208 protein-coding genes, 1 other RNA gene and 2 pseudogenes (1 of these 211 running past the window's edge) are annotated in these 224,870 nt (G+C 64.5%); 85 read left to right on the top strand and 126 right to left on the bottom strand.

Annotation, left to right across the window (positions count from 1 at the left end):
- Positions 1 to 1,271: the 3' portion of a helix-turn-helix domain-containing protein gene (locus tag ACFQ3C_RS01055; protein WP_380788344.1), read on the top strand. It extends 127 nt beyond the left edge of the window; 1,271 of the gene's 1,398 nt are visible here — the last part of the coding sequence; its start codon lies off the left edge, out of view; it ends in the stop codon at positions 1,269 to 1,271.
- A 55-nt stretch (positions 1,272 to 1,326) separates the two neighbouring features.
- Here the strand turns inward: ACFQ3C_RS01055 and ACFQ3C_RS01050 are convergent, their stop codons facing one another.
- From ACFQ3C_RS01050 to betI, 7 genes are all read right to left on the bottom strand, one after another.
- A complete protein-coding gene (locus tag ACFQ3C_RS01050) occupies positions 1,327 to 1,563 on the bottom strand; it encodes a YdcH family protein (protein ID WP_380788342.1) in 237 nt (78 codons plus the stop codon).
- Between the two features lie 87 nt (positions 1,564 to 1,650).
- On the bottom strand, positions 1,651 to 2,214 hold the full coding sequence (locus ACFQ3C_RS01045) for a hemerythrin domain-containing protein (RefSeq protein ID WP_380788340.1): 564 nt from the start codon (positions 2,212 to 2,214) through the stop codon (positions 1,651 to 1,653).
- A 170-nt stretch (positions 2,215 to 2,384) separates the two neighbouring features.
- Positions 2,385 to 3,062: a thermonuclease family protein gene (locus ACFQ3C_RS01040; protein WP_380788338.1), complete on the bottom strand. Its 678-nt coding sequence runs from the start codon at positions 3,060 to 3,062 to the stop codon at positions 2,385 to 2,387.
- 108 nt (positions 3,063 to 3,170) lie between these two features.
- Positions 3,171 to 4,817 carry a choline dehydrogenase gene (gene betA, locus ACFQ3C_RS01035; protein ID WP_380789101.1) on the bottom strand — a complete coding sequence of 549 codons (1,647 nt, stop codon included), beginning with the start codon at positions 4,815 to 4,817 and terminating at the stop codon, positions 3,171 to 3,173.
- A gap of 118 nt (positions 4,818 to 4,935) precedes the next feature.
- Positions 4,936 to 6,396 carry a betaine-aldehyde dehydrogenase gene (gene betB, locus ACFQ3C_RS01030; RefSeq protein ID WP_380788336.1) on the bottom strand — a complete coding sequence of 487 codons (1,461 nt, stop codon included), beginning with the start codon at positions 6,394 to 6,396 and terminating at the stop codon, positions 4,936 to 4,938.
- A gap of 43 nt (positions 6,397 to 6,439) precedes the next feature.
- Positions 6,440 to 7,972 carry a choline-sulfatase gene (gene betC, locus ACFQ3C_RS01025; protein WP_380788334.1) on the bottom strand — a complete coding sequence of 511 codons (1,533 nt, stop codon included), beginning with the start codon at positions 7,970 to 7,972 and terminating at the stop codon, positions 6,440 to 6,442.
- Positions 7,969 to 8,553 carry a choline-binding transcriptional repressor BetI gene (betI, locus tag ACFQ3C_RS01020; RefSeq protein ID WP_380788332.1) on the bottom strand — a complete coding sequence of 195 codons (585 nt, stop codon included), beginning with the start codon at positions 8,551 to 8,553 and terminating at the stop codon, positions 7,969 to 7,971. The genes betC and betI overlap by 4 nt, the downstream gene beginning before the upstream one ends.
- Before the next feature lie 81 nt (positions 8,554 to 8,634).
- Between betI and choX the strand changes: the two genes are divergently transcribed.
- The 3 genes from choX (at position 8,635) to choV (ending at position 11,576) form a co-directional block, all read left to right on the top strand.
- Positions 8,635 to 9,558 (top strand): choline ABC transporter substrate-binding protein, encoded by a 924-nt coding sequence (gene choX, locus ACFQ3C_RS01015; protein WP_380788330.1) that lies wholly within the window; start codon positions 8,635 to 8,637, stop codon positions 9,556 to 9,558.
- A gap of 105 nt (positions 9,559 to 9,663) precedes the next feature.
- Positions 9,664 to 10,497, top strand: a complete 834-nt coding sequence (gene choW, locus ACFQ3C_RS01010; protein WP_380788327.1) for a choline ABC transporter permease subunit — start codon at positions 9,664 to 9,666, stop codon at positions 10,495 to 10,497.
- Complete coding sequence (gene choV, locus ACFQ3C_RS01005) at positions 10,494 to 11,576, top strand: choline ABC transporter ATP-binding protein (RefSeq protein ID WP_380788325.1); 1,083 nt, start codon at positions 10,494 to 10,496, stop codon at positions 11,574 to 11,576. The genes choW and choV overlap by 4 nt, the downstream gene beginning before the upstream one ends.
- Before the next feature lie 59 nt (positions 11,577 to 11,635).
- On the opposite strand, the gene ACFQ3C_RS01000 is transcribed toward choV, so the two are convergent.
- From ACFQ3C_RS01000 to ACFQ3C_RS00965, 8 genes are all read right to left on the bottom strand, one after another.
- Complete coding sequence (locus tag ACFQ3C_RS01000) at positions 11,636 to 12,544, bottom strand: DMT family transporter (RefSeq protein WP_380788323.1); 909 nt, start codon at positions 12,542 to 12,544, stop codon at positions 11,636 to 11,638.
- Positions 12,545 to 12,618: 74 nt separating this feature from the next.
- The gene (locus ACFQ3C_RS00995) at positions 12,619 to 13,218 is read right to left on the bottom strand and encodes a LysE/ArgO family amino acid transporter (protein ID WP_380788321.1); all 600 of its coding nucleotides are present in this window, start codon (positions 13,216 to 13,218) and stop codon (positions 12,619 to 12,621) included.
- A gap of 119 nt (positions 13,219 to 13,337) precedes the next feature.
- Entirely contained in the window at positions 13,338 to 14,765 is a 1,428-nt protein-coding gene (locus ACFQ3C_RS00990) for an FAD/NAD(P)-dependent oxidoreductase (protein ID WP_380788319.1), read from the bottom strand.
- Entirely contained in the window at positions 14,762 to 15,049 is a 288-nt protein-coding gene (locus ACFQ3C_RS00985) for a 2Fe-2S iron-sulfur cluster-binding protein (RefSeq protein WP_380788317.1), read from the bottom strand. The genes ACFQ3C_RS00990 and ACFQ3C_RS00985 overlap by 4 nt, the downstream gene beginning before the upstream one ends.
- On the bottom strand, positions 15,036 to 16,139 hold the full coding sequence (locus ACFQ3C_RS00980; protein ID WP_380788315.1) for an NAD(P)/FAD-dependent oxidoreductase: 1,104 nt from the start codon (positions 16,137 to 16,139) through the stop codon (positions 15,036 to 15,038). The genes ACFQ3C_RS00985 and ACFQ3C_RS00980 overlap by 14 nt, the downstream gene beginning before the upstream one ends.
- 54 nt (positions 16,140 to 16,193) lie before the next feature.
- Entirely contained in the window at positions 16,194 to 17,180 is a 987-nt protein-coding gene (dctP, locus tag ACFQ3C_RS00975) for a TRAP transporter substrate-binding protein DctP (protein ID WP_380788313.1), read from the bottom strand.
- Positions 17,181 to 17,236: 56 nt separating this feature from the next.
- On the bottom strand, positions 17,237 to 18,538 hold the full coding sequence (locus tag ACFQ3C_RS00970; protein ID WP_380788311.1) for a TRAP transporter large permease: 1,302 nt from the start codon (positions 18,536 to 18,538) through the stop codon (positions 17,237 to 17,239).
- A complete protein-coding gene (locus ACFQ3C_RS00965; protein ID WP_380788309.1) occupies positions 18,531 to 19,004 on the bottom strand; it encodes a TRAP transporter small permease in 474 nt (157 codons plus the stop codon). The genes ACFQ3C_RS00970 and ACFQ3C_RS00965 overlap by 8 nt, the downstream gene beginning before the upstream one ends.
- 126 nt (positions 19,005 to 19,130) lie before the next feature.
- Here ACFQ3C_RS00965 and ACFQ3C_RS00960 point away from each other — a divergent pair, with 126 nt between their 5' ends.
- Entirely contained in the window at positions 19,131 to 20,069 is a 939-nt protein-coding gene (locus ACFQ3C_RS00960) for a LysR substrate-binding domain-containing protein (protein WP_380788307.1), read from the top strand.
- Positions 20,070 to 20,165: 96 nt separating this feature from the next.
- On the opposite strand, the gene ACFQ3C_RS00955 is transcribed toward ACFQ3C_RS00960, so the two are convergent.
- From ACFQ3C_RS00955 to mgtE, 4 genes are all read right to left on the bottom strand, one after another.
- On the bottom strand, positions 20,166 to 20,906 hold the full coding sequence (locus tag ACFQ3C_RS00955; protein WP_380788305.1) for a YebC/PmpR family DNA-binding transcriptional regulator: 741 nt from the start codon (positions 20,904 to 20,906) through the stop codon (positions 20,166 to 20,168).
- Positions 20,907 to 21,039: 133 nt separating this feature from the next.
- Positions 21,040 to 21,858: a TIGR00282 family metallophosphoesterase gene (locus ACFQ3C_RS00950; protein WP_380788303.1), complete on the bottom strand. Its 819-nt coding sequence runs from the start codon at positions 21,856 to 21,858 to the stop codon at positions 21,040 to 21,042.
- A 97-nt stretch (positions 21,859 to 21,955) separates the two neighbouring features.
- Positions 21,956 to 22,537: a 5-formyltetrahydrofolate cyclo-ligase gene (locus tag ACFQ3C_RS00945; RefSeq protein ID WP_380788301.1), complete on the bottom strand. Its 582-nt coding sequence runs from the start codon at positions 22,535 to 22,537 to the stop codon at positions 21,956 to 21,958.
- A gap of 8 nt (positions 22,538 to 22,545) precedes the next feature.
- Positions 22,546 to 23,955, bottom strand: a complete 1,410-nt coding sequence (gene mgtE, locus ACFQ3C_RS00940) for a magnesium transporter (protein WP_380788299.1) — start codon at positions 23,953 to 23,955, stop codon at positions 22,546 to 22,548.
- A 130-nt stretch (positions 23,956 to 24,085) separates the two neighbouring features.
- Here mgtE and guaD point away from each other — a divergent pair, with 130 nt between their 5' ends.
- Positions 24,086 to 25,375 carry a guanine deaminase gene (guaD, locus tag ACFQ3C_RS00935; protein WP_380788297.1) on the top strand — a complete coding sequence of 430 codons (1,290 nt, stop codon included), beginning with the start codon at positions 24,086 to 24,088 and terminating at the stop codon, positions 25,373 to 25,375.
- Between the two features lie 49 nt (positions 25,376 to 25,424).
- On the opposite strand, the gene ACFQ3C_RS00930 is transcribed toward guaD, so the two are convergent.
- From ACFQ3C_RS00930 to ACFQ3C_RS00915, 4 genes are all read right to left on the bottom strand, one after another.
- Entirely contained in the window at positions 25,425 to 25,856 is a 432-nt protein-coding gene (locus ACFQ3C_RS00930; protein ID WP_380788295.1) for a CAP domain-containing protein, read from the bottom strand.
- A 124-nt stretch (positions 25,857 to 25,980) separates the two neighbouring features.
- Entirely contained in the window at positions 25,981 to 27,348 is a 1,368-nt protein-coding gene (locus ACFQ3C_RS00925; RefSeq protein WP_380788293.1) for an 8-oxoguanine deaminase, read from the bottom strand.
- A gap of 103 nt (positions 27,349 to 27,451) precedes the next feature.
- On the bottom strand, positions 27,452 to 28,267 hold the full coding sequence (locus tag ACFQ3C_RS00920; protein WP_380788290.1) for an inositol monophosphatase family protein: 816 nt from the start codon (positions 28,265 to 28,267) through the stop codon (positions 27,452 to 27,454).
- 52 nt (positions 28,268 to 28,319) lie between these two features.
- Positions 28,320 to 28,739, bottom strand: coding sequence for a helix-turn-helix domain-containing protein (locus ACFQ3C_RS00915; protein ID WP_380788288.1), 420 nt, complete (start codon positions 28,737 to 28,739; stop codon positions 28,320 to 28,322).
- A gap of 240 nt (positions 28,740 to 28,979) precedes the next feature.
- Between ACFQ3C_RS00915 and ACFQ3C_RS00910 the strand changes: the two genes are divergently transcribed.
- Positions 28,980 to 29,939 (top strand): NADPH:quinone oxidoreductase family protein, encoded by a 960-nt coding sequence (locus tag ACFQ3C_RS00910; protein ID WP_380788286.1) that lies wholly within the window; start codon positions 28,980 to 28,982, stop codon positions 29,937 to 29,939.
- A 12-nt stretch (positions 29,940 to 29,951) separates the two neighbouring features.
- On the opposite strand, the gene ACFQ3C_RS00905 is transcribed toward ACFQ3C_RS00910, so the two are convergent.
- On the bottom strand, positions 29,952 to 30,803 hold the full coding sequence (locus ACFQ3C_RS00905; RefSeq protein WP_380788284.1) for a LysR family transcriptional regulator: 852 nt from the start codon (positions 30,801 to 30,803) through the stop codon (positions 29,952 to 29,954).
- A gap of 122 nt (positions 30,804 to 30,925) precedes the next feature.
- On the opposite strand from ACFQ3C_RS00905, the gene ACFQ3C_RS00900 reads away from it, so the two are divergent.
- Positions 30,926 to 31,147, top strand: a complete 222-nt coding sequence (locus tag ACFQ3C_RS00900) for a DUF1127 domain-containing protein (RefSeq protein ID WP_380788282.1) — start codon at positions 30,926 to 30,928, stop codon at positions 31,145 to 31,147.
- Positions 31,148 to 31,301: 154 nt separating this feature from the next.
- Entirely contained in the window at positions 31,302 to 32,042 is a 741-nt protein-coding gene (locus tag ACFQ3C_RS00895; RefSeq protein ID WP_380788280.1) for a Bax inhibitor-1/YccA family protein, read from the top strand.
- Positions 32,043 to 32,173: 131 nt separating this feature from the next.
- On the opposite strand, the gene ACFQ3C_RS00890 is transcribed toward ACFQ3C_RS00895, so the two are convergent.
- From ACFQ3C_RS00890 to gatC, 8 genes are all read right to left on the bottom strand, one after another.
- A complete protein-coding gene (locus ACFQ3C_RS00890; protein WP_380788278.1) occupies positions 32,174 to 32,863 on the bottom strand; it encodes a VIT1/CCC1 transporter family protein in 690 nt (229 codons plus the stop codon).
- 91 nt (positions 32,864 to 32,954) lie between these two features.
- The gene (gene rpmG, locus ACFQ3C_RS00885) at positions 32,955 to 33,122 is read right to left on the bottom strand and encodes a 50S ribosomal protein L33 (RefSeq protein ID WP_008233681.1); all 168 of its coding nucleotides are present in this window, start codon (positions 33,120 to 33,122) and stop codon (positions 32,955 to 32,957) included.
- 195 nt (positions 33,123 to 33,317) lie between these two features.
- A complete protein-coding gene (locus ACFQ3C_RS00880) occupies positions 33,318 to 34,028 on the bottom strand; it encodes a DUF533 domain-containing protein (RefSeq protein ID WP_380788275.1) in 711 nt (236 codons plus the stop codon).
- 119 nt (positions 34,029 to 34,147) lie between these two features.
- Positions 34,148 to 34,545, bottom strand: an RNA gene (gene rnpB / locus ACFQ3C_RS00875) — RNase P RNA component class A.
- A 12-nt stretch (positions 34,546 to 34,557) separates the two neighbouring features.
- The gene (locus tag ACFQ3C_RS00870) at positions 34,558 to 35,253 is read right to left on the bottom strand and encodes an N-acetylmuramoyl-L-alanine amidase (RefSeq protein ID WP_380788272.1); all 696 of its coding nucleotides are present in this window, start codon (positions 35,251 to 35,253) and stop codon (positions 34,558 to 34,560) included.
- A gap of 15 nt (positions 35,254 to 35,268) precedes the next feature.
- On the bottom strand, positions 35,269 to 35,985 hold the full coding sequence (locus tag ACFQ3C_RS00865; RefSeq protein WP_380788270.1) for a hypothetical protein: 717 nt from the start codon (positions 35,983 to 35,985) through the stop codon (positions 35,269 to 35,271).
- Between the two features lie 59 nt (positions 35,986 to 36,044).
- Complete coding sequence (gene gatA, locus ACFQ3C_RS00860; protein ID WP_380788268.1) at positions 36,045 to 37,532, bottom strand: Asp-tRNA(Asn)/Glu-tRNA(Gln) amidotransferase subunit GatA; 1,488 nt, start codon at positions 37,530 to 37,532, stop codon at positions 36,045 to 36,047.
- Positions 37,532 to 37,819: an Asp-tRNA(Asn)/Glu-tRNA(Gln) amidotransferase subunit GatC gene (gatC, locus tag ACFQ3C_RS00855; RefSeq protein ID WP_380788265.1), complete on the bottom strand. Its 288-nt coding sequence runs from the start codon at positions 37,817 to 37,819 to the stop codon at positions 37,532 to 37,534. The genes gatA and gatC overlap by 1 nt, the downstream gene beginning before the upstream one ends.
- A 221-nt stretch (positions 37,820 to 38,040) precedes the next feature.
- Here gatC and ACFQ3C_RS00850 point away from each other — a divergent pair, with 221 nt between their 5' ends.
- Positions 38,041 to 38,733: a metal-dependent hydrolase gene (locus tag ACFQ3C_RS00850; protein ID WP_380788263.1), complete on the top strand. Its 693-nt coding sequence runs from the start codon at positions 38,041 to 38,043 to the stop codon at positions 38,731 to 38,733.
- Positions 38,734 to 38,792: 59 nt separating this feature from the next.
- On the opposite strand, the gene ACFQ3C_RS00845 is transcribed toward ACFQ3C_RS00850, so the two are convergent.
- Both ACFQ3C_RS00845 and ACFQ3C_RS00840 read right to left on the bottom strand, forming a co-directional pair.
- A complete protein-coding gene (locus ACFQ3C_RS00845; RefSeq protein ID WP_380788261.1) occupies positions 38,793 to 39,248 on the bottom strand; it encodes a DsrE family protein in 456 nt (151 codons plus the stop codon).
- A gap of 102 nt (positions 39,249 to 39,350) precedes the next feature.
- Positions 39,351 to 39,803 carry a nucleoside deaminase gene (locus ACFQ3C_RS00840; RefSeq protein WP_380788259.1) on the bottom strand — a complete coding sequence of 151 codons (453 nt, stop codon included), beginning with the start codon at positions 39,801 to 39,803 and terminating at the stop codon, positions 39,351 to 39,353.
- A gap of 62 nt (positions 39,804 to 39,865) precedes the next feature.
- Between ACFQ3C_RS00840 and ACFQ3C_RS00835 the strand changes: the two genes are divergently transcribed.
- From ACFQ3C_RS00835 to ACFQ3C_RS00805, 7 genes are all read left to right on the top strand, one after another.
- The gene (locus ACFQ3C_RS00835) at positions 39,866 to 41,029 is read left to right on the top strand and encodes a pseudouridine synthase (protein ID WP_380788257.1); all 1,164 of its coding nucleotides are present in this window, start codon (positions 39,866 to 39,868) and stop codon (positions 41,027 to 41,029) included.
- A 226-nt stretch (positions 41,030 to 41,255) separates the two neighbouring features.
- Entirely contained in the window at positions 41,256 to 42,161 is a 906-nt protein-coding gene (locus ACFQ3C_RS00830) for a 5-bromo-4-chloroindolyl phosphate hydrolysis family protein (protein WP_380788255.1), read from the top strand.
- Positions 42,162 to 42,250: 89 nt separating this feature from the next.
- Entirely contained in the window at positions 42,251 to 43,450 is a 1,200-nt protein-coding gene (locus ACFQ3C_RS00825) for a toxic anion resistance protein (protein ID WP_380788253.1), read from the top strand.
- Between the two features lie 6 nt (positions 43,451 to 43,456).
- Complete coding sequence (locus tag ACFQ3C_RS00820; RefSeq protein ID WP_380788251.1) at positions 43,457 to 44,422, top strand: DUF2927 domain-containing protein; 966 nt, start codon at positions 43,457 to 43,459, stop codon at positions 44,420 to 44,422.
- 45 nt (positions 44,423 to 44,467) lie between these two features.
- On the top strand, positions 44,468 to 45,577 hold the full coding sequence (locus tag ACFQ3C_RS00815) for an SPFH domain-containing protein (RefSeq protein WP_380788249.1): 1,110 nt from the start codon (positions 44,468 to 44,470) through the stop codon (positions 45,575 to 45,577).
- A gap of 63 nt (positions 45,578 to 45,640) precedes the next feature.
- Positions 45,641 to 46,762, top strand: a complete 1,122-nt coding sequence (locus tag ACFQ3C_RS00810; protein WP_380788247.1) for a primosomal protein N' (replication factor Y) - superfamily II helicase — start codon at positions 45,641 to 45,643, stop codon at positions 46,760 to 46,762.
- Entirely contained in the window at positions 46,759 to 47,436 is a 678-nt protein-coding gene (locus ACFQ3C_RS00805) for a nitroreductase (RefSeq protein WP_380788245.1), read from the top strand. Before ACFQ3C_RS00810 ends, ACFQ3C_RS00805 begins: the two co-directional genes overlap by 4 nt.
- A gap of 86 nt (positions 47,437 to 47,522) precedes the next feature.
- Here the strand turns inward: ACFQ3C_RS00805 and ACFQ3C_RS00800 are convergent, their stop codons facing one another.
- Complete coding sequence (locus ACFQ3C_RS00800) at positions 47,523 to 47,939, bottom strand: Hsp20/alpha crystallin family protein (protein ID WP_380788243.1); 417 nt, start codon at positions 47,937 to 47,939, stop codon at positions 47,523 to 47,525.
- Between the two features lie 127 nt (positions 47,940 to 48,066).
- Between ACFQ3C_RS00800 and dtd the strand changes: the two genes are divergently transcribed.
- The gene (dtd, locus tag ACFQ3C_RS00795) at positions 48,067 to 48,504 is read left to right on the top strand and encodes a D-aminoacyl-tRNA deacylase (RefSeq protein WP_380788240.1); all 438 of its coding nucleotides are present in this window, start codon (positions 48,067 to 48,069) and stop codon (positions 48,502 to 48,504) included.
- A gap of 9 nt (positions 48,505 to 48,513) precedes the next feature.
- On the opposite strand, the gene ACFQ3C_RS00790 is transcribed toward dtd, so the two are convergent.
- The 10 genes from ACFQ3C_RS00790 to ACFQ3C_RS00745 form a co-directional block, all read right to left on the bottom strand.
- The gene (locus tag ACFQ3C_RS00790) at positions 48,514 to 49,701 is read right to left on the bottom strand and encodes an HlyD family efflux transporter periplasmic adaptor subunit (protein ID WP_380788238.1); all 1,188 of its coding nucleotides are present in this window, start codon (positions 49,699 to 49,701) and stop codon (positions 48,514 to 48,516) included.
- 2 nt (positions 49,702 to 49,703) lie between these two features.
- On the bottom strand, positions 49,704 to 51,842 hold the full coding sequence (locus ACFQ3C_RS00785; RefSeq protein ID WP_380789100.1) for an ATP-binding cassette domain-containing protein: 2,139 nt from the start codon (positions 51,840 to 51,842) through the stop codon (positions 49,704 to 49,706).
- Between the two features lie 125 nt (positions 51,843 to 51,967).
- On the bottom strand, positions 51,968 to 53,332 hold the full coding sequence (locus ACFQ3C_RS00780; protein WP_380788236.1) for a TolC family protein: 1,365 nt from the start codon (positions 53,330 to 53,332) through the stop codon (positions 51,968 to 51,970).
- 83 nt (positions 53,333 to 53,415) lie between these two features.
- Entirely contained in the window at positions 53,416 to 56,667 is a 3,252-nt protein-coding gene (locus ACFQ3C_RS00775) for an Ig-like domain-containing protein (RefSeq protein WP_380788234.1), read from the bottom strand.
- A 200-nt stretch (positions 56,668 to 56,867) separates the two neighbouring features.
- Positions 56,868 to 57,707, bottom strand: coding sequence for an alkaline phosphatase family protein (locus tag ACFQ3C_RS00770; protein ID WP_380788232.1), 840 nt, complete (start codon positions 57,705 to 57,707; stop codon positions 56,868 to 56,870).
- Positions 57,708 to 57,833: 126 nt separating this feature from the next.
- Positions 57,834 to 59,471, bottom strand: a complete 1,638-nt coding sequence (locus tag ACFQ3C_RS00765) for an ABC transporter ATP-binding protein (protein ID WP_380788230.1) — start codon at positions 59,469 to 59,471, stop codon at positions 57,834 to 57,836.
- Positions 59,464 to 60,282 (bottom strand): ABC transporter permease, encoded by an 819-nt coding sequence (locus tag ACFQ3C_RS00760; protein ID WP_380788228.1) that lies wholly within the window; start codon positions 60,280 to 60,282, stop codon positions 59,464 to 59,466. The genes ACFQ3C_RS00765 and ACFQ3C_RS00760 overlap by 8 nt, the downstream gene beginning before the upstream one ends.
- Positions 60,279 to 61,235 carry an ABC transporter permease gene (locus tag ACFQ3C_RS00755; protein ID WP_380788226.1) on the bottom strand — a complete coding sequence of 319 codons (957 nt, stop codon included), beginning with the start codon at positions 61,233 to 61,235 and terminating at the stop codon, positions 60,279 to 60,281. The genes ACFQ3C_RS00760 and ACFQ3C_RS00755 overlap by 4 nt, the downstream gene beginning before the upstream one ends.
- A 14-nt stretch (positions 61,236 to 61,249) precedes the next feature.
- Positions 61,250 to 62,854, bottom strand: a complete 1,605-nt coding sequence (locus ACFQ3C_RS00750; RefSeq protein WP_380788224.1) for an ABC transporter substrate-binding protein — start codon at positions 62,852 to 62,854, stop codon at positions 61,250 to 61,252.
- 278 nt (positions 62,855 to 63,132) lie between these two features.
- Positions 63,133 to 65,124, bottom strand: coding sequence for a CocE/NonD family hydrolase (locus ACFQ3C_RS00745; protein ID WP_380788222.1), 1,992 nt, complete (start codon positions 65,122 to 65,124; stop codon positions 63,133 to 63,135).
- 214 nt (positions 65,125 to 65,338) lie between these two features.
- Between ACFQ3C_RS00745 and ACFQ3C_RS00740 the strand changes: the two genes are divergently transcribed.
- The 5 genes from ACFQ3C_RS00740 (at position 65,339) to ACFQ3C_RS00720 (ending at position 70,254) form a co-directional block, all read left to right on the top strand.
- Positions 65,339 to 66,112 (top strand): DeoR/GlpR family DNA-binding transcription regulator, encoded by a 774-nt coding sequence (locus ACFQ3C_RS00740; RefSeq protein ID WP_380788220.1) that lies wholly within the window; start codon positions 65,339 to 65,341, stop codon positions 66,110 to 66,112.
- 130 nt (positions 66,113 to 66,242) lie between these two features.
- A complete protein-coding gene (locus ACFQ3C_RS00735) occupies positions 66,243 to 67,673 on the top strand; it encodes a circularly permuted type 2 ATP-grasp protein (protein WP_380788218.1) in 1,431 nt (476 codons plus the stop codon).
- A gap of 4 nt (positions 67,674 to 67,677) precedes the next feature.
- The gene (locus tag ACFQ3C_RS00730) at positions 67,678 to 68,616 is read left to right on the top strand and encodes an alpha-E domain-containing protein (RefSeq protein ID WP_380788216.1); all 939 of its coding nucleotides are present in this window, start codon (positions 67,678 to 67,680) and stop codon (positions 68,614 to 68,616) included.
- Between the two features lie 9 nt (positions 68,617 to 68,625).
- Complete coding sequence (locus tag ACFQ3C_RS00725) at positions 68,626 to 69,483, top strand: transglutaminase family protein (RefSeq protein ID WP_380788214.1); 858 nt, start codon at positions 68,626 to 68,628, stop codon at positions 69,481 to 69,483.
- A 30-nt stretch (positions 69,484 to 69,513) separates the two neighbouring features.
- Positions 69,514 to 70,254 (top strand): peptidase, encoded by a 741-nt coding sequence (locus ACFQ3C_RS00720; protein ID WP_380788212.1) that lies wholly within the window; start codon positions 69,514 to 69,516, stop codon positions 70,252 to 70,254.
- A 169-nt stretch (positions 70,255 to 70,423) separates the two neighbouring features.
- Here ACFQ3C_RS00720 and ACFQ3C_RS00715 read toward each other — a convergent pair whose 3' ends face one another.
- The 14 genes from ACFQ3C_RS00715 to ACFQ3C_RS00650 form a co-directional block, all read right to left on the bottom strand.
- Positions 70,424 to 70,840, bottom strand: a complete 417-nt coding sequence (locus tag ACFQ3C_RS00715) for a RidA family protein (RefSeq protein WP_380788210.1) — start codon at positions 70,838 to 70,840, stop codon at positions 70,424 to 70,426.
- Positions 70,840 to 71,247, bottom strand: a complete 408-nt coding sequence (locus ACFQ3C_RS00710; RefSeq protein ID WP_380788208.1) for an acyl-CoA thioesterase — start codon at positions 71,245 to 71,247, stop codon at positions 70,840 to 70,842. The genes ACFQ3C_RS00715 and ACFQ3C_RS00710 overlap by 1 nt, the downstream gene beginning before the upstream one ends.
- Before the next feature lie 3 nt (positions 71,248 to 71,250).
- Positions 71,251 to 71,940 carry an ABC transporter ATP-binding protein gene (locus ACFQ3C_RS00705; protein ID WP_380788206.1) on the bottom strand — a complete coding sequence of 230 codons (690 nt, stop codon included), beginning with the start codon at positions 71,938 to 71,940 and terminating at the stop codon, positions 71,251 to 71,253.
- On the bottom strand, positions 71,937 to 72,692 hold the full coding sequence (locus tag ACFQ3C_RS00700; RefSeq protein ID WP_380788204.1) for an ABC transporter ATP-binding protein: 756 nt from the start codon (positions 72,690 to 72,692) through the stop codon (positions 71,937 to 71,939). Before ACFQ3C_RS00700 ends, ACFQ3C_RS00705 begins: the two co-directional genes overlap by 4 nt.
- Complete coding sequence (locus ACFQ3C_RS00695) at positions 72,685 to 73,668, bottom strand: branched-chain amino acid ABC transporter permease (protein ID WP_380788201.1); 984 nt, start codon at positions 73,666 to 73,668, stop codon at positions 72,685 to 72,687. Before ACFQ3C_RS00695 ends, ACFQ3C_RS00700 begins: the two co-directional genes overlap by 8 nt.
- A gap of 1 nt (position 73,669) precedes the next feature.
- A complete protein-coding gene (locus ACFQ3C_RS00690; RefSeq protein WP_068295331.1) occupies positions 73,670 to 74,587 on the bottom strand; it encodes a branched-chain amino acid ABC transporter permease in 918 nt (305 codons plus the stop codon).
- A gap of 106 nt (positions 74,588 to 74,693) precedes the next feature.
- A complete protein-coding gene (locus tag ACFQ3C_RS00685; RefSeq protein WP_380788198.1) occupies positions 74,694 to 75,836 on the bottom strand; it encodes an ABC transporter substrate-binding protein in 1,143 nt (380 codons plus the stop codon).
- 48 nt (positions 75,837 to 75,884) lie between these two features.
- Positions 75,885 to 76,121 (bottom strand): Lrp/AsnC ligand binding domain-containing protein, encoded by a 237-nt coding sequence (locus ACFQ3C_RS00680; RefSeq protein ID WP_380788196.1) that lies wholly within the window; start codon positions 76,119 to 76,121, stop codon positions 75,885 to 75,887.
- Entirely contained in the window at positions 76,118 to 77,740 is a 1,623-nt protein-coding gene (locus ACFQ3C_RS00675; RefSeq protein ID WP_380788194.1) for an AMP-binding protein, read from the bottom strand. Before ACFQ3C_RS00675 ends, ACFQ3C_RS00680 begins: the two co-directional genes overlap by 4 nt.
- 5 nt (positions 77,741 to 77,745) lie before the next feature.
- Positions 77,746 to 78,900, bottom strand: coding sequence for an acyl-CoA dehydrogenase family protein (locus tag ACFQ3C_RS00670; protein ID WP_380788192.1), 1,155 nt, complete (start codon positions 78,898 to 78,900; stop codon positions 77,746 to 77,748).
- Positions 78,901 to 78,949: 49 nt separating this feature from the next.
- Positions 78,950 to 79,750: an enoyl-CoA hydratase family protein gene (locus tag ACFQ3C_RS00665; RefSeq protein ID WP_380789099.1), complete on the bottom strand. Its 801-nt coding sequence runs from the start codon at positions 79,748 to 79,750 to the stop codon at positions 78,950 to 78,952.
- 2 nt (positions 79,751 to 79,752) lie between these two features.
- Positions 79,753 to 80,235 (bottom strand): MarR family winged helix-turn-helix transcriptional regulator, encoded by a 483-nt coding sequence (locus tag ACFQ3C_RS00660; protein WP_380788190.1) that lies wholly within the window; start codon positions 80,233 to 80,235, stop codon positions 79,753 to 79,755.
- Positions 80,232 to 80,954, bottom strand: a complete 723-nt coding sequence (locus tag ACFQ3C_RS00655; protein WP_380788188.1) for an SDR family NAD(P)-dependent oxidoreductase — start codon at positions 80,952 to 80,954, stop codon at positions 80,232 to 80,234. The genes ACFQ3C_RS00660 and ACFQ3C_RS00655 overlap by 4 nt, the downstream gene beginning before the upstream one ends.
- On the bottom strand, positions 80,951 to 83,248 hold the full coding sequence (locus ACFQ3C_RS00650; RefSeq protein ID WP_380788186.1) for a bifunctional salicylyl-CoA 5-hydroxylase/oxidoreductase: 2,298 nt from the start codon (positions 83,246 to 83,248) through the stop codon (positions 80,951 to 80,953). The genes ACFQ3C_RS00655 and ACFQ3C_RS00650 overlap by 4 nt, the downstream gene beginning before the upstream one ends.
- A gap of 571 nt (positions 83,249 to 83,819) precedes the next feature.
- Here ACFQ3C_RS00650 and ACFQ3C_RS00645 point away from each other — a divergent pair.
- The 7 genes from ACFQ3C_RS00645 to ACFQ3C_RS00615 are packed head-to-tail and all read left to right on the top strand — an operon-like array spanning position 83,820 to position 90,508.
- Positions 83,820 to 86,678, top strand: coding sequence for a monovalent cation/H+ antiporter subunit A (locus ACFQ3C_RS00645; protein WP_380788184.1), 2,859 nt, complete (start codon positions 83,820 to 83,822; stop codon positions 86,676 to 86,678).
- Positions 86,678 to 87,031 carry a Na+/H+ antiporter subunit C gene (locus tag ACFQ3C_RS00640; protein WP_380788182.1) on the top strand — a complete coding sequence of 118 codons (354 nt, stop codon included), beginning with the start codon at positions 86,678 to 86,680 and terminating at the stop codon, positions 87,029 to 87,031. The genes ACFQ3C_RS00645 and ACFQ3C_RS00640 overlap by 1 nt, the downstream gene beginning before the upstream one ends.
- Positions 87,028 to 88,596 carry a monovalent cation/H+ antiporter subunit D gene (locus tag ACFQ3C_RS00635; RefSeq protein ID WP_380788180.1) on the top strand — a complete coding sequence of 523 codons (1,569 nt, stop codon included), beginning with the start codon at positions 87,028 to 87,030 and terminating at the stop codon, positions 88,594 to 88,596. Before ACFQ3C_RS00640 ends, ACFQ3C_RS00635 begins: the two co-directional genes overlap by 4 nt.
- Positions 88,593 to 89,084: a Na+/H+ antiporter subunit E gene (locus ACFQ3C_RS00630; RefSeq protein WP_380788178.1), complete on the top strand. Its 492-nt coding sequence runs from the start codon at positions 88,593 to 88,595 to the stop codon at positions 89,082 to 89,084. Before ACFQ3C_RS00635 ends, ACFQ3C_RS00630 begins: the two co-directional genes overlap by 4 nt.
- Complete coding sequence (locus ACFQ3C_RS00625; protein WP_380788176.1) at positions 89,081 to 89,353, top strand: K+/H+ antiporter subunit F; 273 nt, start codon at positions 89,081 to 89,083, stop codon at positions 89,351 to 89,353. Before ACFQ3C_RS00630 ends, ACFQ3C_RS00625 begins: the two co-directional genes overlap by 4 nt.
- Before the next feature lie 13 nt (positions 89,354 to 89,366).
- Positions 89,367 to 89,771 (top strand): Na+/H+ antiporter subunit G, encoded by a 405-nt coding sequence (locus ACFQ3C_RS00620; RefSeq protein ID WP_380788174.1) that lies wholly within the window; start codon positions 89,367 to 89,369, stop codon positions 89,769 to 89,771.
- Positions 89,771 to 90,508, top strand: coding sequence for a CbiX/SirB N-terminal domain-containing protein (locus tag ACFQ3C_RS00615; protein ID WP_380788172.1), 738 nt, complete (start codon positions 89,771 to 89,773; stop codon positions 90,506 to 90,508). Before ACFQ3C_RS00620 ends, ACFQ3C_RS00615 begins: the two co-directional genes overlap by 1 nt.
- Before the next feature lie 6 nt (positions 90,509 to 90,514).
- Here ACFQ3C_RS00615 and ACFQ3C_RS00610 read toward each other — a convergent pair whose 3' ends face one another.
- The 5 genes from ACFQ3C_RS00610 to dctP (ACFQ3C_RS00590) form a co-directional block, all read right to left on the bottom strand.
- Entirely contained in the window at positions 90,515 to 92,026 is a 1,512-nt protein-coding gene (locus ACFQ3C_RS00610) for a malonate--CoA ligase (protein WP_380788170.1), read from the bottom strand.
- Positions 92,019 to 93,329 (bottom strand): malonyl-CoA decarboxylase, encoded by a 1,311-nt coding sequence (locus tag ACFQ3C_RS00605; RefSeq protein ID WP_380788168.1) that lies wholly within the window; start codon positions 93,327 to 93,329, stop codon positions 92,019 to 92,021. Before ACFQ3C_RS00605 ends, ACFQ3C_RS00610 begins: the two co-directional genes overlap by 8 nt.
- Entirely contained in the window at positions 93,329 to 94,642 is a 1,314-nt protein-coding gene (locus tag ACFQ3C_RS00600; RefSeq protein ID WP_380788166.1) for a TRAP transporter large permease, read from the bottom strand. Before ACFQ3C_RS00600 ends, ACFQ3C_RS00605 begins: the two co-directional genes overlap by 1 nt.
- A 2-nt stretch (positions 94,643 to 94,644) precedes the next feature.
- Positions 94,645 to 95,190, bottom strand: a complete 546-nt coding sequence (locus ACFQ3C_RS00595) for a TRAP transporter small permease (RefSeq protein ID WP_380788163.1) — start codon at positions 95,188 to 95,190, stop codon at positions 94,645 to 94,647.
- A gap of 86 nt (positions 95,191 to 95,276) precedes the next feature.
- Positions 95,277 to 96,266, bottom strand: coding sequence for a TRAP transporter substrate-binding protein DctP (gene dctP / locus ACFQ3C_RS00590; protein WP_380788161.1), 990 nt, complete (start codon positions 96,264 to 96,266; stop codon positions 95,277 to 95,279).
- Between the two features lie 138 nt (positions 96,267 to 96,404).
- On the opposite strand from dctP (ACFQ3C_RS00590), the gene ACFQ3C_RS00585 reads away from it, so the two are divergent.
- The 6 genes from ACFQ3C_RS00585 (at position 96,405) to ACFQ3C_RS00560 (ending at position 102,724) form a co-directional block, all read left to right on the top strand.
- The gene (locus ACFQ3C_RS00585; protein WP_380788159.1) at positions 96,405 to 97,094 is read left to right on the top strand and encodes a GntR family transcriptional regulator; all 690 of its coding nucleotides are present in this window, start codon (positions 96,405 to 96,407) and stop codon (positions 97,092 to 97,094) included.
- 146 nt (positions 97,095 to 97,240) lie between these two features.
- Complete coding sequence (locus ACFQ3C_RS00580) at positions 97,241 to 98,203, top strand: LysR substrate-binding domain-containing protein (RefSeq protein ID WP_380789098.1); 963 nt, start codon at positions 97,241 to 97,243, stop codon at positions 98,201 to 98,203.
- Between the two features lie 133 nt (positions 98,204 to 98,336).
- Entirely contained in the window at positions 98,337 to 99,842 is a 1,506-nt protein-coding gene (locus ACFQ3C_RS00575) for an amidase (protein ID WP_380788157.1), read from the top strand.
- Positions 99,843 to 99,845: 3 nt separating this feature from the next.
- Positions 99,846 to 101,129: a TRAP transporter large permease gene (locus tag ACFQ3C_RS00570; RefSeq protein WP_380788155.1), complete on the top strand. Its 1,284-nt coding sequence runs from the start codon at positions 99,846 to 99,848 to the stop codon at positions 101,127 to 101,129.
- A gap of 35 nt (positions 101,130 to 101,164) precedes the next feature.
- A complete protein-coding gene (locus tag ACFQ3C_RS00565; protein WP_380788153.1) occupies positions 101,165 to 102,139 on the top strand; it encodes a TRAP transporter substrate-binding protein in 975 nt (324 codons plus the stop codon).
- A gap of 57 nt (positions 102,140 to 102,196) precedes the next feature.
- Positions 102,197 to 102,724, top strand: a complete 528-nt coding sequence (locus ACFQ3C_RS00560; RefSeq protein WP_380788151.1) for a TRAP transporter small permease — start codon at positions 102,197 to 102,199, stop codon at positions 102,722 to 102,724.
- A gap of 83 nt (positions 102,725 to 102,807) precedes the next feature.
- Here the strand turns inward: ACFQ3C_RS00560 and ACFQ3C_RS00555 are convergent, their stop codons facing one another.
- The 5 genes from ACFQ3C_RS00555 to ACFQ3C_RS00535 form a co-directional block, all read right to left on the bottom strand.
- A complete protein-coding gene (locus ACFQ3C_RS00555; protein ID WP_380788149.1) occupies positions 102,808 to 103,509 on the bottom strand; it encodes an ABC transporter ATP-binding protein in 702 nt (233 codons plus the stop codon).
- Positions 103,502 to 104,281, bottom strand: a complete 780-nt coding sequence (locus ACFQ3C_RS00550; protein ID WP_380788147.1) for an ABC transporter ATP-binding protein — start codon at positions 104,279 to 104,281, stop codon at positions 103,502 to 103,504. The genes ACFQ3C_RS00555 and ACFQ3C_RS00550 overlap by 8 nt, the downstream gene beginning before the upstream one ends.
- Positions 104,278 to 106,140 carry an ABC transporter permease gene (locus ACFQ3C_RS00545; protein ID WP_380788145.1) on the bottom strand — a complete coding sequence of 621 codons (1,863 nt, stop codon included), beginning with the start codon at positions 106,138 to 106,140 and terminating at the stop codon, positions 104,278 to 104,280. The genes ACFQ3C_RS00550 and ACFQ3C_RS00545 overlap by 4 nt, the downstream gene beginning before the upstream one ends.
- A gap of 126 nt (positions 106,141 to 106,266) precedes the next feature.
- Positions 106,267 to 107,472, bottom strand: a complete 1,206-nt coding sequence (locus tag ACFQ3C_RS00540; protein ID WP_380788143.1) for an ABC transporter substrate-binding protein — start codon at positions 107,470 to 107,472, stop codon at positions 106,267 to 106,269.
- A 26-nt stretch (positions 107,473 to 107,498) separates the two neighbouring features.
- Positions 107,499 to 108,566 carry an aromatic ring-hydroxylating dioxygenase subunit alpha gene (locus ACFQ3C_RS00535; RefSeq protein ID WP_380788141.1) on the bottom strand — a complete coding sequence of 356 codons (1,068 nt, stop codon included), beginning with the start codon at positions 108,564 to 108,566 and terminating at the stop codon, positions 107,499 to 107,501.
- Positions 108,567 to 108,821: 255 nt separating this feature from the next.
- Between ACFQ3C_RS00535 and ACFQ3C_RS00530 the strand changes: the two genes are divergently transcribed.
- Positions 108,822 to 109,250: a MarR family winged helix-turn-helix transcriptional regulator gene (locus ACFQ3C_RS00530; protein ID WP_380788139.1), complete on the top strand. Its 429-nt coding sequence runs from the start codon at positions 108,822 to 108,824 to the stop codon at positions 109,248 to 109,250.
- Between the two features lie 72 nt (positions 109,251 to 109,322).
- Here the strand turns inward: ACFQ3C_RS00530 and ACFQ3C_RS00525 are convergent, their stop codons facing one another.
- The 7 genes from ACFQ3C_RS00525 to ACFQ3C_RS00495 all read right to left on the bottom strand — a co-directional run bounded on the left by ACFQ3C_RS00525 (position 109,323) and on the right by ACFQ3C_RS00495 (position 117,370).
- The gene (locus ACFQ3C_RS00525) at positions 109,323 to 109,907 is read right to left on the bottom strand and encodes an amino acid synthesis family protein (RefSeq protein ID WP_380788137.1); all 585 of its coding nucleotides are present in this window, start codon (positions 109,905 to 109,907) and stop codon (positions 109,323 to 109,325) included.
- The gene (locus tag ACFQ3C_RS00520) at positions 109,904 to 110,488 is read right to left on the bottom strand and encodes an amino acid synthesis family protein (RefSeq protein ID WP_380788135.1); all 585 of its coding nucleotides are present in this window, start codon (positions 110,486 to 110,488) and stop codon (positions 109,904 to 109,906) included. The genes ACFQ3C_RS00525 and ACFQ3C_RS00520 overlap by 4 nt, the downstream gene beginning before the upstream one ends.
- On the bottom strand, positions 110,481 to 111,353 hold the full coding sequence (locus ACFQ3C_RS00515; RefSeq protein ID WP_380788133.1) for a UPF0280 family protein: 873 nt from the start codon (positions 111,351 to 111,353) through the stop codon (positions 110,481 to 110,483). The genes ACFQ3C_RS00520 and ACFQ3C_RS00515 overlap by 8 nt, the downstream gene beginning before the upstream one ends.
- On the bottom strand, positions 111,350 to 112,852 hold the full coding sequence (locus ACFQ3C_RS00510) for a 6-hydroxynicotinate reductase (protein ID WP_380788131.1): 1,503 nt from the start codon (positions 112,850 to 112,852) through the stop codon (positions 111,350 to 111,352). Before ACFQ3C_RS00510 ends, ACFQ3C_RS00515 begins: the two co-directional genes overlap by 4 nt.
- A complete protein-coding gene (locus tag ACFQ3C_RS00505) occupies positions 112,845 to 115,595 on the bottom strand; it encodes a molybdopterin-dependent oxidoreductase (protein ID WP_380788129.1) in 2,751 nt (916 codons plus the stop codon). The genes ACFQ3C_RS00510 and ACFQ3C_RS00505 overlap by 8 nt, the downstream gene beginning before the upstream one ends.
- Positions 115,588 to 116,457, bottom strand: coding sequence for an FAD binding domain-containing protein (locus ACFQ3C_RS00500; protein ID WP_380788127.1), 870 nt, complete (start codon positions 116,455 to 116,457; stop codon positions 115,588 to 115,590). The genes ACFQ3C_RS00505 and ACFQ3C_RS00500 overlap by 8 nt, the downstream gene beginning before the upstream one ends.
- A 103-nt stretch (positions 116,458 to 116,560) precedes the next feature.
- Positions 116,561 to 117,370, bottom strand: a complete 810-nt coding sequence (locus tag ACFQ3C_RS00495; protein WP_380788125.1) for a ferredoxin--NADP reductase — start codon at positions 117,368 to 117,370, stop codon at positions 116,561 to 116,563.
- Between the two features lie 150 nt (positions 117,371 to 117,520).
- Between ACFQ3C_RS00495 and ACFQ3C_RS00490 the strand changes: the two genes are divergently transcribed.
- The 4 genes from ACFQ3C_RS00490 to ACFQ3C_RS00475 all read left to right on the top strand — a co-directional run bounded on the left by ACFQ3C_RS00490 (position 117,521) and on the right by ACFQ3C_RS00475 (position 123,423).
- On the top strand, positions 117,521 to 118,720 hold the full coding sequence (locus ACFQ3C_RS00490) for an amidohydrolase family protein (protein WP_380788122.1): 1,200 nt from the start codon (positions 117,521 to 117,523) through the stop codon (positions 118,718 to 118,720).
- Positions 118,721 to 118,979: 259 nt separating this feature from the next.
- Complete coding sequence (locus ACFQ3C_RS00485; RefSeq protein WP_380788118.1) at positions 118,980 to 121,028, top strand: oxidoreductase; 2,049 nt, start codon at positions 118,980 to 118,982, stop codon at positions 121,026 to 121,028.
- A gap of 69 nt (positions 121,029 to 121,097) precedes the next feature.
- Positions 121,098 to 122,345, top strand: a complete 1,248-nt coding sequence (locus ACFQ3C_RS00480; RefSeq protein WP_380788115.1) for an aromatic ring-hydroxylating oxygenase subunit alpha — start codon at positions 121,098 to 121,100, stop codon at positions 122,343 to 122,345.
- A 13-nt stretch (positions 122,346 to 122,358) separates the two neighbouring features.
- Entirely contained in the window at positions 122,359 to 123,423 is a 1,065-nt protein-coding gene (locus ACFQ3C_RS00475) for a 2Fe-2S iron-sulfur cluster-binding protein (protein WP_380789097.1), read from the top strand.
- Here ACFQ3C_RS00475 and ACFQ3C_RS00470 read toward each other — a convergent pair whose 3' ends face one another.
- From ACFQ3C_RS00470 to ACFQ3C_RS00435, 8 genes are all read right to left on the bottom strand, one after another.
- The gene (locus ACFQ3C_RS00470) at positions 123,424 to 124,086 is read right to left on the bottom strand and encodes a TetR/AcrR family transcriptional regulator (protein WP_380788113.1); all 663 of its coding nucleotides are present in this window, start codon (positions 124,084 to 124,086) and stop codon (positions 123,424 to 123,426) included.
- 101 nt (positions 124,087 to 124,187) lie between these two features.
- On the bottom strand, positions 124,188 to 125,321 hold the full coding sequence (locus ACFQ3C_RS00465) for a M20/M25/M40 family metallo-hydrolase (RefSeq protein WP_380788111.1): 1,134 nt from the start codon (positions 125,319 to 125,321) through the stop codon (positions 124,188 to 124,190).
- Positions 125,318 to 126,517 carry a M20 aminoacylase family protein gene (locus tag ACFQ3C_RS00460; protein ID WP_380788109.1) on the bottom strand — a complete coding sequence of 400 codons (1,200 nt, stop codon included), beginning with the start codon at positions 126,515 to 126,517 and terminating at the stop codon, positions 125,318 to 125,320. The genes ACFQ3C_RS00465 and ACFQ3C_RS00460 overlap by 4 nt, the downstream gene beginning before the upstream one ends.
- 32 nt (positions 126,518 to 126,549) lie before the next feature.
- Positions 126,550 to 128,211, bottom strand: coding sequence for an ABC transporter ATP-binding protein (locus tag ACFQ3C_RS00455; protein WP_380788107.1), 1,662 nt, complete (start codon positions 128,209 to 128,211; stop codon positions 126,550 to 126,552).
- 4 nt (positions 128,212 to 128,215) lie between these two features.
- Positions 128,216 to 129,100, bottom strand: a complete 885-nt coding sequence (locus tag ACFQ3C_RS00450) for an ABC transporter permease (RefSeq protein WP_380788105.1) — start codon at positions 129,098 to 129,100, stop codon at positions 128,216 to 128,218.
- A complete protein-coding gene (locus ACFQ3C_RS00445; protein ID WP_380788103.1) occupies positions 129,100 to 130,044 on the bottom strand; it encodes an ABC transporter permease in 945 nt (314 codons plus the stop codon). Before ACFQ3C_RS00445 ends, ACFQ3C_RS00450 begins: the two co-directional genes overlap by 1 nt.
- 123 nt (positions 130,045 to 130,167) lie before the next feature.
- Positions 130,168 to 131,775 carry an ABC transporter substrate-binding protein gene (locus tag ACFQ3C_RS00440; protein ID WP_380788101.1) on the bottom strand — a complete coding sequence of 536 codons (1,608 nt, stop codon included), beginning with the start codon at positions 131,773 to 131,775 and terminating at the stop codon, positions 130,168 to 130,170.
- 81 nt (positions 131,776 to 131,856) lie between these two features.
- Positions 131,857 to 133,392, bottom strand: coding sequence for a M81 family metallopeptidase (locus ACFQ3C_RS00435; protein ID WP_380788100.1), 1,536 nt, complete (start codon positions 133,390 to 133,392; stop codon positions 131,857 to 131,859).
- A 168-nt stretch (positions 133,393 to 133,560) separates the two neighbouring features.
- Here ACFQ3C_RS00435 and ACFQ3C_RS00430 point away from each other — a divergent pair, with 168 nt between their 5' ends.
- Complete coding sequence (locus ACFQ3C_RS00430; RefSeq protein WP_380788098.1) at positions 133,561 to 134,373, top strand: IclR family transcriptional regulator; 813 nt, start codon at positions 133,561 to 133,563, stop codon at positions 134,371 to 134,373.
- A gap of 23 nt (positions 134,374 to 134,396) precedes the next feature.
- Positions 134,397 to 136,703: a penicillin acylase family protein gene (locus ACFQ3C_RS00425; RefSeq protein WP_380788097.1), complete on the top strand. Its 2,307-nt coding sequence runs from the start codon at positions 134,397 to 134,399 to the stop codon at positions 136,701 to 136,703.
- A 17-nt stretch (positions 136,704 to 136,720) separates the two neighbouring features.
- Here ACFQ3C_RS00425 and ACFQ3C_RS00420 read toward each other — a convergent pair whose 3' ends face one another.
- From ACFQ3C_RS00420 to ACFQ3C_RS00405, 4 genes are read right to left on the bottom strand one after another with little or no spacing between them, the layout of a single operon-like run.
- The gene (locus ACFQ3C_RS00420; protein ID WP_380788096.1) at positions 136,721 to 137,290 is read right to left on the bottom strand and encodes a PqiC family protein; all 570 of its coding nucleotides are present in this window, start codon (positions 137,288 to 137,290) and stop codon (positions 136,721 to 136,723) included.
- Between the two features lie 2 nt (positions 137,291 to 137,292).
- Positions 137,293 to 139,413 (bottom strand): MlaD family protein, encoded by a 2,121-nt coding sequence (locus tag ACFQ3C_RS00415; protein WP_380788094.1) that lies wholly within the window; start codon positions 139,411 to 139,413, stop codon positions 137,293 to 137,295.
- Positions 139,410 to 140,075, bottom strand: a complete 666-nt coding sequence (locus ACFQ3C_RS00410; protein ID WP_380788092.1) for a paraquat-inducible protein A — start codon at positions 140,073 to 140,075, stop codon at positions 139,410 to 139,412. Before ACFQ3C_RS00410 ends, ACFQ3C_RS00415 begins: the two co-directional genes overlap by 4 nt.
- Positions 140,072 to 140,746, bottom strand: coding sequence for a paraquat-inducible protein A (locus tag ACFQ3C_RS00405; RefSeq protein ID WP_380788090.1), 675 nt, complete (start codon positions 140,744 to 140,746; stop codon positions 140,072 to 140,074). The genes ACFQ3C_RS00410 and ACFQ3C_RS00405 overlap by 4 nt, the downstream gene beginning before the upstream one ends.
- Before the next feature lie 212 nt (positions 140,747 to 140,958).
- Between ACFQ3C_RS00405 and ACFQ3C_RS00400 the strand changes: the two genes are divergently transcribed.
- Together ACFQ3C_RS00400 and ACFQ3C_RS00395 are read left to right on the top strand one after the other, a co-directional pair.
- Positions 140,959 to 141,492, top strand: coding sequence for an isochorismatase family protein (locus tag ACFQ3C_RS00400; protein WP_380788088.1), 534 nt, complete (start codon positions 140,959 to 140,961; stop codon positions 141,490 to 141,492).
- A gap of 230 nt (positions 141,493 to 141,722) precedes the next feature.
- A complete protein-coding gene (locus ACFQ3C_RS00395) occupies positions 141,723 to 143,750 on the top strand; it encodes an OmpA family protein (RefSeq protein ID WP_380788086.1) in 2,028 nt (675 codons plus the stop codon).
- Positions 143,751 to 143,821: 71 nt separating this feature from the next.
- Here the strand turns inward: ACFQ3C_RS00395 and ACFQ3C_RS00390 are convergent, their stop codons facing one another.
- Positions 143,822 to 144,451 carry a TetR/AcrR family transcriptional regulator gene (locus tag ACFQ3C_RS00390; RefSeq protein WP_380788084.1) on the bottom strand — a complete coding sequence of 210 codons (630 nt, stop codon included), beginning with the start codon at positions 144,449 to 144,451 and terminating at the stop codon, positions 143,822 to 143,824.
- A 133-nt stretch (positions 144,452 to 144,584) separates the two neighbouring features.
- On the opposite strand from ACFQ3C_RS00390, the gene ACFQ3C_RS00385 reads away from it, so the two are divergent.
- The 13 genes from ACFQ3C_RS00385 to ACFQ3C_RS00325 all read left to right on the top strand — a co-directional run bounded on the left by ACFQ3C_RS00385 (position 144,585) and on the right by ACFQ3C_RS00325 (position 157,870).
- On the top strand, positions 144,585 to 145,418 hold the full coding sequence (locus ACFQ3C_RS00385; RefSeq protein WP_380788082.1) for an FAD binding domain-containing protein: 834 nt from the start codon (positions 144,585 to 144,587) through the stop codon (positions 145,416 to 145,418).
- Positions 145,415 to 145,915: a (2Fe-2S)-binding protein gene (locus ACFQ3C_RS00380; protein WP_380788080.1), complete on the top strand. Its 501-nt coding sequence runs from the start codon at positions 145,415 to 145,417 to the stop codon at positions 145,913 to 145,915. The genes ACFQ3C_RS00385 and ACFQ3C_RS00380 overlap by 4 nt, the downstream gene beginning before the upstream one ends.
- Complete coding sequence (locus ACFQ3C_RS00375) at positions 145,912 to 148,293, top strand: xanthine dehydrogenase family protein molybdopterin-binding subunit (RefSeq protein ID WP_380788078.1); 2,382 nt, start codon at positions 145,912 to 145,914, stop codon at positions 148,291 to 148,293. Before ACFQ3C_RS00380 ends, ACFQ3C_RS00375 begins: the two co-directional genes overlap by 4 nt.
- 49 nt (positions 148,294 to 148,342) lie before the next feature.
- Positions 148,343 to 149,398 carry a C4-dicarboxylate TRAP transporter substrate-binding protein gene (locus tag ACFQ3C_RS00370; protein WP_380788076.1) on the top strand — a complete coding sequence of 352 codons (1,056 nt, stop codon included), beginning with the start codon at positions 148,343 to 148,345 and terminating at the stop codon, positions 149,396 to 149,398.
- An 87-nt stretch (positions 149,399 to 149,485) separates the two neighbouring features.
- Positions 149,486 to 150,046 (top strand): TRAP transporter small permease subunit, encoded by a 561-nt coding sequence (locus tag ACFQ3C_RS00365; RefSeq protein ID WP_380788074.1) that lies wholly within the window; start codon positions 149,486 to 149,488, stop codon positions 150,044 to 150,046.
- Positions 150,043 to 151,371 (top strand): TRAP transporter large permease, encoded by a 1,329-nt coding sequence (locus tag ACFQ3C_RS00360; protein WP_380788072.1) that lies wholly within the window; start codon positions 150,043 to 150,045, stop codon positions 151,369 to 151,371. The genes ACFQ3C_RS00365 and ACFQ3C_RS00360 overlap by 4 nt, the downstream gene beginning before the upstream one ends.
- 169 nt (positions 151,372 to 151,540) lie before the next feature.
- The gene (locus tag ACFQ3C_RS00355) at positions 151,541 to 151,816 is read left to right on the top strand and encodes a glycine zipper 2TM domain-containing protein (protein WP_380788070.1); all 276 of its coding nucleotides are present in this window, start codon (positions 151,541 to 151,543) and stop codon (positions 151,814 to 151,816) included.
- Positions 151,817 to 152,186: 370 nt separating this feature from the next.
- Positions 152,187 to 153,314 (top strand): TRAP transporter substrate-binding protein, encoded by a 1,128-nt coding sequence (locus tag ACFQ3C_RS00350; RefSeq protein ID WP_380788068.1) that lies wholly within the window; start codon positions 152,187 to 152,189, stop codon positions 153,312 to 153,314.
- An 80-nt stretch (positions 153,315 to 153,394) separates the two neighbouring features.
- Positions 153,395 to 153,979, top strand: coding sequence for a TRAP transporter small permease subunit (locus ACFQ3C_RS00345; protein ID WP_380788066.1), 585 nt, complete (start codon positions 153,395 to 153,397; stop codon positions 153,977 to 153,979).
- The gene (locus ACFQ3C_RS00340; RefSeq protein ID WP_380788064.1) at positions 153,976 to 155,394 is read left to right on the top strand and encodes a TRAP transporter large permease; all 1,419 of its coding nucleotides are present in this window, start codon (positions 153,976 to 153,978) and stop codon (positions 155,392 to 155,394) included. Before ACFQ3C_RS00345 ends, ACFQ3C_RS00340 begins: the two co-directional genes overlap by 4 nt.
- A complete protein-coding gene (locus ACFQ3C_RS00335; RefSeq protein WP_380788062.1) occupies positions 155,384 to 156,730 on the top strand; it encodes an amidase in 1,347 nt (448 codons plus the stop codon). The genes ACFQ3C_RS00340 and ACFQ3C_RS00335 overlap by 11 nt, the downstream gene beginning before the upstream one ends.
- Positions 156,731 to 156,745: 15 nt before the next feature.
- Entirely contained in the window at positions 156,746 to 156,904 is a 159-nt protein-coding gene (locus tag ACFQ3C_RS00330) for a hypothetical protein (RefSeq protein WP_380788060.1), read from the top strand.
- A 3-nt stretch (positions 156,905 to 156,907) separates the two neighbouring features.
- Positions 156,908 to 157,870, top strand: a complete 963-nt coding sequence (locus tag ACFQ3C_RS00325) for a 2-hydroxyacid dehydrogenase (RefSeq protein WP_380788058.1) — start codon at positions 156,908 to 156,910, stop codon at positions 157,868 to 157,870.
- 27 nt (positions 157,871 to 157,897) lie between these two features.
- On the opposite strand, the pseudogene ACFQ3C_RS00320 reads toward ACFQ3C_RS00325, so the two are convergent.
- The 4 genes and pseudogenes from ACFQ3C_RS00320 to ACFQ3C_RS00305 form a co-directional block, all read right to left on the bottom strand.
- Positions 157,898 to 158,056 (bottom strand): annotated as a pseudogene (locus ACFQ3C_RS00320) (flagellar basal body P-ring protein FlgI); the annotation flags it as partial.
- Positions 158,057 to 158,146 (bottom strand): annotated as a pseudogene (locus ACFQ3C_RS00315) (chemotaxis protein MotB); the annotation flags it as partial.
- A gap of 123 nt (positions 158,147 to 158,269) precedes the next feature.
- On the bottom strand, positions 158,270 to 159,655 hold the full coding sequence (locus ACFQ3C_RS00310) for a M20 family metallopeptidase (protein ID WP_380788056.1): 1,386 nt from the start codon (positions 159,653 to 159,655) through the stop codon (positions 158,270 to 158,272).
- A 152-nt stretch (positions 159,656 to 159,807) separates the two neighbouring features.
- Positions 159,808 to 161,229: a M20 family metallopeptidase gene (locus ACFQ3C_RS00305; RefSeq protein ID WP_380788054.1), complete on the bottom strand. Its 1,422-nt coding sequence runs from the start codon at positions 161,227 to 161,229 to the stop codon at positions 159,808 to 159,810.
- A gap of 250 nt (positions 161,230 to 161,479) precedes the next feature.
- Between ACFQ3C_RS00305 and ACFQ3C_RS00300 the strand changes: the two genes are divergently transcribed.
- The 4 genes from ACFQ3C_RS00300 to ACFQ3C_RS00285 all read left to right on the top strand — a co-directional run bounded on the left by ACFQ3C_RS00300 (position 161,480) and on the right by ACFQ3C_RS00285 (position 165,418).
- Complete coding sequence (locus ACFQ3C_RS00300) at positions 161,480 to 162,538, top strand: sodium-dependent bicarbonate transport family permease (protein ID WP_380788052.1); 1,059 nt, start codon at positions 161,480 to 161,482, stop codon at positions 162,536 to 162,538.
- On the top strand, positions 162,535 to 162,801 hold the full coding sequence (locus ACFQ3C_RS00295) for a putative sulfate exporter family transporter (protein ID WP_380788050.1): 267 nt from the start codon (positions 162,535 to 162,537) through the stop codon (positions 162,799 to 162,801). Before ACFQ3C_RS00300 ends, ACFQ3C_RS00295 begins: the two co-directional genes overlap by 4 nt.
- Positions 162,802 to 162,846: 45 nt before the next feature.
- A complete protein-coding gene (locus ACFQ3C_RS00290; RefSeq protein ID WP_380788048.1) occupies positions 162,847 to 164,022 on the top strand; it encodes a 4Fe-4S double cluster binding domain-containing protein in 1,176 nt (391 codons plus the stop codon).
- Between the two features lie 217 nt (positions 164,023 to 164,239).
- Positions 164,240 to 165,418 carry an ammonium transporter gene (locus ACFQ3C_RS00285; protein ID WP_380788046.1) on the top strand — a complete coding sequence of 393 codons (1,179 nt, stop codon included), beginning with the start codon at positions 164,240 to 164,242 and terminating at the stop codon, positions 165,416 to 165,418.
- Between the two features lie 104 nt (positions 165,419 to 165,522).
- On the opposite strand, the gene ACFQ3C_RS00280 is transcribed toward ACFQ3C_RS00285, so the two are convergent.
- Complete coding sequence (locus tag ACFQ3C_RS00280; RefSeq protein WP_380788044.1) at positions 165,523 to 166,320, bottom strand: SDR family NAD(P)-dependent oxidoreductase; 798 nt, start codon at positions 166,318 to 166,320, stop codon at positions 165,523 to 165,525.
- 145 nt (positions 166,321 to 166,465) lie between these two features.
- Between ACFQ3C_RS00280 and ACFQ3C_RS00275 the strand changes: the two genes are divergently transcribed.
- Complete coding sequence (locus ACFQ3C_RS00275; RefSeq protein WP_380788042.1) at positions 166,466 to 167,482, top strand: alpha/beta fold hydrolase; 1,017 nt, start codon at positions 166,466 to 166,468, stop codon at positions 167,480 to 167,482.
- A gap of 24 nt (positions 167,483 to 167,506) precedes the next feature.
- Here ACFQ3C_RS00275 and ACFQ3C_RS00270 read toward each other — a convergent pair whose 3' ends face one another.
- Positions 167,507 to 167,812, bottom strand: a complete 306-nt coding sequence (locus ACFQ3C_RS00270; RefSeq protein ID WP_380788040.1) for a DUF4389 domain-containing protein — start codon at positions 167,810 to 167,812, stop codon at positions 167,507 to 167,509.
- Positions 167,813 to 168,000: 188 nt separating this feature from the next.
- On the opposite strand from ACFQ3C_RS00270, the gene ACFQ3C_RS00265 reads away from it, so the two are divergent.
- Positions 168,001 to 168,993: an aldo/keto reductase gene (locus tag ACFQ3C_RS00265; protein ID WP_380788038.1), complete on the top strand. Its 993-nt coding sequence runs from the start codon at positions 168,001 to 168,003 to the stop codon at positions 168,991 to 168,993.
- 13 nt (positions 168,994 to 169,006) lie between these two features.
- On the opposite strand, the gene ACFQ3C_RS00260 is transcribed toward ACFQ3C_RS00265, so the two are convergent.
- From ACFQ3C_RS00260 to ACFQ3C_RS00250, 3 genes are all read right to left on the bottom strand, one after another.
- Positions 169,007 to 170,131 (bottom strand): malate/lactate/ureidoglycolate dehydrogenase, encoded by a 1,125-nt coding sequence (locus ACFQ3C_RS00260; protein ID WP_380788036.1) that lies wholly within the window; start codon positions 170,129 to 170,131, stop codon positions 169,007 to 169,009.
- Between the two features lie 23 nt (positions 170,132 to 170,154).
- Positions 170,155 to 170,682, bottom strand: coding sequence for a peroxiredoxin (locus tag ACFQ3C_RS00255; protein WP_380789096.1), 528 nt, complete (start codon positions 170,680 to 170,682; stop codon positions 170,155 to 170,157).
- 135 nt (positions 170,683 to 170,817) lie between these two features.
- Complete coding sequence (locus ACFQ3C_RS00250; protein WP_380788034.1) at positions 170,818 to 171,351, bottom strand: DUF2478 domain-containing protein; 534 nt, start codon at positions 171,349 to 171,351, stop codon at positions 170,818 to 170,820.
- A 74-nt stretch (positions 171,352 to 171,425) separates the two neighbouring features.
- Here ACFQ3C_RS00250 and ACFQ3C_RS00245 point away from each other — a divergent pair, with 74 nt between their 5' ends.
- The 4 genes from ACFQ3C_RS00245 to ACFQ3C_RS00230 are packed head-to-tail and all read left to right on the top strand — an operon-like array spanning position 171,426 to position 175,516.
- Entirely contained in the window at positions 171,426 to 172,298 is an 873-nt protein-coding gene (locus tag ACFQ3C_RS00245; RefSeq protein WP_380788032.1) for a formate dehydrogenase accessory sulfurtransferase FdhD, read from the top strand.
- Positions 172,291 to 172,914 carry a molybdenum cofactor guanylyltransferase MobA gene (gene mobA, locus ACFQ3C_RS00240; protein WP_380788030.1) on the top strand — a complete coding sequence of 208 codons (624 nt, stop codon included), beginning with the start codon at positions 172,291 to 172,293 and terminating at the stop codon, positions 172,912 to 172,914. Before ACFQ3C_RS00245 ends, mobA begins: the two co-directional genes overlap by 8 nt.
- On the top strand, positions 172,911 to 173,405 hold the full coding sequence (gene mobB / locus ACFQ3C_RS00235; RefSeq protein ID WP_380788028.1) for a molybdopterin-guanine dinucleotide biosynthesis protein B: 495 nt from the start codon (positions 172,911 to 172,913) through the stop codon (positions 173,403 to 173,405). Before mobA ends, mobB begins: the two co-directional genes overlap by 4 nt.
- Entirely contained in the window at positions 173,402 to 175,516 is a 2,115-nt protein-coding gene (locus ACFQ3C_RS00230) for a molybdopterin-binding protein (RefSeq protein WP_380788026.1), read from the top strand. Before mobB ends, ACFQ3C_RS00230 begins: the two co-directional genes overlap by 4 nt.
- Before the next feature lie 38 nt (positions 175,517 to 175,554).
- Here the strand turns inward: ACFQ3C_RS00230 and ACFQ3C_RS00225 are convergent, their stop codons facing one another.
- Positions 175,555 to 175,818 (bottom strand): sulfurtransferase TusA family protein, encoded by a 264-nt coding sequence (locus ACFQ3C_RS00225; protein ID WP_380788024.1) that lies wholly within the window; start codon positions 175,816 to 175,818, stop codon positions 175,555 to 175,557.
- A gap of 139 nt (positions 175,819 to 175,957) precedes the next feature.
- Between ACFQ3C_RS00225 and ACFQ3C_RS00220 the strand changes: the two genes are divergently transcribed.
- From ACFQ3C_RS00220 to ACFQ3C_RS00200, 5 genes are all read left to right on the top strand, one after another.
- The gene (locus ACFQ3C_RS00220) at positions 175,958 to 177,643 is read left to right on the top strand and encodes an NAD(P)H-dependent oxidoreductase subunit E (RefSeq protein WP_380788022.1); all 1,686 of its coding nucleotides are present in this window, start codon (positions 175,958 to 175,960) and stop codon (positions 177,641 to 177,643) included.
- A gap of 1 nt (position 177,644) precedes the next feature.
- Positions 177,645 to 180,422, top strand: coding sequence for a formate dehydrogenase subunit alpha (gene fdhF / locus ACFQ3C_RS00215; protein WP_380788020.1), 2,778 nt, complete (start codon positions 177,645 to 177,647; stop codon positions 180,420 to 180,422).
- Positions 180,423 to 180,605: 183 nt separating this feature from the next.
- Entirely contained in the window at positions 180,606 to 181,313 is a 708-nt protein-coding gene (locus tag ACFQ3C_RS00210) for an ABC transporter permease (RefSeq protein WP_380788018.1), read from the top strand.
- Entirely contained in the window at positions 181,306 to 182,097 is a 792-nt protein-coding gene (locus ACFQ3C_RS00205; RefSeq protein ID WP_380788016.1) for an ATP-binding cassette domain-containing protein, read from the top strand. Before ACFQ3C_RS00210 ends, ACFQ3C_RS00205 begins: the two co-directional genes overlap by 8 nt.
- 13 nt (positions 182,098 to 182,110) lie before the next feature.
- Positions 182,111 to 182,944: a substrate-binding domain-containing protein gene (locus ACFQ3C_RS00200; protein WP_380788014.1), complete on the top strand. Its 834-nt coding sequence runs from the start codon at positions 182,111 to 182,113 to the stop codon at positions 182,942 to 182,944.
- Between the two features lie 137 nt (positions 182,945 to 183,081).
- On the opposite strand, the gene ACFQ3C_RS00195 is transcribed toward ACFQ3C_RS00200, so the two are convergent.
- From ACFQ3C_RS00195 to ACFQ3C_RS00130, 14 genes are all read right to left on the bottom strand, one after another.
- Positions 183,082 to 183,285: a DUF6494 family protein gene (locus tag ACFQ3C_RS00195; RefSeq protein WP_380788011.1), complete on the bottom strand. Its 204-nt coding sequence runs from the start codon at positions 183,283 to 183,285 to the stop codon at positions 183,082 to 183,084.
- An 81-nt stretch (positions 183,286 to 183,366) separates the two neighbouring features.
- On the bottom strand, positions 183,367 to 184,533 hold the full coding sequence (locus tag ACFQ3C_RS00190) for a c-type cytochrome (protein WP_380788008.1): 1,167 nt from the start codon (positions 184,531 to 184,533) through the stop codon (positions 183,367 to 183,369).
- Between the two features lie 72 nt (positions 184,534 to 184,605).
- A complete protein-coding gene (locus ACFQ3C_RS00185) occupies positions 184,606 to 184,761 on the bottom strand; it encodes a hypothetical protein (protein ID WP_380788006.1) in 156 nt (51 codons plus the stop codon).
- A 21-nt stretch (positions 184,762 to 184,782) separates the two neighbouring features.
- Positions 184,783 to 185,877, bottom strand: a complete 1,095-nt coding sequence (locus ACFQ3C_RS00180; protein WP_380788004.1) for an Mrp/NBP35 family ATP-binding protein — start codon at positions 185,875 to 185,877, stop codon at positions 184,783 to 184,785.
- A 94-nt stretch (positions 185,878 to 185,971) separates the two neighbouring features.
- Positions 185,972 to 186,958: a formate dehydrogenase subunit gamma gene (locus ACFQ3C_RS00175; RefSeq protein WP_380788002.1), complete on the bottom strand. Its 987-nt coding sequence runs from the start codon at positions 186,956 to 186,958 to the stop codon at positions 185,972 to 185,974.
- Between the two features lie 54 nt (positions 186,959 to 187,012).
- Positions 187,013 to 187,609, bottom strand: coding sequence for a formate dehydrogenase FDH3 subunit beta (gene fdh3B, locus ACFQ3C_RS00170; RefSeq protein ID WP_380788000.1), 597 nt, complete (start codon positions 187,607 to 187,609; stop codon positions 187,013 to 187,015).
- Between the two features lie 15 nt (positions 187,610 to 187,624).
- A complete protein-coding gene (locus tag ACFQ3C_RS00165; RefSeq protein ID WP_380787998.1) occupies positions 187,625 to 190,585 on the bottom strand; it encodes a formate dehydrogenase subunit alpha in 2,961 nt (986 codons plus the stop codon).
- Between the two features lie 3 nt (positions 190,586 to 190,588).
- A complete protein-coding gene (locus ACFQ3C_RS00160) occupies positions 190,589 to 190,798 on the bottom strand; it encodes a hypothetical protein (protein WP_380787996.1) in 210 nt (69 codons plus the stop codon).
- Positions 190,799 to 190,873: 75 nt separating this feature from the next.
- Entirely contained in the window at positions 190,874 to 191,533 is a 660-nt protein-coding gene (locus ACFQ3C_RS00155; protein WP_380787994.1) for a TorD/DmsD family molecular chaperone, read from the bottom strand.
- 156 nt (positions 191,534 to 191,689) lie between these two features.
- Positions 191,690 to 192,367: a DUF3306 domain-containing protein gene (locus ACFQ3C_RS00150; RefSeq protein ID WP_380787992.1), complete on the bottom strand. Its 678-nt coding sequence runs from the start codon at positions 192,365 to 192,367 to the stop codon at positions 191,690 to 191,692.
- Positions 192,364 to 192,900, bottom strand: coding sequence for a DUF3305 domain-containing protein (locus ACFQ3C_RS00145; protein WP_380787990.1), 537 nt, complete (start codon positions 192,898 to 192,900; stop codon positions 192,364 to 192,366). The genes ACFQ3C_RS00150 and ACFQ3C_RS00145 overlap by 4 nt, the downstream gene beginning before the upstream one ends.
- The gene (locus ACFQ3C_RS00140) at positions 192,900 to 193,919 is read right to left on the bottom strand and encodes a DUF6352 family protein (protein WP_380787988.1); all 1,020 of its coding nucleotides are present in this window, start codon (positions 193,917 to 193,919) and stop codon (positions 192,900 to 192,902) included. The genes ACFQ3C_RS00145 and ACFQ3C_RS00140 overlap by 1 nt, the downstream gene beginning before the upstream one ends.
- Positions 193,916 to 194,485, bottom strand: coding sequence for a DUF6505 family protein (locus ACFQ3C_RS00135; protein WP_380787986.1), 570 nt, complete (start codon positions 194,483 to 194,485; stop codon positions 193,916 to 193,918). The genes ACFQ3C_RS00140 and ACFQ3C_RS00135 overlap by 4 nt, the downstream gene beginning before the upstream one ends.
- The gene (locus ACFQ3C_RS00130) at positions 194,482 to 195,210 is read right to left on the bottom strand and encodes a biotin/lipoate--protein ligase family protein (protein ID WP_380787984.1); all 729 of its coding nucleotides are present in this window, start codon (positions 195,208 to 195,210) and stop codon (positions 194,482 to 194,484) included. The genes ACFQ3C_RS00135 and ACFQ3C_RS00130 overlap by 4 nt, the downstream gene beginning before the upstream one ends.
- A 112-nt stretch (positions 195,211 to 195,322) precedes the next feature.
- On the opposite strand from ACFQ3C_RS00130, the gene ACFQ3C_RS00125 reads away from it, so the two are divergent.
- Positions 195,323 to 197,359, top strand: a complete 2,037-nt coding sequence (locus tag ACFQ3C_RS00125; protein ID WP_380787982.1) for a 4Fe-4S binding protein — start codon at positions 195,323 to 195,325, stop codon at positions 197,357 to 197,359.
- 105 nt (positions 197,360 to 197,464) lie between these two features.
- Here the strand turns inward: ACFQ3C_RS00125 and ACFQ3C_RS00120 are convergent, their stop codons facing one another.
- The gene (locus ACFQ3C_RS00120) at positions 197,465 to 198,235 is read right to left on the bottom strand and encodes an SDR family oxidoreductase (protein WP_380787980.1); all 771 of its coding nucleotides are present in this window, start codon (positions 198,233 to 198,235) and stop codon (positions 197,465 to 197,467) included.
- A gap of 200 nt (positions 198,236 to 198,435) precedes the next feature.
- On the opposite strand from ACFQ3C_RS00120, the gene ACFQ3C_RS00115 reads away from it, so the two are divergent.
- The 4 genes from ACFQ3C_RS00115 to ACFQ3C_RS00100 all read left to right on the top strand — a co-directional run bounded on the left by ACFQ3C_RS00115 (position 198,436) and on the right by ACFQ3C_RS00100 (position 202,626).
- Positions 198,436 to 199,350 carry an SMP-30/gluconolactonase/LRE family protein gene (locus ACFQ3C_RS00115; RefSeq protein ID WP_380787978.1) on the top strand — a complete coding sequence of 305 codons (915 nt, stop codon included), beginning with the start codon at positions 198,436 to 198,438 and terminating at the stop codon, positions 199,348 to 199,350.
- Positions 199,351 to 199,529: 179 nt separating this feature from the next.
- Positions 199,530 to 200,753 (top strand): HlyD family efflux transporter periplasmic adaptor subunit, encoded by a 1,224-nt coding sequence (locus ACFQ3C_RS00110; protein WP_380787976.1) that lies wholly within the window; start codon positions 199,530 to 199,532, stop codon positions 200,751 to 200,753.
- A complete protein-coding gene (locus ACFQ3C_RS00105; protein ID WP_380787974.1) occupies positions 200,750 to 201,922 on the top strand; it encodes an FtsX-like permease family protein in 1,173 nt (390 codons plus the stop codon). The genes ACFQ3C_RS00110 and ACFQ3C_RS00105 overlap by 4 nt, the downstream gene beginning before the upstream one ends.
- Positions 201,923 to 201,930: 8 nt before the next feature.
- Positions 201,931 to 202,626, top strand: a complete 696-nt coding sequence (locus ACFQ3C_RS00100) for an ATP-binding cassette domain-containing protein (RefSeq protein WP_380787972.1) — start codon at positions 201,931 to 201,933, stop codon at positions 202,624 to 202,626.
- A gap of 92 nt (positions 202,627 to 202,718) precedes the next feature.
- Here the strand turns inward: ACFQ3C_RS00100 and ACFQ3C_RS00095 are convergent, their stop codons facing one another.
- Both ACFQ3C_RS00095 and ACFQ3C_RS00090 read right to left on the bottom strand, forming a co-directional pair.
- Positions 202,719 to 203,087 carry a hypothetical protein gene (locus ACFQ3C_RS00095; protein WP_380787970.1) on the bottom strand — a complete coding sequence of 123 codons (369 nt, stop codon included), beginning with the start codon at positions 203,085 to 203,087 and terminating at the stop codon, positions 202,719 to 202,721.
- A gap of 105 nt (positions 203,088 to 203,192) precedes the next feature.
- Complete coding sequence (locus ACFQ3C_RS00090) at positions 203,193 to 203,579, bottom strand: RidA family protein (RefSeq protein ID WP_380787968.1); 387 nt, start codon at positions 203,577 to 203,579, stop codon at positions 203,193 to 203,195.
- Between the two features lie 254 nt (positions 203,580 to 203,833).
- Here ACFQ3C_RS00090 and ACFQ3C_RS00085 point away from each other — a divergent pair, with 254 nt between their 5' ends.
- Together ACFQ3C_RS00085 and ACFQ3C_RS00080 are read left to right on the top strand one after the other, a co-directional pair.
- Positions 203,834 to 204,376, top strand: a complete 543-nt coding sequence (locus ACFQ3C_RS00085; protein WP_380787966.1) for a cysteine hydrolase family protein — start codon at positions 203,834 to 203,836, stop codon at positions 204,374 to 204,376.
- A 136-nt stretch (positions 204,377 to 204,512) separates the two neighbouring features.
- The gene (locus ACFQ3C_RS00080) at positions 204,513 to 205,805 is read left to right on the top strand and encodes a hydroxymethylglutaryl-CoA reductase, degradative (RefSeq protein WP_380787964.1); all 1,293 of its coding nucleotides are present in this window, start codon (positions 204,513 to 204,515) and stop codon (positions 205,803 to 205,805) included.
- A 65-nt stretch (positions 205,806 to 205,870) separates the two neighbouring features.
- On the opposite strand, the gene arsB is transcribed toward ACFQ3C_RS00080, so the two are convergent.
- Positions 205,871 to 206,890: an ACR3 family arsenite efflux transporter gene (gene arsB, locus ACFQ3C_RS00075; RefSeq protein ID WP_380787962.1), complete on the bottom strand. Its 1,020-nt coding sequence runs from the start codon at positions 206,888 to 206,890 to the stop codon at positions 205,871 to 205,873.
- A gap of 299 nt (positions 206,891 to 207,189) precedes the next feature.
- On the opposite strand from arsB, the gene ACFQ3C_RS00070 reads away from it, so the two are divergent.
- Positions 207,190 to 207,834 (top strand): pentapeptide repeat-containing protein, encoded by a 645-nt coding sequence (locus ACFQ3C_RS00070; protein WP_380787960.1) that lies wholly within the window; start codon positions 207,190 to 207,192, stop codon positions 207,832 to 207,834.
- 22 nt (positions 207,835 to 207,856) lie between these two features.
- Here ACFQ3C_RS00070 and ACFQ3C_RS00065 read toward each other — a convergent pair whose 3' ends face one another.
- From ACFQ3C_RS00065 to ACFQ3C_RS00025, 9 genes are all read right to left on the bottom strand, one after another.
- Positions 207,857 to 208,648, bottom strand: coding sequence for a DUF6782 family putative metallopeptidase (locus ACFQ3C_RS00065; protein ID WP_380787958.1), 792 nt, complete (start codon positions 208,646 to 208,648; stop codon positions 207,857 to 207,859).
- A gap of 62 nt (positions 208,649 to 208,710) precedes the next feature.
- On the bottom strand, positions 208,711 to 209,943 hold the full coding sequence (locus ACFQ3C_RS00060) for an MFS transporter (RefSeq protein ID WP_380787956.1): 1,233 nt from the start codon (positions 209,941 to 209,943) through the stop codon (positions 208,711 to 208,713).
- Between the two features lie 196 nt (positions 209,944 to 210,139).
- Positions 210,140 to 210,904: an SDR family NAD(P)-dependent oxidoreductase gene (locus ACFQ3C_RS00055; RefSeq protein ID WP_380787954.1), complete on the bottom strand. Its 765-nt coding sequence runs from the start codon at positions 210,902 to 210,904 to the stop codon at positions 210,140 to 210,142.
- Between the two features lie 38 nt (positions 210,905 to 210,942).
- Positions 210,943 to 211,704: an SDR family NAD(P)-dependent oxidoreductase gene (locus ACFQ3C_RS00050; RefSeq protein ID WP_380787952.1), complete on the bottom strand. Its 762-nt coding sequence runs from the start codon at positions 211,702 to 211,704 to the stop codon at positions 210,943 to 210,945.
- Between the two features lie 39 nt (positions 211,705 to 211,743).
- Positions 211,744 to 213,258: a sugar ABC transporter ATP-binding protein gene (locus tag ACFQ3C_RS00045; RefSeq protein ID WP_380787949.1), complete on the bottom strand. Its 1,515-nt coding sequence runs from the start codon at positions 213,256 to 213,258 to the stop codon at positions 211,744 to 211,746.
- A complete protein-coding gene (locus ACFQ3C_RS00040) occupies positions 213,251 to 214,351 on the bottom strand; it encodes an SMP-30/gluconolactonase/LRE family protein (protein ID WP_380787946.1) in 1,101 nt (366 codons plus the stop codon). The genes ACFQ3C_RS00045 and ACFQ3C_RS00040 overlap by 8 nt, the downstream gene beginning before the upstream one ends.
- 2 nt (positions 214,352 to 214,353) lie before the next feature.
- Entirely contained in the window at positions 214,354 to 216,498 is a 2,145-nt protein-coding gene (locus tag ACFQ3C_RS00035; RefSeq protein ID WP_380787943.1) for an ABC transporter permease, read from the bottom strand.
- A gap of 81 nt (positions 216,499 to 216,579) precedes the next feature.
- Positions 216,580 to 217,614, bottom strand: a complete 1,035-nt coding sequence (locus ACFQ3C_RS00030) for a sugar ABC transporter substrate-binding protein (RefSeq protein ID WP_380787941.1) — start codon at positions 217,612 to 217,614, stop codon at positions 216,580 to 216,582.
- 52 nt (positions 217,615 to 217,666) lie between these two features.
- Positions 217,667 to 218,671, bottom strand: a complete 1,005-nt coding sequence (locus tag ACFQ3C_RS00025) for an ABC transporter permease (protein ID WP_380787939.1) — start codon at positions 218,669 to 218,671, stop codon at positions 217,667 to 217,669.
- Between the two features lie 284 nt (positions 218,672 to 218,955).
- Between ACFQ3C_RS00025 and ACFQ3C_RS00020 the strand changes: the two genes are divergently transcribed.
- From ACFQ3C_RS00020 to ACFQ3C_RS00005, 4 genes are all read left to right on the top strand, one after another.
- A complete protein-coding gene (locus tag ACFQ3C_RS00020; protein ID WP_380787937.1) occupies positions 218,956 to 219,336 on the top strand; it encodes an EthD domain-containing protein in 381 nt (126 codons plus the stop codon).
- Between the two features lie 143 nt (positions 219,337 to 219,479).
- Positions 219,480 to 221,411 carry an AsmA family protein gene (locus ACFQ3C_RS00015; protein ID WP_380787935.1) on the top strand — a complete coding sequence of 644 codons (1,932 nt, stop codon included), beginning with the start codon at positions 219,480 to 219,482 and terminating at the stop codon, positions 221,409 to 221,411.
- Between the two features lie 183 nt (positions 221,412 to 221,594).
- Entirely contained in the window at positions 221,595 to 223,256 is a 1,662-nt protein-coding gene (locus tag ACFQ3C_RS00010) for a thiamine pyrophosphate-dependent enzyme (RefSeq protein WP_380787933.1), read from the top strand.
- Positions 223,257 to 223,741: 485 nt separating this feature from the next.
- Positions 223,742 to 224,641 carry a LytTR family DNA-binding domain-containing protein gene (locus tag ACFQ3C_RS00005; RefSeq protein WP_380787931.1) on the top strand — a complete coding sequence of 300 codons (900 nt, stop codon included), beginning with the start codon at positions 223,742 to 223,744 and terminating at the stop codon, positions 224,639 to 224,641.
- Positions 224,642 to 224,870 lie beyond the last annotated feature (229 nt).

The following is a 224,870-nucleotide window of genomic DNA, read 5'->3' as shown; positions in this document are numbered from 1 at the left end:
ACAACCGCCCGGTCTCGACAGGGGTGGTGCTGGCGCTGGCGCAGGAATTCGGCTTTGACGTCACCGAACTCAGCACCGGCGACAGCGAACGCCTGGTTTCGGACATGCGCGAGGCGATGGCCGACCCGGTCTTTGCCGAAAATGCCCCCCCGTTGGCCGACCTGCGCCTGACCGCCTCGAATGCGCCCGCGCTGGCGCGCGCCTTCCTGGACCTGCACCGCGCCTATCGCCAGACCCACGAGCGTCTGGCCTCGCTGGACGAGGCCCTGGGCCGCGAGGATTCCCGCACCCAGCCCTCCCCCTGGGATGAGGTGCGCGACTTCTTTCACTATTGCGACAATTACATAGATGCCGTCGATCGTGCGGCCGAACGCTTCGCCAGCCAGGCCGCCGGCAACGGGATCCGCGCCCATGCCCAGACCACACTTGAAGACAGCGGCATAACTGTCTCATTCCAGGACATTCCAGCGATCCGTCACTTCGATCCGGTCAGCCGTCGCCTGACGCTGTCATCTCGCGCGCAACCGGAAACCCAGGGCTTTCAGCTTTTGCTGCAACTTGCCCTTATCAAGCAGGACGCCCTGATCGAAGCCACGCTTGACCTCGCGCGTTTCCAGTCGGACCAGGCGCGCGCCATTGCAAAGATCGGGCTTGCGAATTTCTTTGCCGGTGCGGCGATCATGCCCTACGGCGCCTTCCAGACGGCCGCCCATGACACCCGGCACGACCTTGAACTGTTGGGCCACCGCTTCGGCGCGTCGATCGAACAGGTGGCGCACCGCCTGTCCACCCTGCAACGCCCCGGCGCCAAGGGCATTCCCTTCTTTTTCGTGCGTGTCGATCAGGCGGGCACGATCACCAAGCGCCATTCGGCCACGCGCCTGCAATTCGCCCGTTTCGGCGGGGCCTGTCCGCTGTGGAATGTCCATCGCGCCTTTGAAACGCCGGGCCGGTTTCTGCGCCAACTGGCCGAAACCCCCGACGGCGTGCGCTATATCAGCCTGGCGCGGGACGTGTCGAAACCGGGTGGCAGTTTCGGCGCGCCGACCCGCCGCTTCGCCATCGCCCTGGGATGCGAGGTGCGCCATGCCGCAGACCTGGTCTATGCCGATGATCTGGACCTTGCCAATCCGCGCGCATTCGAGCCGATCGGGATTTCCTGCCGGATCTGCGAGCGCAAGGATTGCCACCAGCGCTCGGTTCCGCCACTGGAACGCCGCCTGAGCATCAATTCCGACGAACGCGGCGTGCTGCCCTACAGGGTTGACTGACAGGCAAAGGCGCGGAAGATCCCTTCCGCGCCTCAGGCCTTGTCGGATGATCGGTTCAGTCCTTGAGATAGCTGTAGATCTGGTCCTTCAGCGACGCGCGCGTCTTGCGCATCTCGACCTCTGCAAGCTCCTCGACCGGCTCGACATTTGTCTCGGCCCGGTGCACGGCGCGATTGATCTTGTGATACGCGTCCGCCAGCCGCGCGAAATGGCTGTCAGACAGCTTCAACGCGGCAATCCGTTCCGCGTGTTGGGGGAATTCTTCCTGCAGTTCATGGGGGGTATTGGACATCGCGCCTGTCTCCTTCTGGTTGCGTTGCCTGACCCTATCGCCCCTGCTGCCGCCGAACCTTGAGACAGATCAAACCGCACAAAGCCTTCAGGACATGTCGGCGCCGTATTCCAGCACGATTGGCACGATGATTTCTTCCTCATCCATCAGGTGCCGGTCCAGGAATGTCTTGAACCCCTCCTGCGCGGCCAGCAACCGGCCCGCCTCGTCCCGCGCCTTCTGGCCTTGCTGCAAGGCGCGCAAAACCTGGTTGGTGTGATCGGCAAGGCTGTTCAGGTGATGATCCAGCGCATGGTGATCCGCATCCAGAATGTCGAAGGCCTGTTCCAGCCTTTTGTCCATCGCCATGAACTGCGGGAAATAGTGCTGATCCTCGATCTGATGATGCCCATGCAGCTGGTCAAGGAAAAACCCGGTGTAACGGGACAGTTCCGGCCCGTAGCGCAGGGCTTTTCCATCAAGATGCGCCTGGGTGTCACCGATCACCTTGTCCAGCACCTGCCGGAACATCAGGTGCCGTTCCAGCCAGAAGGACGTCAAGTCATTGAAATTCATGTGCCCGCGCCATTCCGCACGCGGATAGCGGTCGGCCAGCACGCGCAGATGCTCGGGCAGACCCTTGCGGGTCTCGATGGAGAAAACATTGCTCATGGTGTCGAACCTATCGGATTTTTTCACAAGGCACAGCCCATATGCACGCATAATCACTGTGCACGAAATGACAGGATCCCGGGGGTTCTTCTTGCCGAAAATATCCTCGGGGGGCGTCCAACGCAGTTGGACGATGGGGGGCAGACAGCCCCCCGCCTGACTGACGGGCCTTATCGCCGCGCCGCGCGCCAGCCTGCGGCCACGGCTTCCGCCGCAGAGCAGAACCACCGCTCGCCCTGTGCGGTGTTGATCCGGGTGCGGTCGTAATGCTCCTGCCCCGGGCGGTGAAAGATCCGCTCGCCCTTGGCCGAGATGTTTCCCTTGATGTTGCAATCGCCCGCAACGCTTTGCCGCTGCGACGGGGCAACCGCCTGGCCATTCCGGCGATAGTCTGCGGGATTCTGGACATTCATCGCCCAGAGTCCGCGATCCGCCGCGGCCGCCTGCTTTTCGACAAGGTCGTAATCCATCGCATAGCGCCGATAGGCGAAGGCCAGGCCCTGCGCGACAAGGGTGGCGCCGATGTCCTCCCCGCCGACCATGCAGCGCGCCACGGTCCGGCCGTGACGATCCCGGTCCAGCGGTGTGCACACCGCCTTGCGCCCCTGGTAGCGCGCGCGCACCTCGCGACTGACCCAGGCGCCGCAATTCCACGACTTGCCCTGGTTGGTGGTACAGCTTTGGCTGGCCTCCGGCGCGTCGATACCGTGCAGGCGCACCCGCGTTCCCGCCACATCGATCGTGTCGCCATCTATCACGCGGATGGTGCCCGTCAGCGTTCCTGCCATCGCGTAGGACGCAACCAGCAGGCAAAGTGCAAATATCAGAAAGACAGCAATTCTCGACATGCAGCCGATATCAAACGGAAATTTCGCCAGCGCAACCCAAAGTTTAGTTTTTCGTTAACAAACATTAACCAACTGTGAAGCAGGTGACAGATGAAGGTGTATCTCGCCCTATCGCTGGACGGTCTGCCAGTCCGGATGAATCCAGGGCCGGTGGTTGTCAGCGGGCAGCGGATCGCGCCCCAGCAGGTGATCGCTGACCTTCTCGCCCACCATGATGGAGGGGGCATTCAGATTTCCATTGGTGATGCGCGGGAAGATGCTGCTGTCAGCCACGCGCAGGCCCTGCACACCGATCACGCGCGCCTGCGGGTCCACGACGGCCTCCGGATCATCGGCGCGCCCCATCTTGCAGGTCCCGCAGGGGTGATAGGCGCTTTCGGCATGTTCGCGGATGAAATCGTCCAGATCGGCATCGGTCTGCATCGCGGCGCCGGGTTGAATCTCGTGCTTTACGAAGGGCTTGAAGGCCTCTTGTGCAAAGATTTCGCGGGTCAGGCGGATACATTGGCGGAACTCCCACCAGTCCTGCGGATCGGACATGTAGTTGAAACGGATCAGGGGATCGGCAGCCGGATCGGCCGAGCGCAGCATGACCGCCCCGCGCGACAGGCTGCGCATCGGGCCGACATGCGCCTGGAAACCGTGCCCCTCGGCCGCGACCTTGCCGTCATAGCGCACGGCGATGGGCAGGAAATGGAACTGGATGTCGGGATAGTCGATGCCCGCGCGCGACCGGATGAAACCCGCACTCTCGAACTGGTTGCTGGCCCCCAGCCCGGTACCGGTGAACAGCCATTGCGCCCCCACCAGTGCCTTGCCCCAGAGATTCCAGTATTTGAACAGGCTGACGGGCTGGCTGGCCGCCATCTGGATATACAACTCCAGATGGTCCTGAAGATTGGCGCCGACACCGCGCCGGTCGGCCACCACGTCAATCCCATGTTCGCGCAGATGGGCGGCCGGACCGATGCCCGACAGCATCAAGAGCTTGGGCGAGTTGATCGAAGACGCCGCCAGCACCACCTCGCGGCGGGCACGTATGACGTCCGTGCGGCCGCCGCGTGTCACCTCGACACCCACGGCGCGGCCCTGATCGATGACGATGCGACGGGCAAAGGCGCGGATCAGGCTGCAATTGGGCCGTTTCAACGCCGGTTTCAGATAGGCATTCGCCGCCGACCAGCGCCGCCCGCGAAACACCGTCTGCTCCATCGGGCCGAAACCCTCCTGGCGTTCACCGTTGTAATCGTCGGTCACGCCATATCCGGCCTGACGGCCAGCCTCGACAAAGGCGTGAAACAGCGGGTTCTTGCGTGGCCCGCGCGTGACATGCAGCGGCCCGTCCGTGCCGCGCCATCCCGCCTGCCCGCCATGCGAATGCTCCATCCGCCGGAAATAGGGCAGAACATCCGCATAGGCCCATCCATCAGCGCCCTGATCGCGCCAATGGTCGAAATCGCGCGCATGGCCGCGCACATAGACCATGCCGTTGATGCTGCTGGACCCGCCGATCACCTTGCCGCGCGGCACGGCCAGACGACGGTTGTTCAGATGCGGCTCGGGTTCGGACTGATACCCCCAGTCATAGCGGCGCATGTTCATCGGATAGGACAACGCGGCCGGCATCTGGATGAAGGGGCCCGCATCGGTCCCGCCATGCTCGATCACCAGAACGGAAACCCCCGCTTCGGCCAGACGGTAGGCCATGGCGCAGCCCGCGCTGCCTGCCCCCACGATCACGAAATCCGCTTCCATCGTCACTGTCAGTTATCCTGTCTGTCTCAAAGAGCGGTCCGCCCCGACCCGCCCCGACCCGCCATGCCGGCGTGGGGTGGGCGGGTGGGAACGCCGGCATGGCGGCCCCGGTTGCCTGTCAGAACGGCGCCTCGACGCGGCCCATCCGCACGAAGACCGATTTAACCTGGCTGTAATGCGCGATCGCCGCTTTCGCGTTCTCGCGGCCCACACCCGACATCTTGACCCCGCCGAAGGGCACTTCGACCGGCGCATCGTTATAGGTGTTGATATAGCAGGTCCCTGCCTCCATCCGCGCCACGACACGATGCGCGCGGGTCAGGTCGCGGGTGAAAACCCCCGCCGACAGGCCGAATTCGGTATCGTTGGCGCGGGCGATGACATCGTCCTCATCCTCGAAATCCAGCACGCACATCACGGGGCCGAATATCTCTTCGCGCGCGATGGTCATGTCGTCGGTCACATCGGCGAAGACCGCAGGCGTGATCCAGAACCCGTCCTTGTCCAGCCGCTTGCCCCCGCAGACCAGCCGCGCGCCTTCCTCGACGCCCTTGGCGATATAGCGCTGCACGATGCCCAACTGCCCTTCGGACACCATCGGGCCGAAATTCGTGGCCTCGTCCAGCGGATCACCGATGACCGCATCGGCCAACCGTTCGGACAGCCGTGCCAGAAACGCCTCGCGAATGCCTTTCTGCACGAAAACGCGCGTCCCGTTCGAACAGACCTGCCCCGAGGAATAGAAATTCCCCAGGATCGCGCCGCCCACCGCATCCTCAAGATCGGCGTCGTCGAAGATGATCAGGGGCGATTTGCCGCCCAGTTCCATCGTCACATGTTTCATGCCGGCAGCGGCGGCGGCGTAAACCTTCTTGCCGGTGGGCACCGATCCGGTCAGCGACACCTTGTCCACCCGCGCATCCCCCACCAGTGCGGCCCCTACGGCGCCGCGCCCCTGGATCACGTTGTAAAGACCGGCAGGCAGACCCGCCTCATGCAGGATTTCCGCGATCTTCAGCGCGCAAAGCGGCGTGGTTTCCGACGGCTTGAAGATCATCGCATTGCCGCAAGCCAGCGCCGGGGCGCCTTTCCAGCAGGCGATCTGGGTGGGATAGTTCCAGGCCCCGATGCCCACACAGACACCCAGCGGCTCGCGCACGGTATAGGCCCAGTTCTCGCCCAGGGGGATATGTTCGCCCGTCAGGCTGGCGGCCAGACCACCGAAATATTCCAGCGCATCCGCGCCGCTGGTCGCATCCACGTAAAGCGTTTCCGACAGCGGCTTGCCGGTGTCATGGGTTTCCAGGATGCTGAGGTCGCGGTTGCGCGCCCGGATCATGTCGGCGGCGCGGCGCAGGATGCGGCCCCGCTGCACGCCGGGCAGTGCCGCCCATGCCTTTTGCGCGGCATCGGCGCTGGCGATCGCCTCTTCGATGATGGCGGCCGTCGCTTCATGCACGCGGGCGATCACCTGGCCGGTGGCGGGATAGATCACGTCGATCGGCGCGCCGGCCGTATCCTCGACATAGCGGCCGTTCACGAAATGGCTGGCGGTGGGTTGTGTGGCGACTTGGGTCATTTTGAGTATTTCCGGAACAGTGAAAGGGAATATGCGGCGCGGGTCATTCCCCGCGCGGGAAGCGTTTGCTTTCCTCAAGGATGTTCAGATCCATATGATTGCGCATGTAACGCTCGGAGGCCTTTTGCAGCGGCTGGAAATCCCAGGGGTAGTAGCCGCCCTGGCGCAGCGCCTCGTAGACCACCCAGCGGCGCGCCTGGCTGATCCGCACCTCGGCATCGTAACGGTCCAGGTCCCAGCGCGCCTCGGATTTGGCGCGCAGCGTCTGAAGCGTGCCCTGGTGGGCGGGATCGGCGGCCAGGTTGTGCAATTCGTGGGGATCGGCCTCGATGTCGAAAAGCATGTCGGGATCAAGCGCGCAGCGCGTGTATTTCCACCGCCCGTAGCGCAGGCAGACCAGTGGCGCCTCTGAGGCCTCGGCGGCGTATTCCATCGCCACCGGGCTGGTGCGGTCGAACCCCTGTGCAAGGGGCACCAGGCTTTCGCCCGTGGTCCAGGGCATCACCTCGTCCATGCTGGCGCCCGCCAGATCGCACAGCGTCGGGCAGACATCGATCGTGCTGACCGGCTGGTCGATACGCCCTGCGGGCAAGGACGGGGCCGCGATCATGAGGGGCACGCGGGCGGACCCCTCGTAAAAGCACATCTTGTACCACAGCCCACGCTCGCCCAGCATGTCGCCGTGATCGCTGACAAAGACCACGATCGCCTCCTGGCGCGTCGCGGCAAGCGTGTCCATGATCTGGCCGATCTTGTCGTCGAGATACGAGATATTCGCGAAATAGGCCCGCCGTGCGCGGGCCACCATCGCGTCGGTCAGGTCATAGGACCGCCAGTCATTGGCATCGAAGATCCGCTTGGAATGGGCATCCTGCTGGGCATAGGGGATCGGCCCGACCTCGGGCGCCAGATGGGTGCAATCGGCGTAGAGGTCCCAGTACTTCCGCCGCGCCACGTAAGGATCATGCGGATGGGTGAAGCTGACCGTCATGCACCAGGGCCGCGCATCGGCACCGCGCGACAGGTCATAGATCTTGGACATCGCCTGATGGGCGACATCGTCGTCATATTCCATCTGGTTGGTGATCTCGGCCACGCCGGCGCCAGTGACCGATCCCATGTTGTGATACCACCAGTCGATCCGCTCGCCCGGTTTGCGGTAATCCGGGGTCCATCCGAAATCAGCCGGGTAGATATCGGTGGTCAGGCGTTCTTCGAACCCGTGTAGCTGATCGGGGCCCACGAAATGCATCTTGCCGGACAGGCAGGTGTAATAGCCCGCGCGCCGCAGGTGATGTGCATAGGTCGGAATGCTCGAGGCGAATTCCGCGGCATTGTCATAGACCCGCGTCGCACTGGGCAATTGCCCCGACATGAAGCTGGCGCGCCCCGGCGCGCAGAGCGGCGAGGCCGTGTAGGCATTGGCAAAGCGCGCCGACCGCGCCGCCAATGCCTTGAGGTTGGGCGCGTGCAGCCAGTCCGCCGGGCCATCCGGAAAAAGCGTGCCGTTCAGCTGATCCACCATCACGATCAGGATATTGGGCCGCGTTCCGGCCTGAACATGTGCGTCTCTCATGCCATTCCCCTTTGGATTTCCAGATCGAGACAGTCCAGAACCGATCCTATGGCTTTCGTGGCATCGGGCTGCCCCAGCCCCAGGGACTGCCGCAGGTAGACACCATCGATCAGCGCCGCGATCCTGTCGGCGACGACCGGCGCGCGCGCGCCCACCAGCGGGCGCAGATCATGTGTCAGGGTGGATCGCAACCGCCGCTGATAGATCGACAGAAGCTGCCGCGCATCGGTGGAAACCTGCGCCAGCACGTAGAAATTCAGCCAGGCCGCCACCACGTCGCGGCGAAAGTTGTTGCCTGCGAAACTGGCGCCCACCACGGCCTCGAGCCGGGCGCGCGGCCCTGTGGCCTTGGCCAAGGCCGCGCGCACGCCCGCGGCATAGACGGTCAGCGTATGGCGCATGGCCGCCAGGAAAATCTGCTCCTTGCCACCGAAGTAATGATGCGCCAACGCCGAGGACATTCCGGCCCGCCGCGCGATCTGGGCCACGGTCACGTCCAGCGTGCCCGAGGTCCCGATCTCGGCAATTGTCGCTTCCACCAGGGCGGCGCGGCGTATAGGCTCCATCCCGAGCTTGGGCATGATACTCTCCAATGACCTTGCCCCGAGACGCTAAATGCTTTTTTATTGACTCGTCAATCAAGAACAACAAGGGAGACCGCGATGACCTTCAAACCCGCCCTGACGGCGATGGCCCTGTTGGCTGCCACACCTGCTTTCGCACAATGCGACAAGGTCACCTTCTCGGATGTCGGCTGGACCGACATCACCGCGACCACCGCCGCGACATCGGTCGTGCTGGACGCGCTGGGATACGAGACCGAAACCAAGATCCTGTCGGTGCCAGTCACCTACATCTCGCTGTCCAAGGGCGACATCGACGTTTTCCTGGGCAACTGGATGCCCACGATGGAGGCGGACATCGCCCCCTATCGTGACGCAGGCACCGTGGATACGATCCGCACGAACCTGACGGGCGCGAAATATACGCTGGCCGTGAACCGCGCCGCCGCCGACCTCGGGATCGCCAGCTTTGCCGATATCGCCACCCACAAGGACGCGCTTGAGGGCAAGATCTACGGGATCGAGGCCGGCAATGACGGCAACCGCCTGATCATGGACATGATCGCCGCCGATGCATTCGGCCTGTCGGGTTTCAGCGTGGCTGAAAGTTCCGAACAGGGGATGCTGGCGCAGGTCACCCGTGCCGACCGGCGCGGCGAGCCGATCGTCTTCCTGGGCTGGGAGCCGCATCCGATGAACGCCAATTTCGACATGAGCTATCTGGAAGGTGGCGATGACTGGTTCGGCCCGAACCTGGGCGGGGCCGAAGTCAACACCAACACCCGAGCGGGCTATGCCGCCGAATGCCCCAATCTCGGCACGTTCTTCGGCAATCTGGAATTCACCCTGGCCATGGAGAACGAGATCATGGGCGCCATCCTGAACGATGGCACCGATCCCGCCGAGGCTGCGAAAACCTGGCTGACCGCCAACCCCGATGTGCTGAACGGCTGGCTGGCCGGCGTCACCACCCGCGACGGCGCCGAGGCCCTGCCCGCCGCCCGCGCGGCGCTGGGATTGTGATAGCGGCCACCGTACCGGCCTGAAGACAACACCTTCCCCCGTGCCGGGGGAAGGGCATGCGCGGGCGCCTGAAGGGCCCGACGCCGCAAGAGGGGCATTTACCCGATGAACTGGCTGACCGACACAAAGATCCCCGTGGGCGATTATGCCGACAGCGCGTTCATCTGGCTGGAAACGCACGCCGCCTTTGTCTTCGACGGGATGTCGGACGGGCTTGAGGCGCTGATCGCCGCGATCCTGTGGATATTACAGACCCCGCATCCGCTGGTGGTGATCGCGGCCTTCGTCGGCTTGACCCTGGCCCTGCAGCGCAACTGGAAACCGGCCGCGGTTGTGGGGCTTGGGTTCCTGTTCATCGTCAATCAGGGCTACTGGACCCAGACCACGCAATCGCTGACGCTGGTGCTGGCCGCCTGCGTGGTCTGCATGGGACTGGGCGTGCCGATCGGCATCGCGGCGGCCCACAGGCCAAGACTGTTTCGCGCGCTGCGCCCGGTGCTGGACCTGATGCAGACGCTGCCCACATTTGTCTACCTGATCCCGGCCATCGTCTTTTTCGGCATCGGCATGGTGCCCGGCCTGATCGCCACGGTGATCTTCGTGCTGCCCGCGCCGATCCGTCTGACGCATCTGGGCATCACCGCAACCCCCACCGCCCTGCTGGAGGCGGCACAAGCCTTTGGCGCCACCCCGCGGCAAACCCTGCTGAAGGTGGAACTGCCCTATGCACTGCCGCAGATCATGGCGGGGCTGAACCAGACCATCATGCTGTCGCTGTCGATGGTGGTGATCGCGGCGCTGGTCGGCGCGGACGGTCTGGGGGTTCCGGTCCTTCAGGCGCTCAACCGCGTGAACCCGGCGCTGGGGTTCGAATCCGGGCTGGTGATCGTGGTGCTGGCCATCCTTCTTGACCGTATGCTGAGGATCGAACGCAAATGACCCGCATCAGCGCACCGAAGGACACCGCGGGCATCGCCGTCCGCTTCGACAATGTCTCGATCGTGTTCGGCGATCAGCCGGAACGCGCCCTGCCGCTGATGGACGAGGGGCGCAGCCGCGCGGAAATCCAGCAGGAGACGGGCCAGGTTCTGGGCGTGCATGATTGCAGTCTTGATGTGGCCGAGGGCGAGATCCTGGTGCTCATGGGCCTGTCCGGTTCGGGCAAATCCACCCTCCTGCGCGCGGTCAACGGGCTGAACCCGGTCTGCCGCGGTGCGGCGCATGTCTGTGATGGCAATGCGCTGGTGGATGTCACCCATGCCGATCCCGCCACCCTGCGCCGCATCCGGCTGCACCGCGTGGCCATGGTGTTCCAGCAATTCGGCCTGCTGCCCTGGCGCAGCGTGCGCGAAAACGTGGGCCTGGGGCTGGAGCTGGCAGGCATGAGCCGGGCCGAAAGACACGACCGCGTGGATGTGCAACTGGAACTGGTGAACCTCACGCAATGGGCCGAACGCCGTGTCGGCGAGCTGTCGGGCGGGATGCAACAGCGCGTCGGCCTTGCCCGCGCCTTTGCGACCGAGGCCCCGATCCTGCTGATGGACGAGCCTTTTTCAGCCCTCGACCCGCTGATCCGTGCAAAACTGCAGGACGAACTGCTCGAGGTGCAGGCCACGCTGAAACGCACCATCGTCTTTGTCAGCCATGATCTGGACGAGGCGTTCAAGCTGGGCAACAGGATCGCCATCATGGAAGGTGGCCGGATCGTGCAATGCGGCACCCCGCAAGAGATATTCACCACCCCTGCGACACCCTATGTGGCCGAATTCGTGGCGCATATGAACCCGCTCGCCGTGCTGCGGGCCGAAGATGTGATGCAGCCCACTGCCCAGGGGCTGGCAGGGCCGACCCTGCTGCCGTCCACACCGCTGCGCGATGTCATGCAGGCGCTGCAACAGGCCGGGGACGCGCCGCTTGGCGTGGTGGATGCGCGGGGCCACCCACTTGGCCGGATCACCCGCGCCGATGTGCTGGCAGGCTTGCTGGACCCGCGTGCCACATCTCATCGCCCGGACTGATCGGCGCTGCGGGCATCCTGAGTATTTGGGGAAAGATGAAGCAGGCCGCGCCGCGCGCCTCAGACCTTGGTGGCGGGCGCCGGGGGGGTGACAAGGCGGCGCTTCAGCATCGCCTCGCGCCAGGTGATGAAGGTGACCGAGCCCAGGATCACCCCGCCGCCCACGATCACCCAGATATCCACGCCTTCATCGAAGAACAGCGCGCCCAGCGCCACGGCCCAGACCAGTTGCAGGAAACTGACCGGCTGGGTCACCGTGACCGGGGCCACGGCAAAGGCCAGCGTCATCGTGTAATGCCCGGCCGTGGCCAAAAGCGCCACCAGCGTCAGGACCATCAGCGCCTTGGGGCTGGGGGGTACCCAGACGGCCATGGCCAGCGGCGCAAGGCCGATCGTTACCCAGATCGACAGCATGCCGACGACAATGGCGGCATTGGTCTCGTCGGTCAGCAGCTTGGCCAACAGGTAGGATGCGCCGAAGACGACCGCCGCCGCCAGCATCGCCAGGTGGCCCGAACCGATTTCACGAAAGCCCGGACGCAGGATGATGACTGCGCCGATCAGCGCGACCACCACGGCCACCACCCGGCGGGCGGCCAGTTTCTCGCCCAGGAAAACCGCAGCACCGATCGTGACATAGATCGGCGCCAGGTAATTCATCGCCGTGACATCCGCGATCGGAATGCGCGCCATGGCATAGAACCACAAAGCCACGCCCATGGAATGGGCCAGACCACGCGCAGTGAACAGCCCCCATTGCCGGCGCGTCAGGCGCGTGGCCAGGATGGGCCGGATCAGGGGGATCAGGAAAACCAGACCGATGGCGTAGCGCAGAAAGGCGGCCTCGGGCGCTGGCACGCCCGGTCCCAGATACTTGACCAATGCGGTGACGCCCACGAACAGAAGGCCCGTCACCAGCATCCAGAATACACCCACCACCGGGCGGGTCGGTCTTTGCTCTACGCTCATGACGTGTATCAAGTCACGAAGCCCCGCCGGCCGCAAGGGGCGCCGGGGGGAAAAGCCCCGCCAACCCCAAGGGCTTACGCCCCCCGGATCAGCGTGACGGCGATCGTCCACATCACAAGGCCGACCCCGGCATCCAGGGCCCGCCAGGCGCCCGGGCGCGCAAACAGCGGCGCCAGGCGGCGGGCGCCAAGGCCAAGACTGAAGAAGAAGACGAAACTGGCGGTCATCGCGCCCAGCGCAAAGGACAGCCGGTCTTCGTATTGCGCCGATACCGCCCCCAGCAGCACGACCGTATCAAGATAGACATGCGGGTTCAGCCATGTCAGCGCGAGGCAGGTCAGCAGAACCCCGCGCAACGCCTCGGTACCCTGCCCCGCTGTCTCCAGAGCGGCGCCGCCACGCCAGGCAGACAGAAAGGCCCGCGCGCCATAGACGATCAGGAAGGCCGCACCGCCCCAGCGCATCGCAGGTTCGATCCAGGGGGCGGCTTGCGTCAAGGTTCCGAAACCGGCCACCCCGGCCGCGATCAGCAGCGCATCACTGATCGCGCAGGTCAGACAGACCGCCAGCACATGCGACCGCCGGATACCCTGCCGCAGGACAAATGCGTTCTGCGCCCCGATGGCCAGGATCAGCGACAGACCAAGCCCGAAACCCGCAACCGCCGCCTGCATCTGTCACCTGTCCGCTCCGCACCGGTGGCGCGTATCGCGATGCCCGTTCAAGGTCAAGCATCCCCTTCCGGCTTTCTTCTTGCCGGAAATATCCCGGGGATGGTCGAACGCAGTTCGACCTACGGGGCAGCGCCCCGATCTTGCGCCGGTTCAGCCCGACGGCCCGCCGCGTCAAGCGAGGCCACCTCGCCCAGGGTCACGGGTTTCAGCGGCGGGCGGATGCGATAGGCCCCGACCTCGGCAGGGGGCATGGCCTGCGCCGCCGCAAGAAGGGCCGTCACGCTCAGCCCGCAATAGCGTCCCTGGCAGGGCCCCATGCCCACGCGACCAAAGGCCTTTGTCTGGTTCGGACCCGTGCAGCCCATCTTGGCCCAACCGCGCACCTGGCCTGCCGTCACCTCCTCGCAGCGGCAGATGATCGTGTCATCGGCCGGGGCAAGTACCTGAGCGGCGGGGGGATAGGCCGTATCCAAGAAAGGCCGCAACGCGCGTTCGGCCGCAAGCCGCCCCGCGGGCCCTTGCGCGCGGGCGTCGCGTTTGCCGGCGTCGATCCGGCCAAGCTGGTGGGCCACCTGAATAGCCGCCAGCCGCCCGGCCTCGGCTGCGGCCACGGCACCGGCGATGCCGGCCCCGTCACCGGCCACGAAAATCCCCGGATGCGATGTCTGGCCCCAGGCATCGGTACGCGGCGCAAAACTGTGCTGGGCGGCGATCCAGTCGTGATCGAGCCGCAACGCGCGGCTGGCCTGGGTATTGGGCACCACACCCTGGTGCAACAGGATGGTGTCGCAGGCGATGCGCTGCGTCCGCCCGCCAGAGTTGAAGCGCAGCGCCGTGGCCCTGTCCTGCCCCTCGACCGCCAGGTCGCGCGCGGCGGTGACGCGGCGGATACCGGCGCGGCGCAATTCGGCCAGCAATCCCAATCCCTTGAGCAGCGTCCGCCAGCCGCGCAGGCCCGCGACAAGCTGCGGCATGGCGCGGACCGTGTCGCCAAAAGACTGCGTCTCCACCAGAGCCAGAGGCGGTGTGCCCGCCCGCACCATCTGCGCCGCCAGCAGGTAGAGCAGCGGACCGGACCCCGCAAGCACCGCGCGTTGCGCCACGATCCCGGACGCCTTCAGCAGGATCTGCCCCGCCCCGGCGGTCATCACGCCCGGCAAGGTCCAGCCGGGGATCGGCACGGGCCGCTCCAGCGCGCCGGTGGCCAGGATCAGTCGGGCCGCACGCATCTGCGCGGCGCGCCCGTCCTGTGACCAGGTCACCGTGATCCCCTGATCGTCAGGTTCGATATTCCACACGACGGCCCCGGTCACATGGCGCGCACCGCTGGCCAGCATCGCCTGTGCCAGCCCGGCCCCGTCAAGGTAATCCTGCCCCAGTATCGCACCGCGCAGGGCACCGCCCTGTGTCACCGCGCGGTAGATCTGCCCGCCAGCCGCGGGCTGTTCGTCCAGCACGGTCACGGACAGGCCCAGGCCGGCCGCTTCGGCGGCCGCGGCCATCCCGGCGGGCCCCGCACCGATCACGATCAGATCGACCCCGGTCATTCGGCAACCTTTCCCATTGGGCGCGACAATGTCAGCCCTGCACCGACCTGCATCATGCAGGCCTGTCGGGTGACGCCATCAACCTCGATCAGGCAATCGAAACAGGCGCCCATCATGCAGAAGGGGCCGCGCGGCGCACCCGACACCGGCGTGGCGCGGAACGACCCGACACCGGCGGCCAGCAGGGCCGCAGCAAGGTTGGCACCGTCCGGCAGGTCCAGCGGCGCGCCATCCAGCGTCACGCGCACGCGCGGCGCATCCGGTGAAAGATCACGAAAGGGCAAAGCGGCGTTCACTGAAAACCTCCAGGTCAGGGGCATCTGCGTCACCCTCCAGCCAGAGCGGCAGGCGCAGCGCATGGGCCGCGGCAAGGGTCACGCCGGAATGGCAGGTCACAAGGCTGACGCCCGGCAGCGTTGGGCTGTGCTGATAGATCGGCAGCCCATCCGGTGACATGATCCGCAGCGCGCCCCAGCTACGCACCATCTGCGCCTTTTCCAGCCGGGGCATCACGGCCACGGCACGGGCCGCGATGGCGGCGACGGTCGGCGTGGTGACGCGGTCATCCAGCCCCACCTCTTCCTTGCTGTCGCCGATCTGCACGCCGCCCTCATCGACCTGGCGGATGATCCCCGAGGGGCGGTTCATCATCTTGGGCAGCTTTTCCGTGATCAGGACCTGCCCGCGCTGTGGCCGGACCGGGGCGTCAAAGCCCAGCTTGGCACCCAGGTCCATCGCGCCAAGACCGGCGGACAGCACGACGCGCCCCGCCTCGACCATATGGCCCGAGGCACAGGTCACCCGCAGCCCGCCCGCGGCGCTGTGCACATCGGTCACGGTCTGGCCTGTCAGCACCCGACCGCCCAGCCGGCGCACTTCGCCGGCAAGCGCGCGCAACAGGCGCAGCGGGTTCACATGCCCGTCCTGATGATGCAGGATCGCGCCCGCCACGCGGGGCCCGACCTCGGGTTCTTCGCGCTTCAGCGCGTTATGCCCCAGAACCTCGAACGGGTAGTCGCCGCCCAAAGCCTCGCGCAGCGCCGTATATTGGGCGACACGCGCCTCAAGCTCTGCCTCGTCGAGGTGAAAATCATATCCGCCCTCCTGGCGCAGCGACAGGTCAGTGCCTGCCCCCTCGCCCAGCTCGGCGGCAAAACCCTTCCAGAGCGCGGCGGAGTCCTGGCTCCAGCGGGCATAGGCGGGCTGGCTCAGCCCTTTGGACTGCACCCAGACAAGGCCGAAGTTGCCACGGCTGGCGCGAAAACTGCCATCGTCGCCATCCAGCACGATGACCCGGCGGCCCCGGCGCAGCAGGCCCCAGGCCACACTCAGCCCGACAATCCCGCCGCCTATGATCGCGTAATCCGCCTGCATCGGCCTCGTGCCCCGTTGAAAAGGGGCGCCCCGTGACAGGGCGCCCGCCGTAGCTTACTGCGCGACCGCGTCCAGGATCGCCTGGCCCCAATCCGCGCCTACATCCTCAAGGATCTGCGGCCAGACGGTCTCGCGCACCTTGGCGGCCATCGCCTCAAGCTCGGCATCCGACAGCGAGACGATCGTCGCGCCCAATCCGGCCAGCTTCTGCTCGTTCACGCCCTGATCCGCCTCGGCCACGGTCCAGCGTGTCGCTTCGAATGCTTCGGCCTGCGCGCGCAGGGTGGCCTGGTCTTCCTCGGACATATCCGACAGGGACTCGTTCGAGATGATCATGTACCAGACTTCGAAATGGGTGTTGGCAGGGATGTAGGTCTTGGTCACATCCCGGAAAGAGGCATAGTAGCCTTCCGCGCCCGATCCGATCACGCCGTCCACAACGCCGGTCTGCACGGCGGTGAAAGCTTCAGAGAAGGGGATCGGCGCGGGGATATAACCCAGCGCCTCGCCGGTCAGCTGGAAGCTCTTGATGCCGGGCACACGCACCTTGATGCCATTGGGATCGGTGCTGCCGGGCGTGACCGCCTCGCGGTTCAGGGCGATGCCGCCGAAATAGACCGGGTAGGCCGCCAGCATGGTGATGTCCTGTGCGGCGTAAAGCTCGACCATCGCCTCGCGCACGGCACCACCGGGGCCATAGACCGCGCGGGCCTGTTCCCAGTTCTCGGCTAGGAAGGGGAAGGACGAGATCTGCATCCGCCGATCCGCCGCCGTACCCGCCGGCTGCACCGCCATGTCGATCGCACCGACCGAGATGCGTTCCTGCACGGTGGTATAGTCGCCCAGCGCAGAGGCCGGGAAAACCTCGATCTTGACGCGGTCGCCGGTGGCGGCGGCAACGGCCCCGGCAAAGGCGCGCACCTCGACGTCGATGGTGGCGTCTTGCGGACGCACATGGCTCAGCTTCAGATCGCGCGCCTCGGCCATGGGGGCCAGGGCCATCAATGCGCCTGCGGCGGCTGTGAACAGGAATTTCTTCATTTTGGTTCCTCCGGTTGGATCAGGTTTCAAGGATTCGGATGCGTGGTTGCGGGGTGTCAGAGATAGCCGAACAGGCGCGGCAGCCAGAGCGACAGATCCGGCCAGAAGGCGGTCAGGATCACGACGGGCATGTAGCCGGTCAGGATCAGGAACATTGCGGGGCGTATCACCGATGTGACAGGCACATTGCCGATCCGCGCGCCCAGATAGAGGATCGAGGCATAGGGCGGCGTCACCCCGCCCATCGCGGTCGTCACCCCCATGATGGCGGCGAACTGGATCGGGCTGACTTCAATCGCCGTCATCAGCGGCAGCAGCAGCGGCGCGATCAGGATGATCGCGGTCACATCATTCACCACCATGCCCACCAGCAGAAGCATCACGATGATCATGATCAGCAGCAACGTCCTGTTCTGCGTGACCTCGAAGATTGCACTGACCAGTTTCTGGGGGATGCTTTCCATCACGAAGATCTGGCTGAGGATCATCGAGAACAGGATCATCAGCATGATCGCGCCCACGGCGGTCGACGCCTCCTTGCCGGCGGCCAGGAAATTGTCCCAGCGCAGCCCCTTGTAGATCAGGAAGCCCACCGGCACCGAATAGATCACCGCGACGGCGGCGGCCTCGGTCGGGGTCATGATACCGCCATAGATGCCGCCCAGGATGATCACGGGCATCAGGATCGCCGGAAAGGCATGGATGCCGCGCTTGGTGACTTCGGACGACAGTTCCGACAGCGACGGCTTGTCATCCAGCACCAGCGGGAATTTGCGCGCCAGCCACAGGTTCACCACCGAGAAATTTGTCATGATGATCAGCCCCGGCAGCAGCGTCGACAGGAAACAGGCCAGGATCGAGGTATCGGTGACCCAGCCATAGACGATCATCGTGACCGATGGCGGGATTAGCAGCCCCAGGATCGAGGAATTGGCAATCAGCGCCGTGGCATAGGCCCGCGGATAGCCGCGCTTTTCCATCTCGGGGATCAGCAGCGGACCGATGGCCGCGATGCCCGTCAGACCCGAGCCGGAAATCGCCCCGATCACCGCGCAGCTGACCGCCGCCACCACACCCAGCCCGCCCCTGACATGGCCCACAAAGGCATTGACGAAGCGCAACAGACTGGCCGCGATCCCGCTTTCGGACATGATCGTCCCTGCCAGCACGAACAGCGGGATCGCCAGCAGAACCGGATTGCCCAATTGCTGCACGCCCCACAGGATATTGCCCTTCATGATGACGTCGCCGACGAAATACATCACCATGATCGCGCCGCCGAAACACCAGGGCAGCGGCACGCCAAGGGTCAGCAGCAGAACCAGAAGGCCGACGGCCAGCATTGCGACCTCAACCATGGGCCTGCCCTCCGGCCAGGGCACGCAGATGGCGCATCAGGTGCAGCGCCGACCATGCCAGCATCAGGACCATCGCGACCAGAAGGGCGACATCGGCATAAAAGACCGGGATATAGAGGGTCGGGCTTTCGCGCCAGACCCGCCAGGAATAGCGCATGAAATCCCAGACCCAGGTCAGCAGCCACAGACCGATGATCAGGCTCAGCACCTCGCCCAGGCAGGCCAGCACGATCCGGGCGCGCTCTGTCTCCAGGAAAATCTCAAGGACATTGGCGCGGATATGGCTGTTCTCGCGCGAGGCGTTGACCGCCCCCAGCATGTAAAGCCAGAACATCGGATAGAGCATGGTCTCCTCCAGGCCCATCACTGGCGTCTGGAACACGTAGCGCGTGATCACCTGCACGAACTGGCCCAGCGCCACGGTGCAGATCAGACCGGTCAGCAGGATTTGCACAATCCTTTCCATTCAAGTCCCCCATCCGCAGGCGATCTGCCGGCGGTCACGTCACAGCGGGCGTTCTGCCCGGATGAAACAGGATTGACGCATGGCACCCCATAAGGTCAAATTTGAAATAACGATGATCCCATAGATTTGGCTTATACATGCCCCAAACCCAAGGACGCGATCGAACCGATGAACCTCAGCTTTCGCCAGCTTCAGACCTTCCGCGAGGTGATGCGTACCGGCTCGATCTCCGAGGCAAGCCGCGCCCTTGGCCGCACGCAACCCGCCGTCAGCGCCATGATCGCGGGACTGGAGCGCGAATTGCGCTATCCCTTGTTCCTGCGTGAACATGGCCGCCTGACCCCCCGCCCCGAAGCCTACTATTTTCTCGAAGAGGCCGAGGCCGTGCTGGAACGGCTGGCCCAGTCCGCCCGCATCATGGACGAGATCGGCAAGCTGGATCATGGCCGCCTGCGGATCGCCTGCCACCCCGCGGCCTCGGGCTTTTTCATGCCCCGCGTCCTGGCGCGTTTCCTCGACGGTCGCCCCGGCGTCGAGGCGGCGCTCATGATGCGCTCCTCGGCCGTGGTCGAGGATCTGGTCGCAAGCCAGGAATATGACATCGGACTGGCCGAAACGCCCGGCGCACGCGGCGCAATCCGGACAGAGGATTTCGCCCTGCCCTGCCTGCTTGCCATCCCCCGGGCCAGCCCCCTTGCGGCGCGCGACAGGATCGGGCCGGCCGATCTGGACGGACACCCTCTGGCCACGCTTTTTGACGCGCATCACACCTGGCGCGCGACACGGGCAGCCTTCGAGCAGGCAGGCGCAAGGCTGAACCGGCGGTTCGTGCTGCAAACCTTCCTGCCGGCGCTTGAACTTGTGGCGGCGGGGCTGTGCTGCACGCTATGCGACAGGATCACGGCGGCCAGCCATGCAGGCGACCGGGTGGTGTTTCGCCCCTTTGATCCCGCGATCGTCAGCAGCGTGTCCATCCTGACCCCGGCACACCGCCCGCCATCCCTTCTGGCGCGCGCATTCGGCATCCACCTGCGAGACGCCTTGCAACAGATCGCCGCGTCATAGCGGCAAGGCGCCGATCAGCCCGGTCAGAGCTGCCAAAAGCAAAGAGGCGCCCCCTGCGGGACGCCCCTGGCGCATGTATCATCGGTCCGGATCAGATCAGAGCTGGCCCATCACGTCGTCGCTGGCCTCGAAATTCGTGGTCACACGCTGCACGTCGTCATCGTCTTCCAGCGCATCCACCAGTTTCATCAGCTTGGTCATGCTGTCCAGATCCATCTCGGTGGTGGTCATGGGCTTCCAGACCAGCTTGGTGCTGTCGGATTCGCCCAAGACACCCTCAAGCGCGGTGGCCACCTCGTTCAGGTCGGTATCGGCGCACCAGATGATATGGCCATCCTCGCTGCTTTCCACATCCTCGGCCCCCGCCTCGATCGCGGCCATCAGCACGGTGTCGGCATCGCCGACCGATACCGGGTAAGTGATCTCGCCCTTGCGGTCGAACATGAAGGCGACCGATCCGGTTTCGCCCAGGTTGCCGCCGTTCTTGGTGAAGGTCGAGCGCACGTTGGAGGCGGTACGGTTGCGGTTGTCGGTCATCGCCTCGACGATGATGGCAACGCCATTCGGGCCATACCCCTCATAGCGGATTTCCTCATAGGCCTCGCCTTCGCCGCCGATCGCCTTCTTGATCGCGCGTTCGATCACGTCCTTGGGGCAGGATTGCGATTTCGCTTCCTTCACCGCCAGGCGCAGGCGCGGGTTCTTCTCGGGGTCGGGATCGCCCATCTTGGCCGCCACGGTGATTTCCTTGGACAGCTTCGAGAACAGCTTTGCCCGCACCGAATCCTGGCGGTTCTTGCGATGCTGGATGTTTGCCCATTTTGAGTGGCCGGCCATGCGTGCCTCCGTCTGCGTATATATGACTGCGTGTCTGAATCTGCCGGTCTGGCGAATTGCGCCTCTATATGTCAGCAGCACGGCCCCTCGCAAGGCCGTCCGAGACATGGCGCGACGCGCGCGGAAAACAGGCTCAGCCCAGCGGGCCCGACGCCTCCAGCTTGCCGCCATGGCGCACGGCGCGGACGCGGGTGGCGCGCCCGGTCATGTCGTCGGTTTCGACATAAACGCCCGACAGGGTCGCCTCGCCCATCGCCGGGGTAAAGCGGCCCTTGGCCATGCCGGTGACAAAGCGGCGCATCGGTTCGTCCTTTTCCATGCCGATGACACTGTTGTAGTCACCGCACATGCCGGCATCGGTCAGATAGGCCGTGGCCCCGCCCAGGATCATCGCGTCCGAGGTCGGCACATGCGTATGCGTGCCAACCACAAGGCTGGCCCGGCCCGCACAGAAATGGCCCATGCCCATCTTCTCGCTGGTCGCCTCGCAATGCATGTCCACGATCGCGGCCTGCACCGCCCCGCCCAGCGGATGGGCAGACAGCACCTGATCCACGGCGGAAAACGGATCATCGAAGGCGCGCTTCATGAACACGTTGCCCAGCACTTGCGTCACCAGAACCTTGCGCCCCCGCGCATCCGAAAAGACACGGTGACCGCGCCCCGGCGCGCCCTTGGCGAAATTCAGCGGGCGCAGGATTCGCGGCTCGTTCTCGATGAACTGCAACATGTCCTTCTGGTCGAAGGCGTGATCGCCAAGCGTGATGCAATCCGCTCCGGCCGCCAGCAGCACCCGCGCATGATCCCCCGTCAGCCCGGCTCCGCTGGACGCGTTCTCGCCATTGACCACGACGAAATCCAGCTTCCATTCGGTCCTGAGACGCGGAAGGTTCTCGGATATTGCCTGCCGTCCGGCCCGGCCCATGACATCGCCAAGGAACAGAATTTTCATGCCCAAAGGCCTAGGGCCAATGCCCGGCTGCGGCAAGTGTGAAGGTTGTGCGACCGCTGAAAAACTGCAGGCCCCCGCTTCATCGTTCCATAAATACTCACGCGCCACCTCCGCCAGGGGCGATCACCTCGGCTTCGGTCACGATCAGGTCCAGCCACTGGTCGGTCGGCTCCAGCGGCAGCTCCGACGCCTCCTGCGCGCCGAACGCAAACCCGATCGCCAGCACCGGGCCCTGCGCGCGACGCTGCTCCAGCGTGCGATCGTAGAACCCGCCGCCATAGCCCAGCCGCCCACCCTGCCGGTCAAAGGCGACCAGGGGCACGATCAGAACATCGGGCACAAGCCAGTCCGGAACGGCGGGGATCTGTGCGCCGAATTCACCCGCCACCATGGCGCAATCCGGTGTCCAGCGCGCAAAGCGCAGGGGCATGCCGCTGCCCTGGATGACCGGCACGCCGACCGGTCCGGCCGCTGCCATGCGGCGCATCGCGGCCAGGGGGCTGATCTCGGTGCGCATCGGCATGTAGCCCGCGATCACCTTGCCCGCATGGGGGGCAAGCACATCCGAAAGCAGGTCGGCGTGATCCGGGCCAAGCGCATCGAAAGCGGCCTTGCGCCGGGCAAAGGCGGCGCGCCGCGCGGCGGCCTTGATCATGCCCAGGTCGGTATCATCCCCCATGCCCGCCCCTACATCAGCACGGCTGACGCCAGGCCGAGGAAGGCGAAAAAGCCCACGACATCGGTCACGGTGGTCACGAAGGGACCCGAGGCCAGCGCCGGGTCGATCTTTAGCCGCTCCAGCGCCATCGGGATCACGATCCCCCCCAGCGCCGCCGCCACCTGCGTCAGAAGCATCGCCACACCGATCACCGCGGCCAGCATCGGCACCCCGAACCAGACCCCGGCGACCAGCGCCATCAGCAGGCCGAACACCACGCCGTTCAGCGCCCCCACGGATACCTCGCGCCAGATCACCCGCATCGCGTTCTGCGCCGTCAGGTCGCGGGTCGCGATCGAGCGGACGGCCACGGTCATTGTCTGCGTGCCCGCGTTGCCCCCCATCGAGGCAACGATGGGCATCAGCACCGCCAATGCCACCATCTGGTTGATCGTCTCGGCGAAGGCGTCGATCACCAGCGAGGCAAGGATCGCCGTCAGAAGGTTCACGAACAGCCAGACCGCGCGCCCGCGCGCGGCCTCCAGGATCGTATCCGACAGGCTGGCATCTTCGCTGACACCGGCCATCCGCAGGATGTCCTCTTCGTGTTCCTCGTCCAGCACGGCCATGGCGTCATCAATGGTGATGACCCCCACAAGCCGGCCGTCCTCATCCACCACCGGCGCCGAGATCAGGTGATACTGGTTGAACGCATAGGCCACGTCGCCGTCATATTGCGTGACCGGGATCAGGTGAAACGCGTCTTCCGTGATATCGCGCAGCGCCACGTCCCGGCGCGAGCGCATGATCTTGCCCAGCGTCACATTGCCCACCGGATGCAGGCGCGGATCTACCAGCACCACATGGTAGAACTGATCCGGCAAGTCTTCGGAGTTACGTAGAAAATCAATAGCCTCGCCGACGCTCCAGTGTTCGGGGGCCATCACCACCTCGCGCTGCATCAGGCGACCGGCGGAATATTCCGGATAGGTCATGGCCTGCTGCACGGCGACGCGGTCCGCGTCTTCCAGCGCATCCAGAATCGCGTCTTGCTGCGGCGCTTCCAGATCCTCCAGAAGGTCCACAACATCGTCGCTGTCCAGCTCGCGCACGGCATCGGCCAGAACCTGCGGGTTCAAGACCGAAATCACGTCCTCGCGGATGCTTTCACCCAGTTCCGACAGGATGTCGCCGTCGAATTCCTTGCCGTAAAGCCGGATCAGCGCGCGGCGGTCGTCGCGGTCGATCTGCTCCAGAAGGTCGGCGATGTCGGCCGGGTGCAGCGGCTCCATCAACTGGGTCAGCAGGGTGGCGTCGCCACTCTCGACAGCGTCCAGAATCGCGGCGACGGTGCGCCGCTCCAGCCCGTATCTGCCACTGGATTGCGGCTCGTTGGGCGTGTCCGCGGAACGGTCGATCAGGTCTTCGTCTTCGGCCATGTCACCCTCCTGTCCGCGCTTGACCCTACTTAGCGGAAAGGGATGGGCGGAAACAATGCTTACCGGGGAAAACAGGGGTGATTTACCTTGCATCGCCCGATCCCTAGACTGCGGATGAAAGGAAATCCCGATGACCGCACAGACGCTTTTGCTGGGGCAGACCCTGCGCTTCGCCGCCGACCCTTTCGTCGTGGGGCCGGACGCCGCGATCCATGACAGCGCGGGGGGCGCCCTGATCGAAGGCGGCCATGTGACGGCGGTCGGCCATGGGGCGGATCTGCGCGCGGCACATCCGCAGGCGCGGGTGGTGGATCACGGCGATGCGCTGCTGATGGCGGGGTTCGTGGACGCCCATGTGCATTACCCGCAGACCGCGATCATCGCCAGCTGGGGCAAGCGCCTGATCGACTGGCTGAACCTCTACACCTTCCCCGAGGAGATGCGATTCGCCGATCCCGCCTATGCGGCGGATATCGCGGGCCGCTACCTTGACCTGACGCTGGCCAATGGCACCACGACCGTCTGCAGCTATGCCACGATCCACCCAGCCAGCGTGGATGCCTTCTTTGACGCAGCACGGGCGCGGGGACAGCGCGTGGTGGCCGGCAAGACCTGCATGGATCGCAACGCACCCGAAGGGCTGCGCGACACCGCGCAATCGGCCTATGACGACAGCCGCGCGCTGCTCGGGAAATGGCATGGCGTCGACCGGCTGTCCTATGCCATCACGCCGCGGTTTTCACCCACCTCGACCCCAGACCAGCTGGCGGCGCTGGGTGCGCTCTGGGCTGAACATCCCGACTGCCTGATGCAGACCCATCTGAGCGAACAGACGGACGAGATCGCCTGGGTGCGCGGCCTCTACCCGCAGGCGCGCGATTACCTTGACACCTACGAGAGCCACGGGCTGCTGGGCGCCAACGGCCTTTACGGTCATGCGATCCATCTGGAACCGCGCGAAAGGGACCGCCTGCTTGAGGTGGGGGCCGCACTGGTGCATTGCCCGACATCCAACACCTTCATCGGATCGGGCCTGTTCGACATGGCAGGGCTGGTGGCGGCAGGGCAACGCGTGGGCCTGGCCACCGATACCGGCGGCGGGTCCAGCTTTTCGATGCTGCGGACCATGGCCGCCGCCTATGAGGTGGGCCAGCTGCGCGGCACCGCCTTGCATCCCGCGCAGCTTTTATGGCTGGCGACGGTCGGATCGGCGCGGGCGCTGCGGCTGGACGGGCGCATCGGCAACCTCGCCCCGGGGATGGAGGCCGATATCGTGGCGATCGACCTGAACGCGACACCGGCGATCGCCCAGCGCAGCACAAGGGCGCAGGATATCTGGGAGGCGGTCTTTCCCACGATCATGATGGGCGACGACCGCGCGATCCGCGCGACATGGGTATCAGGACAAAGGCTGGTGTGAAAAATTGTACATCGGTCGCGCCCGGTTGGTCGCGCCCGGTTGCATCGCCTCAGCAGGGGCGGCCCATCACCAGGACCCAGCTGCGATCCACCGCGGCGAAACCGTAATGCGTGACCTTGCGCGACAAGGCATTGCGGCGGTGACCGGGCGAATTATACCAGCCCGTCATGACCTGGGCCGGATCACGAAACCCCATCGCGATATTCTCGTTCACGTAGCGATAGCAAAATCCCTGCCGCTCGACCCGCTGCGCCACGTTGGACCCGTCCGACCCGCGATGCGACATGAACCCGCCCCGCGCCATGTCACGGGCATGGGCCTGGGCCGCGGCCATCAGCAGCTTGTGCGGCTGGACCGCTTGCAGACCATGCGCGGCACGCTGGGCATTCAGTGTCTGCGCGACAAAGCTTTCCGTGCTGGCGAAGGCAGGTGTGACGGGCGAAATCGTCAGCGCCAGAATGACCAGGATAGTACGGATCATGATCCCTCGAAGATGGCCGTTTTCATATATCGCGTTTCTCGCATGGCACTTTGGTGAAATTATGGCGATTTGGCCAGACGCCTGTGCGGGCCTCGGCGAAAATCCACCGAATCGCCCGGATACCCTAGCTGGCCAGGCCAAGCGCAAGGCGGCGCTGCGCCTCCAGCAGGCGCGGCAGATCGATGGTGGCGATCTGCCCCTCGCGCACCACGCGCCGCCCCTCGACCAGCAGGTCGCGCACCCGCGCCGGCCCCGCCAGCACCAGCGCGGCCGGGTCCCAGCTGCCCGCACTTTCCACACCCGAGACATCCCAGATCGCGATATCGGCACGCTTGCCCACCGCCAGACGCCCCACATCGGGCCGTCCCAGCACATCGGCGCCGCCGCGCGTGGCGATCTCCAGCGCCTCGCGCGCGCTCATCTTGTCCGCGCCCAGCGTGACGCGCTGCAACAGCATGGCCTGGCGCGCCTCAAGCATCAGGTTGCCGCTGTCATTGCTGGCCGATCCGTCAACGCCCAGCCCCACCGGCACGCCCGCGTCGCGCATCGCCCGCACCGGGGCCACACCCGACCCCAGCCGACAGTTGGAACAGGGGCAATGCGCCACGCCGGTCCGGGTTCTGGCAAACAGATCAATCTCCTGGCCATCAAGCTTCACGCAATGCGCGTGCCAGACATCATCGCCCGTCCAGCCCAGATCCTCGGCATATTGGCCGGGACGACACCCGAACTGCGCCAGCGAATAGGCAATATCCTCGTCATTTTCGGCCAGATGGGTATGCAGCATCACACCCTTGTCGCGCGCCAGCAGGGCCGCGTCGCGCATCAGCTCGCGGCTGACCGAAAACGGCGAACAGGGGGCCACGCCCACGCGACACATCGCCCCCTCGGCGGGATCGTGAAACGCATCGATCACCCGGATGCAATCCTCAAGAATGGCGGCCTCATCCTCGACCAGGTCATCGGGCGGCAGGCCACCGGCGCTTTGCCCGATGCTCATCGCGCCGCGCGTGGGATGAAAGCGCAGCCCCAGGTCGGCGGCGGCGTGGATCGTATCCTCCAGCCGCGCGCCGTTGGGATAAAGATAGAGGTGATCCGACGACAGCGTACACCCCGACAGCGCCAGTTCGGCCAGCCCCGTCAGCGCGCTGATCCGCATCTCTTCGGGACCGAAGCGCGACCAGATCGGATAGAGCGTTTTCAGCCAGCCGAACAGCAGCGCATCCTGCCCGTCGGGCACTGCCCTGGTCAGGCTTTGGTAAAGATGGTGATGCGTATTCACCAGGCCCGGCGTCACGACGCATCCGGCGGCGCGCAGCACCTCGGCGGCGGGATGCAACCGCGCCAGATCGGGACCGATAGCGGCGATCACGCCGCCCCGGATCAGGATATCGGCCCCGCGCCATTCGCTGCGCGCGTCATCCATGGTCAGGATATGGTCCGCATCGCGGATCAGGATCTCGGATCGGGTCGAGGGGGTGAACGATGTCATGGGCGCCTCCGGTCAGACAGCGCCCCCTCATCCACGCGGCGCGCACCGGAAAGGGGCCAAGAGGCGCGCACGGATCAAGGATAGCCCCGTCAGACGGGGCGGATCAAGCCGGAACCTGGCGCAGGATCGCCAGTGCGGCCGCGTGCTGCTCTGCCCCGGCGGCGGCAAGGATACGTCCGCCATGATGGGCCGGGCCGCCCTGCCAGTCGGTGACGATGCCGCCCGCCGCCCGGATCACCGCGATCGGGGCCTGAACGTCATAGTCGCTCAGGCCGGCCTCGATCACCAGGTCGATCTGGCCGGCGGCCAGCAGCGCATAGGCGTAGCAATCCATCCCGTAGCGCACCAGTTGCACCTGTTCGGCAACGGCGCGAAACCCTGCCTCTTCGGCCTTGGTGCCGACTTCGGGGAACGTCGTGAACAGGATGCTGTCCCCCAGGGGGCGCGCGCCACGCACGCCCAGATCACCCTCGCCCATCGGGCCACGCATGGCGGACTGGCCAAAGCCACCCCAGAAGCGTTCGCCGATATAGGGCTGGTCGATCACCCCAAAGATCGGCCCCGCCTGGTCGGCCACGGCAATCAGCACGCCCCAGGTCGGCGCGCCAGACAGAAAGGCGCGGGTCCCGTCCACGGGATCGAGCACCCAGCGCAGGCCTGAGGTGCCTGCAAGATCGCCGAATTCCTCGCCGGTCACGCCGTCATGGGGGCGGCGGCGCGCCAGAACCGCGCGCATCGCCTCTTCGGCGGCGCGGTCGGCCTGGGTCACGGGATCGAAACCGCCCGCCTGCTTGTTGTCGGCGGACAGGCTGGCAGCGCGAAACCATGGCAGCACGGCGGCACGCGCCGCATCCGCCAGCTCATGCGCCGTGGCGATAAGGTCGGCGGCCACGGGATCGGATGCGGAAAGACTGGCCATGTTACCCCCAAGGCAGGTTGCCCCGACTGGGTAGCGCAGCCAGTCCCCGGGCTCAAGCCGCGTCCGACAGCACGCGCGCCAGGTCGAACAGGCGGCGGCGCTGGTTCTCGGGAATGGCGTAATAGGTCCGCACAAGGTCCATCGCCTCGCGGTCGCCCATCAGATCCTTCGACCCCGCGCCGTCAGCATCCGGCAGGATCGAGCGGGGCAGATGCGCGCCATGTGGCGTGACTGGCGCCAGCTCGCCCTGTGCATTGGCAAGACCTTCGAAAAAGAAACTGACAGGCACCCCAAGGCTGTCGGCGATATCCCACAACCGCGAGGCGCTGACACGGTTCGCGCCGGTCTCGTATTTCTGGATTTGCTGGAACTTGATGCCGACCTGTTCGGCCAACTGCTGCTGGGTCATGGCCAGCAACCAACGGCGATGCCGGATACGCTTTCCGACATGCACATCAACATGATGCGACATACTCTTACCTCTCTGTTTACACACACAACCAGCGGCTTGCGGGCCTTGGCCCAGCTTGCGCGCCACACTCTTAACAGCTCCTTTCTACACGAAAAGATCTCGTCAGAATACAGTTTTTTGCACGGCCCGGTTGATCACAGGCCAGCTGTCGCAGTTCTGCATGCCCGATTGCACGGTCCGGCGCTTTGCCGCGGCGCGATTCGCTGCCATAACCGGAACCGACCCGCCCAAGGAGGTTTCATGCGCGCCTATCACAAACCCGCCCCCGACGCGCCGGCCAGCGTGATGCAGATCGACCTGCCCCGGCCCGGCCCCGGACAGATCCGCCTGCGGATCGCGGCCTGCGGGCTGAACTTCGCCGATCTGCTGATGCTGAAAGGCCAGTATCAGGACACGCCCGCCGCCCCCTTCACCCTGGGCATGGAAGTGGCCGGAACGGTCGAAGCACTGGGCGAGGGTACCGAAGGTCCCGCCATCGGCACAAGGGTCGCGGTTTTCGGCGGCCAGGGCGGGCTGGCCGAATACGGCTGTTTCGACGCGCATCGCGCTGTCCCGCTGCCCGACGCCATGCCCATGACCGACGCGGCCGCGTTCCTGATTGCCTATGGCACATCACACCTTGCCCTTGGACACCGCGCGCGCCTGCAACCGGGCGAGCGTTTGCTGGTGCTGGGGGCTGCGGGCGGCGTGGGCCTGACGGCCGTCGAGGTGGGCAAGCTGATGGGCGCGACCGTGATCGCCTGCGCCCGCGGCAAGGACAAGCTGGAGGCCGCGCGGCGCGCCGGTGCCGATCACCTGATCGACGCAGGCACCGACGATATCCGCGCGATCGTGAAATCACTGGGCGGGGCGGATGTGGTCTATGATCCGGTCGGCGGTGAACAGTGGCAAGCCGCGTTCCGCGCCTGCAACCCCGAGGCGCGCCTGCTGCCCATCGGTTTTGCCAGCGGAGAGGTGCCGCAGATCCCGGCCAATCACCTGCTGGTCAAGAACCTGAGCGTGCTGGGCGTCTATTGGGGCGGTTACATGCGGTTCAACCCCAAGGCCCTGACAGACAGCCTGCGTGTGCTGCTGGACTGGTATGCCGCCGGACGCATCAAGCCCCATGTCAGCCACATCCTGCCGCTGGAACAGGTCGAGGACGGGCTGGAACTGCTGCGCAGCCGCGCCTCGACCGGCAAGGTCGTCATCACGATGTGACCGCGCCGGTCGTCAGAGGGTCTGATAGGCCTGCCGCAGCAGCCCGCCCAACTGGGCCAGCACCTCGCCGCGCGCCCGTTCGACGCCGTACATGTTGATCTTCTGCAGCGTCAATTCGGGCAGCGCGCCACCGTGATCGACCTGCTCCAGATGGCGCGGCTGCATGCCGTCGATCATCGCGTTCAGCCCCATGTCGGCGCTGACCGTGGCCTCGATCGTGCGGTCGGATTCCGTCTCGACCGCCAGTTCCCAGTCGATGCCCGCGGCCTCAAGCGCCGCGATGGCCCCCGCCCGAAAGATGCAGTGCCGCCCGAAGACCAGTCGCAGCGGCCGTTGCCGCCAGGCACTGCCGCCCGATGCGCCCACCCATTTCAGGGGCAGCGCGGTCAGGGTCTCGCCGCCAGGCTCAAGCCCCGTTTCGGTCGTCAGGATGATGTCGCATTCGCCGCGCTGGTACTTGGCCTTCAGATCGCGGGTGAAACTGGTGATCAGTTGCACCTTCATGCGCGGAAACATGGTGTTGAACCGTTGCAGCACATGGGGCACGGCGGGCAGCACGATGTCATGGGGCACGCCCAGCACGATTTCGCCCTCAAAGGTCTGGTCGGTCAGCCGGGCCATCACCTCGTCGTTCATGTCGACCATGCGCCGGGCATAGCCCAGCATCTGCTGCCCCGCCGCCGTCAGCGAGACACTGCGGTTCGATCGGTCCAGCAGGTTGAGGCCCAGCACCTCTTCCAGCCGCTTGAGCTGCATGGACACAGCCGATTGCGTCAGATGCAGGTGGCCCGCGGCGCGGGTCACGCCGCCCAGATCGGCCACAGCCACGAAAGACCGCAGGGTCGTGATATCAAGATTCCGCATTCATCTGCTTTCGTGATTGATAACGTCATGAACATTCATTTTTCTTATGCTTCTGCGGCAGATACATATCACCAGAAATGATCTGTGCCGCCGCATGGATCACAAACAGGAAAGCATCTGAAATGTCCACACGCCCCCTTGCCCGGTTTGCCGGATTCGCCCTTCCCGCCCGCCTGACCCCATCGGCCCTGCTGCGCCGCGTGACGCTGATGCGCGCGGCCCATCGGCAGCGGGCGGCGCTGGCGCGACTGGATGCCGCAGCCCTGACCGATATCGGGATCACGCAGGACGAGGCCCGCGCCGAGGCCGGCCGCCCCGCATGGGATTTACCGCATCGGTGGTAAACGGGGCAAGTCGGCGCCCCTTGCCTTGTCCGCAAAACAGGTGGCGAAAAAATATGTTTCCAGTCCGGAAAACCTTGAAAAGCGAACCGTGGTTGCCAATATTCGACCCAATACGTCCATGAAGGGCGTGCGTGTCATTTTTTCGGAGGCATCAATGGCTGAGTACAACACTTTCCGGACGGCAACGGCGGGCATTCGCACCGCCCAGATCGACGAGGGTCTTCGCACCCACATGAACAAGGTCTACGGGACGATGTCCGTGGGCATGCTGATCACATTCGCAGTGGCATGGGCCGTCGGCACCAGCCCCGCGCTTCTGAGCATTTTCCGCGATCCGGTGACCCTGAGCCCGAACATCCTGGGCTGGATCATCATGTTCGCCCCGCTGGCGATGGTTTTCGGCTTCTCGGCCATGATCAACCGTTTCTCGGCCGCAGCCGCGCAGACCTTCTTCTATGCCTTCGCGGCCGTGATGGGCCTGTCGCTGTCCTGGATCTTCGTGGCCTTCACCGGCTTCTCGATCGCGCAGGTCTTCCTGGTTACATCCATCGCCTTCGCGGGCCTGTCGCTTTATGGCTATACCACCAAGAAAGACATCTCGGGTTGGGGCGCGTTCCTGATCATGGGCGTGATCGGCCTGGTCGTGGCGTCGATCGTCAACATCTTCCTGGGCTCGCCCGCGATCATGTTCGCGATCTCGGTACTGGGCGTGCTGATCTTCGCCGGTCTGACCGCATATGACACCCAGAACATCAAGACGACCTACATCCAGCACGCCGCGCATGGCGATGCGGAATGGATCGCGAAGTCGGGTATCATGGGCGCGCTGAGCCTGTACCTGAACTTCATCAACATGTTCATGATGCTGCTGCAGCTGTTCGGCAATCGCGAATAAGCGCAGATTCCTCCGACATGACGAAAGGGCCGGTCACCAGACCGGCCCTTTTTCATTGCCACCTGCGGGATGTCCCGAACTGGATTACCCCGGAGTGATGGCCCTTGTTGCATTGCCCCAGTGGTGCCGTTTCAGACATGCACCCCGAACATGCGCCCCACGGTCGATGTCACCAGCATGGCAAGACTGCCCCAGAAGACCACGCGCAGGATCGACGGGCGGATCGGCGCCCCGCCCAGCCGCGCGCCGGTGCCCCCAAGGATCACCAGCGCCAGCAAGGCCACCGCGGCCACGACGCCCACGGTCAGCCCCTGTGGCGCCACCACGGCCCCCAGCAGCGGCATGGACGCGCCCAAGGCGAAACTGAGGGACGAGGCCCAGGCGGCCTGCAGCGCATTGGCGTCACCCGCCAGCCCGTGCATGCCCAGCTCCTCGCGCGCATGGGCGTCAAGCGCATCGTGATCGGTCATCTGTTGCGCCACCTTCAGCGCCAGGCCTGACGCGACGCCGCGCGCCTCAAGCCCTTCGGCCAGTTCCGACAGTTCGTAATCGGGATCGTCCTCAAGCGCCGCGCGTTCGCGTTCAAGATCGGCCGCCTCGATATCCTGCTGGGTCGAGACCGAAACATATTCCCCCGCCGCCATCGACAGCGCCCCCGCGCTCAGACCCGCCAGCCCTGCCAGCAAGATCCCGCTGCGGTCCATCCCCGCAGAGGCGACACCCACCAGAAGGCTGGCCGTGGACACGATGCCGTCATTGGCCCCAAGAACCGAGGCGCGCAGCCAGTTGCTGCGGTTGATGAAATGTCCCTCTTTCGGCATCCACTTGGTCCTGAAACTCATTTGCAAAAGGGGTGAAACGAAAAAGGCCACGCGCGCGGCGTGGCCCTGTCCGAAACGGATGGCGGATCAATTACTTGATCTTGCCTTCCTTGTACTCCACGTGCTTGCGCACGACGGGGTCGTATTTCTTGATCACCATCTTCTCGGTCATGGTGCGGGCATTTTTCTTGGTCACGTAAAAATGGCCCGTGCCCGCGGTCGAGTTCAGACGGATCTTGATGGTCGTCGGCTTCGCCATTGCTATTCTCCTACGCCGGACGACGCAGCCGCCCGTGAAATTCCTTGAACCCCGGCTTTTACCCGCGCGCGCACCAGAGTCAACAGACAAAGCCGCCGATCCGCGCGGATTTTCACAGGCATCGCCCCTCTGGCCCGGATTGGCCGGCCGGGTTCAACCGGCCGGGATCGGACCGTCGGGATCAGCCGAGCGGGTTCACACCGTCGGGCGCCCCATCGCGGAATGCAGCCCGTCGCGTTCGGCATCCGACAGACCCAATGCCTTGGCCAGGGATCGCAGATAGGTCCGCTCGGCCTGGGTATCGACCTGCACAGCCATCAGGGCCGCGGAATAGACCTGATCACGCATCTGTGCCCCGGTATCGCGGGCCAGCGCCGCCACATCGACGGGTGCGGCCAGCTCGGCCTCGACAAAGGCGATCTCCTCCTCCGAGGCGTCGCCAAGGTGATCAAGGATCGTCGCGCGCTCTTCCGGGCTGATGGTTCCATCTGCCTTGGCCGACTGGATCATGGCCCGGATCATCAACTTGGCGTTTTCCTCCGAGACCTTGCCAAGCGCCGTGCCCTCGGTCACGGCAGACATCATGCCGCCCAGACCCGCAGCACCCGCGCTGGCCATGCCGGTCATCGCCCCCATCAGGCTGCCCAGGCCGCTTTCGGTGGCATCCGTCATCTCGGCAGCACCTTTGCCGAAACGGTCGAACAGGCCGCGCAGCTGCTCCTGCTGCACGGGCAGGCCCATCTTCTGCGCCATCGCGCCGATCTCGTCGGCCATGCCACCCGGCTCACCGGCCTTGCGCAAGGCATCCTTGACGCCAGCCGTGCCGCCCATCTCCTTGACCTTCTGCATGCCCTTTGCCGCGGCGAAACCCACAGCCAGGGTGGCTAATGTCTTGACGAAACTCATCGGTTACTCCTTCCCTTCACAGATTGCGGCCAGCATAGCGCAAACTCTGTCACAGGCGTGCAAAATCTTGCCTCCACCCGGCGGCGGCCGTGGTGATTGAGTATTTTTGGAAAGATGAATTGCGCGGAGGGCCTGTAAGCCGGATTCTGTCCAAGGGGTTGCCCCCTCTGGATGATCATTCATCTTGGGGACGTGTTACCGCGCCCCCTCTAGCTGCCAACCCGGACCTCTGGGTCAAAGCCTGCCCTGCGGTGATATCGGCGAACCGATCAACCCGCGCGAGGTCCCTATTCGGCATTGCTCCTGGTGGGGCTTGCCGTGCCGGTCCTGTTGCCAGTCCCGCGGTGGGCTCTTACCCCACCGTTTCACCCTGACCGCGCCGAAACGCGGCGGTCTGTTCTCTGTGGCGCTTTCCCTTGGGTTTCCCCAGCCGGGCGTTACCCGGCACCATTGCCTTGTGGAGTCCGGACTTTCCTCGGATCGATAGACCCCGACCCGCGATCATCCAGCCCTCCGCGCAAGGTGTCACTTAAGCACTGCGGGGCCTGCGGTCAACGGGGAAGCGGGCCGCCAGGTCGGCAGCAACGGCACGGTCTGCGGTATCCAGCGGCCCGGATGCCTGCGGGCGAAAGCGCAGCCGCAGCGCGGTCAGAACCGCCAGTTCAGGATCGGCGCAGCCGACGGGCGGATGCCAGCCCGCGCGCGCGGCATCGGTCAGAAAATCCCCCGGCGCCGCGGCCGGCACGGGATCGGGCCAGATCGAAAGCCCCAGCCGCGCCAGCCTGCGCCAGTCGAACCGCCGCCCCGGGTCGGATTTGCGCAGCGGCGCCATGTCGGAATGGCCGATCACCCGCGCAGGCGGAATTGACCAGCGGTCCATCACGCCAGCCAGCAGGTGTTCCAGCGCCGCCATCTGGGCCGCGCTGAACGGATGATCTCCGCGATTGGCCAGTTCGATCCCGATGGACCGGGAATTGACGTCGGTCACATCGCCCCACCGGCCCGCGCCCGCGTGCCAGGCGCGCTGATCCTCGTCCACCAGTCGCCAGACGCGGCCCTGTTCGCAGATGAGGTAATGGGCCGAGACCTCGGCCAGGGGGTCGCACAGCCGGTCAAGGGCTGCGCGCGCATCCTGCATTGCGGTGTAATGGATCACCACCATGTCGGGGCGCGCCCCATCGCGGCGCGGCCCGTGGTTTGGCGAGGGGCAGGACAGGATCGTCATGCCCCTGCCCCGGTGTCAGTTGCGCACGGCAGCGCGGAACGAACGCGGATCCCAGTCGCAGGCAAAGCCATCGCCATCGGGATCCAGCGCCAGGCGGTCGCGCTGCGGACCGCCGCGCGACAGGAATTCGATCTGGGCCTGGTCCGCCGACGCATATTGCGCGCAATTGCGTTCATGGTTCTGCAAGCTCAGCGCGCTGCGCCGATAGAGCGACACACCCTTAGGGTTCGTGGTGCGCAGCGCATATTCCACGATATTGGGCCCACCATCGCCACTGCGGCGCGGCAATTCGGTCGGCTGGATCACAACATATTGCGCCCGGTTGCGGGCAATCGCGGCGGCATCGCTTTCGATGCTGCGCAATTCAGACACCTGTTCGAAGTTGTTTTCCTGGCTGATCCCTGCGGCATTCACCGCAACGGGCGCGGGGTTCGAAGGGCTCGCCTCGAGCGGTGTCCGCCCGGAATTCAGCGCGGCTGCGGTTTCGGCGGCCAGACGCTCGGCGCTGTCGGGATCATCCGGCAGCGCAGACAAAGGCGCGCTGGAGACCGTTGCCGGCGCAGGCAGGCCACTGCCGCCAAGCTGCTGGTCCCGCTGATCCTGCCGGGCCTGATAATCGGAATAGGAATTGAAACCGACCCCCGCGCCACTATCGGGGACCTTGGGCGCGCAAGCCGCAAGCGCGCTCAGCGCCACCAGCGAAAGGATCGAAGTTCCGTATCTGACAGTCATCATATCCGCATCATATCCGTTACGTCCCGATCACACGACCGGGAGATTGCGCCGCCCGATTACCACCATTTGCCGGGTTTGGCCACAAAACCGGCGGCCTGTTCCAGCGCATAGGCGGTGTTCAGCAGATCACCCTCTTCCCAGGGGCGACCGATCAGTTGCAGACCCAGTGGCAGCCCCTGCGCGTCCATCCCTGCCGGAACCGCGATACCGGGCAGACCGGCCAGGTTGACCGTGACGGTGAAGACATCGTTCAGATACATCTGTACCGGATCGGCATCCTGCATCTCGCCGAGGCCAAAGGCGGCGGATGGCGTGGCGGGCGTCAGGATCGCGTCGATCCCGGCATCGAACACCTGATCGAAGTCACGCTTGATCAGGGCACGCACCTTGCGGGCACGGTTGTAATAGGCGTCGTAGAAACCGGCCGACAACACATAGGTGCCCACCATGACGCGGCGCTGTACCTCGTGACCGAACCCTTCGGCGCGGGTTTTTTCATACATCTCGGTGATGCCGTCGCCCTGTGCCAGCTTGGCGCGATGGCCATAGCGCACCCCGTCGTAGCGCGCCAGGTTCGAGGACGCCTCGGCAGGCGCGATCACGTAATAGGCGGGCAGCGCGTATTTCGTATGCGGCAGGCTGATCTCGCGGATCTCGGCGCCCGCGGCCTTGAGCATGGCAGTACCATCGGCCCACAGCTTTTCGATCTCGGCCGGCATGCCGTCCATGCGGTATTCGCGGGGAATGCCAATGACCTTGCCGCGGATGTCGCCAGTCAGCATCGCCTCGAAATCCGGCACGGGCAGGTCGGCGCTGGTGCTGTCCTTCGGGTCATGGCCGCACATCGCGCCCAGCATGATCGCCGCATCGCGCACCGTCTTGGTCATCGGACCCGCCTGATCGAGAGAGGAGGCGAAAGCGACCACCCCCCAGCGCGAGCAGCGCCCGTAGGTCGGCTTTATCCCGACGATGCCGGTGAAGGCGGCCGGCTGGCGGATCGAGCCGCCCGTATCGGTCCCGGTCGCGGCCAGGCACAGATCGGCCGCCACGGCGGCGGCTGACCCGCCAGAGGATCCGCCCGGCGTCAGAGCGGTGTCGTCATTGCCGCGCCGCCAGGGGTTCACGACATTGCCGTAGCACGAGGTTTCGTTGGACGAACCCATCGCGAATTCATCCATGTTCAGCTTGCCCAGCATGACCGCGCCCGCATCGAAAAGCTGGCTGGTGACGGTGGATTCGTATTCGGGCAGAAACCCCTGCAGGATCCGGCTGGCCGCCTGGGACGGCACGCCCTTGGTGCAGAAAAGATCCTTGACCCCGATTGGCAGACCGCACATGGCGGGGGCATCGCCTGCCGCAAGGCGCGCATCCGCGGCGCGGGCCTGATCGCGGGCAATCTCGGGCGTGTGATGCACAAAGGCGTTCAGCGCACCCGCGCCCTCGATCGCGGAAAGACAGGCCTCGGTCAGCTCCAGGCTGGAGACATCACGCGCGCGCAGCTTGTCGCGCGCCTCGGCCAGGGTCAGTTTGGTCAGTTCGCTCATCATTCGACTACCTTCGGCACCGCAAAAAAGCCCTCGCGCGCATCGGGCGCGTTCTTCAGGATCTGCGCCTGACGATCACCGTCGGTCACCACGTCGTCGCGCCGCTTCAGGCGCATCGGCGTGACCGAGGTCATCGGCTCGATCCCGTCCACATCGACTTCGTTCAGCTGCTCGATGAAGCCCAGGATCGTGTTGAACTCGGCCGCAAGCGCGGGCAGCGCCTCGGGTTCGACCTTGATACGGGCCAGCTTGGCCACACGGGCGGCGGTTTCGGGTGCGATCGACATCTCGTGATCTCCGGTCTGCGGTCAGGTTGCCTCAGCGTTTAGCGCCCGCAGCCCCTGCCCGCAAGCAGATGACGCGGCAATTCCGGTCACATCACGGGTAGCCGCCTTCCCTTTCATCGTTCTGCAAATACTCATGCGACGCGGCCTGCACCCTTTGCGGCCTCTGGTCATCGCGCCGCGCCGTGCTACGCTTGCCCCCGGACTTCAAGGGAGGATTCATCATGAAGATCATCTGGCTCGGCCACGGCTCGTTCCGGTTCGAGATCGCGGGCAAGGTTCTGCTGCTTGATCCCTGGCTGTCGGGCAACCCGATGCTGGCCGCGGATCAGCACGACAGCGCCACGGCGGGCGCAACCCATATCCTGCTGACGCATGGTCATTTCGACCACGTGGTCGATGTGCTGCCACTGGCGCGCAAACTGAAGGCGCCGGTGGTCGGGCAATATGACCTGATGAGCCACTGGGCCGAGGCCGAAAAGATCGAGACGGTGGGCTTCAACAAGGGCGGCACGGTCGATCTGGGCGGCGTCAGGGTCACGATGGTCAACGCCGTGCATTCATCCACCTTTGCCAGCCCCGACGGCCCGCGCATCGCGGGCACCGAATGCGGCTTCATCATCGAGGGTGATGGCCACACCATCTATGCCTCGGGCGACAGCGATGTGATGGCGGACATGAAGATCTTCCATGACCTGCACAAGCCGGACATCGGGATCCTGTCGGCGGGGGGCCATTTCACCATGGACATGCGCCGCGCCGCCTACGCCGCGAAAACCTTCTTCGACTTCAAGACGGTGATCCCCTGCCACTACCGCACGTTCCCGCTGCTGGAACAATCGGCCAAGGTGCTGGCCGATGCCCTGCCCGGCGTGGATGTGATCGAACCGCAAGTGATGCAGCCGATCGAGATCTGAACGAAAAACCCCGGCGGATCGCGCCGCCGGGGTCTGTTTTCGGTTACCTGTCCGCGGGATCAGGGCCGCAGGTAGGCGTAGCCCTGCGACTGCAATTCCATCAGCCGCACCGCACCCGATGGGACGACCGTCGCCTCGCTCAGCAGCGGCACGTCCTTTTGCGATTTCTTCTTCATGCCGTTGATCGTATTCTCGCAGGCCGAAAAGCTGATGTTTGTCATCTCCAGCGCTATTGCAGAAATGCGGTCCGCCACCGGCGAGGTATCGGCGCGCAGCATGTGCAGCCCCGGCCCGTAGGTGACGATCTCGATCGTGACCTCTTCGCCTTTCGCGGCGTAATAGGATGCAATATTCTGTGCGTTGTTCAACGCCATGTTCATGACGGCGGGGTCTTGTTCGTCCACATGGATCGCCACCTTGTGAGCCGGGTTGGCCAGTGCAAGCTGCGCGCCCAGCACCAGAACGGCCAGTATCGCCAGCAACTGCTGCGCGGCCTTTATCGGGTTCAGTGTCATCATGTCATCCTCCCTGAGACAGTCTGTCACGCCAGCCAGACAAAGCCCCGTCCGCAAGGCAACAAATATATATCAAGTCTTGAATAAAACCTGGCCGTGCGATCAGCCGCGCCGCCCAGCGAAGAATTCCCGCAGCAGCGCCGCGGCCGAATCCGCCGCGATCCCATCGTAAACCTCGGGAATATGGTGGCATTGCGGATGGGTGAAGATACGCGGCCCCTGTTCCACGCCGCCGCTTTTCGGATCCGCCGCACCGTAATAGAGCCGGGCGATTCGCGCGGCCGATATGGCCTGCGCGCACATCGGGCAGGGTTCCAGCGTCACGTAAAGATCGCATCCGGTCAGCCGCTCCGACCCCAGCAGGCGGCACCCTTCGCGGATCACCAGCATTTCGGCATGGGCGGTGGGATCGGCCAGTTCGCGTGTGCGATTGCCCGCCCGCGCCAGCACCCGTCCATCCGGGTCGACCAGCACGGCGCCCACCGGCACCTCGCCGCGATCGGCGGCGGCGCGCGCCTGCTCCAGCGCGTCGGACATGTGGCTGCGGAATGTCATTCACCTTTCCTGCCGCGCGATCTGCGCTTTCGCAAGACCCGATTCTGGGCTAACCCCTGCACATGAACAAGACGCCAAAACCCGCCGCCGCCCCCAAAACGCCCTCAGCCGAAGGGGAGCGTATCGCCAAGGTGATCGCCCGCGCCGGTGTCGCCAGCCGTCGCGAAGCCGAAAAACTGATCGAAACCGGCCGCGTGACCGTCAACGGCGAGGTGATCACCCGCGCCGCGCTGAACGTGACGCCCGCCGACAAGATCGTGGTGAACGGCAAGGCGCTGGACGCGCCCGAACCCGCGCGACTGTGGCTTTACCACAAACCCACCGGGCTTGTGACCACGACGCGCGACGAACAGGGCCGCCCCACGATCTATGACGACCTGCCCGAAGAATTGCCGCGCGTGATGTCCGTGGGCCGTCTTGACCTGAATTCCGAGGGTCTTTTGCTGCTGACCAATGACGGGACGGTCAAGCGGCAGCTTGAACTGCCCTCGACCGGATGGCTGCGGAAATACCGCGTGCGCGTCAACGGCCGCGTGACCGAACCGATGCTGGAGCCGCTGCGCCAGGGCATCAAGGCGGATGGAGAGGATTTCCAGCCGATGATCGTCACGCTTGACCGCCAGCAAGGCGCCAATGCCTGGCTGACCGTGGGCCTGCGCGAAGGCAAGAACCGCGAGATCCGCCGCGCGATGGAGGCCGTCGGCCTGACCGTGAACCGGCTGATCCGGACATCCTATGGTCCTTTCCAGTTGGGCCAGTTGAAACCCGGCGAGGTCGAGGAAGTGCGACGCCGCGTGTTGCGCGATCAGCTGGGCCTGGACACGAAAGATGACGAAGAAGCGGTTTCTGACACAACAAAACCGCGAAAAGTTGTCGTTCGACGCAACAAGTCACGCGAAACGCCCAGCGAGGCCGATCTGTTTGGCGACCGTCCCGGCAGCAAGCCCGGCCGCAGTGGCAAGTCTGACCCCCGCGCGGGAAAAGGCGCCACGGGAAGGACACCGACGACAGCCGGAAAACCCGCCGCCGGAAAACCTGCGGCCGGAAAACCCGCGGCAGGCAAAGCCTTCGCTGGCAAAGGGTTCGCTGGCAAATCATTCCCAGGCAAACCCGATGCAGGCAAACCTGTCGCAGGAAAACCCGCAGCGGACCGGGCCAAGGCCGCTGACAAACCGCCGCGCACCCTGCGCCCCGCCAAACCGCGCCCCAAACCGACGCGCGGCTGATCCGGGCGGCCGGATTGGCATCCCTTGCGGCCTTGACGCCCGATATCAAGCAGACGGATGCGGCCTGAGGGCCATGTTCCCCCTAGTAACCCCTGCGCGCATCACATAACTTTCGGTCAGGGTCACGTCGTACGAGGTTTCACATGTCCGAGACAGGGTTGCAGAAACTGTCTTTTGTCTTGCTGATCGCATTGATCCTGATCGTGTCGATCGCGGGGGGTCTGTGATGGCACAGCGCTTTGGCGGCAAATTCAGCCCCGGCGGCGCGGGCGGCCCGGACGGCAAGCCCCCGGCACCCGCGCCCAAAGGCCCGTTTGAAGGCGCGCGCCGCACCCGCGCCGGTGGCCGTGTCAATCTTCTGTTTCTGGCCCCGCTTCCCTTGGTCTGGGCTGCGTTCACGACAGGCCCGACCGGCCTGATCCTGAACCTCGGGGCGCTTGGCACCCTGTTGCTGGCAGCCTGGCTGACACGCGAAGGGCTGATCGCGCAGGAGGCTTATGAAGCGCGCAAGGTCGCGCGACGCCCTGCCTTTCCGCGCAAGATCGCGGGCAGTGTTCTGACCGGGATCGGACTTGCCGTGGCGGGCCTTGCCTCTGCCGGTGGCGACATGCTGGCCCCTGTCGCCTATGGCATCGTGGGCACGATCCTTCATTTTCTGGCGTTTGGCCCCGATCCGTTGCACGACAAGGGCGCGGAAGGCATCGACACGTTCCAGACAGACCGCGTGGCGCGCGCCGTGGATGAGGCCGAGAAACATCTGGCCGCCATGACCGACGCCATGCTGCGCGCCAATGACCGACAGCTGATGGCCCGGCTGGAGCGTTTTCAGGCGGTGGCGCGCGATCTTTTCCGCACGGTCGAAAACGACCCCCGCGATCTGACGGCCGCGCGCAAGTACCTGGGCGTCTATCTGCTGGGTGCGCGCGATGCGACGATCAAGTTCGCCGAGATCTGGACCCGCAGCCGCGACACCCAGGCTCGCGCCGATTACGAGGCGCTATTGACCGATCTTGAGCAGAATTTCGCCGCGCGGACGCAAAAACTGTTGCTTGACGACCGCAGCGACCTGACCGTGGAAATCGAGGTGCTGCGCGAAAGGCTGGACCGCGAAGGGGTGCACCCTCAGGAGTGAACAGTAAAGTCCCGGCCGGGGCACCGGCCGGTTATTGATTTGGTACCCCCGTGCGCGCCACGGGGAGAATGCAAGAAAAGGGAACCGCAATGTCAGACACCACCCGCCGCAAAGCCCAGGAAACCCTCGCCATGGTCGAGGAAGTGACAGGGACCATCCTGCCCGATCCGAACCCCGCGACGGCCATCGTGCCGCTGGATCAGGCCGATGCGGGCCTGGGCGCGGAAATCACGCGCCGCATGGCCGAACTGGACATGAGCGATACCAACTCGATCGTGTCCTTCGGCTCGCGCGCGCAGGCCGAATTGCAGACGATCAGCCAGGCGATGCTGACGGATGTCCGCAACAAGGATGTCGGCCCCGCGGGTGACAGCCTGCGCAACATCGTCTCCACGATCCGGGGCTTCTCGGTCTCGGAACTGGATGTGCGCCGCGAACGCAGCTGGTGGGAAAAACTGCTGGGCCGTGCCGCACCTTTTGCACAGTTCACCGCGCGTTTCGAAAAGGTGCAGTCCCAGATCGACAAGGTGACCGAGGATCTTCTGGGCCACGAGCACAAGCTTCTCAAGGACATCAAGTCGCTGGACATGCTCTATGACAAGACGCTGGCCTTCTATGATGAACTGGCGCTCTATATCGCGGCGGGCGAGGCGAAGATCGCGGAGCTGGACAGCACCACCATCCCCGCCAAGGAAGCCCAGGTGCAGGCCGCACCCGAAAATGACCAGGTCATCAAGGCGCAGGAACTGCGCGACCTCCGCGCCGCGCGGGACGATCTGGAGCGCCGTGTGCATGACCTCAAGCTGACCCGCCAGGTCACGATGCAATCGCTGCCGTCGATCCGCCTGGTGCAGGAAAACGACAAGAGCCTGGTGACCAAGATCAATTCGACACTCGTGAACACCGTGCCGCTGTGGGAAACCCAACTGGCGCAGGCCGTCACCATCCAGCGGTCCGCCGAAGCCGCACGCGCCGTGCGTGATGCCAATGACCTGACCAATGAACTGCTGACCGCGAATGCCAAGAACCTGCGCGACAGCAACAAGATCATCCGCGAAGAAATGGAACGCGGCGTGTTCGACATCGAAGCGGTCAAGCAGGCCAATGCCGACCTGATCGCCACGATCAACGAAAGCCTGCAGATCGCGGATGAAGGCAAGGCGCGCCGCGCCGCTGCCGAGGCCGAGCTGAAGAAGATGGAAGCCGAATTGCGCGATACGCTGGCTTCGGCCAAGGCGCGCAAGACGGGTCTGGGCGATACGGCCGGCACCGCGGTTCCCAGGGCCTGAGACTGAATGCGGAGGGTCCTTGGCGTAAAGGTGGCAGGTTTTCTGGCAGGCATCGCCCTGCTGGCAGGCTGTGACATGGCTACCCCTCCGGGGGCGGGCGGGCCGGCGGCGTCGCCTCGCCCGCCCCTGTCGGACCCGGACACCGACGGCACTTCCCCGTCGGCCGCAAGTCTGGCGCTGGCGGCCTATTACGGCAAGCTTCAGGCCGATCTTCTGTCACAGGGTCTTCTGCGGACGGATGGCGGCGGGCGCGATGCGCCTTTTGGCGCACGCGATCTGGCCCGCAACTTCGAACAGATCACGTTCTTCGACGAATACGAACGCGGCGCCGGATTGCGCGCCTCGTCCGGGCGGCCCGTTCCGCTGCGCCGCTGGGCGGACCCCGTCAGGGTCAACGTGGAATTCGGCCCCTCGGTGCCCGAAGACCGGCAACGCGCGGACCGCAGCGCGGTCAGCGCCTTTGCCGCCCGCCTGACCGGCGCCAGCGGCCATCCGGTCACCATGGACAGCGCCCGCCCCAACATGCATGTGCTGATCTACAGCGAGGATGATCGCGCCCTTCTGCCGCAACGCGCGCGCGCACTGGCCCCCGGCATCAGCCCCGGCGCGCTGTCGGTGTTCCGGTCCCTGCCCCGCCAGATCCATTGTTTCGTGATGGCATTTTCCGGCAGCGGTCGGCAGATGCACACCTATACCCAGGCCATCATCGTGATCCGCGCCGAGCATCCCGATCTCCTGCGCGACTCCTGCGTGCACGAAGAAATGGCCCAGGGCCTGGGCCTGGCGAATGACAGCCCGCGCGCGCGCCCCTCGATCTTCAATGATGACGATGAATTCGCCCATCTGACACGCCATGATGCCTTGCTGCTGAAAATGCTTTATGATCGGCGCCTGACGCCCGGCATGACGCTGGATCAGGCCCGCCCGATCATCGCGCAGATGGCCGAGGAATTGATGGGCGGTCCCTCGTGATCCCCCAGCCCCGAAACCGACTGTTTTAATCCCAGGGAGCAGCCCATGCCGATTTTCGATTTCCTCCGCGGACAGTTCATCGATGTCATCCACTGGACCGATGACACCCGCGACACGATGGTCTGGCGGTTCGAACGCGAAGGCCACGAGATCAAATATGGCGCCAAGCTGACGGTGCGCGAAGGACAGGCGGCTGTTTTCATCCATGAAGGCCAGCTGGCCGATGTGTTCACCCCCGGCCTTTACATGCTGGAAACCAACAACATGCCGATCCTGACCAGTCTGAACCACTGGGATCACGGCTTCCGCTCGCCCTTCAAATCCGAGATCTATTTCGTCAACACCACCCGCTTCAACGATCTGAAATGGGGCACCAAGAACCCGATCATCGCGCGCGATCCGGAATTCGGCCCGGTGCGCCTGCGCGCCTTCGGCACCTATTCCGTGCGCGTCACCGATCCGGCCCGCTTCATGTCCGAGATCGTGGGCACCGATGGCGAATTCACCGCCGACGAGATCACCTTCCAGATCCGCAACGTGATCGTGCAGGAGGTCAGCCGCGTCCTGGCCTCCTCGGGCATCCCGGTGCTGGACATGGCCGCGAATACCGCCGAACTGGGCAAGCTGGTCGCGGCGCAGATCTCGGCCACGGTCGCCTCTTACGGGCTGACGATCCCGGAACTCTACATCGAGAACATCTCGCTGCCCCCGGCGGTCGAAGCCGCTCTGGACAAGCGCACATCCATGGGTATCGCGGGCGATCTGGGCCGTTTCACCCAGTATTCCGCAGCCGAGGCGATGACCGCGGCCGCAGCCAATCCCGCAGGCGGGGGTGGCATGGGCGCCGGTCTTGGCATGGGCATGGGCATGGCCATGGCGAACCAGATGGCGCAGCCCGGCCCATGGGGTGCCGCCCCGGCCCCGGCTGCCGTCGCACCGCCCCCGGTCGAGCATGTCTGGCACATCGCCGAGAATGGCGCGACCAAGGGTCCCTTTTCCAAGGCGTCGATGGGCCGGATGGCCGCCGATGGCGCGCTGACCCGCGACAGCATGGTCTGGACCCCCGGTCAGGACGGCTGGATGCGGGCCGAGGATGTGGCCGAACTGGCGCAGCTTTTCACCATTCTGCCCCCGCCCCCGCCCCCGGCGGCCTGATCCGCGCCGCCTGCTGTCCTCGCGCGCCGTCCCGCAGCCGGGCGCTGAAAGATCCGTTGACGCATGACTGATGCCCCCGCCTCTACCCCGGTTCAGGAACATCGCTTTCCTTGCGAACACTGCGGCGCGGATTATCGCTTTGCCCCGGGCGAAGGGGCGCTGGTCTGCGATCATTGCGGCCATCGTCAGCAGATCGCGGCGCCGGGCCCCTGGTCCGGCGCGCTGAAAGAGCTGGATTTCAACGCCGCCCTGTCACACAGCCTGCCCGGTTCCGAGATCGAGGAGACGCGGATCTCGACCTGCGGTAACTGCGGCGCGCAGGTCGAATTCGACCCGGCGGTACATGCGCTGGAATGCCCCTTCTGCGCCACGCCGCTGGTTGCGGATACCGGCACGCATCGCCATATCAAGCCGCGCGCCGTGCTGCCCTTCGCGCTGGACGAACGCGCGGCGCGAAAGGCCATGACCGACTGGCTGGGCAAGCTGTGGTTTGCGCCCAACGGCCTGCAGGACTATGCCCGCAAGGGTCGTGCCATGGCGGGGATCTACGTGCCCTACTGGACCTTCGACGCCTATACGCAAAGCCGCTATTCCGGCCAGCGCGGCACGGTCTATTATGAAACCATAACCGTGATCCGTGACGGCAAGCCCGCGCGCCAGCAGGTGCCGCGCATCCGCTGGACACCGGTATCGGGCCGGGTGAAACGCTGGTTCGATGATGTGCTCGTCCTCGCCGCGACCTCGCTGCCGCGCCGCTATACCGAAGGGCTGGAACCCTGGGACCTGTCAGCCTTGCAACCCTATCGCCCCGAATACCTGGCCGGGTTCCGGGCCGAGGGCTATACCGTTGACCTGGAACAGGGTTTCGGCCTTGCCCGCGAAAAGATGGACCGCGTGATCGAACGCGACATCCGCTTCGACATCGGCGGCGATCAGCAGCGCATCAGCCATGTCGATACCCAGATCAGCGAGGTGACCTTCAAGCATGTTCTGCTGCCGGTCTGGCTGGCCGCCTACAAATACCGTGGTCAGACCTATCGTTTCGTGGTCAATGGGTCCACGGGTCGGGTGCAGGGCGAACGGCCCTGGTCGGCCTGGAAGATTGCTGTCGCGGTCATCCTGGGCGCGTTGGTGGCAGGCGCCATCGGGTATGGCCTCGCGTTGAACGAAGGATTGATGCAATGACGCAAGACCCCGCTGCAACCCTTGATGCGCTGCTTGTGGCGCGCCACAGCTGCCGCGCCTTTCGCCCTGATCCGCTGCCCGATGACCTGATCGGCGCAATCGTGACAACTGCGGCCCGCGTGCCGTCCTGGTGCAATGCCCAGCCCTGGCATGTGATCGTGACCCGCGCGCCCGAAACAGACCGCTTTCGCGACGCGCTCCATGCCGCCGCCACGAATACGCCACCGAAACCCGATCTGGAATGGCCACGCCAATACACCGGCCTCTACCGTGACCGCCGCCGCACCTGCGGCTTCCAGCTCTACGACAGCCTCGGCATCCCCAAGGAAGACCGCGCCGCAACCCAGGCGCAGATGATGGAAAACTATCGCCTTTTCGGCGCGCCCCATGTGGCCATCGTCACGACCGAGGCCGATCTTGGCCCCTACGGCGCCATGGACACCGGCGGCTTTGTCGCGCTGTTCACGCTGGCCGCCCAGGCGCGGGGCGTCGCCTCGATCCCGCAGGCGGCCGTGGCCGCACAGGCCCCGTTCCTGCGCGACTGGTTCGGCATCCCCGCACACCGCCACATCCTGTGCGCGATTTCCTTCGGACTGGAAGACACCGACCATCCCGCCAACGCCTTTCGCACCGAACGCGCGCCCCTGTCCGAAGTGCTGGACCTGCGCGGCTGACTGCCTGCTTCTTCTTGCGTCAAATATCCTCGGGGGGAGGGCCCGCAGGGACCGGGGGGCAGACAGCCCCCCGCCCTTTTCTGGCGTCACCCCTTCCGGATCGGAACCTTGGCGTTTGACGCCGCCTCCGGGCCCTTCTTCGGAATGCTGATGGTCAGAACGCCATCCTTGAGATGCGCATCGACCTTTTCGGCCTGGGCATCCGCGGGCACCCGGAATGTGCGGCTGAAGGACCCGTATTGCCGTTCACTGAAGAACCAGGTGTCGCCCTTGTCCTCCCGGCTCGAGGATTTCTCGCCCTTGACGGTGATCATGCCCTCATGCACGGACACGTCGATATCCTTCTCCTCGACGCCCGGCAGCTCCATCGTGATGCGATAGGCCTCACCATCGGTCGAGGCGTCAGAGGCCGGCGCCAGCCAGTCGGCCATGCGGGTTCCGAAATTGCGGAAAGGCTCGGCAAGGGAAGGCCACAAGCCTGCGGGATATGTCTTTTCGACCATTGCGCTTCTCCTTTTTGGAGTGTTTCGACACTACCGGCAGTCTACGTCAAGGCGACCCCGCCAGCCTTGATCCGGATCAATCCCGCGCGTAGTCAGTCAGCACCTGAACAGCCGGAGAAACGACATCATGCGCGCACTTATCCAGCGGGTCACCCGCGCCAGTGTCAGCGTCGAAGGGCAGCAGATCGGACAATGCGGGCCGGGCCTGATGATCCTGGTCTGCGCCATGCAGGGCGACACCGAGGCACAGGCCGACCAGATGGCCGCCCGCATCGCCAAGCTGCGGATCTTCCGGGATGAGGAAGGCCGGATGAACCGCTCGATCCTGGACCGTGGCGGCTCGGCCCTGGTGATCAGCCAGTTCACGCTGGCCGCCGATACATCACGCGGCAACCGGCCCGGTTTTTCAACCGCCGCACCGCCGGACGAGGGTCGCAGGCTTTACGAGCATTTCGCGCAAAGCCTTGCAGCACTGGGGATCGCGACAGAAACCGGCCGTTTCGGCGCGGATATGGCGGTGGAGCTGATCAATGACGGCCCGGTGACCATCTGGCTTGAAACCTGAGGCCGTCGGTTACGGTTCGCGAAACGCCTCGCGCGACTTGTAAAGCGGCTTGAGCAGATATTGCAGCACCGTCTTGCGCCCGGTGTGCAATTCGACCGAGGCCTGCATGCCCGGCCGGATCTGGACCGAGGCCTGCCGTTCGGTCAGGTTCTCCATATCCACCCGCAGCGTGACCCGGTAATGCGCCGCCGCATCCGGGTTGCGCGCACGTTCGTCCTTGAACGTATCGGCCGAAATCACATCGACCCGCCCCTTGAGCGTGCCGAAGATCGTATAGTCATAGGCCGTCAGCTTGATCGTCGCCTCCTGGCCGGGCCGGATATTGGCAATGTTCTCGGGGCGTACGCGCGCCTCGACGAACAGTTCCTCGTCCAGCGGGATGATCTGCAGGATCTCCTCGCCGGGGCGCACCACCCCGCCGATGGTCGAGACCGACACCGCCTTGACGATGCCGCGCAGCGGGCTGACCAGCACGGTCCGCGTCAGCTGGTCCTGGCTGGACTTGAGGTTCTGGCGCAGCGTGGCCAGTTCGCGCAGGGTCGTGGCATAGGCGTCGGCGCGTTCCAGCTCGGCCCCGGTGACGATCTCGTCATGGCGGATGCGGGCATCGGCATGGGCCTTGCGGGCGCGTGTCACCTCGATCAGGGACACGATCTTGCGATCCAGCATCGTCTCCATCATCTGCATTTCCTGCCGGGCCTGTTCCATCACGCGACGCGCCCCGGCGGCCCGACTGTCAAAATCGGTCTGACGCGCCTGCAACAGAACCTGTTCGGAGGCCACCATCGCGGGATTGCGCGCGGCCAGATCGGCCGGCACGCCAAAGGCGGGCTGACCCGCCAGTTCCGCCTCAAGTCGCAGGCGGCGGATTTCCAGCGCCGCGATCTGGTCCAGCAGATCATCGACCGAGGCGCGGAACTGCGTGCCTTGCAACCGCGCCAGCACATCGCCGCGCTGCACCATGTCGCCTTCACGCACGGCCAGTTCGGCCAGGATACCGCCTTCCAGGTTCTGGATGATCTGCGGCCGCGAGGCCGAGATCATCTCGCCCTCGGCGCGCACGATCTCGTCGACCCAGGCCATGCTGGCCCAGATGATGAACAGCCACACGGTGCCCGCGCATAGCCAGATCGTCAGGCTGGGGCCGCGCAACCGCGCGTTCATCTGCGCGGCCAGTGTCAGTGCTGGATGCGCCATCCTTACAGTCCTCCGCCCGCGGGGGTTGCCAGATGCGCCAGCACCTGTTCGCGCGGCCCATCGACCGCCATGCGCCCGTTTTGCAGCACCATCACCCGATCTGTCAGCGACAGGATCGGCATGCGATGGGTTGCGATCACGACCGTGCGCCCCTCAAGCCAGCCCTCGAGGCGGCTGATCAGCGTCGCCTCAAGCCGCTGATCCAGCGCGGCGGTGGGCTCATCCAGCAGGCAGACCGAGGGGTTCTGAAGCCACAGCCGCGCCCAGCCAAGCGACTGGCGCTGCCCTACGGACAGCCCCGCGCCGGCATCGCCCAGTTGCAGGTCCAGCCCGCGCGGATGCGCCTTGACGAAAGGACCCAGCCCCGCGAAATCCAGCGCCTGCATCAGGCGATCATCATCGCGCTCCAGAAGGCTGAAGGTCAGGTTGTCGCGCAGGCCGCCGGCGAACAGGCGGACATCCTGCCCAAGGTATCCGATGGCGCGGCGCAGGTCGCGCGGTTCGATCTGGCCCATCTCCGTCCCGTCCACCAGGATGCGCCCCCGCGAGGGGGCATGCAGCCCGGACAGCAGCCGCAGCAGCGTGGATTTGCCCGACCCGTTGGCGCCCAGGACCGCGACACGCTGGCCCGGCAGGATAGCAAGGGCCGGAACATCAAGCACGGTTGCCGCATCGTCGCTGTAGCGGAACTGGATCTCGCGCAGCGCATAGTGACCGTCAAGACCGTCGCGGCGCAGATAGCTGCGCCCCGTTTCATGATCCTGCGGCGCATGGGCGATGTCATCCAGCGCGTCCAGCGCCGTACGCACATTGCCCCAGCGCGCCATGGTGCTGGCCAGTTGCGACAGCGGCGCCAGCGTCCGGCCTGTCAGGATCCCGACGGCGATGATCGACCCCACGGTGAACTGTCCAGCAAAGACCAGATAGGCCCCCACCACGACCGCCACCACATAGGTGGCCTGCTGCACACCCTGCGCCCAGATCGTCAGCGCCGAGGCCAGCTTGCGCTGCTCGGATGACGTCACGGCCGACAGTGTCGTCAGCTCGGACCAGAGCCGGCGCATCCGGTCCTCGCCGCGCAGGGTCTTGACCGTCTCATGCTCGTAGATGACTTCCTGCAGAAGCCGCGCCGCCCGGACCGAGGCGCCTTGCCCCTCTTCGGTCAGGCGCATCATGCGGCGCTGCATCAGGAAACCGGGCAGGACCATCAGCAGCCCGCCCAGCACCAGAACCCAGACCACGTTGCCCCCGATCGAGGCGACCAGCAGCAGGAACACGAAGACAAAGGGAATATCCGCCAGCGTGCCGACCGTCGCGGTGGTGAAGAATTCCCGCACCGAGCCGAAATCGCGCATCGCGCTGAATATCTGCGAGGGGCTGCGCCCCGAGATGTCGGACCTTGCCCCCAGGATGCGATCCATCAGCCGCATCTGGACGGCCAGTTCGATCTGCCGGCCCGCCCCGTCCATCAGCTGCGCCCTTGCCGCCTTCAGCGCCGCCTCCATCAGAAGCGCCAGCACCGCGCCGCCGGCCAGCACCCATAATGTCGCCTGCGACTGGTGCGGGATGACCCGATCATAGACCTGAAGCGAGAACAGCGCGACCGCCACCGCCAGCAGGTTGGCCACGAAAGAGCCCAGCATCACATCCGCGAAGGGCCGCCGCAGGGCAGCGAACTCGCCCCAGAACCAATGCGCCGCCGCCGGGGGCGCCACATGAACCTGCGCCAGCCCCGCAACCGGCGCTTCGGCCTGGACGATGATCCCGGCAAAATGCGGCAGGACCTCTGACACAGACACCTCAAGGCGCTTGTCCGGGCTGGTCGCGTCGTAGATCGTGATCGCGCCCTGCGCGCCATCGCCCGCCTGATCCAGTACCAGAACCCATTGCCCGCCCCGCATCCGCGCCAGCGCGGGCCACAGATCGGGCGTCAGGACCGTCACGCGACGTTCCTGCGCGGCCAGACCGCAGATCGCGTAGCAAGGGCCAAAGGCATCGGGCTGACCCGCTGCGGCATCTGCGGCATCTGCGGCCATCAGCGCCTCGATCGCATCGCGGCGCGGCAGGCTGCGTCCCAGAACACCCGCATGCGCCACAATAAGGCTTGCCAGTTCCCTGATCTGCGGATCGATCATTGCCATGGTCGGATCGACAGCGGTCGGGCGCGGATCAGGCACGGTTTGCAGGCGCGCGCGCGGCGCCCCCGCCTGCCCGGCAGGTTCAGCCTGGGCTGCCGGATCGGGCTGCCGGGGTTTCGTGGCCCCGCTCACAGCTTGTCCCCGTCAGCAAGAAGGCCCAGTTCGGCCGCGATCTGCAACTCGGCCTGCATGGCGCGATAGACCAGCGCTGCCGCCTCCTGCTGCTGTCGCGCAAACTGCTCGTAGAGGCCGACCACATCCATGACCTGCCGCTGGCCTGCATCGTATTGCGCCTGGAAAAGATCGAGATTGGCCTTGGCCCGGCTGGTCAGTTCCGCACCTTCCTGCGCCTGCCGCGCCAGTGCCCCGCGTTCCTGTTGCAAGCGGCGCAGCCGCCGTTCCGTCTCTTCGCGGGCCTGGGCCACCTTGCGCCGCTCGCCTTCGGTCGCGGCCTCGATGGCGCGCATGTCGTCGCCAGTGCCGAACCCCAGCGGGCGCGCTGTGCGGATATCCAGCGTGGGGTCGGGCGCGCCGCGCCCCAGCGCTGCATTGGCGCTGAGCGTGGGCAGAAATCCGGCCCTGTCGATCCTGGCGCGCGCCATGGCGCGTTCCTGTTCGGCCTCGGCCATCCGCACAGGCAGCGGCACCGGGGCAGGATCGGGCAGACGCAGCGACGCAAGACCGCCGCGCGACATGGCGGCGCCGTCCAGCAGGGCCGGATCAACCCCCATGGCTGAAAGTTCCGCCAGGGCCGCGCCCGCGGCCTCGTCTTCGCGCTGCACGGTCGACCGGATCTCGGCCAGCTTCTGGCGCAGCACCTGCAGGTCGGACTGATCCGAGATGCCGCCAGCCACGCGTTCGGACATGATCCATTCGAAATGCGCCATGTCCCGTTCCGCAGCCCGCGCCAGCGCGGCCTTGTCGCGCGCCTCACGCGCCGCCAGATAAAGCGTCAGCGCGGCCAGAACGCGCGCATTGCTGTCCTGCACCAATGTCACGGCGGCAACTTCGACATCTGCCTTGGCGAAATCGCGTTCCGCCTTCTTGCGCCCATTGTCGAAGATGACCTGTTCCACCACCAGCATGGCCACGACGGAGCCAAGGCTGCTGAGGCTGACCTGCGGCCCGATACTGGGCAGCCAGTTGCGCGACTGGGCCCGCGCGCGCAATCTTGCGCTGCGCAAGGCCGCGGCGGCCGGACGGCTGTCTGCGGCAAGAACCGCCCCCGCCACGCTGTCCATCACCGACCCGTCGGGCAGAGCGCTGCGCCGCCCCATCAGATCGTTCAGCAGCTCCGACGCCTCTGCCCCCGCCTGCCCCGTGTCACCCGGATCAAGCCCTTCGGCCACAACGGAGGTGTCCGGCATCAGCATGCGGCTGACCCCGGTCCCGTCCATGCCTGGCAGGCATCCTGGCAGAACCAACAGGGCCGCGCAGGCCAGATAGGGCCCGGCCTTGCGGCCTGAACTGCATTTTCGATCGCCCTGCCTCATGCCAGCCCCTTGTTGCGGTGCCTGTTCTGTTGGCGCGGCCATCCTGTGCACGGCCGCGCGCCTGTCCGTCCCTGTGACCTTTCTCAGAAGATCCTCACATCCTCGTCCACGATCACGCGCGCCTCACCCATGGAATAGACCGCGTAATTGCGCCCTTCGACAACCTCGGTTCCATCGCGCAGCGCGCCTGTCAGCGTGACGCTGTCATCGCTTCCGCCATGGATGGTCAGGCTGCGCTGATCCGGCGAGAGCGCAAGGATCTGCGCCTCGGTCAGGGTCAGGGTGCTATCCTCGGCAAAGGTCAGATCGATCGCGTCAATGCGCGAGCCGGCCGCAATCGGCCCCGAAAGGTCGATGACGGATGTGGACAAGGCGTCAAAGGCAAGGAACGTGCCGCTGGCATTGCCCGCCGTGTCGGTCGCGGTGATCAGAAGGTTCGAGCCGTCAGGCAGGTGATCGCCGACAAAGCCGCCACCCGGCGCGACATGTCCGAAACTGTGCAGCGTTTCACCCAAGGGCGCGATTGCCATCGCCACGTTTTCCACCGGGGTCATGTCACCATCGGCCTCGATTTCGGTCAGGGTGATCTGGTCCCCCGTCAACTCGATCGACACGCTGCGTATCCCGGCGGCATCGCGGGTATACGAGGCCACGATCGGGTTCGTGGGCATGTCCGTGTCGATGGTCAGCACTTGCGTCAGGCGGCCCTCGTTGCCGGCCGCATCGCGTGCATGCACGACCATGTCCAGCACGTGATTGCCCTGCGGCACGTCCGCGCCGGGAATGAAGGCACGCCAGTTGCCCGCGGCATCGACGCTGGCCTGGTAGAATTGCCCCTGGAATTCGACCTGAACCGTGGACCGCTGGGTAACCCCCGGCAATGCCTCGACCCGTCCGGTGACGGCAAAACCGTCCCGCGCCTCGTCGAAATTGATGGTGTTGTCCCCGGTTACGGGCCCGGCCAGTTCCAGAAGGTTCAGCCTTGTGTCAACCCTGACGGATTGCCGGATCTCGTCGACGTTCTGGGCGCGGTCCGTGGCAACGGCGCGCAATTCGGTGACATATTCGCCGCTGCGGATCTCCGAGGGGCTGAAACGCACACTCCAGCGGCCATCGCCAAGCACGCGGGCCTCGTGTTCGACCCCGTCCAGCGTAACCATGACACGCGATCCCGGCTCGACCTGGCCCGTGACGAACAGACCATCACCCGCATCATCGCCATTGATCACGCCATCAGCCGCCACACCCGTCGAGGTCCAGTTGAAATCGCGCACCTCGGTGTCCAGCGTGACGGTACGGTTGGCGCTGTTGCTGTTGCGCGCGGCATCCGTCGCCGTGGCCGACACCGCAAGACTCCCCTGTCCTTCAGGCAGGTCGGCCGTCTCGAAGCGCACGCGCCACAGGCCCGCGCCATCCACCTCGGCCTGTTTTGTGACATCGCCGACCTTTACCCAGACCTCGGCGCCCGGATCGGTGGTGCCGGTAATCCGCACGCCTGCCTGGCGCACGGCATCGTTGATCAGACCGTCGCGCCCGATCCCGTCGTCGATGGTCACATCGACAACCGTATCGACCCGCACGGTCCGGCTTGCCATATCCACGTTGCCGGCCGCGTCGCGTGCCGTGACGTTGAAGGTCGCATCATATTCGTCGCGGGCGAAATCACTGCCCGCAAAACGCGCCGACCATGTGCCATCATCCGCCACAACGGCCTGGCGCGTGATCGACCCGAACCGGACCTCGACCCGAGAGCCGGGCTGCGTGGTGCCGCGCAACATCACGCCGGCGTCGGCCGCATCGGCATTGATCACATTGTTCGTGCCAAGCGGGGCGGCGTCGATCGTCAGGTGATGCAGCGTATCCACGCGGATCGCCGCCGTCGCCCGCCCGATATTGCCCGCATGATCCGACGTGGTGGCGGTCAGGGTCGCTTCATGCTCGCCCGATCCGGCCGGATAGGTAACCCGCCATGTCCCGTCGCCTTGCACGGGCACGCTGCGCGTGATCGTCGAGGTGCCGTTGAACAGCGCCAGGGTCAGCGTGTTTCCGGGTGTCGATGTGCCGGTCACGATCAGATCGCCCGCCGCCTCGGCGCGGTTGACCACGCCATCGCCCGCGACAAGCCAGGACTGGATCACGATCGGATCGGGGATCGTATCGACCCTGACCGTATCGCGGAAACTTGCACTGTTGCCGTAGCCATCCGTCGCGGTGACAGTCACATCCCGGGTATAGTCGCCCTCGGGCAATTCCGCAGGCGTGAAGCGGACAGACCATTGCCCCTGTCCATTGGCCGTCTCCTCATGGGTCACATTGCCGATCGTTACCGCGATCCGGGCATCTGCTTCGCTTGTCCCCGAAATTTCCACCCCGTCGCGGTGATTGTCGGCATTCACGACATGCCCGGCAGACACCGTGCCTTCGGTAAAGCGCAGCTCCGGCGGGGTGGTGTCGATGACGACCGAGGGGCCCGTCAGGTCGATCTTGCCGCCACCGGGTTGCGTGACCTCGACGTCGACAGGATAGGTGCCGTCGCGGGGAAAGTTGTCACCCTCAAAGACCACCTGCCAGTTTCCATTCTGATCAGGGCGGGTGACGACGACCTTGTCGCCAATCGTGACCTCGACCTGGGCGGCGGGATCGGCGGTGCCGCTGATGCCGATGCTCGGAGTGTCGGCGCCGCCCCGGACGATCGGATCACGCTCATTGACCGTGGGCAGACGCGGGCCGGAGGGTATCTGCTCCACCGGCACATCCGGCTGGGCCGGTACGGGTCGCGGCCCGGGTTGCGGCGCATCGCCATTGCCAAGCAGTGCCCCTGCGGCAACGGATCCCGCCGCCAGCGCGGCCACGCCACCTGCCGCACCAAGACCGCCACCGCCCAGCAGCAGCCCGGCCCCAAGCATGCTGACCTCGTTGTCGCCACCCTCGTCATCAACACCCAACGGCGCCAGGATCTCGTCGTCGTTCAGAAACACCAGATCCTCATGCGGGCTCCATTTGCCCCAGGCTTCCGTGGGCCCGTATTGTGCATAAAGCACACCGTCCGCCCCCTCGCGCAGGATGACCTCGCTCAGGTAGCCGTCGGCGCTGATGAACAGGCGCGCCACAGCGCTCTCGTCCTCGCCGAAATAACCCTTGAGGACGATCACCCGGCCATCAGCCAGCGAGACATGCAGATCCGATCCGACCTTGTCATAGGCCTTGAGCTCGAACTGCCTGATGTTGAAAGAAACCTCTGCGCCTGCCGATACGTCTATCACCGATGTGGTGGAGTCCGCATCCAATCTGCCGCGCCGCGTTGCGCCCATGGCCGGACGCACGACAAAATCCATTGCCTTCATGATATCACCGCTCTACTCGTTAACCGCCGGTTGACCCGGCTTTGAACTTACTTACCCTTCAGCATAGGCGTTTCGGCACCTTCTTGCTAGAGTCTTTTTCCGCACAAGCCCCAAATCGGCTGCACGGCCCCAGATATTGTGGCGCCACGGTGTGGTACCGCCACGGCAGGGCGCAGGATCATTCCTGCCCTTCAGCCCTCAAGAAAGGGCGCCGCGCGCATCGTGGCCGGGATCGGCGCGCCAAGGCGCGACAGGATCGTCGGCGCCAGTTGCAGCTGGTCCAGCACGGTATCGGGCGCAGGCCCCCGCGCCGGGCCGAAATAGTAAAGCGCCACATCCCGTTGCAAGTCGCTGTTGCCCCCATGATGGCCGCGTTCGTCCTGCCCGTGATCGGCGGTCACGATCACCTCATAGCCCATGGCCAGCCATTTCGGGATGAAGGGGGCCAGCATCTCGTCCATGACCGCGCAGGCGTGATCCATCTCCTGGCAGTCGTGGTAGAAGCGGTGCCCCATGCTGTCCAGCGTGCAGGTATGCAGGATGCCATAGTTCAGATCGTAGCGCCCGCACAGCATGCTGAGCGTGGCGAAAAGATCCACATCCGAGGGTGTCATCTGGTTGATCAGCCCATAGCCCGTCATCGTGTGAAAGCGGCCGTGGTTGATCGTGGCGCTGTCGGGCTCGTCATATTCGATATCGCGCACCAGATCGAAAGGCGCACGGTTGAAGAACTCGGACCAGAAGGAATGGGTCACCGCCCCCGTGACACCGCCACCGGCGCGCACCTGGGAAAACACGTCCGGATGTGACAGCCGGAACACGTTGCCATTGCCGGTGCAGCCATGATCCTGCGGGGTCACGCCCGTATGGATCGAGGCATAGCAACTGGCCGAAATCGAGGGCAGCACCGACCGCATGACCCAGGTCTGCGCCTGCCCGGCTTCGACCCAACCTTCAAGATTGCCGAAAAGCCGGCGCCAGTTCCGCAGCGGCACGCCATCGAGAATGATCAAAAGCAGCTTGTTGTTCATGGGATTTTCTCTTGCAGGCCGCGCGGCGGCGGCGGGTGTTGAGGCCTCCGGCGGGGATATTTCGGGCAAGAAGAACGCAACACCCCGTTTCTTCTTGCCGCAAATATCCCCGCCGGAGGCGGAATTCTAATGTCCCGCGCTTTCCATCTTGCGATGCGCGATGACCTTCTCAAGCCAGCCCAGTTCCATTTCCGGCACCGAAGACAGCAGAAGATCCGTGTAATCGTCGAAAGGTGGCGCCAGGACCTGGCTTTTCGGGCCATAGCGGACGACGCGGCCGCGATACATCACGGCGATGCTGTCGGCGATGGCGCGCACGGTGGCCAGGTCATGGGTAATGAAAAGATAGGCCACGTCTTTGGATTTCTGCAGCTCCAGCAGCAGCTTGAGGATACCATCCGCCACCAGCGGATCCAGCGCCGATGTCACCTCGTCGCAGATGATCAGCCGCGGGTTGGCGGCCAGCGCGCGGGCGATGCAGACACGCTGCTTCTGGCCGCCCGACAGCTCCGCCGGGTAGCGGTCGATGAACCCCTTGCCCATCTCGATCGCATCCAGCAGTTCCGCCACGCGGGCCTGTTTTTCAGCACCTTTCAGGCCGAAATAGAACTCCAGCGGGCGCCCGATGATGGTGCCGACCGTCTGGCGCGGGTTCATCGCCACATCCGCCATCTGGTAGATCATCTGCACCTCGCGCAGATCCTCGCGCGACCGGCCCGCAAGCGCGGCCGAAAGCGGGCGGTCGGCGAAGGTGATCTGCCCTTCGGACGGCGGCAGCAGCCCGGTGATGACGCGCGCCAGCGTCGATTTTCCCGATCCGCTTTCGCCCACCACGGCCAGGGTCTGGCCGCGATGCACCTCGACATTCACATCGTGCAGCACATCGAAATCCGTGCCCCGATAGCGCGCCGTCACATGCTCCACCCGCAGCACCGGATCGTCCGACGGCTGCTTTTCCTCGTGCTCGATCGAACGGACCGATACCAGCGCGCGGGTATAATCCTCGCGCGGGGCGGTGATGATCTGCTCTGTCGTGCCGTATTCGACCATATGCCCGCCCTTGAGCACCATGATATCGTCGCTGACCTGCGCCACCACGGCCAGGTCATGGGTGATGTAGAGCGCGGCGACCCCGGTTTCGCGGATCGCATCCTTGATCGCGGCCAGCACGTCGATCTGCGTGGTCACATCCAGCGCTGTGGTCGGCTCGTCGAAGATCACAAGGTCCGGCTGCGGGCAAAGCGCCAGCGCCGTCATCGCGCGCTGCAACTGCCCGCCCGAGACCTGGTGCGGGTAGCGATTGCCGAAGGTCTCGGGATCGGGCAGGCCCAGCGTTGCGAACAGCCTGACGGCGCGTGCCTCGGCCTCGGACCGGCCGGCGCGGCCATGTTCCAGCGTCGCCTCGATCACCTGTTCCATGATGCGCTTGGCCGGGTTGAAGGCGGCGGCGGCGGATTGCGCCACATATGTCACCTCGGCCCCGCGCAGGGCCCGCAGGCCCCGCACGCCCAGTTGCAGGATATCGCGGCCGTTCACCTGGACCTGGCCACCGGTGATCCGCACACCGCCGCGCCCGTAGGCCATGGCCGACAGACCGATGGTGGACTTGCCCGCGCCGCTTTCACCGATCAGGCCCAGCACGCGCCCCTTGTCCAGCGCGAAGGATACGCCGTCAACGATGGTGATGTCCTGGGGCGGTTCACCGGGTGGATAGGCTGTCGCCTCGATCCTGAGATCCGTGACCTTGAGCAATGGATCAGCCACCACGCCCCCCTTTCAGACTTGTCGTCCGGTTGAGAACCCAATCCGCCACAAGGTTGACCGAAATCGCCAGCGTGGCGATGGCAAAGGCAGGCACGAGGGCCGCGGGGATGCCATAGACGATGCCTTCCTTGTTCTCCTTCACGATCCCGCCCCAGTCGGCATTGGGCGGCTGCACCCCCAACCCCAGGAACGAGAGCGTCGAGACAAAAAGCACCATGAAGATGAACCGCAGGCCCATTTCGGCCACCAGCGGCGACAGGGCATTGGGCAGGATCTCGCGGAAGATGATCCAGGCACGCCCCTCGCCGCGCAGGCGCGCGGCCTCGACATAGTCCATCACGTTGATATCCACGGCCACGGCGCGGGCCAGGCGGTAAACGCGGGTCGAATCCAGCAAGCCCATGACCATGATCAGCACGGGGATCGTGACGGGCATGACCGACAGAACCACCAGCGCGAAAATCAGCGAGGGGATCGCCATCATCAGATCGACGAAGCGCGACAGCGCCTGATCGATCCAGCCGCCGATCACGGCGGCCAGGAACCCCAGCACGGCCCCCGTCGTGAAGGACAGCAGCGTTGCCATCGTCGCGATGAAGATCGTGGTGCGGCCACCATAGATCATGCGCGTCAGCAGGTCGCGCCCGATGCTGTCGGTCCCCAGCAGATGCGTGCGCGACATCGGCTCCCACACGTCGCCCACGGCTTCGGCCATGCCATAGGGCGCGATGAACGGGGCAAAAAGCGCCACGAAGAAATAGGCGCCGGTGAAGATCAGCCCGATCAGGGCGGAAAACGGGATCCGGGTCATTTCGGATGCCTCAGTCTGGGGTTGGACAGGATCGCCACGATATCGGCCACCATGTTGAGGCCGATATAGACCGCCGCAAAGACAAGCCCGCAGGCCTGCACGACCGGCACATCCCGCTTGGACACGTGATCGACCAGGTATTGCCCCATGCCGGGATAGACGAACACCACCTCGACCACGACGACGCCCACGACAAGATAGGCCAGGTTCAGCATCACCACGTTGACGATGGGGGCGATGGCATTGGGAAAGGCATGGCGGAAGATCACGTTGAAGCCCGACAGGCCCTTGAGTTCGGCGGTCTCGATATAGGCCGATTGCATCACGTTCAGGATCGCGGCGCGTGTCATCCGCATCATATGCGCCAGCACCACCAGCACCAGAACGGCAACCGGCAAGGCAATCGCGCTGAGCTTGTCACCCAGGCTCATGCTGTCGTTGATCATCGACACCGATGAGAAAAGGCCCAGCTTCACGGCCACGAAATAGACCAGCAGGTAACCGATCAGGAATTCGGGGATCGAGATCGAGGCCAGCGTGACGCCCGAAATCAGCTTGTCCGGCCAGCGATTGCGGTAACGCACGGCCAGCAGGCCAAGGAATATGGCAAGCGGCACCGCGACGATCGCGGCGCAGAAGGCCAGGAACAGCGTGTTTTCAAGCCTGCGACCCAGCGAGGACGCGATGTCCTGACCATTGGTCAGCGCCGTGCCCAGATCGCCCTGCATCGCGCCGAAGAGCCAGGCAAAATACCGCGTCACGGGCGGATCGTTCAACCCCAGCTCGGCGCGCAGGTTGGCCAGCGCCTCGGGTGTGGCGGACTGGCCAAGGATGGATTGCGCCACATCGCCCGGCAGGATCATCGTGCCCGCGAAGATCAGCACCGAGGCCGCGAAAAGCAGCAGGAGGCCCAGCGCAATGCGCTGGGACACCAGTATCAGGATCGGGTGCATTCAGCAGGCCCCGCTCAGGCCGACAACCAGACCCGGTGCGAGGCGATGCCCGACATCAGCTCGCCGGTGGGGTCGGACACCCAGCCCTGCACCTTGTCGCTGACGCCTTCGACGAAGTCGTTGAACATCGGGCAGATCAGGCCACCCTCGTCGCGGACCATCATGCCCATCTCGCTGTAAAGCGCCTTGCGCTTGGCAAGGTCCAGCTCGCCGCGCGCCTGAAGCAGCTTGGCGTCGAAATCCTCGCGCTTGAAGCGGGTGTCGTTCCAGTCCGCGCTCGACATATAGGCCGTCGAATACATCTGGTCCTGCACCGGACGCCCGCCCCAGTAGGAGGCGCAGAAGGGCTGCACGTTCCACACTTCGGACCAGTAGCCATCGCCCGGCTCGCGCTTCAGCTCCAGCGGAATGCCGGCCGCATTGGCCGTCTGCTGGAACAGCTGCGCCGCCTCGACCGCGCCGGGGAAGGCCACGTCGGACACGCGCAGCACGATCGGGCTGCCGTCATGGCCGGACTTGGCGTAATGCTCGGCCGCCTTTTCGGGATCGTATTCACGCTGCGGGATGGACTCGTCGAACAGCGGGTAGGCCCCGTTGATCGGCATGTCATTGCCCACCGACCCGTAGCCGCGCAGCACCTTGTCCACGATATCCTTGCGGTCGATCGCGTATTTCAGCGCCAGGCGCAGGTCATTGTTGGCGAAGGGCTCGGTATCGCAATGCATGATGAAGACGTAATGGCCGGGGCCACCCACGTTCTTGACCGACAGGCCCGGCGCACGGTCCAGCAGGGCCGCGACCTTGGGATCGACCCGGTTTACGATATGCACCTGGCCGGATTGCAGCGCGCCCATCCGCGCGGTGGTGTCGTTGATCACAAGGATCTCGACCTCATCCACATGGCCGCGGCTGCTGTCCCAGTAGTTGGGGTTCTTCTTGAACAGGTGACGCACGCCCGGCTCGTCCGCCTCAAGCATGTAGGGGCCGGTGCCGATGCCAGCGGCCGGATTGTCGAAACCGCCGTCAGGCTGGATCATCAGGTGATAATCCGACATCAGATAGGGAAGGTCGGCGTTCGGCGTATCCAGACCCACGATGAACATGTCGCCTTCGACCTTCATCGAGGTGATGCCGCGCATGATGCCCAGCGCGCCCGATTTGCTGTCCTCGTTCGAGTGACGTTCCATCGTGCGCATCACGTCTTCTGCGGTCAGCGGCTTGCCATTGTGGAATTCGACGCCCGAACGGATCTTGAACATCCAGGTCTTCGCATCGGCCGAGGCTTCCACCGATTCCGCAAGGCGCATGTCGAGGGCGCCATTCTCGTCAACGTTCACCAGCGATTCACCGAACTGGTTGAGGTTGTGATAGGGGACCTGGCTGGCCGCGACCGCCGGATCAAGCGAGTTGGTGCTTTCGCCGCCAACGGACCCGATGCGCAGCGTGCCGCCCTTGACCGGGCCTGCCGCATGCACGGCCTCTGCGTAGAATGTCCCGGCCATGGCCGCGCTGACACCCAATGCGCCCATGCGGCCCATGAACTCGCGCCGCGACATGCGGCCAAGACCCGCGCGCAGCTTGAGGTAATCAATATGGTTCTTGTCGATCTTCCCGGTCATTTCCATCTCCCTGTTGGCATCCGGTCGCTTGACGCGATCCTTTTTGACCTTGCTATTCCCGCAGCAGACTTGCGTCTGCGACGGACCCCTTCATTCGACCATGTCGCCCTGCGACGCGTCCGGCCTGCTCCGGGTTGTTGACTCACGAGTCAACTTTGCCCATCGCGCCCCAGTGTTCAACCAAAAAAGCGTCTGACTGCGACATATGCATGACAGAGGCGACATCCACGGCGACAAAGGGACAGAAATCCGCAATCCGATATGCCCAGTCTAACCACTTATGCATGATCCCTGTCGATAGTTTCATGCAGATCACGTGCATGGATCAGCCGGACCTGTGCACCCTCGCCTTCCCAGGCCTCGATCCGCGCGCTCAGATGGAATTGCCGCGCATCCGACCACATCTCGGCATGGGTTTCGGTGCGGGTCACCATACCGTCTCGCGCGGTCTCCATCGTCCAGTGGGTGCGGCCGCGTGCCGACAGCGGGTCATCGGGATGGATGTCCCACCATTCCCGTGCAATCCCGCCGGACACAAGGCCATGGCCCAGATCGCGCCGCTTGCCGAAATCGTCCAGTATCCGCAGGCTGACCACCCCGGTCGTCAGATCGGTCGAGGTTTCACGTTCATGATGTTCGGCGCGCAGGACCTCGACCGCAAGCGGTGCGGCCGCCTCGGGGGGTGGAAAATCCCAGCCTTCCCCATCGGGATCGGGATGAACCGGCAGGTCCAGATGCCCCGCGGTCAGCGTCAGCGCCGCCGCCTCGGGTGCGGGCCAGATCATGGGCCAGTAGCTGGACGATACCGCCAGCCGCAGCCTGTGGCCGGCCGGCACGCGATAGGCGATGTGATCCAGATCCAGCGTCACGCTGACAGGCTGGCCCGCCACAAGCGGCGCGGGATCGGCATGGCTGTCGCGATGCGAAAGGTTCAGCACGCCCCATGTGATCCGGGTCGAGGCGCCATCGGGGTGCACATGACACAGCCTGACCGCGATTTGCGCCTGCGGCCGGTCGGCGGACAGCGTCAGGGTCACGCGCGGCGCCCCGGTGACGGCCGTATCTTGAACCAGGGGCGCGGTATCGAAACAGGCTGAGAACGCATCATCGGCACGCTGGTCGCCGGGCTGTTCCGGCCCCAGCCAGATCGCGCAGAATTCGCCGCCCGCCATGCCACAGTGTTGCGGGCTTGCGATCAGGCTTTGCAGGGGTGTGGGTGCATCGCCCAATGCCCCCTGCCCCAGATGCAGCCGCCACAGCGGCGCGGGCGCCCCATCGCCCGCCAGCCAGCGACCGGGCCGATCGGCATACCAGGTGGCCGGGCGCACCCCGTCCATCAGGTACTGGCGATAGGCGGGATCATCCTCGGCCCCGTTGGCGATGCCCTTGAGCCAGCGATCCCACCAGCGCTGCGCCTCTTGCAGAAAACCGATCCGGGGTTCTGGCACGGCGAAATGCGGGTATTTGTGCACCCAGGGGCCAACGATCCCCTTGACCGGGGCGCCGAGATTGCCAACCAGCGCCGGCACCGCGTTCTTGTAGCTGTCGCCCCAGCCCCCCACGGCCAGCGTGGCCGCCGTGATGGCGGCAAAATCCTCGCAGACCGACCCGTGACGCCAATAGGCATCGCGCCGCTGATGGCGCAGCCAGAGCGCGGGCAGGAACGGCTCGGCCTCCAGCCGTCGCAGCCACAGATCACGCCAGTCTGGCCGCAGCGCAGGATCGGGCGGGCGCGAGGAATAGGCCCACATCGTGGCGCCCCAGCCCAGATTCTCGTTCAGCAGGCAGCCGCCCTTGTAGTGGATGTCATCGGCATACCGGTCCACGGTGGAACAAAGCGTGACGATCGCCTTCAGAGGCGCGGGCTGCAGGGCCGCCACCTGCAAGGCGTTGAAACCGCCCCAGCTGATCCCCATCATGCCCACCGAACCGGAACACCAGGGCTGCGCCGCCAGCCAGTGGATCACCTCGACGGCGTCTGACAGCTCTTGCGGCGAATATTCATCCTCCATCAGCCCGTCGCTGTCGCCACTGCCGCGCATGTCCACGCGGGTGCAGGCATAGCCGCGCGCCGCCATCCAGGGGTGGGTCAGCGCATCGCGCGCAGCCGTGCCGTCGCGCTTGCGATAGGGCAGGAATTCCAGAACCGCAGGCACCGGCATGGCCGCGGCATCCTGGGGCATCCAGACACGGGCAGACAGGGCGCAGCCATCGGCCAACGTGATCCGCATGTCGGGGGTTTCGATGATCGGGCGCAGCGCGTGTTCCATCCGCGCAGCGTCATCGCGAGAGGGGCTGCCTGTCAAGCCATCACGCATCGCGCGGCACGGCGAAGGTGACGGCCAGGGTGGATGGATATTTGGGGCAAGAAGAAACCGGCGGCGCGCGGTTTTCGCAAAGCTGCGCGGCAGGGCCGGACGCAATGCGCCGCTTGCACGGCAAGCCGTTTTGAAAAATAGTCATCCGGCACGAGGAGGCACCGCCATGAGCCAGACATTTCGACATCCCGACATCCTCGAAATCGCGCGAACCGAGGGCAAGGTCACGGTCGAAGGGCTGGCCGAACGCTTTGGCGTGACGGTGCAGACGATCCGGCGTGACCTGACCGAACTGGCCGAAGCGGGCAAGCTGGAACGGGTCCATGGCGGGGCCATCCTGCCATCCGGTGTCACCAATATCGGCTATGACGAACGCCGCCGCCTGAATGCCGAGGCCAAGGCCGCCATCGCGCGGGCCTGCGCGCAGGACATCCCCGAAGGTGCATCGGTCTTTCTGAACATCGGCACCACGACCGAAGCGGTGGCGCGCGAACTGCTGCATCACAGGAACCTGATGGTCGTGACGAACAACATGAACGTGGCCAATATCCTGGTCGCCAACCCCGAGGCCGAGATCATCCTGGCCGGCGGCGTACTGCGCCGTGCCGATGGCGGGCTTGTCGGGCCGCTGACCGCCAGCGTGATCGAACAGTTCAAGGTCGATCTGGCCGTGATCGGCTGTTCGGCCATGGATATCGAAGGGGATCTGCTGGATTTCGACGTGCAGGAGGTCAGCGTCAGCCAGTCGATCATCCGCCAGGCGCGGCGCACCTGCCTTGTGGTCGACTATTCCAAGCTGCACCGGGCTGCCCCCGCGCGGATCGGGTCGCTGCGCCAGATCGACCGCGTCTATACCGATCAGCCTTTCCCACCGGATCTGGCACGGGCCTGCGCGGATTGGGGCACGGAAATCACCGTTTGCCGATCCCGCCAGACATAATATGCACAATAAACAGGCACACGCCCATGAATTGCGCGCCATATCAGGGCGCTTTTGCGATTTTCGTTTGGCGATCAGTCATTTGACAGGCCACCTTTGCAAAGCGCGTTCCCTCCTTTAACGTGGTCCCATGGATAAGCAGAGCCGTTTCTTTGACGAGATGTTCGACAGCGCCGGTGAGGCCCGGATGCCCTATTCGCGCTATCATGATTGGTTCAAGACCGAGGATATCCGCCACCTGCGGCGCAAGTCGGAAGAGGCCGAGGCCTTTTTCCGCCGCATCGGGATCACCTTCAATGTCTATGGGCAGCAGGAAGCCGACGAGCGGCTGATCCCCTTCGATGTCGTGCCGCGCATCATCTCGGCGCGCGAATGGGCGCGGCTGGAGGAAGGCATCGCGCAACGCGTGCGCGCCATCAACGCTTTCCTGCATGACATCTATCACCGCCAGGAAATCCTGCGGGCGGGTCGCGTGCCCGTCGACCTGATCGCCCGGAACGAGGCCTTTCTGCCGCAGATGATCGGGGTGAACCCGCCCGGCGGCGTCTATACCCATATCGTCGGTACCGACCTCGTGCGTACCGGCGAGAACGAATTCTACGTGCTGGAGGACAATGCCCGCACGCCATCCGGTGTCAGCTACATGCTGGAAAACCGCGAGACGATGCTGCAGATGTTCCCGGAACTTTTCACGCGGCTGAAGGTGCGGCCGGTGTCCAGCTATCCGCAGAACCTGCGCCGGTCCCTGTCCGATTGCGCGCCCCCCGCCTTTGACGGCGACAAGCCCGAGGTGGCGGTGCTGACACCGGGCATCCACAACTCGGCCTATTTCGAACACGCCTTCCTTGCCGACCAGATGGGCGCCGAACTGGTCGAAAGCCATGACCTGCGGATCGAGGGCGGTCGCGTCTGCATGCGGACCACCCGCGGCTACAAGCCGATCGATGTGCTTTATCGCCGGATCGACGATGATTATCTCGATCCGCTGAACTTCAATCCCAACTCTCTTCTGGGGGTGCCGGGGATCATGGATGTCTACCGGGCGGGCGGCATCACGCTGGCCAATGCGCCGGGCACGGGCATCGCCGATGACAAGGCGCTTTACAGCTACATGCCCGACATCGTGGAATTCTATACGGGCGAGAAATCGATCCTGCAGAACGTGCCGACATGGCGCTGCGCCGACGCCGATAGCCTGAAATACGTGCTGGACCACCTGTCGGAACTGGTGGTCAAGGAGGTGCACGGCTCGGGCGGTTACGGCATGCTGGTCGGCCCGGCCGCCAGCAAGCGCGAACTGGCGCGGTTTGAAAAGAAGCTGCGCGCCCGGCCCGGCAACTACATCGCCCAGCCGACGCTGGCGCTGTCGACCGTGCCGATCATGACCAAGCGCGGACTTGCCCCGCGCCACGTGGACCTGCGGCCCTTCGTGCTTGTCTCGCCCAACAAGGTGCAGATCACGCCGGGCGGGCTGACGCGCGTGGCCCTCAAGGAGGGTTCGCTGGTGGTCAATTCGTCCCAGGGGGGCGGGACCAAGGATACATGGGTTCTGGGGGACTGACGCAATGCTGGGAAAAACCGCAGGCGGGCTGTTCTGGATGTTCCGCTACCTTGAACGCGCCGAAAACATCGCCCGACTGGTCGAAGCGGGCTGGCGCATCGCGCTGACGCGCGCGGGCGATGCCGAGAACGAGTGGGAATCGGTCGTGACGACCGCCGGCATGCGCGCCTCCTACCGCGAGAAATTCGACGATTTCGAAGCGACACATGTGATCAACTACCTGCTGCGCGACCCGGACAACGCATCAAGCGTGATGTCGGCGATGAACGCGGCACGTTCCAACGCGAGGCTGGTCCGGACCGCGCTGTCCTCGGAGGTCTGGGAAGCGGTCAACGAATGCTGGATGTCGGTGAAGGCGGTGCTGGGCCGGCCGGTGACCGAACGCACGCTGGCCGAAGTGCTGTCCACGATCCGCACCCGCAGCGCCGTCGTGCGCGGGGCGCTGCACGGCACGATGCTGCGGAACGAGATCTACAACTTCTGCCGGATGGGCACGTTCCTGGAACGATCGGACAACACCGCGCGCATCCTGGATGTGAAATACTATGTGCTGCTGCCTTCGGCCTCTTTCGTGGGGTCCAGCATGGACAACGCGCAATGGGAAAACATCCTGCGCTCGGTCTCGGCAGAGCGATCCTTCAGCTGGCTGCATGGCGGCGAGACGACACCGCAGGGCATCGCGCAATTCCTGATCCTGGACCGCCGGGTGCCACGTTCAATGGCCTTTTGCTGTTCGAAAACCCGCGAGCAACTGGCCCATCTGGAGGGGGAATACGGCGTCAGGCAACCATCGCAGGACATGGCCGACCGGATGTGTCAGCGCTTCAATCAGCCCATCACCGCCATCTTCGATGAGGGCCTGCACGAATTCCTGGATGCGTCGATCCGCGACACCGCCGCGCTGGCCAACCAGATCGAGCGGGATTTCAGTTTTTACAGGTAGGAGGACGCCATGCGCCTGAAGATCAGCCACGTCACCACCTATAGCTACGGCACGCCCGATCACTATGCGCTGCTGCAACTTCGCATGACCCCACGCAACGGATGCGGGCAGAAGGTGATCGACTGGACCACGACAATCACCGGGGGACAGAAGGAACTGGGGTTCACGGATCAACACGGCAACCACGTCGATCTGGTGCTGGTGGACAGTGATGCCGTGACGGTCGAGATCCGCTGCGAAGGCACCGTTGAAACCGAGGACCGCGCCGGTGTGATCGGGCCCGACACGGCGATGGCGCCGGTCTGGCTGTACGAGACGCCCACCCCTTCGACCACGCCGGGGCCGCTGCTGCGCAAGCTGGTGACCCAGGCCCGCCGGCTGGAGGCCGAGAACGATCTGGACCGGATGCACCGCCTGTCGGCGCTGATCCTGCAGACGGTTCCCTGGCGAACCGGCAGCACGAATGCATCGACCACGGCCGAAGCCGCGCTGGAGGCGGGTGAAGGCGTGTGCCAGGATCATACCCATATCATGATCGCGGCCGCCCGCGCGATGGGCTACCCCGCGCGTTATGTGTCAGGCTACCTGCTGATGGATGGTCAGACCGAGCAGGAGGCAAGCCACGCCTGGTGCGAGATCTGCCTTGATTCGCTGGGCTGGGTCGGGTTCGACATATCCAACGGCATTTCGCCCGATGACCGCTATGTCCGGGTCGCCCTGGGGCTGGATTATGTCGATGCCGCACCGATTCACGGTCACCGCATGGGCAGCGGGACCGAGGCGATGAATGTCCACTTGCAAGTGGCGCGGCAGACTGATCAAAGACAGGTCCAGTCGGGCCAGGCCCAACAACAGTCATCATCATGAGGCGCGCGCGCCCTTTCCGGACCGTCATCCATGACCTATTGCGTCGGATTTACCCTCAATAAGGGCATCGTCTTCATCTCGGACACCCGCACGAATTCGGGCGTCGACAATATCTCGACCTTTAGGAAGATGGCGATCTGGGAAGAACCCGACGACCGCTGCATCACGCTTTTGTCGGCCGGCAACCTTGCCACGACGCAGGCCGTTGTCAGCCTGCTGGAAGAGCGGTCCAAAAGCCCGCAAGACCGTGCCCCCAGCATCATGGCCGCCGACAGCATGTTCCAGGTGGCGACAATGATCGGCAACACCCTGCGCGAGGTGATATCGACCCATGCGATGACCGGGCAGCGGGCCGATGCGACATTCAACGCGACGCTTCTGCTGGGCGGCCAGGTCAAGAACGGCAAGCAACGCCTGTTCCTGATCTATCCCGAGGGGAATTTCATCGAAGCCAGCGACGATACACCCTTCTTCCAGATCGGCGAGACAAAATACGGCCGCCCCATCCTGCTGCGCGCCTATGACCCCGACATGACCTTCGAAGAGGCGGTGAAGCTGCTGCTCGTGTCCTTTGACAGCACGATCAAGGCCAACCTCTCGGTCAGCCCCCCGCTGGATATCCACATCTACGAAAAGGACAGCCTGAAACAGGGGCGCACCCTCAGGATCGAGGCGGACGACCCCTATTTCCAGGACATCTCAAGCGGCTGGGGCGTCGCCCTGCGCGAGGCGTTTTCCAAACTGCCCGCCTACAGTTTCGACCCGAACTGACGGGTTGGCGCGAAAAAGCGCGGCAAGACGCGACTTGGGGGCGATTGGGGGCAACTGGGGGCGTCAAGGCGCGACCGCGCGCGGCGCATCGGTTTCCTTTTCTGGTCGAAAACAGCATCCGCGGCTGAAAAAATACCCCTTAAGTTGACTATTATCAATCAACAGGAGATCACGGCCCGACAGAGCCGGGATGCGGGATCACGGCTGTCGCCTCGATCTCGACCAGGGCTTCGTCCTCGACCAGACCGGCCACCACGACCATGGTCATTGCCGGAAAATGCCGCCCCAGCACCCTGCGATAGGCCTGCCCCACCTCGGCCTGTCGGGCGAGATATTCGCGCTTGTCGGTCACATACCAGGTCAGGCGCACAAGATGTTCGGCCTTGCCGCCTGCCGCCTCGACCACGGCCATGATATTGCGAAGCGCCTGTTCCATCTGTCCGATGAAATCATGGGTGCGGAATACCTGATCTGCATCCCAGCCGATCTGCCCGCCGACATAAAGCGTGCCATCCTCGCCCAGCACCCCGTTGGCATAGCCTTTCGCCGCGGCCCAACCTTGGGGTTGAATGATCCGATGCGCCATCAATCCGTTCCTTTTATCTGATATTCCAACGCTTTGCGTAATTCGCCCGTCCATGGCACCGGGCGTCCGTCCGGCCCCACATGCACCAGGGTCGAGGCCGCCCGCAGCCGCGGTTCATCCCCGCAACGCACGGCAAAGGCCAGATCAAGGCTGCTCCGGCCCAGCCGGATGCAGGTCAGCGTGATATCCAGCCAATCCCCCAGCCGGCTTGGCGCGGTGAAAACCGTGTCGATCCGCGCGGTAGGCACCGCATGATCCTGATGCAGCCTCTCGAAAGGGCAGCCCAGCACCTCGTCGAAGAAACATTCGACGGTGTCGTTCAGCATTTCGAAATAGCGCGGGTAGAAAACGATCCGCGCGGGGTCGCAATCCTTGAACATGACCTTGCGGCGAAGGGTATAGGGCATCTGTCAGACCCCCAGGTAGCGGTCGGCAAGATCGGCTGTCAGATCGGCGGGCCGCCCTGTCCAGACCGATTGCCCCCGCGCGATGATCACCGCGCGGTCTGCGATCTTGTTCAGCTCTTTCAACGCCTTGTCGACCACAACTATGGCGAGTCCGCTGTCGCGTTTCAACGTGGCGATCGCGGCCCAGATTTCCTGCCGCACCACCGGGGCCAGACCTTCCGTCGCCTCGTCCAGCAGCAGAAGGCGCGGGTTGGTCATCAGCGCGCGGGCAATCGCCAGCATCTGCTGCTCGCCACCCGACAGCGAGGCCGCCTTCTGGTCGCGCCGTTCCTCCAGCCTTGGGAAAAGCCGCGCGATGCGGGCCAGGTCCCAGTGACCGGGGCGCGCGCTGGCGATCAGGTTTTCCTCGACCGTCAGGGGGGCGAAGCAACGCCGCCCTTCGGGCACCAAGCCCAACCCAAGCCGCGCCGCGCGAAAGGATGGCAGGCGCAGCAGGTCCTGCCCGTCAAAGGTGATCGCCCCGGACATGGCGGGCACCATGCGGCAGATGGCATGGATCGTGGTGGTTTTGCCCATGCCGTTGCGCCCCATCAGGGCCACGACCTCGCCCGGGGCCACGTCGAAGGACACACCGAACAGCGCCTGCGAGGACCCGTATTGCATGGCCAGATCATCCACCGACAACAGGGTCATGCCGTGTCCTCCTCGCCCAGGTAGGCGCGACGCACCTCTGCATTGCCGCGAATGTCGGCAGCGGTGCCTGTTGCGATGATCTGGCCGTAGACCAGAACCGATATCCGGTCCGCCAGCGCAAAGACCGCATCCATGTCATGTTCCACCAGCAGGATCGGCGCCTCGGCCCGCAGCCCGTCCAGAAACCCGGTCAGGCGTTTCGACCCGCCCGCGCCCAGGCCCGCCATCGGCTCGTCCATCAGGAAGGCCCTGGGGCGCAGCGTCAGCGCCACGGCCACCTCAAGCTGGCGCCGCTGGCCGTGGGACAGCTCTGCCGTGCGCGTCGTGGCGTGATCCTGCAGGCCCACCCGTTCCAGCGCCTCTTGCGCGCGCTCCAGCAACGCCCGGTCCTTCATCACCGGACGGAAAAAGCGCATGACATCACCGCGCGCGCCCAAGGCCCCCAGCACCGCGTTCTGCAGCACGGTAAATTCCATCGCCAGGGCCGAGATCTGGAACGTCCGCCCCAGCCCCAGGCGCGCCCGCGCGACGGTGTCAAGGGCGGTCACATCCCGCCCCAGGAAATGCACGGTGCCGCTATCGGGGCGAAGATTGCCCGCGATCTGCTTGATCAGCGTGGATTTTCCCGCGCCATTCGGGCCGATCAGAGCATGAATCTCGCCCGGTCGCAGATCAAGGCTGACATCGCTTGAGGCTTTCAGCGCGCCGAAAGATTTGCTGATGGCACGCGTCTGCAGAAGTGGCTCACCCATGCGCCACCTCCCGCCCTGCCAGGGTCCCGATCAGACCGCCGCGCGCGAACAGCACGACCGCCAGCAAAAGCGCGCCCAGAAAGATTTTCCAGTATTCGCTGACACCACCCAGAAGATGCTCGAGCAGAATGAAAAGGGCCGCCCCGGCAACCGGCCCGAATAGCCGCCCCACCCCGCCCAGGATCACGAAGATCATGATTTCGCCGCTGGTGTGCCAGCTGAACATGGTCGGGCTGATGAAGCGGTTGAGATCGGCAAAAAGCGCGCCCGCCAGCCCCGTGATCGCCCCCGAAATGACGAAAGCCACCAGCCGCAGCCGATAAGGTGCGATGCCCACGGTTTCCACACGGTCCGCGTTCTGCCGCGCCGCCGTCAGCGCCAGCCCGAAGGGCGCTCGTGACAGCCGCGCCGAAAACAGCAGGGCAAGGCCAAGGATCCCGTAGGCCAGGATCAGGAACTGCACCGGCACCAGCGTGTTCATCCCCGGAAAGCTGTTTCGCAGATAGATCGACAGGCCGTCCTCGCCGCCATAGGCAGGCCAGCCGATCGTGAAGTAGTAAAGCATCTGCCCGAAAGCCAGCGTGATCATGATGAAATAGACGCCCGATGTCCGCAGGCTCAGCGCCCCGATCAGAAGGGCCGCCAGCGCCGAGGACACCATCGCGACCAGCCAGATCACCGGCATGGATTTCGTGCCTTCGATCAGGATCGGCCATTCCATGATCGGATCGAATGTCTGTGCATGGCTGGCCAGGATGCCCATCGCATAGCCGCCGATCCCGAAAAACGCCGCATGACCGAAACTGACCAGCCCGCCAAGACCCAGCGCGATGTTCAGCCCCACGCCCGCCAGCGCCAGGATCGCGACCTTGGTGCACAGCGTCAGGATATAGGCCTGCCCGGTGGACCAGGCCCAGAACGGCACCAGCACCAGCACGAAGGTCAGGCCTGCGTTGATATATGTCTCGCGCGTCATCTCAGGCGCTCCCGTACAGGCCCGAGGGGCGCACGATCAGCACGGCCGCCATCAGGATATAGATCAGCATCGAGCCCAGCGAGGCGCCGATGGTCGTGGCGGCGGAGGGATCCATGAACAGCGCAAAGAAGCGCGGCAGCAGCACGCCGCCCATCGTATCGGTCATGCCCACCAGCAGCGCACCCACCAGCGCGCCCTTGATGGATCCGATCCCGCCGATCACGATGACCACGAAGGCCAGGATCAGCACCGGCTCGCCCATGCCGACCTGCACCGACTGGATCGCGCCCACCAGCGCGCCCGCCAGCCCGGCCAGCGCCGCGCCCAGCGCAAAGACCAGCGTGTAAAGCCTTGATATGTCGATCCCCAACGCTGCGATCATCTCGCGGTCCGCCTCGCCGGCACGGATCTGGATGCCGATGCGGGTGCGCGCGATCAGCGCGAACAGCCCCCCCGCCACAAGCAATCCGGCCAGGATGATCGCCAGCCGGTAAAGCGGATACTGGATCCCGCCCGGCAGCGTGACCGGACCGGACAGATAGCTTGGCACGTCAAGGTAAAGCGGGAAGGACCCGAAAACCCAGCGCGTTCCTTCCGACAGGATCAGGATCAGCGCGAAGGTGGCAAGCACCTGGTCAAGATGGTCGCGCTTGTACAATCGCCGGATCACCGTCAACTCGATCAGCGCGCCCGCCGCCGCCGCCGCCGCAAGGCTGGCCATCAGCGCCAGCACGAACGATCCCGTCGCACCAGCGACCGCCGCCGCCGCAAAGGCCCCGATCATGTAAAGCGATCCATGCGCCAGGTTGATCAGGCCCATGACCCCGAACACCAGCGTCAGGCCCGCCGCCATCAGGAACAGCATGATCCCGAATTGCAGCCCGTTCAGCATCTGTTCGGCAAAAAGCAGAAAGGTCATGTTTTCCGTCCGCTTGGGGTGAAGTTATCCCGTCCGCGCGCGATCGGCGCGGCAACGCAACAGGCAGGTTGGTCCCGGCGCCTGCGCGCCGGAACCGGATCAGTGATTACATCTTGCACTCGACCGCATAGGCATCGACGTGATCTTCCAGCGCCACACCGATGATCTTGTTGGTGAAGATGTCACCTTCCTGGATCACCTCGCGGACATAGATGTCCTGAACGGGATGGTTGTTGGTGCCGAATTTGAAATCGCCACGCGTGCTGGCGAAATCGGCCTCTTTCAACGCGGCGCGGAACGCCGCCTTGTCGCCGATATCGGCCTTGCCGACAGCGGACAGCAGCAGGTTCGCCGTGTCATAGCCCTGCGACGCATAAAGCGACGGCAGGCGGCCGTATTCCTGCTGGAAGGCCGCAACGAAGGTCTTGTTCGCCTCATTGTCCAGATCCTTGCCCCACTGCGAGGTGTTCACCACGCCCAGCGCAGCCGCGCCCACGGCCTGAAGGATGCCCTGATCAAAGCTGAAGGCAGGCCCCACCACGGGCAGGCCCACGCCGCTGTCGGCATATTGCTTCATGAAGGAAATCCCCATCCCGCCCGGCAGGAAGAAGAACACCGAATCCGCCCCCGAGGCGCGGATCTGCGCGATCTCGGCCGCATAATCGGTCTGGCCCAGCGTGGTATAGATCTCGCCGGCCAGATCGCCCTTGTAGAACCGCTTGAACCCGGTCAGCGCATCGGTACCCGCCGGATAGTTGGGCGCCAGGATGAAGGTGTTGCCATAGCCCGCCTTGGTGGCATAGGCGCCCGCCGCCTCATGCAGGTTGTCGTTCTGCCAGGCCACGTTGAAATAGTTCGGATGGCAGCCCTTGCCCGCCAGCGCCGAAGGACCTGCGTTCACCGACAGGTAGATCTTGTCCTGCGCGACGGCGGACGGCACGACGGCCATGGCCAGGTTCGACCAGATGATGCCGGTCAGCACATCGACATTCTCGGCCTGGATCATCTTGTCGGCCAGTTGCACGGCGATCTCGGGTTTTTGCTGATCGTCCTCGATCACCACCTCGACCGCGTCGCTGCCCGACAGTTTCAGCGCCAGCATGAAGCCGTCGCGCGCGTCGATCCCAAGGCCCGCGCCACCGCCCGACAGCGTGGTGATCATCCCTACCTTGACCTTGCCTTCCGCCATCGCGGCGCCCGCCGCAAGCATGGCTGTCGTGGCCAGCATCGCCAGTTTCGTCAGTTTCATGGTATCTTTCCTCCGTGTTGACCCGTTCGGGCTTGTGATTTTGGTTGTTCAGAACGCCTTGAATGTCGGCGTGGTCAGGGTGCGTTCGATGCCCGGTATGTCGAGCAGGTGATCGTTGATATATTTGCCCACATCGGCCCCTTCAGGAATATACAGCTTCATCAGAAGGTCAAACGCCCCGGATGTCGAGTAAAGCTCGGAATGAATCTCGCGCAGGACGATCTGTTCCGCGACCCGGTAGGTCGTGCCGGGTTTGCAGCGGATCTGGACAAAGACGCAGGTCATGGCCGCATATCCTTCAGGCGGAAGCGCTGGATCTTGCCGCTTTCGGTCTTGGGCAAACCCTCGCAGAACACGATACGGCGCGGATACTTGTAGGGCGCGATCTGCGCCTTGACGTGATCCTGCAGCGCCTGCGCCGTGGCCGGCGATGCCGCGATACCGGCGCGCAACACCACATGGGCCTGCACGATGGACCCGCGTTCCGCATCCGGCACGCCGATCACCGCGCATTCGGCCACATGGGCATGTGACAGCAGCGCGGCCTCCACCTCGGGCCCTGCGATGTTGTAGCCCGACGAGATGATCATGTCGTCATTGCGCGCAGCGAAATGCAGGTATCCGTCTTCGTCCATGACAAAGGCGTCCCCGGTCACGTTCCAGCCGTCGCGCACGTATCCCTCCTGGCGGTCGTCAGCCAGGTAGCGGCAGCCCGTGGGCCCGCGCACGGCCAGGCGGCCCACCGTGCCGCGGGGCACCTCGGCCCCGTCTTCGCCGATCACCTTCGCCTCGTAGCCCCTGACCGGCTTGCCGGTGCAGGCCGGGCGATGATCGTCAAAGCGGTTCGTGATGAAGATATGCAGCAGTTCCGTCGCCCCGATCCCGTCCAGCATCGGCTTGCCGGTCTTGGCGATCCATTCCTGGTAGACGGGCGCGGGCAGGGTTTCGCCCGCTGACACCGCCGCGCGCAGGGATGACAGATCCGCGCCCTGGTCCATCGCCGCCAGCATCGCACGGTAAGCCGTGGGCGCGGTAAAGCACACGGTCGCGCGGTATTTCTGGATGATCTCGATCATGTTCGGGGGCGAGGCGTTCTCCAGCAGGGTCGCAGCCGCGCCAAAGCGCAAGGGGAACACCGCAAGCCCGCCCAACCCGAAGGTGAAGGCCAAAGGCGGAGAGCCGACAAAGACATCCTCGGGCGTCACGCCCAGAACCTCGCGCGCATAGCCATCCGCGATGATCAGAAGATCGCGGTGAAAATGCATCGTCGCCTTGGGCGCACCGGTGGTGCCCGAGGTGAAGCCCAGAAGTGCCACGTCATCGCGCCCCGTCGGCACGGCCTCGAACTGCACGGGCTTTTCCAGCGCCAGCCGGTCCAGTTCCGCATCATGGTTCGACGTGCCGTCAAACCCCGTCACCCGCGTCAGAAACCGCGATCCTGCCGCACAGGCCTCCATCTCGTCCATCAGCCTTGTGTCGCACAGGGCATGGCTGATCTCGGCCTTGTCCACGATCTTGGTCAGCTCGCCCGCCCGCAGCATCGGCATGGTGTTCACCACGACCGCCCCTGCCTTGGTGGCAGCCAGCCAGCAAGCCACCATCGCGGGGTTGTTCGCAGACCGGATCAGCACCCGGTTGCCCGGTTTCACGCCCAGATCATCCACCAGCGCATGGGCCAGACGGTTGGTCCAGTCGGCCAGTTCCTTGTAGGTCCGCCGCCGCCCGTTCCCGATCAGGGCCGTGCGGTCGCCAAAGCCGCGCGCCACCATCGCGTCGGTCAGTTCCACCGCGGCATTCAGCCGTTCGGGATATTCGAAGCCCTCCAGCAGGAAATCGGGCCATTGATCGGGGGGCGGCAGGTTGTCCCGCGTGAAGGTATCCACATGCGCGCTTGGTCCCAGCATCTGCATCACTCCCCCTGAAAGGCCCCCATCGCCTGCCGCGCGATCACCACGCGCTGCACGTCGGACGCACCCTCGTAAATCCTGAGCGCGCGGATCTCGCGATATAACCGCTCCACCACCGCGCCCGATCGCACGCCATCGCCGCCATGCAATTGCACGGCCATGTCGATCACCTTCTGCGCCTCGTCGGTGGCATATAGCTTGGCCATCGCGGCCTCGCGCGTGACGCGCGGCGCGCCGGCATCCTTGACCCAGGCCGCGCGGTACACCAGCAACGCCGCCGCATCGACCCGCAGCGCCATATCCGCGACATGCCCCTGCACCATCTGCAAATCAAAAAGCGGCGCGCCCTGTACGCGACGGTCCTGCACGCGGGCCAAAGCCTCGTCCAGCGCCCGCCGCGCAAAGCCCAAGCCCGCCGCCGCCACGGTGGACCGGAACACATCCAGCACCGACATGGCGATACGGAACCCCTGCCCCCGTTGCCCGATCAGCGCCGATCCCGGAACCCGCACCCCGTCAAACCGCAACCGCGCCAGCGGATGCGGCGCGATCGTCTCCAGGCGCTCGACCACATCGAACCCCGGCAGACCCGCGGGCACGACAAAGGCCGACAGGCCCCGCGCGCCCGGCCCCTCGCCCGTGCGGGCAAAGACGGTATAGACATCGGCTATCCCGCCGTTGGAAATCCAGGTCTTTTCGCCGTTCAGCACGAACCCGTCGCCATCGGCGTCCGCCGTCATGGTGGAATTGGCCACATCCGATCCCGATTGCGGCTCGGTCAGCGCGAAGGCCGAAATCGCCCGCCCCTCGCGCGTCCGCGCCAGCCATTCGGCCTTCTGATGTGCGGTGCCGAACAGCGACAGCGCCCCTGTGCCAAGCCCCTGCATGGCAAAGGCGAAATCCGCCAGCCCGTCGTGGCGCGCCAGCGTCTCGCGGATCAGGCACAGCGTACGCACATCCAGCGCCCCCTCCACCGCGCCCGAGTGTTTCAGCCAGCCCCCCTGCCCCAGCATCGACACGAGCGACCGGCAGGCCGCATCGGTATCGGCATGATCCACTGCCCCCAGATGCACGCCGCACCACTGATCCAGCGCGCCGGCCAGTTCGCGATGCCGCGCATCGAAAAACGGCCAATCCAGAAAAGACCGATCAGCCATCATGTACCTTCCGTTGCTTCACCGTTCCGAAAATACTCAAATCCATCGCTCAATCCCCCACGAAGACGGGTTTTTCCTTCGCGACGAAAGCCTCGTAGGCCCGCACGAAATCCTGGGTCTGCATGCAGATCGCCTGCGCCTGCGCCTCGGCCTCGATGGCCTGGTCGATGGACATCGACCATTCCTGCGCCAGCATGGTCTTGGTCATCATATGCCCGAAATTCGGCCCCGCCGCGATGCGCGCGGCCATCTCCTGCGCGGCTGCTGCGAGTTCACCCCCCGGCACCAGCCGGTTGAAGAAGCCCCAGCGCTCGGCCTCCTCGGCGGTCATCACGCGCCCGGTGTAAAGCAGCTCCGCCGCGCGGCCCTGCCCGATGATCCGCGGCAGGATCGCGCAGGCCCCCATGTCGCACCCCGCCAGCCCCACGCGGGTGAACAGGAACGCGGTCTTGGCCTCTGGCGTGCCGATCCGCAGGTCCGAGGCCATGGCGATGATCGCGCCCGCCCCGACACAGATCCCGTCGATCGCCGCAATCACCGGCTTGCCGCAGTTCACGATGGCCTTGACCAGATCGCCGGTCATGCGGGTGAAGGCCAGAAGCTCCTTCATGTTCATCCTGGTCAGCGGGCCGATGATGTCATGCACATCCCCGCCCGAGCTGAAATTGCCGCCATTCGAGGCAAAGACCACGGCCTTGACGTCATCGGCATAGACCAGATCGCGGAACCAGTCGCGCAATTCGGCGTAGCTTTGAAACGTCAACGGGTTCTTCCGCTCGGGCCGGTCCAGCGCGATCGTGGCGATGCCGCCCTCGATCCTGCACAGGAAATGTTTCACATCGCTCCGCATCGTCATTCCATCGCTCCCTTGTCGTCCAGTTTTTGCGCCAGCGTCCGCAGCCGCGCGGCATAGCTGCGTGCCTCCTCGGGGCTCAACTCGGCCAGCATGGCGTCGATCCAGGCCTCATGCTCGGCGGCTTGCCGGGCAAAGACCTCGGCGCCCCTTGCGGTCAGCCGCACCAGCGTTGCGCGCCGGTCGCCCGCCACGGGGACGCGCATGACCAGCCCGTCCTCGGCCAGCCGGTCCACGATGCCCGTGACATTGCCGTTCGACACCCGCAGCACGCCCGAAAGCGCACTCATCCGCAGGCCCTGGTCGTGCCGGCTCAGCGCCGCCATCACGTCGAAACGCGGCAGGGTGCTGTCGAATTCGGTGCGCATCCGTTCCCGCAGTTCGGCCTCGATCTTGCGGGTCACGGCCAGCAGCCGCAACCACAGGCGCAGGCGCTGCTTGGATCCCTGTTCGGCCAGCCGCAGCTCTGGTTGCGTATTCATATTTCACCCCCCGACACGGACAGCGCGTGCCCGTTCACCATGGATGCCCCGGGAGAGGCCAGGAACGTCACCGCCGCGACCACCTCGTCTGGTGCAATCAACCGGCCCATCGGGTTGTCGCTGACCACCTCGGCCAGGGCCGCCGCGCGGGTCAGGTCGAACCGTTTCTGCACCGCGCTGATCGCCGCCTCGGCCAGATCGGTATCGACGAAACCGGGGCAGACCGCGTTGCAGGTGATGCCCTTGCCCGCCACATCCAGCGCGACCGACCGCACCAGCCCCAGCACGCCATGTTTCGCCGCCGCATAGGCCGGAACCGTCGCGCCCCCCTTCAGGCTGGCGGTCGAGGCCATGGCGATCAGCCGCCCCCCCGTCCCCATCCCGCGCAGCGCCTCGCGGAACAGCAGGAACGTGCCCGTCATGTTCACCGCCAGCGTGGCATTCCAATCGGCCAGGCTGACACCGCGCAGCTTGCCCGCCACCCCGCCGCCCGCATTGGCGATCACCACGTGATAAGGCGCATCGAAAAGCGCCTGCACCTGCGCCTCGTCGGTCACATCGGCGGCGCGACAGGCCATATCGAAGCCCTCTGCCGTCTCCTCAAGCGCGGCCAGCCGCCGCCCGGTGATCGTCACCCGGTCGCCCGCCGCCGCAAAGGCGCGCGCCACCGCCCGCCCGATGCCCGATCCGCCACCCGTGACCAGAACGCGCCGCGTCATACCTTGCCCACCTGTTCGGCATCACGCTCGGCCAATCGCCAGGCCTGATCGCGCCCGGCCAGATAGGGCAGCGGCCACTGCGCGTGACGATCACCGATGGCCGTGCCCGCGTGCAGCGTCCAGTAGGGATCGGCCAGATGCGGGCGGGCCAGGCATACCAGATCGGCGCGGCCCGCCATCAGGATCGAATTGACGTGATCAGCCTCGTAGATATTGCCCACCGCCATTGTCGCCAGCCCCGCCTCGTTGCGGATGCGGTCGCTGAAGGGCGTCTGGAACATCCGCCCATAGACAGGCCGCGCCTGCGTGGATGTCTGGCCCGCCGACACATCGATGATATCCGCCCCCGCAGCATGGAACATGCGCGCGATCTCGACTGCTTCCGCTGGCGTCACACCATCATCGCCCGCCCAGTCATTCGCGGAAATCCTGACCGCCATCGGCTTGCCCCCGGGCCATGCGGCGCGCATCGCGGTGAATACCTCAAGCGGCCAGCGCATCCGGTTGTCCAGGCTGCCGCCGTATTCATCGGTCCGTGCATTCGACAAGGGCGAGATGAAGGACGACACCAGATACCCGTGCGCGGCATGCAGTTCGATCATGTCGAACCCGGCGCGATCCGCCATCTGCGCGGCCGCCACGAATTCCGCCGTCACCCTGTCCATGTCGGCGCGGGTCATCTCGCGCGGGGTGGCATTGTCCTTTGACCATGGAATGGCCGAGGCCGAAATGATCTCCCAATTCCCCGCCGCAAGCGGCGCGTCCATCTTTTCCCAGCCAAGCTGCGTCGACCCCTTGCGCCCGGAATGGCCGATCTGGCAGCAGATCTTCGCTTGCGTCTCGGCATGGGTGAAATCCACCAGCCGCCGCCACGCCGCCTCATGCTGCGGCGCGTAAAGCCCCGGACAGCCCGGCGTGATCCGTCCCTCGGGCGAGACGCAGGTCATTTCCGTATAGACCAGCCCCGCGCCACCCTTGGCCCGCTCGGCGTAATGCACGAAATGCCAATCGGTCGGGCAGCCATCCACCGCCTTGTATTGCGCCATGGGCGACACCACGATCCGGTTGGCCAGCGCCATGTCTCGCAGGCGGAACGGCGCGAACATCGGCGCGCGCAGCGGCGCATCGGCAGGCACGCCCGCTTGTGTCTGGAACCAGCGTTCGGCCGAGGCCAGCCATTCCGGATCGCGCAGCCGCAGGTTTTCATGGCTGATCCGCTGGCTGCGCGTCAGCAGCGAATAGTTGAACTGCACTGGATCAAGGTCCAGATAGCGCTCGACCTCCTCGAACCACTCCAGCGAATTGCGCGCCGCCGATTGCAGGCGCAGCACGTCCAGACGCCGCTCGTCCTGATACTTGACGAAAGCCTGTTCCAGCGTGGGTTCGGTATCCAGATAGGTCGCCAGCGCAATCGCACTGTCCAGCGCCAGCCGCGAGCCCGACCCGATGGAAAAATGCGCCGTCGCCGCCGCATCGCCCATCAGCACCACGTTCTGATGGTGCCAATGTTCGCAATTCACGCGGGGAAAGTTGATCCACACCGCCGAGCCGCGCAGATGATTGGCGTTCGACATCAGCTTGTGCCCGCCCAGATGCCCCGCGAATATCTGGCGGCAGGTTTCAACCGTTTCGTCCTTTGACATCCCGGCAAAGCCCCAGGCGTCCCAGGTGGCTTGCGTGCATTCCACGATGAAGGTCGCGGTATTGTCATCGAACTGATAGGCATGGGCCCAGACCCAGCCATGCGAAGTTTTTTCGAAAATGAAGGTGAAGGCGTCGTCGAATTTCTGGTGCGTTCCCAGCCAGATGAACTTGCACAGGCGCGTGTCCACATCCGGCTTGAAATGTTCGGCCCATTGGCTGCGTACGCGCGAGTTCAGCCCATCTGCCGCCACGACCAGATCATAGGTGGCGGCGTAATCCTCGACCGGGCCCACCTCGGTTTCAAACCGCAGATCCACGCCCAATTCGCGGGCGCGGTCCTGCATGATCGTCAGCAGCTTCATCCGCCCGATACCGGCAAAGCCATGCCCGCCCGACACCGTCCGGTGCCCGTCATGGACCACGGCGATATCATCCCAATAGGCAAAGTTCTCGCGGATCCTGGCCGCGCTGACCGGATCGTTCGCTTCAAGGTTCTCAAGCGCATCGTCCGACAGGACCACACCCCAGCCGAACGTATCGTTCGGGCGATTGCGCTCGAACACGGTGACCTGTGTCTCGGGCTGGCGCAGCTTCATCGAGATGGCGAAATAGAGCCCCGCCGGGCCGCCCCCCAGACATGCAATCTTCATGCCGCGCCTCCTCTGATGACATCACAGTGAAAGCGTATCCGGGTTACATTATATTTCAAGCCTAAATGTTTTAAGTGTGAAATAAATTACCGACATCGTATTTTTCAACCCAAATCATGGTATTACACACAGAAACCCCCTTACGGATATGCAGGGATGCAAGCGCCACGGCGTGACAGGCAGGCGGCACGCGCGCCCTTTCCGGCAAGCTCGACAGGTTCGGCCCGGCGGCAACAGCCATGGCCTGCTCGATTCGATCCGCATACGGGTCGTGGCACAAGCAGCCTTGTCGCACCCGGCCTGTCCCGGTCCTGCCGCCACAGGCTGACGCTGCGTCAAGCATGCAACAACCCTCCTAAAATCGGCCGCGCGGCTATTGTTTGCGGGGGCAATACGCCCAAATAAGGCCCAGCGCGCATTCGATGCCAGTTTTTGAGTGAATTCGCCGGTTTGGGGGGCTCCCTGTACCGGCCAAGGCGAAACCGTGTTGCACACAGGGTTTCAACCTCTTTAAAACGGCGCAACCGCATTGCCGCCAACGGTATGACAGGTCGACCAGGGAGCCCAACACGTGTCTTTGATCCTCATCGCTGCCCTTCCGTTCCTCGGCGCGCTTCTGCCCGGTCTGATGATCCGTTCGGGACGGACCGCCTGCGCCTGGGCCACGGCCTCTGTCACGCTGGCGGCGCTGATCGGCCTGCTGGTCCACGCCCCCGCCGTGATGCGCGGCGAGGTGATCCAGTACCAGCTGGAATGGATGCCGATGCTGGGGCTGAACGTGAATTTCTTCCTGGACGGGCTGGGTCTGCTGTTCGCGGGGCTGATCCTGGGGATCGGGCTTCTGATCATCATCTACGCGCGCTTCTACCTTTCGCGAAACGATCCGATGGGCCAGTTCTACACCTATCTGCTGCTGTTCCAGGGCGCGATGGTGGGCATCGTGCTGTCGGACAACGTGCTGCTGATGCTGATCTTCTGGGAACTGACCTCGTTGTCGTCCTTCCTGCTGATCGGCTACTGGAAACACCTGCCCGAAGGGCGGCAGGGGGCGCGCATGGCGCTGGCCGTGACCGGCATGGGTGGTCTGGCGCTGATCGGGGGCATGCTGATCCTGGGCAATATCGTGGGCAGCTATGACCTGACCGTGATCCTCCAGAACAAGGACCTGATCCAGGCAAGCCCGCTCTACCTGCCCGCGCTGATCCTGATCCTGCTGGGCTGCTTCACGAAATCCGCGCAATTCCCCTTCCATTTCTGGCTTCCGCACGCAATGGCCGCGCCCACCCCGGTGTCGGCCTATCTGCATTCGGCCACGATGGTGAAGGCGGGGCTTTTCCTGATGGCGCGGCTCTGGCCTGTGCTGGCGGGCACGCCCGAATGGTTCTACATCGTTGCCACCACGGGCCTGATCACGATGGTGCTGGGCGCGGTGATCGCGCTGTTCAAGGATGATCTGAAGGCGCTGCTGGCGTTTTCGACCGTGTCGCACCTGGGCCTGATCACGATGCTTCTGGGCTTCGGCACGCCCTTTGCCGCCGTGGTCGCGGTGTTTCACATCATCAACCATGCCACCTTCAAGGCCGCACTGTTCATGAGCGCGGGCATCGTCGATCACGAGACGCATACCCGCGACATCAAACGCCTTGGCGGGCTGCGCCACCTGATGCCCGTGACCTTCACCATCGTCATGGTGGCCGGTCTGTCGATGGCGGGCATTCCGCTGTTCAACGGCTTCCTGTCCAAGGAAATGATGCTGGATGTCGCCACCGAAGCGCCATGGAACGGCAACCACTGGATTGTTCCCGCCCTGGCGACGCTGGGCGCGCTGTTCTCGGTCGCCTATTCGTTCCGCCTGATCGTGCACACGTTCCTGGGCCCCAAACGCGACGATTACCCGGCCAAACCGCATGATCCCGGTTTCGGCATGTGGGCCCCGCCCGCGCTGCTGGCCGTGCTGGTCGTGCTGATCGGCATCATGCCCGCGCTGATGGTGGGCCCGCTGGTCGCCACCGCATCCGGTGCGGTGATCGGGGGCGAGTTGCCTTATTACTCGCTCAAGATCTGGCATGGCGTGAACGCGGCGCTGTTCATGTCCATCGCCGCCGTGGCGGGCGGGCTGGTCCTGCTGGCCATGCACCGTCCGCTGGACGCGGCCTGGATCCGCGCGCGCCGCCCCGAGGCCAAGGCGATCTTCGACGCGCTGATGGGCACCGTGACCGGGGCCGCCAAGGCGCTGACCGACGGGCTGCACAATGGCGCGATGACCCGCTATGCCTCTGTCTTCACGCTGGCCGTGATCCTGGCCGGCAGCGCCGCATGGTTCGGCGGCACGGCCCCCGCCCCCGTGCGCGAGGTGATGGCCATAGGGCCGGTGCCGCTGATCGGATGGATCCTGCTGATCGTGGCCACGGGCTGCATGGCGGCCTTCCACCGCAACCGCCTGCTGTCGCTGGTCCTGATGGGGATCGTGGGGCTGATCGTCTCGGTCGCCTTTGCCTATATGTCCGCCCCCGACCTGGCACTGACCCAGATCTCGGTCGAGGTGGTGACGATCATCCTGCTGCTGCTCGCGCTGAACTTCCTGCCGAAACACACCCCCGTGGAAAGCAGCAATGCGCGACGGTTCCGTGATGGCACCATCGCGGTGCTGGGCGGTCTGGCGGTCGGCGGGCTGACGCTGGCGATGCTGCTGTCCGACTTTTCGCAGGAAAGCATCTCGGCGTTCCACCTGGCCAACTCCAAGCCCGGCGGCGGCGGTACCAATGTGGTCAACGTGATCCTTGTAGACTTCCGCGGCTTCGATACCTTCGGTGAAATCATCGTGCTGGGCATCGCCGCCCTGGTGATCTTCGCGATGACGGAATCGGTTCTGGGCAGCCCCGTCGGCGCCTGGCTGAAACAACGCCCGATCAATCCGAACGAGGCCGGTGACCGCCACCCGCTGATGATGGTCGTGGCGACCCGGGTGATGATGCCGATTGCCCTGATGGTCGGTGTCTTCATCTTCCTGCGCGGCCATAACGAACCGGGCGGCGGTTTCATCGCCGGCCTGATCGTGGCGATCGCGATTGTGATGCAATACATGGCCAGCGGCTTTGACTGGGCGGCGGCGCGCCAGCGTTATCCCTATCACATGATCATCGCGCTGGGTGTCTTCGCCGCAGCCCTGACCGGGATCGGCTCCTGGTTCGCGGGTCGCCCCTTCCTGACCAGCAACTACGGCTATTTCCAGATCCCGCCCATGGGCGAGTTCGAACTGGCGACCGCCATGGCCTTTGACGTGGGCGTGTTCCTCTGCGTGGTGGGTGCGGTGATGCTGGCGCTGGAAAGCCTGTCGCGCTTTGCCCACCGGGCCGGTGACAGGCCAAGCCCCTACCCCATGGATATCGACCCCTCGCGGGATCTGCCGCAGGAGGCGAAGGACGCGTAATGGAATACCTGCTTGCAACTGCCATCGGCGCCATGACCGCTGCCGGAATCTACCTGCTGCTGCGGCAGCGCACCTTTCCGGTGATCCTGGGAATCTCGATGCTGACCTATGCGGTGAACCTGTTCCTGTTCGCCTCGGGTCGGATCGCGATCAACCTGCCTCCGGTGCTGCTGAACAAGACGCCCACCTATACGGACCCGCTGCCGCAGGCGCTGGTGCTGACCGCGATCGTGATCTCTTTCGGGATGACCGCCGTGGTGGTGCTGATGGGGCTTGGCGCCTATCTGTCCGCGCGCACCGACCACGTGAACCTGAATGAAGGCCAGGACGACAGCGCGGAGGCCGGCAAATGAACCACTGGATCGTAGCCCCCATCCTGCTGCCCGCCGTGATGGCGGCCTTCATCATCCTGGCCGCGCGCTACCAGGTTGCCTTGCAGCGCGTCTTTTCCGTAGCCTCCACCGTGGCGCTGCTGGGCATCGCCATTGGCCTGCTGGTCAAAAGCATGAGCGGCGACATCGGCGTCTACGAGCTGGGCAACTGGCCCGCGCCCTTCGGGATCGTGCTGGTGCTGGACAGGCTGTCGGCCACGATGGTGACACTTACCGCAGCCCTGGCCGTGGCGGTGGTGCTTTATGCCATCGGATCGGGCTGGGACAAGCGCGGCCATCATTTCCACGCCCTGTTCCAGTTCCAGCTGATGGGCATTTTCGGCGCCTTCCTGACCGGCGACGCCTTCAACCTGTTCGTCTTCTTCGAAGTGCTTCTGATCGCCTCCTACGGCCTGATGATCCATGGCGGCGGCGCGGTGCGCCTGCGGGCGGGCGTGCAATACGTGCTTTACAACCTGCTCGGCTCGACCCTGTTCCTGTTCGCCCTGGGCACGATCTATGCGGTGACTGGCACGCTGAACATGGCGGACCTCGCGCAGCGGGTGGCAGAGCTGCCTGCCGATGACACCGCGATGATCCGGGTGGCCGCGATCCTGTTGCTGTTGGTCTTTGCCGTGAAGGCCGCCCTGATCCCGCTGCATTTCTGGCTGCCCGCCACCTATGCCGAGGCGCCGGCCCCCATCGCCGCGCTGTTCGCGGTAATGACCAAGATCGGCGCCTATGCGATCATCCGCATGTACACGCTGGTCTTCGGCCCCGATGTGGCGGCAACGGCCGATATCGTCGGGCCCTGGCTGATGCCCGCGGCCGTCGTGACGCTGATCATCGGCATGATCGGGGTGCTGGGCGCAAGCCATATGGGCCGACTTGCCGCCTTTGCGGCTGTAGGCTCGATGGGCACGCTTCTGATCGCGGTGGCCCTGTTCACGCCACAGGCAACCACGGCGGCGCTTTATTACATGATCCATTCGACCCTGGCCGGTGCGGCGCTGTTCCTTGTGGTCGACATGGTCCGCGCCCGTCGAACCGCCGAGGATGACATCATCGCCTCGCGTCCCGCGATTGCACAGAACGGGTTGATCGCCGCCTATTTCTTTGCCGCCGCCATCGCCATGGCGGGGATGCCGCCGCTGTCGGGCTTTCTGGGCAAGCTGCTGGTGCTGGACGCGGTGCGGGCGCATGACATGGTCTGGGTCATCTGGGCCGCGATCCTGGTCGGATCGCTGATCGCGGTGGTGGGCTTTGCCCGCGCGGGCAGCATGGTGTTCTGGAAGGTCGAAACCCCGCCCGAGGGCGAAGCGTCCGAGGCTGAACCAAGCCCGTCCGCCGCCGCCCTGCCCTTCGTGGCAACCGGTGGTCTGATGGCAGGGATCGTCGCGCTGACCGTCTTTGCCGGGCCTGTGACGGCCTTCCTGTCGGATACCTCGGCGCAGATCTTCGACCGCGACGCCTATATCGCTGCGGTTCTGGAAACCCCCCGCGCCATCGAAGCCGAAAGCCTGCCTCATGAGGGGACGAAGAAATGATCGCACGCATCCTTCCTCATCCTTTGCTGACCCTGACGCTGGTCGTGGTCTGGCAGATGCTGGTGAATTACGTATCGCTGGGCACGCTGGTCTTCGGCCTGATCCTGGGCATCGTGATCCCGCTGATCACCGCGCCCTACTGGCCGGATCGCCCGCGCCTGAAGAACCCCGTGATGATCGTCGAATTCATCCTGGTCGTGCTATACGACATCGTGGTGGCCAATATCGTCGTGGCCAAGACGATCCTGTTCACCCGCAACACCGCGATGCACCCCGCATGGGTCAGCATCCCGCTGGACCTCCGCACCCCCGAGGCGATCACCGTGCTGGCAGGGACCATCACCATGACCCCCGGCACCGTCAGCAGCGATGTCGCCGCCGATGGCCGCAGCCTGCTGGTCCATTGCCTTGACGCGCCGGACCCGGACGCTGTGCGCGACGAGATCAAGCAGCGCTACGAGCGTCGCCTGAAGGAGATTTTCGAATGATCCTGAGCTATGCCCTGATCTTCACCACCGGCTGCTTTGCCCTGGCCCTGCTGATGAACCTCTGGCGTGTTGTCAGCGCGCCGGGCGTGCCGGACCGCATTCTGGCGCTGGACACGATGGTGATCAATTTCATCGCGATTCTGGTGCTTTACGGCATCATCGAAGGCACCGCCGTGTATTTCGAGGCCTCGATCCTGATTGCGATGGTCGGCTTCATCTCGACCGTGGCCTATGCGCGCTTCATGCTGCGCGGCAACATCATCGAATGACGGGGGATCGGACATGAACGCGGACATGGCACTCTGGCAGGAAATCACCGTTGCGGCCTTTCTGGTGATCGCGGGGGTTTTCGGATTGGTCGGATCCTTCGGGCTGATCAAGCTTCCCGATCCGATGACACGGCTGCATGCGCCGACCAAGGCCACCACGCTGGGCGTCGGCGGCGTGCTGATCGCCTCGATGCTGTATTTCTTCTTTGCCAAGGGGCATCTGAGCTTTCATGAGCTGATGATCACGCTGTTTCTGTTCCTGACCGCGCCGATCACCGCGCATTTCCTGGCAAAGGCGAACCTGCACACAGACGTCAAGCGTGACGAGGTGCCGCCCCCCGCCGGTGATCGCCCCTGGGCCGGCTTTGAAAGCGACGCGGCCCGGCAGATCGCGGAAGACAAGGGCACACAGGGCTGATGGCAACCGCCCAAGGCCAGCCCCCGCGCGATGCGGTGATCGTGGCGCATGGCGCCCCGGCCGAACCTGCGCCGCAAGAACTGGTCCTCAAGGCGCTGGCCGCCGCCACGGCGCCGCACCTGCCGCAAGGCTGGCGGGTGCGCGGGGCGACCATGGCGGCAGACGGCGCGCTTGAATGCGCGCTGGCGGGGCTGTCGAACCCGCTGATCTATCCGTTCTTCATGGCCGAGGGGTTCTTTACCGGCACCCTTCTGCCCCGCCGTCTGGCCGAGGCCGGGATCACCGGCGCGGTGCAGACCGCCCCTTTCGGTGTGGACCCCGCCCTGCCCGGCCTGATGGCCCGCGTCGCGCTGGAGGCCGCCCTTGCATCCGGGATCACACCCGCCGACAGCGCGCTGCTGGTCGCGGCCCATGGCAGCAAGGTGTCGCGCACCTCAGCCGACAGCACCCATGCGATGGTCGCAGCCCTTGGCCCGCTGACGGGTTTCGGGCGCATCCTTGCGGGCTTCGTCGAAGAGGCGCCATTCCTTGCCGATCAGGCGCGCGCCCTGGGCCGGGGCATCTGCCTGCCCTTTTTCGCCCTGGAAGCCGGCCATGTGGTGGGTGACATCCCCGAAGCGATGGCAGAGGCCGGGTTTGACGGCCCGATCCTGCCCCCCATCGGTCAACACCCGGATGTGCCGGCCCTGATCGCCGCAGCCCTGATCAGGGCGGCGGCGGGTCATCCCGCCGCCTGAACCGTTTCAGGTGAACAGCGTGCCGAACTGGCCGCGCAATTCGTTCTTCTGCACCTTGCCCATCGTGTTGCGCGGCAGCGCATCGACGATCTTCAGCGCCTTGGGCTGCTTGAACCGCGCAAGGCTCGCGCGTAGCACCTTGTCGATCGCCTCCAGATCGGGGGTCTGGCCCGGCTCGGCCACGATCACGCCCAGCACCGCCTCGCCGAAGTCGGGATGCGGCACGCCCACGACGGCGCTTTCCATTACACCGGGCTGATCGTCCAGGATCAGCTCGACCTCCTTGGGATAGACGTTGAAACCGCCGGTGATGATCAGATCCTTCTGCCGCCCGACGATGGAGAGGTAACCATCCTCGTCGAACCGGCCCAGGTCGCCGGTGATGAAAAAGCCGTTGTCGCGCAGTTCCTCGCGGGTTTTTTCCGGCATCTGCCAGTAGCCCTTGAACACATTCGGCCCGCGCACCTCGATCATGCCGACCTCGCCCTGGGGTAGCACGGCGCCGCTGGTCGGATCGGTCACGACAACCTCGACCCCCGGCAGCGGAAAGCCCACGGTGCCTGCGCGCCTGTCACCCTCATAGGGGTTCGAGGTATTCATGTTGGTTTCCGTCATCCCGTAGCGTTCCAGGATGCGGTGACCGGTGCGTTCTTCGAATTGCACATGGGTTTCCGCCAGCAGCGGGGCCGACCCCGACACGAACAGCCGCATATGCGCGGTCAGATCGGCGGTGAAGCGCGGATCGTCCAGCAGGCGGGTGTAGAATGTCGGCACACCCATCATGGTGGTGGCGCGGGGCATCAGGCGGATCATGTCGTCCATGTTCAGCCCCGGCAGAAAGATCATCGCCCCCCCGGCCATCAGCGATACGTTGGTGGCCACGAACAGGCCGTGCGTGTGAAAGATCGGCAAGGCGTGCAGCAGCACATCCGCATCGGTAAAGCGCCATTCGCGGGTCAGCACCTGGGCGTTGGACAGCAGGTTGCCATGGGTCAGCATCGCACCCTTGGACCGCCCCGTGGTGCCCGAGGTGTAAAGAAAGGCCGCCAGATCGTCCGCGCCACGCTCGACCGGCGTGAAGCTATCGGATTGCGCGTTGACCAGATCGGCAAAGCTGCCGGAACCATCGCCGTTCAGCACCATCAGCGTGGCGCCATGCGCCTGTGCGACGGGGGTCAGCCCCTCGGCCTTCGCGCCATCGGCCAGCAACAGCTTCGGCGTGGCGTTGGCGACGAAATAGTCGATCTCGGGCGCGGTATAGGCCGTATTCAGCGGCAGGAAAATCGCACCCGCCGCGACCGCCCCGCCATAGACGGCCAGCGCCATGGGTGACTTGTTGATCTGCACCGCGATACGATCGCCGGGTTTCACGCCGTTCGCGACAAGAGCGTTCGCCACACGGTTGACCATGGCCAGAAAGGTCGCGCCGCTGATCTCGGTCCCGTCGGGCAGGATCAGAAACGGGCGCGTGCGCCCCGCCTGCGGCGCAAAGAAAGCATCGAAAAGCAGGTTAGCCATTGGTCTTCAGTCCTTTTTCCTTCCGGTCCTTCGCCGGTCCGGTCAGCGCCTTGACACCTCGCGCGGCGGCGACTGTCTGATGGGTGGCGAATGCCTCGTGGTTTTGTTCCACCCGCGCCGGATCGTAAAGGTAATTCACCATCGCACCGCAGGATTGCTGCCGCCCCTTGGGCGACAGGTCCGCAGCGGCGTGGATCTCGTGCACCTCGGCCCCGTTGCCAAGGTGGAACCGCGCGACGGGGTCCAATGGCTGACGGTCCTCGGCCTTGGCCTCAAGCAGGTAATGCGCGGCCATGCGGCGCAACGCCTCGGGATCGAGCTTGGCGGGATCCGCCGCAAGCATCGCCTTTGCCGCATCGTCCTGCGTGCCCATCCAGCGCGAAAGGCCCGGGATCGGGGACAGCGTCACGAAGGTCTTCAGCCCCGCCACCTCGCGGCCCAGCACATCAACCACCTGCTTGATCAGCGAATTGCCGAAGGAAATCCCCCGCAGCCCCGCCTGGCAGTTCGAGATCGAATAGAACACCGCCGTATCGACCTGGGACGGCGACAGCGCGCGCCGATCCTCGGCCAGCAGCGGGCCGATGGCGCCGGGGATGCCGCGTGTCAGCGCCACCTCGACGAAGATCAGCGGATCGTCCGGCATGGCCGGATGAAAGAAGGCAAAGCAGCGCCGGTCAGGCGGCTCCAACCGGCGGCGCAGATCATCCCAGCTGTGAATCTCGTGCACGGCCTCATAGGCGATGATCTTTTCCAGGATATTGGCGGGGCTTTCCCATCCGATCCGGCGCAGCACCAGAAAGCCCCGGTTGAACCAGGACGCGAAGAGATGCCGGAAATCCAGATCGACGCGCGCCAGATCAGGCTCGGCCTTGGCCTGCGCCATCAGATCGACGCGCATCGCCACCAGTTCGGCGGTTCCGCCCGGCGCCTGGTTCAGGCGGCGCAGCAATTCCTGCCGGGGCGGTTCCGCCACCGCCAGCAGCGCCGAGAGGTGCCGCGCATCGGGTGTGTCGGCATAGGCCTGCGCGGCCAGGGTCACGGCGGCGGGATCAAGATCCATCTCATCGGCCAGGAAGCGGAAGAACGCCGCCTTTTCCGCGGCATCCGCCTGCCGGTAGCGCAACAGCACTTCGGCGGCCCGCTTCATCGCCGATACTTCGCCCTGCCCGGTCAGCAGCGCCCGGCACAGCTCCGGCAGCGGTTTGCCGCTGGCCGTCACGTCGCCGGCGCGCTTGCGCTCGAACAGGGTCGATAGCAGATCACCCAGCGCCCAGCCGCCCAGATCCCAGCCCCGTGTCATCACACCGGCCCCATGATCATGTCAGGCAGCCAGGTGACGATGCCGGGGAAGAAGCACAGGATCACGATAGCCAGCACCATGCAGCCCACATAAGGCAGCGAGCCGCGCAGGATGGTCTTGAGCGGAATATCCGGCGCGATCGAGTTGATCACATAGAGGTTCAGACCCACCGGTGGCGATATCAACCCGATCTCCATGTTGATGGTCAGGATCACGGCGAACCAGTAGGGGTCAAATTCGGCCGCCAGGATGATCGGCAGCAGGATGGGCGCCGCCATCAGGATCACCGCCACGGGCGGCAGGAAGAAGCCCGCAACAAGCAGGAAGACGTTGACGATCCCCATCAGCACCCAGCGGTTGACATCCAGATCGGAAATCCAGGCCGCGATGGACTGCGTGATGTAGAGCGATGACAGCATGTAGGAAAACACGCCCGCCGCCCCGATGATGAACAGGATCATCACGGATTCGCGCGTGCTGTCGGACAGGATGGTCCATAGCGCCTTGGGCGACCACAGCCGGTAGATGATCATCGCGATCACAAGGCACAGCAGCGCGCCGACGGCAGCGGTTTCAGACGGCGTGGCGATGCCGCCATACATCGCGTAAAGCACGCCGACGATGATCAGGATGAAGGGAATGACCCGCGGCAGGATTTCCAGCTTCTGCTTCAGCGTATAGCTGCGCTGCGCCAGCACCTCGGCCGAGCCGTTGCGCCAGGTGTCATAGATCGACCAGGCCATGAACAGGCCCACCAGCAGCAGCCCCGGCACCACGCCCGCCAGGAACAGACGCCCGATCGAGGTTTCGGTCGCGATGCCATAGACGATCATGGTGACCGACGGCGGGATCAGGATACCCAGTGTTCCGCCCGCCGCGATCGAGCCTGCCGCAACCTCGTCCGGATAGCCGCGCTTGCGCATCTCGGGGATGCCCATCTTGCCGATGGCGGCACAGGTCGCGGGGCTTGACCCGGACATGGCCGAGAACAGCGCACAGGCGCCAAGGTTCGACATTACCAGACCGCCCGGCACACGGGTCAGCCACCGCTCCAGCGCCTCATAGAGATCGGCGCCCGCGCGGGTCGATGAAATCGCGGCCCCCATGATGATGAACATCGGGATCGACAGCAGCGCGAAGGAATTCAGTTTGCCAAAGAAGATCTCGGGCATCAGTTCAAGCGACCGCATCCCGTCGAAGACCAGCAGGAAACCGGCGGAAACGATCAGCAGCCCCGAGGCGACAGATACCCCCGAGAACAGCACGACAATGGTCATCAGGGCGACCAGAAGGCCAAGTGACAAGGGATCCATCATCAATCCTCCAGGCCGAAGGGGCGATCGACGCCCAGCACCAGCGCCACGAAATCCGCCAGCAATTGCAACAGGTAAAGGCCGAAGCCCAGCGGCAGGGCAAGGTAGGGGATCCACAACTTCGGCGCCCAGACCGTTTCAGACCGCCAGCCCCGCTCCCATGCGAAATGCCAGTTCTCATAGGCGTAGAACAGGATCACGCTGACCACGGCCATGGTCATCAGCAACACCAGCCCGGCCAGCATCTTGCGCGCGCGTCCCTTCACCAGGATAGGGATCAGGTCGACATTCACATGCCCCCGCAGGCTTTGCACATAGGGCAGCCCCAGCAGCGTGGCGCCGATCATCAGATAGATGACCGCCTCGGTCTGCCATATCGTGGATTGGCCCATCACGAAGCGGACAAAGATCATCTGGCATGTGATCAGGACCGAGGCCAGGATCATCACCGCGGAGATCCACCCGCAGACAGTCGAAAGGCCCTTTATCAGGCGCAGGATCAGGTAGCCGCCAGTGCTGGCGGCACGGGCAGAAGGCAGGGTTGCCATGGGACAGGCTCCGATGCTTGGGGGGTGTCGCTTGGGTCCGGGCGGATTGCGAACCGCCCGGACAGTCTTGTGTCAGGATACTGCGATCACTCGACCGCGAGGGCGAGGTCCAGCAACGCCTGGCCGTTCGGCACGCTGTCGACGAAGGACTTGTAAGAGCTCTGCTTGGCCAGGTCGAGCCAGGCGTTGAAATCGTCCTGCGTCATCTCGGCAATGGTCACGCCGGCCGCCTTGAACACCTCGACCGAGGCCGCGTCTTCCGCCTTGGCCTGCTCCAGATACCAGGCTTCGGCCTTTTCGGCTGCCGCCAGAAGCGCGGTCTTCTGCGCGTCGCTCAGACCCTCGAAGGTGGATTTGTTCATCATCACCGGCTGGTACATGAACCACAGCGCCACATCACCGGCAGGCGTGTAGCATTTGACCTGCTCTTGCAGACGGAAGGATGCGAAGGACGAAGACGAGGTGTTGACCGCCTGAAGCACGCCGGTCTGCATCGCGTTGTAAACCTCGGACGAGGCCATGGACGAGATCGAGGCACCGGCAGCCGCCAGCATCTCCTCGAACGACTTGCCGGCCGCGCGGGTGCTCAGACCGTTCACATGCTCGGGACGGGTGATGCAATCGCCGACGCTGGCGAAACCGCCCGCCAGGTAGCCATGGACCAGGATCATGATGTCATCCTCGGCCATGATCTTTTCGATCTCTTCCATGAACGGGCTTTCATTCAGGCGCGCTGCATGGTCGTGGTTCTTCACCAGGCCCGGCATCAGGGTCAGGTTATATTCGGGGCGCTGACCGCCCGAGTAGGACAAGGGATAGACGATCATGTCTACCTGCCCGCGCGACAGCGGGTTGTATTGCTCGCGCGCTTTCAGCAGCGATTCGGACGGGAAGATCTTGATCTCCAGGTCGACATTCGCCGCAGCAACATCGGTCGCGATCATCTCGGCGACCTTGTGGCGCACGTCGCCTGTAGACCACTGATGCGAAAGGCGCAGTTCGGTCGCGTTGGCGGCCGAAAGGCCCATGCCGAAAACCGCAAGTGCCGCAGCAGCGGCGAAAGTTCTGATGGTCATTCTATCCTCCCAGATGGATGTGCTGCGGGCTCCCTCCCGCAATCGCGACGATCCTGCGCGGCTGTGCATCCAATGTCAAACTTTTTGTATACAAGAATTCGATTGCCCAATACCAGGACGCGGGATACGATTGCACACATGAACACACGCATGGCCGACAATGTGCGCGAAGCACTGGAACAGATGATCGTCACCGGCGAATTCGCCGATGGCGAACGGCTGGATGAAATCCGTCTGGCCGAACGGTTCCATGTCTCGCGCACCCCGCTGCGCGAGGCGTTCCAGATGCTGGCCGCCTCGGGCCTGGTCGAGTTGCTGCCACGCCGTGGCGCCTTCGTGCGCCACCCCGCCTTTCACGAAATGATCGAGATGTTCGAGGTCATGGCCGAGCTTGAGGCCGTCTGCGGCCGCCTGGCCGCCCGGCGCATCACGCCAGAGGTGCTTGCCGCGATCCGCGCCACCGTCCTGGCCTGCGAAGCGGCGGTCGAGGCCGGCGACAGCGACGGCTATTACCGCGAGAACGAGCATTTCCATCAGCTGATCTATACCGCCTCGGGCAATGACTTCCTGGCCCAGGAGGCGCAGCGCCTGCACAAGCGGCTGCAACCCTTTCGGCGGATGCAACTGCGTGTGCGCGGGCGGATGATCCAGTCACTGACAGAGCATCGCCAGATCCTTACGGCGCTGGAAACCGGCGACAGCGAAACCGCCGAGGCGGTGCTGCGTGATCACGTGGCGGTTCAGGGTGGCAAGTTCAACGACCTGATGGCCAGCTACAAGCAATCCAACCTGCGCGCCAACCCCCAGCCCATGGCGATGCGGGTCTGACCCGGTGGGCGTCCCGTCGCGGGGCATCGTTGCGGGCCTATCATGCCGACGCGTCGGGGTGTGGCGTTCCGGACATCCTGACATCTTGACCGCCCGGGCGCGCTTTGGACCCTGTGCAAACCATGACATGCTGTGATCCGTGACATATCGGGAGATGGCAAATTTCAAACAATGACCCCTTCAAGTCGATCACGCTGCGCCATCTGCGGGTGATCGCGGCCTTGGCTGATCTGAAACTGGTGGCACGGGTGTCCGAGGCGCTCAACGTCACGCAACCCGCTGTTTCGAAACAAATCGCCGAGCTTGAAAAGATCGTCGGCGTGCCGGTGGTCACACGCGAACGCAACCGGCTTTACCTGACACCGATCGGGCGCAGGCTTGCCGAACATGCGCGCCAGGCCCTGAATCAGCTGGACCGCGCGGCCTTTGACATCGAGGCCATGGCCAGCGGCCTGTCGGGATCGGTGTCGATCGGTGTCGTAAGCTCTGTCGCGCCGACCCTGTTGCCGGGCACGCTGGCACTGTTCAAACGCAGCGCGCCACAGGCAAGCATATCCATTCAGGAAGGGCATTTCGTTGAGCTGTTGCCGGAACTCGAGGCCGGGGCCATCGATGTCCTGATCGCGCGGATCTGGCAACCGCAGGAAATGCCCGGCATCGACCAGATGGCACTGTTTTCAGAACCCGTTCTTGTTGTCGCCGGGCGCGATCATCCCTTGGAGAAAAAGCCGGGGCTGACATGGGCGGACACGGCCGCATTCCCATGGATTGTCCCGCAAGCGAACTCTGTCGCGCGTCAGGCGATTGATGCCCTGTTCGCGGCAAACGGGCTGGCACCGCCCAGCAATACGATTGCGTCCTTGTCGATGACGCTGAACCTGGAAATCCTGCGGGTCATGCCGGCATTGGGTTTCATGCCCAAACGCCTGGCGCAGACCCATGCCGCACGCGGGGACATAGTGATGCTGCCGCTGAACACACAAGGCCTGCTGTCCGAGGCGCGCTGTTTCTGGCGGCGGGACAAGGCCGCCCAGAACGGCACCCTGTCGCTGTTTCTGAAGTGTCTTCAGCAAGCGACGGATGACCTCAAGACCATTCCATTTGGTTAATGTATTATACCATATTTGGCTCTATTTTTAAGCATTTCATAAGCATACCTTATTCAAACACTCGGTTTGGGAGGGCGCGTGTGATGATTCTGACCCGGCTTGCGCCCATGGCTTGCCCATGTCCGTGACGGCAATGACAGCATGCGATGTCCTGGCGGGATTCCGGTCCGGGACCCTGTCACCGGTCGATTACCTTTCGGCCTGCCTGGATCGCATCGCAACAGTAAATCCCAAGATCAACGCCCTGGCCGCCATGGATGTCGCGCGCGCCCGCGCACAGGCGCAATCGGCCACGGCGCGGTGGCAGGCGGGGCAGCCGAAAGGTCCGCTGGACGGGCTGCCCATCGGGGTCAAGGATCTTCAGGACACCAAGGGCCTTCTGACGACCCATGGCAGCATAGCCGCGCGCGGAAACGTGCCGGACCGGGACCTGCCGATGGTCGCGCGCCTGCGCGCGGCGGGGGCCATTGTCCTGGCCAAGACCAATGTTCCGGAACTGGGCGCGGGCGGCAACAGCCGCAACCCGGTCTGGGGGGCAACGGGCAATCCGTTCGACCCGAACCTGATTGCCGGCGGCTCCTCGGGCGGGTCCGCCGCGGCGCTTGCGGCAGAACTTTTGCCGCTTTGCACCGGATCGGACACGGGCGGATCGCTGCGGATACCCGCGGCACTCTGCGGGATCGTGGGCTATCGCCCCTCCGTGGACGTCATCGCGCATCCGACGCGGCCGCTTGGCTGGTCCGGGATTTCGGTGCTGGGACCAATGGCGCGCACGATGGATGACCTGATCCTGATGCTGGGGATCTGCCAGGGGTATGACCCCGACGACCCGCTATCGGTGGCGGGCGCCCCGGACCGGTTTGCCGCCCTGCCGGATATCCGCCTCAGGGATCTGCGGATCGGCTACAGCCCCGATTTCGGCAGCGCTGCCATTGCGCCCGAGATCCGGCAGACCTTCCTGGAGCGGATCGACCTGATCCGTCCGCATGTGCGCGATTGCCGCCCCGCGGACCTGGCCCTGGGCGACATGGATCGCTGCTTTGACATCCTGCGCGCGGAAAGCTTTCTGTCGGCCTTCGCAGAGGCGCTGGACCGGACACCCGCGGCCTATGGCCCGCATATCGCGGCCAATGTCGCCCTGGGGCGCAGCATGACCCTGGCTGACCGGGCCTGGGCGCATGCCGAACAAACGCGCATCCTGCGCCGCTTCAACGCCTTGATGCAGAGATTCGATGTCATCCTGTTGCCGACCGCGCCCGTATCACCCTTCCCCTGGACCCAGTCCCACGCGCAGGTCATCGACGGGCAGGAGATGGACATCTATTACCGCTGGCTTGCGCTGGCCTATCGCGGGTCGCTTGCCGGGGGGCCGGCGATCACCCTGCCCTGCGGACGGGATCCCGGCGGAATGCCTTTCGGGATGCAGATCCTGGGCGCGGCACGGGGCGATCAGGCCCTGCTGGCCAGCGCGCGGGCATTCGAGCGGCTGTTCGCCCAATCCCCGACAACCGCCCGCCCCAGGCCCGATCTTGCGGCGATCGCGCCGTCCCGGATCGACCTGCGGTCGATCGTGACGCATCCGCCCCATCTGGATGGGCAGGGCCCGCGCGATGCGCCGCGCGTAAAGACGGCGGTATAGGCGATGTTCTATGTCCCCCTCGTCTTCATCGTTCTGCTGATCACCGGCACGGCATTTGCCTATCTGATGGGTGCGGTGTCGATCGTGACATTCATCGCCACCGACAAGGCGCAATTCCTGTCGGTCCTGCCACAACGGATCTTCGCGCAACTTGATGTCTTCGCCTTCATGGCGATGCCGATGTTCATTCTGACCGCCGAGATCATGAGCCGCGCCGGTGCCACGCGCAGCCTGATCGACTTTGCGATGTCCCTCGTGGGCCGGTTCAAGGGTGGCCTGGGTCATGTGAATATCCTGACCAGCGTCTTTTTCGCCGGCATCTCGGGGTCCGCCGTCGCGGATAGCGCGGCCCTGTCACGCACCTTCGTGCCGGAAATGACCGCGCGCGGCTACACCCCCTATTACGCCGGTGCGATCACCGCCGCATCGTCGATGATCGGGCCGATCATCCCGCCGTCGATCATCATGATCATCTACGGCGGCCTGACCGGCACATCGGTCGCGGCCCTGTTCATCGCGGGCGTGGTCCCCGGCTTGCTGCTGGCGGCCAGCCTGATGGCGCTGAACGCCGGGATCGCCGTCGCCCAGGATCATCCGGGCGGCAAATCCGAGACTTTGCCACGCTTCCTGCCCAGCCTGATCAATGCGGCCCCCGCGTTGTGCCTGCCTGTCATCATCCTGGGCTCGCTGGTGTTCGGGTTGGCCACGCCGACCGAGGGGTCGGCCATCGCCGTGCTGTTCGCGCTTATGGCGGGGCAGTTCTACAAGGGGCTGGACTGGCGCATGATCTTCGACGCGGTCGAGGCGACCGCAAAGATGACGGGCACGATCTTCATCATCCTCGCCGCGATTTCGGTGCTGGGATACCTGGCCGGGCAATTGGGCTGGTCGCAGGCGCTGGCGGGATGGGTCGACAGCTTTGGCCTGACCGGGACGAAATACCTGTTCTTTCTGATGGCGGTCTTCCTGGTCGCGGGCATGTTCATGGACACGCCCGTGGCGCTGACCCTGCTGATCCCGCTCTTTGCCCCGCAGGCCCTGGAACAGGGGATCAGCCCCATCCACCTGGGCATCGTGCTGTGCTTCAACCTCTGCGTCGGCCTGATCACGCCGCCACTGGGCAAATGCCTGGTCGTCGTCGCGGCGCTGACCAATCTGAACTACTGGCGGCTGGCATATACCGCGCTGCCATTCATTGCCGTGCAGGTGCTTGTGTTGCTGGCGCTGGTCTACTGGCCAAGCCTCAGCCTCGCATTGCCGCGCCTGTTCGGATTTTCCGTGAACTGACGACAAACTGGGAACTGGGAACTGGGAGGTACCTCATGACACTCAAGGCACTCACACTGGCGGCACTGCTGGCCATGTCCACCACGGCTACGGCCGAGGTCAAGATCGCGCTGGATGGCAAACCCGACATGGAACAATCGGGGTCCTACAACTGGGCCTTCGCCTTCGGCAACGCGCTGAAAGCCGGCGGAATGGAGACACGCGAAATGCCCGCCGGCTCTGTCGGCAACGAGGCCGAGAAATTCGACCAGGTCTCGACCGGGCTGCTGGAGGTGTCGCTGTCGGATGTGCGGTCCATCGCGCAGGTCGACCCCTTCATCTATGGCGTGCGCCTGCCCTATATCTTCGACGACGCCGCCCATATGGACCGCGCCGTTGCCGCCGGAAATGTGTTCGAACGCTTGAACAACAGCCTCGCGGCGCAGGATGTACGGGTTGCGGCCCTTGTTCCGATCGGCCCGTCCTCGGGGATCATCACCACCACGCAGGCCGTGCGTAACCCTGCCGACATGTCCAGCCTGCGGATGCGGGCGCTGGATGACGCGCAGATCGCGATGTACCAGGCCTGGGGGTCCAGCGGCACCATCGTGCCATGGGGCGAAGTGCCCGCAGGTCTGCAGACCGGCGTGATCGACGGCTACCTGAACTCGCCCTTCGTGCCGGTGATGTTCGGGCAGACGGATTTCGTGCGTCATTTCTCGGATGCGGGCGTGATCATCCCGATGCGCGCCGTGCTGATGTCCAAGGCATGGTATGACGGGCTGACCGACGCCGAGCGCGCCACCGTCGATGCCGCCGTTGTCGCCGCCGATGCGGCCAATCGTGAATGGCTGGCCAAAGCCTCGGAATCCGGTCTGACCGCGCTTGAGGAGAAAAGCGTCACAGTCCAGCGCCTGACCGCGGAGGAACGCGCCGTTTTCCGCGAGGCATCCAAGGCCGTTTATGAATCCGACCTGATGCCCAGCGCCGACGTCAAGATCTGGACCGATCTGTCCGACGCCAATCGCTAAGCCGGACAGGCGGGCCACGATCCCGGCCCGCCTGTCCCTTCCGACCGGAGAACGACGATGCGCAAGATGATCATCGACCTCAGCGACGGCTTGCACAAGGCTGTGCGCCACATCGCGGTCCTGGCGGTCTGCCTGATGTTTTTCACCGTGATGATCCAGATCGTCGCGCGCTACGTGTTTTCCGCGCCCCCCGTCTGGACCGAGGATGTGGCCCGCTACGCAATGGTCTGGACAGGGCTTTTGGGGGCGACCCTGTCGTTCAAGACCCGCGCGGATGCAGTCCTGATGGAAAGCGTGTTTCCCCCGCGTCCGCATCTTCTGGGGCACCTGGCCGAAGCGATCCAGTCCGCGGCGGTGCTGACCTTCGTGCTGCCGGTCGTCTATTTCTGCTTCATGGGCCTGAAGGGCGGATTTGCCAAAGGCTACCTGGCGCGTCAATCCGGGCTGACGGCCGACACGCTTGGCATACCGATGGTCTGGATCTCGGTTTCCGTTCCGCTGTCCATGATCATCATCCTGTTGCACCTTGCGGCACGATGGGCGGGTGACAGCCCACGCGGCGCGCCCCCGTCGCAACTGGATTGATATCTGACAGCCATTGCCACGCGACATTGCAGACAGCTTGCCGCCCGGCAAGCCCGCGCGGCATCACCACGCCACGCCCGCGTTCAGACCGACAGATAGGCATCCCTGATCTCGGGGTGGGCGTTCAACTCGGCCAAGGAGCCGTGGAACTTCTGCGCGCCGCCTTCGATGATGATGGCCACATCGGCCACGGCACGGGCGAAATGCAGGTTCTGTTCCGACAATAGGACCGTCAAACCTTCGGATTTCAGTTGCAGGATCACGCGGGCCATCTGTTCGACAATGACCGGGGCGATGCCTTCACTGGGTTCGTCCAGCAGCACGAAGCTGGGGTTGCCCATCAGCGTACGCGCGATGGTCAGCATCTGCTGCTCGCCACCCGACATTTCCTTGCCCCGGTTGTTGCGCCGTTCGGCCAGGTTGGGAAAGAGATCGAAGAGCATGTCGCGGGTCCATGTGACCGTGCCTTCGCGCGGGGGCTGGCGGCCCACCTCAAGGTTTTCCAGCACCGTGAGGTCGGTGAAGATGCGCCGATCCTCTGGCACATAGCCAAGGCCCATCTTGGCGACCCGGTGCGGCGCAAGGCCGACAAGATCCTTCCCCATGAAGCGGACCTGCCCGCTGCGCGGCGCAACCAGCTGCATGATGGATTTCATCGTGGTGGACTTGCCCGCCCCGTTGCGCCCCAGCAGGGCCGCGACCTGCCCGCGCTGGACCGAAAAGCTGAGATCGCTGAGAACATGGGCCTTGCCGTAGAAGCTGTTGACGGATGCGATCTCAAGCATGCTGGCCCTCCTCGGCGGCGTGGAACAGGGTGCCACCACCCAGGTACACCTCTTGCACGCGCGGATCGTTGCGGATCTGATCGACCGTGCCATCCGCGATCAGCTGGCCCCGGTTCAGCACCATGACCCGGTGTGCATGGGCAAAGACCACATCCATGTCATGTTCGGTAAACAGCACGCTGACGCCGCGATCGCGCACGATATCGGCGGTCAGTTGCATCAGGGCGATCCGTTCACGCGGGGCCATCCCGGCGGTGGGTTCATCCATCAGCAGCAGGCTGGGTTCATGCGCCAGCGCAATCGCCAGTTCCAGCCGCTTCAGATCGCCGTAAGCCAGTACCGCGCAATGCCGGTCCGCCTGATCGGCCATGCCCACCAGGTTCAGCAGGTCCAGCGCCCGGTCACGATAAAGCCTGTGCGCATAGGGCAGAATCGAAAAGACCCGGCGATGATGCGAGATCAGCGCCATCTGCACGTTTTCCGCCACCGTCATCGACGCATATGTGCCGGTGATCTGGAACGTCCGCCCCACCCCCATGCGCCAGATCTGGCGGGGGCCCAGTCCCGCCAGGTCCTGACCGTTCAGCCAGACGGTGCCGGCCGTGGGTTTCAACTGACCCATCAGCATGTTGAAACAGGTGCTCTTGCCCGCGCCATTGGGGCCGATCATCGCCAGCAGTTCGCCCTTGTGCAGGGCAAAGGACACGTCCGACACGGCCTTGATCGCGCCGAAGGATTTCGACAGGCCCTGGGTTTCCAGAACGATGCTCATTTGCTGTCCTCCGTGCCGCGCAACAGGCCCCAGCGTTCGCCCAGCTTGCGCGCGGTGCCGACCAGCCCGTCAGGCGCCAGGATCACCACCACGATGATCAGGATGCCCAGCGCCAGACGCCAGTATTCAAAGCGGGTCAGGATATCCTTGACCCCTTCCAGCGCGGCGCCGCCGACGACACCGCCCGCCAGCGTCTTGACCCCACCCAGGAAGACCACGATCAGCGCATCGAAGCTGCGCGCGATCTCAAGCTCGTTGGGAAAGACGCTGCCCTTGGAAAAGACGAACAGCCCCCCCGCGACACCGGCCATGGCACCGGCCAGCGCGAAGGCCGCCCATTGCACGCGCTTGGTGTTGATCCCCGTCGCCTCGGCCTGGCGGGCGCTGTCGCGGGCGGCGCGCAGCGCATAGCCGAAAGGCGCATGGGCTGCGTGGCGCAGAAACAGGATTCCGCCCGTACAGATCACCAGCGTCAGGTAGAAATAGACCGTGGTGCCAGAGGCCCAGGCCGAGGGCCAGATATTCACCAGCCCGTCATCGCCGCGCGTCACCTCGCCCCACTGGAACACAAGGCTCCACAGCAGCTGCGAAAACGCCAGCGTGAGCATGGCGAAATAGACGCCCGTCAACCGCAGGCAGACCCAGCCGATGATGATGGCGGCCATGCCCGCGCCCAGCGGCGCCAGCAGCAGGGCCAGTTCCATCGGCGTCTCGGCATAGGTGACCAGCAGGGCCGCGACATAGGCCCCACCTCCGAAAAACGCGGCATGGCCGAAACTGACCAGCCCGCCAAGGCCAAGGATGAAATGCAGGCTGGCGGCGAAGAGGCAGAAGATCAGGATATCGGTGGCCAGCACCAGCGCGAAACTTGACCCGTAGACCGGCATCAGCGCCAGCAGCGCCAGCCCCGCGGCCACGATCATGCGCGCGCGCGGCCCGGCAGGTTTGATCGGGCGCTCGGGCTCGCCGACCTGGCCATGTTCGCCCGCCACTTCGGGGCGGCCGAACAGGCCATAGGGGCGGATCATCAAGACCAGCACCATGATCACGAACATCAGCACCAGCGTGCTTTGCGGCATATAGGTGACGCCGAAAACGCCAAGCACCGAGATCAGCACCGCCGCCAGATAGGCGCCAGGCAGCGACCCCATGCCGCCGATCACCACGACGACGAAAACCGCCGTCAGGATGTTGAAATCCATCAGCAGGTCGGCCCCGCCCTTGGGCAGTTGCAGCGCCCCGCCCAGGCCCGCCAGCGCGCAGCCCAGAAAGAAGACGCCGGTGAACAGCCAGGACTGGTTGACGCCCAGCGCGCCCACCATCTCGCGGTCCTGGGTGGCAGCGCGCACCAGCACGCCGACCCGCGTACGCGTGATCAGATACCACAGGGCCAGCGCCACGAAGGGCGTGATCACCAGCAGCGCAAGATCGTATTTCGGCACCGGCTCGCCCATGATCCGCACCACGCCGGTCAGGCCGGGGGCACGCGGACCCAGCACATCCTCGGCGCCCCAGGTCATCAGGGTCAGGTCCTGGATCACCAGGATCACGCCGAAGGTGGCGACCAGCTGAAACAGTTCAGGCGCGCGGTAGACCGGGCGCAGCACACAGATTTCCACGATGACGCCAATCAGCCCCACGATCACGCCCGCCAGCAGGATCGAGGTCCAGAACCCCACCGCCCCCGGCAGCACCTGCATCAGGCTGTAGCCGACATAGGCGCCCAGCATGTAGAACGATCCATGCGCGAAATTCACGATCCGGGTGACGCCGAAGATCAGCGACAGCCCCGAGGCGACCATGAACAGCGCGCCTGCATTGGCAAGCCCCGTCAGAAGCTGTGCGATGAAGAAACCCATATGCGCGGCCCCGGTTGTTCTGGAGAAAGCTCAGGCCAGCGCCGGGCGCGCCCGAAAGGCGCGGCACGGCTGACCAAGAGGTGCGGGCGGCAGACCAGCCGCCGCCCGCAATCGTGGCGCGCAGGCTCAGTTCGCCGGGCGCAGCTTTGCGACCTCTTCGTCGCTGGGCAGGTAATCGGCGCCGTTCTTGTAGGTCCAGTCGACCATGACGCCCTTGCCGTCCTTCATCGCGATGGTGCCGACGAAAGCCCCCATGGTCGCCTGATGGTCAATCGCGCGATAGGTGATCGGCCCGACGGGTGTATCCAGTTCAAGCCCCTTGAAGGCCATCTTCAGCGCCTCGGTCTCGGTGCTGCCGGCCTTTTCCAGCGCCGCCGCGATGGATTGCACGGTCATGTAGCCCACCAGCGATCCGATGCGGGGATAGTCGCTGTAACGTGCCTGATAGGCATCGACGAAAGCCTTGTTGGAGGCGTCCGTCACGTCATACCAGGGATAGCCGGTGACGACCCAGCCGACGGGCGCCTCGTCCGCCAGCGGATCGAGGTACTCCGGCTCGCCCGTCAGCATCCCGTAAACCGTGCGCCCGTCAAACAGGCCCCGCGTCGTGCCTTCGCGGACGAATTTCGCAAGGTCGGTGCCGAAGGTCACGTTGAAGACGGCATCGGGCTTGGCGCGTTCCAGCGCCTGAACCTCGGCCCCCGCGTCGATCTTGAACAGCGCGGGCCACTGCTCGGTCACGAATTCCACATCCGGTTTCAACTGGGTCAGCACGGTCTTGAAGGCCGCGACCGCTTCCTTGCCATAGGCATAGTTGGGCGCGATCGTCGCATAGCGGACCGCATCGGATTTCGCGGCCTCTTCGGCCAGCATCGCCGCCTGCATGTAGGTCGAGGTCCGCAGCCGGAAGGTATAATCGTTGCCGCTGGCCCAGACGATGGAATCCGCCAGCGGTTCGGACGCGAGATAGAGGTATTTCTTTTCCGCCGCGAGCGAGGAAATCGCCAGGCCCACGTTGCTGAGGATGGTGCCGGTCAGCATGACCGCGCCGTCGCGCGTCATCAGCTCCTCGGCGATCTTGATCGCCTCGCCGGGATCGCCCTGATCGTCGCGGAAGATGAATTCCAGCGGCTTGCCCAGCACGCCGCCTGCGCCGTTCACCTCTTCCAGCGCCAGCTCGATCCCCATCTTGTAGGGTTCGGCGAAGGCGGCCATGCGCTTGTAATGGTTGATCTCTCCGATCTTGATCGTGTCCTGCGCCAGGGCGGGAAGCCCCGCCATGGCAAGTGCGGCCGCACCTGCCAGTCCTTTCAGAAACGTCTTGCGATGCATTGGGATATCCTCTCTGTTGGGTGTCCTCAGTCGTGCTGGACGAAAGTTGGTCTTACAGGGTCTCCAAGGTCTTCGGTCGCCTCGGTTTCGATCAGGTCGCGTATCCTTTTACGGTATACGTTCGGGCCTTTGTCTATGGCAATGCGGATGGGCTTGCGCTTTTGCGGGCGCTGTTCCTCGATATGGATCGCCTCCAGGATCTCCTTGTCCTCGGCGAAGGCCACGCGGAACATCGCGTCCATCTGCGCCGAGGCCGCATCATCGCCCACCGCCGCGTTGCGGATATGCATCCAGTGGTCGATCGTGTAATCCTCGGTCACCGGGGTCACGAAATGCAGCGCGAAGATACGCACACCTTTCTGGCGCTCGTCCTCGGGCAGGTTCAGCGCCGCATCGGCGCTGCCGAAATCGATCACCGCGGTGCTGGGCAGATGCAGATGGTAGTAGTGCCAGCGGTCGACATTGCCGGTAAAGCCGCCGAACTTCTGGAAAAACCCCACAGGCGGCGCATCGCGGATCCAGCGCCAGGCGGTAATGACCTTGCCGCGTGTGCTGACATGGACAGGGACATTCTCGGATGCGGAACTGCCCAGCGTCGTGGGATGCACAAAGCTGACATGCGCGGGGTCCACCAGGTTTTCCGCCACGTTCAGGTAATTCGCATGCAGATGCAGCGCGTCGCCATGATGCACATGCCAGGCCGGATCGCTGAATTCGGGCATGTCGAAGATCAAGGCAGGATCGGCGCGGTCAGGCTCCCCCGTCCAGACCCAGACGATGCCATGGCGTTCCTCGACCGGGAAGGCATCGACATAGGCGCTGGCGGGCAGGTTCTCCTGCCCCGGCACGCGGACGCAGGCGCCGGTGCGATCAAAGGTCATCCCGTGATAGCCGCACTGGATCGTATCGCCGATCCGCTTGCCCCTGGACAGCGGCAACTGCCGGTGCGGGCAGCGATCCTCCAGCGCAACAAGCGCACCGTCACTGGCGCGGAACATCACCATGGTTTCATTCACGATGGTCAGGGCGCGCATCTCGGCGCCGAAATCATGCGACCATCCGGCCACATACCAGGCGTTCCTGACGAAAGACATCGTCCTACCCTCCTGTTGCGCCGCCCGCCAGGCGGACGATCCTTGCCGATCACGCGATGCCCGGCGCGCAACACGCCGCCGTCGTCCTGCTTGACCTTTCCCCCATTCCGCACCAAAAACTTGTTAGCTGTCAAACAAATTTTTCTGGCGTAATCAGGAAATGGACCCCGCCCCGCTTTCGTGAAACACTACTGCACGGATCACGGGCAAGACAACGGCGCGCAAGGCACGCAGCCCCCGGAGGAAAGACGGCGGATGGACATCGAGAACCGGGAAAGGTCGACCTATCGGCTGGAGGACCAGATCGGCTTCAAACTGCGGCTGGCCAACCAGAAACACCTCGAGGTTTTCGCCCGGATGATGCCGGATGTGACGCCCACGCAATTTGCCGTGCTGGCCAAGCTGATGGACGAGGATACGATCTCGCAGAATCAGCTGGGTCGGCTGGTGGGCATGGATGCGGCCACGACCAAGGGCGTGGTCGACCGGCTTCGCGCCAAGGGGCTGGTACGACGCAGCAAAAGCACCTCTGACATGCGCCGGCTGGATATTTCCCTGACCCCGGAGGGGCGCAACTTCGCCGCCCAGGCCATAGAAACGGCGCACCGGATCTCCGAGGTGACCGCCGCGAACCTGACCCGCCGCGAGATGGAGCGGCTTCTGGAACTGCTGGACAAGCTCTGACAGAGGAAGGGCGCGCAGGTCGCCCCCCTTCATCGTTCTTCAAATACTCAAAATCCGACGCATCCCGCAGGATCAGCGCAGCCCGTCCTTGCCTTCGGCCTCGGCATGGGTCAGCCCGCCGACACGCGGCAAGGGGCGGCCGCTGTCGGTCACGGCGACAGCCACCATGATCTCGCCTGCCCGTGGCGCATCGTTCAGCCGCACCTCGATCCCGTCGAAATGGCTGCGCACGTAAGCCGCGTCCTTGTGGCCCAGCGGCACGTCCAGCACCTGACCCGGCCCGCCCATCTTTTTCGACGACGGTACCAGGGCCGCGCCCTTTTCCACCGCCGCGCGCAGGGGGGCGCCCAGTTTGGGATGCAGGATGGCGGCGGCATGTTCCAGTTCTCCGCCCTCGCCGACCATGGCGGCCTTGCCATAGCTTTGCGCCTGGCCCGGCGCGATCCCAAGGGCCGCGACGCAGCGCGCCCCCAGCAGCCCGCCCAGTTCGGCGCCGATCTCGATCAGCGCGGACAGATCATCGGCGTAGCGCCCGGCATAGGGGTTCGCGATGACCGCCACCGCCACGGCCTTGCGGGTGGCGGGGGTGATGGTTTTGCCCATCTCGGTATGGGTTTCCTCGACCCAGACGGCCAGTTTGCGGATATCGGCGCTCATCTCAGCCCGTCCTTTCCTGTGATCTTGTCGGCGGCAAGGCCACCGGCGCGGTTATGAACACGCGGGCCGGTCGTCATGACCAGCATCAGCGCCATTTCATCGGCGCGCGGCGCGTCGTTCAGGCCCAGTTCCATCGCGTCGAAATGGCTGCGCACATAAGATGCGTTGATATGGGTGATCGGCACGTCGAGCCGGGTGCCCGGCCCGCCGACCTTCTTGGTGGAGGGCACGATCGCCATGGCGTCGCCCAGCACCTCGCGCATGGCATAGCCACCCGGCGCATGCCACAGCGCGCCATGTTCCAGCTCGCCTGCCGCGCCGACGATGGCGCCTTTGCCATAGCCTTCGACGATTGCAGGGTCACCGCCCAGCAGCTCCACCAGCCGGTTCGCCATCATCAGGCCCAGCGGCTTGAGGTCTTCCATGAAGGGCTGGATATCCTCGACATAAGCGCCCGCGAAGGGATTGCGGATCACCGCGATCACGGCGGCGCGGCGCAGCGGCGTGGTGGCGCGGGGCCCGCCTTCGTGGAAGACCTCTTCCACGACACTGGCGAATTTGCGTATCTCGACCTCAGGCATATGAGAGGCTCCTTTCCTTGAGGGCCGTGGCCCCGTCTTCGAAATCTCCGACCGTAACGCCCTGACCTTGCAGGACCAGTGCTGCGGCGGCAATGGCGCCGGTGTCGATCATCGCCTGCGCGCGGGTGACGCCATGTGACAGGGCGCGGGCGATATCTGCGGGGGGCAGCGGGGCGACATGGGTCACGACCGGGCGCGCGCCCAGATCGGTGTCGGGCCAGACATCGCAGGCGGGTTGCCGCGTGATCGCCGGATGCCCCGGCAGATCGACCGCGTTGGCAATCAGCGTGGCGGCGGCATCCGCCGTGGCGGCATCGCGCGCCAGCACCGTCACCGCCCCCGCAATACCCAGGCTGAGGCTGCGCCCGCCCTGCCCCGAAGTGGCAATGCCGCCAACGCCGTCTGTGGCGCGCAGCGTGATCTGGCCCGCCAGTTGCCCGTCCAGCCCGGCGATGGCGGCGCGGTATTCCGCGCCCGGCGCCAGATGCAGCGCGATATCGCCGCCGTTGTTCACATGGGCGCGGATCAGCGGCGTCGCGGCCAGCATGGCGGACAGCACCGTATCCGCGACCGAGCCTGCCACGGCGGCCATGGGAGTGACGAAATCGCCCTGCGCCACGGTTCCGCAGGCGCGGTGCATCCGACGGGCGATCTGGCCCTGAGGTGCCGCGCCAAGGGGTGCGCGCAACAGGGGCAGTTCCGGCACCAGTTCATCCAGCACGGTGGCAAAGCGGTCGCGCGCCGCGCGATAGGCGATGCGGCAGGTCGCGTCATCCGGCGCCTCGACCCCGATGATCAGGTCGATGGGGCCATGTTGCAGGTGCAACCGCCCGTCATCCAGCAAGGCAGAAACCGGCCCTGTCATCCGCGCCGCCCCTTTCGATCAGGCCGCCAGCGGTAATTCTGCGGATCATGCGGATCAGGCTGGCTGATGTTCGGCAGCACCTTGCGGATCGCGGGTGTCAGCACTGTCTCGACGGGCCGCACGTGATCCACATGCCCGCCCAAGGCCGCGTAATCGGCCAGCCGCAGGGTGAATTCGATCGGGGCGACCAGCGCCGGGGTCGGCACATAGCCGAAGGAATTGGTGGGCATGTCCATCACATCGGCCATCACGGTGATACCGCCACCGGGCCAGACATAAGCCTCGGCCCCGCCGCAGGAGACGTAGGTGAGCGCGTCCTTGACCGAGCGGGTCAAACGCACGGGGTTTTCGGTGACGCCCGCGCGCAAGCTGCCGCCCGCACCGCCCATGAACAGCACCGAGCAGAGCGAAGGTTCGCAGTTTTCCGCGATCCGCTCGGCGGTGGCCAGCAGCGGCGGCGTGATGTCGGCCGGTTGCGGGACAAAGTTTTCATCAAGGATGTAATAGGCCCATTGCTCGCCCGTGGTGGAGATCATCAGCAGGCGCAGGCCCGGCCATGCCAGTTTCGGATCGGCGGGCTTGAGGATGGTCAGCGGGTCTTCGACATTGGTGCCGCCCCAGCCGGTGCCGGGATCGGCCACCTGGAAATAGCGCCCCGGCGTGGATTTGCGGCCCTTCACCTTGATGCCCGACAGGCGCATGTCGAGGCCCTTGCCCGCCTCATGCTCGCTGAGTACGCCGGTGATATGGTCATCGACCACGACCACCTCATCGACATGGCCGTACCATTGCTTGGCGAACATCCCGATCGTGGCCGAGCCGCAACCCACGCGCATCAGCTTTTCCGGAGTGCCGTTGATGATCGGCGCATGGCCCGCCTGCACCACGATGGTCACGCCATCGTCGATCTGCATCTCGACCGGTTCGCGGTTGCACAGGCGCATCAGCGCGTCGCAGGTCACGCGGCCTTCCTTCTTGGACCCGCCGGTCAGATGTTCCACCCCGCCCAGCGACAGCATCTTGGAGCCGTATTCGGCGGTCATCACATGGCCGATCGCCTCGCCCTCCACCCGCACGATGGCGCGTTCGTGGCCGATGTGGCGGTCTGTGTCGATCTTCACCTTGACGCCGCAATAGCTGAAGATGCCTTCGGTCACGACGGTGACCATGTCCACGCCCTCGACCTGCTGGGAGACGATGAAGGGGGCGGGTTTGTAATCGGGATAGGTGGTGCCCGCGCCCACGGCGGTCACGAAGGTGCGGTTGCCCTGGATGACATCGCCATCCCAGTCCTGCGCGTTCTCACCCTGATCCAGAAAAGCCACGGCCTGCGCGCCGCCCTGGATCACCGTCAGCGGATCGAGGCGGACCAGCGTGCCGCCATGATTGGCATAGCGGTCACAGGCACCCGCCTTGCCATCGGCGATGTAGCACATCACCGGACAGGCATCGCAGCGAATCTTTTCGGACGTGGGGTTCGGGGCATTGTCGTCAGGCATGTCCGACCTCCTTCAGCGCGGCGCGCACCCGCGCGGGGGTGGCGGGCACGCGGGTGATCCGCGCGCCGGTGGCGTGTTTGATGGCATTGAGGATCGCAGGCGCCGTGGGGATCAGCACATGTTCCCCCAGCCCCTTGGCGCCGTAGGGCCCGTGGGCATCCGGCACCGCGACGATCAGCGTCTCGATCGGGGGCACATCCCCGATGGTGGGGATCAGGTAGTCATGCAGGTTTTCGGTGCGATGGGGGATATATTCCTCCATCAGCGCCATGCCCATGCCCTGGGCGATGCCGCCCTGCACCTGACCCTCAACCAGCAGCGGGTTGATCGCCTGCCCCACGTCATGGGCGGCGACAAAGCGCAGCGGGCGGACACGGCCAAGGGCGATGTCCACATCGACCACCACCAGATGCGCGGCATAGCCGTATTGGGCATAGGGTTCGCCCTGGCCGTTCTTGTCCAGCGGTTTGGTGGGGGGATCGTAGGTCTCGTTCACCTCAAGCACATAGCCTGCGGGGTTGGGCGTCAGCCGCGCCAGATCGAGGGTGAAGCTTTGCGCCCCGTCGGTGACGGTGACGCCCGACGGATCAAGCGTGATCACCGCATCGGGGCTGGCATTGACCTGCGACAGCACCGCCGCGCGCAGCGCCTCGCCCGCGAGACGCGCCGCATTGCCGGTCACGAAGGTCTGGCGGCTGGCCGAGGTTTTGCCCGCGTCCGGCGTCAGGTCGGTATCGGCGCCGATCAGCGCGACCCGGTGCACCGGCACACCGAAGGCGCGGGCGAAGATCTGCGGGATCACCGTGTTCGACCCCTGCCCGATATCCATCGCCCCCTGATGCAGCACGACCGTGCCATCGGCGCGCAGCCCCGCCCGGATGGTCGAGGGGTTTGGCATCGAGGTATTGCCGCAGCCATACCAGCCCGCCGCCAGCCCGACCCCGCGTTTATGGGTGGTGTTGCTGGCGTTGAACGTGTCGCATTCGGCCTTTGCCGCCGCCCATGCGGGGCGCAAGGCCTCAAGGCAGGGCTTGATCCCGACACCCTGTGCAAAGACCTGCCCGCAGACCGTGGGCAGGTTGTTATCAAGCGCGTTGAGGATGCGTAACTCCAGCGGGTCCAAGCCCAGCTTGCCCGCCAGATCATCGAACAGGCTTTCCTGCGCGATGGCTGATTGCGGCACGCCGAAACCGCGGAATGCACCAGCGGGGACGCAATGGGTATTCACCGCCCGCGATGTCGCCCGGTAATCCGCCACGCGGTAGGGCCCCGAGGCATGGACCGGCACCCGGTTCGCCACGGTCGGCCCCCATGAGGCATAGGCCCCGGTGTTGAAATCCCCGTCGAAGGTCATGCCCGACAGACGCCCGTCACGACCGGCCCCGATCCGCATGGTGATCTGCGCGGGGTGGCGTTTGGTGGTGGATTGCATCGTCTCGACCCGGTCATAGGTCATCCGCACCGCCCGCCCCGTCCTGATCGCGGCAATCGCCAGGAAGGGTTGCAAAGACACGTCGATCTTGGAGCCGAAGCCGCCGCCCACCGCCGTGGGCACGATGCGGATGCGATCGCGCGGCAGGCCAAGGATCTGCATCAGCGCCTCCTGATCCATCACCGGGGCCTGGGTGCAGGCATGGACCACGACACGGTCACCGTCCATTTCGGCAAAACCGGCCTCGGGTTCGATATAGGCATGTTCGACGAAGGCTGTGGTGAACTGCCCCTCGATCGTCACATCCGCGCGGGACAGCGCGGCCTCGGCATCGCCACAGGCGACATGGCCGCCGCACATGATGTTGCGGTCGCGGCCCGGATGCAGTTGCGGCGCGCCGGGGGCAAGGGCGGCGTCAACCTCCATCACCGCGTCGCGCACCTGCCATGTGACGGGGAAATCAGCAAGATCGAAGCGGGCCATCGCCTCGGCGTCACCCACAACGGCGGCGACGGCATCGCCCCGGAAAAGCACGTGATCGACCGCGAAGACCGGCTGGTCGATGAAACCTGGGATCACGCCAAAGGCGTTCAGCCCCGGCACATCGGCGGCGGTCAGCACGGCAACGATGCCGGGATGGGCCGCGCGAAAGGCATCAAGATCGCCGAAGGTGAACCCCGCATGGGCATGGGGGGATCGGATGACGCGCAACACCAGCGCACCGGCGGGGGCCACGTCATCGCCGAAAGCCTCGGTGCCGGTGACCTTGGGCAGCCCGTCCAGACGGCGGATCGTGGTGCCGACATCGCCCGAGCCTTCGGCGGCGGGGGCCACGCCCGCGCCGGCATCGACCACCGCGTCGATGATCTTGCGATAGCCGGTGCAACGGCACAGCACCCCGCCCAGCGCATCCTGCACCTGTGCGGCGTCAGGCGTGGGCCTGTCGCGCAAAAGCGCCACGGCGGACACCATCATGCCCGGCGTGCAGATCCCGCATTGCGCGGCCTGATGGGCCTGAAAGCTGTCCACCAGCCTTGTGGCATGAGGATCGGCCTTGACCAGACCCGCCAGCGTCTCGACGCGCGTGCCCGCCGCCTGCTGCACCGGCATCAGGCAGGCGCAGACCGGCGCGCCATCGACCAGCACCGTGCAAGCGCCGCAATCGCCCGCGTTGCAGCCGATCTTGACGTCGCGCGCGCCCAGCCTTTCGCGCAAGCTGTGGGACAGGCGCTCGCCGGGCATCGCAGCCACCTCGACCACCTGGCCGTTCAGGTGAAAGGCCGTCAGATCCGGTGCCGTGCGCTTATCCATGGGACTGTTCCCCCTGCTCTATCGCCATGGCCAGCGCACGGGCGCAGAGCGTGCCCGCCGCCTCAAGCCGGTATTCCGCACTGCCGCGCACATCTGCGATGGGTGACAGCGGCGCAAGGTGACGGGATGCGATGATCCCTGCCCCCGCGTCCAGCACATCTTGCGCGCGGCGCCCCGCCAGATCGCCCTCAAGCGCCGGCAGCCGTTGCGCCGTGGCGGAGCAGGACCCGACAGCCACCGCTGCCTGCACGATCCGGCCCTGATCCAGCGTCACGACCACGGCCACCATGGCGATGGATATCACCAGATATTCCCGCGCGCCCAGTTTCAGAAAGGCCCCTTGCGCGGCCTCGGGCAGGTCCGGCACATGCAGGGCGGTCAGCACCTCGCCCGGCATACGCGCGGTCTGGCGTGGCCCCTTGAGGAAATCCGAAAGCGCCATGCGCCGTGTACCCGCGGTCGAGGCCAGCTCGACCACCGCGCCCAGCGTCAGCAGGGGCGGCACCCCATCAGCGGCGGGGGAGGCGTTGCACAGATTGCCCGCGATGGTGCCCGCGTTCTGGATCTGGATCGAACCCACCTCGCGCGCGGCTGCCTTCAGCCCGTCGAAAGCGGGCGGCAGATCGGCGCGGATCACATCGGTCCATGTCGTGGCCCCGCCGATGCGCCAGCCGCCCTTGTCGCCTGTGTCCCGCGAGATCCCGCGCAGTTCAGGGACGCGGGTGATATCGACCAGATCGCCCTTGAGCGGCCGCTGGCCCTGCGCCGGAAACCAGTCGGTCCCGCCCGCGATCACGGCGGCATCCTGCCGGCCCAGCGCCTCCAGCGCCTCGGACAATGATGCGGCAACAAGATATCCCATCGCAGCTTCCCCGTTGTCGACCACCTCTGGCGGGCGGCCTTGATTTTGTTTGCACACGAATAAGAAATCGGGCCATGCCCGGCTGTCAAATCAAATGTGACGATCAGCCCACGAAAGCACGCTCGACCACGAAGGTTGCGGGCATGCTGTTTGATCCTTCCACAAGTCCGAAACCCTCCAGCGCGGCCTTGGTATCGCGCAGCATCGCCATCGAGCCGCAGATCATCCCGCGATCACTGGCAGGGTCGATCGGCGGCAGGCCAAGTTCCGCAAACATCCGCCCAGAGGCCATGAGGTCGGTCTGCCGCCCCATCCTGCCCGTCGCCTCGCGGGTGGTGGTGGCGTAGTGGATCAGCCCGCCGGCCACCTCGCCCACCAGAGGATCGGCGCGCAGGTCGCGGACCAGATCATGCCCATAGGTCAGTTCCGCCGCGTCGCGGCAGGTGTGGCACAGGATGACCTGTTCGAATTTCTCGTAAGTCTCGGGATCGCGGATCAGGCTGGCGAAAGGGGCAATGCCGGTGCCGGTGGCGAACATGTAGACGCGTTTGCCGGGCAAGAGCGCATCCAGAACCAGCGTGCCGGTGGGTTTCTTCTTCATCAGAACGGTATCGCCCGGCTGGATTCTTTGCAGATGTTCGGTCAGCGGGCCGCCGGGAACCTTGATCGAATAGAATTCGATCTCCTCGCCCCAGGACGGCGAGGCGATGGAATAGGCGCGCATCACGGGCTTCGCCGCATTGGGCAGGCCGATCATCACGAATTCACCCGACCGGAACCGGAAGGACGCAGGCCGCGTGATGCGGAAGCGGAACAGCCTGTCGGTGTAATGCTGCACCTCGGTCACGGTTTCGGCGAACATGCCCTCGGGCACGGGAAAGGTTTCGGCCTGGGAAAATGCGGTGTCGGGCATGGACCCTCCTGCGGGACTGGATCATCAATTCATTATTGTTAGTATGCAAACAATTTATCTGTCAATATCCTTGCTGCAACCAAGTGCAACCTGCCCCTTGATCGGTGCAAGGTTTCTGTTAGCGTTCTAACAAGTCACAGGAGAGAACCCATGGCAGACGCAGCCCCCCAGACGCTTGACGCAACCCATAAGCTTGTCATCCGCAACATCGGCCTGATGCTGTCAGGCAAGATCGAACAGCCCATCTATGACGCCGATTGCCTGATCGCGGTGGGCGGCAAGATCACCGCCTGGGGGCGTGAAAAGGACATGGATACCGAAGGTGCGGACACGCTGATCGACGCGAATGGCAGCACGCTTTGCCCCGGCCTGATCGACAGCCATGTGCACCCGGTGGTGGGCGATTACACCCCGCGCCAGCAACAGCTGCACTGGATTGATTCAACGCTGCATGGCGGGGTGACCACGCTGATCTCGGCCGGTGAGGTGCATATGCCGGGACGGCCAAAGGATATCGTGGGGCTGAAGGCGATGGCGATTGCATCGCAGCGCTGGTACGAGAATTTCCGCCCCTCGGGCGTCAAGGTGCACGCGGGCGCGCCGGTGATCGAGCATGGCATGGTCGAGGAAGATTTCGCCGATCTGGCGAAAGCGGGCGTCAAGCTGCTGGGCGAGGTGGGGCTGGGCACCGTCAAGGACGGCAAGACCGCGCGGCAGATGGTGGACTGGGCGCGCAAATACGGCATCCAGAGCACGATCCACACGGGCGGGCCGTCGATCCCCGGATCGGGGCTGATCGACGCCGACATGGTTCTGGAGACGGGCACGGATGTGGTGGGCCATATCAACGGTGGGCATTCCGCCCTGCCCGACGACCAGATCATCTGCCTGTGCGAGGGCTGCAAGGCCGGGCTTGAGATCGTGCATAACGGCAACGAACGGGCCGCCCTGCTGACGCTGAACACCACGCGCGAGCTGGGCAAGCTGGATCAGGTGATTCTGGGCACGGATGGGCCTGCGGGATCAGGGGTGCAGCCTTTGGGCATCCTGCGGATGATCGCCATGCTGTCGAGCCTTGGCAATGTGCCCGCCGAGGTCGCCTTTTGCTTTGGCACGGGCAACACCACGCGCCAGCGCGAGCTGGATACCGGCATGATCGAGGTCGGGCTTTGCGCCGATTTCGTTCTGATGGATCAGGCGCAGCACGCACCGGGCAAGACGATCCTGGAATCGGTGCAACTGGGCAACCTGCCGGGCGTGGGCATGACCATCATTGATGGCCGCGTGACCAGCCAGCGCAGCCGCAACACGCCCCCCGCAGGGCGGATTCCCGAGATCGTGAAAGCCTGAGTCGCGGCGCCGCGCGCGCGCGCTTCGCAGGACCGAAACGGAGCGTCGTTTTCGGCGGCTGATCCCGGACCGATGCGGGCTATTCTGGGCCGCATGGAAACCGGGGATCCGCCATGCAGGACAGGGCAAAAACACATACGTCGAAAAATCCGACACTACTGTCGTTTTTGTCGGTGACGGAACCGCGGCCATCGGACAGGATCGCGGCTGAATCGCGCGTCGTGCGTGGTGCAACCCCCTGTCCACTCCGGAGCCCCCGATGACCCAGACCGCCACCAAGGACCCCTTGCTGCAACCCTACCAGCTGGGCCATCTGACCCTGAAGAACCGGATCATGACCACCAGTCACGAACCGGCCTATCCCGAGGACGGGATGCCCAAGGACCGCTATCGCGCCTATCACGAGACACGGGCAAAGGCGGGTGTCGCGCTGACCATGACGGCGGGATCGGCGGCGGTGTCGCGCAACTCTCCGCCCGTCTTCAACAACGTGCTGGCCTACAAGGACGAGGTGGTGCCATGGATGCGCAACATCGCCGATGCCTGCCACAGCCATGGCTGCGCCGTGATGATCCAGCTGACCCATCTGGGGCGGCGCACCCATTGGGCCAAGGGCGACTGGCTGCCCGTGGTGGCCCCCGGCCCCTTCCGTGAACCCGCGCATCGCGCCTTTCCCAAGGTGATCGAGGATCACGAGATCGACCGCATCATCCAGGATTACGCCGATGCCGCCGAACGGATGCAGGCGGCGGGCCTGGATGGGGTGGAGTTCGAATGCTACGGCCATCTGATGGATCAGTTCATGTCGCCCCTGACCAATGCGCTGGATGCGCCCTGGGGTGGCGGGCTGGAGAACCGCGCGCGGTTCGCGCTTGAGGTGTATCGCGCCTGCCGCAAGCGGGTGGGCAACCGATTCCTGCTGGGCATGCGCTATGTCGCGGATGAGGCGGCCGAGGGCGGCATTCCCGTCGAGGAGGGCATTGCCATCGGACATATGTTCAAGCAGGCGGGTGTCGATTTCCTGAACGTGATCAAGGGTCAGATCCATACCGATGCGGCGCTGACCGATGTGATCCCGGTGCAGGGGATGCGATCCGCGCCGCATCTGGATTTCGCGGGCCGCATCCGGGCCGAGGTGGGCCTGCCCACGTTCCACGCCGCGCGCATTCCGGATGTGGCGACGGCGCGCCATGCCGTGGCCTCGGGCCAGCTGGACATGGTGGGGATGACCCGCGCGCATATGGCCGACCCGCTGATCGTGACCAAGATCATCGAAGGGCGCGAGGATGACATCCGGCCCTGCGTCGGCGCGAACTACTGCCTTGACCGGATCTACCAGGCGGGGGATGCGCTGTGCACCCATAACGCCGCTACCGGGCGCGAGTTGACGATGCCGCAAGACGACATGATCGCGCCCGCGCCTGTGCAAAAACGCGTGGTCGTGGTGGGTGCGGGTCCTGCGGGGCTGGAGGCCGCGCGCGTCGCCGCCATGCGCGGGCATCATGTGACCGTGTTCGAGGCGGCCCCCGATGCAGGCGGGCAATTGCGCCTTGCCGCGCAATCGCATCGGCGGCGCGAGATGATCGGGATCATCGACTGGCGCATGGCGCAATGTGCGGCGCGCGATGTGACCTTCCACTTCAACACCTATGCCGAAGCCGCTGACATCATGGCACAAAACCCCGATGTGGTGATCGTGGCCACGGGCGGCATGCCGCATACGGATGTGCTGGAGGACGGCAATGATCTGGTGGTATCAAGCTGGGATATCATCGCGGGCGATGTGAAACCCGGCGCCCGCGTCCTGATCTACGACGACGCGGGCGATCACCCGGCCTTGCAGGCCGCCGAAGTGATTGCGGGCAGCGGTGCCCATGTCGAGGTGATGACCCCCGACCGCAGCTTTGCCCCCGATGTGATGGCGATGAACCTGGTGCCCTATATGCGCGCGCTTCAGGACAAGGATGTCCGCTTTACAGTGACTTACAGGCTGAAATCGGTACTGAAGAACGGCAATCAGCTCAGCGCGGTCATCGGCACGGATTATTCCGGCCATCGCGAAACGCGGGACTTCGACCAGATCGTGGTCAATCACGGGACGCTGCCGCTGGACGAGCTTTATTTCGATCTGAAACCGCAATCCGCCAACAAGGGCGCTGTGGATCAGGACGCACTGATCGCCGGGCGCGCCCAGCCCTGGCAGGCCGCAGCAGATCAGTTCGTGCTGTATCGCATCGGCGATGCTGTAGCGGCCCGCAACACCCATGCCGCGATCTATGATGCGCTGCGTCTGGTCAAGGATATCTGACCATGCAAGGTAGAAATTTCTTGTCTTCGATCAACCATAACCCTTCATCATCCGCACAGGATCACTGTCATGCTTGACGATTCCGAACTTCAGTCGCTTCTGGACCAGCGCAAGCCGGCCCATTCCCTGCCCCGCCCCTTCTATACCGATCCCGATCTCTTTCAGGCGGATATGGACCGGATCTGGTATCGTGACTGGCTGTTTGCCATCGCGGCGGCCGAAGTGCCCAAGACCGGGTCTTACGTCACGCTGCAGATCGGGGCCTATTCGATCATCATCGTGCGCGGCGCGGATGGCACGATCCGGTCCTTCCACAATTCCTGTCGGCATCGCGGCAGCCGGATCTGTGCGGCGGACAAGGGTGCCGCGCCCAAGCTGGTCTGCCCCTATCATCAGTGGACCTATGAGCTGGACGGCAAGCTGCTTTATGCGCGTGACATGGGGCCGGATTTCAAGCCGCAGGATCACGGGCTGCGCGGCGTGCATTGCGCCGAGGCCGCGGGCATGGTCTTTGTCTGCCTGGCCGATGCGGCGCCGGATTTCGCGCCCGTGGCGGCGCAGATGGCCCGCTACATCACGCCTCATGATCCCGCGCAGCTGAAGGTCGCGCATCAAAGCACGATCGTCGAACAGGCCAACTGGAAGCTGGTTCTGGAAAACAACCGCGAATGCTATCACTGCTCGGGGTCGCACCCCTCGCTGTGCCGGACGTTCAACGATGATCCCGATCTGGTGGGCGCGGATGACAGCATCTCGTCCCCCGCCGGTCTGGCGCATGTGGAGCGGTGCGAGGCGGCGGGCCTGCCCTCGCGCTATGTGGCCGATCCTGACGACCAGTGGCGTCTGGTGCGGATCCCTTTCCTGGGGGCGGCGGTCAGCTATACGATGGATGGCAAGGCGGCGGTGGCGCGGCGCGTGGGCAATGTGCCCTTCGACAATGCGGGATCCTGCCTGTTCTTCCACTATCCGAACACCTGGAACCATTTCCTGTCCGACCAGGTCCTGCTGTTCCGCGTGATCCCCGTATCCGTCACCGAAACCCAGGTGACAACCACATGGCTGGTGCACAAGGACGCGGTGGAAGGAGTGGATTACGATCTGAACCGCCTGACCGAGGTCTGGATCCACACCAACGATGAAGATCGCCGGATTGTCGAGGAAAACCAGAAAGGTATCGCTTCGCCTGCCTATCTGCCGGGGCCCTATTCCCAAAAGCAGGAAAGCGGCGTGATCCAGTTCGTCGACTGGTATGCGAACACGATGCAGAAACGGCTGACCGGGCCGGCGCGCCCTGCCTCCAATATCGCGGCGGAGTGACCCGATGATCCCGATGCCCCGCGCCGATACACCCGTCTGGCAGGATAGCGAGCCGCTGGAATGCGTGGCCGTGGTGCCCGAAACCCCCGGCGTGCGGACCTTCGTGTTCCGCCCGCCTTCCGGGGCGACATTCGTCTATCGCGCGGGGCAGTTTCTGACGCTGGAATTGCCGCTGCCGGGCGGGACAGTTCAGCGGACCTACACGATTTCCAGCAGCCCGGTGGTGAACGCCTATGTTTCGGTCACGATCAAGCCGGGGCCGGACAGCGTGGCGGGCCGCTGGATGATGGAGAACCTCAAACCGGGGATGCGCCTGCGCGCCTTCGGGCCTGCGGGCCTTTTCCATCTGCCCCCACAACCCGAGGGGAAATACCTGTTCATCTCGGCCGGGTCCGGCGTGACGCCGGTGATGTCGATGGCCGCGACCCTGTTCGAGCGCGGCGAAGACCCCGACATGACCTTCATCCAATGCGCGCGGCGGCCGTCGGACCTGATCTTTCGCAAGCGGCTGGAATACATGGCCAGCCGCGTGCAGGGGCTGAAGCTGCATTTCGTGGTCAGCCAGGAAGACCCCTATGAGGTCTGGACCGGCTATCGCGGGCGCTTCAACCAGTTGATGCTGGGCCTCATGGCGCCGGATTACCTGGAGCGGGATGTCTATTGCTGCGGGCCGGACAGCTTCATGCAGGCGGTGCGGGACATGTTGAACGGGCTGGGCTTCGACATGACGCGCTATCATCAGGAAAGTTTCCACGCGCCTGCCGAGACCATGGCCGAATTGACCGAATTCGACGATGTGATCCCGCAAGAGGATGTCGGCGCCGAGGTGATCTTTGCCGCCGCGGGCCTGTCGGCGCGCTGTTCGCAGGCCGATACCGTGCTGAACGTGGCGCGGGGGGCGGGGCTGAACATCCCGTCGGGGTGCCAGTTCGGCATCTGCGGCACCTGCAAGATCCGCAAGATTTCGGGCGATGTGCATATGGTACATAACGGCGGCATCAGCGAGGATGACGTGGCCGAAGGCTATATCCTGGCCTGCTGCTCGCACCCTATCGGCAAGGTCGAGGTCGAGGCCTGATCAGTCCCCGCCCCGCCTGCGGCGCGCCTGACCGGCAGGCGGCAGGTGCCGGGCGCGGAAGCGTTCCACCTCGGATGCGGTGGGGCTGCGCCCGGTGAACACCTCGATATAGTTGGGCATCCGGTCGACACGCACCTGCGTGTCTTCCTGCACCATCATCGACACATAGCCGACCTGCGTATAGTAGATCGTGAAGGCGCGGATGCGCGCATCCTCGGCCGTATAGCCGAACCGTTCGAACATGGCGGCGATTGCGTCGATCCTGTCGGCGTCGTTACCCTCCAGTATGGCGCGCAGGGCCGGGTCGCCCAAAGCCCAGTTGCGGATCGCATGATCCAGCCGCGCGTCGAAAAGATCGGGGCGCAGCCAGCAATCGAAGATGTTGAACACCGCTTCGGTGATGGTTTCGGCATAGGCGCGGGTCTGGCCGATCAGGTTGCCGGTGTTCTTGTCCCGCCAGCGCGTGACCAGCGCGGCCAGCAGCGCCTCGCGGCTGTCGAAATGGCCGTAGAAACTTGTGCGCGACAGGCCAAGCGTCTGGGCCAGCGGCAAAACCTTGACCGCATCCACCCCCTTTTCGATCAGCAGATCATAGGCCGCGTTCAGCCACAGATCCTCGGACCCGCGCCAGCCGCTTTTCTTCTCGGGGGATTGTTCGTTCATGGGACATGTCTAGCAAGGGTGCGGCGGTGTCGCAATTGTCATCGCGGGACCGCTCTGCGCGCCCCTGTGGCAGCGCGCAGGCGTTTCCTGTCAAGCAGCCGCTATTGCAACCGCATCAGCAGCGCCGCCGTCAGCTTGGCGCGTTCGGGCAGGCTGGACACTTCGATATGTTCGCCCAGCGTATGCAGGCCCTTGCCGCGCACGCCGATGGAATCCAGCGTGGGAATGCCCATGAAGCCGGTGAAGTTGCCGTCCGATCCGCCGCCCGAACTGGCGCCGGTCAGGTCGAACCCCAGCTCGGCGCAGATCTCCTTGGCGATGTCGAACATGGCCATGGTGCCGGGCTGGTTGGGTTCCCACACGGGCCGGGTCACGCCGCGCGTCACCTCGAAGCTGACGCCGTTTTCCTCGCCCTGAAGCGCCATCATGGCCGCCACACCGCGATCAAGGTCTTGCTGCGTCTTGGCCATGGTGAGGGCCTGCGCCTCGCAGGTTGATGACACGCAGTTCACCCATTGCCCGGCGTGGATGACGCCGACCGAAAAGGTGCAGTCATCGCTGGTCATCGCCTCGATCTCGAGGATCTTCTTGGCCATGGCGGCAATCGCCGACCGGCCTTCGGACAGCGCCCATCCGGCATGGCTGGGCCGGCCCACCGTCCGCAGGTTGAAACGCGCGATGGCATAGCGGCCGATCACGGCGCCGCCGTCCTGCTTGGCGGGTTCGGGGACAAGGACATACTTGTTCTTGGCCGCTTCCGCCTCGATCAGGTCGCGGGTCGAAGGCGTGCCCACCTCCTCATCCGGGGTAAACAGAACCGTCACCGGCAAGGGCGTCTGCATGCCTGCGGCGGCCAGCGCCTTGATCGCCTCGAGGCTTATGAAATTGCCGCCTTTCATGTCCATGATGCCGGGGCCGTAGCAGATGCCGCCTTCGCGCTTGAAGGGCAGCTTTTCAAGCGTGCCGATGGGATGGACCGTGTCCATATGGCCCGCGATCAGGATACCCGGCTTGCCGAAATCGGGATGCGGAAAGCGCGCGCGAACCGAACCGCCAAAGCCCATGCGGCCGGGGATGCGTTCCACCACCGCGCCCGCGACCGTCAGGTCATAGGCGGCAAGGTCCATCATCCGGTTGACGGCATCGGCATCATAGGTCGGGCTTTCGCATTCGATCCACGGCCTGAGCCGCGCCACCATGTCATCGGCGTCGAATGGCAGATCGAGCGGGTTCATCCAGCGGCCTCCGCCACATTGTCACCCAGGGACAGGCGGCGTTCCACCACCCGCGCCATGATGGATGCGCCCACCGGCAGCAATTCAGCGCCAAGCACGAAGCCAGGATTGTGCAGCGGCACGGTGCCCGTGTGACCCACGCGGCAATAGGCGCCGGGCACGACCTTGAGCATGTCGGCGAAATCCTCGGACCCGGTTGCAGGTTCGTCGGTGCGGCTGATCATCTCCTCGCCCACGATGTCGCGGGCGGCATCCATATAGGCATCCGACAGGTCGCCGTCGTTCATCAGCACGTCGAAGACATTGCGCAGATCAACCTTGATCTCCGCCCCGAAGGCGGCACCGAAACCGGCGCAGATTTCCTTCATCCGGGTTTCGGCGATCTCGTAGACGGAGTCCTTGAAGTAGCGGATCGTGCCGCAGATTTGGGCGGTTTCGGGGATCACGTTATAGGCGCTGCCCGCGTGGATCTGGGTGACGGAGAGCACGCAGGTATCCAAGGGCGCAACGTTGCGGGCCACGATGGTCTGCAACTGGCCCACAAGGGCCGAGGCGGTGACCAGCGCGTCGCGCGATTGCTGCGGCATGGCGGCATGGCTGCCCTTGCCGGTCACGGTGATGTCGAAGAAAGCAGCCCCTGCCATGGCGGCACCCTTGCAGATACCCACCGTGCCCGGCTGACCATTGGGCGAGTTGTGCATCCCGTAAATCTCGTCACAGGGGAAGCGGTCGAAAAGGCCATCGGCCAGCATGCCGCGCGCGCCGCCCAGACCTTCCTCGGCGGGCTGGAAGATCATGATGGCCGTGCCATCGAAATTGCGCGTGGCGGCCAGATGCTTGGCGGCCCCCAGCAGCATGGTCGTGTGGCTGTCATGGCCGCAGGCATGCATCTTGCCGGGGTTTTTCGAAGAATAGGGCAGGTTCGTCTGCTCGTGGATCGGCAACGCGTCCATATCGGCGCGCAGACCCACGCGCTTGCCGCCCGCATCCTTGCCGCCGCGCCCGTAGATGATGCCGACGACGCCGGTGATGCCGATGCCGGTATGCACCTCATCGACGCCATAGCCGCGCAGCTTCTCGGCCACGATGGCGCTGGTGCGCTGCTCTTCCAGGCCGATTTCCGGGTGGGCGTGCAGGTCCTTGAAGATCTCGGTCAACTCGGCGGTGCTTTCCGCGATCACGGGCAGGATGTTCATGTCTCTCTCCTCGGTATTGTCATGCGAAAGGATCAGGCGGCGCCCAATTCCCGGAAATTGGCGAAATCCCAGGCGCGGCCGGGGGCGGCCTCGATCAGGGATTTCGTGTATTCATGCTGCGGGTCGGCCAGAACGGCGGCGGCGGGGCCCTGTTCGACGACCACGCCGCGCTGCATCACCAGCACGTCGTCACAGATCTGCGCGGCAACGCGCAGGTCGTGGGTGATGAAGACGATGGTGATGCCAAGGCTTTCCTGAAGATCATTGAGCAGATCCAGCACCTGCGCCTGAACCGATACGTCAAGGGCCGAGACGGCCTCGTCCGCGACAAGAACGTCGGGCTGCATCATCACTGCGCGCGCAATGGCGATACGCTGGCGCTGCCCGCCCGAGAACTGGTGCGGATAACGGTCAAGGCTGTCGCGGGGCAGGCCCACGATCTCCATCAGCTCGGCCGCGCGGGCCATGGCGTCGCGGGGTGACGTGCCATAGTTGACCGGCCCTTCGATCAGGCTGCGCCCGACCGTCCAGCGCGGGTTGAGCGAGCGGAACGGATCCTGGAACACCACCTGCAAATGCTGCCGGTGGGGTTTCAGCTGCGCCCGGTTGAGGTGGGCAATGTCAGTGTCGCGCAGGCGGATCGACCCTGCGGTGGGCGCGATCAGCCGCATGATGCAGCGCGCCACGGTGGATTTGCCGGAGCCGGATTCCCCCACGATCCCCAAGGTACGGCCACGGGCCACGGTGAATGTCACCTCTTTCGCGGCATGGGTGCCGGGACGTTTGACGAAGAAGCCGCCACCGCCATAGATCATGTCCAGCTTGTCCACCTTGAGGACCGGATCGCCACCAGGGGCCGCGCGGGGTGCGCGCGGGATCAGGCTGGGCACGGCGCGCAGCAGGTTCTGGGTGTAATCCTGCTTGGGCGCGCGCAGCAGCGTCTCGATCGGCGCATGTTCCACCAGATCGCCGGATTTCATCACATAGACGGTATCGGCGATTTCGGCCACGACGCCCATGTCATGGGTGATGAACAGCACGGCGGTGCCATGCTTTTCCTGAAGTTCCGCGATCAGCGACAGGATCTGCTGTTGCGTGGTCACATCGAGCGCGGTGGTGGGTTCGTCCGCGATCAGCAGTTCAGGCTCCAGCACCAGCGCCATGGCGATCATGATCCGCTGGCGCTGTCCGCCGGACAACTGGTGCGGATAGCTGCGGTGGATGCGTTCCACATCGGGCAGGTGCACCTGTTCCATGATGTCGATGACGCGCGCGCGGCGTTCGTCGGCCGACAGGTTGGTATGGCTTTCCAGCACCTCTTCGATCTGGTCGCCCACGCGCATCACGGGGTTCAGCGCGGTCATCGGTTCCTGAAAGATCATCGCCACGCGACGCGCGCGGATGTCCTGCATGGCCGAGGGCGACTGTTCCAGCAGATCAGTATCCGACAGGGTGATCTTGCCGCCCGTCACGAACAGCGCGTCCTTGGGCAGAAGCCCCATGATCGCCAGCGAGGTGACGGATTTGCCCGAACCGGATTCCCCCACGAGGCACACGGTTTCCCCCTGCCGGATCGTCAGGCTGATCCGGTTCAGCACCGGCGGGGCCTTGGCGGCGGGGGGCAGGCTGACGGTCAGGTCACTGACCGTCAGGACGGTTTTCGCATCGTCGAAATTGCGCGTCTTGAACAGCATCGGCTTATTCCCCCCGTTTCTTCAGGCGCGGGTCCAGCATGTCGCGCGCGGTATCGCCCAGCAGGTTGATCGACAGGATGCACAGCGACAGCATCAGGCCGGGCCACAGGATCAGTTCAGGCTTCACGCGGAAATATTGCCGCCCTTCGGCCATGATGTTCCCCCAGGTCGGGATCTCGGTCGAGACACCCGCACCCAGGAAGGACAGGATCGCCTCGGTCAGGATGGCCGAGGCCAGGATATAGGTGCCCTGCACGATCAGCGGCGCCATCGTGTTGGGCATCAGGTGCTGGAACAGGATCTTGGGCATGGAAGAGCCCAGGGCGATCGCCGCCTCGACATAGGGTTCTTCACGCGCGGTCAGCACGACCGAGCGGACAAGCCGCACCACGCGGGGGATTTCCGGGATCGTGATCGCCATGATCACCGAGGTGATCGACGGGCCGTTCAAGGCCACCAGCGCGATGGCCAGCAGGATCGACGGGATCGCCATCAGACTGTCCATGATCCGCATGATGATCGTATCGGCCAGCCGGAAAAACCCGGCCACCAGACCGATGATCAGACCGATGAAGACCGACACGATGGCGGCGCCGATCCCGATCAGCAACGACACCCGCCCGCCGATCAGCACGCGCGAATAGATGTCGCGTCCGAAAGGGTCGGTGCCCAGCATATTGGCGTCGCTTGGCCCTTGCAGGCGGTTCATCGGGTTCATTTCCAGCGGATCGAACGGGGCCAGCCAGGGCGACAGCAACGTGACGATCACGATCATCACCAGAACGGCGGCGGCGATCATCGGGCCGGCACCCAGTTTGGCCAGCGACGGGATCGAGAAAAGCCGCAGCACCGATTGCAAGGCCGAGGACGGGGGCGCGTAATGGGACATCAGTAACGGATCCTCGGGTCAAAGACGGTATAGGAGATGTCGATGATCAGGTTGACCACGACATAGGTGGCACTGGTGATCAGGATCATCGCCTGGATCACCGGATAGTCGCGCGCCAGGATCGCATCGACGGTCAGGCGGCCGATACCGGGGATGTTGAACACGCTTTCGGTCACCACCACGCCCGAAATCAGCAGCGCGAAACCGGTGCCGATCACGGTCAGGATCGGAACGGCGGCATTGCGTAGCGCATGGCGGAACAGCACGCGGCTTTCCTTGACGCCCTTGGCGCGAGCGGTGCGGATATAATCCTCGCCAAGCACTTCGAGCATCGAGGCGCGCGTCATCCGCGCAATCAGCGCGATATAGATCGTGGCAAGCGTCAGCGATGGCAGGATCGCGCGATACAGAAACTCGGCAAAACCCTTCTCGGTCGGCGAGGCATAGCCCTGCACCGGCAGCCAGCCCAGCGAGATCGAAAAGACCAGGATGAACAGGTAGCCGATCACGAAGACCGGCACCGAAAAGCCCATCACCGAAAAGCTCATGACCGCATAATCGACCCAGGACCGGTGCCGCCATGCCGCCAGCACGCCCATCGGGACGGCGATGGCGACCGCGATCACGATGGTCAGCAGCGCCATGTTGATCGTCGGAAAGATACGCTGCCCGATCATCGTGGTGACCGGCGTCCCCGAGATCAGCGATGTCCCAAGATCGCCCTGCAACAGGCTGCCCATCCAGGTGAAGAACTGCGTCAGCAAGGGCTTGTTCAGGCCCATGGCCTCGCGGATGCGTTCAAGCTGCTCGGGCGTGGCCATGTCGCCCGCGATGATCGCGGCCGGATCGCCAGGCGTCAGGCGCAGCAGAAGGAAAACGAAGATCGCGACGATCAGCATGACGGGAATGATCGCCAGGATGCGTCGGAGGATGTAACCCAGCATCGGGGGGGAACCCTTTCGGCGGATAAGAGACAGGTCAGTTTCGCAGGACCCGGATGTGCAGAGCCTGCGGGCAGAAGAACCCGGCGCGCGCGTGGCGCGCCGGGTTTGGTCAGACCGGGAAGGTCACTCTTTCTTGACGTTCCAGAACACCGGCACCGGCGAGGGCAGCATGTCGGTGATGGTGGCGCGACGCGCCTGCGGCAGGGCGTACTGACCAACCGGCACATAGAGAACCTGCTCCATGTTGTGCATCTGGATCTTCTTGGCCACGGCCTGCTGTTCTTCCAGCGTCTTGGCGGCGATGAAGTCGGCCTTCAGACCTTCGACAACCGCATCGTCCGGCCAGCCGAACCAGGCCGAGTCGCCACGGCCGTTCAGCATCGGCGACACCAGCGGGCTGGAGATTTCCGGCACCAGCCAGTTGGTGAAGAAGATGTTCCAGCCACCATCGGCGGGTGCGTTCTGGCTGGCGCGGCGGGTCACCAGCGTCTGCCAGTCCATCGGCTGCATGTCGACGTTGAAGCCTGCATTACGCAGCGCCTGGGATGCCACGACCGGCTGTGCCGCCAGCGCCACCACGTCGGTCGGCGCCATCAGGACGATCGGCGTGCCATCGTAACCGGCCTCGGCCAGCAGGGCCTTGGCCGCTTCCAGATCGCCACCCGAGGTCAGGCTTTCCGACCCGCTCGTGTCGGCCAGCGGGGTGCCGCAACCGAAGATCGCGCCGCAGATCGAATAGTAATCGGGGTTACCCACCAGCGCGGCCAGGATCGCCTGCTGATCCAGCGCCTTCATGGCGGCCTGGCGGACCTTGACGTTGTCGAAGGGCGGATGCTTGAAGTTCATCCGGCCGATGGTCTGATAGCCCAGCGGTTCGCGCTTTTCAAAGACCACGTCGGGATCGCCTTCCAGCAGCGGCAGCAGGTCGACCTGCACGGATTCGATGTAGTCGATCTCGTTCCCCAGAAGCGCGTTGATCGCGGTCGAGGCGTCGGGCATCGTCGACCAGACGACCTTGTCCACGTTCACGACCTTGCCGCCGGCCATGTTGTCGGCAGGCTCGGCGCGGGGAACGTAATCCTCGTTCTTGATGTAGGTAACGCTGACGCCGGGCTGGAATTCGGCCTCGACGAAGCGGAAGGGGCCAGAGCCCACATGCTCGGTGATCGCGGTATCGGCCGGGGTGGCTGCCACGCGCGCGGGCATGATGAAGGGCGGCAGCGCCGATTGCTTGCCCAGCGTGTCCAGCAGCGGGGCGAAGGGTTCGTTCAGGGTCCAGACCAGCGTCTTGTCATCGGTCGCGGTCAGGCTGGCGGTCTTGTCCATGATGATCTGGCCGCCGGAATCCTTGGTCGCCCAACGCTTGAGCGAGGCTTCGGCATCGGCCATCGTCACCGGTGTGCCGTCATGGAACTTCAGGCCGTCGCGCAGGGTGAACGTATAGACCAGCCCGTCATCGGACACGGTCCAGTCGGCCATCTGCGGCTGCGGCTTGAATTCGCCGTCAACGGCCACCAGTACGTCATAGATCATATAGGCATGGTTGCGGGTGATATGCGCGGTGGTGATCACCGGATCCAGCACGCGCAGGCCGGAATGCATCACGGCCGTGATCGTGGTCTCGGCCCAGGCGGCGCCGGCACCGGCCAGCGCGGTCGAGGCCATCAGCGCCCCTGCCATCAGGCTGCGGACGCGGGTGGCGCCCTTTGAACGGAAACTTTGAAGTGTCATTTTTTTCTCTCTCTGTTGCAGTTCGGGTGGTGGTCATGTGCCCCTGTTTCTGTGACGGGTACACAAGGGTGAAATCGTTGCTCAGCTCTCCTCAAGGCTTGGTTCGGGGGTCGGGGTCGCACACCAGCGCGCCCCAAGCGGCTCCAGCTTCATGCCCGGCGCCAGACGCGTCCACGGCAGGCTGGCCGGGCTGATCGGCATGGGGCCGGGCGCTGTGCACACCAGTATCGTTTCGGCGATCGGCTGGAAATCCGCGCGGAAGTGAACCGAGCTCTTGTTGACCAGGATTGCCTGTTTGGTAGGCTCTATGCCCACGAAACGGTACATCTGTTGATCAGCCATCTGCGCCTTGTAGGTGGATACGACCACGCGCACGTCACCGATCCGCAGGCAGGCCGAGGGCCCCAGATCCAGCTGCGCGCCGCCATAATAGGGACCGGAGGCGATGAATTTGCCATCCGACAGGGTTTCGACGGTGAAAAGCGCCTGAAACGGGCTGTCACCGGGAATACCCGAAAATCCGCCCAGCGCGATGTCGATCTGCGCCCCCTGCCCCGCGGCATGGGCGGCAGCGGCGGCGGCCGGATCGACGATGATGCCGGTCGCGGCGCGCTTGGCGCCGGCGCGCACGAGGGCGCGCAACATGCCGGTTGTGTTGCTGTCGCCACCCGCGCCGGGATTGTCCTGCGTATCGGCGATCACGACGGGTTTCGTGGCGGTGGCGGCGATGCGAATTGCCGCGGCCACGCCCGCGTCGGGATCGAAGGCTTGGCCTGCAAAGGCAGGCTCGGCCCGGTTCACATCGGCCGCAACGGCATCCGCCGCAGCATCTGCGGCCGCCTGCGTCGCACCATAGGCCACGACCGTCGGCCCGCATTCGGGGAAATCCGCGGCCGGAAAGCCGGGGAAAAAGGACACTGTCGCGACATCGCCACCTTCAAGCGCGGCCATGCGGGCATAGATGCCGGCCGCGGGTTCCATCACCGTGCTCTGCCATGCGATCGGGATCAGGAAATCCATGCGCCGGAACGCCTTGGCAAAGGGCTTGCCGCGCGCCATCAGCGCATCCAGCTGCATCGCGGCCCGGCGCCCCGTCTCGGCCATGTCCACATGCGGATAGGTGCGAAACCCCACCAGCGCATCGGCGGCCTCGACCATTTTCGCGGTGATGTTGCCATGCAGGTCCAGCGCCGCGACGATCGGCACATCGGGGCCCACGACATCCCGCACCCTTGCGATCAGCGCGCCTTCGCCGTCATCCTCATGTTCGGCCACCATCGCCCCGTGCAGATCCAGAAACACGCCGTCCAGCGGCCCTGCCGCACGGATGCCATCGACGATTTCGGCCGTGATCCGGTCATAGGCGTCACGCGTGACATGCGCCGAGGGGATCGCACCGCACCACAGGATCGGCACCATGCCCCATCCCGCAGCCTCGCCATGTGCAACGGCGCCGCCGATCCCCAGATTGATGTCACGCCCCGCCGTCATCAGCGCAGGACCACGCGCCATCGGCATATAGCCACCGCCCTGCACAAAGCAGGCCATGTCTGCAGGACTGGGCGCGAATGTGTTGGTTTCGTGCAGGAAACCCGCCAGCGCCACACGTCTTGTCATCTGTCCAGGGTCCCCCGTCGTTCCATGGCGATCCATCGCGCCCCACCTGCCAAGGCCCTGCCCGACAAGAAACGTAAAGCAGTTAGTGTATTGCCAGGCGATATGCTTGCATCGTAAATTGAGCGTAGAACCGTGCTTGCCCCGAAGTCAACCGGAGTCGCTGACAAGATGACACGAAACACGCTCCGCGCCGAATCCGGTGTTCGATATTTAAGCGACGAACAGCGCGCGGACCCGTTATTTACCAATTCGATCGCGCGCGCGATGCAGGTTCTGGCGGCATTCCACCACGCCGACCGGCCCCTGTCGCTGGCCGAAATCGCAAGCCGCGCCGGGGTGGATCGCAGCGCCGCACAGCGAATCGTCCACACCCTGCGCAGCCTTGGCTATATCCGCCGCGACGATGAGGATCGCGGCTTTCTGCCCGGCATCCGCCTGCTGGATCACACGCTGGATTTTCTGCGGCTTAACCCGCTGATCCAGCGCGCCACGCCTGTGCTGCTGGAGTTGCGGCGCAACGTGCGCGAAAGGGTCGACCTGTCGCTTTTTGACGGGCAGCGCGTGGTCTATGCGGCACGGATGCAAAGCAAACGCGAGACATTCTATGCCACGCTGGTGGGCCATAGCGTGCCGACCTTCTGCTCGTCCGGCGGCTGGGCCATCATGGCCCGCCTGCCCGAACCAGAGGCGCGCGAGATCATCGAGGCGTCGGATCGTACGCCCTTCACGCCGCGCACCCTGACCGATCCCGACGCGATCATCACCGAGATCGGCGAGACACGCGCGCGCGGCTACAGCATCGCGGTCGAGCAGATATTGCTGGGCGAAGTGGCCATCGGCGTTGCGGTCACAGGTCCCCAGGGGCGCCCCGTCGCCGCGATCCATGTGGCCGGGTCACTGGCCGAATGGACGCCAGAGGATTTCAGCACCCGCGTTGCCCCCCTTGCGCTGGAAGCGGCGCGCGCCATCAGCCAGATCTGACCAGACGACCGGAGCCCCAGAACATGACCACATACCACCTGCCCGGCCTTGCCGCCGCCGCCACGCTGAAGATCGACCGCTGGGGTCTGGCCCATATCCGCGCCGAAGGGCTGCATGACCTGTTCTTTGCCCAGGGCTTCAACGCGGCGCGCGACCGGCTGTGGCAGATCGACCTGTGGCGCAAGCGCGGGCTGGGGCTGCTGGCGGCGGATTTCGGCCCCGGCTACCTGATGCAGGATCGCGCGGCGCGACTGTTTCTGTATCGCGGTGACATGGCGCCGGAATGGGCCGCCTATGGCGATGACGCGCAGATGATCTGCACGGCCTTCGCGGCGGGCATCAATGCCTGCGTCGATCAGATCCTGGCGGGCAAGATGCCGCTGCCCGCGGAATTCGCGGCCCTTGGCACCCAGCCCGCGCATTGGGCGGCCGATGATGTGGTACGCATCCGCACCCATTGCCTGACGCGCAACGCGGCCTCGGAACTGGCGCGCGCGCAGGTGCTGGCGCTGGCCGATCCTGACACGGACCTGTTGCGCGTGCCGCTGAACCCAGCCGTTCCAGCGTCCGAATGGGCGGTGAATGCGGGCGCGGGCCTTCCCGCCCATGCGCTGGCGGTGTTTGAACTGGCGACCGCGCCGGTGACCTTTTCGCCCGACCGTCTGGCCGCAGGTCTGGATCAGGCCGCGCGCTGGTCCCGCGTCGATCCGCGCAAGACCGTGGTGCAGGCCCCCAGCATGGAAGGGTCGAACAACTGGGTCGTATCGGGCGCGCGCACCGCATCGGGGCGGGCGATCATGGCCAGCGACCCGCACCGGGCGCATGCGGCGCCAAGCTTGCGCTACATGGTGCATCTGACAGCCCCCGGCATCGACATCATCGGCGCGGGAGAGCCGTCAACCCCGGGCATCATGGCGGGGCATAACGGGCATGCGGCCTTCAGCCTGACCATCTTCTGCGCGGATCAGGAAGATGTCATGGTCTATGACACCGCCCCCGATGCGCCCACCCGCTATCGCCATTGCGATGGGTGGGAGAAGATGCAGACCGTGACCGAGGTTTTCGCGGTCAGGGGCCACCCCGACCAACGGCTTGATCTGCGCTTTACCCGCCATGGCCCTGTCGTGTGGGAAGAACCGGGCCGCGCGCTGGCGTTGCGGACCGTTTTCACCGAGCCGGGCACCGCCCCCTATATGGCCAGCCTCAAGTCCATGCGCGCGACCACATGGGAAGGGTTCAAGACTGCGGTGGACACATGGGGCGCGCCTTCGGTCAATCTGGTCTATGCCGATGTGACCGGCGATTTCGGCTGGCAGGCGGCGGGCTATGTACCGATCCGCGATGGCTGGCGCGGCCTGGTGCCCGTGGCCGGTGACGGGCGGTTCGAATGGCAGGGGTTCCTGACCGCCAGCACCCTGCCCCGGCTGGACAATCCCGCGCAGGGTTTCGTGCATTCCGCCAACGAGATGAACCTGCCACCTGCCGCGCAGGCCGGCCCCGCCATCGGGCATGAATGGTTCATGGATCAGCGCGCCGCAAGGATCGCCGCCGCCCTGGGCGCGCGGGACGATCACGACCTGGCATCGTCAACCGCACTTCAGACCGACACAGGATCACCCTTTGCCGCGCGGCTGATCGCGCTTTTGCCGCAGGACGCGCCGGGGCGCGATCTGCTGGCGCTCTGGGATGGACGGTCAGAGGTGGAATCGGCCCCTGCCCTGCTTTACGAGGTCTGGCTATCCTCGCATCTGCGTCCCGCCCTGCTGGACCGGGTCGCGCCCGATCCCGATCTGCGGCGCTTTCTTGTGCCGGGTAACGTCCCGGTGGTGACCGAATTGCTGGAAGGCAAGCATCCCGCGCTGGCGGCCCGCGCGGGGCTGGATGCGCCCGGTGCGCAGGACGCGCTGCTGCGCGACACGCTGACGTCGGCACTGGCCGATGTGACAGGGCGCTTCGGCACGGATCCCACGGCCTGGCGCTGGGGCGATCTGCATCATGGCTGGTTCGATCATGCGCTGACGCCGCTGGGGACCAGCTTCGACCTTGGTCCCTGGCCAAAGGGCGGCGGCAATACCTCGATCATGCTGGCGCATCACGAGGCGTCGGACTACCGGGTCCGCATCGGGGCCAGCGTGCGGATGGTGATCGACCTGGGCGACTGGGACGCAAGTGTCTGGATCAATGCGCCGGGGCAATCAGGGATGCAGGACAGCCCGCATTTGGCCGATCTTGCGCCGCTCTGGGCGGCGGGCGAATACGTCCCGCTGGCCTATTCCGCAGCGGCGGTGGAGGCCGTCACGGTCGAGACGATCACCCTTTTGCCCGGCTGACCGGACGCTTTGCGGACTTAGCGGCGCAACCGCGCCACGATCTGCCCGGCCAGCTGGTCGATCGCCTGGCCCTGCGCCGCGGCGATCGCGGCGGGCCCCTGGGCGGTCAGGGGCACGCGGATGTCGAAACGTTCTAGCACCTCGCGGGCGCGGCCATCAAAGCTGGCCACGGCATATTGTCCGGCAATCTGGAAGGTCCCGTCGGCACGGGCGACCATCGCGTCGATCCGCACATCGAGACGGCCCGCAGCCGGTTCGGACAGCGGCCAGGGTTCCGCCGCCACCGATGCCGTGGTTTGCAGATCAAGGCTGCGCGCCAGGGCTGCCGTGACCGCACGGGCCGAACTGTCGGCCCATTCCGAACCGGCCACCGGGCGCAGCGCGCCATCCTGTTCCTGCTGCAGGATCTCGCTGCCCTCGGCATAGGCGGGCAGGACCACATCGCGCAGCTCAAGGCTGGCCAGACGCAGCGGGACGGGTTCCGCAACGGGTGCGGGTTCCACCAGGTAACGCGCGGCGGTATCGCCACAGGCGGCCAGCGCCAGGGTCAGGGTCAATGCGATGGGAAGGGAAAAACGGCTTTTCATGGTTAACGTCCGATCAGAAGGGAATTCGGGTTGCGTTCGATGGCGCGGGCCAGCTGCGTGACCGCGCGGGCCGTGTCGCGGAACTCGCGCATCACCTGCATGGCCTCGGTGTTGAAATCGGACCTTGCGCCATAGGCCGCAATCAGCCCGTCCGCCTGCGCGACCAGCCGCTCCAGCCGTTGCGACAGTTCCGGCAGGCTTTGCATCGCCTGGGCCACGGATTCGGCGGCGGACCGGGTCGAGGCCAACGTGCGGTTCACGTTCTCGACCGCCTCGCCTTCGCGCAGGGCCGCAAGGACCTGGCTGACCTCGGCCAGGGCACTGGCAAGCGCGGGCGGCAGCGCGCGCATCTCGTCGGAACCGATCAGCCGGTCCGTGCTTTCGACCAGGCGGGTCGCGGCGGCAGCCAGCGTCTCGATCTCGACACCGCTTGCGCGCGCGACAAGCCCCCTGATATCCGCGACCAGCGCCGGGATCTCACCCGAGGCGGTGGCGGTATTCGCGGCAATCGTGTCGGCGCTTTCCAGCACCGTCACCAGCTTGTCGATCGCGCCGCGCAGGCGCAATTCCTCGACCATGCCGCGCACTTCGGCCAGACCGCCGCGCAGCTCGCCCGGCAGCGCCTGGGTATCTTCGCCACCCACAAGGGCGCGGATATCCTCGATCAGCGCCAGCGCCGCATCCGGGGCCTGCCGCGTCCCGTCCGAGGACACGACCGCCTCGATCGAAGCCATAAGCGTGATCGCCTGGTTCATCAGATCCTCGACCGGCAGCGCATTGATCCGCTCCAGCACGCCTTCGGCCGTTGCAGTGAAATCCGGCAGTTCCGATTTGACCGAAGGCAGGACGATCATGCCATCCTCGCGCTGCTCGAGCGTGGCGGGCGTGGCGTCAGGCAGTTCGGCCAGTTCGATCACCAGGGACGCCGTGAACAGGCTTGATGTCGCAAGCTGCGCGCGCAGCCCCTGATCCACCGCCTCGCGCAGGAACGCGACCGTGGCCTCTGGACCGGCCTCGGCCGGCAGGCCCAGGGCCTGCGGGTCCAGCGCGATCGTGGTGCGCAGGCGCACCCCGCGCGGGCTGCCCCGATCAACCAGCACCGCGCCGATCGCCCGCACCTCGCCCACGCGCAGGCCACGGAAACGGACGGGCGATCCGACGGCCAGACCGTTCACCGATCCGTCAAACTCGATCACCATCTCGACCGCGTTGGCGCCGACCCCGGTGAACAGGCTCTGGCGGGCTGCGGTCTCGTCCGGGAAGAGGTCAAAGATATAACCGGGGTTCAACGGCGCTCCGCCCGAAAAGATCGTATCGAAGGCAATGCCCCCCGTGACCAGCGCCGCCAGGTTGCCCACGTCCAGCGACAGCCCGCCCGTCCCCAGCGACACCGTGAAACCCGATGTATCCCAGAACCGCGTCGCCGTGGTCAGGCGGCGATCATGGGGCGCCATGATGAAGGCGTCGAACACCACGCTGTCACTCGACAGGATCAGGCGCGGGGTCTCGATATGGCCGACTTCGATTCCGTGAAACAGGATCGGCGCACCCGCGGAGATCCTGTTGGCATCCCGGGTACGCAGGGTGATCCGCGTACCTTTCTGGCCCTCGCGGATCAAGGGCGCGCTGTCCATGCCGGTAAAGACGCGGGCCTCAACGTCGGCCACGGGCGTGAAGGAGGTTTCGATATAGACGCCTGACAGCACCGTCGACAGCCCCGTGATACCGCGGGCGCTGACCTCGGGCTGCACTACCCAGAACTGTGCATCGTCTGGCAGCGTATCGGCCACCTCGCGGTCGACCGAGGCCGTGACCAGCACCCGTGCCAGATCAGGGGTAAAGCGCACCTCCTCGACCGTGCCGATTACCACGTCGCGATAGCGGATCGTGGTCTCTCCGGGCCTGACCCCCGAGGCGTTGAGAAAGGAAATCTCGATCGACACGCCGCGCGCGGCATAGGTCTGCCACGCGATGCCCAGCGACACCACCAGAGCCAGGATCGGCACCAGCCAGATCAGCGACAGGTTGCGCCAGAACGACCGTTTCGGCGGATCGATCCGCATCTGGCCCGGTGTCTGGCCCGGTGTCTGGCCCGATGTCGGGGTGGTATTGTCGGTACTCATGAAATCTTGTCCTGTTCTGCGTCCCAGATAAGACGGGGATCGAAACTCAAGGCCGCCAGCATGGTGAAGGCGACAGACAGCGAGAAACTGACAGCCGCAATTCCGGGGTTGATTGTTGCTGCGAAGTCCAGTTGCACCAATGCGGAGAGAATGGCCACCACGAAGACGTCGATCATCGACCAGCGCCCGATGAATTCGACAACCTCGAACAGGTGCTGGCGCCTGTGCAGATCCTGCCCCTGGCGCAGGCGGCCGCCAAGACGGCTGCGGGGATCCACGACCAGCGCAAGATAGCCGATGGCCAGGAATTTGCCGACCGGGATCAGCACGCTGGCCACGAACACGATCAGCGCCACGCCGTAAGACCCGTAATGCATCAGTTCCACAACACCGCCGATGATCGTGTTTTCCGTCGTGCGGCCAAAACTGGTGGTCAGCAGCATCGGGTAGATATTGGCGGGTACGTAGACGACCATACCGGCAAAAAGCCAGGCCCAGACCTTTTGCAGGCTGCCCGGCATGCGACTGTGCAATGGCGCGCCACAGCGACCGCAACGGGCCGTGCCCATCGGATGCACGCGTCCGCAGCTGTGGCATCCCACAAGCCCGGCCTGCCGCGCGGTCAGGATCTGCGCGCCATCGTTGCTGTGCGGGGGTGTCATGGGCGCCGCCGCTCCTCGAGGGTTTTCCAGACGGTCAGGCGGCACATGTAGTTGTCGTTCAGCACCGTCACCAGAACAAGGGCCGCAAAGGTCCAGAAGGCCGGGCCAATGCCCAGGCGTGCCAGCCCGGCCACCTTGACCAGCGCCACCGCCACACCGACGATGAAGATCTCGGCCATCGCCCAGGGGCGCAGCGCCTGCGCCAACCGAAAGGCGGCAACGCCATGCCGCGCCCTGTGCCAGCCCAGTGCCATCGGCGCCAGCGCGTAAAGGATGCTGGCCAGGCGCACCACGGGCAGCACGATGATCAAGGCCGCCACCACGAAGGTCAGCGGCAACAGCAGCCCGGACGAGAAGGCCAGAACCGCATCCAGCAGCGACGACTGGCGCACCATTCCGCCGGCACTGAGTTCGAGAAACGGAAAGAACACCGCCGCCACCATCAGAACCAGCGCCGTTGCGGCCAGCATCACGATCCGCGTCATGGCCCCCTCGCGCGGCGCCATCAAGATCGTGCCGCACCGATGACAGCGCGCCCGCACACCCGCCGGAACGGGGCGATCGACCTGCAACGCGTCGCAGGTCGGGCAGGCAATCAGCTGCGACGGATCCAGCCCGGCAAGGCTGTCCCGACGATCGGTGGTGCTCATCTGCTCTGTGGCGTGCGTCATCACCATATCTTCTAGGTCGCGCGCGACAGATGCAAGGCGGCACTGACGCGAATGTGACGGGGCGGTGGTTCTAGGGGCGGGGGTTTAAAGGGCGGGGGATTTGCGCGCCAGGCCGCCTGCGGGCCCTCTCGCGGGGTGTTGCGAACACGATCGGGGGTTTTCACGGGCGGCTGCGGCAGGCAGACTGCACCGATCCACCTGACAGGACCGCCATGCCACTCATTGACCCCGCCCGATCCGCATTGCTGGTGATTGATGTTCAGGCCCGCCTGATGCCAGCCATCGACCAGGCCGCGATCCGCATCGGAAACACCGCACGGCTGATCAAGGCGGCGCAGATGCTTGGCCTGCCCCGCCATGTGACCGAACAGAACCCCGCGCGCTTGGGGGCCACGATCCCCGAGCTGGAGATCGCGCCGGGCGAGGCGCTGCCCAAGATGACCTTTGACAGCCTGCGCGATCCGGCCATTGCCACCCGGCTGGGCGGTGATGTCGCACTGGTGGTCTGCGGCTGCGAGGCCCATGTCTGCGTGCTGCAAACGGTCCTTGCCCTGCGTGCAGCGGGGCGCACGGTGCATGTTGTGGCCGACGCCACCGGATCACGCACCGAGGCCAACCGCACCGCCGGACTGGACCGGATGCGCGCACACGGGGCCGATATCGTGACGACCGAGATGGTCCTTTTCGAATGGCTGGGCAGCGCCGCGAATCCCGCCTTCAAGGCTTTGATGCCCCTGATCAAATAATCGCGTGACGCGGCCTGCCGGGGCAGGGCACCATGCAAGGACCGGCGGAAAGCAGCCAGCCCTCGCGATTTCGGCGGGAAACAGCCGCTTCTGGCCGCGAACCGCTGTATACACAGCCTTGTGACGCAATCCATCTTCCGTTTGCCGCGTTTCATGATCACATCATCCATGATCGGCAACGCGTTGATGCGGACCGACGCCCGCAACCGGGCCAGTACAAGGGCAAGCACATGACACGCAGAGCACTGAAAACCACCACAGCCAGCATACTGGCGATCTCGCTCATACAGCCTTACCCAGCAATGTCGCAGATACGTGCGCCAGAGGCGAGTTTTGCACAACAAAAATCCGATTTTTGGGCAAAAGAGCGCATTTATCTTGCACAAACGGCAGCGCCAACCTGCTTTACCGCAGGTGCGGTCGATACCGCGCGCTGCGACATCGGCATGATGCGCGCAGAGCTTGAAGCGCTTTTGCAGAACGGTCTGGCCGAGGCCGCGGACCGGCCCGCCGAGGACGCTGAAACAGCGGCCTTGACGCTGGAAGACCGGATCGGACTGCTGAGCGCGGCCATCGAAACCGCCGAACGCGAAGCGGCTGAGGCTGAGGCGGCGCGTGTGGCGCAAGCGGAAGCCGAAGCTGCCGCGCAGGCAGAGGCCGAAGCCGCTGCGCAAGCCGAAGCTGCCGCACAGGCAGAGGCCGACAAGGCAGCGCAAGCCGAAGCCGAAGCCGCAGCACAGGCAGAGGCCGACAAGACCGCACAAGCCGAAGCCGAAGCCGCAGCACAGGCAGAGGCCGACAAGGCCGCGCAGGCGGAAGCCGAAGCTGCCGCACAGGCAGAGGCCGACAAGACCGCGCAGGCGGAAGCCGAAGCCACAGCACAGGCAGAGGCCGACAAGGCCGCGCAGGCGGAAGCCGAAGCCGCAGCACAGGCAGAGGCCGACAAGGCCGCGCAGGCGGAAGCCGAAGCCGCAGCACAGGCAGAGGCCGACAAGGCCGCACAAGCCGAAGCAGAAGCCGCAGCACAGGCAGAGGCCGACAAGACCGCGCAAGCCGAAGCAGAAGCTGCCGCACAGGCAGAGGCCGACAAGGCCGCACAAGCCGAAGCAGAAGCTGCCGCACAGGCAGAGGCACTGGCAACAGAGGCGCAAGAGGCCGAAGCCTCTGCCCTCAAGGATGCCGAGATCATTGCCGAACAGACCGAAACGCAGGAACTTGCGGCTGTAACGGCCACGACAGACAGCGAAACGCAGGCCCCTGCCGGCGAAGTCAGCACCGAAGTGGTGACCGCCGAAGAGACCCGCAGCAGCGATCAGGAATTCGCAGCCCCCGTCAACCGCAGCGCCGAGGCGCCGCGCGCTGAAAGCAACGGGCTGTCGAACCTTGAAAAGGCCGGGCTGCTGGCACTTGGCGCGCTGGCCGTGGGCGCCATCATGAAGAACGGCCAGCGTGTTGCCGCGACGTCCGGCGACCGCGTGATCGTCGAGGATAATTCGGGCCGCTTCCAGGTCCTAAAGGACGATGATGCGCTGATCCGGCAGCCGGGCTCGACGGTCGAGACTCGACGCTTCGATGACGGGTCCAGCACCACTAGCGTCACCCGCGACGATGGCTCGCGCGTGGTCACCATCCGCGATGCGTCCGGCCGCGTGCTGCGCCGGTCTGTTGTCGATACGCTGGGCCGGGAGACCCTGCTGATCGACGACATCACGCAGGTGGCGCCGGTCAATACCGCCATCCTGCCGCCGGCGCCGCAACGCCAGTTGACAGTCGGCGACCGGACCGACAGCGATGCCCTTCGCGCCGCCCTGCGCGCCGCCGAGGCGCGCGATCTTGGCCGCAACTTCAGCCTGCGCCAGGTGCGCGAGATCGTCGAGGTCCGCGAACTGGCTCCGGAAATCAGCCTTGAGGATATCACCTTCCGCTCGGGCTCGGCGGCGATCCAGCCAACCGAGGCCGAACAGTTGCGCGAAATCGGCCTGCTGATGCGCCAGATGATCCGCGACAACCCGCGCGAGATCTTCCTGGTCGAGGGCTATACCGATGCGGTGGGCAGTGCGGCGATGAACCTGCTGCTGTCGGACCGTCGCGCCGAAAGCGTGGCGCTGGCACTGACGGAATATTTCGACGTGCCGCCCGAGAACATGGTGGTGCAGGGCTATGGCGAAAGGTTCCTGAAGATCCCGACGCTGGAGGCGGAACGGCTGAACCGTCGCGTCGCCGTGCGCCGGATCACCAGCCTGATCGCCCCGCGCTGAAGCGTCCCGCCGATCGGTCAAACAATGAAAGACCCGTCCGCAGTGGCGGGTCTTTTGACGTCTGCCAAGGCTCAGGCCACGCCAAACGATCCGAGGAAACGGTCCACCGCATGGGCAATCGCCTCGGACGGGTCGTCGGGCGTGGGCACCTGGTAGATATGGCGGCGGATGCCGATATAGACGATGCCGCCATGCAGGTTCCAGATATCCTCCATCTGCGGATCGACGGGGCTGGGGGCGGCGGCGCGGATCTCGTCCAGCAGCGGATGCAGGATGACCGTGCCCATGTGATGCAGATAACGCCGGTTCAGCTCGGCCCCGGCCAGACCGGAGAACATGAAGATCCGCATCCATTCATATTCGAAGATCAACTGGCTGTATTCAGTATAGAATGTCAGCAGCCGGTCGCGCAGCGGCACCGACCGATCGGTCAGGCGGCGCGGCCAGTCATCGGACAGACGGTCCAGATAGACATGCGCGTAAACCGCCTCGATGATTTCGGCCTTGTTGGCGAAATAGTTGAACAACAGCGATTGCGTGATCCCCAGCCGCTTGGCCAGATCACGGGTTTTCCCCTCAAGCCCCACATCGGCAAAGAACGTCACCGCGCCTTCGACGATCTGGCGACGACGCTCTTCGGGCGGAAGGCGGCGGCGCTCGACCGGCTCTGCGGCGGTGATATCGGAAGAGGTCTGATCCATCAAACAGCCTTACTCTCAAAGCGCGCGAAGATTCCACTTGCAAAACTATGCGATTTATAGATCATTCGATCAATAGGGTTGATCAACTGATCAACAAGCCCGGAGGAGCGGGCGCCTGGAGGGAGGATTCAGCATGAAGGCTTTGGCGGGCGGCTATGCCCGGGCAAGGGATGTTGCGCACGCGCTGGACCTGTTGGCCGAGGCTGACGGGATGGGCCGCGTGCTGGCGGGCGGGCAAAGCCTGATCGCGGCGATGAACATGCGGCTGAGCACCGGCGACATGCTGGTGGACATCTCTCGGATCGAGGCCCTGCGCGGGGTGACCACCGAGGGGGACAGCCTGCGGATCGGCGCCCTGACCCGTCATGCGGAAATCGGCACTGATCCTTTGGTGGCCCGGCACGCGCCCTTGCTGGTGCAGGCGGTGCATCACATCGCACACGCCGCCATTCGCAACCGTGGCACGATCGGCGGCTCTCTGGCCCATGCCGACCCCGCCGCCGAATTTCCCGCCTGTGTGCTGGCGCTTGGCGGCACGATGCATCTGCAAGGCCCCGATGGCGCACGCAGCGTCGCAGCCGATGATTTCTTTGTCGATATCTTCGAAACCGCGATCGCGCCGGGCGAGATCCTGACAGCCATCACCCTGCCCCTGGCCGAAGCTGGCGAACGCCATGTGCTGATCGAAACCGCGCGGCGGTCGGGCGATTACGCGCTGGCGGGGCTGTGCCTTGTCAAACGCGCCGCAGGCCACCGCCTGTCGGCCTTTAGCGTCGGGCCGCGCCCGGTTCTGGCGGTGGCTGCGATGTCGCGGCTGGATGCCGGCGATCACGCCGGGGCCGTGCAGGCGCTGCGCGACGAACTCGATCCACCCAGCGACACCCAGGCCAGCGCCGCCTATCGCCGCCATCTGGCCGGTGTGCTGCTGCCCCGCGCCCTGCACCAGCTAGAGGGAGAGACCGCATGACCGAGGCGTTTCGCGACCGTATCGACATCGCCCTGACCGTGAACGGTGAACCGGTCGAGGCGCGCGTGCCCGCGGGCCGCCACCTTGTCGATTTCCTGCGTCTTGATCTGGGGCTGACCGGCACCCATGCGGGGTGCGAACATGGCGTTTGTGGCGCCTGCACGATCCAGGTTGACGGCCAGGCCGTGCGCGGCTGCCTGATGCTGGCCGCACAAGCCGACGGGGCCGAGGTCTGGACCCTCGAAGGGCTGACCGAACAGGGCGTGATCCGAGACCTGCAAGAGGCTTTCGTGGCGCGCAACGCGCTGCAATGCGGCTATTGCACGCCGGGGATGCTGGCCTCGATCAAGGAATTGCTGGACATAGGTGGCGTGCCGGACCGGGCCACGATCCGCGAGCATCTATCGGGCAATTACTGCCGCTGCACCGGCTATGAGGCGATCATCGACGCGGTCGAGACCGTGGCGCAGGCACGTGCCGGAAAGGGGGCAGCATGACCATTTCCTTTGGCAATCCGGACCGCCCCAACAGCTATATCGGCAAGACCGTGCCGCGCCCCAACGCGCCGCGCCTGGTGCAGGGCCGTGGCAAATATGTGGACGATATCGTGCTGCCGCGCATGGCGCATGTGGTCTTTGTCCGTAGCCCCCATGCCCATGCGAGGATCGGCGCCATCGACACGGCCGAGGCGGCCGCGGTGAAGGGTGTACTTCGCATCTTCACGGGCGCACAGATCGCAGAGGTCTGCACGCCATGGGTCGCTGTTCTGGCGCATCTCAAAGGGCTGAAATCGCCGCCGCAGCACGCTTTGGCGGTGGACCGCGCCTGCTGGGTGGGCGAGCCTGTAGTGGCCGTCGTCGCGACATCCCGCGCGGCAGCCGAAGAGGCCGCGGCGCTGGTCGAGGTGGATTACGATCCCCTGCCCGCCGTGACCGACATGATGACAGCGCTGGACGCCGCAACCCCTGTTCTGCATCCCGACATGGGCGACAACCTGGCCTTCCGCCGCCTGCATGAGGAAGGCGACGTAGAGGCGGCTTTCGCCAGCGCCCACAAGGTCGTCGAGGCGCGTTTCAAGACCGCGCGCCATACCGGCGTGACGCTCGAGCCGCGCTCGATCCTGGTGGACTGGAACCCCGCCGAGGGGCAGATGACCGCATGGCACGCCACGCAGGCCCCGCATATGATGCAGACGGTCTTCGCCAAGCATCTGGACCTGCCCGAAGGCCGTGTGCGGGTGATCTGCGACGATGTGGGCGGATCCTATGGCATCAAGGTGCATGTCTACCCCGACGAGGTGGCGACGGCGGCGATTGCCAGGATCATGGCGCGCCCGATCAAGTTCGTGGCGGACCGGCTGGAAAGTTTCACCACCGACATTCACGCCCGCGACCACGAGATCGGGGGCCGGATCGCTGTGGACAAGGACGGCAAGATCCTTGCCATGGATATCGATGACTGGACCGCGATCGGCGCCTATTCGGTCTATCCGCGCACATCCGCGATCGAGGGTAATCAGGTCGTGAACCTGTGCGGCGGGCCCTATGATTTCGCCAATTACCGCGCGCAAACCTCGGTCGTGTTCCAGAACAAGACACCGACCTGCCAGTATCGCGCGGTGGGCCATCCCATCGCCGTGGCAGTTACCGAAGGGCTGGTGGACATGGCCGCCGCCGCCATCGGCATGGACCCGGTCGAGATCCGGCGCCGCAATCTTTATGCCGATGACGCCTATCCCGTCACATCCCCCGCCAAGATGCGGTTCGAAGGGCTGTCGCATCACGCCAGCCTGAACAAGCTGCTGGAGCTGATGGATTACGACGCACTGCGCGCCGAACAGGCGGAATTGCGTAAAAAGGGCATTCACCGCGGCATCGGGATCGCCAGTTTCATCGAACTGACCAACCCGTCCCCGTTCATGTACGGAATCGGCGGTGCGCGGATCTCGGCGCAGGATGGCTGCACCGTGCGGATGGACCCGGACGGGTCCATCGTGGCGCTGTCGGGTGTGACCGAACAGGGCCAGGGGACCGAGGCGATGCTGGCGCAGATCGTGGCCGAAGGCGTGGGCGTGGCCCCTGCCCGCGTGCGCGTGATCACCGGCGACACGCAGGTGACCCCCTATGGCGGCGGCACCTGGGCGTCACGCGGGGCGGGCATCGGCGGCGAGGCGGCGCTGCAATCGGCGCTGGCGCTGAAGGCGTCGATCCTCGAGGTGGCGGGCGCGATGCTGCAATCGCCTGCTGACGCGCTGGACATTCGGGACGGTCAGGTGGTGGACAGCACGACCGGCGAGGCGCGGATGCCATTGGCGGAACTGGGCCGTATCGTCTATTTCCGGGGCGACACCCTGCCCAAGGGCCTGCCGCGCGAACTTGTGCAGACCCGGCATTTCATCACCTCGGACTATCCTTTTGCCTTCACCAACGGGGTGCAGGCCAGTTACCTTGAGGTTGATACCGGCACCGGCGAGGTGAAGCTGCTGAAACACTGGTGCGTCGAGGATTGCGGGCGCATCATCAACCCGCAACTGGTCGACGAACAGATCCGGGGTGGCATCGTCCAGGGTCTGGGTGGCGCGCTTTACGAGGAAATCCACTATGATGCGGATGGCCAGCTTCTGAACGGGTCGATGGCCGACTACCTTGTGCCGATGGCGGCCGAGATGCCCGACATGATCGTGGGCCATGTGGAAACCCCCACGATGGAAAGCACCCTTGGCGCCAAGGGCGCAGGCGAGGCGGGCACCGCCGGTGCCCCCGCCGCCGTGATGAACGCGATCAACGACGCGCTGCGCCCGATGGGGGCGCAGGTCACCGCCATGCCCTTTACCCCGGAGCGCATCCTGCGCGCGATGGGACATATCGAAGACTGACGAAACCGCGCACCGCAGAGGAGGCGGGGCGCAAATGGGAGGGAAAGACATGAAATTCTCGACACTTACGGCAGCAACGGCGCTGGCGGTCCTTGCAGGCGGCTGGGCTTCGGCGCAGCAGACCATCACGGTCAACATCGGCTCCAGCCACCCGGAGGCAAATATCTGGGTCTATGCGATGAAGAACACCTTCCAGCCCGAGGTGGATCGCATCCTGGCCGAAGGCGGCGCCTACAAGATCAACTGGTCCGAGGCCTATGGCGGCACGCTTTACAAGTTCACCGACACCCGCGAGGCGGTGATGGACGGGATCGTGGATGTGGGCATGGTCGGCACCGTCTGGGAAGGTGCGACGATGCCGCTTCAGAACGTGACCTATTTCACGCCCTTCGCCACGCCCGACCACAAGATGATCATCGAGATCTTCGACGAGCTGAGCGAAAGCCTGCCCGAACTGCGCGACAGCTGGTCGGACAACAACATGGTGCACCTGTCCTCGCTGATCACCGACAGCTATGACATCTACGCCAACTTCCCCGTGAACAGCATGGCGGACCTTCAGAACCGCAAGCTGAACGCGCCCGGCACCTCGGCCAACTGGTTGCAGGGCACGGGGGCCACGCCCGTCGATGGGGCGCTGACCACCTATTACACCAATATCCAGACCGGTGTGACCGAAGGGGCGCTGTCCTTTGCATCGGGCATCCTGCCGACGCGCGTCTACGAAGTGGCGCCCGAACTGACCCGCGTGGGCATCGGGTCGATGTATTTCGGCGGCATCGCGGCCAACAAGGACTTCTTTGCAGGTCTGCCCGAACCCGTGCAGGCCGCGTTCCGCGATGCGGCCAAGGCCACATCCGTGGCGCATGGCGACTATGTGCAGCAACTGGCCGACCGCGCCATGACCGAGATGCAGGCCGCCGGTCTGACCGTGCATGAACTGCCCGCCGATCAGAAGGCGGCATGGGTTGAAAACCTGCCCAATATCGTCGCACCCTGGCTGGAACAGACCGGCGAGGCCGGCAAGACCGTCCTCAAGGCCTATTTCAGCGCCCTGCGCGAGCGTGGCGCGACCCCCTTGCGCAACTGGGACGAAGGTCTCTGACAGGCGCATCCTGACATGAACACCCCCCGTCCGGGCACGACCCGGGCGGGAGACCAACAGCCTGGCATGGGCGCAGAAAGGCAGCAGATGGCAACGCAGGAGCCGACAGACAGAACAGCGGGCCCGCGCTTTTCCGAAGCCCCTGTCGGCGCGACACTGGGACTTGCGGCGGCACTTCTGTCCAGTATCGGAACAGTCTGGATCGGCGGGCTGATGCTGCTTGTCGTGGCCGACGTGATCGGCCGGAATTTCATGAATGCCCCCATCACCGGCGTATCCGAGATTGCCGCCCGCTCGGTCGTGGCCATCGTGTTCCTGCAAGTCTCGCACGCGATCCTGCAGGGCCGTCTGACGCGGGCCGATTTCCTGATCCGGCGCATCGGCACCCATCTTCCCCTGGCGCGCCGCAGTCTTGAGGTCGCCTTTGCCCTGGCCGGCGCCATCGTCTTTGCGCTGATTGTCTGGTCCTCCTGGGGCAAGACGGCCAGCAGCTGGACCACGGCCGAATTCTTCGGCGTGCAGGGGGTCTTCACCATCCCGACATTCCCGTTTCGCGCCATCACGATCATCGGCGCCTTGCTGGCCTGCCTGTGCTGTCTCTATCGGGCTGCCAACATGACCGAGCAGCCTGAAAGCGCCGAGACATGACCACACTTGCCATCGGGTTCCTGCTGATCGCGCTTCTGGTGGCGCTGGTGCTGCTGGGCATGCAGATCGCCTATGCGCTGTTCGGCGTGGCCTTCCTGGGTATCTGGATCATCCGCGAGAATATCACCCTGGCCTTCCGCATGCTGGAACTGACGGCCTATAGCGGGATCGCGGATTACCTGTTCGCCACCATCCCGCTGTTCGTGCTGATGGGCTTGCTGGTCAGCGTCTCGAACGTGGGCCGCGACACCTTCGAAGTGGCCGAGGAATTGCTGCGCCGGATGCTCTGCGGGCTGGGCGTGGCCACGGTCGCCGCGAACACGGTGTTTGCCGCCGTGACCGGCGTGTCCATCGCATCGGCCGCCGTGTTCACGCAGGTGGCCGTGCCCGAGATGACGCGCCATGGTTACAGGCCGGCCTTTGCCGCCGGCACGGTGGCGGGCAGTTCCGTTCTGGGCATGATGATCCCGCCAAGCCTGCTGCTGATCATCTATGGCGTGCTGGCCGAAGTCTCCATCGGGGGCATGTTCATCGCGGGCATCGTGCCCGGCATGCTGATGGCCTTCGGCTTCGTGATCATGCTGATGCTGATGGCGCTGCTGATGCCCCGCTTTGTCTTCACCGATCCCGAGGCCGCCCGTACCCGTCGCCTTGACCAGAACGGGCCAAAAATGCCGCTGCGCGTGATGCTGTCCAAGATGATCCCCATCGTGGCGCTGGTGCTGCTGGTGCTGGGCGGGCTTTACAGTGGCTTTTTCACACCGACCGAAGCCGGCGGCGTGGGCGCCTTCGGCGCGCTGATCATCGCGCTGGCCCGGCGCAGCCTGACAAGGGGCAAGCTGTGGGAGGTGATGAAGCAGACCGGCGCGATTTCGGTGTCGATCCTGTTGCTGCTGATCGCGGCCAGTTTCTACTCGCGCATGCTGTCCATCGCGGGCCTGCCCGCCGCCATCGCGGATCTGGTGCAATCGGGCGGGTTCACGCCGCTGGGCTTTCTGGTGCTCTACGCGGTGATCATCCTTCTGATGGGCATGATCCTGGACAGCACCTCGATCCTGCTGATCATGGTCCCGATCGCCGCCCCCATCGCGCAGAGCCTGGGGATCGACCTGATGCAATTCGGGATCATCACCGTGATCGCGGTCGAGATCGGGTTGCTGACGCCCCCTTTCGGGATCTCGGTCTTCACGGTGCACAACACCCTGGACCGCAGCGATGTGACGGTGGAACAGATCTTCACCGCCACCCTGCCTTTCATTCTGGTGATGCTGGCAGTTCTGGTTCTGGTGGCGCTGGTGCCGGCAACCGCCACGGTTTTCCTGTAACGCGATCAGGCCGCATGCTGCGGCGATGTTTCCCCTTGCCGCATTGCACAGCACAGGATTACGCTGTGTCTGCGGTTGCGTCTTTAGCTGTACTGACCCCGTTTTCCCATGTCCCGCGCGCATGTTTTCAAACCTGTGACCGCTTGGAAACCGAGAAAAGGGAAACATCATGAAACGCAACGTTCTGAGCCTAGTATCCATCGCCTGCCTGGCGGTCGCCGGCTGCGAGACAATGACACGGGAAGAACAGATGGTCGTGGGCGGTCTGACCGGGGCCACCGTTGGCCTGGTGACCGCCAATGCCTTTGACGCCAATACCAACTGGAAGATCATCGCCGTACTGGCCGGTGCTGCCGCGGGAACCCTGGTCGCACGCAACAACGCGACGGCGCAATGCGCCTACGCCGTGGGTAACGGCACCTACCGCATTCTGCCCTGCCCGTAAGGCCCTGCCCTTGCACATGACGGTTCGGGTCTGCGATTTCCCGGACCGCCCGACCGCCAGGGCGAGACGAATCGTGCATGGCGGCGATGTCAGCATCCACCCGCATCACGGCCGGAAACATCGACTTGCCCGAAGGCCGGACGGGGTTTGACGGGGTTTGAACGGGTCTTGAACGGGGCAAATGATTTGGCGCGACAGAATATTGCCAGATATCGCGCCCAAAGCCACCATTTGACCGCGTCAACCTCTTGCTATCAAAATTTGGTAAGCTAAAATTACCAAATGCGCTGAATGGCGGCCACTCAGGTCATGACATGACGGGGAGATGAGGGGCCTTCGGACAAATCCTGGCGCAAATGGGAGGAGTATCATGACTGAAAAAACCAATATGAACCGCCGTTCGTTCCTCAAGCGCACCGCGCTTGGCGGCGGCGCAGTGGCAGGCACGCTTGCCGCTCCGGCCGTTCTGGCGCAGGCGCCGATCGTGCTGAAGATGCAGACGTCCTGGGGCGCTGGCAACATCTGGCAGGAAATGGCGCAGGACTATGCCGACCGTGTCGACCAGATGTCGGGCGGCCGCCTGAAGATCGACCTGCTGCCGGCTGGCGCAGTCGTGGGCGCCTTCCAGGTGCTGGATGCGGTGAACGATGGCGTTCTGGACGCGGCCCATTCGGTGCCGGTCTACTGGTACGGCAAGAACAAGGCCGCATCGCTGTTCGGCACCGGCCCGGTGTTCGGCGGCTCGGCCACCACGATGCTGTCGTGGTTCTACGAGGGCGGCGGCAAGGCGCTTTATGACGAACTGACCCGTGACATCATGGGCCTGGACGTCGATGGCTACATGGGTTTCCCGATGTTCGCCCAGCCCTTCGGCTGGTTCAAGCAAGAGGTGAACACCGTTGCCGACCTGCAGGGCTTCAAGTACCGCACCGTGGGCCTGGCCGCAGACCTTCTGCAGTCGATGGGCATGGCTGTCGCACAGCTTCCGGGTGGCGAAATCGTCCCCGCGATGGAGCGTGGCGTGATCGACGCGTTCGAATTCAACAACCCTTCGTCGGACAAGGATTTCGGCGCCCATGACGTGGCGAAGAACTACTACCTGTCCTCCTATCACCAGGCGTCGGAAAGCTTTGAATTCCTGTTCAACAAGCTGACCATGGAAGACCTGCCGGACGATCTGCGCGCCATCGTGAAATATGGCGTCGAGGCCGTGTCGACCGCGAACACCGCCAAGGCGATGCGCCGCTATTCGGCCGACCTGAAGTGGCTTCAGGAAGAGGCCGGCGTCACCGTGCGCCGCACCTCGAAAGAGATTCTGGCCGCGCAGATCCAGGCCTGGGACAAGCTGATTCCGGTTCTGGAAGAAGATCCGTTCATGAAGAAGTGCCTCGACAGCCAGCGCGCCTGGGTGGAACAGGTCACCTATTACGAGATCATGAACGCGCCGGATTATGCCCTGGCCTATGACCACTATTTCCCCGGCAAGCTGGCACTCTGAGCCCTTGACCGTTCGGAACTGACACGACCCCGGCGGCACGGTCGCCGGGGTCATTCGCAACACATGCATGAGGTGACAGCGTGATCAGCTTCATCCGTTTTGCCGACAACCTGTCGGCCTGGTTCGGCAAGGCTTTTGCCTGGCTGATCATCATGATGGCCGCGGGCACCGGCTACGAGGTCTTCGTGCGCTACGTGCTGAACGACCCGACAGCATGGGCGCTTGACGTGTCCTTCATCATGTATGGCACATTGTTCATGATGGGCGGGGCCTATACCCTGTCGCGCGGTGGGCACGTGCGGGGCGATTTCCTCTATCGCCTCTGGCAACCGAAGACCCAGGCCAAGGTGGACCTTGTCCTCTACATCATCTTTTTCTTCCCCGGCATTCTGGCCCTGGTCTTTGCAGGCTGGAAATACGCGGCCCGCTCCTGGCAATATGCCGAGGTGTCGGTGAACAGCCCCGCCGGTATCCCGATCTATCAGTTCAAGACAGTCCTCGTCGCCGCAGGCCTTCTGCTTCTGGTGCAAGGCGTGGCCCAGGTGATGCGCTGCATCCTGGCCATCCGCACCAATGAATGGCTCGCCGCCGAAGAAGATGTCTTCGAGACCGAAGACCTCCTGATGCAAAAGGCCGCTGCGGCCGAGAAGGACGCGCATCCATGACCGATCCTCAAATCGCCCTGATGATGTTGGGGCTGTTCATTGTCTTTGTCTTCCTCGGCTTCCCGATTGCCTTCACACTAATGGCGATGGGCATCGGCTTTGGCTACTATGCCTATTTCGACGAAGGTCGGATGTGGCGCTCGTTCAACCGCCTGACCGAAGATGCCGGCTGGTGGGACCAGACATCGCTCTGGGTGGAAGGGTTCTTCAACAACCGGATTTTCGACCTCTTCGTGAACCAGACATATACCGTCATGTCCAACGAAGTGCTGACGGCCGTGCCGCTGTTCCTGTTCATGGGCTACATCGTGGAACGCGCCAATATCGTCGATCGGCTGTTTTCCACCCTCAACATCGCGTCGCGCAACGTGCCCGGCTCGATGGGTGTGGCCGCGCTGGTCACCTGCGCGCTGTTCGCGACAGCCACGGGCATCGTGGGCGCCGTGGTGACGCTGATGGGTCTGCTGGCCCTGCCGGCGATGCTCAAGGCGCGCTACGACCCGTCCTTCGCCTCGGGCATCATCTGCGCGGGCGGCACGCTGGGCATCCTCATTCCGCCCTCGATCATGCTGATCGTCTATGCGGCCGCATCGAACGTGTCGATCGTGCGGCTTTATGCGGCGGCCCTGTTGCCGGGCCTGACGCTGGTGGGCCTCTATCTGGTCTATATCATTGGCCGGTCGATCCTGCAGCCGTCGGTCGCGCCCAAGCCCACCAAGGAAGACATTCCCGATGTTGCCTTCGGCAAGCTCATGGGGATGGTCCTGACCTCGTTCCTGCCGCTCGCCTTCCTGATCCTGGCCGTGCTCGGCTCGATCCTGCTGGGCCTGGCCACCCCGACCGAGGCCGCCTCGATCGGGGCCCTGGGCGGCATCCTGCTGGCCTTCATCTACCGGGCGATGACATGGCAGCGGATGCGCGAATCCGTCTATCTGACGGTGCGCACGACGGCGATGGTCTGCTGGCTGTTCGTGGGCTCCTACACTTTCTCGGCTGTATTCTCCTACCTGGGTGGCGAGCATATCATCTCGGAATTCGTGCAAAGCCTCAGCCTTGAGCCCTGGCAGTTCCTGATCCTGGCGCAGCTGATCATCTTCCTGCTGGGCTGGCCGCTGGAATGGTCCGAGATCATCATCATCTTCGTGCCGATCTTCCTGCCGCTGCTGGCCTTCTTCAACATCGACCCGCTGTTCTTCGGCATCCTTGTGGCGCTGAACCTGCAAACCAGCTTCCTGACACCGCCGATGGCAATGTCGGCCTATTACCTCAAGGGGATCGCCCCGCCCGAGATCAAGCTGACGCAAATCTTCTCGGGGGTGATGCCCTTCCTGGTCTGCGTGATCATATCCATGGCGCTGATGTATGCCTTCCCGCAGATCGTCTTCCACCTCCCCGAGGCGATGTATGGGAAATAAGACCGCCCTGCTGACGCTCGACACGCTGGAACTGCGGGCCCGGCTTGCCTCTGGCGCGGTCTCCGCGCTGGAGGTGACCGAAGCCTGTCTGGACCGGATCGCCGCGCGGAACGAGGCCGTACAAGCCTGGGCCTGGATCGACCCGGAGTTCGCCCGCGACCAGGCCAGACGGCTGGATACCCACCGCAAGGCGGGGCGCCCCCTTGGCGCCCTGCACGGGCTGCCGGTTGGGGTCAAGGATGTGATCGACACGGCCAAGCTGCCCACAGAAAACGGCTGCGCGCTGGATGCCGGCCGCGTGCCCCTGCAGGATGCTTTCGTTGTCGAGCGTCTGAAACAGGCGGGCGCGGTGATCCTGGGCAAGACGGTCACGACTGAACTGGCCTTCATGCAGTCCGGCAAGACGCGCAATCCGCATAACCCGGAACATACGCCGGGTGGATCTTCCTCCGGGTCGGCGGCGGCGGTGGCCGATCTGCAGGTGCCCTTCGCGATCGGCACCCAGACCGGCGGGTCGGTGATCCGCCCTGCCTCGTATTGCGGTGTGACCGGGTTCAAGCCAAGCTTCGGCGCGATCCCGCGGCGCGGCGTTCTGATGCAATCCCCTTCGCTGGATACGGTGGGCGTCTTTGCCCGCTCGCCCCTTGATGCGGCCCTGCTGGCCGAGGCGCTGTTCGGCTACGATCCGCAGGACAGCGCCACCAGCCCGGCACCCCTGCCGCATCTTCTGGACGTGGCGCGCACCGATCCGCCGGTCAAGCCGCTTTTCGCCCTGATCAAGCCGCCCGGCTGGGCCGATGCCGACCCGCAACTGCACGCCGCATTCGCGGAACTGGCCGAGGCGCTTGGCGATCAGGTCTTCGAGGCAGAATTGCCTGCCGCCTTCGATCAGGCTGCGGCCCTGCGCGAACAGATCAACTTTGCCGAAATGGCGCGCTGCTATTATCGCTACAGCCGCGACGGGATGGACCAGCTTGGGCCACGGACACGCGAAGCGATGGACAAGGGCGCCAACATCCTGGCCCGCGACTATCTGGCAGCACTGGACTGGCGCGCGGTGTTCGGCGCCGCCATGGACGAGGTCTTCGAACGTTGCGACGCCATCCTCTGCCCTGCCGCGACCGGGCCCGCGCCCCTGGGCCTGGAGTTCACGGGCAACGCGATCTTCAACGGGCTGTGGACGATGCTGGGCACGCCAGCCATCACGATCCCCGCCTTCACGGCCGAAAACGGCCTGCCGATGGGCCTGCAACTGGTCGGCCCATGTGGGCAGGACGCCCGCCTTCTGCGTAATGCACATTGGTTCACACGCTGGCTGGATGACGCCCGCGGCTGACGAAAGGAAAACCCGATGAACAAGCTTCTCGCTCTCTTCGCCTTCGCAATATTTGCCGCGTTTCTTTTCATCCTAGCCTACCGGCTGGGTGAACTGGACCTCTGGGTCATCACGGTTCTGACCCTGGCGCTTGCGGGCTATGACTTCCTGACATCGGCGCGCAAGAAAGACTGAGCCATGTCCCGTCCCGTTCTCTGGATCCCGCGCCGCCTTTCGGACGCGACACTGGCGCGCGCGCGGCGCGACTATGACGTGATCGTCAAAGCCGATGATACGCCGGGCACGGCCGACGAAATCATCGCGATGAGCGCGCAGGTCGATGCGATGATCCCCTGTCATTCGGAACATTTCAGCGCCGATGTGGTGGCCCGCCTGAACCCGCGTCTGAAGATCCTGGCCAATCATTCGGTCGGTGTGGATCATTGTGATCTTGCCGCACTGTCCGGGCGCGGGATCGTGGTGACCAACACGCCGGACGTGCTGTCGGATGCCACGGCAGAGATCGCGATGCTTCTGATGCTGGGTGCCGCGCGCCACGCCGTGACGGGTGATCGCATCGTGCGCAGTGGCGCCTGGGACAGCTGGTCCCCCTCGTTCATGGTGGGCACGCAAGTGACCGGGGCGCGGCTGGGGATCGTGGGCATGGGGCGTGTGGGTCGGGCCTTTGCCCGCAAGGCGCGCGGCTTCGACATGGAAATCCACTATCACAACCGAACCCGCCTTGATCCGGCCGAGGAGCAGGGCACGATCTGGCATGAAACCCTGCAGACGCTTCTGCAACAAGCGCAGTTCCTGTCGCTGCATTGCCCCGCGACGCCCGCGACGCGCGACCTGCTGAATGCGAAAACCCTCGCGATGCTGCCAGGTGGCGCAATTGTCGTCAACACGGCGCGCGGCGCACTTGTGGACGAAGATGCGCTGATCGCCGCCCTGGACAGCGGACATGTCGCTGCCGCGGGCCTTGATTGCTTCAAGGTGGAGCCGGGCGGCAACCCTGCGCTGGCAAAGCACGAGAATGTGTTCATGCTGCCGCATATCGGCTCGGCCACGCGGGCGACCCGCGATGCAATGGGATATCGGGCGCTCGACAATCTTGATGCCTTTTTTGCCGGGCACGCCCCTGCCGATCGTGTGGCCTGACAAGGTCTGCAGCCGACCACCAGGCACTCAGCGCACCAAGAATTCGGCATGCAGGGCACCGGCGGCCTTGATGCTTTTCAGAATGTCCATCATGTCGCGCGGCGAGACCCCCAGCGCATTCAGTCCTGCCACGACTTCGGACAGGGATGCGCCCGACGGGATCTCGGCCAGGCCGATTTCGGGCTCGGCTACTTTCCACGCACCACCGTGGTGGCCGCCTGCAATGATCTTCTTCCGTTTGATGATGACTGGTGACGCATTCGACTGCGTGCCCATCTCCACCACCTGCTTACTCACCCAAGGGCAGGTTTAGCCGATCAGGGATTGACAGGCTGTTAACATCGACAATTGACGGGAAATTGCCGGATGCGCCAAAGCAACAGTCACCACATGCGCGCGTCAGCGGGGTGTTCCACCCTCGCCCAGGTCCCAGAACACACCCGCCATCAGGCGCAGCGCGTCGCGGCAAACCGGTTTCAGGACATGCTCGTCGGGCGCGTGCTGTGAACAGCCCCGATAGGAATGCGGCACCCAGACCGTTGGCAACCCGAGAATATCGCTGAAGCAGTCATTGGGAAGCGATCCGGCGAGGTTCGGCAGGATATGGGGCGCCTGTCCCGCGCTGCGGGTCAGGCTGTCAGCCACGAACCTGACCCAGGGATGATCCGGCGCAAGGCGCGTCGCATTGAAGAAACCGCGATCATGCGGCACGATGCCGACCTTGTGAAACCCCTGCGCGTCCAGATGCCGGCGCAACGCGGGCAGGATGTCCTCGGGGTCGGTGCCAACCACAAAGCGCAACTGGCAAGTCGCGCGGGCATGGGCGGAAATCGCGTTGACCGGCGCCTCTGGCACACCGCTTTTCATGGCCAGAATGGCAAAACTGTTCCAGCCATAGGCGCGTTCGACCGGGGTCAGGCTTTCCTCGCCCCAATCGGTATCTATGGCCGGGCCATCCGTGCTGTCGATGGGCAGATCATGCAACGCGGCCCGTACCGCAGGCGTCAGGCTTTCCGGGCGCCAGGCGGGAATACGGATCTGGCCCCTCGTGTCGGTGATGGTCGACAGGGCCTGCACCAGGATCATCGCAGGATCGGCCAGCAATCCACCCCAATTGCCGGAATGATGCGCCCCATCGCGCAGATCGGCGACCAGATCGAAGGTCACCCCACCGCGCGATCCCATGAACATCGTGGGCACATCCGGTTGAAGACGCGGCCCGTCCGAGGCGATCAGCACATCGGCCTTCAGCATGTCGCGATGTGCGGCGAAGAACGCGGCCAGTCCGGGCGATCCGGTCTCCTCGCTCATTTCGATCACGACCTTGACGTTGAACCCCAGGCTGCCGCGCGTGGCCAGCACCGCCTCGAGTGCGGCGATATTGATCAGATGCTGGCTTTTGTTATCCGCCGTGCCGCGCCCGTACAGGCGATCGCCCTCCTCGACCAGCCGGAAGGGATGCAGCCCCGCGCGCCACTGATCCGTCTGGGCGCGGATCACGTCGCCATGGCCATAGGTCAGGATCGTGGGAAGATCCGCGCCCTCGTGCCGTTCTGCCGTCAGAAGCGGGCCACCCTTCGGTTCGGGGTTGGCATGGATCTGGCAAACGAAGCCCATCGCGGAAAGCCGTGGCACCATCGCGTCGGACAGGTAGCGGGCCAGCTCGCCCGCCTGATCAGGGTTCTGGCTTTCGGTTTCATAGGCCACGAGCCCCGCCAGATCGGACTGGAAACGGCCGCTCTGGAAGTAATCGGTGACCGAGGCGGTGGCGGCATCACGGCTCATGGTTGATCTGTCCCTGTCCTGTACGAAGACCCCGCGCGGGGCCATTGCGGCAGAGTAAACCACGCGCCGCCGCTCTTCGCCATGGGGGATCTGTGCTAAAGCCGACAGCGCAGGTGGCGACCCTTTTCGATCCGGGGCCGGCATGATCCGGCCTATTCGGCGGCAATCGGCGGCCGGGTTTCCGCCGGGATCGGGCAGGTGTAGGGAAAGGCCGCAAGGTGATCGAGATGGACCTTTTTGGCCGCAGCCCGCAAAACATCGCTGAGGATCACGGACCGTGCGGTGGCCGCCATCACCTTGGCCGCATGCACCATGCCCTTGTGGGCGAACGGCGCCTTGCCCTGTGCGGTCTGCTGCCAGGTGTGCAGCGGCGTGCCCATCGCCGCGGTTGCCACCCTGGCCTGCACCGTCGGCACCGCCCAGCTGACATCGCCCACATCGGTCGATCCCATCCCGCCCGCAAACGGCCGGTCCAGCGGTGCGATGAAGTCGCACAGCGCCAGATCGTAATCAGGCTTCATGCTTAGACGGTGGAACACGTCGGCGATGTCTTCGGGCGTCAGCGTCTTGCGGATCTCGCGGGCAAAGGCCATGTCGGCCGCGTCGAAGGGCACCGGGCCAAGGCTGTCGAAGGCGGCCTGCATCGCCTCTTCCAGGGGACGGTTGCCGACAAGGTTCGACACGGCCGAAAACACCTGCGAGGCGACCTTGGTGCCCGACATCAGCGCGGCGCCATCCGCGATCGCGCGCACGCGCGCCACCAGATCGGACAGCCCCTTGAGATCGCGCGCGCGGATCAGTTGCCGCACCGTTGCCTTGGCCTGCACCACGTTGGGCGCGGACCCGCCCGCATCCAGATAGGCATAATGCACCCGCGCATCATCCGGCATGTGTTCGCGCATGTAATTCACGCCGATATTCATCAGCTCCACCGCATCCAGGGCCGAACGCCCCAGTTCCGGCGCGGCGGCGGCATGGGCCGCCTTGCCGGTGAAGGTGAAATCAATGCGGGTATTGGCCAGCGAGCGCGCATCATCCACACCGTTGAAACTGGCCGGATGCCAGGTGATCGCGACATCCACATCTTCAAAGAGCCCGTCGCGCACCATGTAGGTCTTGGCAGCACCGCCTTCTTCCGCCGGGCAGCCATAGTAGCGCACCCGCCCCGCGATGCCTTCGGCGGCCAGCCAGTCCTTGATCGCCGTGGCCGCAAGCATCGCCGCCGACCCAAGCAGGTTATGCCCGCAGCCATGCCCGAACCCCGAAGGGTCGATCATCCGGGGCTCGGCCAGGCCGGGCTGCTGGCTCAGGCCGGGCAGCGCGTCATACTCGCCCAGAATCGCGATCACAGGCCCGCCCTCGCCGGCCTCGCCGATGACGGCGGTGGGAATTTCGGCCACGCCTTGCGTTACGCGGAAACCTTCGGCTTTCAGCATCGCGGTGTGTTCGGCGCAGGACCGGACCTCGGTATAAGCGATCTCGGGCGTGTCGAACACGCGGTCGGCCAGACCGATGAAGGCCTCGCGCTTGGCGTCTACATGGGACCAGATCGGGTTCTCGTTGGTGTTGGACATGCTCAAATCCTTGTAATCCGGGCGTTGTCGGGCATGCCGGAACGCTAGTCGGCTCGCTTGTCCGCCTCAAGCCTCGATCTGATCGCAGGCGCAGGAATGTCGGGGGGAATGCCCGCTGGCGGCAGTGCCGGTTCCTGGTTCCCTACCGCGCACCATTTATAAAAAAGAACATTACTGCAAAAACTATATATTTTTTATTCGCGTCACATTGCTGCACATACCGGGCACACCCAAACAGGAGACTGCCAGCATGGACCCGATCATCGCTATCGCCACCACCATCCTGACCCAGATACAGCAACCCACCCTTGCCTTTCTGATCGGGGGCATGGTTCTGGCCGCCCTGGGCAGCCGCCTCGAGGTGCCCGAACCCGTCTACAAGCTGATCGTCCTGCTGCTGCTGCTGAAGGTCGGGATGGGCGCGGGGATCGCGGTGCGCAAGGCGGATCTTCTGGCGCTGGCCGTCCCGGCCCTTGGCGCGGCCCTGGCGGGGATCTTGATCGTGCTGCTGGGGCGTCTGGTGCTGCTGCGGCAACCCGGGGTGTCCGAAATGGACGGCATGGCGACTGCGGGCCTTTTCGGGGCTGTATCAGCCTCGACCCTAGCGGCGGGGATGGCGATGCTGGACGGGGCGGGCATGGCCTATGAGGGTTTCATCGGCGCGCTTTACCCCTTCATGGACATTGCCGCCCTGCTGACCGCGATCCTGCTGGCCCGGATGAGCGCCGAGCGCAAGGCCGCCCGTTCCGTCATGCCGCAAGGCGGTGTCGCGACCATGACCATGGGGCAAGGCGGCGGCACGGGCCATGGCGACATCATGCGCGAAATTCTGGTCGATACGCTGAAAAGCCCCGCAATCTCGGCGCTGCTGCTGGGCCTGGGTCTTGGACTTCTGGCGCGGCCCGAAGCTGTCTATGCCAGCTTCTACGAGCCGCTGTTCCGGGGCCTGCTGTCACTTCTGATGCTGGTGATGGGCATGGAAGCCTGGTCAAGGCTGGCGGATCTGCGCAAGGTCGCCCATGTCTATGTGATCTACGGGCTGGCGGCACCGCTGGTGCATGGTCTGATCGGGTTCGGCATCGGGCTTGCAGCCCATCACCTGACGGGTTTTTCCGCCGGGGGTGCTGTGTTGATGGCGGTCATGGCCGCTTCCAGTTCCGACATCTCGGGGCCGCCAACCCTGCGGGCCGCATTGCCCGAGGCCAACCCGTCAGCCTATGTTGGCACCTCGACCGGGCTAGGCACACCGGTGGCGATCCTGTCAATCCCGCTCTGGATTGCCCTGGCAGAAGCTTTGATCGGTGCATGACAAAGCACAAACTGCCCTGGTTCCTGGTGATATTCGTGGGGCTGGCCATTCTGGGCAACACCGGGCTGGTGCCATCGGTGATCATGGCGGGCGCCTCGGACGCATCGCGCTGGTGCCTTGTGGTGGCGATATCGGCCCTGGGCGTGCGGACAAGTCTGGCAGAAATCGCGCGGGTCCGGCCCTCCTATGGTGCGATCATCCTTGTCGAACCCCTGTTCCTGTTGGGGCTTGGCCTGCTGTTCATCTGGACCATCGACCTTTAGGCAGCGGGGCTGGACACACCTGTCGGCGCGGCCTAGCGTTTCCGCATGACAAGGCCCGACCCCACGACGAACACACATCCTGACGATGCCCTGGCCGGCATCGAGGTGACGGCTGCATTCGAACGCTTCCGCCAGCGCAACGACATCTTCACGCGGGCCTTCTGGGACAGCCGCGTCAGAACCGAAAAGACCGACCGTTTCTTTGCCTCCTACCGGATCGAGGCCGCCCCGCGCCGTAGCGACGGCTTTCAGCAGCGGGACTTTGCCCTGCGCAATGCCGCCTGGCTGGTGTCCGACATCCTGTCGTCCCGCAGCGCGGACGAGGGCCTTCGTGAAGGATTTCAGGCCCCGATCCGGTCCGACACCGAGGTCGCCCGCGACCAGGTGCCCGTCGACGACCCAAGCCGCATGAGCGATGAGATCAAACGCATAGCCCGGTTCTTCGGCGCGGACCTGTGCGGCATCACAAGGTTCGACGAACGCTGGCAATATGCCACGCGCGTAGATACCCGCGATATGAGCGAGGCCCCGAACGACCTGCCCGAGGGCATCTGCAACGTGATCGTCCTGGGTCACCAGATGGACGCGGCGCTGGTCGCCACCTATCCTTCGGCACTGGCCGGGGCCGCAACCGGGCGCGAATACAGCCATGAGGCCGCGATCGTCATGCAGCTGGCGGCCTATATCCGCAACCTGGGATATGAGGCCATCGCGTCGATGAACGATACGGGTCTTGCCATTCCCTATGCATTGCAGGCCGGATTGGGCGAATATGCCCGCAACCAGATGGTGATCACCCCCGCCTTCGGCCCGCGGCTGCGGTTTTCCAAGATCTACACCAACCTGCCTTTGCACCATGACCGCCCGCGCAAGCTGGGCGTGGCCGAATTCTGTGCGATCTGCACCAAATGCGCCGATGCATGCCCGGTCAAGGCCCTGCCCTACGGGCCACCAATGGCAGACCACAAGAATGTATCCGCCATTCGCGGCGTCAGGAAATGGACTTCGGACGCGGAACGATGCTTCGGATTCTGGGCCAGCATGGCCTCGGATTGCGCGATCTGCATGCGCGTCTGCCCCTTCAACCGCGACGTCACGCGGCTGCGCCACCGGCTATGGCGGCGCCTGGCACTGTCGCCGCTACGCAAGCTTGCGCTCTGGCTGGATCGCGGGCGTGGGCAACGGGTGAAACCCGCCGACTGGTGGCAGGAACAGCCCTAGAACTGCCATCGCACCGGCCGTTCCCCGGCCGCCTACACCCAGCAGGGCGCATCATCAATCAGCCTAATTTTAGGGCTTTTTCCAAAATAACCGCCCAGTTTTTGTTCACTTAAAAAACTGACCGTATTTAGGGCAGTTATTTCGACGGTTGCCACTATTCAAAGCAGAATGAAATCGCTCTGACGCCGGGAATGGTGCCACGACAAGGGAGAATGTCATGAGCGGTGCAGATACAGCATGGGTAATGGTCACGACAGCGCTGGTTCTTTTCATGACGCTACCGGGACTTGCCTTGTTTTATGGCGGTCTGGTGCGCGCACGCAACGTGCTGAGCGTGTTCATGCATTGCTTCGCGATCGCGGCCCTGATGAGCATTCTGTGGGTCATCGCCGGCTATTCCATCGCCTTCGGCAGCGATAATCCGGTCTGGGGCGGGCTGGGGCGCGCCATGCTGATAGGTGTCACCGGCGCGACCGAATTCGGATCCATCCCCGAGGTGGCCTTCATCACCTTCCAGATGACCTTTGCCATCATCACACCGGCCCTGATCGTGGGCGCCTATGTCGAACGGATCGGTTTTGGCTTCGTGCTGCTGTTCTCGGCGCTCTGGATGCTGCTGGTCTATGCGCCGGTCACCCATTGGATCTGGGGCGGCGGCTTTCTGGCAGACGGCGGCATTTTCGGCGAGAACGGCGTCAAGGACTTTGCGGGCGGCATCGTGGTGCATGAAACCGCAGGCCTTGCGGCCCTTGTCCTGGCCCTTCTGCTGGGGCCGCGCCTGAACAAGACGACACCCCCGCATAATCCGGGCTACGTGGCGATCGGCGCCGCGATGCTGTGGGTGGGCTGGTTCGGCTTCAACGGCGGATCGGCGCTGGCGGCGGACGGGTCGGCGGCCATGGCAATCCTGGTCACGCATATCTCTGCCGCTGCGGCCTCGCTCAGCTGGGCGCTGTGGGAACGGATCAAGTTCGGACGCTCCTCGCTGGTCAGCATGGTGACCGGCACCATCGCCGGCCTGGCCTCGATCACGCCGGCAGCCGGCGTGGTCGGCCCGCTCGAGGCGCTGGTGATCGGGACGGTCGCGGGCATCATCTGCCAGGAGGCGGTTGTGTTCATCAAGAACCGCACCCGCATTGATGACACGCTGGACGTTTTCGCCGTGCACGGGCTTGGCGGGATTTTCGGCACGCTGATGATCGCGGCCTTCGGTCATGGCCCGTGGCTACCGCAGATCGGCGGGCTTGTGATCGTCGGCGTCTATACCGTGGTCATGACCTATGTGCTGATCCGTATCGTGGCCCTTGTCACCCCGCTGCGCGTGACACCCGAGACCGAAACCAACGGTCTTGATCTGTCGGTGCATGGGGAACGGGCCTACGAGCTCAATTCGTAAGCGTACCATTACGGGCCGGGGCGTCATGGCGCCGCGGCCCGCAAGTTCGGCCAGCCCCCAGCCAATCCTGCCTACCCAGCCAGTCCTGCCAGTCAGGTTCAGGGTCAGGCGCGGGGTTTGCCCAGATGCATCCCCGCATCCACCAAAAGCAACTCGCCCGTGACATGGCGCGACGCGTCGGACAGGAAGAACAGTGCCGTATCGGCAATATCATCCGGGCCGGATGCCACGCCCAGCGGTGTAAGCGCCTGAACGCTGCGTTCCTTTTCGGCAAAACCCGCCTCATCCAGCGCATCCTTGAACCAGCGGGTGCCGATGAAGCCCGGACAGATCGCGTTGACCCGGATCGCCGGGGCCAGCGCGCGGGCCAACGACAGGGTCATCGTGTTCAGCGCGCCTTTTGACGCGGCATAGGCGACCGATGACCCGACCCCCTTGACCCCCGCGATGGAGGATGTGTTCAGAACGCTGCTGGCCCGGCCTGTCGCCTTGTAGGCCGCAACCAGCAATGGCTTGGTTGCCTGCAAGACAAGAAAGGCGCCCACCACGTTGACCGCGTAGACATCCAGGAAATCGTCCTTTGACAGCGCGTCCAGGTCGGAATGATCACGCGCATGGCGGGTGATGCCTGCATTGTTGACCAGCATGTCCAGATGCCCCCAGCGCGCGGCGGCATCGGCCAGGGCCCGGCCCCCATCGGCATCGGCAACCGAGGCCTTCACGACCTGCACCTGCACGCCCGCGGCCCGGCAAAGATCGGCCGCTTCTTCGGCTTCTGTACGTGACCTTGTATAGTTCAAGATCACATTCGCCCCGCGCGCCGCGAGCTTCACGGCGATCGACCGCCCCAGCCCCGTGGCCGAACCGGTCACCAGCGCGTTGCGCCCCTCAAGATCCTGCATTTCATTCGCCTTTCATGCCGCGCCCATTGCCCGCGATGCCGCCCCGCGCGACAGCCCCGGATCAAGGGGCCTTCTGTTGTGATCAAACTTTGCTAACGTGGGAACAGGGCGCCGCCGCCACCCACATGACCAAAGAGGTTCACCCGTGACAGCAGACTACCAGATTTTTGAAATCGAGAACGTCGGGCTGCAACGGGGTGTGACCCTGCCACGCGCCCGGCTGGCCTACAAGACCTATGGCAAGCTGGCGCAGGACCGGTCGAACGTGATCCTCTACCCCACGTCCTACGGCGCGCAGCACCCTGATACCGAATGGCTGATCGGACCGGGCCGGGTGCTGGATCCGCGCGAGTGGTTCATCATCATCCCCAACATGTTCGGCAACGGGTTGTCGACCTCTCCGTCCAACATCGATGCGCCATTCGGCCCCGATCGTTTTCCGCAGATCACCCATTGGGACAATATCCATGCCCAGCGCCGCCTGCTGGCCGAGGTTTTCGGGGTCGAACATCTGGCCATGATCTATGGCTGGTCGATGGGCGCGCAGCAGGCGCTGCATTGGGGCGCGATCTTTCCCGATCAGGTCGCGCGTATCTGCGCGCTGTGCGGATCGGCGCGCACCTCGATCCACAACAAGGTCTTTCTGGAAGGTGTGCGCGCCACGCTGACGGGCGATCCGCATTGGACCGGCGATCATTTCACGGCTCATCCCCGGCGCGGGCTGCGGGCGATGGGGCGCGTCTATGCGGGATGGGCCATGTCGCAGGCTTTCTATCGCGAGAAGCTGTACGAAAAGGTGGGCTATTCCTCGCTGGAGGATTTTCTGGTGCGGTCATGGGAGGCGAATTTCCTGCGCCGCGACGCGCATGATCTTCTGGCCAGCTTGGAGACATGGATGCAGTCCGACATTTCCGACAACCCCATCCACGGCGGCGATCTGCAAAAGGCACTGGGGGCGATCACGGCGCGGTCGATCATCATGCCATCGCGCACCGATCTCTATTTCACGCCCGAGGATAGCGCGATCGAGACCGCGATGATGCCCAATGCCGAATTCCGCCCGATCGAGTCGATCTGGGGTCACCGGGCCGGCAACCCCGCGATGAACCCGGAAGACGAGGCCGTTCTGCGGCAGGCCGTATCGGACCTGCTGGGCAGCTGATCCGCACCGCCCCCTTGCCGTCGGTCAGTCAAGCTCGCTCCAGGGCCAGGGCTTCACGTTGCTGGCCGCGGTCTGGAACCGTGCGGCCTTGGCCACCCAGATGCCCAGATCGGTGCCGAAATCGGCCAGCCGCTTGTTCGGTTCGTTGTTGTTGACCAGCATCACGACGAACTGGACCAGCGTGGCGACGCCAAGCACGGTCTGCGCCAGCGAGATCATGATCGCGATCAGGATCATGTAAAGCAGCCGCAACAGCATGTTGTCCGGCTTGTCAGGCTCGATCTGTTCTCCGTTCAAGCGCCCTGCAATCTTGTGTTCGTCCTCACCCATCATCGTTTTTCTCCCAATATCCCGTGTTGCGCCGTTTTAATGAACCCCACCCAGACTATCCTGCCCGGCGGCTTCGGGATTTTACACTGAAACCACCGCAAAGGGCGACATTAAGTTCTGTCATCCCTTTCGCTTTGATGGCTAAACTGGCCCCCGGAAGATCGCTTTGCAGCAAGGGAGGGCAACAGGTGCAGACACGCCGCATTCGCCAGGATGGCAGGATGGTTTCGGAAATCGGGCTGGGATGCTGGAGCTTTGGCGGCGCCTACGGTCCTACCACCGAGGCCGAGGCGCATGACACCCTGTCAGCCGCGCTGGACCTGGGCGTGGATTTTCTGGATACGGCGAATGTCTATGGCATGGGCCAGTCCGAAACCATCATCGGCAGCTTCCTGAAGGGCCGGAAGGATCTGTTCACGATCGCCACCAAGGGCGGAATCCGTCGCGATCCGGCGACGGGCAAGCGCAGCTTCGACAACAAACCCGACTATCTGCGTACCGAGCTTGAGGCATCGCTGACCCGGCTGGGGCTTGACTGCGTCGATCTTTACTACATCCACAGGCGCGATCCCGACGTGCCCATCGAAGATGTCATGCATACGCTTCTGACCTTCAAGGCCGAGGGCAAGATCGGCGGCATCGGCTTTTCGGAAATCGCGCCCGCCTCGCTGCGCCGGGCCGCGGCCGTGGGTCCGGTGGACGCGGTACAAAGCGAATACTCTCTCTGGACGCGTCAGCCAGAGCTGGGCATGATCCAGGCCTGCCGGGATCTTGGCGTGGCCTTCGTGCCCTTTTCACCCGTCGGGCGGGGCATGTTCACCGACCGGGCGCCTGACCCGGCCAGCTTTGCCAAGGGCGATTTCAGGATCCCGAACCCGCGGTTTCTGGAGCCGAATTTCAGCCACAACCTTGCTCGGATCGAAGGCTTTCGCGCACTGGCGCGTGACCTTGGTACGTCCCCGGCGGCACTGGCCATCGCCTGGTGCCTAGCGCGCGGCCCGCATCTGATCCCGATCCCGGGCACGCGCAAGGCCGCACATCTGCAAGACTGCGCCGCCGGACGCGCCTTCGTGATGACGGATGAGATCATGGCAGCCATCGAGGGCATCCTGCCGATCGGATGGGCCCATGGCGACAGGTATTCCGCCGATCAGAAACTGGGGGTCGAGGGTTATTGCTGAGCCGCCTCGCGGATCAGGTCGCCGACAGCCTGTCGATCTGATCCTGCGGCACGCCGGCTGCCCGCGCGGCGTCCAGCAACTGACCCCATGTGCCCGGATCGACGGGAATGCCGTTCGCCCGCCGGTCCTGCGCGCAGCGCCGTTCAGGATCACCGGGGAATTGCACGGCATCGACACCGGGCGCGGGGGGCGATCCCTTCACCCAATCGGCATATCTGTCCATGTCGCGCATGAAATCATCGCCCGTCCCAAGGGCATCGGGGGCGATCAGGATCGCCATCATGTTGTTGATGATGCGCGACGGCACCTGCCGTTCGGGCGCATAGGCCCCGCCACCGCTGAACGATCCGCCCAGAATGTCACCCAGCAGCGCAAGGCCAAAACCCTTGTGCGCCCCGAATGTCGTGAGCGCCCCAAGCGGGCTGTCGAACATCACTGACGGATCGTTGGTCGGCCGCCCCTGGGCATCAATCAAGGCACCTTCCGGCACGGTCTTGCCGCTCAGATGCGCGACACGCACCTTGCCCTTAGCAATCGTGCTGGTCGCCATGTCCAGCAGGAACATCGGGTTCTTGTCCGTGGCGGGGATCGCGGTGCAATAGGGATTGGTCACAAAGCGCCCGTCGCTGCCACCGAAAGGCGCCACAAGCGGCTGGGCTGTTTGCACATTGGCATAGATGATGCAGATGAAACCGGCCTCGGCAGCCATGGCGCCCCAATCGGCAAGCCGGCCCAGATGGAAGCTGTTACGCAGCGACAGGACAGCGATCTGGGTGTCCCTGGCCTGCTGGATCGCCATCTCCATCGCCTGCTCGGCGATGATATGGCCAAAGCCCTGTTGCCCGTCCACCAACAGGAAGGGGCCGTTTTCCCGCACCAGCAGCGCCGTTGCATCCGGGTGCAGCTGTCCGGCCATGATCCCTTCGACATAAGCGGGGATCATGCCGACGCCGTGGCTGTCGTGGCCTGTCAGATTGGCACCGACCAGCCGTGTCGCCACGCGGCGCGCGGCATCCGCATTTGCCCCGGCATGACGAAGAATAGCCGTGGCAAGGGATGTAAGGTTTTCGGCAGATATCTTCATATGCGCGCGGCCTTCCTGAAGGATGTCGATCTGGCGCCCTGATGCGCCGGGCATGGCAAGACGCCGGGAAAACGCGATCAGCCGTTCGTGAGATAGGCCAGCATCGTGTCGGCACCCGACACCTTCAGCGGCACACCTGCGGGGTTGTCCTGAAATCCGGGCTCTGCAAACAGCTTTTCGATCTTCCCGTGCTCGACCAGCATGGAATAGCGCCAGCTGCGCATTCCCATGCCCTGGCTGCTGCGGTCGACCAACATGCCCATCTTGCGGGTGAATTCGCCATTTCCATCCGGCAGCATGAACACCTTGCTGACGTTGCGCGACACTGCCCATTGATACATCACGAAAGCATCGTTGACGGCCAGGCAGATCACCTGGTCGATGCCCAGGTCCCGGAAACGGTCATGATTGTCCTCAAAGCCCGGAAGGTGGCTTTCGGAACAGGCGGGCGTGAAGGCGCCCGGCAGGGCAAAAAGCACGATGCGTTTTCCGCCAAATATCTCGGCGGTTGTCAGGGCTTTCCATTCGAAGGGATTTGACCCGCCCAGCGCCGGGTTGCGCACACGGGTATGAAAGGTTGCGTCTGGTACGGTCTGCGGGGTCATGTCCATGCGCCTTGCTGTTTCCATTTGATATTAGCAGGCGCGAAACGCACTGACTACAGGGCCAAGGGCAGCGCCGACAACAGCCCCGCAAACGCGACAGCCAGGGCCGTGATGCGCCTGGCCCCGCGTCCGTTGTCAGCCCTGTTGCGCTTGATACCGGCCTGCGGGCTGCCCGATCGCGGCCTTGCACCAGGCCACAGCGGCATCGGGGGTCGGGGTGATCCATTCGGCCATGCCGTCGGCAAAGGCGTCGAAACCGTCACGGCTGCCACGCCCCACGGCAACCAGCACCGGAATCCCCTCGACCAGGGCCTGACCGATCAGGGGGCGAAATCCGCGCCCGTCGATTTCAGCCTTGCCGAACTTGTTGACGACCAACAGGTCGACCGGGCCAAGCAGGGCCGTTTCGACCCGCGCCACGACCTCTTCCAGCGCGGCGGGGTCAAGGCAACAGCCACGCGATTGCGCGCCCAGATCCTGGCTGATCTGACGCAATGCCCCCTCGGCCAGAAGATGCAGCACCATATCGGCGCGGCGGCGCCCTTCGCGTTCGACATTTTCCTGAACGGCGCCGGCCAGGCGAAACCCGTCAGCCTGCAACCGCGCCGCGATATCGAACAGCAGCCTGTCGGATGCGCCGCGCCCTTCGACGGTAATGGCTCCCAGCATGTTCCGGCCTTCTCCGCATCTTGCGCCCTTGCAAGCCGTGCTACTATATAAGCCATTCAAAGAAAAGCAGCGCAATGGCCCCAGACCTTCCCATCCTTCCGGACCCGCATGACCCGCGCCTGACCCGAACGGTCAGCGGCACCGATCACATGGGCGCGGCTGTCCAGATCGCGGTGGTCGAGGAACGTCCGCTGACCATCTACCTGAACGCGCAAGAGATCGTGACGGCGATGACGATCGGGGATCATCCCGATTACCTGGCCATCGGGTTTCTGCGCAACCAGGGCATGCTGCATGCCGACGACAAGGTCACCGCCATCGACTTTGACGAGGAGTTGGAGACCATCGTGGTGCGTACGGCGCGCCAGACCTCCTACGAGGAGAAGGTCAAGAAAAAGACCCGCACCAGCGGCTGCGCGGTCGGCACCGTTTTTGGCGACATGATGGAAGGGCTTGAGGGGCTGACCCTGCCGCAGACGGAACTGCGGACAAGCTGGCTTTACGCCCTGGCCAAACAGATCAACACGACCCCGTCGCTGTACCTGAGCGCGGGCGCGATCCATGGCACGGTGCTGTGCCAGGGCGACCAGCCGTTGGTCTATTTCGAGGATGTGGGCCGCCACAACGCGGTGGACAAGATCGCGGGCTGGATGTTCCTGAACGGGATCTCGCCCACCGACAAGCTGCTTTACACGACAGGGCGCCTGACATCGGAAATGGTGATCAAGACCGCGAACATGGGCATTCCGATCCTTGCCTCGCGGTCGGGTTTCACCGGCTGGGGGGTCGAGATTGCCCGCGCCGTCGGCCTGACCCTGATCGGGCGCCTGCGCGGTCAGCGCTTCGTCTGCCTGAGCGGCGAGGACAGGCTGATCCGCGATGCGGACCCGTCTTCTGTTCCCGACGACAGCAAGTCCAGCCGCCGCAAGGGGGCCGATAATGACTGAGGGTACAGCCAAAGTCCCGGCCGTCATTCTGGCGGGCGGCCGCGCCACGCGCATGGGGGGCGGCGACAAGGGGTGGCGCATCCTTGGCGGCAAGCGCCTGGTCGATCACGTGATCGCACGCCTGGCCCCGCAGGTGTCGGCCATCGCGCTGAACGCGAATGGCGATCCTGACCGCTTCGATCTTGGGCTGCCAGTGCTGCCCGACAGTATCGACGGATATGCAGGCCCGCTGGCGGGCGTTCTGGCAGGCATGGACTGGGCCGCGTCCCTTGGGGCGGATGCCGTGGTCAGTGTGGCGGCCGACACGCCTTTCTTTCCGACCGATCTTGTGATGCGGCTTCAGCAGGCCGCGGGGCCATCGGGCCTTGCGCTGGCGGCCTCGCCGGACGAGACCGGCAAGGTCTGGCAGCACCCGACCTTCGGCCTGTGGCCCGTGGCGCTGCGGCATGACCTGCGCGAGGCGCTTGAGGGCGGGCTGCGCAAGATCGTGCTGTGGACGGACCGCCACGGCGCGGGCATCGCCACCTTTTCGTCAGACCCACATGATCCCTTCTTCAACGTCAACACACCGGAAGACCTGGCGCAGTCCGAGGCATTGATCGGGGCGGCGGGATGAGGATCTACGGCGTCACCGGCTGGAAGAACGCGGGCAAGACCGGGTTGATGGAGCGGCTTGTCGCGGACATCAGCCAGCGCGGATATACCATTTCCACCCTGAAACACGCCCATCACGACACCGATGTCGATCAGCCGGGGCGTGACAGCTATCGCCACCGGGCGGCGGGCGCGCACCAGGTGATGCTGTCCTCACCCAACCGCTGGGCGCTGATGACCGAATTGCGCGATCAGCCGGAACCGTCGCTGGCCGATCTTCTGCCGCTGATGACGCCGGTCGATCTGATCCTGGTCGAGGGTTATAAGCGCGCACCGCACCCCAAGATCGAAGCGCATCGTTGGGAAACCGGCCGCCCCCTTCTGGTGGACAGCAACCCCACGATCCGCGCCGTCGCATCGAACACCGTGCCGCAGAACCTGCGTGTGCCCTATTTCGACCTGGATGACGTGCCCGCCATCGCCGATTTCATCCTGGCCGAGGTAGGGCTTTGACCTATTCCCGCGTCGCCATTCTGGATTGGTCGGCGGCGGGAAAACCCGCGCGCGGCAAGGACTCGATCTGGCTGGCGCTGGATGGCGAGGCACCCGAGAACCTGCCCACCCGCGCACAGGCCGAGACGCGGCTGATCGCGTTGATCGAAGAAGCACTTGCCGCGGGCGAGAGGCTTTTGCTGGGGGCGGATTTCGCCTTTGGCTATCCGCAGGGGTTTGCCGCGACCGTGGCGGGCGGACCATTGCATCTGTGGGACTGGTTGGCCGACAAACACGCCGATACCGACCGCAACGAAAGCAATTACCGCGATGTCGCCGCGCGCCTGAACGCGCTGTTTCCCGGTGAGGGACCATTCTGGGGCAATGGCCGCAAGGCGCAGATCCCCGGCTTGCCACGCCTTAAACCGGCCCTGCCCGTCGGCCTTGCACAGCACAGGCTGACCGAAGCCGCCGCCGCCAGTCCCGGTGCGGCGCCGAAATCCGTCTGGCAACTGGCCGGGGCGGGCGCGGTCGGCGCGCAGACACTGACCGGGCTGCCGATGCTGGCCCGTCTGCGCCGCAGGTTCGCAGGCACCCTGTCGGTCTGGCCCTTCGAGGAGCCTGCACAGATCACGCTGGCCGAGGTCTATCCCTCGATGCTGGCGGATGCTGTCCGTCTTGCCGCCGCCGACAGTGACTTGCCCCCCGACGCGCATCAGGTGCGGCTTCTGGCGCAAGCCCTGGCCCGGCTGGACAAGGACATGCGCGCGCGCCTGCTGGATCGTCAGCCCCTGCCCGGGGCCGCCCTTGCCGAAGGCTGGATCCTGGGCGCGGGAGCGCAGGCACAACTGCGGGCCGCGCTTTCGGCGCATCTGACCCCGCCACGCCTTCGCAACGATTGCTTCGCGATGCCGCAAGGCGTGGCCTGGGCCCCGGTCGACACCGCTTTGGCAAAGCTGCGCGATGCGCTGCATCCGGTCACGGGTCAGGATGTCGTCAGGACGCATGAGGCGGCGGGCCGGGTTCTGGCAATGCCTGCCACGGCACGCCGGTCAAACCCGCCCCGCCCCAACGCCGCGGTGGACGGATATGGCTTTGCCCATGCGGCGACGGGCAGCGGCCCGCAACGCCTGCCGCTGGCCCGCGGCCGCGCGGCGGCGGGCCAACCCTATATGGGCAGGGTGCCGCAGGGCCATGCGATCCGCATCCTGACCGGGGCAATTCTGCCCGCCGGTGTGGATACCGTGGTGCTTGAGGAAGATTGCGCGACGGATGGTCTGCATCTGGTCTTTGACGGACCCGTTAAACCAAGGGCCAATACCCGCCGCGCGGGCGAGGATATGGAGGCAGGCCAGCTTGCCCTGCCCGCCGGTCATGTCCTGCGCGCGCCCGATCTGGCGCTTCTGACAGCGCTCGGCATAGACAGCGTCGCGGTGCGAAAGCCATTGCGCGTGGGCGTGCTGTCCACCGGGGACGAGCTGCTGACAGATCCCGCAGCCGAAGCGGCGCCGCATCAGATCTATGATGCGAACCGCCCGATGCTGCTGTCGCTGGCCGCGCGATGGGGCCATGCGCCGGTGGATCTGGGCCATATGCCCGACGATCCTGACGCAATCCGCAAGGCCCTGATGCGGGGCGCGGAACAGGCCGATGTCGTGCTGACCTCGGGCGGGGCCTCTGCCGGGGACGAGGATCACGTCTCGCGGTTGCTGCGAACCGAAGGCAACCTGAGCAGTTGGCGCATCGCGGTCAAGCCCGGCCGCCCGCTGGCGCTGGCCATGTGGCATGGGGTGCCGGTCTTCGGATTACCCGGCAACCCCGTTGCGGCCCTTGTCTGCGCGCTGATCTTCGCGCGGCCTGCCCTGTCGCTGATGGCGGGATCGGGGTGGACCGAACCTGATACCTTTGTCGTGCCCGCGGCCTTTTCGAAGGACAAGAAAGCCGGGCGGCGTGAATATCTGCGCGCAAGGTTGAATGCACAGGGCGAGGCGGAGGTTTTCGCATCAGAAGGATCCGGGCGTATCAGCGGCCTGTCCTGGGCGCGGGGCCTGGTGGAGCTGCCCGATGATGCAGCCCAGATCAGGCCAGGCGCATTGGTGCGCTATATCCCCTACGCCAGCTTCGGGCTCTAGCCGCCGCCGCCCTGGTCAGAGGCTGTTTCCACGCTCGGTCAGCCCTTGGCGACAAGCCAGGTGATGACGCTTTCCGCTTCCGATGACGCGACCAGACGATGCCCGCCCTCGGCGCAGAAATGCGGAATATCGACCACGGCGGCAGGGTCCGTCGTCGTGATGCGTACAACCTCGCCGCCCGCGCGCGCAGCCAGCCGCTTGCGCAGTTTCAGCACCGGTAGCGGGCACAACAGACCACGCGCATCTATATCATCATGCCAATCCATGAGCGCGATATAGAGCGGGCAAATCGCCCTGTCCATACCGCGACCCTTCGCATGACATTCGCGACTCTTGATAGGTTTTGCCTATCACCCCAAGGAACTGCCATATTGATCGGCCTCGCCCTGCGGCGCAGGGTCATCGGCAACGCATCGGCAACTCTACCGACAAGGCAGCGCAATGGCACTTGATGACAACCAGGGCATCTGGAAATCCGGCAAAGGCAAGGGACGCCACACCCCGAAGGGGCGGCAATTGGACGATCTGGCCCTGGCCGAGGTGCGGGACATCTTGGGCAACAGGCCCAGGCGCCGCGATCTGCTGATCGAATTCCTGCATCTTCTGCAGGACAGCCATGGCCATCTGAGCGCACCGCATCTGCGCGCCCTGGCGGAAGAGCTGCGCATCAGCATGGCCGAAGTCTGGGAGGTCGCGACCTTCTACGCCCATTTCGACCCGATCCGCGAGGATGAGACACCGCCGCCCGACCTGACCATCCGCGTCTGCGAATCGCTGTCCTGCGAACTGGCCGGGTCCGAGGCCCTGATCACTGCGCTGGAAGCCGGTCACGATCCGGCCCGCATCCGCGTCTTGCGCGCGCCCTGCATGGGGCGCTGTGATACGGCACCCGTGCTGGAAATCGGCCACCGTCATGTGGATCACGCCACGGTCGAGACGGCGCAAGCGGTGATCGATGCGGGCGATTTTCATGCCGTGATCCCGGCCCATGAAACGCTGGCCACCTACCGGAACGCGGGCGGCTACCAGACGCTGCAAGCCCTGCGCGATGGCGGCGATGTCGAACAGGTGCAGGACCGCCTGCTGGAGGCTGGCCTGCGCGGTCTTGGCGGCGCGGGCTTCCCCTCGGGCCGAAAATGGTCTTTCGTGCGGGCCAATCCCGGACCGCGCTATCTGGCCGTCAACGGTGACGAGGGCGAACCAGGCACGTTCAAGGACCGCCATTACCTTGAGCGTACCCCGCATCTGTTCCTCGAAGGCATGCTGATTGCCGCATGGGGCGTCGAGGCCGAGACCTGTTTCATCTACATGCGCGATGAATATCCCGCCGTGCGCCAGATCCTGTTGCAGGAAATCGCGGCGCTGGAACAGGCCGGTATCGTGTCCAAAGGGTATATCGACCTGCGCCGCGGCGCCGGGGCCTATATCTGCGGCGAGGAAAGCGCGATGATCGAATCGATCGAAGGCAAGCGCGGCATCCCGCGCCACCGGCCGCCTTTCGTGGCACAGGTCGGCATCTTCAACCGGCCCACATTGGTGCATAATGTCGAAACCCTGCACTGGGTCGCACGCATCTGCCGCGAGGGGCCGCAGATCCTGAACAGCGTCGAAAAGAACGGCCGCAAGGGGCTGCGCAGCTATTCGGTGTCTGGCCGGGTGGCGCGGCCGGGCGTCTACCTGCTGCCTGCGGGATCGACCATCACCGATGTGATCGCCGCCGCCGGCGGCATGGCAGAGGGGCATGCCTTCAAAGCCTATCAGCCGGGAGGGCCCTCGTCCGGCCTGCTGCCAGCCAGCATGCATGACATCCCGCTGGATTTCGACACGCTGCAACCGCATGGCACCTTCATCGGCTCTGCCGCTGTCGTCGTGCTGTCCGATCACGACAGCGCGCGCGATGCAGCACTGAACATGCTGCGTTTCTTCGAGGCCGAAAGCTGCGGCCAATGCACGCCATGCCGGGTGGGATGTGAAAAGGCGGTCAAGCTGATGCAGGCCGACCGCTGGGATCAACCCTTGCTGGAAGAGCTGTGCACGACCATGACCGATGCCAGCATCTGCGGGTTGGGCCAGGCCGCGCCCAACCCGATCCGCCTGACCATCAAACATTTCCCGCAAGAGGTCTGACATGTCCGACAAGGTAACCTTCATCCTGGATGGCAAGGAAGTTCAGGCCGATACCGGGCAGACAATCTGGGAAGTCGCCAACGGGCGTGGCCTGATCATTCCGCACCTGTGCCACAAGCCCGCGCCGGGGTATCGCCCCGATGGCAACTGCCGCGCCTGCATGGTCGAGATCGACGGCGAACGCACCCTGGCCGCCTCGTGCATCCGCACACCCACCGAAGGCATGGTTGTCAGGACAGACAGCGCCCGCGCCACATCGGCGCGCAAGATGGTGGTCGAGATGCTGCTGGCCGATCAGCCGGATCGTGCGGCCGCGCATGACCGGTCCTCGCATCTGTGGGACATGGCCGAGGCGAATGGCGTGACCGAAAGCCGCCTGCCGACCCGGGATGCGGACCATATCCCGCTGCTGGACGACAGCCATGTGGCGATGCGGGTGAACCTGGATGCCTGCATCTCTTGCGGGTTATGCGTCCGCGCCTGCCGCGAGGTGCAGGTCAATGACGTGATCGGCATGGCCGGACGCGGCCAGAACGCCTATCCGGTGTTCGACATGAACGATCCGATGGGCCAATCCTCTTGTGTGGGTTGCGGCGAATGCGTCCAGGCCTGCCCTACGGGCGCGCTGATGCCGGCCGCGATGGTGGATGCGGCACAGCAAGGCGACAGCAAGGATGTCGATGAAACCGTCAAGTCCATCTGCCCGTTCTGCGGTGTCGGCTGCCAGGTCAGCCTGAAGATCAAGAACGGCAAGGTGCGTGCCGTCGAAGGGATCAACGGCCCCGCCAATGAGGGGCGTTTGTGCGTCAAGGGGCGCTTCGGGTTCGATTACATCCATCACCCCCACCGCCTGACCACGCCGCTGATCCGGCGCGAGGGCGCACCCAAGGGATTGAATGTCGATCCGGCCAATCCGATGACCCATTTCCGCGAGGCCACCTGGGACGAAGCGCTGGACATGGTGGCAAACAGCTTCAAATCGCTGAGCGCTGCCAGCGACGGTCGGGCGATTGCGGGCTTCGGGTCCGCCAAATGTTCCAACGAAGAGGCATATCTTTTCCAGAAACTGATCCGGCAAGGCTTCGGCCATAACAACGTCGATCACTGCACACGGCTGTGCCATGCCTCGTCCGTGGCGGCGCTGATGGAAAACGTGGGCTCTGGCGCGGTGACGGCGACCTTCAACCAGATCGAACACGCGGATGTGGCCATCGTCATCGGGTCGAACCCGGTGGAAAACCACCCCGTGGCCGCCACCTATTTCAAGCAGTTCGCCAAGCGCGGCGGCAAGCTGATCGTGATGGATCCGCGCGGCGTCGGCCTGCGGCGCCATGCCACCCACATGCTGCAATTCAAGCCGGGTGCGGATGTCGCCATGCTGAACGCGATCATGAACGTGATCGTCGAGGAAGGTCTTTACGATCAGACCTATATCGAGAAGTTCACCGAAAACTGGGAAGCGGAAAAGGCCCATCTGGCTAAATTCACCCCCGAGGCGATGGCCCCGATCTGTGGCATTCCCGCCGATCAGCTGCGCGCAGCCGCCCGGACCTTTGCAGGCGGAAAGGCGGGCATGATCTTCTGGGGCATGGGTGTGTCGCAGCATATCCATGGCACCGACAATTCCCGCTGCCTGATCTCGCTGGCCCTGATGACCGGCAATATCGGCAAGCCCGGCGCGGGGCTGCACCCGCTGCGCGGGCAGAACAACGTACAAGGCGCCTCTGATGCCGGGCTGATCCCGATGTTCCTGCCCGATTACCAGCCTGTCACGGATGACGCGGTGCGCGGCACCTTCTCGCGGCTCTGGAATTCCGGCGACTTCTCGGGCGAGAAGGGTTTGACCGTCACCGAGATCCTGGATGCCGTTCATGCCGGTTCGATCAAGGGCATGTATATCCTTGGCGAGAACCCCGCCATGTCCGACCCGGACGTGACCCATGCAAGGCACGCCCTGTCCAAGCTGGACTGCCTTGTGGTGCAGGACATCTTCCTGACCGAAACGGCCAATTACGCCGATGTGATCCTGCCGGCGGCGGCCTTCTACGAAAAGAACGGCACCGTCACGAACACCAACCGTCAGGTGCAGATGGGCCGCGCCGCTGTCGCGCCTCCGGGCGAGGCCCGCGAGGATTGGCTGATCATCACCCAACTGGCCCGGCGGCTTGGTCTGGACTGGGATTACACCCATCCCGGCCAGATCTATACCGAAATGGCGAAGGGCATGAAATCGCTGGCAAACATCACCTGGGAGCGGCTGGAAAACGAAGGTGCCGTGACCTATCCCAGCCTGTCACCCACCGATCCCGGCCAGCCCATCGTCTTCGCCGAGGGTTTCCCGCGCGCCGGGGGGCGTGCGAAATTCACGCCCGCCTCGATCATCTCGCCCAACGAGTTGCCTGACGCGGATTTTCCCTTCGTGATGACCACCGGGCGGCAGCTTGAGCATTGGCATACAGGGTCGATGACACGCCGCTCTCATGTTCTCGATACGGTCGAGCCCGAGGCGAACTGTTCCATCCACCCGGCCACCCTTCACCGTCTGGGGGTCTTGCCGGGCGGCAGCGTGCGCCTGGTGTCGCGGCGCGGCGCGATCACGATCATGGCCCGCGCCGATCGTGCCGTGGCCGAAAACATGGTTTTCGTCCCCTTCGCCTATGTCGAGGCGGCAGCGAACGTCCTGACCAATCCGGCCGTGGACCCCTATGGCAAGATCCCGGAGTTCAAGTTCGCGGCCGTGCGGATCGAACGGGCGCAAGAACAGATCCCGGCTGAATAGCCGAAGCCCGAATGGGGCGAAAAAAGGGGGGGGCACGCCCCCCTGTGCGCGGCCTGCGCGGGGCCGTGAAAGACGGCATGAAAACGCGTGGTCAGGTTCCCTGACCGGTTTGTCAAAACCTGTCTGGATATCCATTTCATTTCATGCAACATCGCCCGGCGGGCAGAGGGAAACACGAATAAAATGAGTGGTTTCGGTACGGTTCTATGGGATGCGTTCGGCCTGATCATCCGGGCTGACAAAGACCTGCTGGAAATCATCTTTCTGTCGTTGCGCGTCACCCTGACGGCGGTGATCATCGCCTGCCTGATCGGCCTGCCGATCGGGGCCGCCCTGGGTACGTTTCGCTTTCCCGGCCGCGTGGCCGTCCTGGTCGTCCTGAATGCGCTGATGGGCCTGCCCCCCGTCGTGGTCGGGCTGGTGGCCTATCTTTGGCTGTCCGCCTCGGGCCCGCTTGGGGTTCTGGGGCTGCTTTACACGCCGACCGCGATGATCATCGCGCAGGTCATGCTGGTGACCCCGATCATCGCGGCGCTCAGCCGGCAGGTGATCGAGGATCTGAACACCGAATATGCCGAGCAGATGGAATCTCTGGGTGTCGGCATTCGCCAAAGGATCATGGCCCTGATCTGGGATGCACGTTACAGTCTGCTGACCGTGGCGCTGGCCGGCTTTGGCCGCGCCATGGCCGAAGTCGGCGCCGTCATCATTGTTGGCGGCAATATCAACCATGTGACAAGGGTCATGACGACGACAATCGCGCTGGAAACCTCGAAGGGCAACCTGCAACTGGCGCTGGCCCTGGGGATCATTCTGCTGGTGCTGGCCCTTGGGATCAATGCGGCCGTGATGGGCGTGCGTGCAACCGCTGTCAGGTCTGCCTATGCCTGAGGTCGTGCCCTTCCCGCCCACACAGCACGCCAAGCAGCCACAGACGCTGATTGAAACGCGGTCCCTGTCCTATGGGGCGACGGGTCAGACCCTGATCCGTGACGTGTCGATCAAGGTGCAGCACGGCAAGCGGACGGTGCTGATTGGGGCGAACGGTGCCGGAAAAAGCCTGCTCTTGCGCCTGCTGCACGGCTTGTTGCCCCCCCAAGCCGGGGAAATCCTGTGGCGGGGCAAGCCCCTTGATCGCGCCGCGCGCGATGCCCAGGCGATGGTGTTCCAGAAACCGGTGCTGCTGCGCCGGTCCGTTGCGGCCAATCTGCGCTTTGCGCTGTCGGTTCGCGGCGTCAGCGGGCGCGAATGCCGCCGCCGCGTGGACGAGGCGCTGGAGCTGGCGCGCCTGGGTCATCTGGCGCATCGTCCCGCCAGGGTCTTGTCGGGCGGTGAGCAACAGCGCCTGAGCATTGCCCGCGCGCTGACCCTGAACCCCGATCTGCTGCTGCTGGATGAACCGACGGCCAGTCTGGACCCGGCCGCGACGCTGATGATCGAGGAACAGATCAATTACGCCAATGCGCGCGGGGTCAGCATCGTGATGGTCACCCACGATGCAGGGCAGGCCCGGCGCATGGCCGACCAGATCGCATTCCTGCATAACGGTCAGCTTGTCGAGACGGGCCCGGCCGATGCGGTTCTGAACAATCCCGCCTCTCCGGCTGCGAAAGCCTGGTTGTCTGGCAGGCTTTACACCGACACGATCACCCCGCCCCCTGGTACGGGTCTTTGACGAAAGGTTCATGATGTCGCGCCGATCCATCATCTCGATTGCACTGACGGTTCTCTTGTCGGCCGGCCTCGCGGTGCAGGCGCAGGCGCAGGACAAGTTCATCATCCTGCAGTCCACCACCTCGACCGAGAATTCGGGCCTTTTCGATCACATCCTGCCCGCCTTTCAGGACAAGACCGGGATCCAGGTGCGCGTGGTCGCCGTTGGCACGGGCCAGGCCATCAACAACGCCGCCAATGGCGATGGCGACGTGTTGTTCGTACATGCAAAAAGCGCCGAGGAAAAATTCGTGGCCGAAGGTCACGGGGTGCAGCGGTTCGACGTCATGTACAATGATTTCGTGATCATCGGCCCCGAAAACGATCCCGCCGGCATCAGGGGAAGCACCGATGCGGTCGAGGCCCTGACCAGGATCGCCAAGACCGAGGCCCCCTTTGCAAGCCGTGGCGATGACAGCGGCACCCACAAGGTCGAAATGGCCCTGTGGTCCGCGACCGGGGTCGATGCAACCGCCGCATCGGGCAAATGGTATCGCGAAACCGGCTCGGGTATGGGGGCGACATTGAACACCGGCATCGCCATGGGGGCCTATGTCCTGACTGACCGGGCCACATGGATCAATTTCGGCAACAAGGGCAACCATGTCATCGCCGTCGAAGGCGACGCGCGCATGTTCAACCAATATGGCATTACCCTGGTGAACCCGGCGAAGCATCCGCATGTGAAGGCGGATCTTGGTCAGCAGTTCGTGGACTGGGTCATCTCTGCCGAAGGGCAGGCGACCATCGCGGACTACAAGATCAATGGCCAGCAGCTGTTCTACCCCAACGCAAACGCGTCGAACTGATCAGCGCGCACCTGACCGCAGATCCCTGGACCAAACATGCAAAAGCGCGGCCAGCAGAGCCGCGCTTTCTTGTCATCCGGTCCCTGCGCCAGGATCCAGGATGGACCGCCGCGCCAGGGGCTTGTCGAACTGATCTGCTATTCGGAACGGCCGCTGATCGTCCCTTCGATCCGGTGTTCCAGATCAAGCCCCTCGATCCGCAGTACCATCGTCGCCTTGAAGCTTTTTCCCGCCACCTTGTCGGGGCCTGCGTCACGCAGCGCTTCCTCGATCGCTTGCTGCGAGGTCACGCCCACCTGCTTGAGGAACTTGCGCATCGACATGTTGAAATCTTCGCTCATGGGTCGTCTCTCCTGATCTGGGGGGCGGGGCTTTCCGGGGGTTTCCGGGGTTTTCCGGGAATTACCGAGGGTTTTCGCGGCCTAACGAGTCGCGTTTTCAAGAAACTGGATCAGGGCGCGGCGATCTTCCTCGCTGGGTACGCGCTGATCAGGCATGCGGCTGCCCGGAGTATAGGCATGCGGCCCATGTTCGAAAAGCTCTGATATGGTTTGGGCGGTCCAGATGATATCGAGATCCTTGAGCGCCTCTGAATAGCTGTACCCCGGAAGTGAGGCGATGCGCCGCCCGAAGATACCATGCAGGGTCGGACCTGCACGAGCGCCGTCATCCGGTGTCAGCGTGTGGCAGACAGCGCAGGCGCGAAACACCTGTGCGCCGCGCGGGTTGATCAAGGTGGGATCGGATGCACCGCCCCCCTCGCCCAGGGCGGTGCCATCCAGCGACCAGCGCCGGATCAGCCCGTCATTCCCGCCTGTCAGCAGCACCCCGTCGGTGATTGCCAGCGCCCAGACCGGGCCTTGCCCGGTCGCGATGGCCGGCGCAACCGTCAAGGTCCCAGGGTCGACCAGCCAGGCGTCGCCCGTCGTGCCGCCGACCGCGACGCGCCCCTCACCGAAGGCCACGGACAGCAAGGGGCGTTCTGATACGGCCACTTCAAGGATGGTGCCGGACTGATCGACGATCCGCAGCGTGCCATCTGGCGAGGCCAGAAAAAATCGTGTGCCATCCGTCGTCAGCGCCGATGGTGGGCCCGGCAAATCGACCTGGGCGATCATCTCGCCCGTCGCACGCCAGATCCGCAGCGACAGATCCGCCCCCACGCTGGCCAATCCGTCCTGATAGGCAACAAGGCCGGTGATCTGCCCCTGATGCGCGTCGATCATGCGTGGCATCCCGGCACCGGACCAAAGCGCGATGCGCCCCTCCCATCCGGCAGAGGCCACACCAGCGCCCAGGACGGCCAAAGCGCCCACCGGCAGCGGATGCCATGTTTCGGAATAAAGCGGCTGAGGACCCTCGCCCCAGATCATGACGCGACCATCCTGCCCGCCAGTGGCATAGCGCCCATCCGGCAAAGGCAGAACAGCCGTCACGGCACCTTCATGATAGCCGCTGATCCGGGCGGCCACCGCCCCGTTCCAGACGATGGCGCGCCGGTCGAAGGAGCCGGAAAAGACCTGGCCCTGCGTATCCGCGGCCAAGGCCCGCACCGGTCCGCCATGGCCGCGCAGGTCCTGCCCAAACATCGGTGCGGCGCTTGCAAGATATGCAAGACACACTGCCGCAAGACGCATTCGGGCCACCTGCCCCATGGCGTATCAGTAGTTGATCAGGTTCTGCTCGCCGGGCGATACACGGGCGCCTTCGGTTGTGAATGCGCTTGTGCTGTCGACCTGGAAGGTGCCGTTCAGCACACTTGCGGCGCCCACGGCGATACAGACGATAGCGACACAGGCGATAAGAAAGGATTTCATCGGTCAGGCTCCTTGCAGTTTTCAGTTTTTCAGAAGGTTCGGCACAGGCGCGGTCAAACTGGACCAGACCGCCTCTGCCATGGTGACATAAAGACGCCCAAGCATCCCGTCGGGATCCCGGGCGACAATGGGTTGGCCGCTGTCGGATGCGGCACGCAGATCCATGGTCAGCGGCACGGCCCCCAGGAAGGGCACGCCAAGGCGACGCGCCTCGGCCTCGGCGCCGCCGGTACCGAACAGCGCATGCTGTTTGCCACAGTCGGTGCAGGTAAAATAGGCCATGTTCTCGATCAGGCCAATGATCGGCACATCCACCTTGCGGAACATCGCGATGCCGCGCCGCGCATCGACCAGCGCCAGATCCTGCGGCGTGGATACGATGACCGCCCCCGCAAGCGTGGTTCCCTGGGCGATGGCAAGCTGCGCGTCGCCGGTACCGGGCGGCATATCGACGATCAGCACATCCAGATCGCCCCAATCGACATCGGCCAGCATCTGGGTGATCGCGGACATCACCATCGGTCCACGCCAGACCATCGCTGTTTCGGCATCCACCATCATGCCCATGGACATCGCCAGAAGCCCGTTGGACTGCATCGGCAGCAAGCGGCGGTCCTTACCCATCCGGGGCCGACCATGCAGGGCCAGCAGAGTCGGGATCGAGGGGCCGTGAATATCGGCATCCAGAATACCGACCCGCAGCCCCTTGGCGCGCAGGCCCAGGGCAAGATTGACGGCGGTCGTGGATTTGCCGACACCGCCCTTGCCCGAAGCGACGGCGACCACATGGCGCACGCCGGCCAATATCTTGGGCGGTGCGCTTGGGGTAGCGGCGGTTTTCGGGGTGCTCAGACGCGGAGGCGGCGTGTGATCATTTGTCAGCACGACAAATGCACTCTCGACGCCGGGAATATCCAGCAGCGCGGCTTCGGCCTGCGCCCTGACACCGGCAAGCGATGCCGCCGCCTGCGCCGTGGTCATAATCGATACATTGACACGTCCATTGGCGACCACAGGCCCCGACACTTGCGGCGCTCCCAGCAGGGGCGTTCCATCGGGCATGTTCAGCCCTGACAGCGCCTCGCGGGCCGCCAACAGGATCGGATCATCGGCCATTGATATGTGGTCTTTCTGACGTGAACGCCTGTGACATCAATCAAGCGAAAGGGTGCGTCCGGTCCTGCAAGCAAGCCGGGCGCACCCTGGTTCTTCATTCGGCGGGATGCGCGCCTTTGGACGTCATGGACTTGTCGCCCGATTTCGCCTGAACTTCCTCGACCCAGAGCGAATGGTGCTCCTTGGCCCAGTTCAGATCAACCTCGCCCGAACCCATGGCGTCGAACGCGCCTTCCATGCCCACCGACCCGATGTAGATATGGGCGATGATCACGAAGGACAGCACCGCAGCAACGATCCCGTGGATCAGCTGGAACAGCTGCCAGTCAGCCTGCCCACCGGCCAGGGCCGGGAACAGCAGCATGACGCCCGTGAAGGACAGCGCCGCACCACCAAGCGTCACCGACCAGAAGATCACCTTCTGACCCGCGTTGAACTTTTTCGCAGGCGGGTGCACGCCCTTTTTCAGCAGGCCGCCCCCCTGTGCGATCCATTCGGCATCGACCTTGTTGGGCAGGTTATGCGCGACCCAGACCAGGAACGACAGCAGCAAGCCGACCATGAAGGCGGGGCCGACATAGTTATGCGCCAGCTTGCCCCAGACCGTCAGCGTCGAGAACGTCCCCTCGCCCAGCAGGGGCAGCAGCAAGGTGCGCCCCAGCACAAGGTTCAGGCCGGTCAGCGCCAGCACGATGAAAGAGCCTGCCATCAGCCAATGGGCAAAGCGTTCGATCGCGGTGAAGCGCAGGATGCGGATGCCCGACATCTTGCCATCGACCATGATCCGTCCCCGGATCATGTAGAACAGCGCCAGCACGACGACTGCGCTGACAACGGCGGCAACCGTCAGGAACCGCACGGTGCCGGTATGGGTGCCGGCCCAGGACTTGTTGCCCGGCTTGATCAGGCCGCTGGCCTGATCATCGGGGATCGACACACGTCCGGCCACCATCTGATCGCCTTGCAGCGCCTGAAAAAGCTTGTCTTCAGTGATGGATTGCGCGGTCGGGTTGACCTGCTGCGCCTGCACCGAGGTCGGTGCAGTGACAGCGCCAAACGCCATGACAGTGACGACAGCCATGAGGGCTGCAATACGCCGTGCGAGATGTTTCATGTTCATAGTCCCTACTCCCGCTCAGACAGTGATTGCATCGCCATAAGCGGTGCGCCAGCCCCATGCGCCAGAGCCGTAGCCCCGCGTCACGACGCGTTCCTTGTAGATTTCAGCAATGATGTCGCCATCGCCGGCAAGCAGCGCCTTGGTCGAGCACATCTCGGCACAGAGCGGCAGTTTGCCTTCCGCCAGACGGTTGGAACCGTATTTGATATACTCGGCCTCGGTCATGTCGGCCTCGGGGCCACCGGCGCAATAGGTGCACTTGTCCATCTTGCCGCGTGTGCCGAAGTTGCCGACCTTGGGATATTGCGGCGCGCCGAAGGGGCAGGCGTAGAAGCAATAGCCGCAACCGATGCAGGTGTCCTTGGAGTGCAGAACGACCGCGTCGTCGGTGGTATAGAAGCAATCCACCGGGCAGACGGCCGCACAGGGCGCGTCGGTGCAATGCATGCAGGCCATGGAAACCGAACGCTCACCCGGCAGACCGTCATTGATGGTCACCACGCGGCGGCGGTTGATGCCCCACGGAACTTCATGCTCGTTCTTGCAGGCCGTAACGCAAGCGTTGCATTCGATGCAGCGATCTGCGTCGCAAAGGAATTTCATACGTGCCATGGTTCTTGTCCTCCCTTATGCCGCAGAAATCTGGCAAAGGGTCACTTTGCCTTCATGCATACCAGTCACAGGGTCATATCCATAGGATGTGACCGTGTTGACGCTTTCACCCAGAACGATCGGGTCGGTTCCCTCGGGGTAGTTGCCCCGCTGGTCGACACCCTGGAACCAACCTGCGAAGTGGAATGGCATGAATGCCACGCCGGGTGCCACGCGCTCGGTCACAAGGGCCTTGACCCGTGCCTTGCTACCGTTTTCGGGACCATTGACCCAAACCCAGCCACCATCGGTGATCCCACGAGCAGACGCGTCCGCCGGGTTGATCTCGACGAACATGTCCTGCTGCAATTCGGCCAGCCAGGGGTTCGAACGGGTCTCTTCGCCGCCGCCTTCGTATTCCACCAGACGACCGGAGGTCAGAACGATCGGGAAGCTTTCCGACAGCTTGCGCTCGACAGCCGAAGCCTGAACCGAGAAGCCGATGTTCGGCATACGGAACTGACGTCCGTCTTCGCGGGTCGGGTAATCGGCCACCAGGTCGGGACGCGGCGAATAGATCGGCTCGCGGTGGACCGGGATCGGGTCGGGCAGGTTCCACGCCACGGCGCGGGCCTTGCCGTTGCCGAAGGGCACGCAGCCATGCTCGATCGCGACACGCTGGATGCCACCGGACAGGTCGGTCGACCAGCTGACGGCAGCCATCTTCTCGGGATCGTTGCCGCCGATGCGCTGGATCGTGGCCAGTTCGTCAGGCGTCAGATCCAGATCCCAACCAAGGGTCTGCAGAACGCCATAGGTGAACTGCGGATAACCGTCCTGGATCTCGGATCCAACCGGGTAGCTGCCTTCGGCCAGAAGCGTCTCGCCTTCACGATCCACACCAAAGCGCGGACGGAACGCGCCGCCGCCTTCCTTGACGGGGATATTCGGGTTGTAAAGGATATGCGTTCCGGGATGCTTGAACTCGGGCGTACCCCAGCACGGCCAGGGCAGACCATAGAAATCACCAGCCACTTCACCGGCATCCGCAGGTGCGCGCAGGGTCACCAGGTCGAACTTGTCCTGGTTGGCCATGTGCGACTTGAGGCGCTCGGGGCTTTGTCCGGTGTAACCGGTGGACCAGCCGCCGCGGTTGATTTCGCGCAGGATCGATTCCGGGGTCGGTTCCATCGAGAACTTGCCCTGAACCATCTCGTAGTTCTTGAACATCTGATCGGCAAAACCGAGCTTTGTCGCAAGGCGATAGATCACCGCATAGTCATTGTCGCTTTCGAAGATCGGATCGACAACCTTTTCGCCCCACTGGACCGAACGGTTCGATGCCGTCCGGCTGCCGCTGCATTCGAACTGCGTCGAAATCGGCAGCAGATAGGTGTTGTCGGTGCGGTCATGCAGCGCGGCAAAGGTCGTCGGATGCGGGTCAGCCACGACCAGCAGGTCAAGCGCGTTCATGCCCTTCAGACCATCGCCCATCCGCGGCACGGTGTTGCCGCCGTGGCCGAAGACGATCATCGCCTTGATGTTGTCGCGCTGATCGACGTCTTCCGCATCAAGCGTTGTCGCGTCGAACCAGCGGGTCGAGGGGATGCCCGCCATTTCCATGTTGGCCTTGCGGTCGCGCGCGTCGCGCCCGCCTTTTGCCGGCACCTCGTCAAAACGCGACTGGAAATACTCGTAGGGGACTTCCCAGACGCGGGACCAATGCTTCCAGCCACCTTCGGCCAGGCCGTAGTAGCAAGGCAGCGACCCGATATCGAGGCCGAAGTCCGTAGCACCCTGCACGTTGCAGTGACCACGGAAGATGTTGGCGCCGGTGCCGTCGGAACCGACGTTGCCGGTGGCCAGCAGCAGGTTGCAATAGGTGCGGACGTTGGCCGTCCCCACGGTGTGCTGCGTGCCGCCCATGCACCAGATGAAGGTCGAGGGGCGCTGCGTGGCAAAGGTCTGTGCGACGCGCTTCAGCTCGGCCTCCGGGATGCCGGTGATCCGCTCGACCACCTCGGGCGAATATTTCTTCACCTCTTCGCGGACCTGGTCCATCCCCCAGACACGCTGGTCGATATAGTCCTGATCCTGCCAGCCATTCTCGAAGATATGCCACATGATACCCCAGATGATGGCGATATCCGTGCCCGGACGCATGCGGATGTAATCCGTGGCATGCGCTGCGGTCCGCGTGAAACGCGGGTCGATCACGATGACATTGGCGCGGTTCGTTTCCTTGCCTGTCAGGATGTGCTGCAGCGACACCGGATGCGCCTCGGCCGCGTTCGACCCCATGAAGATGATGGTCTTGGAGTTGCGGATGTCGTTGTAGCTGTTGGTCATGGCGCCGTAGCCCCAGGTGTTCGCAACACCTGCCACGGTGGTCGAGTGGCAGATACGCGCCTGGTGGTCGACGTTGTTGGTGCCCCAGAACGCGGCGAACTTGCGGAACAGATAGGCCCCTTCGTTCGAGAACTTGGCCGACCCCAGAAGATAGGCGCTGTCCGCGCCGTTCTTCTCGCGGATGTCCAGCATCTTGTCGCCGATTTCGTCGATCGCCTGCTCCCAGGAAATGCGGACCCATTTGCCGCCTTCCTTCTTCATGGGATATTTCAGGCGGCGGTCACCGTGCACAAGCTCGCGCACCGATGCGCCTTTGGCGCAATGCGTGCCGCGGTTGATCGGGCTGTTCCACGCCGGTTCCTGACCGACCCAGACACCGTTCTGCACTTCTGCCTTCACCGTGCAACCGACCGAGCAATGCGTGCAGATGTTGGTCTTCACCTCGATCGGCTGGCTGAAATCGGTCTTGCCCGCTTCGGCACGGCGCACCGTGGAGGCGCCAATCGCCCCAAAGGCGGCAAGTCCACCGACCGCCAGACCGGAAGCTCTCAGAAAGCTGCGGCGATCCACCGGCTTTGCCGACACGCTCTGTGCAAAAGCGGCCAGGCCGCTGCGGTTTGCATCCGTTGATCTGCGTTTGACCAGCATGTCTTATGCTCCCTTGTAGTAGCGGTTGGTGCGATAGAAGGCTTGGACATGCTCGGTTTCCTTGTACCGCGCCTTGGTCCGCTCATCGCCGGTTTCTTCGGCGAAGACAGGCTGCGCGCCGCCGGCAACCACACTGGTCGTCGCCACGGCCGCCACGGCGCCAAAGAAGCCGCGCCGCCCTATGCCTTTGTCTTTTTTGATGCTGTCAGCCATGTCATCCTCCCTGCGTTCGTCCTGTGTCAGCAGGCTTTCATGCTCTGCCTGGTGTTTCTGCTTTACGACCTAGTCTCAAACTCTGCGCTCGGCCGTGGCCGATCCGCGGTGCGCCGCCGCTTCAAGCTCGAAGGCGCGGGTTTCGATATCCGTGAAGATCCGACCCACCTCTGCCACCGCACGGTAGAATCGCGCGCTTGGCGCAACGGCCAGATCGTCGAAGAATTGCCCGACCCATGGCGCAAGGTGGCGCGCGAAGAAACCCGCCTCACCGGCGGCCCCGCACCCCAGAACGCTGGCGTCGAATTCGCCGGCGGCAAGACCAGACATGATCTCGGCCAGGCTGGCGATATGATCCTCGGGCTCGAATCGGCCTGCGGCGCGTTCCACCCCCATCAGCAGAAGATCCTGCCGCAGATCGGCAAGCGGGCGTTCGTTCAGGAACCCGGTGATGTAGAAGGATGCGAAAGGCAGCAATTCGCCGCGTCCGACACCGACGAAAAGCTCGAAATATTCCTGCGTGACATCCTCGGGATTCGCTTCGGCCGCCGTTCTGGCAAGCACGGAATAGGCCTGGCCCAGCGCCGTGTCGTCGCCGGAAAGACCCGTCAGCGCATCAAGCATTGCGCGATCCGGGGCCGCGACCAGCAAAGACGCAATGAGCCCCCATTGCTGGGCGCGCAGCTGCTCGTGTTCTGGTCTGGCTGGCGCAGCCGGGGCCGTGCGGGCTGTCATCAGGGTGTCAACCTCTTGTATGTCGATGTGTAAGTAGGGTTCGCGCACTATGGTATACTCACATTGTATACACGCTTTTCAAAACCCTTGGCAATAATTTGTGACATCGAATTTATATCATTGGATGCCGATTTTTTCAGTCATGCCAATAACGTGTCACTCGGGCATGGCCCCGCCATGCCGACGCTGCGGCACCAGGGCTGTACGCTCCTGGCGGGGCGGTTCTTCCGTGGTCTCTGCCTGGGCTTTTTCGGCTTCGCCAGGATCTGTCGCGGTATTTGCGTCGTCGCCTTGCAGCGCAGGCGGTTCGGGCGATTCCGATGGCTCTTCGCGGCTGTCGACCCCTGCGATCTTGCGGGGTCGCACGGCGTCATCAGCGACGGCATTGTCGGCGACATCATGTTCCGGTTCAGCCTTGCCTCCGATCAGATCCTTCACCATCTTTTCGACGCTTTGGCTGGACAGGACACCGCCACCACCGGGCACCCCGCCGGGCGCGTTCCAATCCCAGGCGTAGTCCACCGCCGGATCGGAATAATCACGCACCGCAGGGCTGACCAGCCACAGCTTGCGCAGCGCAGCATTCTTGAGCGGGGCTGGCACGCCTTTGGCCAGGAACGGCTTGATGTCGAATCCGGCGGTGATCTCGTCCAGTGAAGGCAGCGCATCAATGATGGCCTGCTCGTCGATCGCCTCCTCGGGCAGTTGCGGATCGGCGGCTTCGACCGGCGTGACGGGTTCATCAGCAGGAATCGATTGTTCCCGTTTGGCCGCAAGCTTTCTGCGCGACCAGTTTCGCAGAAAGCCGCCTTCGCGATCTTCGCGGTCGGTCATCGCTCCCCCTTTGGTGGCAATCCCGCCTTGCCGCGCGATTGCACCCATTTGTCGTCTTCCGTCAGGATCCGCTTTGCGCGCGGATCATGTTTCATGTTCACGGGCACGCGTTTACGCTTGTAGAAAACCTCGTCCACGTGATGCGCGGCGATGAACGCCTCGATCCGCGCGGCCACCGCAGGCGGCATGGCCAGGGCTTCGACGATTCTTTCGGGATCGCTGGCCATGGCCTCCCCCTCATAGGGATCGGCCGTGACCAGACGCACCGCATCACCGTCGCAAGACACCCAGAGCGAGGGGCGCGCGGCGCGCAGGTTGTCGATGTAATGCGATGTTTCGCCCGAATGCAGCACGACGGCATGATCACCCATGTAATAGGTGCGGACCTCGCCCTGTTCGGTCATCAGCGTACCGCGCTCCAGCGCGGGGATCTCGGCCATCACGGCGGCGGGGCGCACGATCCGCTTGGCCCAGACATTCGCGGGCGGATGGGACACGCCCAGAACCGCAAGGCGCAGAACCTCCCGCGGCATCAGGCGCGCCCCATGGCGGCGGGCAAGCCCCCGGCCATCCCCTCGCCCGGCAGCGGAAGGCCCGTCACCAGGTTCTGCGGCTTGAAGCGGATGACATTGGTGCTGTCCAGTCCGACAAAAAGATAAACGGGATGCGCGCCGATCTGCGGCAGAACCCCGTCGGAACTATCGAAGGTCAGGGCAAACAGCCCCACAAGTGCGGCCTGTGGCGTCTCGCCCTTCCACAGCGCGTTGCCCACCTCGGTGCCCGCCTGATCAAGGCCGACATACCATTGCAGATCGACATCATGGGCTGTCAGCAGCGGGGTCACGCTGACCGGCTGGCCCAGAAGATGATGAACGAAACGCTCGACCGCCCGCGCAAAACCGGCCCGTGCCTTGGGGTCTGCCCCAAAGGGCAGCACCATCGTATGGGCATCAGACCTGCTCCAATAGGTCCAGGCGTTTTCGTCCTTCAGCACGTCAAGCGAGTCGACACCGCCGTTCATCATGGCAAACAGCGGGTTGCTGTGGATTTCGCCCTCAAGCTCGGTCACCAGCTCGTCATCCGCCAGCATCAGGGCCCCGTCATTGAGAAAGGCGCGCTGCGGCCGAAAGAACATCTCGGCGGCGCGCAGGACATGCACGTCTTCGCAGCCTTCCAGAGCGTTGCGCAGGATCAGTTGCACCAGCTGATCATAGAACAGATGCGGCAGGCGCACGCGGTCGCGCACCAGCCCCAGATACCCGGCCTCGATCGACCCCGCGGCCAGAAGCCTGTCGCGCAGGGTCAGCAGGAACTCCCAGTTTTCGCGCGCATCGGGATCCTTGATATTGGCCCGCTCCATCACCGAGACCTGCGCCCGCGGCGTCGCCACAAGCCGGGCATGCAGCGCGCGTTCGGCGGCACAGGCGTCAGCAGGCGGCACGATCTCGGGCCGGGCAAGCCAGGCCAGGATCAGTTCATCCGTGACCTGCATCCTGCCGGTTGCGTCCAACCGTGTCAGATGATGGCCGGAGGCGACCCAGAATTCCCTCATGATGTGCTCTTTTCTTCCATGAAAGCGGCCAGATCGAAACGGTCGGCCTCTTCGTCGTCCTCGTCGGTTTCCACTATGTGAAACGCCTTGTCGTGCCCGCTCAGATAGCCGGCCGAAAAGGCCGTCGTATCGCGTGGTTTCAGGGTGCGAAACTGTTCCCGGATACCACCGTCAGCCTGGGTGCGGTGCAGGGCGATCAACGTGCCTTCGGCATGACCACGGCACAGATCCTCTGCCAATGTCAGCTCTTCTTCCGCCGCGGGAAGGGCTGCGGCCATGTCTGGCGCGCCCAGCTTGTCGATCAGCTGGCGGGCCAGTATCTCAAGCGCCTCGTCGCGGTCCGAGGGGCGGGCAAAGGTCACCGTCACCAAGGTTGACCAGCCAAAGCTTTCCACACCCAGCAGGCCCGAGCGAAAGGCGATCTGTTCCTTGCGGCCCAGGGTGTCGGGATCGCGTCCCGCGAACAGGAATGTCCCCGGCACCGCCCATTCACCGGGCGTTGCGGCCTGCGCGAACACCACCTCGTCGGAACGGTCAAGCCGGATGGTGCGGGGCAGACGGATCACAGCCTTGGCCCGGTATCATCGCGCCAGGGCGTCAGGTGCAACGCCTCGCCAAGGCGCGCCAGCCCGTCTGCATCCCGCAGATCGACCGCCGCTGCCATCGTTCCGCCAGCGGCGAGCCTTTCGCCGTAGCGCAGGGCCAGAGCCTCGTACCCGCCATGGGCCATACGGTCGAAGTTCAGCATCAGATAGGCGGCGAAACTTTCCAGGATCGCGGGCGGATCGGTAAAGTCTTCCTCTTTCAGGGAAACAGAATCGGGCTTGCTGCCCGGGGCCGTCAGATTGTCGCGATCCGCGATCAGCTCGACCCCCAGAACCATCCAGTCCGGCACCTCGTCCTCTGCCACGCCGTCGGGCAGGTGCAGACGCATGCCGCCAAGGCGACCCGCATCAAGCCGCACCTCGCCGGGCCAGCCAAAGCTGACGGCACGCTCGGGCGGGCAATGCGCGGCCAGGGCATCGCCCAGCGCCAGCATCCCCAGCACGAAGGCCTTGCGCGCCTCGATCAGCGGGACATCCGGCTCAAGAACAACCGCGAAATCGAAGCGGCCGGCCGTGGACGGGCGGCGCCCGTCCCGGGGCTGGCTGCAATGCCATACCAGGGTCCCGGCGCCATGTTCTGGCGCCATGACACATGCCTTGGTCTGCGTGTCCCCCTGCGCCAGCCAATGCGCCGCGTAGGGCGGCGGCAGCACAAGAGCACGGGGCGCTGAATGATTGTCGAGCACCGCGGCCTATCCTTGTCAAAATCGTATACAATCCGTTTTTAACGCACTTGCCACCAACTGCAAGAGCAGTCAGAACCACGCAACAGAGTTATAGATCAGACCGGGCCCCCCCATGACCATGACGACCAATGCCAGATCGAACCGGACAGTCCTGACCTGCACCTGCGAAGGCACCATGGTGCCGGACGAAGGCGCCTTGACCAGGGCCGGATGCGGTGGGGCCGGATCCGTCACACAACTGTGCCGGGCCAACCTGGATCACTTCCGCGCCGCCTTGGCCAAAGGCCTGCCCGTGACCGTGGCCTGCACGCAGGAAGCGCCCCTGTTTTCGGAAATCGCCGCCGATGAAGCGCCTGATGTGGCGCTGTCTTTCGCCAATATCCGCGAAACCGCCGGCTGGACCGCCGAAGCAAAGGCCAGTGGCCCCAAGATGGCCGCGATGATTGCCGCCGCCGCCGTCACGCCTGCGCCTTTCGGCGTGACCACGCTGGAAAGCAACGGCGTGGCGCTGATCCTTGGCCGCGACGAGGTGGCGATTGACGCCGCCGCGGCACTGGCCGACCAGCTGGACATCACCGTGCTGATGCAACCCGGTGCAAAGCTGTCCCCGCCGCGCCAGACCCGCTTTCCGGTGCTGCAAGGCCGTATCCGCTCCGCGACCGGCCACCTGGGCGAATTCACACTGTCGGTCGATGACTATGCCGTGCCCGCCCCGTCGTCGCGCGAAACGCTGAAATTCGGCGCCGGGCGTAATGGCGCAACCTCGCGCGCGGATCTGATCGTGGACCTGACCGGGGGACAGCCGCTGTTCGCCGCGCATGATCTGCGCCCCGGCTATCTGCGGGCCGATCCGAAAGACCCCAGGGCCGTGGCCGAGGTGATCGCAAAGGCGGGCCAGATGGTCGGGCAATTCGACAAGCCCGTGTTCATCGACTTTCTGGCGGATCTCTGCGCCCATTCGCGCAATGGCATCACCGGCTGCACCCGTTGCCTGTCGCTGTGCCCCACGGGGGCGATCACGCCCGATGGCGACAGCGTGCAGATAGATCCCGCGATCTGCGCCGGTTGCGGACAATGCGCCGCCGCCTGCCCGACGGGGGCCGCATCCTATGCGCTGCCGGATGTCACGACGGTCGCCGCGCGGCTGCGCGCCGCCCTCAAGGCCTGGTATGCCGCCGGGGCAAAGACCGCGCCGGTCGTTCTGCTGCATGACGCCGACCATGGCGAGCCGCTGATCAACGCCGCCGGGCGCTATGGCCGCGGCCTGCCCGCCCATGTGATCCCGCTGGGTCTGAACGAGATCACGCAAGCCGGCCCCGAGGTGATGGCGGCCGCCTTTGCCTATGGGGCGGGCGGGGTCGCGCTGCTGGGACGCGCCCAGCCGAAACATGACCTGGATGGGTTGAATGCCAGCATTGATCTTGTCGCGGGTATCGCCGCCGCGATGGGCCATGGCCCGGTCACCCTGATCGAGACGGATGACCCCGACGCGCTGGAGGCGGCGCTGGCCGATCTGGCCGTCGCACCTGCCCCCGCGACCCCCTCGGGGTTTTTGCCGCCGGCAGACAAGCGCGGGCTTCTGGTGATGGCATTTGCCGAGATGAACCGCGCAGCGCCGACACCCGCCGCGGTGCTGCCACTGGCCAAGGGTGCGCCCTTTGGCAGCGTCACCGTCGATACCGACGCCTGCACCCTCTGCCAGGCCTGCACCGGGGTCTGCCCCGCCGGCGCGCTGCTGGACAACCCCGAGACCCCGATGCTGCGCTTTACCGAAAGCGCCTGCGTGCAATGCGGATTGTGCGCGGCCACCTGCCCGGAAAACGCGATCACCCTGACGCCGCAACTGGACTTCGCCGCCTGGGACACCCCGCGCCAAATCCTGCATGAGGAACCGCCGTTCTGCTGCACCATCTGCGGCACGGCCTTCGCCACGCGGTCCGGTATCGCGCGGATCCAGTCCCGGCTTGCCGACCACTGGATGTTCCGCGGCGAGGACGGGGCGCAGCGGCTTAACGTGCTGACAATGTGCGAAAATTGCCGGGTTGAGGAAATCGTCAAACAGGGTTTCGATCCGCATGACGACAGCACCCGCAAGGTCAGAACCCGTGCGGATTACCTGCCCGGCGACAAGGATCGCGGCAAGACCTGATCCCGCGGACACGCGCCGCCAAGGGGCCTGTGCATGCGGGCCTGTGCATGGGGGCCTGTGCATGGCCGCATCGACCTGCGCGCGGCGACAGCGCAAGCGGCGCGGTTAGGGTTTCGCGCCTTCCACCTCGGCGATGCCGATGAAGCTGCGGTTCCATGTGGGGCTGATCAGGATCTCGTTCAGGCAGACATGGGCCGGTGCTTCGGCAATGTATCGCACGATCGCGCCCAGGTCCTCGGCCTTCAGCATGCGCGCGACATCCTCGGGCGATGGCGGTTTGGGGCGCAGTTTGAGGATGGGCGTCGCCACCTCGCCGGGCATCAGCGCCGTGCAGCGGATCCCGTTGCGGCCTTCATCCTGGTTGATCGAATGGCTCAGCGAGACCACCGCGTGTTTCGAGGCGCTATAGGCCGGCCCGGTCAGACGCGACGGATAGCGCCCCGCCCAGGACGAGGTCAGGATCAGCGTGCCGCCACCCTTGGCCCGCATCTGGGGCAAAACCGCCAGCACCCCGTTCATGACCCCGGTGAGATTGATATCGACGACCCTTGCGAAATCTGCGGCCGTGATCGCGCCCATGGCGCGGTTGGGCACGTTGATACCGGCATTCGCCATGAAGATGTCGACCGCCCCGAAGCGGCGGGCAAGATCATCGGCAATCGCCTGGGTGGCCGCGGCATCGGTCACGTCAAGCTGTGCCGCCTCGGCCTTGCCGCCGTCGGCTGCGATTTCGGCGGCAACGCGCTCCAGCTCCTCCAGTCGCCGCCCTGACAGCACGACCGTGGCACCGCTGGCCGCCAGGGCCTTGGCCGAGGCCTCGCCGATGCCGCCCCCGGCCCCTGTGATCCAGGCCAGCTTCCCATCCAAGGTTCCCATGTCATCCTCCCGTGATGCAAAATGTATTGGGGTCCAGAAATTCACACATGCCGCGACATGTCCACCGCTGGCCCTGTTGAACCGGCAATCCGCAAGGCAGGCCCCGGCGCAACAGGCCGCGCCGCGTTTTTTGCTGACGCGGCGGTGTGTTGGTGAGACTATCGCACCAGCAAGGGGATGATGCACAAGGAAGGCCGCAGATGAAACTGACACAGGTATGTGACGGGCTGAAATTCCCGGAAGGGCCGATCGCCATGGCCGATGGATCCGTCATTCTGGTGGAAATCCAGCGGCAAACCCTGTCGCGGGTGCAACCCGATGGACGGATCGACACGATTGCCCATCTCGGCGGCGGGCCGAACGGGGCGGCAGTGGGCCCGGATGGCATGATCTATGTCTGCAACAACGGCGGCTTTCTATGGACCGGGACGAATGGCATCACACGGCCCATCGGCACCCCTGATGACTATGTCACCGGGTCGATCCAGCGGGTCGATCCGCACACCGGCGCGTTTGAGACGCTTTATGACAGTTGCGACGGCCAGCCCCTGCGAGGGCCAAACGATATCGTCTTTGACGCGCAGGGCGGCTTCTACTTTACCGACCTGGGCAAATCGACGACCGAATACGTGCATCACGGCGCGTTCTACTACGCCAGGGCCGACGACAGCCATATCCGCCGCGTCAACGCCCCCATGATCACGCCGAATGGCATTGGCCTGTCGCCCGATGGCAAGACGGTGCATGTGGCAGAGACACGTACCGGCCGCGTCTGGAGCTTCGATCTGGTCGCGCCCGGCCAGATTGCCCCCCACCCCTTCACCATGCCGGGGCGGCTGGTGGCCACCCTGCCCGACTATCAGCTGCTGGACAGTCTGGCGGTTCAGGCCGATGGCAGGATCTGCGTCGCCACGCTGATGCGTGGCGGGATCAGCGTGGTGCCGCCAGACGGCGGGCCTGTCACATTCATCGCAGGCCCCGGCGATCCCTATATCACCAATATCTGCTTTGGCGGCCCGGACATGTGCGATGCCTGGATCACGGCATCCGGCACCGGATGCCTTTACCATGCCCGCTGGCCAAGCCCCGGCCTGCGGCTGCATTTCAACCGCTAGACCGGGCGACACGCGTCAAGCGCGCGGTTGCTGCGTTTCTGACAGAGATCAAGGCCGAACGTTCCCCAGCGACTAGGGTGTGGTCGTGACGGTCCCCTGCAAGGCGGGCCGCTGTATCGTTTCCGCAAGGCGCCCAGCGCTGCACCGGAAGGAACAGGAACAAGCCAGAGGTTGCATCCATGACGCCCGAATCCCCAGCCGATCTGCCCCTTGATCTGGGCCTGTCGGAGCGCAGCGCAACGCCCCGGCCCCGGCGATATTTCAGCAAACGATGGCTTTTGGTGCTGCTGATCCCGGTTTTCATGTTTACAGGCGCGGTGATCGGGCTTTATTTCCAGCCGCCCGCCCTGCAGAAATTCTACGCCCTGACGGGTCTGCAACCCGGTGGCGGATCGGATAGGCCCATAGCACTGCCACCAGACATCGACCTGCCACCCAGGATGGCCGAGACGATGCTGCCCAGCGATGTGGTGGGGCTGGCCCGCATCCTTCCGCGCGGCGATATCTCGATCGTGGCAGCCCCCTATGGTGCGGGGGACGCCCGCTTGTCCGGGATCCTCGTGGCGATCGGCGACCAGGTCGAAAAGGGTGCGCCGCTGGCCTGGCTGGACAACCGCAGCGCGCTGGACAGCGCCGTGCTGATGGCCGAGGCCAATCTGGCCATTCGCGAGGCCGCACTGATGCAGACCCGCGCCGCCGTGGCGGCAAGCCGGGACGAGGCGCAGGCGGCCCTTGATCAGGCGGCGGCAAACGCAGCCGAGGCCGCCAGCAGCCTGGCCCGCACCGAGGAATTGTTCCAGCGCCGCGTGGCGACCGAGGCCACGCTGGACGCGATGCGTACTGCGGCGGCCCAGGCGACACTGGCCGTCACAAGGGCCGAGGCGACACTGAAACGGTTCTCGGCCGTGGCGCTGGATGACCAGCCCGATGTCGTGGTGGCCGCGCGGAATGTGGACGCGGCCAGGGCCGAACTGGCCCGCGCGAAGCTGGACCTGGACCGGGCGGCGGTGGTGGCCCCGATCAGCGGCACCATCCTGGACATCCACGCCACCCCAGGACAGCGTCCCCCGGCGCAGGGGATCATGGAGATGGGCGATACCAGCCAGATGATGGCCGAGGTCGAAATCTGGCAGGACCGGATCAGCGCCGTGGCGCAGGGCCAGCCCGTCGAACTGGTCACGGTCGCCCTGGGCCAGACCCTGCACGGCCGCGTCGACAGCATCGGCCTGACCGTCGGGCGACAGGGCATGATCTCGGACGATGCGGCCGAGAACAAGGATGCCCGCGTCATCCGGGTCATGGTGGCGCTTGATCAGCCATCCTCGGAACTGGCGGCGCGGTTCACCAACCTTGAGGTCATCGCCCGGATCGACACCACCGCCGGCGCAAGGGTGCCGCGATGAGCTGGCTCTTGCGGCGGCTTTTCGGACGCCTGCCGATCGGATGGTTGCAACTGACGCATAACCGCACCCGTTTCGCCGCGGCGCTTGCCGGGGTGGCCTTTGCCAATGTGCTGGTCTTTGTCCAGCTTGGGATCATGAACTCGATGGCCGCGGCGACGCTGCGGCCCTATGAATTCTTCCAGGCCGACCTGATGATTTCGGCCGAGGACGCCAATGCCTTCAACGAGGGCGGCAATGTCGCCCGCCAATGGCTGTTGCAGGCCATGGCCGATCCCGATGTGACGGATGGCATGGGGCTGTTCCTTGGCAATGTGCCCTGGGACCGCGCGACCAAGGACATCACCTTTGCCACATTCGGGGTCGACCCGGCGCATCCTGCATTCCTGGCCTCTGACATCGCCGCCGACGCATCCTTGCTGCAGGTGCAGGACGCGGCCATGCTGGACCGGCTGGCGCGCGGGCTGGCCCGGAACGAGGCCGCGGCGATCCGCCCGCAAAGCCCTCTGTCCTTCGAGACCCAGGGCCGGACCCTGACGGCCTATGCGACCTTCGCGGGCGGCGGGGGCTTTGGCGGCGATGGCTACATGCTGGTGTCGGACCAGACCTTTCTGGCGCTGTTTCCTGCCCGCAGTTCCAACGCGCCCGATCACATCCTGCTGACCCTGCGGCCCGGTGCCGACCCGTCGCAGGTGATCGCGCGGCTCAAGACCCTGATCTCGGACCCCAGCCTGCGGATCCGCAGCTATGCCGACGCGGCGCAGGAGGATCTGCGCTATCAGCAGACGCGCCGCCCGACGGGCATCATCTTTGGTTTCGGGGTGCTGATCGGGGTGCTGGTCGGGCTGGTGATCGTGTATCAGGTGCTGTCGACCGATGTGGCCGATCACCTGCGCGAATATGCAACCTTCAAGGCCATGGGCTATGCTCCGCGCTTTTTCCTGGGCATCGTGCTGGAGGAGGCGCTGGTTCTGGGCATCATGGGGTTCATCCCCGGGTTGATCGTCGGCACGGCCATCCTGACGCTGATGGGCGCGATCACCACCCTGCCCTTGACGATGACGCCCTTCATGGCGATCAGCGTCTTTCTTGGCACCATCCTGTTCTCGGCCCTGTCCGGCGCCATCGCCACCCGCAGGTTGGCAGCGGCCGACCCGGCCGACCTGTTCTGAGGCCTGCCATGCGCGACACCCCCATCATCGCAACCACGGGGCTGAACCACTGGTTCGGCAGCGGCGATGCCCGCAAGCAGGCGCTGTTCGACGTCACCCTGACGCTGCAACGCGGCAGCTTCACGGTGCTGATGGGGCCTTCGGGATCGGGCAAGACCACCGTGCTGACGCTGGTCGGTTGCCTGCGCGCCGTGCAGGACGGGTCCGTCCTGCTGATGGGGCAGGAGTTGAACGGCGCCGCCGAGGACAGGTTGATCGCCCTGCGCCGCAGGCTGGGTTTCATCTTCCAGGCCCATAACCTGCATGAAAGCCTGACAGCCGCGCAGAACGTGATCATGGGCCTGCAGGTGCATCCAGGTGTGCCGGAAACCATGGCGGAACAGGCGGCCATCCACGCGCTTGGTCTGGTCGGGCTGGCAGACCGCACCCGCTATCTGCCGGCCAACCTGTCAGGTGGCCAGAAACAGCGGGTGGCTGTCGCCCGTGCGCTGGTGGGCAACCCGGCGCTTGTGCTGGCCGATGAACCCACCGCAGCCCTGGACAAGGACAGCGCCGCCGATGTCGTCGATCTGATCAAGCGAATGGGCCGCGCGCGCGGGACCACCACCTTGCTGGTCACCCATGACCCCCGCATTCTTGATCGCGCCGACCGCATCCTGACGCTGGAGGACGGGCGGATCGTCAAGATCGAAGAACGCGGCTGACAAGGCACATGCCAGCGACCCCGAAGATCAACCACCGGGGGCTGTCAAAGAAGGCTGTGACCACCGACACGATCGCCGGCGGCGTCTTTCACCTAGTCGCTGGCCGCCGTGAGTAGAAGGATCGTCCGGGTCCCGGTTCGCCCGCGCTGTTCAGCCAGACGCCGTTTCCCGACTTCCAGCTTGATCCGCGCCGTCTCCAGCCGGGATATGGCTTTTTCGCGCTGCTCATACAGCAGGCGAATGGGCGAACCCGGATGACCGATACGTGATAGCCTGGACGCGCCCTCTGTCGGGAACCAGGTTTTCATGTCCTCGATGGCGACACTCCAGCAACGATCGGCTTCCATGTAACGCCGGTAGGCCAGCAACAGAAGGCGACGTCTGGCGGCAAGATCCGCATGCATTTCATGACTCCCGTCAATACCGCGCATTTCCGAAGTGCCCTCATTGTAGATCCGCACCCTGCATCATGGCAAGCCTGCCCCTGTGATGCGGCCTGCCGTCACCAGCTATCGCCCCCGACACGACGGCTGGATCCTTGCCACGCGGCGCAGACCGGGACGGGACTAATCCGCCTTTGCCGCGCGCACCGCGATTTCGATTTTCCAGTCAGGGCTGGCAAGTCCTGCAATCATGATGGTCGAACAGGCAAGGTGTCCGTCGAACAACCTGTCCCGGACCTCGCGGAAGATCTTGATCCCGTCCTGCGATGTCACGATCGCAAAGACATCCACGATGTCGGTCTTTTTCATCCCGGCCGCGTCCAGAATGGCAAAGACATTCCGCCACGCAAGTTCATGCTGCTGTTCGGCATTCTCGGGGATCTGACCGTCAGGCTGGGCACCGACCTGGCCAGAGACAAACAGCATCCTGGCATTCGCCGGGACCTCGACCGCCTGGCTGTAATGGGAAAAGGACGGGGGCGCCTTGTCTGTCTGAATGGTTCTGTTCATGGCCAAACTCCTTTTGCGATTGCTCTGCGTGGCGCCGTCAAAGCGTGACCCCTGAAACCCGACTTGTCCATGCACATCCAGGCCAAACTGCCATGGCAAACGGCAAGGACGCCGTGTTGTTCTTGGTTCACGCAGGGATCGTGCTACAACTTGAACGGTGGCACGACATGGCACGACATGCGCGAACAGGGCGGACGCCGCCGAAATGCCGGTCGCGTCGCTTATGACATCCAACACTGACCATCGGGTAGAAAATGAAAAACGCACTGATCCTTGTCGATATCCAGAATGACTATTTCGAAGGCGGCAAATGGCCCGTGGCGAAGATGGCCGAGGTCGGCCGGAACGCGGCCAGGTTGCTTGCGGATGCGCGCAGCAAGGGCGAGATGGTCATTCATGTGCATCACGAAATGCCCGCAGGCGGGCCTTTCTTCGTGACCGGAACGCAAGGCGCCGCGATCAACCAGGTCGTGGCTCCGCAAGATGGTGAAGCGACGGTCCTGAAGCACAGACCCAACAGTTTCCACCAGACGGGCCTTGAGGCGCTTTTGCGCGAAAACGGGATCGAGTCCGTCACGATCTGCGGGGCCATGTCACAGATGTGCATTGATGCCACGGCCCGCGCCGCCCGCGATTTCGGCTTTGACGTGACCGTGGTCGAAGATGCCTGCGGCGCAAGGGATGTGACCTTTGGCGACACCACGATTCCGGCCGCACAGGTCCACACGACCATGATGGGCGCGTTGAATGGCACCTATGCAAAGGTCGTGAACACGCAAACCTGTCTTGGTGCCTGACGGTCCGGCTGTCCGGCGCGGCCCGTGATGGCTTGCGTCGGACCACGGACAGCCCACCGTTTCGCGAAACTGCAGCTAGGCAGCCGCCGCGATCTGCGCTTAGTCTTGGCGGTGACAAACGGGGACGCTGACACAAATGACCAAGGACAGAACGCCGATCGACTCGCGGCTTGAGAACCTGCGCCGCCTTGATCCTGACGCGCGGCTGGAGATGCTGGCGCAGGCCGTGGGCCTGAGCGATGCAGACCGCGCCACACTGGCGGGGCGCGATGTGCTGCCGATGCAGCTGGCTGACGGGATGATCGAAAACGTGATCGGAAAATTCGAGCTGCCGCTGGCGGTGGCGTCGAATTTCCGCGTGAACGGCAGGGATTACCTGATCCCCATGGTGGTCGAAGAACCCTCGGTCGTGGCTGCGGCCTCCTATATGGCCAAGATCGCGCGCGGCTGTGGCGGGTTCTTCACCTCGTCCGACCAGCCGGTGATGCGGGCCCAGGTGCAGATCCTGGGCCTGACGGACCCGCAGGGCGCGCGCCATCGCCTGCTGGCGGCCCAGGACGAACTGCGCCAGATGTGCAACGCCCGCGACAAGGTTCTGGTGGGCCTGGGCGGCGGTTGCATCGGGATCGAGGTGCATGTCTTCGAAACCTCGGCCGTGGGGGCGATGGCGGTTCTGCATATTCTGGTCGATGTGCGCGATGCGATGGGGGCCAATACGGTCAACACCATGGCCGAGGCGATCGCACCCAGGGTGGCCGAGATTGCCGGCGGCCACACCCGGTTGCGTATCCTGTCCAACCTTGCCGACCGTCGTCTGGCGCGCGCATCCGTGACACTGACGCCGCAGGCCCTGAGCACCGACACACTCGATGGCGCCGATCTGATCGACGCCATGCTGGAGGCCTATGCCCTGGCCCAGATCGATCCCTACCGCGCCGCCACCCATAACAAGGGCATCATGAACGGCATTGATCCGGTTGTGGTGGCCACCGGCAACGACTGGCGCGCCATCGAGGCGGGCGCCCATGCCTGGGCCGCCCGCAGTGGTCGATATACCTCGCTGACGACATGGGAGCGTGGCGCGAACGGGGCGCTGACAGGCACGATCGAGATGCCCATGGCGCTGGGCCTGGTGGGCGGGGCCACGAAAACCCATCCCGCAGCACAGGCCGCCCTGCGCGTTCTGGGCGTCACTTCCGCGCAGGAACTGGCCGAAGTGACCGTGGCCGTCGGGCTTGCCCAGAACATGGCCGCCTTGCGGGCCCTGGCCAGCGAAGGGATCCAGAAGGGCCACATGGCGCTGCATGCGCGCAATATCGCCATCCTGGCGGGGGCGACCGGCGCGCAGATCGAAACGGTTGCAAGAGCCATCGCCGCCGAAGGGCGCGTGAGTGTCGATGCAGCCAGGGAAAAGCTGGCCGAATTATAAGGCGCCGACCGGCGGCGCATGACAGGCGCGGCGGTCGGGATCGCAGGTCTGGCAGACCCCGGCGCTTACGCCGGAAAGCTGCCTCGCGTGCGATTGGCAAACCAGACGAGTGACAGCATCACCGGCACCTCGACCAGCACGCCCACGACAGTGACCAGCGCCGCGCCCGAGTTCAACCCGAACAGGCCGATCGCCACGGCCACCGCCAGTTCGAAGAAATTCGACGTGCCGATCAGCGCGCAGGGGGCCGCCACATCATGCGGCACCTTCCATTTCCACGCCCAGGCATAGGCAATGGCAAAGATCCCATAGGACTGGATCAGGATCGGCGTCGCCAGCAGCACGATCAGGAAGGGGTTTTCCAGGATCACATTCCCCTGAAATCCGAACAGCAGCACCACGGTCAGCAAGAGCCCCAGCACCGAGGCAGGCTTGATCCGCGCCGTGAAGGCGGCAACTGCCGCGTCACCGCCCTGCCGCAGCAATCGCGCCCGCGTGACCGCCCCCGCCACAAGCGGCAGCACGACATAGAGGACAACCGAAAGCACCAGCGTTTCCCAAGGCACCACAAGGTCCGTCACGCCCAGCAGCAGGGCCACGATGGGCGCAAAGGCAAACACCATGATCACATCGTTCAATGATACCTGCACCAGCGTGTAATTCGGATCGCCCCTGGTCAGTTGCGACCAGACAAAGACCATCGCCGTGCAGGGCGCCGCCCCCAGCAGGATCAGACCCGCGATATACTGCCCCGCATCCGCAGGATCGATCAGCCCGGCAAACACATGGCCGAAAAACAGCACGCCAAGGGCGGCCATGGTGAAGGGCTTGATCAGCCAGTTGACCACGAGGGTGATGATCAACCCCCGCGGCCGCTCGCCCACCCGGACCAGGGCGCCGAAATCCACCGCGACCATCATCGGATAGACCATCGCCCATATCAGCACCGCAACCACCAGATTGACCGAGGCATATTCGAAAGACGCCAAAAGCTGGAACATCCCCGGAAAGAGACTGGCCAGCACGATCCCGGCAATGATGCACAGGAATACCCAGAGCGACAGGAAACGTTCAAAAACAGACATGGCGCTTGTCCTGTTCCGTGGATCATCAGGACATGCCCCTTACCATCAGCGCAGGCATGACAGAAACCCCAAAAGGCACCACAGGCGGCGCTGGCCCGCAGGTGCCGCGGCGCGCGAGATGGCCAGTTGGCCTTCCGCAAGCAGGGGCTTGAGATCAAGCAAAAGCCCCATCCGGGGATGGTCGGCGGATTGATCTGCCCATCACTGTGAATTTATCATCAACCGCTTGACCAGATCCGGGGAACTGCCACCCTGCACGATGTGCTGTCCATCCGGAGCACCACGAGGAGGACGATGCGATGATGCGCGTTTACATGGCGGCTGCGGCCATTCTGGTTCCGATGCAGGCCCTGGCCGGGAGCGCGGCCGATGTACAACGACTGCTTGCAACCGGGAGCTGCGTGGCATGCGACCTTTCCGGAAGCGACCTCAAGCGTGCCGACCTGGAAGGGGCTGATCTGTCCGGGTCCGATCTTTCCGGCGCGAAACTCTGGGCCGCCCGTCTTGGCGCCGCCAACCTGGCGGACGCAAACCTGGCGGGCGCAAACCTGGCCGCGGCTGATCTGCAAGGGGCAAAACTGGAAAACGCAGATCTATCAAAGACTTACCTTACGACTGCGGATCTGGGCGGTGCCAATCTGACCGGGGCTGACCTGTCCGGGGCCGTCATGACACAGTCGCGACTGCAGAGATCCGACCTGTCCGGCGCCAACCTGACCGGGGCCTATATGGAACTGGCCAATCTTGCAGGGGCAAGGCTGACAGATGCCGATCTGACCAGGGTCAACCTGACGTCGGCCAATCTTGAAGGCGCGGTGCTGTCAGGGGCCAGGCTTGTCGGGACCGTCCTTCTGGGCGCCGACCTTGACGGGGCGTCGATGGATGGCGTGATCCTGTGCAATACCGTCATGCCTGATGGTCGGATTGACACCAGCGGCTGCTGAGCAGCCTTGCGGATGGTGTCAGTCAGTTGAAATCCGGCGCGCGGCAGGCATAGGGGGTGCCATCCGGCAGCCGGCAGATGTTGTCCAGATAATCCTGCGGCAATTGCTTGTAGCTGGGCAGCATCTTGCTGTCATCGCGGCGATCCAGGTAGTCGCTGCAGGTTGCGATGTAATAACGCTGAACGCGCTCCTCGGAGGCGTACCACTGATCGAAAGCGTCAGACACTGCCTGCGCCGGGTCTCCATGCTCTGCCATGCTGCCCGCGAAACGTGCAACGATGTCGGTCGTGCTTGGCCAGTCTGCCAGCGCGTTCCATACAGAAGGGTCACCAGTTTCAAGCATGTGCCATGCCACCAGAAGGGTGATCGCGTTTGCATCGGCCTCAAGTGCGAAAGTGGCTTGGGCGACCTGCTCCATCGCAAGGCTGTCATCGGGGCAGATACGCGCCACGACCTGATCAAGATGCCGCAATTCATGCAGCAGAACTGCGGTCAGCATCGCGTCGTCCAGTTTGCCATCAACCTCGATCCGATTGGCCTCAGGCAGAAGAAAGCCGCTTTCCAGCAGAAGCGAAGGGCTGAGGCAGACCAGGGGTTTGTGGCCTTCAAGCGTATCCGCCAAGCTTCTGAAGGGCATGAGCCCTGGCCGCAACCCCGCCATCAGGGCGGCCAGGCGCTGCGCCTGTTCCGTCCCATCCGTTGCGTCATAGGGATGTTCCAGGCACACCGGCACGCCCGCTGGGCGCGCAGGCGCGGGCCAGGCCGACACCACGGCGGCAACAACGACAGGCAAAAGTGGCAAGGCGCGGCGCATGGAACAATCCTACCAAGCAGCCTGCGGTTTGACGATAGGGGCAACAGGTTGCGGCGCGCTGTTCACCCCGCTTTTTTCCGGGATGTCGCGCGTGACAGCGGCATCAGGCCCGACATCGCAAAGGCCGCAAGGATTGCGCCGGCACCAAAGGTCCACTCTGGGCCAAGAACATCCCACAAGGCCCCGGCGATGACGCTGGCAAGAAGAAGCGCCACCCCGGTGATCAGGTGATACACGCCGAACGCCGTTCCGCGCAATTCGGCGGGCACGGCTTCGGCAACCAGCGCGGCAAGCAGACCCTGCGTGAACCCCATGTGCAGGCCCCAGATCAGGACACCGATCGCAATGCCCCCCAATCCCTCCGCGAAAGCCAGCACAAGGTCGGCCAGGATCAGCAGCGCCAGCCCGATGGCCAGCAGGCCGATGCGGCCGTTCCTGTCCGAGAACGCGCCAACCGGCCAGGCGGACAGGGCGTAGACCGCATTCATCCCCACAAGGACCAGCGGCACCAGCATCAGCGGCAGGCCGGCGGCCTCGGCGCGCAGGATCAGGAAAGCCTCGCTGAACCGCGCCAGGGTAAAAAGCGTGGCGACGAACAGGACCAGCCAGTAGGTGGCACCCAGCAGCTTGAGCTCGGCGCGCGAAAGCGGGTTGCGTACCCTGCGTAGCCCCTCGGGCCGGGGCGGTTCCCGGACAGCCAGGAGGATCAGCGCGAAGGCAAGCGCGGCGGGCAGGACCGCAATCCAGAAGACGCTTTGAAAGTCGTTCGAAAACGCCCACATCAGCCCGATCGCCGCAAGCGGCCCAAGAAATGCGCCAAAAGTATCAAGCGACTGGCGCAGTCCAAAGGCGGCACCCCGCAGCCCTTCCGGCGCAAGATCCGCCACCAGCGCATCGCGCGGCGCGCCACGGATGCCCTTGCCCACCCTGTCGATGAACCGGGCCGCGATCAGCCAGCCGATGGACGGCGCCAGGGGAAAGACAGGCTTGGTCAGCGCGGCAAGGCCGTAACCGATGGCCGCAAGTTCCTTGCGCCGCCCGATGCGGTCGGAAAGCGCCCCCGAGAATACCTTTGTGACAGACGCCGTGGCTTCGGCGATGCCTTCGATGACGCCGACGGCCAGCGCGCTCGCCCCCAGCCCCACCGTCAGGTAGACCGGCAGCAGCGCATGTATCATCTCGGACGAGACATCCATCAGCATGGACACCAGACCAAGAACCCAAATCCCGGCAGGCAGCTTGCGCCAGGTGGTGGTTGCCGGACCGGGTCCGGATTTCAGTCCTCTGGTTGCCATCTGGCGAAGTCCGGTGTGTGTGACGTGGCGGCTTTGGCTATCTTCTATCATAGACGCAACGGCCGGGGTCTTGTCTGCCTGAACGCGACCTTATCCCGGCAATGACCTTAAGGCGCCTTTTGGGGCAAATCATCTGTCCCGACAAAGGCATGTCCGGGCTGTTGCTGCCGCGTTCGCCGCATGCGCCAGAGCCATGTCAGGCCAGCATGCCGCCATCCACCATATAGACCGACCCCGTCACGAATGCGGCCTCGTCGCTGACCAGAAACAACATGACATTGGCGATCTCGTCAGGCGTGGCGTAACGGCCCAACGGGATATTCGCCACCATCGCGGCCTTGACCTGATCGGCAGATCCGGGGGCCAGCCCTTCTTCCAGGGACCGCATCATGCGGGTCTCGACCGGGGCAGGGTTTACCGTGTTGACGCGGATGTTATGCGCGGCAAGTTCCTTGGCGGCGGATTTCATCAGCCCGATCACCGCGTGTTTGCTTGTCGAATAGGGCGCGACATTTGCCGAACCGCGCATCCCGGCCACGCTGGACGAGATGACGATACTTCCGCCGCCGCGCGCGATCAGGGCGGGTATGGCCGCCTTGAGCCCAAGAAAGGGGCCTTTCACGTTGACGTTGATGACCTGATCAAAGACCGCCTCGTCACAGGTGGCGATCGGGGCCACGGTGCCTTCGATCCCGGCATTGGCCAGGAAAATATCAACGCCGCCAAAGCATCTTGTCGCCTCTGCGATCATCGCCCGGTTATCCGCGGCCAGGGTGACATCGGCGGCAAGGTATCTGACCTTGTCGCTGTCCAGTTCCTTGCAGACCGCGGCCAGGGCAACCGCATCCAGATCGACCAGCATGACAGAGGCGCCTTCTGCCAGAAACCGCCGGCCCGCGGCCTTGCCGATATCCCCCGCACCGCCGGTGATCACCGCGACCTTGCTGTCCAAACGCTTCATGATGATACCTGTCGCCATCCCTGCATGTGCAGCCCGCCCTAGCGCGCCGTGTATCCCCCATCGACCGGCACCGCCGCACCTGTCACGAAACTTGCCGCATCGCTGGCCAGAAACGCGGCAACCTCGGCCACTTCGTCAGGATCGCCAAGCCGGCCCATCGGGTGTAGCGATCTGAGAAAATCCATGGTCTCAGGCTCACGCAGGGTCGTGATGATGGGCGTCTGGATATAGCCGGGGCAGACGGCATTGACCCGCACGCCCGCCTTGCCGAAAGCCACCGCGAATTGCCGGGTCATGCCCACAACGCCATGCTTGCTGGCCACATAGGCGCTGAGCGAGCCGACAAGGTCGATATTGTCGTGGTAGTCTTCCGTCCACATCAAGCCGCCCAGCCCGGCGATGGACGCTGTATTGACGACAGCGCCGCCCCCCTGCCGTGCCATGATCGGGCAGCCATGGATCAGCCCGTAATAGACACCATCAAGGTTGATCGCGGTTGTCGTCTGCCAGTCCTTGCCACCGACGCCTGCGTTGTTCATCAGCACGTCGATCCGCCCAAGATCGCGGCATGTCCGGGCGAAGGCATCCTTGACCGCGTCCTCGTCCGAAGTATCCAGCACACAAGGGATCGCCGTTGCGCCCAGGCCTTCTGCCAGGGCCGCGGTGTCTTGCGCCGTCTCTTCGTTGATATCCGAACAGACCACCCTGGCCCCTTGCGCCGCGAGTTTCAGCGCCATGGCGCGCCCGATACCGGAACCGGCACCGGTGATAAAGGCGACACGGGCGTCAAAACCGGACATGGTGCAATTCCTCGATCCTTGTTCACGAAGCAGATGGCCTCAGTGGATGGCCGCGTACATGATCTTGTCTTCGGTCGCGGTGGCGGCATCGAACTCCTCGACAATCCGGCCCTGACGCGCGACCAGTATCCTGTCGCCGATGCTCAGAACCTCGGGCAGATACGAGGAAATCACCAGGACGGCCTTGCCCTCTTCCGCCAGGTTGCGGATTGCCTGGTGAATGACCGGGATGGTTCCCACATCGACGCCGCGCGTCGGTTCGTCGAAAATCACCAGATCCGGTTCCTGCACCAGCGCCTTCGAGATCATGACCTTTTGCTGGTTTCCCCCCGACAGCTCCGAGATTTTTGCATCACGGTGCGTCGATGAGATCTTGAGCTTGCCCACCCAGCTATCCGCCAGGGTCTTGCGCTCTGTCTTCGAGATGAAGAACCTGCGCCCAAGGCGCGTCGCCAGGCGGCCCAGATAGATATTGTCGTCCACGGTCATCGTTTCGAAAAAGCCGTTCACCTTTCGATCCTCGCTGATGTAGACGATCCCGTCATTGATGGCCTGCCCCGGCACGCGGTAACGCACCGGCTTGCCATTCAGATAGATCATGCCCCCGTTGATCAGGTTGCGTTTGAATTCGCCGCAGACGACCTTGGCGATTTCGGTACGACCCGATCCGATCAGGCCCGACATCGCCACGACCTCGCCCGCATAGACCGAGAACGACATGTTCTTGACCGCGCTGCCCATGGTCACATTCTCGACGCTCAGCACCTTGCGGCGCACCTGCCTGACCTTCTCGGTGTCGCGCGCCGCGCGCGCATAGTGACTTTGCGAGACGTCGCGCCCGACCATCGCCTTGACCAGACTGTCGCGGTCGAATGCCGTTGCGGGCTTGCAGGCGATGACCTTGCCATCACGCAGAACGGTGATCCGGTCCGCAATTTTCAGCGACTCTTCAAGCGCATGAGAGATATAGACGATCCCCACACCATGTTTGCGCAGATCCTCGATCAGGTGAAAGAAGTGCAGGATCTCTTCTGGTGTCAGGCTGGCGGTCGGCTCGTCAAAGATGATGACCCGCGCATCGAAGCGCAGGGCGCGGGCGATCTCGACCATCTGCCGCTGCGCCGCCCCGAGAGAGGACACCATCGCGGCGGGATCCACATGGAAGTTGCGCGATTGCAGCTGCTGTTGCGCCTTGATGTTCAGCGGTCGGAAGCGGTTGTAGAACTTTTCGTTGCCCAGTTCGATGTTCTGGGCGACCGTCATCGTCGGAACAAGGCTGGTTTCCTGATAGACCATGGCGATGCCCTGGCGCAGCGCATCGGCCGGGCTTTCGAATACTACCGGAACGCCATCCACCTCGATCGTGCCGTGGGTCAGCTTGATGGTGCCGGCGATGGATTTCGAAAGCGTCGACTTGCCGGCGCCGTTTTCCCCGACAAGGGCATGGACCTCTCCGGCGCGGATGTCGAAATTCACATCCTCGATCGCGTGAACGCCGCCATAGACCTTGCTGCCAGAGGTAATGCGGATAATCGGCTTGTCCTGCTTATCCATGCCCATGACCCCTTTGCTGCAGCACTAGCCGCTTGTGCCCTTTGGACAGGACAAAAAGCCCCTCCCCATGCAGACAGGCCGCGGTCACGCCATGACAGGTCCCGCCGACGCGGCTGTGCAGGCTTTCCATGATGTCGCCCTCGCTGTTGATCCGCACCACCAGCCCGTAGGATCGCGGCGGCGCCCACGCCTTGACCAGGCCCAGCTTCTTGATGCCCCCGCCCTGCAACGGTTCCTTGTAAGAGCCTGTGGCGCACAAGGACGGCGCGATCCAATAGGCCGGATCAATTTCGGCCATCATCGCGGTGCGGAATTCCGTATCGCTCAGGACCAGTTCCACCAGATGCGTACGGGCCGCGAAAAGGCATACCCAATATCCACCCTCCCCGTCCGGGACAAGGCGGCAGGGATAGCCGGGAAAATTCCGGACCACCTTTCGGCGCGCCTTTCCCTGCCGGTCGCACAGGGTCAGCGTATGGGCCCAGCTTTCGCTGTAAAGAACATGGCGGTCATCGGGTGTCACCGCCACACCCGCGGGATAGGCAAGGTTGCGGGCAATGATTTCCGCCTTGTCGGCCTTCGGGTCATGGCGGATCAAAAGGCCGGTCGCGTTCCTTTGCATCAGGTCGACAACCCAATCGTCCGGCCTGTTCCGGCCCGACCCCTGCGTCAGAAAGACGGTGCCATCGGTCGCTACCGCAACCGAGGTGAGGCATCCCAGCGCCTCGCCCCCCGCCTGCCGCAGCCAATCCGTCCGATCGCCGGACATCATCGCAAGCCCCTCGCCCGCGACGCAGACCAACAGCCTGCCGTCAGGATGGAACGCCAGCCCGCCGGCATTGCCCGGCAGGCTGGCAATCTCTTCCCATCCGCCAGCGCCCGCGCTCTGGCGCAGCACCTTCTTGCCGGTGGACACATGCAGGACGCCTGCTGCGTCAAACGCCATGTCATCGGGCGGTGCATCGAAGCCGGATACCTCGACACAGCGGTCCAGCGCATCGTTGGGTGACAGGTTGCCATCCATCACCGGGATGGAATGCGGATCCTTGTTGCGGTTGAGGATCGCGCGGATCGTCCTGAGCATCTGCGACATTGCTACACGTTCCTCCGCTTGTCGCCCCAGTAGGATTCCCATCCGGTCCAGGTCTCATCGACACCGTCGAGTTTCAGCCGACCGATGCGGTTATTCTCCAGCCCGCCAAGATAAAGGTATCCCTTATGCTCCCGCATGGAGGTGATGGTCGGATGGTTTTCCCCGCCGGGGTCCCAATAGGACGCCTCGGGCTTGCCGTTGGCATCCAGCTTGATGACGCAACCGTTGTTCACGCCGGGGAATATCCACTCATCCACCGGGATTTCCTTGACCATCCGGTACCGGAAACCCGGACTGCGCATCGCAAGATCGAAGGCGGGATAGCGGATACCGACAAGTGCCACCCAATAGCCACCGTCAGAGGCGCGGTTGATATTGTCCAGATAGCCCGGAAAATCGTCGGCCCACACCTCCATCTGGCCCGCCTTGGGACCCGCGATCCAGTATTGGAAAATCTTGCAAAGCCAGGTGCTGGCCACCAGCACGGACTGACCGTCATGGGTCAGGCAGACACCGTTGGGAAAGACCATGCTCTTGACGACGGTGCGCGTTTCACCCGTTGCCGGATCGTGTTGCACCAGGCGCCCGTTGCCGCGCCCCTCGACCCCATCCACGTGCCAGCTGTGCATCTCGTAGCGGATCGTGGCTTCGGAAAAGTAGATCTTGCCGTCGGGCGCGATATCAAGATCGTCCGCCAGCCTGAGGCGTGAATCGTCGTTCAGCTTGTACCATGTCCGGTTGGTCTGATCCGTAAGCTTGTAGATCTCGCCGTCGGGGCGCACGCCATAAAGACCCATGCCACCCACGCAGACGATCAGGTTCTCATCCTTGTCGAACGCCATGCCCAGAGGGCGACCGCCGATGCGGGCAAAAACCTCGCGCTGGGTGAAATCCGGCCCCGAAAACCGGACGATCCAGCCTTCGCGCGTACTGCCGTAAAGCCGCCCCTGCCGATCGAGAATGACGTCCTCCGGCCCTTCGATCATGTCCAGGCCAATCGCTTCGACCTTGCTGAGCGCGTTGTTTTCGGCCAGGGGCGACCCGCTTCCGGGCTCGATCGCAGGCATCGGCCCGAATTCCACAAGGGTCGGGTTCACATAGATCTTCTGGATCACCTTGGCGCGGTTCTTGGCCCATTTCACGTCAAGCCCCACGGCGATCAGCAACAGCAATCCCAGAAAGACCGACGTGACCGGGCCGGGCGCGCCCAGCCGGACCAGCCCGTTCACAAGGACGAACACGATCACCGCACCGATCATGGCGCGCGCAATCGTGCCCTTGCCTCCCGCCAGGGATATACCGCCCAGCACCACGGCGGTAAGGGCCGTGACCTCCCAGCCACTGCCGGTATCCGTGCCGGGGCTGCTTTGCCGCGCCGCGTACAGAACGCCTGCCAGGCCGCACAGGACACCGGACATCACATAGGTCAGAAACAGCAGCCGTTCGACCTTGATACCGACATGCCTTGCCGCCTTGCGGCTGGAGCCGATGGACATGATGTGCCAGCCGGGCCGCGAATTTCGCAGGAAGAAATGCCCGACCAAAGCCACCAGCATCAGAATGACGACATTGACCGGCACACCAAGGATCAGACCGTCACCCAGGAAATCCCAGGCGGCGTTGTCGACCCAGGCGGTCGCGATTTCAACCGAATAGCCCTTGTTGATCAGCTCGACGATGGCGCGGTAGATGATCAGCGTGACCATCGTGGTTAGAAACGGCCGCGCCTTGAGATAGCCGATCAGCACGCCGTTGACGCCACCCAGAACCGCGCCGCACAGCACACTGGCCCCGAACACAATTCCCACAGGCAGCTGGAAGACGCTGATCAACATCAGCGCCACCAGATTGACGATCCCCACGATGGCCCCGACGCTCAGGTCGATCCCGCCGGAAATGATGACGATCGCCATCGCGATTGCCACGAAGCCGAATTCGGCAAACTGGCGGGGCAGTTCCACAAGGTTGTAGGCGGTCGCGTAATTCGGCACCGTCAGAGAAAAATAGGTGATCAGCGCCACCATGATCGCGAACGGGATCGCAGGCTCCATCCACGACTTCGACAGCAGATCCGACAGAAAGATGCGGAACGAAAACCGCCAGCGCAATGCCTGCAGGCGTGAGCTGGTGCTTGTACGATCGGTCATACTTGTTTCCAGTTGTGTCAAGCCGGTCAAAAGGGGTCGGGAAAGCGCCATGCGCTTTCCCTTTTGGCGCGGTTTCGGTGCTTAGCCCGGCACGTCGAAACACATGGCAGGATCGACATTGTCCTTGGTCACCCAGAACGGACGGCTGTAATGCGCCATCCGCAGGTCCTGCGGGGCAAGGCCCGATTGCAGCATGAAGCTGACGGCGGACATGATCGCCTCGCCCTGCTTGGGGGCGCTGTAGTTCAGGAACTTGTAGAACAGCCCGTCATCGACATTGGTGCAATCCTGACGGTTGCCTTCACCGGAGGCATAGACCTTGACCTGATCGGTCTTGCCGGCGGCCTTCACGGCCTGGGCGGCCCCGTTCTGCATGGTGCCCCAGAACCCGAAAGTCGCGCACAGATCGGGATGTTGCTGCAGCACCGTGGCCGTGATGGTGTTGGCCTTGCTGGCATCCCAGGCGGCATCCTGCTCGGATACGATCGTGATCGAACTGTCGGCGGCCAGGGCCTCCTTGAAACCGGCAAGCTGTTCGATGCTGGCGGCCGAGGTCAGGTCACCCTGCACAACCGCCACCTTGCCCGAAGACCCGCTGGCCGCACCGCAGGCCTGCACGACATCCTCGCCGACCATGCGGCCGACCTGCGTCCAGTCGGCACCGACATAGGCGCCTGTCTTGTAGTTCGAAACCATGTTGACCTGAACAACATGGATCCCGGCCTCTTCCGCCTTTTTCAATTGCTTGGCCAGAAGCTGCACGTTGAAATTGTGCACGATCAGAACATCGGGCTTTTCCGCGATCAGCGAATTGACGATCTGCACCATCGTGTCAGGATTCCAGCCGGGATCGCGCACATCCAGCGTCATGCCCATCTGATCCGCTTCCTGCTGCATGACATAGGTCCACATGTCCGTCAGCGGAAAGCCAAGCGTCGTGGGCATCCAGGCCACTGTCTTGCCGGCCAGCTTTGAATCGACCAGCGCGCGCAATTCGGCAGAACTGTTGCCCCCCGCCAGTTGCTGCGCGTTTGCGGCCAATCCCCCGCAAAGGGCAATCGCCGCGGCGACAGGAAGACTCGTGACCAGTCGTGACATCACCTTTTTCTTCGTCATTTCATTCTCCTCCGTTTTGTGTGTTCGGTTCTTCTGCCCAGGTCTTTTTCCATCAGTCGCCCTGGCGTGCGGTTTCTTCGTTTCTCGGGTGCAGGAAGTTGTCGAGCAGGATCGCCCCCAACAAGACCAACCCTTTGATGATGCTTTGCAAATTGCTGTCGAGATTCATGATGATCATCCCGTTCAGCAAGGTGCCGATCAACGCTGCCCCCACGACCACGCTCAGGACACTGCCGCGCCCTCCGACAAGCGAGATCCCCCCCAGCACGACCACCATGATGACGTCGAAGATCAGCGTCGAATTGATCACCTGGGTATTCATGCTGGCGTTCATCGCAGCCATCACGAGACCTGCCAGAAACCCGATCACGGCACTGGTCGTGTATTCGAAAACGGTCAGGGGCCGCACCGGAATGCCCGAAAGCCTGGCTGTATCGGCATTGTCTCCATGTGCGTAGATGAACCGCCCGATACTGGTGCGCGACAGCATCAGATGCACCAGAACGGCCAGAACCGCGAAGACGATCACCGGGAACGGAATGCCGAACAGACGCCCCTGCCCCAGATAGAGGAAAGCATCATTGCCTTTGGGTATGTAGCTGATGAACCCATCCAGAACGGCGATCCGCGCAAGGCCATAAACCAGCAAACCGCTGGCAAGGGTGGTGAACAGCGCCGGAATTTCCACGAAGGCAATGATCAACCCGTTCGCAACCCCGATCAGCAGCGCCACGGCCAGTCCGGCCAGCAGGGCCAGGGGCACAGGGTATCCCGCCCCGATCATCTGGCACACGATCGCCGCACTGACAGCCATCGCCGTGATCTGCGACAGATCCAGGCCCCGTCCAATCACCACGACCCCCATGCCAAGGCTGAGCATGCCAAGGATCGCGACGCTGTTGCTCATGGTCAGCAGGTTGCCCAGGGTCGCAAAACCCGGAAGCGTCAGGGTGAAGATCACGCACAGGGCCAGCGTCACCAGCAGAACGATGACCTCCTGCGACAGGACCCGGCCCTTTGATCGCAAAAATGCCTGTACAAGCCCAGCCTCGGTCATGCCGAGGCGCGCCTTGCCGCGTTTTCGATCCTGTGAAGGCCGGTCTGGTGAAACGTGAAAACACTCACAACATTCTCCCCCCGCTTGTCAGACTGCATGCGCGGACAAAGGGCGCTGCAGACTGTCTGAAATCCCGTCCCGATCATTTCGGCGCTCTGCCCTCCTCCGGGACTCGGCACCACCGCGATCAGCATTTTGATTTCACCTAACGATCACTTGTTATGCTAAATGTGTCAAGGTCGTGCTGCAAAGCACGCGATCCGATCACGGAAGGGACTGAACGCATGATCAAGCTGACCTTTTGCCTGCGCCGCCAACCTCACCTGACGCGTGCCGATTTTCAGACCTACTGGCGCGACATCCATGGGCCGATCGTTGAAAGACATCGCGATGCTTTGCGATTCATCGCCTATCATCAGATACATACAATCGACGACCCGATCGGCACCGCCCTTGCCGAGATACGCAAGGCCCCCCCGGCCTATGACGGGGTAGCCGAGATGATCTGGGCGTCACGGGCAGATCTGGACCAGGCCATGAACAGCGCCGAAGGACGGACCGCGGGCCGCGAATTGCTGGCCGACGAGAGACGCTTCATCGATCTGGCCCAGTCCCCCATCTGGCTGGGTGAAATCCCGGTCAGCCTGACCGCAGCGCAGCCATAGCATCGCCTTGCCCCGGTTTCATGGCAGGGACCGGCACGCATTCCGGCCCCGGATCACACCTGTTTGCCCTGACAGCGCCGATTCCGCTGCTATGCTGGCCCTCAGGACATTTGCACGATGTGGCACAGGAAAAGGGGTTGATGATGCGGTGGCTGTTTCGGATTTTTGGGGCCCTTCTGGTCACGGTGGCCGTCTGTGCCATCGCTTTGCTGATGTTGCCAGGCGACCGGATCGCACAGGTGGCCGTGGATCAGATCAAGGCGCAGACCGGGCGCGAGGTTGTCCTGCGCGGCCAAACCACCGTCAGCTATTACCCCGTTCTTGGCGTCAGCACCGGCGCGGTCCAGATCGCGAATGCCGACTGGTCCGAGGCCGGGCCGATGCTGGTCGCAGACAGCCTCAAGCTGGGGGTGGACCTGATGTCGCTGATCGGCGGCGATGTCCGGATCACCGGTCTTGAGATGGTCAACCCGCAGGTCTTGCTGGAAATCGGGCGCGACGGGCGCGCGAACTGGCAGCTTGGCGTCGATGGGGTGGCGCCCTCCGGTCAATCTTCGGGCGTCAGCACCGCGCTGGCCCTGTCGCTGGACCGTGCCCTGCTCACCGGGGGGCAGGTGCGGTTTGTCGATCACCGCAGCGGCGCGCAACAGCATGTCGATGATCTGTCGGTCGACCTGCGCTGGCCCCAGTATCGCGGTGCGGCGCAGATCGCGCTGGCCGCACGGCCACAGGGCGCGGGCCGGATCAGCCTTGCCGGAGAGATTGGCAATCTTGCCGCCCTGATCGAAGGGGAGGCCACGACCATCAGCCTTGATGCCAAAGCCGACGGTGGAACCGCCCGCTATGATGGCGGCCTTGGCATGCCGCTGGATCTGGATGGCAAACTTGCCGTGACCCTGTCCGATACCGGCGCCTTTCTGGCAGCACTCGGCCTGCCGCGCATCGACCTGCCGCCCGGCCTTGGGCGCAAGGCCAGCGCCACGGCGGATCTGCGCCTGACGCCCGCGATGGACCTGTCGCTGCGCGGGCTGGCCCTGACGCTGGACCACAACCGCCTTGACGGCGCGCTGGATGTCGCGCTGGGACAGACGGTACCGACCGTCAACGCACGCCTGTCCGCAGGGATGATCGACCTCTCGGGTGCAACGGCAGGCACCGATGCAGGCAATGCAGGCAGCGGGACGGCGGCAGATGGCGGCTGGTCCAGAACCCCGATAGACGCAAGCGCACTTGGCCTTTTCAACGGCCAGATCGACCTGACGGCCAGCGCGCTGCGCGTGGCCGGGCTCAGCTTTACGGATGCCAGCCTGACCACCACGGTGGATCGGTCCCGCGCCGTCGTGGTGCTGAACCGGCTGGCCGGATATTCCGGCGGCATGAGCGGCCAGATCGTGGCCAACAACCGCAACGGCCTGAGCGTAGGCGGAGCCCTGCGCGCCGCTTCGGTCGAGATGGAGAGCCTGCTGAACGATCTTGCCGGGATCAACCGTTTCACCGGCAAGGCGGATACCGATCTGGAGTTTCTGAGCGCGGGAAACAGCGTTCATGCCATCATGAACGGGCTGTCGGGCAAAGGCAGCCTGTCCATGGCGCGGGGCACGATCAAGGGGATCGATCTGGACAGCCTGATGCGTCAGGGTCTGGCCACTGGCGGCACGACTGTTTTCGACAGTCTGTCCGCCAGCTACACGATGGAGAACGGCAATCTCTACAATTCCGACCTGTTGCTCAGCCTGCCCGTGATTTCGGCATCGGGCGAGGGGCGCATCGGCCTTGGCGCGCGCGATATCGATTATCTGTTCACCCCGCGCACAGCCAGCGCCGAGTCGGGGGGCGGCGTGGTGATCCCGGTCCGGATCCGTGGCCCATGGGCCGACCCACGGATCTGGCCCGATATGGAAAAGGCGATTGATCTCAATCTCAAGGCCGAGAAAGAACAGGCCCGCCAGGCGGTTGAGGAAAAGCTCCGCGAGGAGCTGAAGCTGCCCACCACGGAAGGACAGAGCCTGGAAGATGCGGCAAAGGAGAAAATCGAGGAAGAGATCCTGAAGGGTCTGGGCCGGTTGCTGCGCTGAATGCCTGCCCATCCTGACGCCGGGCCTGCGCCCCGGCCTTTGCACGCGCACTGACCATTCCGGGTGTGATCCATACCCTTCAACTTTCGGTCCGGCGCGAATCGGTTGTGCGCCGTCAATCGCGCGGTCTAGGCTTGATTTTGCGGAATTTCCCAACTTCCCCAAAGCGATAGGAGTCAGACCATGACCAAGGCGATGACAGGCGGTGAAGCGATCGTGAACGCGATTTCGGCGCATGGGGTCGATACGGTCTTCGCCTTGCCGGGTGTGCAGACCTATCCGTTGGTGGATGCGCTGAAAAAGGCCGAGGCTTCGATCCGGGTTATCGGCCCAAGGCATGAACAGGCGGCGGCCTATATGGCCATGGGCTATGCACGGGCCACGGGGCGGCCCGGTGTATTCTCGGTCGTGCCGGGTCCGGGTGTGCTGAACACGGGTGCGGCCCTGTGCACCGCTGTCGCCGTCAATGCGCCGCTGCTATTGCTGACGGGTCAGGTTCCGTCGAACTTCCTGGGGCAAGGGCGCGGACATCTGCATGAAATCCCGGATCAGCGGGCAACGCTGGCCTCTTTCATCAAGTGGGCGGAACGCATTTCCGATGCCACGGCCGCGCGGCCCCTGGTCGATGAAGCGTTCCAGCGGATGACCACCGGGCGGCCCGGTCCCGTCGCGCTGGAAATGTGCTGGGACACGATGGCGCGACCGGCCCCGGTGCCGGATGCAGGATCAACCGCGCCAAAGCCCGCGCGCCCCGCGAATCCGGTAGCGATTGCCGAAGCGGTCGCGCTGCTGAAAACCGCCAGATGCCCGATGATCATGGTCGGTTCGGGCGCACAGCACGCAGGCGCCGAGGTTCTGGCCCTGGCCGAGATGCTGAATGCCCCCGTCACCGCCTTCCGTGGCGGGCGGGGCGTTGTCTCGGCCGATCACCCGCTCAGCGTCAGTTCGGCGGCAGCCTATGAACTCTGGCGCGATACCGATGTCCTGATCGGTATCGGATCAAGATGCGAGATGCAGGCCATGCGCTGGCGCGGCATGATGGACGCCTCTGACCGGCTGGCCGCGCCACGAAAACTGATCCGCATCGACATCGAACCCGAGGAAATGCTGCGGCTCAAGCCGGATGCCGGTATCGTTTGCGACTCCGCCATTGGCACGGCGGCCCTGTCGGATGCCCTTGCCGCCGAAGGCGTTGCGATGCCGGGCAATCCCGGGCGGATAGCGCTTGCGCGGGAAAGGTCGGCGGAACTGGTCGGAAAAATCCAGCCGCAGGTGTCCTATCTTGAGGTCATCCGCAAGGCTCTGCCGCGCGACGGCATCCTGGTGAAGGACATGTGCCAGGCGGGATATGCCTCGTATTTCGCCTGGCCGGTCTACGCGCCGCGGACCTACATCACATCCGGCTATCAAGGGAACCTGGGATTTGCCTATCCGACAGCGCTTGGCGCAAAGGTCGGGTGCCCGGAAAAGGCCGTGGTCGCCATTCTGGGGGATGGCGGGTTCATGTTCGCGTCTTCCGAGCTGTCCACGGCCGCGCAGCATGGCATCGGCGTGGTTGTGATCGTCTTCAACAACCAGGCCTACGGGAATGTCAGGCGTGACCAGATCACGAATTTTTCCGGCCGCACGCTTGCAAGCGATCTGCCCGGCGTCGATTACGTGAAAATCGCGCAAGCATGTGGCGTGAAAGGGTTTCGCGTCACCTCGCCCGAGGATCTTGCGCCGCTGCTGGAAAAGGCGATTGCCGAAGATGTTCCAACCCTGATCGAAGTGCAGCTTGATCCGGACGCCGAGACAAACCCCTGGCCGCTGATCCTGCGCCCGGACATTCCCTATTCCGCCTAGGCGATATCCGTTCAGCATGGGATGACATGACAGGCCGCGCCATTGCGCGCGACGGTGCGCCCCGTCAGTGATCAGGGGATTTTCGGGCATGCACCATACGCCCCGGCATATGCAGCCATGATCTGCTGCTTATGACAGCGTCCTGACGCGGCATCGGGCATTCCGGGGACGGTTTTTGTCATGAACGACGGCTCCCGACAGATCGGCGGCCTGAACAGTTCCAAAAATGTCGCGAATAGCCATATAAATATCTACTGCATTGCTGACTGGCAGGTTTTCCTGGCGTAAAGGGTTGTTCGGGCACGGCCAAAGACAGGGGTTTCCCGTTTACGGCACCGAAGAGCACGGCATGACATGAAACGAACACAGGCGACCTGATGGTAACGAGTAATAATGGCGGCGTATTTGAAATAGCCTTCGCCGATGGAAAACGTGTCAGATTCCATTCCGGTTCCGCCGGCGAATTCTTTTTGAACGCCGTCTTCATGAAGTTTTTCTTCCTGGCTCTTGGGATCAACGCCCTGCTTCAATTCCGTTTTGACGTGGGTGGTTCGCTGACCTGGGTGACCTTCACCATTTGGATCACGATCGGCTTTGTGCTGCTCATCTGGTTTGTGATCGCCGGCACCTTCGTGCGCTTCCTGCAACAAGGCGGCCACATTCGACTGATCTACACGCCTTTTCTGACCATACCCGGTGTTGTGCTGACCGAACTCTCGGCACAGCTGATCGCGCATCTTTTGCTGGGTACGAACTTTCGGAATGTCGAGAATTTCCTGCCGCCTCTGGCGCGTGATTTCGTGGTGCTGATCTTGTTCGACATTCTCTTCGGCACATACGTGGCCCCCTTGCATCCGATGCGGGTCAAAGCCACAAGTTCTGCCCCGGAACGCGCCACAGAACGGGCATCGGTCGTATCGCAGCCAGCAGCCAAGCTGCGCCCCGAGGACGACCGGACCAGCCCGCATGCGGGCCGCGTCGCCCCGGAGCCGAAGGCGCAGCCCGGCGGGTCAGCCGAGACCGAGCAACCCGAACCGCAGAACGCCCAGACCATCCAGATCGGCGGCGAACGGGTCATTCTTGACTCGCTGCTGCGTGTTCAGGTCGAGGATCACTATCTGCAAATAGAACTCCCGGACCGCAAGTTGATGGTCAGGGGCCGGTTCAATGACCTTGTCCAGATGCTGGATGCGACACTTGGCATACAGATCAACAGATCGACATGGTTGGCACGCAAGACCATCTCACATGCCCAGAAACGTGCCGACTACAAGGTTCTGATCGTTCTGAAAGACGGCACCACCCATGCCGTCGCAAGGTCGCGCTGGGCGGGAACGATTGAAAAACTGCAAGGCTGGAATATTCCGGTGCGCCAATCGGACTGACCGCAAACGCAGGTGTCCCGGATCACCGGGACCATCCCGACGGGGGACAGACCAACGGGGGGCAGACGCGCCCAGGGCATACCGCTCTGCATAGAGGGCGGCCGCCCCTGGCGGGACGGGGTCGGATGGATCTTTCGGCGGCTGCCTGATGCTTTGCTTGCCGGACGCGTCCCCCGTCAACCGCCGTAAAGACCGGCCACCTTGGCGCGCAGGGTTATCAGGGCAAGCA

It is taken from the genome of Seohaeicola saemankumensis (assembly GCF_042678485.1).
In the GTDB taxonomy this organism is placed as follows: Bacteria; Pseudomonadota; Alphaproteobacteria; order Rhodobacterales; family Rhodobacteraceae; genus Seohaeicola; species Seohaeicola saemankumensis.
The sequence above is the reverse complement of the archived record's forward strand: the minus strand, read 5'-3'. Positions and strand labels throughout refer to the sequence as shown.

What these genes read in the sequence shown, in the direction of transcription:
- ACFQ3C_RS00350 (WP_380788068.1), top strand. Translation starts at nt 152,187, where the DNA reads ATGACTGAAAAAACCAATATGAACCGCCGTTCGTTCCTCAAGCGCACC.
- betI (WP_380788332.1), bottom strand. Translation starts at nt 8,553, where the DNA reads ATGCCCAAGCTCGGGATGGAGCCTATACGCCGCGCCGCCCTGGTGGAA.
- ACFQ3C_RS00220 (WP_380788022.1), top strand. Translation starts at nt 175,958, where the DNA reads ATGGCACTTGATGACAACCAGGGCATCTGGAAATCCGGCAAAGGCAAG.
- ACFQ3C_RS00390 (WP_380788084.1), bottom strand. Translation starts at nt 144,451, where the DNA reads ATGGATCAGACCTCTTCCGATATCACCGCCGCAGAGCCGGTCGAGCGC.
- gatA (WP_380788268.1), bottom strand. Translation starts at nt 37,532, where the DNA reads ATGAGCGAACTGACCAAACTGACCCTGGCCGAGGCGCGCGACAAGCTG.
- ACFQ3C_RS00310 (WP_380788056.1), bottom strand. Translation starts at nt 159,655, where the DNA reads ATGAGCCGTGATGCCGCCACCGCCTCGGTCACCGATTACTTCCAGAGC.
- ACFQ3C_RS00675 (WP_380788194.1), bottom strand. Translation starts at nt 77,740, where the DNA reads ATGCTGGGACCAAGCGCGCATGTGGATACCTTCACGCGGGACAACCTG.
- ACFQ3C_RS00445 (WP_380788103.1), bottom strand. Translation starts at nt 130,044, where the DNA reads ATGCTGGGTTACATCCTCCGACGCATCCTGGCGATCATTCCCGTCATG.
- ACFQ3C_RS00520 (WP_380788135.1), bottom strand. Translation starts at nt 110,488, where the DNA reads ATGCCTGAGGTCGAGATACGCAAATTCGCCAGTGTCGTGGAAGAGGTC.
- ACFQ3C_RS00685 (WP_380788198.1), bottom strand. Translation starts at nt 75,836, where the DNA reads ATGAAACTGACGAAACTGGCGATGCTGGCCACGACAGCCATGCTTGCG.
- ACFQ3C_RS00140 (WP_380787988.1), bottom strand. Translation starts at nt 193,919, where the DNA reads ATGAGGGAATTCTGGGTCGCCTCCGGCCATCATCTGACACGGTTGGAC.
- ACFQ3C_RS00335 (WP_380788062.1), top strand. Translation starts at nt 155,384, where the DNA reads ATGGGAAATAAGACCGCCCTGCTGACGCTCGACACGCTGGAACTGCGG.
- ACFQ3C_RS00460 (WP_380788109.1), bottom strand. Translation starts at nt 126,517, where the DNA reads ATGAACATCCTGCCCGTGATCGCGGAAAGCACCGCCGAGTTGACCGAG.
- ACFQ3C_RS00995 (WP_380788321.1), bottom strand. Translation starts at nt 13,218, where the DNA reads ATGCAGGCGGCGGTTGCGGGTTTCGGGCTTGGTCTGTCGCTGATCCTG.
- ACFQ3C_RS00420 (WP_380788096.1), bottom strand. Translation starts at nt 137,290, where the DNA reads ATGAAAAGCCGTTTTTCCCTTCCCATCGCATTGACCCTGACCCTGGCG.
- ACFQ3C_RS00750 (WP_380788224.1), bottom strand. Translation starts at nt 62,854, where the DNA reads ATGACCGGGAAGATCGACAAGAACCATATTGATTACCTCAAGCTGCGC.
- ACFQ3C_RS00210 (WP_380788018.1), top strand. Translation starts at nt 180,606, where the DNA reads ATGAGTGGTTTCGGTACGGTTCTATGGGATGCGTTCGGCCTGATCATC.
- ACFQ3C_RS00835 (WP_380788257.1), top strand. Translation starts at nt 39,866, where the DNA reads ATGAACAAGACGCCAAAACCCGCCGCCGCCCCCAAAACGCCCTCAGCC.
- gatC (WP_380788265.1), bottom strand. Translation starts at nt 37,819, where the DNA reads ATGTCGATCGCACCCGAAACCGCCGCCCGTGTGGCCAAGCTGGCCCGT.
- ACFQ3C_RS00635 (WP_380788180.1), top strand. Translation starts at nt 87,028, where the DNA reads ATGAACCACTGGATCGTAGCCCCCATCCTGCTGCCCGCCGTGATGGCG.
- ACFQ3C_RS00395 (WP_380788086.1), top strand. Translation starts at nt 141,723, where the DNA reads ATGACACGCAGAGCACTGAAAACCACCACAGCCAGCATACTGGCGATC.
- ACFQ3C_RS00530 (WP_380788139.1), top strand. Translation starts at nt 108,822, where the DNA reads ATGGACATCGAGAACCGGGAAAGGTCGACCTATCGGCTGGAGGACCAG.
- ACFQ3C_RS00910 (WP_380788286.1), top strand. Translation starts at nt 28,980, where the DNA reads ATGCGCGCCTATCACAAACCCGCCCCCGACGCGCCGGCCAGCGTGATG.
- ACFQ3C_RS00710 (WP_380788208.1), bottom strand. Translation starts at nt 71,247, where the DNA reads ATGCCCTATACCCTTCGCCGCAAGGTCATGTTCAAGGATTGCGACCCC.
- ACFQ3C_RS00510 (WP_380788131.1), bottom strand. Translation starts at nt 112,852, where the DNA reads ATGCCTGACGACAATGCCCCGAACCCCACGTCCGAAAAGATTCGCTGC.
- ACFQ3C_RS00470 (WP_380788113.1), bottom strand. Translation starts at nt 124,086, where the DNA reads ATGAACGAACAATCCCCCGAGAAGAAAAGCGGCTGGCGCGGGTCCGAG.
- ACFQ3C_RS00810 (WP_380788247.1), top strand. Translation starts at nt 45,641, where the DNA reads ATGACTGATGCCCCCGCCTCTACCCCGGTTCAGGAACATCGCTTTCCT.
- ACFQ3C_RS00425 (WP_380788097.1), top strand. Translation starts at nt 134,397, where the DNA reads ATGACCACATACCACCTGCCCGGCCTTGCCGCCGCCGCCACGCTGAAG.
- ACFQ3C_RS00020 (WP_380787937.1), top strand. Translation starts at nt 218,956, where the DNA reads ATGATCAAGCTGACCTTTTGCCTGCGCCGCCAACCTCACCTGACGCGT.
- ACFQ3C_RS00155 (WP_380787994.1), bottom strand. Translation starts at nt 191,533, where the DNA reads ATGACAGCCCGCACGGCCCCGGCTGCGCCAGCCAGACCAGAACACGAG.
- ACFQ3C_RS00175 (WP_380788002.1), bottom strand. Translation starts at nt 186,958, where the DNA reads ATGGCTGTCGTCACTGTCATGGCGTTTGGCGCTGTCACTGCACCGACC.
- ACFQ3C_RS00865 (WP_380788270.1), bottom strand. Translation starts at nt 35,985, where the DNA reads ATGACTGTCAGATACGGAACTTCGATCCTTTCGCTGGTGGCGCTGAGC.
- ACFQ3C_RS00890 (WP_380788278.1), bottom strand. Translation starts at nt 32,863, where the DNA reads ATGCCGAAAGAGGGACATTTCATCAACCGCAGCAACTGGCTGCGCGCC.
- mgtE (WP_380788299.1), bottom strand. Translation starts at nt 23,955, where the DNA reads ATGGCCGAAGACGAAGACCTGATCGACCGTTCCGCGGACACGCCCAAC.
- ACFQ3C_RS00555 (WP_380788149.1), bottom strand. Translation starts at nt 103,509, where the DNA reads ATGCTTGAGATCGCATCCGTCAACAGCTTCTACGGCAAGGCCCATGTT.
- ACFQ3C_RS00625 (WP_380788176.1), top strand. Translation starts at nt 89,081, where the DNA reads ATGATCCTGAGCTATGCCCTGATCTTCACCACCGGCTGCTTTGCCCTG.
- ACFQ3C_RS00595 (WP_380788163.1), bottom strand. Translation starts at nt 95,190, where the DNA reads ATGGCAACCCTGCCTTCTGCCCGTGCCGCCAGCACTGGCGGCTACCTG.
- ACFQ3C_RS00895 (WP_380788280.1), top strand. Translation starts at nt 31,302, where the DNA reads ATGGCTGAGTACAACACTTTCCGGACGGCAACGGCGGGCATTCGCACC.
- ACFQ3C_RS00465 (WP_380788111.1), bottom strand. Translation starts at nt 125,321, where the DNA reads ATGAACCCGCTCGATCTGCCATTCGACGCCGATGACATGGTGGCGCGG.
- ACFQ3C_RS00965 (WP_380788309.1), bottom strand. Translation starts at nt 19,004, where the DNA reads ATGGAAAGGATTGTGCAAATCCTGCTGACCGGTCTGATCTGCACCGTG.
- ACFQ3C_RS00535 (WP_380788141.1), bottom strand. Translation starts at nt 108,566, where the DNA reads ATGTCTTTCGTCAGGAACGCCTGGTATGTGGCCGGATGGTCGCATGAT.
- ACFQ3C_RS00800 (WP_380788243.1), bottom strand. Translation starts at nt 47,939, where the DNA reads ATGGTCGAAAAGACATATCCCGCAGGCTTGTGGCCTTCCCTTGCCGAG.
- choX (WP_380788330.1), top strand. Translation starts at nt 8,635, where the DNA reads ATGACCTTCAAACCCGCCCTGACGGCGATGGCCCTGTTGGCTGCCACA.
- ACFQ3C_RS00785 (WP_380789100.1), bottom strand. Translation starts at nt 51,842, where the DNA reads ATGGCAATGATCGATCCGCAGATCAGGGAACTGGCAAGCCTTATTGTG.
- ACFQ3C_RS00550 (WP_380788147.1), bottom strand. Translation starts at nt 104,281, where the DNA reads ATGAGCATCGTTCTGGAAACCCAGGGCCTGTCGAAATCCTTCGGCGCG.
- ACFQ3C_RS00250 (WP_380788034.1), bottom strand. Translation starts at nt 171,351, where the DNA reads ATGCTGGGAGCCATTACCGTCGAAGGGCGCGGCGCATCCGACAGGCTG.
- ACFQ3C_RS00110 (WP_380787976.1), top strand. Translation starts at nt 199,530, where the DNA reads ATGACGCCCGAATCCCCAGCCGATCTGCCCCTTGATCTGGGCCTGTCG.
- ACFQ3C_RS00495 (WP_380788125.1), bottom strand. Translation starts at nt 117,370, where the DNA reads ATGCCCGACACCGCATTTTCCCAGGCCGAAACCTTTCCCGTGCCCGAG.
- ACFQ3C_RS00820 (WP_380788251.1), top strand. Translation starts at nt 43,457, where the DNA reads ATGCGGAGGGTCCTTGGCGTAAAGGTGGCAGGTTTTCTGGCAGGCATC.
- ACFQ3C_RS00450 (WP_380788105.1), bottom strand. Translation starts at nt 129,100, where the DNA reads ATGTCCCATTACGCGCCCCCGTCCTCGGCCTTGCAATCGGTGCTGCGG.
- ACFQ3C_RS00950 (WP_380788303.1), bottom strand. Translation starts at nt 21,858, where the DNA reads ATGAAAATTCTGTTCCTTGGCGATGTCATGGGCCGGGCCGGACGGCAG.
- ACFQ3C_RS00380 (WP_380788080.1), top strand. Translation starts at nt 145,415, where the DNA reads ATGACCGAGGCGTTTCGCGACCGTATCGACATCGCCCTGACCGTGAAC.
- ACFQ3C_RS00415 (WP_380788094.1), bottom strand. Translation starts at nt 139,413, where the DNA reads ATGAGTACCGACAATACCACCCCGACATCGGGCCAGACACCGGGCCAG.
- ACFQ3C_RS00655 (WP_380788188.1), bottom strand. Translation starts at nt 80,954, where the DNA reads ATGACGCGGCGCGTTCTGGTCACGGGTGGCGGATCGGGCATCGGGCGG.
- ACFQ3C_RS00370 (WP_380788076.1), top strand. Translation starts at nt 148,343, where the DNA reads ATGAAATTCTCGACACTTACGGCAGCAACGGCGCTGGCGGTCCTTGCA.
- ACFQ3C_RS00585 (WP_380788159.1), top strand. Translation starts at nt 96,405, where the DNA reads ATGAACACACGCATGGCCGACAATGTGCGCGAAGCACTGGAACAGATG.
- ACFQ3C_RS00400 (WP_380788088.1), top strand. Translation starts at nt 140,959, where the DNA reads ATGCCACTCATTGACCCCGCCCGATCCGCATTGCTGGTGATTGATGTT.
- ACFQ3C_RS00200 (WP_380788014.1), top strand. Translation starts at nt 182,111, where the DNA reads ATGTCGCGCCGATCCATCATCTCGATTGCACTGACGGTTCTCTTGTCG.
- ACFQ3C_RS00440 (WP_380788101.1), bottom strand. Translation starts at nt 131,775, where the DNA reads ATGACACTTCAAAGTTTCCGTTCAAAGGGCGCCACCCGCGTCCGCAGC.
- ACFQ3C_RS00630 (WP_380788178.1), top strand. Translation starts at nt 88,593, where the DNA reads ATGATCGCACGCATCCTTCCTCATCCTTTGCTGACCCTGACGCTGGTC.
- ACFQ3C_RS00010 (WP_380787933.1), top strand. Translation starts at nt 221,595, where the DNA reads ATGACCAAGGCGATGACAGGCGGTGAAGCGATCGTGAACGCGATTTCG.
- betC (WP_380788334.1), bottom strand. Translation starts at nt 7,972, where the DNA reads ATGAGAGACGCACATGTTCAGGCCGGAACGCGGCCCAATATCCTGATC.
- ACFQ3C_RS00565 (WP_380788153.1), top strand. Translation starts at nt 101,165, where the DNA reads ATGACACTCAAGGCACTCACACTGGCGGCACTGCTGGCCATGTCCACC.
- ACFQ3C_RS00570 (WP_380788155.1), top strand. Translation starts at nt 99,846, where the DNA reads ATGTTCTATGTCCCCCTCGTCTTCATCGTTCTGCTGATCACCGGCACG.
- ACFQ3C_RS00700 (WP_380788204.1), bottom strand. Translation starts at nt 72,692, where the DNA reads ATGGGTGAGCCACTTCTGCAGACGCGTGCCATCAGCAAATCTTTCGGC.
- ACFQ3C_RS00650 (WP_380788186.1), bottom strand. Translation starts at nt 83,248, where the DNA reads ATGAAGATTGCATGTCTGGGGGGCGGCCCGGCGGGGCTCTATTTCGCC.
- ACFQ3C_RS00840 (WP_380788259.1), bottom strand. Translation starts at nt 39,803, where the DNA reads ATGACATTCCGCAGCCACATGTCCGACGCGCTGGAGCAGGCGCGCGCC.
- ACFQ3C_RS00970 (WP_380788311.1), bottom strand. Translation starts at nt 18,538, where the DNA reads ATGGTTGAGGTCGCAATGCTGGCCGTCGGCCTTCTGGTTCTGCTGCTG.
- ACFQ3C_RS00070 (WP_380787960.1), top strand. Translation starts at nt 207,190, where the DNA reads ATGATGCGCGTTTACATGGCGGCTGCGGCCATTCTGGTTCCGATGCAG.
- ACFQ3C_RS00925 (WP_380788293.1), bottom strand. Translation starts at nt 27,348, where the DNA reads ATGACATCGTTCACCCCCTCGACCCGATCCGAGATCCTGATCCGCGAT.
- ACFQ3C_RS00715 (WP_380788210.1), bottom strand. Translation starts at nt 70,840, where the DNA reads ATGGCGCATCGGATCATTCAACCCCAAGGTTGGGCCGCGGCGAAAGGC.
- ACFQ3C_RS00945 (WP_380788301.1), bottom strand. Translation starts at nt 22,537, where the DNA reads ATGGGGGATGATACCGACCTGGGCATGATCAAGGCCGCCGCGCGGCGC.
- ACFQ3C_RS00325 (WP_380788058.1), top strand. Translation starts at nt 156,908, where the DNA reads ATGTCCCGTCCCGTTCTCTGGATCCCGCGCCGCCTTTCGGACGCGACA.
- ACFQ3C_RS00120 (WP_380787980.1), bottom strand. Translation starts at nt 198,235, where the DNA reads ATGGGAACCTTGGATGGGAAGCTGGCCTGGATCACAGGGGCCGGGGGC.
- ACFQ3C_RS00195 (WP_380788011.1), bottom strand. Translation starts at nt 183,285, where the DNA reads ATGAGCGAAGATTTCAACATGTCGATGCGCAAGTTCCTCAAGCAGGTG.
- ACFQ3C_RS00145 (WP_380787990.1), bottom strand. Translation starts at nt 192,900, where the DNA reads ATGCCGCGGGAGGTTCTGCGCCTTGCGGTTCTGGGCGTGTCCCATCCG.
- ACFQ3C_RS00365 (WP_380788074.1), top strand. Translation starts at nt 149,486, where the DNA reads ATGGCAACGCAGGAGCCGACAGACAGAACAGCGGGCCCGCGCTTTTCC.
- ACFQ3C_RS00825 (WP_380788253.1), top strand. Translation starts at nt 42,251, where the DNA reads ATGTCAGACACCACCCGCCGCAAAGCCCAGGAAACCCTCGCCATGGTC.
- ACFQ3C_RS00360 (WP_380788072.1), top strand. Translation starts at nt 150,043, where the DNA reads ATGACCACACTTGCCATCGGGTTCCTGCTGATCGCGCTTCTGGTGGCG.
- ACFQ3C_RS00775 (WP_380788234.1), bottom strand. Translation starts at nt 56,667, where the DNA reads ATGGATTTTGTCGTGCGTCCGGCCATGGGCGCAACGCGGCGCGGCAGA.
- ACFQ3C_RS00060 (WP_380787956.1), bottom strand. Translation starts at nt 209,943, where the DNA reads ATGGCAACCAGAGGACTGAAATCCGGACCCGGTCCGGCAACCACCACC.
- ACFQ3C_RS00125 (WP_380787982.1), top strand. Translation starts at nt 195,323, where the DNA reads ATGACCATGACGACCAATGCCAGATCGAACCGGACAGTCCTGACCTGC.
- ACFQ3C_RS00080 (WP_380787964.1), top strand. Translation starts at nt 204,513, where the DNA reads ATGACCAAGGACAGAACGCCGATCGACTCGCGGCTTGAGAACCTGCGC.
- ACFQ3C_RS00640 (WP_380788182.1), top strand. Translation starts at nt 86,678, where the DNA reads ATGGAATACCTGCTTGCAACTGCCATCGGCGCCATGACCGCTGCCGGA.
- ACFQ3C_RS00575 (WP_380788157.1), top strand. Translation starts at nt 98,337, where the DNA reads ATGACAGCATGCGATGTCCTGGCGGGATTCCGGTCCGGGACCCTGTCA.
- ACFQ3C_RS01000 (WP_380788323.1), bottom strand. Translation starts at nt 12,544, where the DNA reads ATGAGCGTAGAGCAAAGACCGACCCGCCCGGTGGTGGGTGTATTCTGG.
- ACFQ3C_RS00290 (WP_380788048.1), top strand. Translation starts at nt 162,847, where the DNA reads ATGACAAGGCCCGACCCCACGACGAACACACATCCTGACGATGCCCTG.
- ACFQ3C_RS00015 (WP_380787935.1), top strand. Translation starts at nt 219,480, where the DNA reads ATGCGGTGGCTGTTTCGGATTTTTGGGGCCCTTCTGGTCACGGTGGCC.
- ACFQ3C_RS00540 (WP_380788143.1), bottom strand. Translation starts at nt 107,472, where the DNA reads ATGCATCGCAAGACGTTTCTGAAAGGACTGGCAGGTGCGGCCGCACTT.
- choV (WP_380788325.1), top strand. Translation starts at nt 10,494, where the DNA reads ATGACCCGCATCAGCGCACCGAAGGACACCGCGGGCATCGCCGTCCGC.
- ACFQ3C_RS00705 (WP_380788206.1), bottom strand. Translation starts at nt 71,940, where the DNA reads ATGACCCTGTTGTCGGTGGATGATCTGGCCATGCAATACGGGTCCTCG.
- ACFQ3C_RS00600 (WP_380788166.1), bottom strand. Translation starts at nt 94,642, where the DNA reads ATGGATCCCTTGTCACTTGGCCTTCTGGTCGCCCTGATGACCATTGTC.
- ACFQ3C_RS00475 (WP_380789097.1), top strand. Translation starts at nt 122,359, where the DNA reads ATGCCCCGCGCCGATACACCCGTCTGGCAGGATAGCGAGCCGCTGGAA.
- ACFQ3C_RS00830 (WP_380788255.1), top strand. Translation starts at nt 41,256, where the DNA reads ATGGCACAGCGCTTTGGCGGCAAATTCAGCCCCGGCGGCGCGGGCGGC.
- ACFQ3C_RS00670 (WP_380788192.1), bottom strand. Translation starts at nt 78,900, where the DNA reads ATGGCTGATCGGTCTTTTCTGGATTGGCCGTTTTTCGATGCGCGGCAT.
- ACFQ3C_RS00850 (WP_380788263.1), top strand. Translation starts at nt 38,041, where the DNA reads ATGAAGATCATCTGGCTCGGCCACGGCTCGTTCCGGTTCGAGATCGCG.
- ACFQ3C_RS00500 (WP_380788127.1), bottom strand. Translation starts at nt 116,457, where the DNA reads ATGGGATATCTTGTTGCCGCATCATTGTCCGAGGCGCTGGAGGCGCTG.
- ACFQ3C_RS00955 (WP_380788305.1), bottom strand. Translation starts at nt 20,906, where the DNA reads ATGGCCGGCCACTCAAAATGGGCAAACATCCAGCATCGCAAGAACCGC.
- ACFQ3C_RS00665 (WP_380789099.1), bottom strand. Translation starts at nt 79,750, where the DNA reads ATGCGGAGCGATGTGAAACATTTCCTGTGCAGGATCGAGGGCGGCATC.
- ACFQ3C_RS00065 (WP_380787958.1), bottom strand. Translation starts at nt 208,648, where the DNA reads ATGCGCCGCGCCTTGCCACTTTTGCCTGTCGTTGTTGCCGCCGTGGTG.
- ACFQ3C_RS00180 (WP_380788004.1), bottom strand. Translation starts at nt 185,877, where the DNA reads ATGGCCGATGATCCGATCCTGTTGGCGGCCCGCGAGGCGCTGTCAGGG.
- ACFQ3C_RS00805 (WP_380788245.1), top strand. Translation starts at nt 46,759, where the DNA reads ATGACGCAAGACCCCGCTGCAACCCTTGATGCGCTGCTTGTGGCGCGC.
- ACFQ3C_RS00920 (WP_380788290.1), bottom strand. Translation starts at nt 28,267, where the DNA reads ATGGCCAGTCTTTCCGCATCCGATCCCGTGGCCGCCGACCTTATCGCC.
- ACFQ3C_RS00605 (WP_380788168.1), bottom strand. Translation starts at nt 93,329, where the DNA reads ATGACACGGGGCTGGGATCTGGGCGGCTGGGCGCTGGGTGATCTGCTA.
- ACFQ3C_RS00930 (WP_380788295.1), bottom strand. Translation starts at nt 25,856, where the DNA reads ATGATCCGTACTATCCTGGTCATTCTGGCGCTGACGATTTCGCCCGTC.
- dtd (WP_380788240.1), top strand. Translation starts at nt 48,067, where the DNA reads ATGCGCGCACTTATCCAGCGGGTCACCCGCGCCAGTGTCAGCGTCGAA.
- ACFQ3C_RS00880 (WP_380788275.1), bottom strand. Translation starts at nt 34,028, where the DNA reads ATGAGTTTCGTCAAGACATTAGCCACCCTGGCTGTGGGTTTCGCCGCG.
- ACFQ3C_RS00045 (WP_380787949.1), bottom strand. Translation starts at nt 213,258, where the DNA reads ATGGATAAGCAGGACAAGCCGATTATCCGCATTACCTCTGGCAGCAAG.
- ACFQ3C_RS00280 (WP_380788044.1), bottom strand. Translation starts at nt 166,320, where the DNA reads ATGCAGGATCTTGAGGGGCGCAACGCGCTGGTGACCGGTTCGGCCACG.
- ACFQ3C_RS00755 (WP_380788226.1), bottom strand. Translation starts at nt 61,235, where the DNA reads ATGCACCCGATCCTGATACTGGTGTCCCAGCGCATTGCGCTGGGCCTC.
- ACFQ3C_RS00690 (WP_068295331.1), bottom strand. Translation starts at nt 74,587, where the DNA reads ATGACCTTTCTGCTTTTTGCCGAACAGATGCTGAACGGGCTGCAATTC.
- ACFQ3C_RS00375 (WP_380788078.1), top strand. Translation starts at nt 145,912, where the DNA reads ATGACCATTTCCTTTGGCAATCCGGACCGCCCCAACAGCTATATCGGC.
- ACFQ3C_RS00745 (WP_380788222.1), bottom strand. Translation starts at nt 65,124, where the DNA reads ATGGAACACGCGCTGCGCCCGATCATCGAAACCCCCGACATGCGGATC.
- ACFQ3C_RS00085 (WP_380787966.1), top strand. Translation starts at nt 203,834, where the DNA reads ATGAAAAACGCACTGATCCTTGTCGATATCCAGAATGACTATTTCGAA.
- ACFQ3C_RS00660 (WP_380788190.1), bottom strand. Translation starts at nt 80,235, where the DNA reads ATGAATACGCAACCAGAGCTGCGGCTGGCCGAACAGGGATCCAAGCAG.
- ACFQ3C_RS00905 (WP_380788284.1), bottom strand. Translation starts at nt 30,803, where the DNA reads ATGCGGAATCTTGATATCACGACCCTGCGGTCTTTCGTGGCTGTGGCC.
- ACFQ3C_RS00190 (WP_380788008.1), bottom strand. Translation starts at nt 184,533, where the DNA reads ATGTTTGGGCAGGACCTGCGCGGCCATGGCGGACCGGTGCGGGCCTTG.
- arsB (WP_380787962.1), bottom strand. Translation starts at nt 206,890, where the DNA reads ATGTCTGTTTTTGAACGTTTCCTGTCGCTCTGGGTATTCCTGTGCATC.
- ACFQ3C_RS00730 (WP_380788216.1), top strand. Translation starts at nt 67,678, where the DNA reads ATGCTGGGAAAAACCGCAGGCGGGCTGTTCTGGATGTTCCGCTACCTT.
- ACFQ3C_RS00035 (WP_380787943.1), bottom strand. Translation starts at nt 216,498, where the DNA reads ATGACCGATCGTACAAGCACCAGCTCACGCCTGCAGGCATTGCGCTGG.
- ACFQ3C_RS00285 (WP_380788046.1), top strand. Translation starts at nt 164,240, where the DNA reads ATGAGCGGTGCAGATACAGCATGGGTAATGGTCACGACAGCGCTGGTT.
- ACFQ3C_RS00780 (WP_380788236.1), bottom strand. Translation starts at nt 53,332, where the DNA reads ATGAGGCAGGGCGATCGAAAATGCAGTTCAGGCCGCAAGGCCGGGCCC.
- ACFQ3C_RS00340 (WP_380788064.1), top strand. Translation starts at nt 153,976, where the DNA reads ATGACCGATCCTCAAATCGCCCTGATGATGTTGGGGCTGTTCATTGTC.
- guaD (WP_380788297.1), top strand. Translation starts at nt 24,086, where the DNA reads ATGACCGCACAGACGCTTTTGCTGGGGCAGACCCTGCGCTTCGCCGCC.
- ACFQ3C_RS00160 (WP_380787996.1), bottom strand. Translation starts at nt 190,798, where the DNA reads ATGGCTGACAGCATCAAAAAAGACAAAGGCATAGGGCGGCGCGGCTTC.
- ACFQ3C_RS00105 (WP_380787974.1), top strand. Translation starts at nt 200,750, where the DNA reads ATGAGCTGGCTCTTGCGGCGGCTTTTCGGACGCCTGCCGATCGGATGG.
- ACFQ3C_RS00100 (WP_380787972.1), top strand. Translation starts at nt 201,931, where the DNA reads ATGCGCGACACCCCCATCATCGCAACCACGGGGCTGAACCACTGGTTC.
- ACFQ3C_RS00610 (WP_380788170.1), bottom strand. Translation starts at nt 92,026, where the DNA reads ATGGCTAACCTGCTTTTCGATGCTTTCTTTGCGCCGCAGGCGGGGCGC.
- ACFQ3C_RS00355 (WP_380788070.1), top strand. Translation starts at nt 151,541, where the DNA reads ATGAAACGCAACGTTCTGAGCCTAGTATCCATCGCCTGCCTGGCGGTC.
- ACFQ3C_RS00900 (WP_380788282.1), top strand. Translation starts at nt 30,926, where the DNA reads ATGTCCACACGCCCCCTTGCCCGGTTTGCCGGATTCGCCCTTCCCGCC.
- fdhF (WP_380788020.1), top strand. Translation starts at nt 177,645, where the DNA reads ATGTCCGACAAGGTAACCTTCATCCTGGATGGCAAGGAAGTTCAGGCC.
- ACFQ3C_RS00270 (WP_380788040.1), bottom strand. Translation starts at nt 167,812, where the DNA reads ATGGGTGAGGACGAACACAAGATTGCAGGGCGCTTGAACGGAGAACAG.
- rpmG (WP_008233681.1), bottom strand. Translation starts at nt 33,122, where the DNA reads ATGGCGAAGCCGACGACCATCAAGATCCGTCTGAACTCGACCGCGGGC.
- ACFQ3C_RS01045 (WP_380788340.1), bottom strand. Translation starts at nt 2,214, where the DNA reads ATGAGCAATGTTTTCTCCATCGAGACCCGCAAGGGTCTGCCCGAGCAT.
- dctP (WP_380788313.1), bottom strand. Translation starts at nt 17,180, where the DNA reads ATGAAGAAATTCCTGTTCACAGCCGCCGCAGGCGCATTGATGGCCCTG.
- ACFQ3C_RS00990 (WP_380788319.1), bottom strand. Translation starts at nt 14,765, where the DNA reads ATGACCGGGGTCGATCTGATCGTGATCGGTGCGGGGCCCGCCGGGATG.
- ACFQ3C_RS00525 (WP_380788137.1), bottom strand. Translation starts at nt 109,907, where the DNA reads ATGAGCGCCGATATCCGCAAACTGGCCGTCTGGGTCGAGGAAACCCAT.
- ACFQ3C_RS00480 (WP_380788115.1), top strand. Translation starts at nt 121,098, where the DNA reads ATGCTTGACGATTCCGAACTTCAGTCGCTTCTGGACCAGCGCAAGCCG.
- ACFQ3C_RS00050 (WP_380787952.1), bottom strand. Translation starts at nt 211,704, where the DNA reads ATGTCCGGTTTTGACGCCCGTGTCGCCTTTATCACCGGTGCCGGTTCC.
- ACFQ3C_RS00915 (WP_380788288.1), bottom strand. Translation starts at nt 28,739, where the DNA reads ATGTCGCATCATGTTGATGTGCATGTCGGAAAGCGTATCCGGCATCGC.
- ACFQ3C_RS00300 (WP_380788052.1), top strand. Translation starts at nt 161,480, where the DNA reads ATGGACCCGATCATCGCTATCGCCACCACCATCCTGACCCAGATACAG.
- ACFQ3C_RS00385 (WP_380788082.1), top strand. Translation starts at nt 144,585, where the DNA reads ATGAAGGCTTTGGCGGGCGGCTATGCCCGGGCAAGGGATGTTGCGCAC.
- ACFQ3C_RS00490 (WP_380788122.1), top strand. Translation starts at nt 117,521, where the DNA reads ATGGCAGACGCAGCCCCCCAGACGCTTGACGCAACCCATAAGCTTGTC.
- ACFQ3C_RS01050 (WP_380788342.1), bottom strand. Translation starts at nt 1,563, where the DNA reads ATGTCCAATACCCCCCATGAACTGCAGGAAGAATTCCCCCAACACGCG.
- ACFQ3C_RS00005 (WP_380787931.1), top strand. Translation starts at nt 223,742, where the DNA reads ATGAAGTTTTTCTTCCTGGCTCTTGGGATCAACGCCCTGCTTCAATTC.
- ACFQ3C_RS00430 (WP_380788098.1), top strand. Translation starts at nt 133,561, where the DNA reads ATGACACGAAACACGCTCCGCGCCGAATCCGGTGTTCGATATTTAAGC.
- ACFQ3C_RS00870 (WP_380788272.1), bottom strand. Translation starts at nt 35,253, where the DNA reads ATGACGATCCTGTCCTGCCCCTCGCCAAACCACGGGCCGCGCCGCGAT.
- mobA (WP_380788030.1), top strand. Translation starts at nt 172,291, where the DNA reads ATGACTGAGGGTACAGCCAAAGTCCCGGCCGTCATTCTGGCGGGCGGC.
- betA (WP_380789101.1), bottom strand. Translation starts at nt 4,817, where the DNA reads ATGGAAGCGGATTTCGTGATCGTGGGGGCAGGCAGCGCGGGCTGCGCC.
- ACFQ3C_RS00295 (WP_380788050.1), top strand. Translation starts at nt 162,535, where the DNA reads ATGACAAAGCACAAACTGCCCTGGTTCCTGGTGATATTCGTGGGGCTG.
- ACFQ3C_RS00030 (WP_380787941.1), bottom strand. Translation starts at nt 217,614, where the DNA reads ATGACGAAGAAAAAGGTGATGTCACGACTGGTCACGAGTCTTCCTGTC.
- ACFQ3C_RS00305 (WP_380788054.1), bottom strand. Translation starts at nt 161,229, where the DNA reads ATGTCCAACACCAACGAGAACCCGATCTGGTCCCATGTAGACGCCAAG.
- ACFQ3C_RS00405 (WP_380788090.1), bottom strand. Translation starts at nt 140,746, where the DNA reads ATGACGCACGCCACAGAGCAGATGAGCACCACCGATCGTCGGGACAGC.
- ACFQ3C_RS00055 (WP_380787954.1), bottom strand. Translation starts at nt 210,904, where the DNA reads ATGAAGCGTTTGGACAGCAAGGTCGCGGTGATCACCGGCGGTGCGGGG.
- ACFQ3C_RS00255 (WP_380789096.1), bottom strand. Translation starts at nt 170,682, where the DNA reads ATGACCCCGCAGACCGTACCAGACGCAACCTTTCATACCCGTGTGCGC.
- ACFQ3C_RS00545 (WP_380788145.1), bottom strand. Translation starts at nt 106,140, where the DNA reads ATGGGTTTCTTCATCGCACAGCTTCTGACGGGGCTTGCCAATGCAGGC.
- ACFQ3C_RS00815 (WP_380788249.1), top strand. Translation starts at nt 44,468, where the DNA reads ATGCCGATTTTCGATTTCCTCCGCGGACAGTTCATCGATGTCATCCAC.
- ACFQ3C_RS00040 (WP_380787946.1), bottom strand. Translation starts at nt 214,351, where the DNA reads ATGTCGCAGATGCTCAGGACGATCCGCGCGATCCTCAACCGCAACAAG.
- ACFQ3C_RS00115 (WP_380787978.1), top strand. Translation starts at nt 198,436, where the DNA reads ATGAAACTGACACAGGTATGTGACGGGCTGAAATTCCCGGAAGGGCCG.
- betB (WP_380788336.1), bottom strand. Translation starts at nt 6,396, where the DNA reads ATGACCCAAGTCGCCACACAACCCACCGCCAGCCATTTCGTGAACGGC.
- ACFQ3C_RS00505 (WP_380788129.1), bottom strand. Translation starts at nt 115,595, where the DNA reads ATGGATAAGCGCACGGCACCGGATCTGACGGCCTTTCACCTGAACGGC.
- ACFQ3C_RS00770 (WP_380788232.1), bottom strand. Translation starts at nt 57,707, where the DNA reads ATGAACAACAAGCTGCTTTTGATCATTCTCGATGGCGTGCCGCTGCGG.
- ACFQ3C_RS00980 (WP_380788315.1), bottom strand. Translation starts at nt 16,139, where the DNA reads ATGCAGGCGGATTACGCGATCATAGGCGGCGGGATTGTCGGGCTGAGT.
- ACFQ3C_RS00165 (WP_380787998.1), bottom strand. Translation starts at nt 190,585, where the DNA reads ATGCTGGTCAAACGCAGATCAACGGATGCAAACCGCAGCGGCCTGGCC.
- ACFQ3C_RS00435 (WP_380788100.1), bottom strand. Translation starts at nt 133,392, where the DNA reads ATGACAAGACGTGTGGCGCTGGCGGGTTTCCTGCACGAAACCAACACA.
- ACFQ3C_RS00740 (WP_380788220.1), top strand. Translation starts at nt 65,339, where the DNA reads ATGAGCCAGACATTTCGACATCCCGACATCCTCGAAATCGCGCGAACC.
- ACFQ3C_RS00245 (WP_380788032.1), top strand. Translation starts at nt 171,426, where the DNA reads ATGGCCCCAGACCTTCCCATCCTTCCGGACCCGCATGACCCGCGCCTG.
- dctP (WP_380788161.1), bottom strand. Translation starts at nt 96,266, where the DNA reads ATGACCATCAGAACTTTCGCCGCTGCTGCGGCACTTGCGGTTTTCGGC.
- ACFQ3C_RS00185 (WP_380788006.1), bottom strand. Translation starts at nt 184,761, where the DNA reads ATGAAATCCTTTCTTATCGCCTGTGTCGCTATCGTCTGTATCGCCGTG.
- fdh3B (WP_380788000.1), bottom strand. Translation starts at nt 187,609, where the DNA reads ATGGCACGTATGAAATTCCTTTGCGACGCAGATCGCTGCATCGAATGC.
- ACFQ3C_RS00025 (WP_380787939.1), bottom strand. Translation starts at nt 218,671, where the DNA reads ATGACCGAGGCTGGGCTTGTACAGGCATTTTTGCGATCAAAGGGCCGG.
- ACFQ3C_RS00485 (WP_380788118.1), top strand. Translation starts at nt 118,980, where the DNA reads ATGACCCAGACCGCCACCAAGGACCCCTTGCTGCAACCCTACCAGCTG.
- ACFQ3C_RS00260 (WP_380788036.1), bottom strand. Translation starts at nt 170,131, where the DNA reads ATGCCCGGCGCATCAGGGCGCCAGATCGACATCCTTCAGGAAGGCCGC.
- ACFQ3C_RS00615 (WP_380788172.1), top strand. Translation starts at nt 89,771, where the DNA reads ATGGCAACCGCCCAAGGCCAGCCCCCGCGCGATGCGGTGATCGTGGCG.
- ACFQ3C_RS00680 (WP_380788196.1), bottom strand. Translation starts at nt 76,121, where the DNA reads ATGACCTGCGTCTTTGTCCAGATCCGCTGCAAACCCGGCACGACCTAC.
- ACFQ3C_RS00695 (WP_380788201.1), bottom strand. Translation starts at nt 73,668, where the DNA reads ATGACGCGCGAGACATATATCAACGCAGGCCTGACCTTCGTGCTGGTG.
- ACFQ3C_RS00790 (WP_380788238.1), bottom strand. Translation starts at nt 49,701, where the DNA reads ATGGCGCATCCAGCACTGACACTGGCCGCGCAGATGAACGCGCGGTTG.
- ACFQ3C_RS00330 (WP_380788060.1), top strand. Translation starts at nt 156,746, where the DNA reads ATGAACAAGCTTCTCGCTCTCTTCGCCTTCGCAATATTTGCCGCGTTT.
- choW (WP_380788327.1), top strand. Translation starts at nt 9,664, where the DNA reads ATGAACTGGCTGACCGACACAAAGATCCCCGTGGGCGATTATGCCGAC.
- ACFQ3C_RS00845 (WP_380788261.1), bottom strand. Translation starts at nt 39,248, where the DNA reads ATGACACTGAACCCGATAAAGGCCGCGCAGCAGTTGCTGGCGATACTG.
- ACFQ3C_RS00620 (WP_380788174.1), top strand. Translation starts at nt 89,367, where the DNA reads ATGAACGCGGACATGGCACTCTGGCAGGAAATCACCGTTGCGGCCTTT.
- ACFQ3C_RS00225 (WP_380788024.1), bottom strand. Translation starts at nt 175,818, where the DNA reads ATGGACAGGGCGATTTGCCCGCTCTATATCGCGCTCATGGATTGGCAT.
- ACFQ3C_RS00090 (WP_380787968.1), bottom strand. Translation starts at nt 203,579, where the DNA reads ATGAACAGAACCATTCAGACAGACAAGGCGCCCCCGTCCTTTTCCCAT.
- ACFQ3C_RS00455 (WP_380788107.1), bottom strand. Translation starts at nt 128,211, where the DNA reads ATGCTGTTCAAGACGCGCAATTTCGACGATGCGAAAACCGTCCTGACG.
- ACFQ3C_RS00410 (WP_380788092.1), bottom strand. Translation starts at nt 140,075, where the DNA reads ATGACACCCCCGCACAGCAACGATGGCGCGCAGATCCTGACCGCGCGG.
- ACFQ3C_RS00735 (WP_380788218.1), top strand. Translation starts at nt 66,243, where the DNA reads ATGGATAAGCAGAGCCGTTTCTTTGACGAGATGTTCGACAGCGCCGGT.
- ACFQ3C_RS00560 (WP_380788151.1), top strand. Translation starts at nt 102,197, where the DNA reads ATGCGCAAGATGATCATCGACCTCAGCGACGGCTTGCACAAGGCTGTG.
- ACFQ3C_RS00205 (WP_380788016.1), top strand. Translation starts at nt 181,306, where the DNA reads ATGCCTGAGGTCGTGCCCTTCCCGCCCACACAGCACGCCAAGCAGCCA.
- ACFQ3C_RS00515 (WP_380788133.1), bottom strand. Translation starts at nt 111,353, where the DNA reads ATGACAGGGCCGGTTTCTGCCTTGCTGGATGACGGGCGGTTGCACCTG.
- ACFQ3C_RS00150 (WP_380787992.1), bottom strand. Translation starts at nt 192,367, where the DNA reads ATGACCGACCGCGAAGATCGCGAAGGCGGCTTTCTGCGAAACTGGTCG.
- ACFQ3C_RS00725 (WP_380788214.1), top strand. Translation starts at nt 68,626, where the DNA reads ATGCGCCTGAAGATCAGCCACGTCACCACCTATAGCTACGGCACGCCC.
- ACFQ3C_RS00760 (WP_380788228.1), bottom strand. Translation starts at nt 60,282, where the DNA reads ATGACCCGGATCCCGTTTTCCGCCCTGATCGGGCTGATCTTCACCGGC.
- ACFQ3C_RS00720 (WP_380788212.1), top strand. Translation starts at nt 69,514, where the DNA reads ATGACCTATTGCGTCGGATTTACCCTCAATAAGGGCATCGTCTTCATC.
- ACFQ3C_RS01040 (WP_380788338.1), bottom strand. Translation starts at nt 3,062, where the DNA reads ATGTCGAGAATTGCTGTCTTTCTGATATTTGCACTTTGCCTGCTGGTT.
- mobB (WP_380788028.1), top strand. Translation starts at nt 172,911, where the DNA reads ATGAGGATCTACGGCGTCACCGGCTGGAAGAACGCGGGCAAGACCGGG.